Here is a 230,686-nt window from a genome sequence, read left to right as displayed (position 1 = left end):
TCATTGTTAGCTGATAATGCACTGAAAGATGCGTGTGGTTTTACTAACCCTAAACAAGCTACACATGAAGAAATTTCACAAATCTTTATGGCTGCAATGTAATCGTCGATATTATTGATACTAATACTCGCTATCAATATGTATAAAAAACGCCTCACTAGTTGAGGCGTTTTTGTTTTTATCATTAAACTATCATTGAGTTAGACTAATCATGATAAGTTTTAGACTTAATGTAATGTACCTACCGTCATGACCTCTTCCGTCATTCCCTACGAACCCCCTCAAGGGCGATAGGGATCTCTTTTAAAAGATGACGACTTAAGGAATAGGATCGCAGTACATTAACCGCCTTATAATAATGGACTAAACATGTAGAAGAAGCGTTCACCAAACTTATTACGTACCGAGCGTTTTTCCCATTGTTCTTTATCTACCGGTTCTGAGTTTGCAATGTAACTTTGCTGTAATTGGCTCAGCTTATGCGTAAATTCAAGATTATCCACCGCCATGGTGACTTCAAAATTGAGCCATAAACTGCGCATATCAAGGTTAACCGTACCAATTAAACAGTGCGTATCATCAATTACAACTGATTTAGTGTGTAATAGGCCACCATGAAAGCGATGAATATGTACCCCTGATTTTAATAAATCACTAAAGAAAGAACGGCTAGCCCATTCAACCATGGTCGAATCATTTTTATTTGGTAGCACAATATGAACCGCAATATTACGTTCTGCAGCACCTTTCATCGCATGTAATAAGTGTTCACTTGGCACAAAGTAAGGTGTGGTGATAACAATACTTTTCTTTGCTTGATAAATACTTAGCAGTAATACTTGATGAATAATATCATCGGGCATACCCGGACCTGAGGGGATCACTTGTACGGTGTCATATTCAGGTTCATCTTCAGTCAATATTTTGCAAGTTGGTAGCGGAGGTAAAAACCGTTGCCCCGTTTCAACTTCCCAATCCCACGCTTGAATACAATTAAGTACCGAAACAGTAGGACCGCTGATCCTGACCATAACATCGACCCACTGGCCGACACCAGCATCGACTTTAAAGAACGCCGGATCAACTAAGTTCATTGAACCTGTATAAGCAATATTATCATCAATAACGACTATTTTACGGTGTTGACGTAAATCTAAACGGCGTAAGAACATACGAAAAGGTGATACAGCAAGTGCTTCTACAAGCTCAATGCCTGCACCACGGAGTAATTTCGGCCAATGAGAACGGAAAAAACGCATACTCCCTGCTGAATCAAGCAATACTCGAATTCTAATACCACGTTTTGCGGCTTTAATTAGAGCGACACCGACTTCATCAGCAAGACCGCCAGGATACCAAATGTAAAATTCTAGGTGGATTGCATGTTGAGCGTTATTAATATCAGAAATAAGCGATCGTAAAATTTCATCAGTTGATGATTTTAATGATAGTTGATTACCGACTAATCCAGGCAAACCAAGACGGTTTTCACACAGGTCGCTAATTGGTTTTGCCACATCACTCATATTTTGTGGTTGATGATCAGGACAATCAGTCAGACATTGAAACCAACTTGCAAAAGGAAAAAACATCTCTCGAGCGCGTTCAGCACGTTTTTTTCCAAGATTTAATTCGCCAAATAACAGGTATGCAATAACACCGCCAATGGGAACGATATAAATAATCATCATCCATGCGAGAGACACACCAACAGCTCGGCGTTTAAAGACGACGCGGACAGTGACTGATGCAATTAGCAACCAATAGGCAAAGATGCCAATCCACGTTAAGATTTGATAAAACTGTTCCATCAAATAACTTCATCAATATATAAATACAATTTGTATATATAGTGCATTGAAACGAAAAAAAAACCTAATATTCAGTGCTCTTTAATACTTATGTTTATTTATCAAGACTATTTTTGAGGAAGCATTACCATTTTTAATATAAAAAAGTAAGGGAATAAAAGAGATATATGATGATATTTAATTACTTGAAGTCATGATTAAATATGATGTGCTGTTATAACTTTAACCTTAATACTTTTCTTTTTTTAGTGGCTGGTTATACTCGCGGCATCTTTGTACCGTAAAGGCGTTATGTTCAATTATGTTTGATCTTGTTTACCAGCACTCTGATTTCTTAGTTATTAATAAACACCCCGGGATCAGTGTTCATAAAGATGATAATGAGCAGCCATTACTTGCCGCTGTTGCTGAGCAAACTGGCGATGAAAAACTGTATCTTATTCATCGACTTGATAAAATGACGTCAGGGTTATTGCTACTTGGGCGCAATAAAACGGCAGCCGCTGCACTATGTGCTAATTTTGCTGATCGTCGAGTTGAGAAGTTTTATGTGGCGATTGGTACTAAAAAGCCAAAGAAAAAACAAGGTGTTGTGATTGGTGATATGACCCGTTCACGTCGTAGTAGTTGGAAGCTAGAAACAACTAAAGAAAATCCTGCCATTACTCAATTTTTCTCAGCAGCGGCAGGCGAGGGGCGTCGAATATTTTTGTGCAAACCACATACTGGTAAAACGCATCAAATTCGAGTGGCATTGCGTAGTGTCGGTTCTGGTATTACTGGTGATGATATTTATGGTAATGAGGCGGCAGATCGCGGCTATTTACACGCATATGGTTTACGTTTCCCCTATCAAGGTGAATTACAACAATTTTTATGTTTACCAAGTGTAGGGCAATTATGGTCGACAGCAGAAGCTGAGCTGGCATTAACCGAATGGCAGCAGCCTTGGACGTTATCATGGCCTGTATTAGCCAATAAAAAGTAATATCATGATTTAAACACATACAATTAGATACTTATTGGGTATATTGTGAGCGGTTGATTGATAAAACGTGGATGTGCATTTCTTTTTAGTATTGATAACTTATACTATGGCAGAGAATGTATTAGTTAGAGGTTTACAATGCGCAGTGCTCATTCACGTACGTTAAAAATGCGAGTTTCTCAACAAAAACGTCAATCACATCATCGTCGAAATCGTGCCCAACAATATTTAATATTACCTGAAACAACCCCGCGTCATTTTATTTCTTCATCAGCAACACTAACCTTACATTCCACAAGCCTTATCGATTATTCAGTCGAATATGTATTACGTGCACAACATCAGTAAATGATTCTATTTTATCCTGCGGTTGGTATTCTGAGGATCAACGTATAGAATAGCCCGCCTTAATTGACTACTTTGAATGATGTTATGGAAATTAGCGCTTTACCTACTTTAGAAGCCCATTTATTAACGGCTTTAGCGACACCACCGTCAGAAGTTCGCCGATTGTTTCATGGCCGCGGTCGCTGTTGGCTTGGGCTAGAACAAATCACTGTTGATTGGCTTCAAGGTCAAGTACTGGTTTCCTTATTCAAAGAGCCTGATGCTGATTTTATGCAAGCATTAACGGATTTGTTGACAGCATTAACACAAACAGAGATTTGGCAAGCAAGTGGAGCACGTTCTTTATTACTGCAACATCGAGATCGTCAAGGTTCGCCGATGGATGTAGTGTGGGGACAAAGCTCTGACTATCAAGATGTTATTGAAAGTGGTTTAACATATAAGTTAGATTTAGGGCGTAATCAAAATAACGGTCTGTTTTTAGATATGCGTTATGGTCGTGATTGGGTACGTGAGCATGCAGCAGGTAAGCGAGTACTAAATTTATTTGCTTATACTTGTGGCTTTTCTGTGGCCGCGATTGCTGGTGGCGCAGACTATGTTGTTAATCTTGATATGGCAAAAGCAGCGTTAAGTCGTGGGCGTGATAACCATCATCTAAATAACCATGATTTGAAGAAAGTAAGCTTCTTAGGCCATGAATTATTTAAGTCATGGGGCAAGGTTCGCAAGATGGGTCCTTATGATTTAATCATTATTGATCCGCCATCATTTCAAAAAGGCAGTTTTGCGCTGACCAAAGATTACCAAAAGATTTTACGTCGTTTACCTGAATTATTAACCACTGATGGTATTGTTTTAGCTTGTGTTAATGATCCGACGTTAACCAGTCAATTTTTAATTGATGGCATGGCTGTTGAAGCACCTGATATGGTGTTCTCTCATCGGTTAGACAATCCCGCTGAATTTGCTGATATTGAACCAGAAGCAGGGCTGAAAGCCTTAGTTTTTGAGCGTCAGTGCTAAGTTTATAGCGATTATATAAACCGCTAAAATAACTATCCCTTATCGACTCTACTAGTTTTAGTTCGGAGTAAATAAGGGATTTTTTTATCTAAAATTAGGAGTAATTTGTTTATTATAATGAATTATATGACCTTTATTGTGGTCACTGTGTTGCGTTTTTGTGTTCGGTGGCAAATACTTGAAATAAGTGATTAACAATAAGGTCTATGGATTCTATTCGTAGTGCAAGGGGTGCACTCAATCCAAATACATTAAGGATGTGTAGTTATGTTTAAATCGTTCTTTCTCGATCGTCGGTGGTTTTTATGGTCGATTGTAGGTAGTGCCATCATTTTATATGTTACTTGGTATAAAGTGCAGATAGACGTAGAAGTGAATGAATGGTTTGGCAGTTTTTATGATCTCATTCAAAAAGCATTAGCTAAGCCCAATGCCGTGACATTTGATGAGTTTTTAGCAGGATGTATTGAGTTCTTCAATATTGTGTCTGTATATATCATTATTGCCGTTATTCTCGATTTCTTTGTTCGTCATTATGTCTTTCGTTGGCGTACTGCAATGAACGATTATTACATGAAGCATTGGGATAAAATTAGCCATATAGAGGGAGCTTCGCAACGGGTTCAAGAAGATACGATGCGTTTTGCGCGTATTGTCGAAAGTCTTGGAGTGAGCTTTATGCGTTCCTTGATGACGTTAGTGGCGTTTTTACCTATTCTGTGGACATTAAGTGAGAATGTTACTGAATTACCATGGATAGGTAGTGTTGATCGGTCGTTAGTCTATTTAGCAATTATCTCGGCATTATTTGGCACCGTATTATTGGCTATTGTTGGTATCCGTTTACCTGGTTTAGAGTTTAAAAATCAAAAAGTAGAAGCGGCTTATCGTAAAGAATTGGTGTTTGGTGAAGATAATCCACAGCGAGCAAAACCAGAAACTGTTAAAGACCTCTTTTTTAATGTTCGCAAAAATTACTTTAATCTTTATCGGCATTATTTATATTTTGATATTGCAAAGTGGTCATATATTCAATATACCGTGATTGTTCCTTACATTGCACTGGGCCCTGCTATTATTTCAGGAGCATTAACCTTGGGTGTATTACAACAAATACTTAGAGCTTTTGGAAAAGTAGAAGAATCATTTCAATTTTTGGTACATTCATGGAGTACGATTGTTGAATTAATGTCGATTTATAAACGGTTACGAGCATTTGAAGTACAGATTAACGATGCGATTGACGTTGAAAGTATACCGGTTGAGTAGCTATAGCTGAATGTAAAAAAAAAGCCCTAACCAGCAATGCTCAATAATATCGAGCAATTCATTGGTTAGGGATTTTTATAATAGACGGTGCCGCTTATTTTAGTGATTCACAATATTCTTCTGAAAGCGTTTGTGAGACTAATTGTCGACCGCTAACATCGCGAATAGTAATTAAATAATTAACCCCATGTTTAAATAAAGGTATTAATTCAGCATTATTACAGTAATTGGTACTGGCCATTTTTATCGCCGCGGTGGGTTTTACGCGCCCATTACCACCATAAATAATATTGATTTTTACCGTATTCTTACTCGCATAGGCTTGAGTTATTTGGTAAGCATCAATTTTTGGATAGGGTGCTTTACTATCAATGGCTGCTGCTCGTGATTGTGCTAGTGATTCTGCAACCATTTGTTGATCATGTGATGCACAGCCACCAAGAATAAATAGACCTAAAGCTGTAACGAGCCATTTTTTTGTTGTCGTTAGGTTCACAAGTTGATCCTGAATATATTTAAGGTAAGACTTTTTTAAATGGTTTTACAATAACATTTGCGTAGACGCCCGCATCAATATACGGATCAGCATTTGCCCATTGTTGTGCTTGTGCTAGCGATTCAAAATCAGCAATAACGGTTGAGCCAGTAAAACCGGCCTCACCTGGATTTTCATTATCAATAGCTGGCATTGGCCCCGCGACTAATAATCGATCTTGTTGTTGAAGTTCTTTTAGACGTGCTAAGTGTTGCTCACGTACGCTCATACGACGTTCTAGACTATTTTCAACATCTTGAGAAAAAATCACATACCACATATCAGGCGTTCCCTATTTAGTTATGGTTTACATCACGAATAACGTTTCGTGTTGTTTTTAGTATGCCACCATACTAACTAAATATTGAGAGTGGACAAGTAGATTTGAGCAAATAATAAAAAGCACCAACCTTAGTCAGTGCTTATTGTTTATTAAGTGCTTTTTATTTACAGCGATTATTGTACGACTTCAATTTTGCGTGGACGACCTTCGCTATTGATTGCGACATAATTAAATGTTGCCTCACAAACGCGATAACGTTCACCAACGCCATCAATAGCTACCGTTTTCACCCAGACCTCAAGACCTACACTCATTGATGTATTACCGATACGTTTACATTCACCGTAGCAACAAACCACATCACCAACACCAACGGGAGCTTTAAACTCTATTTTATCAACAGAAACGGTAACAACTCGGCCGTGAGAGATCTCTTTGGCTAAAATAGCACCAGCTAAATCTAGTTGCGACATGATCCAACCACCAAAAATATCACCATTTGCATTGGTGTCGGCAGGCATCGCTAATGTACGTAGTAGAAGCTGTCCACGAGGGATATTGTTTTCAGTAGTCATCAGTTATACAACTTTATTTATCATCAGGGCTTTTAGGTAAGTGGCGATAAATATAGCCACCCGTAGCGAAGGTAAAGAGTAATGTTAGTGCCAACAAACCAAATACCTTGAAATCCACCCAAACATCAAGCGGGAAATTGAATGCAATATAAATGTTTACAATAGCACAAACAACAAAAAATACCGTCCATGCTAGATTGATACGTAACCAGACGTTCTCAGGCAGAGTCATTTCTTTGCCTAACATCGATTTAATTAATGGCTTATGCATTAATTGGCTAATAAGCAGTGCGAGAGCAAATAGACCATAGATAATCGTTACTTTCCATTTAATGAAATTTTCATCATGTAGAAATAACGTTAAACCACCAAAGATAGCTACCATAGCAAAGGTGATTAGTTGCATTTTTTCTATTTTTTTATAGATAACCCATGTAACGATTAATTGGATTGCTGTTGTGACAATCAACGCGCCTGTTGCGACAAAAATGCCGTTGGTTTTAAATAATACAAAAAAGATCAGTAACGGAATAAATTCTATCAATTGCTTCATTGATGCAAGCTCATTAAAAATAATTAGCCAGAGTATACCTGTTCCAAGCCCTGAATGAAAAAAAGCTACCTAGTTGCACAGGTAGCGATTTATTCTTTGCTCGATCATTAAAGCTATATTGCTAAACCGTATTGCTTAAACCGTATTGATTAATACAGTGTTGCTGATTTCATCGTACGAATAAAAGTGCTTAATTTTTTAAGCATTACGGAATGATCATTGAGGTTGTGTTCAATAATATTAACGACAGCAGAGCCTGAAATTGCTCCAGCAGCACCAGCACTCACCGCCGCTTTAACTTGTTCTGGGGTTGAAATGCCAAATCCAAGTAGTGCCGGAGGCGCACTGTGAGCCTTTAAGTAAGCTAAAAGGGGTTCAATGGGCATTTCTGCTTTTGTTTCAGCCCCTGTGACTCCTGCTCGTGATAGTAGGTAAGTATAACCACCACCAAGTTCTGATACTGTTTTTAGCGTCTCATTATTAGCATTTGGTGGCGCGATAAAAATAGGGTGGATGGCATGTGTTTCTGCTGCCATTCTAAATTCGTGTGAAGCATTTACAGGCACATCAGCAATTAATACTGAATCAACCCCAGCCTCAGCGCAACGACGATAAAAACTATCAATTCCTGCTGCAAACACTAAATTGGCGTACATTAACAATCCGATTGGTAATTCTGGATATTTAGCGCGAATCTTGGTTAACATTTCAAAACAGATAGTTGGGGTAGTTTTTGCTGCAAGAGCACGAATATTGGCACCTTGAATTGTTGGGCCATCAGCCAATGGATCAGAAAAAGGGATTCCTAATTCGAGAGCATCAGCCCCTGCGGCAACTAAGGTGTCGATGATATCCATTGAGCGTTGAGGGGTGGGATCACCAAGAGTAACAAAAGGAACGAAAGCACCTTCATTACGAACACTTAGTTGAGTAAATAGGTTGTGATAACGATCCATTATAAAATTCCTTTTGCCGTTAAAATATCATGCACTGTGAAAATATCTTTATCACCACGCCCAGAAAGGTTAACTACTAATAATTGCTCTTTTTCTGGCTCATCAGCGATCATTTTTAATGCGTAAGCCAATGCATGGGCAGACTCAAGTGCCGGAATAATGCCTTCTTTTCGGGCTAATAGTTGAAATGCTTCTAATGCTTCATCATCGGTAACTGCCCCATATTCTGCGCGACCAGTGGCGTTAAGGTGAGCATGTTGAGGGCCAACAGAAGGAAAGTCTAAACCTGCTGATATGGAGTAAGACTCTTCAACTTGACCATGTTCATCTTGCATTAATGGTGCTTTCATTCCAAAGAAAATGCCGAGCTTACCGTGCTTTAGTGGTGCGCCATGCATGTCGGTATCTAATCCTTTTCCTGCGGGCTCAACGCCAATTAAACGGACATGACTTTCTTCGATAAAATCAGCAAACATGCCAATCGCATTTGAGCCACCACCAACACAGGCAATCACGGCATCAGGCAAGCGGCCTTCTTTTGCGATAATTTGGGTCTTGGTTTCTTCACCAATGATTTTTTGAAATTCACGTACGATAGTTGGGAATGGGTGAGGACCAGCAGCAGTACCTAATAAGTAATGAGCTTTGTCATAGCTAGCTGACCAATCGCGCATTGCTTCATTGCAGGCATCTTTTAAAGTAGATGATCCTGACGTTACTGGAATGACTGTTGCGCCCATTAATTTCATTCTAAAGACATTTGGACTTTGACGTTCAATATCTTTTGCACCCATATAAATACGGCATTTTAACCCGAGTAACGCACAAGCTAATGCTGTTGCCACACCATGTTGACCTGCCCCTGTTTCTGCAATGATTTCAGTTTTACCCATACGTTGCGCAAGTAAAGCTTGGCCTAAAACTTGATTAGTTTTATGTGCACCACCATGGAGTAGATCTTCTCGTTTTAGATAAAGCTTGGTTTTTGTGCCTTGGGTTAAATTTTGGCATAGCGTTAACGCGGTTGGTCGTCCTGCATACTCTTTTAATAACGTTATAAACTGTTGTTGAAATTGTGGATCTTGTTGCGCTTCAATAAAAGCATTCTCAAGTTGATCTAAAGCTGGCACTAGAATTTGAGGGACATATTGACCACCAAATTCACCAAAGTAAGCATTCAATTTACTCATGATTATTTATTGTCCTTAATGTGTTTGATTGCCGCAAAGGCTGCCGCTAATTTATGGGGATCCTTTTTACCTGGTGCACTTTCTACGCCAGAGTTTAAATCTAAGCCGCTAAAACCAAGCGAGGCTGCATGGAGTACATTATCTGGGGTTAGTCCACCAGCAAGTAAGCTGTTTGATCTATTCTCAAGAGTAATTAAAGACCAATCAAAGGTAACCCCTGTACCGCCACATTTTCCTTCAACTTTACTGTCAAACAGATGTTTATCGACTGACCATTGCGAAAGGTCGGGGACGCTATCAGTGATGGAATGGACTTTCCATATCTGGCAGGTAACAGGTAGTTGTTCACGTAATTGTGCAATATATTGTGGTGATTCATTACCGTGTAATTGCACAGCTGTTAAAGCTAAGGTTGCGGCTGTATTAATAACATCTGTTAATGGGCTATTTTGAAATACACCAACAAAATCAAGTGGTACTGATTCAGTAATGGATAATGCTTGGTCGAGATTAATTGCCCGTGGTGATGATGGCACGAAAATTAAACCTCCATACGTTGCTCCTTGCTGGTAAGCATGATGAGCATCTTCATTTGAGGTTAATCCGCAGACCTTATGCTCACCAAACAACACTTTTCGAACCGCTAAATCAAGGTTATCAGCTGCCATTAATGAACTGCCAATTAAAAAACCGTTAGCATAAGGTGAAAGTTCACGTACTTGTTGATGAGTATAAATCCCGGACTCAGAGATGATAATCGTGTCTTTCGGTAAATCAGGCGCGAGCTGTTTGGTTCGATTTAAATCAATACTTAAATCGCGTAAATTACGGTTGTTAATGCCGACGACTTTTGCGTTGAGTTTGATGGCGCGAGTGAGCTCAACATCATTACTCACTTCAGTTAAAATGCCAAGTTGAAGAGATTCAGCGACAGCGGCAAGTGTTTGGTATTGTTCGTCATCAAGTACCGATAGCATCAATAAAATGGCATCAGCTTGATAATGACGCGCCAAATAAACTTGGTAACTATCAATTATAAAGTCTTTACATAATATTGGTTGAGTAACTTGGCTGCGAACTTTGGGTAAAAATGCAATATTCCCCTGAAAATATTTCTCATCAGTTAATACTGAAATAGCGCTGGCATATTGATTATAAACTGCTGCAATATCATCTAAATTAAAGTCTTCTCTGATTAAACCTTTTGATGGTGATGCTTTTTTACATTCGAGAATAAATGCAGGACGATGGTATCCCTGGTGGTCAATATTTGCGAGTGCGTGGTAGAAATCACGATCACTTGGCGTAAGCTGGTGGCGAAAACTGGCGAGGGGCTGTGCTTCTTTTCGTTCATCGACCCAGATTTTTTTATCTGCAATAATTTTAGTCAGTACTGTTTCCATGATTAACCTCGTGCAGCCAATTGTTTAACAAGTTGATAAGCACTGCCTGAGCGCATCGCCGTAATTGCTTGTTGGGTGTTTACTTTAAGATCTTGTTGACCGAAAAGCCGCAATAAGAGTGCAACATTAACCGCAATTGCACTTTCTTGGGCTGGTGTTCCTTTTCCCGTAATAATCTGTTTAATAATGGTACGGTTCTCATTTGGCTCACCACCACGAATAGCTTCTAAGGGATAGCACTGAAGTCCAAAATCAGAGGGGGTGAGGGTATATTCGTTAATAACACCATCAATGATTTCAGCAACATGGGTTTCACCATGTATGGCAACTTCATCAAGCCCACTACCATGTACTACCGCAGCACGTTTTAGTCCCATGGTTGCTAAGGTTTCTGCAATAGGGCGAACCAAAGCGATATCATAAACCCCCATTAATTGAATATTAGGTTTGGCTGGATTAATTAATGGGCCTAAGACATTAAAAATAGTGCGAGTTTGTAATGTTTGTCGTACTGGCATCGCATGACGTACACCACGGTGATATTCCGGTGCAAATAAAAAACAGACGCCAAGATCATCTAATGCTTGGCGTGCTGTTTGAGCTGGCATCGCTAAATTAATTCCAAATTTATCTAATAGATCTGATGATCCTGACTTACTTGAAACGCCACGATTACCATGTTTAGCCACTTTGACCCCACAGGCGGCAGCAACGAAGGCGGCGGTGGTTGAGATGTTGATGGTATTGGCACTATCGCCTCCAGTACCTACAATATCCGCAAAGTCATAATTCGGGCGTGGAAAAGGATTAGCATTTTTAACCAAAGCTTTCGCTGCGCCCGCAATTTCTGCGGGAGTTTCACCTTTGATTTTTAATGCTGTTAATACCGCAGATAATACAATCGGTTCAACTTCACCATTGATGATTGCATCAAAGAGAAGATGGCTTTCTTCTTCGCTCAAGGGGTGTTGGGCATAGAGTTTATCTGCGAGTCTAGAAATAGTAGCGTGCATCATCATCTTCCTTAATGAGTATTTAGATCCGTAGTGGGTGCTTTCATAACCCAAGCCAGAGTGTGAGTAAGTAGTTCTGCGCCTTGAATGGTGAGGATAGATTCAGGGTGAAATTGAAAGCCGCAGACTTTATCGTGTTCATTAACTACTGCCATGACTAAGCCATTTACATCAGCAATTATTTCAAGGTTGGTAGGAACATGGGTTGCAATCAAAGAGTGATAACGGGCGACGGCGAGTGGGCTGGAGAGCTGACCAAAAATAGGGTGTTGGTTATGGGTCATCATCGCGGCTTTACCATGGACTATATCGCCAGCACCAGCGACAGTACCACCATAAGCTTCAACAATCGCTTGATGACCCAGACAAATACCTAATATTGGGACTTTTCCTTTAACTCGTTGAATAAGTTCTGGCATGGATCCCGCGTCCGCTGGTGCGCCTGGGCCCGGTGATAAAACTAAGATCGGGTTATCGTGTTCAAGTAAGGCGTGTTCAATATATTGCGCTGATAAATGATTACGATAAATTGTGACGGGAAAGCCCAAGCTTCGAAATTGATCAACAAGGTTGTATGTAAATGAATCAAAATTATCTAACAGCACAATATGGGCATTATGGTGATTTTTTGTGAATGTCATCTTGTGCTCCTTAACCTTGATGGGCGTGACGAATAGCATTGATTACCGCTTGTGCTTTTGATTTGGTTTCATCCGTTTCAGCTTGTGGTATGGAGTCATAAACCACGCCAGCTCCCGCTTGAACACTTGCGATGTCATTTTCGACATAAGCGGAACGGATCACAATGCAGGTATCCATATCTCCATGGCCAGTTATATAACCGACAGCGCCGCCATAGCTACCACGGCGACGTTGTTCAACCTCACGAATAAGTTGCATGGCTCTAATTTTAGGTGCGCCGGTTAACGTTCCCATGTTCATACAAGCTTGATAAGCGTGTAGGGCATCAAGATCATGGCGCAATTGACCCACGACTCGCGACACTAAATGCATCACATGGCTATAACGATCAACATGTAATAAATCAGCTACGTGGCGGCTTCCTGCTTGGCTAATACGGGCAACATCATTACGGGCTAAATCAACCAGCATCATGTGTTCAGCATTTTCTTTGGTGTCACAGCGAAGTTCTAGTTCGATACGCGTATCAAGGTCGAGATTAATGGAACCATCTTTGTTTTTGCCGCGTTGACGTGTACCTGCAATTGGATAAATTTCAACTTGGTTAGACTGGGTGCAATATTTCAATGCGCTCTCTGGCGAGGCACCAAATAAGGTAAAGTCAGTATCATGCAGATAAAACATATACGGGCTCGGGTTACCAATTTTTAATGCCTTATATGCGTTCAATGGTGAGGGACACGGTAGCTTAAATTGTCGAGAGGGTACGACTTGAAATACATCGCCTCGAATAACAAATTGTTTTAAAGCCGCCACGGTTTGGTTGAAGTCATGATCCGTTATCGTTGGAACAGGAACGCAAGCGGTGATAGCTGGTGCAACAGGTAAGGTTTGAGGTGCAAGACAATGTGCTTTAAGAGTGATTAAGCGCTGCTGAAGATCATCACAAATTGACGGAGTATCATGGTCAAACAGGGTCGCTTGTAAATGGGCTTGTTGATGTTGGTGATCGATAATCAATAATGTCTCAGCAATATAGAAAATATAATCAGGACAGTTATTATCCGCATCAACCTCGGCAAGGGGTTCAAAGTCAGCCACTAAATCATAAGCAAATAAGCCACCAATAAATAATGCATCGCGCGGATGATTTTCAGTATCAAAGACCTGTTGAATCAGTCGTAATGCGTCAAAAGATGAGGTTTGACGTAGGCGAGTGTCTTCATCTAGCGCTTCAACATGGGTTGGAAAATATAAGTGTAAAGTATCAGCGCAGTGGGTGGCTTTAATATCAGATTTGAGATGGTTATTTAGAATAGACAGAATACGTTGGCCATTATGAGACAAAGCCTCTAACACAACCTCTTTACCACGACAGACAATACGTACGGCGGCATCTATTAATAATAAGCTTTTAAGATCTTGTTTAGAATCGACTTCGGCTGATTCTAGTAATAGATGACAAGGGCTATCACCACAGAGTGTAAAATAAGCATCAGTAGGGTCTGCCATATAAGGTACATCAAGGTTAAGCACCTTAATTGGATGATGAATTTTTGGTATCGTGCTACAAATCTGCGATCCAATAGAGTGAGTTGTCACAGCGTTCTCCCTGCCGTTTATACAAATGCGATCCTGCTTTCATTGTTCGATAGTGGCGTAAACTGCGTCTTTGAGCAAGACTAGTTTTTTACTTTTAACGATAATTTTTAACAAAGTGCGTTGCAACGTTTTAATTTAGTCAAATTTATAATAATCAATATATTGGGTTGTTATGAGTAATGTTATTTTGACCTAAAAAAAGCATTCTGTGATAATAGGCTTAAGTAAAAGTTCAGAATGTTACTGTATTTCACTCTTGCCATAACATCGCTTGCCACCCGCAAATAGTCAAGAAAGGCGGTCGTTGTACACTAATTTGCTGTAACATGGCGCAATCCTATTTGTCTGCTGCTATATCTAAGGTTTAGTAAGGTGTAGAGCGGTGAATTGGTTTAAACTAGCTAAAGGTTGTGAGGGAAAAGACCAATATCACTCTTAGTAATTACGTACTAGTAAACTAGTTCATAAAAACAAAGTCAAGAAGTAAAGTTATGTTGTTTGATTTACATTGTCATACTACAGCGTCAGACGGCCGCTTATCGCCGCAAGATCTTGTTCGACGCGCCGTGGATATGCGGGTTGATGTGTTGGCAATTACCGATCACGATACGATTGATGGCCTTGCACAAGCGCATGCCATTATTGAGCAAGAACAATTACCGATTACATTAATTAATGGTATTGAGATATCAACGGTATGGCAAAACTTTGATATTCATATTGTTGGGCTTAATATAGATCCCAATCATCCTGAGTTAATTTCATTTATAAACGCCCAAGCCGAACATCGACTTGAACGTGCAAAAGAGATTGGCGCACGATTAGAAAAAAACAAAATGCCCGGTGCTTTTGAGGGTGCGATGGCATTAGCGGGTGACGCTTCGATTACGCGTGCGCATTTTGCTCGCTGGTTGGTTGAACAAGGTTACGCTAAAACGATGCAAGCGGTGTTTAAGAAATTCTTAACCCGCGGCAATCCCGGCTATGTTCCGCCAAGTTGGTGTTCCATTGCTGATGCGGTTACTGTTATTCACGCCGCTGGTGGCCAAGCCGTTATTGCTCATCCCGGTCGTTACCAAATGACAGCAAAATGGATAAAGCGTTTAATTCAGCACTTTATTGAAGCTAATGGCGACGGCATTGAAGTTGCTCAACCTCAACAAGCACCGCAAGAACGACGTACTTTTGGGGATTACGCCATCCAATATAATTTACTCGCTTCACAAGGATCTGATTTTCATTATCCATCCCCATGGACCGAATTAGGCCGCAATTTGTGGTTACCTAAAGATGTGGTGCCGTTATGGCAGCATTGGACGGTAGAGAAAAAGCGAGTTGAGGTAGAAATAACCCCGGAGTTATCTATCTCAAAGGAGGAAAAATGAGTCAGTTTTTTTATGTACATCCAGAAACACCTCAAACGCGTTTAATTAATCAAGCCGTTGATATTATTAAAAATGGTGGGGTTGTGGTTTATCCTACCGACTCAGGTTATGCTCTGGGTTGTCAAATGGAAAACAAACAAGCGCTAGAGCGTATTTGTCAAATACGACGTTTAAATGATAAGCATAATTTCACATTATTATGCCGTGATTTATCTGAGCTATCGCTTTATACCCGTGTTGATAATATTGCGTTTCGTTTATTGCGAAATAATACTCCAGGTGCTTATACCTTTATCTTTAAAGGTACAAAAGAAGTGCCACGTCGATTGATGAATGCTAAGCGTAAAACGATTGGTATTCGTGTGCCTGATAATAATATTGCTTTGGCATTACTTGAAGCATTAGGCGAACCGATGATGTCGACCAGTTTAATTTTGCCAGGTAAAGAGACCACAGAAGCGGATCCTGATGAGATTCGTGACCAATTAGAGTATGCGGTCGATCTTATTATTCATGGTGGTTATCTTAGTGAGCAACCGACTACTGTTATTGATTTTAGTGACGGTAACATTGAGATTGTCCGCGTTGGTGCTGGTGATATTACGCCGTTTGAATAAAATCGTTTAATTTCCACAGTAAATGTATTGTCGATATATGCATTTTTATAAACGTATCATATTGTTTATGATACGTTTTTTTTATCGCTATTTTTATGGTAAATAATCGCTATATTTGCGATAATAATCGGCTACATATCTGGCATGATAGATAATTGATTATCGCGCTAGAATCCAAATTATTGCTATTCGCATCATTTCCCTTCACTTTCTTTTTTGCACAATTATTGCAGCTATAAAAAGAGAGTAGAGAAGAGGTATTTGATGAGGATTTCGACGCCTGTGAAGGCGACAAAGGTTTGTTTACAATGAGCGAAAAATTACAAAAAGTATTAGCACGAGCAGGTCAAGGTTCACGTCGTGAAATTGAATTAATGATCCAAAATGGTCGTGTTAGTGTTGATGGTGTTGTTGCGACACTTGGCGATCGTCTTGATGATCTTAGCGTTAATGTTCGTATTGACGGTCATAACATTACATTAATTTCGTCTGACGAAGAAATCTGCCGTATTTTGGCATATAACAAGCCGGAAGGTGAGCTATGTACTCGTCATGATCCTGAAGGTCGTCGTACCGTTTTTGATCGTCTACCTCGTCTAACAACAGGCCGTTGGGTTTCTGTTGGTCGTCTAGATGCGAATACATCTGGTCTGTTACTTTTCACTACTGATGGTGAATTAGCTAACCGTTTAATGCACCCAAGTCGTACTGTTGAACGTGAATACATGGTACGTGTATTTGGTGAAGTAAACGAACAAATGATCAAAAATGTCGTTAAAGGCGTTGAGCTAGAAGATGGCATCGCACGCTTTGAAGATGTGGTTTATTCTGGCGGTGAAGGCATGAACCATACTTTCTACGTTATGATCACTGAAGGTCGTAACCGTGAAGTTCGTCGTTTATGGGACTCTCAGGGTGTGACTGTTAGCCGTCTGAAACGTGTTCGTTATGGTGATGTTTACTTAACTAAAGATATGCCTCGTGGTGGTTGGAGCGAGCTTGAATTAAAAGAAGTAAATGAACTGCGTACCGCGGTAGAACTTCCGCCTGAGACTGAAACTGTATTAACAGTTGAAGGTCAAAAGCGTAAAAAAGGTATCCGTCAAATTCGTCGTGCTGTTCGTCGTCATGAAGAGCGTGTAGAAACAACGGGTGGTCGTCGTGGTCGCAATAATGATCGCCGTGCGCCGTCAAGTTCAAGCCGCAATGCTGAAGTTGATTCGCAGCAACAAGAGCAACGTGGTGGACGCGGTCGTACTAAACCAGCACCGACGGGTCGTGATAACGAAAAACCACGTTCAGATCGCGCTAAAGGTAAACCAGTACATATAGCGGGCAAGCCAAAAGATGATGCGAAGAAGCCTTATAATGCATCAGATAAGCCGCAAAATACATCAGGCAAGCGTAAGCCTTCAGGCAATGCGGCAAATCGTCGTAATCCATTAGCAGCGAATAAGCCACAAAAACCACGTACACGTCAGTAGTGTTTACGCACTGCTAATAATGTAATGTGTGATGGCATTATGAATTATAAAAAGCCGATAGTGATATCGGCTTTTTTTATAACTGTTATTTATTGTTCGTTGCTAATACCGGGTTTACGCTTGGGCTGAGCATCAATACATTGTCCAGAGACATGGCGACTTTCAGGTCCCATCAAATATAAATAAAGCGGCATAATCTCTTGGGGTGTTTTTAATAAAAGCGCATCTTCAGCAGGAAAAGCTTGGGCTCGCATACCTGTACGAGTACCGCCAGGATTAATCGCATTGACATTAACAGTTGTATTACTAAGCTCATCAGCAAGTACTTGCATCATGCCTTCAGTTGCAAATTTAGAAATTGCATACGTCCCCCAAAAAGCACGACCACTGTGACCCACTGTTGATGAGGTAAAGATGATACGACCATCAGGTGACTGTTTGATTAACGGCAAAATAGCTTGAGTTAATAATAGTTGCGCTTTAACGTTAACTTGCATCACATCATCAAAAACAGATTCTTCGATATGATCAATAGGACTTAATGCGCCTAACAGACCTGCATTATGTAATACACCATCTAAACGTCCAAATTGTTGTTGAATGGTATTTGCCATATCAAGATAGTGTTGTTTGGTTGCCCCGATTAGATCGAGTGGAATAATTGCAGCTTGCTTACCATTATTTTTTTCTATTTGATCATAAACAGCTTCAAGTTTAGCGATTGTTCTACCTAATAAAATAACCGTAGCACCATGTGCGGCATAGTGAATTGCAGCCTCTTTACCTATACCATCACCCGCCCCAGTAACTAATATTACGCGATCTTTTAAATTGTCTGCAGCAATTTGATAATGCACAGTAGCTTCCTTTTAAAAATGTATTTTTGTTGTTATTTGACTGTTTTTTCGTCGAAGAACGTATCAAGTCTTGAGCTTAGCTGTAATATCGATTACTACTAAAACATATCAAAATTTACATTCTGAGAGAATGTACTTTTATTTGAATATCGTGACGGTGAATTTGATTTATTATAGTAATAAATCGAGCGAATAACGGCGATAATGATTACACATTGATAATAAATTATGGCGCTTTTTGTTGCCAAAAGAGAGGGTTGAATCTTGGAATTTTTGTTTGAGTATGGTTTGTTTTTTGCCAAAATAGCGACAGTTGTTATTGCTATTGTCGGTGTGTTGGTATTAACAAAAGCGTTAAATGGGCGTCACGGTTCTCAAAAAGGTGAACTAGAAGTTACCGATTTGACTGAGCAATATAAAGAGACTGTTGAGCACTTAGAATCACATTTATTTGATAAAGCATTATTAAAAGCACGTGATAAGGCAGAAAAAAAATCAGATAAAGAACAAGATAAAGCACGTCAAAACGAAGTAAAACAAGCGGTGAAAAATGGAAATTTAACCACGATTCGCGATCCTCGTTTATTCGTGATTGATTTTCATGGCAGTATTGATGCACGAGAAGTGTCGTCATTACGCCAAGAAATTAGTGCAATTTTAGCGATTGCAATTGAAGGTGATGAAGTATTGCTACGTTTAGAAACGGGTGGCGGTATGGTACATGCTTATGGTTTGGCATCATCACAGCTTGATCGCCTAAAAGCGGCAGGGATCACACTAACAATTGCTGTTGATAAAGTAGCGGCTAGTGGTGGTTATATGATGGCATGTGTAGCAGATAAAATTGTATCAGCACCGTTTGCAATCGTCGGTTCAATTGGTGTTATTGCACAGTTGCCAAACTTCAGTAAGGTATTGAAGAAAAATGATATTGAGTTTGAACAAATTACAGCAGGTGAGTTTAAGCGTACCTTGACTATGTTTGGTGAAAATTCAGATAAAGCGCGTGAGAAATTCAAAGAAGAAATAGAAGAAACGCATGGTTTATTTAAGCAATTTATTGCGGTTCATCGCCCAGAGCTTGATCTTAATAAAGTTGCAACAGGTGAGCATTGGTTTGGTCAACAAGCACTTGAATTAGGCTTGGTTGATCAAATTAGTACCAGTGATGATTTAATCACAGAAGCATGTAAAGCGCGTGAAGTGTTACAAGTTAAATATGTGCGTCGTAAAAAGTTAATTGAGAAGTTATCAGGTGCTTCAAGTGAAGCTGCTGATACATTATTAATGAAGTGGGTTGCGCGTGGTCAGCGTCCCTTTATGTAATGTAGTAAGATAATTCGTCTTTAAGAAAACCCGCAATGATTGCGGGTTTTTTTGATTTAAACAAGCAGTGTGCTTAGGGTAAATTCTGGCGATAATTTATGAGCTAAAAACTTAAACATATTAAATACAGCGGTCGTTTTAGCCGTTGGTAGACCTTCGTCATCAAGGAAATATTCACCTTTGAAGATCAATACACCATCTTTTTCTGTTACAGATGTTGCACGCATGCCTTCAACGTAATCTTGGTGATCTTGAATGATTTGATTAGCGATCATTAATAGTTCATTGATTGAAATTTCAGCTTTATTAGCCATGATTAATACTCATCGATAGTAGAATGAACACAGTTTAAGTAAGTTGCTGCTAGAAAACAAATAACGGAATTGTTAATTGGTTAATATCTATTCAGATACGAGCGGGAATTAGATTAAAAAGAATCAATATTGTGATTAAATGCAAAAAAATTTAGGAAAACTGATCAAATAATTCTATATAGATGATAATGATGATGTAACTTTCTATTATTACCGTAGTTATAAATCATCAAAGTGATTGTCCTATAAGGTAAATTAGGATTTTATCACCTTGATAATCAGTACGTTGTAAGGGGCTGAAACAAAGCATAGAAAATATTCACAACTTAATAACAAGTGCGGAAGGTACAACCAAATAAACGAAATTAATTAAAAAGCAGTTGACCTTCTTGTTTTCTAGCCCAATATGTAAAGAGTATTTTACGTAAATAAAGTGCAATTATTAATTGCAAATATGTATCATTCTCAAATTGTAACTCATCATATTAATTCACTGCTCTTAAATGTTTCGATCAGTGACTTAATGAGATTGGTCGAATGTTGTGGCGCTAATGATTAGCTAAGCAGTTATTTATATTTTTAGAATTAGCGAGCACGAGGACGTAATAGGGTCATTATGGGTAAATCTCTCGTTATCGTGGAGTCCCCTGCCAAGGCGAAAACAATCAATAAGTACTTGGGTAAGGATTTCATTGTAAAATCAAGCGTTGGTCACGTACGTGATTTGCCAACGGGCGCCCGCAGTGGCGGTAAAAAAGCTGTAGCAACATCGACTAAAGGGTTGAGTGTTGAGGAAAAAGCAGCGATTAAACAGAAGAAAGATCGTAAAGCGTTAATCAGCAAGATGGGTGTTGATCCCTATGATGATTGGAATGCGCATTATGAAATACTTCCAGGTAAAGAAAAAGTCGTTAGTGAACTTCAAAAATTAGCGGAAGATGCTGATTATATTTATCTCGCAACGGATTTAGACCGCGAAGGAGAAGCCATTGCGTGGCACCTTCGTGAGATCATTGGTGGCGATGAATCACGCTATAAACGAGTGGTATTTAACGAAATCACCAAAAATGCAATTCAACAAGCATTTGAACAACCTGGTGAGTTGAATATTGATGGTGTGAATGCACAACAAACGCGTCGATTCCTCGATCGTGTTGTGGGCTTCATGGTATCGCCACTATTGTGGAAAAAGGTTGCCCGTGGCCTATCAGCTGGTCGTGTACAGTCTGTTGCGGTAAAACTGATTGTTGAACGCGAACATGAAATCAATGCATTTGATCCTGAAGAATTTTGGGATATTCATGCTGATACTCTAACCGTCGGTAAAGATGCGTTACGGTTAATGGTCGCACAGCAAGCGGGTAAAGCATTCCGCCCAGAGAATAAAGTCGATACGATGGCAGCTCATGCGCTTCTTGAAAAAGCTGCGTATGAAGTTATTGAGCGTGAAGATCGCCCAACGAGTAGTAAGCCTTCTGCGCCTTATATCACATCGACACTTCAACAAGCAGCAAGTACACGTCTAGGCTATGGCGTTAAGCGCACTATGGGCCTAGCACAGCGCTTATATGAAGCAGGTTATATTACTTACATGCGTACTGACTCAACCAACCTTTCTAAAGAGGCCGTTGAAGCAGCACGTGAGCTGATTGGTAATGAGTATGGTAATGAGTATTTACCTGAAAATGCCAATGTTTATGGCAGTAAGAAAAATGCTCAAGAAGCGCACGAAGCGATTCGTCCTTCACACGTAGAAGTAAAAGCAGAAAATTTAGAAGGTATGGATCAAGACGCAGTTAAGTTGTATGACTTAATTTGGCGTCAATTTGTGTCTTGTCAAATGATGCCAGCAAAATATGATTCAAGTACGATTAACGTTAAAGCAGGTGATTTTTTGCTGAAAGCGAAAGGTCGTACATTACGTTTTGCAGGTTGGACATTAGTACAGCGCCCATCAGGTAAAAATGAAGATACAACATTACCTGAAGTTAACGTAGGTGATGTACTGAAGTTAGAGCAACTTGAGCCTAAGCAACACTTTACTAAGCCACCGGCACGCTTTACAGAAGCTGCATTGGTTAAAGAACTTGAAAAACGTGGTATTGGTCGTCCATCAACGTATGCGTCAATTATCTCAACTATTCAAGATCGTGGTTATGTGCGTGTTGATCAACGTCGTTTCTATGCTGAAAAGATGGGTGAGATTGTCTCTGACCGTCTTGACAACAGTTTCCCTGATTTGATGGATTTTGATTTTACTGCCCGCATGGAAGGTAATCTCGATAAAATCGCTGAAGGTGAGAAAAACTGGAAGAAAGTACTTGATGAGTTCTTTTCTGATTTTACGACCGAGCTTCAAAAAGCGGAGTTGGATGAATCAGAAGGTGGTATGCAGCCTAATAACATCGTGCTGACGGATATTCAATGTCCGACATGTTCACGACCTATGGGTATTCGAACTGCATCAACTGGGGTATTCCTTGGTTGTTCTGGTTATGCACTGCCACCTAAAGAGCGTTGTAAAACAACGATCAACTTAGGCAGTGAAGAAGGCATCGTTAATGTGCTTGAGGAAGACGTTGAAACGGCAGCATTACGCGCCAAAAAACGTTGTCCTATTTGTAACACGGCAATGGATGCTTACCTGATTGATCAAGATCGTAAACTTCACGTTTGTGGTAATAACCCAAGCTGTGATGGTTACATTGTTGAAAAAGGTGAGTTCAAGCTTAAAGGCTATGAAGGCCCGCTGATTGAATGCGACAAGTGTGGTTCTGATATGGAACTGAAGAACGGTCGTTTTGGTAAGTACATGGGGTGTACTAATGAAAATTGTAAGAACACCCGTAAGATTCTAAAAAATGGCGAAGTTGCGCCACCAAAAGAAGATCCTGTACATTTACCTGAAATTCCATGTACACAAGACACCAATGCGTACTTTGTTTTACGTGATGGTGCATCTGGTTTGTTCATGGCTGCGAGCACTTTCCCTAAATCACGTGAAACACGTGCACCGTTAGTGGAAGAGCTTGTTCGCTTTAAAGAGCGTTTATCGCCTAAGTTCTTATACTTAACCGATGCGCCAGTGGCTGATCCTGACGGTTTACCAACAGTGATTCGTTTCTCACGTAAAACTAAAGAGAATTACGTGCGCTCAGAAGTAGACGGTAAGCCAACAGGCTGGACGGGTCTATTTGTGGACGGTAAGTGGGAAATTACTGATAAGCGTAAGAAGCCTAAAAAAGAAAAATCAGCAGAAGAAGAGTAATTCATTATTCTGTGATTAAAAAAAACCGCCAAATTTGGCGGTTTTTTTGTTGGTGTAAAGGCGCAAGATTATGATGTTAAATACAAGTAACGCCTGCAAGCGGAACACCACTGTGGAACCGAAAGGTGTCATCAGGCGTCATAATTAATTCGGCTTCTTTTGTTCCTATAACACGAATACGTTCAGCAATATTTGTTCCCGCAATTTTTTCTGCCAGTGTTAGGTAATCTTGATAGTGGCGCGCTTCTGAACGTAATAATGAAATATAGAATTTCTTTAATTCGGAATCTAAATAGGGCGCAAGTTTAGCAAATCGCTCACATGAACGAGCTTCGATATAAGCACCCACGATTAATTTATCGATTAAGGTGGCTGGCTCATGGGTACGTACGGCTTTCATTAACCCTTTAGCATAGCGTCCAGCATGAAGGTTGCTATAAGGAATGCCGCGCTTATCCATTATCTCTAATACTTGTTCAAAATGGTGAAATTCTTCTTTAATTAAGCGAACCATTTTATCGATTAGTTCCTGTCCGTGAGTAAAATCACTACGGGGTGTTAATGGTGCTAATAAGCCATTTTTCTTACTATGAAAATCAGTTGTTGAGCGGTTATTTCCGCCATAGACAAAATCTTCATACGGTTTTGCCCACGCCATGAGTGCTGCGCCACTTTGTTTATCTACCGCGTATTTACGGACCATAAACATCGCCGTCTGACTTGCTTTTAATTCACAATTGCAATGATCAACTAATAATGGAATTAGGTTGTCAGGTTTAATAGCTTCATTAATCCAGCTATCAGGAGTATTACATTGAAGAAATTGATTAATAGGTTGAAGTAGTTCATTAACCATGTGTTGAGTGCTATCCATAAGAGATATCTTTTTTTATTGTTATTGAAGGCGTAAAAAAGGCCGCTATTGCGACCTCTGCTGCTGTGTCATTTTAAGACAAAGTAAAGTAAATCACCATTTCCGCTTTGGTTGAAATAGTACATCTAATTCATCATTATCTTTATCCAGTAATTGTTGACGTTCTTGTTCACTACTGATGCTCATATTGTTATCAATCTCATTAAGCATATATTGTAGTTTTTGCTGTGCTTTAGTAGCGTAAGCATCATTGCGTGATGATAGAACATCAATGCCTTTTTTTAGTAATTGTTTTGCTGTCCCAAATTGACGTTTTAGGCGGGCGTCATTAGCACGTTTAACAACATTTTCAATATTTATTCTTAATTGCATGCTATCTAAACGCGTATTTTCACTGACATAAGCCTGAGTCGCAATACGACCTTTACTATGCTCTCCTTTGAGAACGTTTTTTAATCGTTTTACTAGTTGAAGCATACCAATCGCCTGACGATCGGAATTAGGAACCTGAAAAGGGATAACATTCGTTTGATCAAAATGCATTTCTAGGTGTGTTAATTGTTCACTAACATGATGGATCCGTTGTTTCAATGAACGATCTTTTGTATCAACTTCGGCAAGCGTTTCAAGTGCATAAAGAATTCGCCGATTAAGACAAACTAAGAGTTCTTTGCTATAGGGCAAATGACTCGCATTACTAATAAGTTCTTCTGTCGCATCAATGATTGCAATTTGTTTTGCTAATTCTTGCTGTTTGGCACTTTCTATTCTTTGACGGTATTGAATAATTATATTGTAACCAACAATTAAAATGAGTAGCAGACTGATTAAGCCAATGACAAGAGGAATACTCATAAAATGTGTCTATCTTCTAAGGTTGATATATTATCCATGAAGATACACTATCTCGTTGTTTAGTGGTAGTTTGTTAGTAAAAAATGCTAACCAAATAACGCTGTAGAGAAAGATATTGCTTTTTAAATTAAATGCTTTGTTTTTATTCTGACTTTACCTCAATATACAGAGTTATAGCGTGAAAATAATATTTTTTTAGATAATAAAATAATTTTCACATAAGGTTTTTAGGTAATAGTATTATTATTTCTTCTTCGTTTTAACGTATTATTTAATATAATTAAATGCCTATATGTTAGCGTGTGTTTGTGAATTGCCTTATGCCTTGTTTGATTGTGGAATTGTATTTTTATAATGAAAAGTAAATTAATACTATGAAACAAGGCTAATTCAATATATAAAATATTTATTACATGGTTGCACGATCATGCTTTGAAATAAAAATCAGTTAATGAGTTTATGGATAAGTGTGAAAGGTAACGGATTATTGATTGGGCGAGACCATGAAATTACAACAATTACGTTATATCGTTGAGGTCGTAAATCATAACCTCAATGTTTCATCAACGGCTGAGAGTTTATATACCTCTCAACCGGGTATTAGTAAGCAAGTGCGTTTATTGGAAGATGAATTAGGCATTCAAATTTTTGAACGTAGCGGTAAACATTTAACTAAAGTCACATCTGCAGGCGAAGATATCGTACGAATCTCTCGTGATATTTTATCGCGTGTTGAAAGTATCAAAGCCGTCGCCGGTGAACATACTCACCCTGAAATGGGTACGCTGAATATTGCAACTACACATACTCAAGCACGTTATGCACTTCCACATGTTATTCAAGGGTTTACACATCGATTTCCAAAAGTGTCATTACACATGCACCAAGGAACGCCGACTCAAATTGCCGATGCTGTAGGTAAAGGTAATTCTGATTTTGCAATAGCGACAGAAGCGTTACACTTATATCAAGATATGATTATGCTACCTTGTTATTATTGGAATCGCTCAATTGTGGTACGTAAAGATCATCCTCTTGCAACTAAACAAACTATTACTATTCATGATTTAGCCGCTTATTCATTAGTGACTTATGTCTTTGGTTTTACGGGACGTTCAGAACTTGATAGTGCTTTCAATCGCTCAGGTTTAACACCAAGAATAGTGTTTACTGCAACAGATGCAGACGTTATTAAAACTTATGTACGCTTGGGGCTTGGCGTTGGAGTCATTGCGAGTATGGCGATGGATCCTGATGCCGATGATGATTTAGTTGCCATTGATGCTAGCCATATTTTTGAGTCAAGTACGACGATGATAGGCTTTAAGAAGGGAACTTTTTTACGTACCTATATGTATGATTTTATGGAGCGTTTTGCGCCTCATCTTACCCGTAATGTTGTTGATCAGGCTATCGCTTTAAAAAATGCGGCAGAAATAAATGACATGTTTGCTTCAATGGATTTACCGATGAGATAACGTTATCTGTTGTTGGTATGATTTATGACCGTTAGTGATAGCGGTTTTTTTATTTGGTTAATGTGTAAGATGTTAGCTTAGTATACACTAGCCCCCAATTTTAGTGGGGTAATGGTTGTTTATGTCTAACTACGTTGAGCTTTTTCATCGCCTTGATGCATTATTGGTAAAAAATCGTCACTTTTGGCAGTTTATGCCGTTTGCTGAACGTGGTTTTGTTTGGCAACAAAATCTCCCATTTTGTCAGTGGTTAATGGCACTTGATGATGATCAATTACAGATGTTGGGTAATGATATTTATGCATTAACAGCAGCATTAATGCCGTGGATTGAAGATGCTGAGGAGTTGACTCAGCTTACAAATGAAATACCGCCATTAGTACGGACTAACATATCGATACCGCAAGGTTTTGATAATGGAGTTCCTGGGCGAAAATGGCAGCAAATTACCGCATTTAACGAGGTGTTACCTTCTTTAGGGATTCCATGGTTAGAGTGGTGTGCTGGTAAAGGTTATCTAGGGCGAGTTTTAGCTATCTCGCATCAACAACCAGTAACGAGCCTAGAGTGGCAGCAGCAATTATGCGTTGATGGTAGAGATGCGGCTAAGCAATTAGGGTTAAATATTAATTTTATACATGCTGATGCCTTTAGTGCAGATAGTGATAATGCGATAAATTGTCAGCAGCATGCTGTTGCATTACATGCCTGTGGTGATTTACATGTATCACTATTACAGCGTGTTGTTGCTAAAAAAGGGGCAGCAGTCAGTATCTCACCTTGTTGCTATCATTTAATTCGTCAAGCGCATTATCAACCTATATCTGCTGTAGCAAAAACAAGTGCATTAGTGTTATCAAAGCATGATTTACGTCTGCCATTACAAGAAACGGTTACTGCGGGTAATCGTGTAAAACAATTACGATTTGTAGAGGTTAGTTTTCGTTTAGGCTTTGATTTATTACAACGTGAGCTAAGCCAAACTGATAATTATCTTTCAGTTCCTAATGTACAAAAAGCATTACTTACACAAGGGTTTGAAGCTTTTTGTCGATGGGCTGCTGCAAAAAGAGGTGTTAGTTTACCCGCTGATATTGATTTTGATAAGTGGCAACAGCTGGGTGAAAAACGATTTAGAATTACTGAACGGATGGAGTTAGTTCGACAATTATTTAGGCGACCTCTTGAAATTTGGCTTGCACTTGATCGTGCGTGTTTTCTTGAAGAGCAAGGATATGAAGTAGTGATTGGTACTTTTTGTGATCGGCCTATTACTCCTCGTAATTTATTGATTCATGCTGAGCGTCGTGATTTCACCGATTTATAATAAATATTCCCTATCATTAATAAAATTGACGATAGGGAAATTGTTATTTATCAGAGTGATGATGTTGAGGTATCGAGTAGAGTGGTATAAAAATATTTCTTTTCAAGTTCATGTACTGGCATTGGTTTACTAAAGAAATATCCTTGGCAGTAATCAAAACCACATTGATTGATATAATCAAGTTGAGTTTGTGTTTCTACGCCTTCAGCAACAATTTTTAAATTCAATTTTTCACAAATAGCTTTTGTTGCTTCAATAATAACTTTACTACTTGCATGTTCGCCTTGAACAAAGCTTTGATCAAGTTTCACTGTGCTAATGGGAAGTTCATGTAGCTGTGATAATGAAGAATAGCCAGTACCAAAATCATCTAAATATAATTCAATTCCCATTGCAGCTAATGCATCTAAACAAGGTTTTGTTTCACAGTAATCTTGTAGCATTGCTGATTCAGTAATTTCTAATGCAAGTTGTGCGGGATTAACATTATATTGGCTAATAATCTGTTCAATGGTTTGCGCAAGGCTTGGCTGTAATTGTGCTCGTGATAAATTAATACTGATAATAAAAGATTGGTCATAATGTTGAGTCCAATAGGCTAGTTGCTGACACGCGTTGTGCAAAATCCATAACCCTAACGGTACAATTTGTCCTGTCTCTTCTGCTAATGGAATAAACTCTGCTGGTGAAACTTGACCAAGTGAATCATCATGCCAACGGATCAATGCTTCAAAACCTTTCAATTGTTGATTTTTTAAATTAACAATTGGTTGGTAATATAATTCGAAATCATGATTTTCTAGTGCTTGTGATAAATGATGGCGCAAAGTCATTTTACGATATAGCGCATCAGCCATTTCTTGTAAAAAAGGATAGTAACAATTACGGCCACGTTGTTTAGCGCGGTGCATTGCCATATCTGCTTGTGTTACAAGCGTATCAAAATTATTGGCGTCATCAGGATAATTTGCCGTACCGATACTGCAACTGATAGAGAGTTCACCAATATCTTTAATATGAAAAGGACGATTTAACGTTTTGATTATTTGGTCGGTAAAATCAGTGATGGTTGTATAGTTACGCTTTTCTATTTGAATAATAAATTCATCACCACCAAAACGTGCGACAAGACCTTTATCTTTAACAATATTTAATAAGCGTATTGCAACTGCTCGTAATAATTTATCGCCAGCAGCATGACCATAAGAATCATTAACAAGTTTAAAACCATCCAGATCAAGAAACAGTAAACTGTAATGAGATAGATGATGATGGCTGGATTTTAATGCCGCAGAAACACCACGACGATTCATTAAACCAGTAAGAAAATCATGTTCAGCATTGTATTTTTCTTTATTGAGTTTTTCTTTATCTTTAGTGACATTAATTAATTGTAATAATAATTGTGAGTTGTCATTGAGCCATTTAGCTTCAATATCAAACCACTGATGGCCTTGTCCTGTCCAACATAGGCGATTACATTTGAAATTATTATTTTTCTTCGTATCTTCTAACCACTGTTGAGAAATATTCGTATCACCAATAAACTCAGAAAGGTCGATTAAATTATCACCATAATTACGCAAGAAAGCATTATTAGCACTAATAAAATCACCATTATTAGAAAATAGTAATGATAGATTTGAACAGTCTGAAAATGCTAGATCATGGCGTAATGAGGATTCATCAGCAATAACTTCAACTAACATAGCCATACGATTATTATCAACAGGGATCCCTGAAAATAAACAGAGCGTATTTTGATCAATATTTTTAGGACTAAAATTCCACCAAGTTTTAATCACTTTATTTAGTTTAAATGCTTGTTGGTATTCTAAAAATGTTGCAGCGACGGCAGCTGACATATCTTGATTAAAATCACGATCTAAGAGCTCTTCAATCGATGTCGCTTCCCATAATTGCAATGATTTATCATTTGCCCATAGGATTTTTTTATTATCTATATCAAAGACCCAGATTGGATTTTGGAGATAATATAACGGTGAGAATGGATCCATCTCCAACTTCTTTCTTTTATATTTAGGTATTAATTCGAAAAATGATAACCGAAATAATGCTGTTTAAGTATACATTTATTGTGTTCACGTGATTTTGGTTCATTTTTTAATGTGATTTTTATAATTGTTTTGATGCTTTTTAGATAACTGACAAGGGGGTTAATATCCTTGTCAGTTATATGTTGAAGATTAATGATTAGCCTACAGCAGGTATTATTCCCGCCATTTGTAATAGTTGGGCACTAATAATAATTATGCCGACGATGGTTACAATAGCTAAAGACAGTGAACCACCTTTTACAATATATCCTGATGGTTGGTTTGTTGTCTGTCGCATTTTTCGTTGCGCTCTAACCATTGCAACGGGTAAGAATATGGCCAGAATAACTAATGAAATGGCGGCATAACCTAACGCCATAATAAATCCTTGAGGGTAGAACACTGCAAACGCTAGAGGAGGCAAAAATGTGATTAATGCGGTTTGTCCTCGACCCGTTAAATGATTATTACGGTTAAGCGTATCTGCAAGAAAGTCAAACAACCCTAAACTCACACCAAGAAATGAAGTTGCTAATGCTAAATCTGCAAAAATAGATACAGATTGACCGACCATTGGATTATGAAGTAATTGACTTAAACTACTAATAAACGCGCCAAGGGTACTATTAGCCATTAGCTGTGGTTGTCCCATAATTCCTTGGCTAGCTAATTGCCATAAAATGTATACAACTAATGGTAGTGCAGAGCCAAAAACCATGATTTTCTTCAGAGCTTTAATATCAATTCCAATGTAACGAACAATCGATGGAATGCTACCGTGAAAGCCAAAAGAGGTAAAAATAACGGGCAAAGCAGACAGAATTAATCCTTTTTCTAGTGGTATTTCAACCAAATGTCGTCCTTGAATATGAGGAAGTAGTAATCCAAGCATTAGGGCAAGGGCAATTACTTTGGCTGTAAAAAGGATACGGTTTACGATATCAACACTGTGTGTACCTATTGATACCACACTTGCAATAATAATCGTAAAGATGATGGCACCAATTTGAGGTGCAATTGTTGTACCTGTCCACGTTGATATTCTTTCACTTAATTGACTTCCGCCACCTGCAATATAAGCAGCACACAATGCATAGAATAAGAAGAACATTGCTAATGTTGCGATGGTTTGACCTTTTCGACCTAATAATTCTAATGCCAATGTATTCAGTGTTGCTGAAGGATCAGCATGTTGATGAACTTCTAACATTAATAATGCGGTGTAGGTCATTAGCGCCCAAATACCAACCATGATAATTGTAGCGGTTGTGAATCCTAATCCTGCAGATGCAAGAGGAAGGGCTAGCATACCAGCACCAATTGTAGTGCCAGCAATGATCAGCATACTGCCGAATGTTTTATTTAAAGACATGATTATGTCGCTCCCTAAAGGATAAGAACGTAACTTGGGAGGGGTATAAATATACCTGTGGTCGCTCCCTATAAATAAAGTCGGCCACAATGGCATAATCAAGATGAAGTGTTTTTAAATGTTTACACCTAGATTGAGCCACTGTGGCTATCGATAGGCAGTATTAAAATAGATATTTTCCACGTTAACTCTCTTTAAGCTAGGCGTAATCACAAGATTAAAATATTTTGCTACATTAACGACAGAGTTTAAAACTGTCAACTTATCTTTATTGTGTAAATTATTGTTTACACAGGTTTGCGTTAATTAAAAAAAAGTGAAGAATAACGATGATGCATAATATTCTATCCATGATGTAGGGTTCGGCATAGACTGTAAACACCGAGCAATATTTAATAGGGAATAATAATCATGCTTAGTGTTGTGATGATCAGTACGGGTGAAGAAGTACTGTATGGTGATATTACGGATACTAATGCAGCATGGTTATCAGCACAGTTTTTTGAACAAGGCTTTGCGATGACGCGCAGAGTGACTGTGGGCGATAACTATGAAGCATTAGCAAAAGAAATTGAAATATGTAGTTTAAGTGCTGATATTGTGATTGTGAATGGTGGTTTAGGACCAACATCTGATGATCTCACTGCGGCATCTGCAGCTATGGCTGCTAATGTTGGTCTTGAGCAATCAGATGCTTGGGTTGATGAAATGACCGCGAAATATAAGCAAGTGGGACGAGTGATGCCTATTGCTAATCTTAAACAAGCGATGTTACCTGAAGGTGCTGAATTAATTGATAACCCAGTAGGTACTGCATGTGGGTTTATGATGCAATTGAATCGTGCGTGGTTGTTTTTTACTCCGGGTGTACCAAGTGAATTTAAGGTCATGGTAAAGGATAAAATATTACCACGTCTACAAACGATGTTTGATGTAACAGACCGTAAGGTTTGCCACCGTTTCTACACTTATGGCTTATCCGAATCAAGTATTAGCGATTTGTTTCAATCATTAGTTCTGCCTGATGGATGTTGCTTAGGCTATCGTTCATCGCTGCCATTTATTGAAATAAAGTTATTTGCGCCTCAAGATGATAGTCAAGCGCCGGTGTTATTATCAAAAATGGTCGAGTTACTTGGCGATAATATTGTTGGTGAAAATTGTGACTTGCTAAATACGATTGCGAACTTATTACCTAAGGATGCCACTCTTGCATTATCAGAACAAAGCTCTGGTGGGTTTGCGATTAATTGGTTACAAGATGTACCGTCATTAAGTGCAAGATTAGCGGTGAGCGAGGTTATGGCTGATAATATTGATGATCATGCTTGTGCTGAAGAGTTATCAACATTAATTGCATTACGGGCACAAAGGTTACATTTACACGCGCCAGCAACTTATCTTCTTACAACAGGTCCATCAGTTACGGGGGATGGGTTTATGTTAGGTCTTACTACCCCTGATGGTTGTTGGTGTCAGCAGTTAATATTTAAGCGTCAATATAATAATTATGATCGACGTTGGATTATCTCAACCATATTGTTTGATATGTTACGTCGTCATTTACAGGGCAAAAATGTATTTGGTGGTTATGAATCACTTGATCGCATTGCAAGTGAGTATTTATAGGTTATTAGCATAATAATATAATATAGCAGTGTTGTTTCTTCGTTATTTTGAATGCTGTATTATTGCAATAATAAATGGTAGGCTGTAACTAAATGCTGTTTCTAATCATGGTATGTAATATTAAGATTACAGTGATGATCAGGGCGACGAGTTTAAAAATAAGCAGCGTAATTTTTTCAAATAAACATACGTAAATTTAAGGAAAAATAATGGCTTTCAAATTGAAAAAAGTAGTAATAGCAACTTCTGTAATTTTATCAGCATTAATGCTACAAGCATGTAATGATAAAGAAGCGACCGTTAAGGCACCTCAACAACCGACAGCTATTGTTAAAGCCGAGAAAGTCGAGATGAAACCATTAGAAGTCAGTGTTATCTATTTAGATCGTCGTATGTTACCACCAGGTGCAGTATTGAATGTAACACTTGAAGATGTATCTCTTGCAGATGCACCATCGGTAACATTAAGTTCTGAATCCATGGATATTGCAGGTACGCCACCTTATCCTGTGACATTAAATTATGATGCAAATAAAATAAAAACGAATCATCGTTATAATGTACGAGCAACGATAAAGGTCGATAATAAATTAGTTATGACTTCAACATCCGCGGTGAATCCATTTGCGGCAGATGCTAAACAGCCAGTAGATGTTAAATTAGATCGCGTAGCGCCTTCTCAAAATACAACGCCACAAGCAAATCAACCAACACTTGCCGGTCCACAATGGCAATTAGTTACATTATCGGGTCAAGCCGTAAAACCTGGTGCGGGTGGCGATAGTGCATTTATTCAGTTTGATACAACGACGAATAGCGTGAGTGGTTTTTCTGGCTGTAATAATTTTCATGGTGCATTAGAAGCCCAAACAGCAACAACGTTAACACTTGGTCAAGCTGCATCAACACGTAAAATGTGTATGGAAGGGATGGAGTTAGAGCAAGCATTCTTAGCCGCATTACCTGAATTTTCAAGCTATAGTATTAATAATAATACATTAAGTATTAAGAATAATAATGCTAATGTCATTGCAACATTTAAGATAAAGCAATAAGAGTAAGATAAAAATAATATTATAGCGTATAGAAGATTTTTTCTTTTATACGCTTTTTTTTTGTGGTTATTAATCATTGATTATTAAATAAATAACAAAACAACTTAGTTCAATATAATTAAATGTGCAAAAAAAAATCCATTTAATTATGTCAGGATCAAAATATTAAAATATATCATTAACAAATAAACCGACCTTGATATTTTAAATTATACTTATTTCGATATAACACATTGATGGGTAAAACCATATAAATAATATTGATTTAAAAAATAATTAATAAGCTATAAGGTAGTTTACGCTATGAGTTCAAACAGTAACAAAATGGGACTAATGGGACTAACGACCATAGTTACCGTTAATATGATGGGGTCGGGGATAATATTATTACCCTCAAGTTTAGCTGCAACAGGAGGGATAGCTTTACTCGCATGGGCTGTGACTGCAATAGGTGCATTAGCGATTGCTTATGCATTTGCTAAATGTGGAATGTATTGTACTGATGATGGTGGAATGTCAGCTTATGCTGAAAAAGCACACGGTAAATCCAGTTTTTTTATTGCTTCTTATACTTACTATGTGTGTCTTGTTATTAGTGCTGTTGCAATTGCAGTTTCATGTGTTGGCTATTTGGAATATTTTATTCCGTGGCTAAAAGAAACACCCATTCATACTTTTGTTGGTGTGATTTCTATTTTAATTATTACCATGTTTGCCAATGTAAAAGGCGCTAAAATTACAGGACAAATATCCACAATAACGGTATGGGGAATTATTATTCCAGTGCTGGGGTTATCAATTATTGGTTGGTTCTGGTTTGATACAAAAGTTTTTGAAGAAGCTTGGAACCCGCATGATATCTCGGTTGGTAGTGCGATTTACTCTGGTATGGCGTTAACGTTATGGGCCTTTTTAGGTATTGAATCAGCAGGTGCTAACTCTGGTACTGTTGAAAATCCTAAGCGTAATGTCCCTCTTGCATGTATGTTGGCAACCGTATTTTCTGCAGCAACTTATATCGCTTCAACAACCGTTATTCAAGGGATTATTCCGAATGATATTTTAGCTAAATCGGATTCTCCTTTTGGACTTGTTTTTGCGCAAATGTTTAGTCCGTTAGTGGGCGAAATTATTACTGCAATGGCAATCATGGCGTGTGTTGGTTCATTATTAGGTTGGCAGTTTACTAATGCACAAGTATCTAAAGTTGCTGCAGATATGCGGTTATTCCCTAAAATATTTGGTGATTTAAATAAATATGATGCGCCATTTAAAGGCATGATGATTATGCTGGCATTTGAATTAATTCTCGCAGTTATGACTATTTCTCCAACCTTATTAAAACAATTTAATGTATTAGTGAACTTAGCCGTATTTATAAATATGGTGCCTTATGTATTAGCATTAACTGCTCTTGGTATTATTATGAAGAATGCAGATGTTAATCAAAAAGAATATAAGAACGGTATTATTATTGGTTCAGTTGCGGTTCTTTATAGTATATATGGTGCATATTCTACAGGTGAAGAAGCAGTATTCTATGGTGCTATTATTACGTTACTTGGTTATTTCTTCTATGGATTTATTGCTAGTCGCGAAGCTGTAAATAATAAAGTGTCATCGTGAGTTTATTGTATTAAACGAAATTTTAATTATTAGTCTGATATAAAAGGATTGTATATGTTGAATTATGGTAAGCATATGAGAGTATTAATTTTTGATAACTCTCAAGCTACAGGTGTGATTGCTAATGCTATCGACCGATTAGTTGAACAATTTGAAGATGAATCAATTATTGTCGCCAAAGCATCTACTTATGATGATTGTTATTCAATGCTTAATGTAAATATGGCTGTTGATTGCTTTATGTTGACTTCAAGTATGACGGGTCAACAACAAGAAGAGAATGATATGTTCTTTTCACTGATTGAAAAATTAAATCAACGTCAGCAAGGTGTACCTGTATTCCTACTCGCGGAACGAAAGAAAATGACATTAACGGTTGATCGCCATTTAATGTCATTAGTGAGTGAATTTGCATGGATATTAGAAGATACCTCTGATTTTATGGCAGGTAGAGCAATTGCTGCCATGAAACGTTATCGTGATCAGTTATTACCGCCACTTGCTAATGCAATGATGAAGTATGACAGTATTCATGAGTATTCATGGGCAGCACCTGGACACCAAGGTGGGGTAGGTTTTCTAAAAACACCAGAAGGGCAACGATTCTATAATTATTATGGTGAAGGGCTTTTCCGTTCAGATATGGGGATTGAGCGAGGTTCATTGGGCTCATTGCTTGATCATACTGGTGCCTTTGGTGAAAGTGAGGATTATGCGGCAAAAGTGTTTGGTGCTGATAAATCTTATTCATTAGTAACGGGTACTTCAGGGGCTAACCGTACTATCATGCAAATTTGTATGAGAGAAAATACGCTAGCAATTTGTGATAGAAATTGTCATAAATCGATTGAGCAGGGATTAATGTTAACTGGTGCATTGCCTGTTTATATGGTGCCAACACGCAATCGTTACGGCATTATTGGTCCAATTTACCCTGATCAAATGTCGCCAGAAGGGCTAAAGAAATCAGCAGAAAGTAGTGAATTAACAAAAGCTCAAGCCGGTGGAAAGGCAACATATGCCGTGGTAACAAACTGTACTTATGATGGTTTATGTTACAACGCGAAACGTGCTCAAGATATTTTAAGTGAGAGTAGCAATCGAATCCATTTTGATGAAGCATGGTATGGCTATGCGCGTTTTAACCCTATCTATACTGATCACTTTGCGATGCGTGGTGAGCCTGAAGATACACCTGATGATGGACCAACAGTATTCGCGACGCATTCAACCCATAAATTATTAAATGCACTATCGCAAGCATCATGGATCCATGTTCGTAATGGTAAAGATCATATCAATTTCGAGCGATTTAATCAGTCATATATGATGCATGCTACAACATCGCCTCTATATGCGATCAGCGTTTCAAATGATATTGCAGTTTCACAAATGGCGGGTAACCGTGGTGAGTCGTTAACCAATGAAGTGATCAAAGAAGCCGTTGATTATCGTCAAGCAATGGGGCGTTTACATCGTGAATTTGTTGCTGATGGTGATTGGTTCTTCAAACCATGGAATGCGGAATCGATTGTTGATCCTGATACAGGGATTGAATACGATTTTGAAGATGCTCCTGCGGAATTATTAGCAACAAACCAAGATTTTTGGATCATGAAACCGGGTGATAAATGGCATGGTTTTGATGACATTCCAAAAGATTGGTGCATGCTAGATCCAATTAAAGTGAGTATTTTAGCACCTGGCATGGGAGACGATGGTAAGTTACTTGATACTGGTGTTCCTGCAGCGTTAGTTACTCAATATCTTACTCGTTTTGGTATTGTACCAACCCGTACAACTGATTTCCAAGTTATGTTCTTATTCTCAATGGGGATCACTAAAGGTAAATGGGCAACGTTAGTTAATACGTTACTGAGCTTTAAAACGCATTATGATAACAACACGCCATTGAAATCAGTATTGCCTGATTTAGCTGCGAGTTATCCTGAAGTGTATGGTGATTTAGGTCTGAAAGACTTAGGCGATAAAATGTTTACTTACTTAAAAACCCACACTCCATCTGAAATGCTAAATGCTGCTTATTCAACCTTGCCTAAGGCTGATATTACTCCGCGCGCTGCGTTTGAGGCGATAGTGGACGATAATGTTGAAATGGTAGCGTCTAATAAACTACAAGGGCGTATAGCTGCAAATGCCGTGATTCCTTATCCACCGGGTATTCCTATGTTGATGTCTGGTGAGAACTTTGGTGATGCAAATAGCCCACAGATAGGTTATTTACATAGCTTAGAAATTTGGGATAAAGAATTCCCAGGGTTTGAGCATGAAACGGAAGGTACTGAAGTTGAAGATGGTGTTTATCACGTGATGTGTGTGAAGTAGTTGTACCGCTAACAGACAAACATATTAGCTCTTTATTGTTGATTTTGATTGAAATAATCAAATAGCATTAAAGAGCTATTTTCGTTTTAGTTGATTGCTGTTGAGTATTTAATTGATAGTCAAAATGAACTTCAATATCTTGTTGTGGAATAGAACAACAACTTAATATTTCATTTGGACCAATGAAAGCCAGTGCATCTTGTTGGGTAACTGATCCTGAAATAAGTTTACAACGACAAGCACCACACATCCCATTGCGACACTGATATTCTGGTTTAATACCGGCTTTTTCCAGTTGGATTAATAAAGGTTCATGGCGATTGCCACAAACCTTAATATCATTAACCGTAATGGTTAATTGACTCACAACTCAAAATCACCAAGATCATCAGCACTGATATCATTGTCGATTTGGCCAACAAGATATGAACTGATTTCAGCTTCCTGAGGTGCAACTTGTACATTATCTGATGATAACCAAGAATTGATCCACGGAATTGGATTTTGGTTGGCGCCATCATAAGCAGGACGTAAGCCAACAGCAGCCATACGTAAGTTAGTGATATATTCAACATATTGGCACAAAATTTCTTTGTTTAAGCCAATCATTGAACCATCTTTAAATAGGTATTCTGCCCATTCTTTTTCTTGTTCAGCTGCTGCTTTAAAGATGCTAAAACATTCTTCTTCACATTCTGCTGCAATGATTGCCATTTGTGGATCATCATGGCCATTACGTAGCAAATTCAACATATGCTGAGTGCCCGTTAAGTGCAATGCTTCATCACGTGCAATTAGCTTTATTATTTTTGCATTACCTTCCATCACTTCACGTTCAGCAAAAGCAAATGAACATGCGAAGCTGACGTAGAAACGGATCGCTTCTAATGCATTGACTGACATTAGGCATAAATACAGTTTCTTTTTGATTTCATGTAAATCAACAGTGAAAGCAATGCCATCAGCAGAATGTTGGCCTTCACCGTAACGATGGTAGTCATTAGTTGCCGCGATTAAATCATCATAGTATTTAGAAATGTCACCAGCACGCTTAATAATATGTTCATTACGAACAATATCATCAAAAATAATTGACGGATTATTGACGATATTACGAATAATGTGCGTATAAGATCGTGAGTGGATCGTTTCTGAAAACGACCATGTTTCAATCCATGTTTCTAATTCAGGTAGTGAAACGATCGGTAATAATGCAACGTTTGGACTACGCCCTTGAATAGAATCAAGCAGTGTTTGGTATTTTAAATTACTGATGAAAATATGTTTTTCATGATCTGGTAAGTTATTGTAATCAATGCGATCACCAGAAACATCTACTTCTTCTGGACGCCAAAAAAAGGATAACTGTTTTTCAATAAGTTTTTCGAAAATTTCAAATTTTTGTTGGTCGTAACGTGCAACATTTACTGATTGACCAAAGAACATCGGTTCTTTAAGTTGATCGTTGCTAGTTTGACAAAAAGTACTGTAGGCCATGGTATCCTCAAATCAAAGGGAGCCCTGCGGCTCCCTTTTAGTCAATGCTTAAATTTTACAACTTGTACAATCATCGTCACTCATATCGCTTTGGCTATCAGATGCGCCATCTCGAGTGTTATGGTAGTACAGTGTCTTAACACCTAATTTATAAGCATTAAGCAGATCTTTTAGTAGTAGTTTCATTGGAACTCTACCGCCAGGTTGTTTGCTCGGGTCGTAGTTAGTATTTGCCGAGATAGCCTGATCAATAAACTTCTGCATAATACCAACAAGTTGTAGGTAGCCATCGTTGCTGCCAATGTTCCAAAGTAACTCATAGTTATCTTTGTATTTAGCAAACTCAGGAACAACTTGTTTGAGGATACCATCTTTCGATGCCTTAACGGAAACGTATCCACGTGGTGGTTCAATACCATTGGTTGCATTTGAAATTTGTGATGATGTTTCTGATGGCATTAGAGCTGAAAGGGTTGAGTTACGCAGACCATGTGTTTTGATCTCTTCGCGTAATGTTTCCCAATCGTAATGTAATTTAGCATCACAAATATTATCGATTTCTTTTTTATAAGTATCGATCGGTAAAATACCTTGAGCATAAGTCGTTTCGTTAAATAACGGACATGGACCTTGCTCTTTTGCCAAATTTACCGATGCTTTTAATAAGTAATATTGAATAGCTTCAAAGGCTTCATGGGTCAGGTTGTTTGCACTACCGTCTGAATAACGTACACCATGTTTAGCAAGGTAGTAAGCAAAGTTAATCACACCAACACCTAATGTACGACGATTCATGGTTGAACGACGTGCAGCGGGTAATGGGTAATCTTGGTAATCTAGTAATGCATCCAATGCACGTACAGTTAGCTCTGCAAGTTCTTCTAAATCATCTAAAGTATCAATTGCGCCTAAGTTGAATGCTGATAGCGTACATAATGCAATTTCTCCATCTTCATCTTCAACATTCTTTAATGGCTTGGTTGGCAATGCAATTTCAAGACATAAGTTTGATTGACGAATTGGCGCTACTGCAGGATCAAACGGGCTGTGCGTATTACAGTGATCAACGTTTTGAATATAGATTCGACCTGTTGAAGCACGCTCTTGCATCAATAATGAAAATAGCTCGATTGCTTTGATCGATTGTTTTTTAATGCTGTCGTCTTGCTCGTACAAGTTATACAAGCGTTCAAATTCAACTTGATCAGCAAAAAAAGCATCGTATAGCCCCGGAACATCAGAAGGAGAGAACAAAGAAATGTTCTGACCTTTGATCAAACGGGTATACATTAGACGATTGATTTGTACACCATAGTCCATATGACGAACACGGTTTTCTTCAACACCGCGGTTGTTCTTTAATACTAACAGTGATTCAACTTCACGATGCCAGATAGGGTAGAATAACGTTGCTGCACCACCACGAACACCACCTTGAGAACAACATTTAACTGCTGTTTGGAAGTATTTGTAGAATGGAATACAACCGGTATGAAATGCTTCACCACCACGAATTTCAGATCCTAATGCACGAATTCGACCTGCATTGATACCAATCCCCGCTCGCTGTGATACATAACGCACAATAGAGCTAGCTGTTGCGTTAATTGAATCAAGGCTGTCATCACATTCGATCAATACACATGAGCTAAATTGACGTGTAGGTGTACGAACACCTGACATAATTGGCGTTGGTAATGAAATTTTAAATGTTGATGATGCATCATAAAAACGCTTAATGTAATCAAGGCGCGTTTCTTTGGGATATTTATTAAATAATGCTGCTGCAATTAATACATAAAGAAACTGGGCACTTTCAAAAATTTCACCAGATACACGGTTTTGAACGAGGTATTTACCTTCAAGTTGTTTAACCGCAGCATAAGAGAAATTCATGTCGCGCCAGTGATCGATAAAGGTATCCATCACTGTAAATTCTTCTTCAGTGTAGTCATCAAGTAGGTGACTATCGTACTTACCTTTTTCAACCAAGTTTTTTACATGATCAAATAATTTTGGTGGCTCAAATTGACCATAGGCTTTTTTTCGAAGGTGGAAAATTGCCAATCGAGCAGCAAGATATTGGTAGTCAGGTGTTTCTTCTGAGATCAGATCCGCAGCCGCTTTGATGATAGTTTCGTGAATATCATCAGTACGAATACCGTCATAAAACTGGATGTGTGACTTTAGCTCGACTTGAGATACCGATACATTTTCTAGACCTTCGGCGGCCCAGTCGATGACACGGTGAATTTTGTCGAGATCGATAAGTTCTTTACGACCGTTGCGCTTGGTAACTGTTAGTTGTTGAGTCATTTGTTATTATTTTCCCAGTTTTCCTTGCAGATGATATTTTTTGTAATTTATCTATTAGATTAGCAAAGAATGTGATCTTTATTTTAAATATCGTTATTCAGCAAAAACACTACATGTTGTGGTGTTGAGCGAAAGTGCTTACAAGATAGTGGTGAATGCATGGTTTTGCAAGATGGTATTTTTTGAGCAGCTGTGGATAACATGGGGATTTCAATAAAAAAGTTAGTACCAACTCACTGATGTAGCGAATAGCATCAAATAGATAGTAAAAATCAAGACCTTTTGCGTTATTTTTTTATAGAAATAAAATTTATTTTTATTGCTTTTTAGGTGCGAGTTTGAACCAGTAAATTGGTGAAAATTTAACTAAATAAAGTATTAATAGCCCTTGATCTTAATGGTTATTTTTGATCTCTAAAATTGTTATCGTTTAAGTATTTGTTATTGGAATGTAGTTAAAGGAGAAAAAGTTATCTCCTTTAATATTGGTTGCTACAAGCTACAATGGCTTAACTGTATGAACGATATAATTCACGTCAACATTATTGCCTAGACTATAAGTATCAATGAGAGGATTGTAGTGAAGGCCAATAATATGACGCTCTTGTAATGGTGTTTGATCTATCATTGCAATGAGTTCTGATGGGCGAATAAACTTTTGATGGTCATGAGTACCTTTTGGAACTAATTTCATGACATGTTCAGCACCAACAATTGCAAATAAATACGATTTAATATTACGGTTTAATGTTGAAAAAAAGACATGCCCACCAGGTTTGACCATGCTGGCACATGAAGCAATAACAGATGCAGGATCTGGCACATGTTCAAGCATTTCCATACAAGTAACGACGTCATAAGCCTCGTGATGAGGTTCAGCATGTTCTTCTGCTGTGCATTGAACATAGTCGAGTTTGGTGCCTGTTTCTAAGGCATGTAGCTTGGCAACCATCAATGGTTCTTTACCCATATCAAGCCCCGTAACATGTGCACCTTCAACCGCCATGCTTTCAGCTAAAATTCCACCACCACAACCAACATCAAGTACTTTTTTACCAAATAAACCATTGGAATTATCAATAATATAATTTAAACGTAATGGATTAATTTGATGAAGCGGTTTGAATTCGCCGTCAAGATCCCACCAACGTGAAGCTATTTGTTCAAATTTTTCGATTTCTGCAAGGTCAACATTACGTGATTTGGTCATCTTAGTGGTGCCATTTTCCTTAATTGGTAGTAGCTATTATGCGAAATAAACGTGTTGTTGCAAAGAATAACTATGATAAACAGCAAGAGAAAAAGTTGATGACTATTATCGTTAAGATAAAACTCGCCAAGCACTGCAGTATTGCTTGGCGATATCACATTACTCATTGAAACTGCTTGTTGTGGCAGAAATGAGTTCAGGTGAGAAAATACCGCCAAATAAGGTGGTAATAGCAAGAATGAGCATTAAAATATACTTACCAATAATGATTGATAGACCAATAATATTAATTGCTGTACCCATAGCTTTATCCTCAGAGAATCGATACGGTTGTGGCATAGATTGAATAATAACGTTGTTTGTAGCATTAACATGTTTGTTAGTATTTAAATTTATTTTTGGTACTTATGTTTAACCATCGTCGATAGTGTGCGGAATATTAATGATTAATAAATGGTCAAATGTCGCATTTTTGACTTTATTTTGTTAAATGTAAGTTGTTCTGTGTATAAAACGGTGTTACATCTTGTTTTTACAAATGGTTACATACTCTGTAGGTTAAAAAGAGTAGATTAGATAGTTGGTATTATGAACAATAAATAAACAGTGAGATGTGATTAATCCACAGATGTGACGATGTTTGTTTCTGTTTTCTATAAATTCCGCTAAATTACTCATAACATAAGTCGTGAAAGGTGTGCCTATTAGGGCTGAAATATGCTATATTATTGCACCTTGCACGTATAAAAATACGACAGAAATTACCTGAGGGATATTGGCTCCATGAGCGATCTTGCAAAAGAGATCACGCCCATAAATATTGAAGAGGAGCTGAAAAGCTCTTATCTCGACTATGCGATGTCAGTTATCGTTGGTCGTGCTCTTCCTGATGTGCGTGATGGCCTTAAGCCTGTGCACCGCCGCGTTTTATTCGCGATGAATGTGCTAGGCAATGACTGGAATAAAGCATATAAGAAATCTGCCCGTGTGGTAGGTGATGTTATCGGTAAGTATCACCCACACGGTGATAGTGCTGTATACGATACTATTGTACGTATGGCGCAGCCGTTCTCACTACGTTACATGCTTGTAGATGGTCAAGGTAACTTCGGTTCAATCGATGGCGACTCAGCCGCTGCGATGCGTTATACCGAAGTCCGTATGTCTAAAATTGCCCATGAATTATTGGCTGATTTAGATAAAGAAACGGTTGATTATGTTCCTAACTATGATGGAACCGAGCAAATACCTGCTGTTTTACCAACAAAGATCCCAAACTTATTAGTGAACGGTTCTTCTGGTATTGCGGTAGGTATGGCAACGAATATACCACCCCATAACCTTGGTGAAGTGATTGACGGCTGTTTAGCGTATATCAATGATGAGAGCATCACTATTGATCAGCTAATGGAATATATTCCAGGCCCAGACTTCCCAACAGCTGCGATGATCAATGGCCGTAAAGGTATTGTTGATGCTTATCATACTGGTCGCGGTAAAGTTTACATGCGCGCCAAAGCTGAAATCGAAACTGAAAAGAATGGTCGTGAAACCATTATTGTTCATGAGATTCCATATCAAGTTAACAAAGCGCGTTTGATCGAAAAGATTGCCGAGCTAGTTAAAGATAAGAAAGTTGAAGGCATTAGCGCATTACGTGATGAGTCTGATAAAGACGGCATGCGTATTGTTATTGAATGTAAGCGTGACGCGGTTGGTGAAGTTGTTCTAAACAATCTTTACGCTCAAACGCAGTTGCAAACCACATTTGGTATCAACATGGTTGCGCTTGATAATGGCCAACCAAAGATCTTTAACCTTAAAGAAATGATCAAGTGCTTCGTGAATCACCGCCGTGAAGTGGTGACACGTCGTACTATTTTCGAATTGCGCAAAGCTCGCGATCGCGCTCATATTCTTGAAGGTTTGGCTCTTGCTCTTGCGAACATTGACGAAATTATTGAATTAGTTCGTAATGCAAATACACCAGCAGAAGCTAAAGCAGCATTAGTTGCTCGTGGCTGGCAGTTAGGTAATGTTGCAGCGATGCTTGAGCGTGCGGGTACAGATGCTGCGCGTCCAGATTGGCTAGAAGAGCAGTTTGGTATTCGTGATAATCTATACCACTTAACAGAGCAGCAAGCACAAGCTATTCTTGACCTGCGTTTACATAAGCTAACAGGTCTTGAACACGGCAAAATTCTTGAAGAATATAAGCAACTTCTTGAAGAAATCGCTGAACTTATGTTCATTCTATCAAGCTCTGAGCGTTTGATGGAGGTGATCCGTGAAGAGCTAGAGCTAGTGAAAGAACAGTTTAACGATGAACGTCGTACTGAAATCACAGCAGCAAGCAATGATATTGATTTAGAAGATCTGATCACTAAAGAAGATGTTGTTGTAACACTTTCTCACGAAGGTTATGTTAAGTACCAAGTTCTGAGCGATTACGAAGCACAACGTCGTGGTGGTAAAGGTAAAGCAGCAACGCGCATGAAGGAAGAAGACTTCATTGAACGTTTATTGGTTGCCAATACCCATGATACGATTCTATGTTTCTCTAGCCGCGGTCGCATGTACTGGCTGAAGGTATATCAATTACCATTAGCAAGCCGTACTGCACGTGGTAAGCCAATTGTGAATATTTTACCACTAGAAGAAGGTGAGCGTATTACTGCTATTCTTCCTGTGCGTGAATACACAGAAGACAAATTTGTCTTCATGGCAACCGCTGATGGTACTGTTAAGAAAACGCCATTAACTGACTTTAGTCGTCCTCGCAGTGCCGGTATTATTGCCGTTAATTTACGTGAAGGCGATTCATTGATCGGTGTTGATGTCACTGATGGTGATTGCGATATCATGCTGTTCTCGGCATATGGTAAAGTAGTGCGTTTCTACGAAAGCCCAGTGATTGATGCTGAAGGCAATGCGAAAGGCGGTGTTCGCGGCATGGGTCGTACTGCGGCGGGTGTTCGTGGTATTAAACTTGCTGAAGGCGATAAAGTTGTTTCGCTAATTGTGCCACACAATGAAGGCGATATTCTTACAGTAACTGAAAATGGTTATGGTAAGCGTACTGGTCTTGCTGAGTACCCGGCAAAGAGTCGTGCAACTCAGGGTGTAGTTTCAATTAAAGTCTCTGAGCGTAACGGTAGCGTTGTTGGTGCTGTTCAAGCTGAAGACGGCGATGAATTTATGATGATCACCAATGGTGGTACATTAGTTCGAACGCGTGTTGCTGAAGTAAGCCGTGTTGGTCGTAATACTCAAGGTGTTACACTTATCCGTACTGCCGATGACGAGAAAGTTGTTGGTCTACAACGTATAGATGAGCCAGCAGAAGTTGAATTAATTGAAGATGCTGAATTAGTTGATGGTGAAACTGTTGAAAATACAGAACTACCAGCAACAGATGCAGAATCAGGCGATTCAACCGAGCAAGAGTAAGCCTTATAGTGCTTTATTCTAAATAAGACGCAGCCAAATGGCTGCGTTTTTTTTATCTTAATATTGATAAACGGATGATTTTTTAATTAAGCCTTTAAAGTTGCGCAAGAAAGGTGTAAAAATAAATACATGATATCTGTCACAATGTTGAGATTTATCTTACTGTCTGTTTTGTAATGCTAAAAGTAGTACGGATAGTGGTGCTATTAGCTTTATGAAGCAGTAAATTTTTATTTTGGAACTCGAGCAGGAGCAAGTACAACATTATGGATAAGGTTTATAACTTTTGTGCCGGTCCGGCAATGATCCCCGCTGATGTTATGGCGCAAGCCCAGCAAGAATTAATTAATTGGCAGGGCTTAGGCACTTCCGTTATGGAAATCAGTCACCGTAGTAAAGAGTTTCTTGCGGTTGCCGCGCAATCAGAACAGGATTTACGGGAATTACTGAATATTCCTGCTAATTATCATGTTTTGTTTTGCCATGGTGGTGCTCGTGGTCAATTTGCTGCTGTTCCTCTTAATTTATTAGGTGAAGCAACGACAGCAGATTATATGGATGGCGGTTTTTGGGCTCACAGTGCTGTTGAAGAAGCTGCAAAATATTGTCAGCCGAATAATGTTGATATCACCTGTGTAAAAGAGGGCAAAAAGGCTATTTTACCAGCAACACAATGGCCGCTTTCTGATGATGCTGCATTTGTGCATTTTTGTCCAAATGAAACTATTGATGGTATCGAAATTCGTGATTTACCAATAACGGATAAGCCGATTGTCGCTGATATGTCATCCACTATTTTATCTCGTCAAATTGATGTGTCTAAATATGGTGTTATTTATGCTGGTGCCCAAAAGAATATAGGTCCCGCAGGATTAACGATCGTTATTGTACGCGATGATTTATTAGGTAAAGCAAAATCAATTTTACCAAGCATTTTAGATTACACGGTTTTAGTTGATAAAGAGTCAATGTTTAATACACCACCAACATTTGCATGGTATTTAGCCGGTGAAGTGTTTAAATGGCTGAAAAGCGTCGGTGGTGTCGCTGTCATGGAGCAACGTAATCTTGCAAAAGCAAAGTTACTGTACGATTTTATCGATCACTCCCATTTCTACATTAATGATGTTCATGCGGATAACCGTTCTATCATGAATGTACCGTTTCAATTGAAAAATTCTAATCTTGATGAAATATTTTTAGCTCAAGCGAATGCTGCGGGTCTAAAAGCATTGAAAGGGCACCGTGTTGTCGGCGGAATGCGTGCTTCTATTTATAATGCAATGCCTTTAGAAGGCGTACAAGCATTGGTTGATTTTATGTTGTTGTTTGAAAAAAATAATGCATAATAATACTTATAAATAATAAAAATACACACTTTAAGTGTGTATTTTTTACTGATACTCTATACGAGTAATACCTCGTTACAATATTTTTGATTGAGCATCTAGAATTGCTCGATATAATCGACCTCCCCATTTAATCGTTACTGTGAATGTATGTACAAAAAGTCAATATTAAAAGCATATTACAATAATTATCTTCGTGATATTTCTATTGTTTTTTTATTTCTACTGCCTTTAATTATTTGTAATGCAATTACATTATTTGTTGGTTATGCGTTTAAATTATTTGATTTTAGCGAATTAGCAACGCATTTCTTTTATTTTGCTAATCTATTAATTGGTATTTATCCAATAGCATTATGCTTGATCACTAGTTATTATATTTCAACTAAGCATGGTATTAATTCCATGGTTGTTGTGCCATACGCGTTATTATTATTGATTGCTGTATCTATTCCTAATGGCTTAGTTTCTGAACATAATGGATTACCTAACAATCCTCTTATAGCACTACTTTCTGCAATTATTGCAACATTATGCTGTATTTCATTTCGACTTTTTCCACTCGACCCTTCTCGTTTGGATTTTGTTCGTACACTGTATAAGCATGTATTACATTTTTTTTGTTTTCTTCTGTTAACGGTAGGGTTAGCTAAGCTCATTAAAATTGTGATCGCATTTAGTGAAAATATACATAACGATTTCGCACTTAATCCACTGACTTTTTATGGTGGCTTAGCCTATCAATTTATTTTAGGATTATTAGGTGCTATTGGTATTAATGGTCATAATTTTCTTTTTAGAACTAAGCAGCAGTTATTTGAGGTTACGCAACAAAATATTGCAGCTTGGCAAGCAGGAGATGCTCCTTTAAATGTTCTAGGACAGGGCTTTTATGATGCATTTTTATCAATGGGCGGATCAGGCAACACTATTAGCTTGTTGTTATGTCTTTTATTGTTCTCAAAAGAGAGACGCCATATAACATTGGCACTATCAGCATTACCGCTAGTGATTTTTAATATTAATGAACTTTTATTATTTGGTTTGCCGATTATTTTTAACCCTACACTAATTGTGCCGTTTATCTTCGTTCCACTAGTTAGTTTTGTGATTGTGTATAGCGCTATTTTCTTTGGGTTTGTGAATCCTATCAGCACGATTGTAGATTGGATGACACCGCCTTTAATCAGTGGTTATATTGCAACTCAACACAGTTTGTCTGGAGTAGTATTACAAATTATAGTGATTACGGTTGGAGTTATTATTTATCGACCGTTTTATCTGTACTATGTGGGAAAAAGTCAATGTCAAAGCATGGCAATAACTCGGCAATATGAGCTGGGACGTAGCACGCTTAAATCTTTTTTAGGTGATGTAAATCAAGCTATGACGAGCTATGTTAGTAAGCATGATATCAGTCGTCGTGTAAGCCGAATGTTGACTCATGGCGAATTTGTCATGTTTTACCAACCTCAAATCAATTTAAATAATGATAAAAGAGTATCGTTTGAATCACTTATTCGTTATAAAAATGCTGCGGGTAAGATATTGCCACCGTTATTTATTAAAGATTTTCAACAAGTAGGGGCGATGAAGCAGCTGGATCAGATGGTAATTGATTTGGTTCTAAAAGACATGCAAAAAATGCCACTTGATAAGGGCTGTAAAATTGCGATTAATGTTTCTGCTGAAACGATTTCAGATAAACATATTGTGGCCTATATCGTAGAGCGATTAAGTTTCTATGCAATTTCACCGTTGAATTTAGAAATAGAGATCACAGAAGAAGCCATACTTGAAGATGACAAACGAGTATCAGAAAATATCGAAGTATTGCAAGGATTGGGAATAACAGTTGCTATTGATGATTTTGGTTCAGGTTATGCGTCTTTTCCACATTTACTCAAGTTTAACTTTGATAAAGTAAAGTTAGATCGTGCCTTATTGTGTAATATTGAACATGATCGTGAGAAAAATTTATATCAATTGCTGGCGAAGATAAGTGAAGTAACAGGTTGTATATTAGTTGCAGAAGGTGTTGAAACTGCGATAGAAAAACAGTTTGTACAACAATGTGGTATTGATATCGTTCAAGGTTTTTATTTTGCTAAACCGATGGCATTTAATGATGCTTTAACGTGGTTTAAAAATGTTTAGCGTAATTAGCTAAGTAAAATGTGGTAATAGCGCTCATCAATCTAAGCTTGCATTTGTTAGGTGTTAATTGTGTTTTATGAATAAAAATAAAGTGTAGGATCCAAGATAATTTTCATATTATAAGAATATTATGGATCCTACTATTTTCATCATTTGCCTGGTGGTTTTTATTGGCGGATGTTTTATTCAAAGTACGATTGGTTTTGGTATGGGGGTTCTTGTTGGCCCATTTATTCTTTTACTTGAACCTCGATTAATGCCTTGTGCGATTATTTTTATTGGCATGTTTATGTCTGCCATTGTGTGGTATCAATATCGGCACGCTTTATCTTTGCGTTTTCTCATCTTTGCTTTTTTAGGACGACTTCCCGGTACTCTAGTTGCTGCTTATGTTTTAATGGTGATTTCTAGTAATCAATTAGAAATTTTGCTTGGTGTGACAGTGTTAGCGGCGGTTATTTTAAGTTTAACCAAATTACGTTTAGCTCCAACATCGCTGAATTTATTTATTGGCGGATTTATTTCTGGCGTAACAGGGACTGCGACAGGGATTGGCGGCCCACCGATTGCTTTGTTGATGCAAAATGAAGAGCCTGAAAGTATTCGTGCTAATTTAGCGGCCTTTTTTTGTTTGACGAATATTATTTCATTGATTGCATTACATTATTCTGGTCGTTTTACAATGGCTGATTTCAACACGATTATATGGTTATTACCGGCACCTATTATCGCGAGTTTAGTTGCTTATCGTGTACGTAATAAAGTGAAAAAACAAGTAATGCAATATGGTGTGCTAGGGCTCTGTTCGTTATCAGCAATTGTTGCATTGTCACAAGGTTTTCATCTTTTTAAATAGGCATTATCAATTGTTGTAATGCCTATTTTATTACTGTTGCGGATAAATAAGTTTGTCAGTATCAAATCCTGCGAGTTTAGCTTGATTAAGATACCGTTCGAGTACTGCAGGATCGAGTTTCTTGTCTCGTGATAATATCCATAGATAGTCGTAATTATAGCTACTGACTAATGCTGCCGAATAATCATCTTCAAGTGCAAAGATAATATAGCTGCCATAGAATGGACCAAAGAAAGAGACTTTGAGATGCCCAAGGTCGGGTTGGTCAACAAACTTTGCTTTACCTTGCGCTTGTTGCCATTGTTGACTCTTTTTATTAAAGCCTCGATTGGTTACTTTAACGGTATTATCTGTCTCTAGGCTATAAGTAGCAGTGACACGATCTAAGTTTCGTTCAAAACTATGGTCTAATCTTGCTATTTCATACCATTGCCCTAAATAGCGATTGATATCAAAATTTGTTACAGGCTGAACATTAGTCGGTTTACCTGTTGTGCAGCCCATAACTAGACTCAGTAAAATAATACCATAGCCCCATTTTATATAAGTCAGCATCCATTCCTCCTTATTTGATTTTTGATGTGGTTATTTTGACGCTAAAAAACCACCTCGGCTGTGAATGTGACCTCATTATCTGTCACTGTAAAATTCCATTGCATGCGTTCACAAATACGCTGCACGATGACTAATCCACAGCCATAACCCTGATTATAGATTTCATTACCATCATGGCGATTGATAATCGTTAAGCGATCATGCACTAATTTTATTTCTATATCGCCGATGCTATAGCTAAAGGCATTTTTAATCAGATTGTTTATAATTATAGTAATAAAACTTAATGGCGCATAAATCGTCGCTGAGTGGTCTATGTCAAGATAGTAGCTAGCATCTTGTTTTGCAAATAAAGGTTCCATTATCATTAATTGTTTTTGTAGTTCATCGGCAAGGTTACATTGATGAAGATGATGATCTTCAATTGACTCTTTGCCCAATAATAAAAAGGTTTCAGTTAAAATCCGCATATCATCACTGGCTTGATGTAATCTATTAATGGCTTTTTTGGCAACATTAGGTTGATTGGGCACTTTATTGAGTAAATCCGCAGAGCCTTGAATAACCATTATTGGGGTTCGTAGTTCATGAGATGCAAAACGGCTAAATTCTTTTTCTCGTTGGAAAAAACCTGCAATATTATTCTTACTATCAAGTAATGCTTGTTCTATTTTTCTTGTTTCACGGTATTGAGTATCGACTTCAAAATTAGGTTGGTCAGGCGGCATTTGACGAATTTTTTGATCTATCTTTGCTAATGGCTGTGATAAAGAACGCACAAAATAAAACCCATAGCTTCCCATAATTAACGAGACTAACAAGCCAAAAATAAAGGTGAAATAGTGGAGACTATCTTCATAATCATCAAGATAATCATCGGCATCATCTTGATAAACAACATACATGAGTCCTTTACCTGATGGATGATTAAAGACTAAAAAATGTTTATCTTCGGTGCCTCGTAAATGCTCAAAAAAACCGGGTTTATTATATTTTTTGAGCCAATCGGGTAATGATTTTTCACTCCAATAACTCTTGAATTCACTGTTGTTTGGTAGTGGTGCATTATCACCCATAGTTTTATAATCAAGTACATATTGGCTTGATTCTTTATCTAACCAATGATGAAGGCTAATGACTTCTAATTGATTTTCAGCAACATAAATGACTACCCAGAATAAAATAAACATACCAAAGGTCATTAGCCCAAAGCTTAAACCGACTTTGCGATAAATGCTGGGGAAACTATGCGGTTTTGATGCGGTAACCTTGTCCATGAATCGTCTCTAAGCGTGAAGTGGAAAAACCTTTATCAAGGGCATTGCGTAAACCATAAATATGACTGCGAAGGGCATCACTAGAAGGGGACTCTTCGCCCCAAACTGCGTCAATGACTTGCTGCCGAGTCACGATATTCGGAGCGTGGTGTAATAAAACTTTGAGAATTTTAAATTGAATACGGCTAAGTTTAATGGCTGTCCCATTTCGACTAACTTCATCACTGCGATTATTCATTATTAAATCTGCATATTTTAGTAATCCAATATCTTGCCGAGGGCCTCGATTGGCTAATGCGTGGAGTCGTAAGCACAGTTCTTCCATGGCAAACGGTTTTAATAAATAGTCATCACCGCCCGCTTTAAAAGCAGCAACTTTATCTTCAAGAGTATCTTTAGCGGTTAGAAAGAGAATGGGCGTTCCACAATAAAGTTCGTTACGTATTTTTTGAACCGCAGCAATACCGTCTATTTTAGGCATCATAATATCCATAATGATGACGTCATAATGGTTATTTTCAATAAAAGTGAGTGCGGCTTGACCGTGATAGGCACAATCGACTGTCATACCTTCTAGTTCTAAGTAATCAGCAATCGTTTCAACAATCTGATGGTTATCATCAACAATAAGAATTTTCATCTTTTTAGCTAGACTCTTCACGAATATTTCACGTTTGGCATTTTAGTATACTCGTCAATAAAACAATATTCATAATTTGTTAATTAAAAGGTCTGTATTCATGAAGAAAATCACATTAGCGACATTGGTTGGTCTTGTTCTTACTGGTTGTGGCGGTGGCGGCGGTGATGATAGTAAACCAACGCCTCCTCCAACGATAGCTCAACCAACGATCGTTCAAGGGACGATACAGGAAGTTCAAGGTAATGATATCATTATTAATGGTCGTCGATATGATGTTAGTCGTGTGGATTACAATAAAAAAAAGTTATCTAATGACACGTCGTTATTAAAGCCTCAGATGATGGTGCAAGTTACAAAACAATCAAAATTAGGAGCGATTGTTAATCTTGAGCCAACTTTTTTAGGAGAAATTACAAATGTAAATCCTAAAACAGATACATTTACAATTAATGGTGTAAATTTATCGTTCGGTGGATTAAGTAATGAAATCAGTAATGGCGAATGGGTTATGGTTTCTGCATTACCTATGGCAACTAATAATGGTGTGGGTTACAAAGTCTTGTCTGTAATTGAGATTGAAAATACAGAACTCGAAGGTCAATATGAACTCGAAGGTGCTGTATCTCAATTAGACAATGAACCATCCACCTTTAAATTAGGTCAGGTAATCGTTGATTATTCAAATATCAATCTTTCTGCTGGTATTAAGAATGGAGATTGGGTTGAGGTTACTGGACAATATAAAAATCTTAAATTTATGGCTAGTGAAGTTGAACTAGAAAGCTATGATGATTTAGATAGCGGTCATGAAATTGAAGGTATTATAACTAAGGTAAATAGCACTAAAACTGAGTTTGAACTTAACGCGCGAGGAACTTTTATTGTTAATTCACAAACTCGTTTTGAAGATGGAAAAAAAGATAATTTAGTTGTTGGTGAATTGGTCGAAGTGACGACTTTTAATGGTATTGCGAAAGAAATTGAATTTGAACATGATTTTGATGGTGCAAATGGTAGTTTACGTGAATTCGAACGCGAAGGTCGTGTAACTGCTGTAGAAGATGATAGCTTTGTTATTGGGACTGAAACGTTCTATCTAGATACTAATACTGAATTTGAAGATTTGACGTTAGATAATTTAAATGGTCAATATGTTGATGTTGAGGGGGTGATCATTGACGATATAAAAATGGCGCGCGAAATCGAACGTGAAGATGATTAAATAACCTCGAATCAAAAGCGCCTATTATTGAGGCGCTTTTTGCATTTTAGATATAAACGGTTACTTAGAACAGCTACTCATTAATACAAAACTGTTGTTCTAAATAACATTGAATCGATTGTTCACTCGCATCAAATTGTGGCGAAGGCACTTGAGTTGGATCTACCCACTGCCACCCCTCACATTTATCAGGCTCTTTTAGCATTAACTCACCACTGAACTCAGTTGCCAGTAAAGCGACACTAATATAGTGCTTGCCTGATTCTGAATAGGTAGCAAGATTATTGGTTACCGCAATCACTCGTGGTTGATAAATTGTGAGTCCTGTTTCTTCTTTAACTTCACGAATAGCGCATTGACTAAAGGTTTCACCTAATTCCATGTGTCCACCAGGAATAGAGTAATACGGCGCATGACTATTTTTACGTTTACCAATTAATATTTGACCATGCTGATTAACAATAATAATCCCGATCCCAACCATGGGCGTTATAACACTCATTAGTACTCCTATATTTATCTCTATTATAGGTACCTACTTTAACGTAATTAGGCAGTGGATGGTGGAACTATATTCAATAGTGTTATCAGAACATTAAAAAACTGCTGCTAGATAACTGCGACATTATTGGGTACTCTGCTAGATAATGAAAATTAGGATTGGAAGAATAATCAATGGAAAGTTTAACGCTACAACCGATCGCTAAAGTTAATGGTGAGGTAAACCTACCGGGTTCTAAAAGTGTCTCAAACCGTGCGTTGCTATTAGCGGCTCTTGCCCAAGGAACAACCCGTTTAACTAATTTATTAGACAGTGATGATATTCGCCATATGCTTAATGGATTAAAGCAATTAGGCGTGAATTACCGTTTATCGGCAGATAAAACCGTATGTGAAGTGGATGGTTTAGGTCATGCTTTTATAACAACCAAGCCACTAGAATTATATTTAGGTAATGCAGGAACAGCAATGCGCCCATTAGCGGCTGCATTATGTTTAGGCTCTGGTGAATATATACTTACTGGTGAGCCCCGAATGAAAGAACGTCCGATAGGTCATCTTGTTGATGCTCTACGTAGTGCTGGTGCGGAAGTCACCTATCTTGAAAATGAACACTATCCACCATTAAAAATTATTGGTACTGGCTTAAACGGCGGAGAGGTTGAAATTGATGGCTCAATCTCAAGTCAATTTCTCACTGCTTTTTTGATGGCAGCACCACTTGCTAGCGCAGATACAGTGATTAGCATTAAAGGCGATTTGGTATCGAAGCCTTATATTGATATTACCTTACATATAATGGCACAGTTTGGGGTTGAGGTTGAAAACCGTAATTACCAACAGTTTGTGGTTAAAGGGGGACAGCAATATCAATCACCTGGCGAACTGTTAGTGGAAGGTGATGCATCCTCTGCCTCTTATTTTTTAGCTGCCGCTGCGATTAAAGGTGGTGCAATTAAAGTCACTGGTATTGGTAAAAAGAGTATTCAAGGTGATGTTCAATTTGCGGATGCATTAGCGGCAATGGGGGCTGAAATAGAGTGGGGGGATGATTATGTTATTGCTCGTGGTGGTGAGTTAACCGCGATTGATATGGATTTTAATCATATTCCCGATGCGGCGATGACGATTGCGACGACTGCATTGTTTGCCAAAGGTACAACATCAATCCGTAATGTTTATAACTGGCGCGTAAAAGAAACTGATCGTCTTGCGGCGATGGCAACAGAATTACGTAAAGTTGGTGCGATAGTTGAAGAAGGGAATGACTACATCACTATTACGCCTCCGACGAAGCTAAATCATGCCCAAATTGATACATACGATGATCATCGTATGGCTATGTGTTTTTCGCTGGTGGCATTAAGTGATACCGCCGTTACTATTAATGATCCGAACTGCACATCAAAAACATTCCCTGATTATTTCACCAAACTTCAGAGTTTGAGTGTGTAGTTTTTATTGATTGATAATTGATATTTAAGTTTACAGCGATAGAAGCCTGATCTGATTGCATCAAGCTTTTTAATTGGTGTAAAAAGGTATGAGAGAAAAGGGAATAACTATATAAATTTAAGATTTTTTTCCGTATAATGTGCCACCGTTTGATGGCTAATCCTAATTTGGGTTAAGTTAAAGCTATTACGGATACATTTTCGGAGAAAACTTATGTCTACTCATGCTCCAGTCATTACTGTTGATGGGCCTAGTGGTGCTGGTAAAGGCACACTGTGTATGCTGTTAGCAGAAAAACTTGGCTGGAATCTGCTCGATTCTGGTGCAATTTATCGTGTTCTTGCACTTGCAGCACTTCATCATGGTGTAGATACTGAATCAGAAGATGCTTTAGTGCCACTGGCTGCACATCTTGATGTTCAGTTTGTTACTGAAGGTGATTTGGTTCGAGTTATTCTCGAAGGCGAAGATGTTTCAGATACGCTTCGTACTGAAAAAGTAGGTAATGCAGCATCAAAAGTTGCCGCATTCCCCCGTGTACGTGAAGCGTTATTACGTCGTCAACGTGCATTTAATGAGCATCCTGGATTGGTTGCAGACGGTCGTGATATGGGCACTGTCGTGTTTACATCGGCGGAAGTGAAAATATTCTTAGACGCTAGTGCCGAAGAACGTGCAACTCGACGTATGAATCAGTTGCAAAAAAAAGGCTTAGATGTTAGCTTTAGCAGCCTTTTGAGCGAAATTCAGGAGCGAGACTACCGCGATCGCAATCGTGCGGTAGCGCCTTTACGCCCTGCAGATGACGCATTGGTACTTGATTCAACTGAAATGTCAATTGAACAAGTATTAGAAAAAGTCTTGGCATATGTGAATGTTAAGCTAAAATAAACGAATCCATATTTAGTTGCGCAAGCAGCTAAATAACGTCGGTGTCATGGATGATAACTGACTTTATTATCAACCCCATGCGGTAGGATACCCATGGTTGTTTATCATATTGAAGATTAATTAAATGACTGAATCTTTTGCTCAACTCTTTGAAGAGTCGCTAAACCAAGTTGAAACTCGCCCAGGTGCAATCGTTAAAGGTACTGTAATCGCTATCGAAAACGGTTATGTACTAGTTGACGCTGGTCTAAAATCTGAGTCATCTATTCCTGCTGAAGAATTCAAGAACGCTGCTGGCGAACTAGAAATCGAAGTTGGCGCTCAGGTTGACGTTGCTCTTGACGCGATCGAAGATGGTTTTGGTGAAACTAAACTTTCTCGTGAGAAAGCTAAGCGTCACGAAGCTTGGATCCAGCTTGAAAAAGCTTATGAAGATGCTGAAACAGTTGTTGGTATCATCAACGGTAAAGTTAAGGGCGGCTTCACAGTTGAACTTAACGGCATCCGTGCGTTCCTACCAGGTTCACTAGTAGACGTACGTCCAGTTCGTGACACTGCTCACCTAGAAAACAAAGAACTTGAGTTCAAAGTAATCAAGCTTGACCAGAAGCGTAACAACGTTGTTGTTTCACGTCGTGCTGTTATCGAATCTGAGAACAGTGTTGAACGTGATGAGCTACTTGCTTCTCTACAAGAAGGCATGGAAGTTAAAGGTATCGTTAAGAACCTTACTGACTACGGCGCATTCGTTGATCTTGGCGGTGTTGACGGTCTTCTACACATCACTGACATGGCTTGGAAGCGTGTTAAGCACCCTTCTGAAATCGTTAATGTTGGCGATGAAATCAACGTTAAAGTTCTTAAGTTCGACCGTGAGCGTACTCGCGTATCACTAGGTCTTAAGCAACTTGGCGAAGATCCATGGGTTGCAATCGCTAAGCGTTACCCAGAAAGCACTAAGCTTACTGGTCGCGTAACTAACCTTACTGACTACGGCTGCTTCGTTGAAATCGAAGAAGGCGTTGAAGGTCTTGTTCACGTTTCTGAAATGGATTGGACTAACAAAAACATCCACCCATCTAAAGTTGTTAACGTGGGCGACGAAGTTGAAGTTATGGTTCTTGATATCGACGAAGAACGTCGTCGTATCTCTCTAGGTCTTAAGCAGTGTAAAGCGAACCCATGGCAGTCATTTGCAGAAATGCAAGCTAAGGGCGACAAAGTAACTGGTAAGATCAAGTCAATCACTGATTTCGGTATCTTCATCGGTCTTGAAGGCGGCATCGACGGTCTAGTTCACCTATCTGACATTTCTTGGAATGTTTCTGGTGAAGACGCAGTTCGTGACTTCAAGAAAGGCGACGAAATTTCTGCAGTAGTTCTTGCAGTTGACGCAGAGCGTGAGCGTATCTCTCTAGGCGTTAAGCAAATCGAAGAAGACCCATTCAACAGCTTCGTAGCTGACACTAAGAAAGGCGCTCTAGTAACTGGTAAAGTTATCGCTGTTGACGCTAAAGGCGCAACTGTTGAGCTAGCTGAAGGTGTTGAAGGTTACTTACGTGCTTCTGAAGCATCTGTAGACCGTGTTGAAGACGCAACTCTAATTCTTGCAGTTGGCGACTCTATTGAATCTAAGTTCACTGGTGTTGACCGTAAGAACCGCGTAGTTAACCTTTCTGTACGTGCTAAAGACGTTGCTGAAGAGCAAGAAGCAATGGCTACACTAAACAAAGCAGACGATGCTGCGTTTGGTAATGCTATGGCTGACGCTTTCAAAGCTGCTAAAGGCGAATAATTGAGCGTTGAGGGAAATCGCTTTAGCTTTTTCCCTCTAAACGGCTATACTATTGAGAAACTTACTAAAACGGAGTGTTTATGACAAAGTCTGAATTAATTGAAAGACTGTGTAGTCAACAAACACATCTTTCTGCCAAACAGGTAGAAGATGCAATCAAGGATATTCTTGAACATATGGCGAACACACTTGCAGAAGGTGATCGCATTGAGATCCGTGGCTTTGGTAGCTTCTCTTTGCATTACCGTGCTCCTCGCGTTGGTCGTAATCCAAAGACAGGTGATAAAGTTGAGTTGGACGGCAAGTACGTTCCTCACTTCAAGCCAGGAAAAGAATTACGTGACCGTGTTAATGCATCGATAGCTGCTTAACCGCGAATAGAACAAAAAAACGGCATACTCTCGGTATGCCGTTTTTTTATGTCTATAGATCATGGTTTGATTGGTAAAATTACTGCATAATCAGCAATTATAATTTAGATTTAGTGAGAGGATTCACGATGAAGATTTTAGGAATTATTGTTCTAGTAGCTGCTTTTTTGATCACTCTAGCTCTTGGTGCGCAAAATCAAATAATGGTAAGTTTTGATTATCTGATTGCGCAAGGTGAGTTTCAACTTTCCACATTACTTGGAACAACCTTTGGCGCTGGTTTTATTATTGGTTGGGTTATTTGTGGAAGTTTATACCTTAAAGCTCGTTTTGCTAAAAATCGATTAATAAAGAAAGTAGCAAAGCAACAACAAGAACTTGATCAGCTTCGTGCTCAACCCGTAAAGGAATAAGAATTAATGCTTGAGTTGTTGTTCTTACTTTTACCTATTGCTGCCGCTTATGGTTGGTATATGGGTAACAGGAGCGCAAGTAACCAAAAGCAAGAAAAGTCTGACCACTTATCTCGCCAATATGTAACAGGTCTTAATATGCTGTTATCAGATGAATCTGATAAGGCAGTAGATCTGTTCATTGAGTTGCTTCAGGTTGATAGTGAAACCATTGATACTCATCTTGCGCTTGGTAATTTATTCCGTAGCAGAGGAGAGGTTGATCGCGCTATTCGTATTCACCAAAACTTGATAGCAAGGCCGAATTTATCGATTGAACAACGTAATTTAGCTTTACAGCAATTAGCAAAAGATTATATGGCAGCTGGTTTTTTTGATCGTGCTGAGCGTATTTTTGAGCAGTTATTAGATGAGCCTGATTACCGTAAACCAGCATTACAGCAATTATTAGCAATTTATCAACAAACGCGAGAATGGGAAAAAGCCATTGAGATGGCCTCTCAGTTGGTGAAATTAGGCAAAACTAAATTAAAGCATGATATTGCCCATTATTGGTGTGAGCTTTCTATGCTTGAACTTAGTGCTCAGAATCAAGATAAAGCGATTCAACTATTAAAAAAAGCATTATCAATAGATAAAAATTGTGTGCGTGCCTCTATTGCTATTGCAAAAATACAAATTAAACAGCAAGAATATAAACCAGCGGCAAAGATTTTAGAGCGTATTTCTGATCAAGATATTGAGTTTGTTGGTGAAGCCTTGCCATTGCTACTTGAGTGTTATGAAGCGATGCATAATCAAAATGCATGGCTAAAATATTTACAATATTGTGTTGAACATAAAGCAGGCGCAAGCGCAGAGCTAATGCTTGCTGATGAAATAGCTAAACAAGATGGTGCAGTAGTTGCTCAATCTTTTATGACTCGTCAACTTCAGAAAAATCCAACTATGAAAGGTTTTTATCAGTTGATGGAATACCATCTTGATGAAGCTGAAGATGGAAGGGCAAAAGAAAGTTTGACCAGTTTACGGCATTTAGTTGGTGAACAACTTAAAGTAAAACCTCGTTATCGTTGTCGCCAATGTGGATTTGCAACGCATGCGTTATATTGGCAATGTCCGTCTTGTAAGAGTTGGGGACAAATAAAACCCATTCGAGGACTTGATGGTGAATAATTGTTGCCGTATATTTTTATATTATTAAAACCAGTGCATTAATGTACTGGTTTTTTTTTATCGTTGTAGCTATCAAATTAAATCAATTGATGTAAAATTCTGCCGGCGGTGGGATAACCGTTCAGTGGATGTATTTAGATATAATAGGAGCCTCAATGCTAGACGCTAAAGTAACAGACCCTAAAGTAATCGTTGCCCTTGATTATGACAATCAGCATGAGGCACTCGCTTTTGTCGATCGTATTGAGCCGGGAAGTTGTCGTTTAAAAGTCGGCAAAGAAATGTTTACTTTTTTTGGCCCTGATTTCGTGCGTCAACTGCATGATCGGGGCCATTCTGTATTTCTAGATTTAAAATTTCATGATATTCCAAATACCTGTTCAAAAGCAGTAAGAGCTGCGGCTGAATTAGGCGTGTGGATGGTGAATGTGCATGCCAGTGGTGGTGAGCGCATGATGACAGCATCGCGTGAAATTCTTGAGCCATACGGTAAAGATCGCCCATTACTTATTGGTGTTACGGTATTAACCAGTATGGAAGCAAGTGATCTAGCGGGAATTGGTATTGCATGTCAGCCGCAACAACAAGTATTAAACTTAGCGACATTAACTAAAAACAGCGGTCTTGATGGTGTTGTTTGTTCTGCACAAGAAGCGGGTTTATTAAAAGCACAACTTGGACAACAATTTAAATTGGTAACGCCTGGTATTCGTCCTGTTGGGAGTGAAGCGGGTGATCAGCGTCGAGTGATGACACCTGTTGAAGCTATTGGCGTAGGATCTGATTATTTGGTGATTGGTCGCCCTATTACTCAGGCAAGCGATCCAGCAGCAGTATTAGCTGCAATCAATAAAACATTGGCATAAATTTAATATATTAAGCAAACGATAACGCCAGTATTTTTTACGTAATAATACTGGCGTTACTTTAGCAACTAATAACTAATAACTAATAACTAATAACTAATAACTAATTTTAGGGGTGCTATTGAGGATCCGTGTACTCTTTTCTCGTGTTGGTGAACTAAAGTGACTATCGAGGAGTTTTTGGGTCAGAGAATGCTTAGGGTTATCAAACACGTTAGCTGTACGTCCTTTTTCAACCACTTCACCATCTTGCATGACCATGACTTTATCACTGAAATGTTTCACTACCCCCATATGCTGCGATACATAAACATAAGACAAGCCCATCTCTTCTTGCAATTCAAGTAGCAGGTTTATCATCTGTGAACGCATTGACATGTCTAAGCCATTTAATGCTTCATCGGCGACAATAATACAAGGTTGTAAAATCAATGCTCGAGCGAGAGATACACGTTGTTTTTGTCCTGTTGCGAGCATTTGAGGGTAAAAATAGGCATGTTCTGGCAGTAAACCCACTCGTTTAAGCGTATCCATAATACGTCGCTCACGGGCTTGTGGGGTCATATTTGTATTTCGTTTTAATGGTCCTTCAAGAATGCGTCCAATTTGAATACGCGGATTTAACGCGGTATTAGGATCTTGAAAAATCATTCGAATCAATTTACAGCGGGTTTGATAATCATGGTGATGAAGTTGCTCACCATTAACGCGTACAATGCCTTCTGTTGGTGTTATTACGCCAGCTAGCATTTTAGCTAATGTTGATTTTCCTGATCCATTCTCACCTAATAGAGCGATAGTTTCGCCTGCATTTAACTGAAATGAAACTGGTTTTACCGCTTCGATTGTACGACGACGGAATAAGCCAGAACGATAATGATAATCTTTTTTTAGATTTACAACTTCAAGTAATGAGCTCATTTATTATCATCCTTCATATTCAGCGGGAAATGACAGCTAAATTTATGACTTTTGATTTTTTGACGCTTAGGCACTTCAACACATTTGCGTTGTGCATAAGGACAACGAGGCCCTAAACGACAGCCTATTGGTAGATGTTGGAGTGGGGGGATAGAACCCGGTAATGTTTCTAATTTACATTTATGGCTGATACCAAGAGAAAAATCAGGCATTGCCCGCATCAGTGCAGCAGTGTAAGGGTGATGAGGCAACTCAAGTAATTGCTTTGATGTTCCAGATTCTACTGATTGCCCACAATACATTACGGTGATTCTATCCGCCCATTGGGTCACGGTATTTAGATCATGACTGACTAATAGAATCGTTGTATTACCTAATTGGTTCATACGGCTCAGTAAGCGAAAAATCTGCGCCTGAGTAATTGGGTCAAGATCGTTAGTTGGCTCATCGGCAATTAATAGTCGAGGACGGTTAGCAATCGCCATTGCAATCATTACTTTTTGGCATTCACCATCAGTTAATTCATAAGGATAACTGCGCATGATCCGTTTATGTTCTTTAATGCCCACCTTATGTAATAGCGCAATAGCTTGCTTTTGACGCCAATGAAAACGCTGCCAAAATCGACCACTAAATGATGATGATGGAATAGCTTCTTCTAACTGTTCACCAATACGCTCAGAAGGATCAAGACAGGTTGACGGCTCTTGGAAAATCATTGCAATTTCGCGACTAACAATTTTACGGCGCTGACGAGGTGATAATGCGAGTAAATCGACATCACCCAAACGCATGCGGTCAGCGTTAACTCGCCAGTTGTCTTTACATACACCAGCAATGGCTTTAGCAACTAAGCTTTTACCAGAGCCAGATTCTCCCACTAAACCACGAATTTCGCTTTCGTTAATGGTTAGACTCATGCGATCAACCGCTTTTACCATCCCTTGAGGGGTATCTATTTCGATGGTTAAGTTACGTATATCGAGTAATGGCATGTTAATCAATTCCCGCGTTAAGTGCTTGACGCATACCATCACCAACAAGGTTTATGACTAATACGCTAAACATAATCGCAAGCCCTGGCAGTGTGACTGTCCATGGCGCAAGATAAATAAGATCAATCGAATCCCCAAGCATTGCACCCCATTCTGGCTGTGGCGCTTGTGCACCTAAACCAAGGAAACCAAGTGCAGCAATGTCCATAATTGCGACTGAAATAGCACGTGTCATTTCAGTGGTTATGGTGGTTAGAATGTTAGGTAATATCGAATTATAAAGAAGGTAAAAGCTGTTAGCACCATCAAGACGTGCTGCAATAATGTAGTCTTTAGCGACTTCTATATGAACAGCGGTATAGACTGCACGAATAAACCGTGGAATTAATGCCAGCCAAATGGCAAATAAAATGTGAGTCTCTCCGGGTCCCATATAAGCAACAACAATTATTGCGAGTAACAATGATGGAATAGATAATACAGTATCTAATATATGGTTAAGAAAACTTGATTTAAGACCGCTGCTCATGCCTGCTAAAATACCAATTAGTAGACCAATGATACTGGATGCAAATGCAATTAATAAAGCATAGCCAAAGGTTAATTGGCTACCGATTAATAGTCGCGATAAAATATCACGTCCAAGATCGTCAGTACCAAAAAAGAAGGATACATGCCCTGAATTATCCCATGAAGGTGGCATCAGTAGTTCACCGACTTGTTCTATCGCAGAATAAGGTGCTAACCAGCGAGCATTTACCGTAATTAATAACAGAGCTAATAGGCTCCATAAACCAAACATAGCTAACGAGTTAGCACGAAAATTTTGCCATGATCGTTCCCACTGTGTAGGGATAGTTGCTTCTTGGTAAACACTATTTGATGGCATACCATTCTTTCCTTACCAATGGATTAATAATTGCACCAATAATATCAGATAAGATATTGGCTAATAGAATAAAGCCACCCACAGTAATAACACCCGCTTGAATAGCAACATAGTTTTGAGCTGCAATCGCATTAAGTAGCCAACGTCCAACACCCGGCCAATTGAATATAGATTCAGTTAACATCGCAAATGTCATCATGGCTGCAAACTGCATTCCAAGTTTAGGAATGATCGGCGGAATAGCATTTTTCATACCATGACGACGTACAATTTCAAAGGTTGAAAGACCTTTAGTTTGTGCAACTTTGATATAATTTTTGGTCATGACTTCGGCAATAGATGCACGTGTTAAACGAATAACTTCAGTTGTTGGTGCCATTGCTAATACAATTGTGGGTAAAACGAGGTGTTTTATTGCATCAAAGAAAGCTTCCATACGGTATGGCTTATCAGAGAGTAAGATATCAATTAAAGCAAAACCTGTAACATGATTAAATTGATACAATAAGCTATAACGGCCTGAAACAGGCAACCAACCTAAGTTTAATGAAAAGAGCAAGATAAGTAACATTGCAAGCCAAAACAAAGGAATGGAATAACCTAATAATGTAATTGAGCTTATGATGGTATCAATAGGGTAGCCACGACGGACTCCGGCAATGGTACCTAAAGGAATACCAATGATTAAAGATAACAAAAAAGCAAAAAAACATAACTCTAATGTGGCTGGAAATACTTTGAGTATCTCAGTGCTCATTGGAATCCCCGTTGGACTAATACCTAAGTTACCTGAAAGTAAATTTTTTAGGTAAATAAACCAACCTTGCAAAAATGGTTCATATGCCCATTGCAGTTGGGTATCAAGTCTTAAAATACTGAAACTAACAATCGTTAGAATAAGTAATGTAATAATGAATAGATTTAAGCGACGTATAGTGTAAATAAACATACTTTACTCAGTCCGATAGACGCTGGAAAATGAACGCGAGCCGAAAGGACTCATTTGCAGTCCGCCGAGTGTTTTATTGTGTGCTTGAAAATGCACACCATGAGCAAGAGGAATGATCGGGAGTTGTTGATCAAGAATATCTTGCGCATGTTGATAGTAGTTGAGTCGTTGTTGAGTTTTATTGGTACGTAATGCGAGCTCAATTAAATTATCGAATTGAATATCACACCAATTAGCAACATTTAAACCAGCCTGTTTAGCATTACAAGACAGTAATGGGCGCAAGAAATTGTCGGGATCACCATTATCAGCAATCCAACCTGCGAGCATCATATCGTATTTATTCATATCATTAACACCAAGCCGACCAATGTTATCTTGATGATAAATAATTACATTAATGCCAATTGCTTTGAGGTTTGCTTGTATGAGTTCCGCTGTTTTTTGTGGGCTTGGGTTATAAGGTCGAGATTCTAAAGGAACCCACATGGTTAATACTTGATCGGTGTTATAGCCAGCTTGTTTAAGTAATGCTTTGGCTTTTTTAGGATTATAAGTAATGGTTTTATTATCATTATTATAAGCCCATGATGTTGGTGGTAATAAGCTTTTTGCTTTAGTTGCCGTGCCGTAATAAACTGAATTTAGAAGAGTATTTCTATTAATGGCATAATTTATTGCCTCTCGAACCTTGATGTTATTCAATGGCTTAAGATCAGTGTTCAGCGCTAGAAAAGAGACGTTCATCCCCGTTTGTGCTAATAATTCATAATTATCATTATCTGTTATTACTGGTAATTGACTAGCAACGGGTGAGGCTAAGACGTCACATTCCGTACTTAATAATTTAGTTAAGTTACCCATACCACGAGAAGAGATATCAAATACCACTTGCTCCATTGGTGCGACACCTTGCCAATAACCAATATGGTGTTTTAACCGAATAAGATCGTTAGGTATAAACTGATCGACATAAAAAGGTCCAGTACCAATAGGACGACTATCCAATTTTCCAATTTGACCTGATTTTAATAATTGTTTGCCATATTCTGCAGAATAAACGACGGCATAACTGGTGGCTAAATTAGATAAAAATGAGTTATCAGGACGTCTTAGGGTAAATTGAACCGTATGAGGATTAAGTGCTTTAATCTCTTCGATATCATTAGCAAAACCAAGGCTTTCAAACCATGGATAGCGTCCCCCTGAAATATGATGGAAAGGATTATCAGGGTTAATTACGCGATCAAAGCTGAATACAACATCTGCTGCATTCATGGTGCGCGTTGGAGTAAACCATGTGGTTGTTTGAAACTGCACACCTTGACGAAGTGTGAATGTATACACTAAACCATCATCACTGACTGTCCAGCTTTTAGCAAGATCAGGTAGTGGTTTATGGCTAACGGGATCGAGTAAGAGCAGACGGTCAAAAATTTGTGCCGAAAGGGTTTCTGCTGTTAGTCCACCGTCTGTTAACTGAGGATTAAGTGTTGTTGGCGTATCTTGACCACAATAGACAAACCCGCTTCGTTGGGTAATAGAATCTGTTGTTGGTTGTTTACAGCCACTAAAGGTTAATAAAACCAAACTAGCAATAAAAAGACGATAGTAAGCGCTCATATTTAATAGGCGTTATTTGAAATTAAGTTTTTAAATTTAACATTTTCCATCTCACTCACCAAGTTATCCCGCTTGTTTTAAATTAAATTAGCGAAAAAGCGTCAATTATGTTGAATAGCAGTCTTAATTTGGTTGATTAATCACCATTAACATTGATGTCATATTTACGAATTAATCCTCTTAGTTGATGGTAACTAAGGCTTAATAACTCAGCGGCTTTTGTTTGATTAAATTTAGCTAATACTAAAGATTGTTCAATCCAAATAATTTCTTGTTGCTGTAGTTGTTGACGTAAATCAATAGGGAATGTCAATGTGGAGGTATTCGATTTGGTTAATGCTACGCTGGTTTCAGGTTGAGATTGCTGAGGATGTTCGGTGCTAGGTTGATCCCATGGCGTAGTGAAGGGATCGATTATAATCGTATTGATAACCTCATTTTCAATTGCATGTCTAAACACTGAACGCTCAACAACGTTTTTTAGTTCACGAATATTACCCGGCCATGAATAGTTTAATAATTGTTGTTGAGCTTGGTAACTAAAACCAGCAAAGTAACTAAAATTCATTTCACGGCACATACGTACAGCATAGTGTTCGGCTAATGGTAAAATATCATCAACTCGTGCTCGGAGTGGCGGTAAATGGATCACTTCAAAGGCTAATCGATCTAATAAATCAGCACGAAATTTACCGTCAGCGGCTAATTGTGGTAGGTTTTGATTCGTTGCGCAGATCAATCGGACATTGGCTTGGCAACTCTTATTGCCTCCAACTCGCTCATATTCACCATATTCGATTACGCGTAATAGTTTTTCTTGAACCCCCATTGGTGCTGTAGCAAGTTCATCTAAAAAAAGAGTACCATTTTCAGCGCGTTCAAACCGTCCTTGGTGGCGACCTTTTGCACCTGTAAATGCGCCCGCTTCATGACCAAAAAGTTCAGAATCAATTACGCCATCAGCGAGTGCGGCACAGTTTAAGCTAATTAGTGGCTGATCCCATCGTGTTGATAGATAATGAATTCTCTGTGCAATCAGCTCTTTACCTGTACCGCGCTCACCTAAAATAAGCACTGGGCGGTTAAGTGTTGCAAGGCGTGATGCGTGATCAAGTACTGCTAAAAAAGCGTCTGATTCACCGATCAAATTTTCGGTTTTTCTCATTGGTCAATCTCACTAAAATTTAGTTTTATTCACTATATCATTGTTGGCTGAAATGCCACTATATTTATTTAGTTTATTAAAAACAACAAGTTAAAAGTTGGCACGTAAGTTGATATGTATATAAAAGAATTGCACCTCACATGACAACATAACGTGAGTCTGATGATATAAACCGTTTTTTGAGCATAATTCAGGGCGGTTGACTAAGGAGTTTGATTATGGGTATTTTTTCTCGTTTTGCTGATATTGTAAATGCAAATGTAAATTCATTGTTAGATAAGGCCGAAGATCCACAAAAGTTAATTCGCCTTATTATTCAAGAAATGGAAGATACATTGGTTGAAGTGCGTACTTCATCAGCTCGAGCATTAGCAGACAAAAAAGAACTGCGTCGCCGTATTACTGCTATTGAAGCACAGTCAACGGATTGGCAGCAAAAAGCCAGTTTAGCGATTCAAAAAGGGCGTGAAGATCTTGCTCGTGCCGCATTAATTGAAAAACAAAAATTGGTTGATGTTGCGTTAACATTAAATGAAGAATATAAATTAGTTGACGAAACAATTGATAAGTTATCGTTAGAAGTGGCTGAACTTGAACGTAAATTATTAGAAACTCGTGCTCGCCAGCAAGCATTAGTGACCCGTCATAAAGCGGCAGATACGCGTCGAGATGTACGTCGTCAACTTGATACAAGTAAAGTAGATGAAGCAATGTCGAAGTTTGAACAATATGAACGTCGTATTGATGAGATGGAAGCAGAAGCAGATAGCTATAGTTTTGGTCGTGGAAAAAGCTTAGAGTCAGAATTTGCTGATCTTCAAGCACAAGATGATATTGAAAAAGAGCTTGAGCGTTTAAAAGCAAGCATGAATGATAAGCAACAGTAATTGTAAGGTATTGCCTTTTCAATAATAGAAAAACAATAATAGTGCTATTACCTTTGCGTGAAAGGAGAACAACAAATGTCGATGGGTTTTATTAGTGTTCCATTAGTGGTGTTTATGATTGTTGTGGCGCCATTGTGGTTAATTCTTCATTACCGCAGTAAGCGTAAATCAGGTGAGGGATTATCTGGAGAGGACCACCAAAAGTTAGAAACCTTAGTGGCGCGCGCAGAGGTAATGCAAGAGCGCATTGTTACGCTTGAGCGAATTCTTGATGCCGAAGCGCCACAATGGAGGCAAAAGTAATGCGTAAAACATTATACCGAGATCCTAAAAACGGTAAATTAGGTGGTGTTTGTGCAGGTTTAGCTGAATATTTTGGTGTTGAAATTTGGTTGATGCGTATTTTAGCCGTAACTGCTTTTTTATTGGGCGTCGGTTTTTTTGCAACGGTAGCCTATATTGCAGCTTGGTTAATTTTAGATAAGATGCCTTTACAGCGAAAAGAACAACAACATCAACATACGGAACATAATGTTAAGCAAAAGCCGTGGCAAACAGGACAGTCAGCACAACAGATTTTGCATAATGTGGAGGCTGAACTTACACGTAGTGAAGTGAGCATTCAAAAAATGGAAGCTTATGTAACGTCATCAGCCTTTAAAGTTGATCGTGAATTTAATAAACTTTAGTGTGAAAATCTAAAGTGCTTGATGTTATTTATGTAGATTATGTCTATAAATAATATCAATATTAAGCAGGTACTGATGGTTCAGGCCTGCTTTTTTTATGGTTGTTTATCAAACCATATATGTTAATTAGGAACCGTAATGAATCGAATTAGCAATGAAGTCGATAAATGGATTAACCGCAGCCTTGATCGCCATGTGCGTCTTGCGGTAACAGGCTTATCACGAGCAGGAAAAACGGCCTTTATTACCTCACTGATTAATCAGTTATTACACGTAAGTACCAATCCTCGATTACCTATGTTTTCAGCAGTAAGAGAAGGCTATTTATTGGGTTCAAAACGTGTACCACAATTAGATATGCATATACCTAAATTTGGTTATGATGAGGGAATTAATGCCTTATTATCTTCACCGCCAGCATGGCCTCAGCCAACCTGTGATGTCAGTCAAACGCGATTAGCCTTACGTTTTAAGCCGCAAAAAGGGGCGTTAAAACTGTTTCAAGACACTGCCACCTTGTATCTTGATATTATTGATTATCCTGGTGAATGGTTATTAGATTTACCGCTGCTTGATCTTGATTTTATAAGTTGGTCTAAGCAGCAAGCTCAGGCATTAAAAGGACAACGTTTAGCATTAGCACAGTCATGGTTGGCAATGGGAGAACAGTTTGATCCATTTGCGCCGGCTGATGAGGCATTAATTGAAACGATAGCCGCATCGTTTACGGATTATTTGCATCAATGTAAAGCTGAAGGTGGTTTACATTGGGTTCAACCGGGGCGATTTGTGTTACCGGGAGAGTTAGCTGGCGCACCAGTGTTGCAGTTTTTTCCAATGGTATGGACCAATAAATACACTGAGCAGCAACTAGCCACTGCCACAGAAGACAGCAATTTTGGTATGCTAAAAAAACGCTATAAGTATTACCAACAACATGTTGTGAAGGCTTTTTACAATGATCATTTTTCTAAGTTTGATCGGCAAATTGTATTAGTAGATTGTCTACAGCCATTAAATGCAGGATATGAATCGTTTAATGATATGCGCCAAGCGTTAGATCAACTGATGCAAAGTTTTAAATATGGTCGTAGTTCAATGCTACGTCGACTGTTTGCTCCACGCATTGATAAGGTGTTATTTGCAGCAACAAAAGCGGATCATATTACGCCAGAGCAACATCCAAACTTAGTCGGATTATTACAGCAATTAGTTAATGAAGCATGGCAAACAGCCTCGTTTGAAGGGATTTCCATGGATTGTGTTAGTTTGGCATCGGTTCAAGCTAGTGAACCTGGATTTGTGAGTTATCAAGGTAAACAAGTACCCGCATTACGTGGAACTGATATTGAAGGCAATGCACAAACATTCTTTCCTGGTGATGTGCCGCGACGATTACCCAATCAAGATTTTTGGAATAATAATGGATTTGATTTTATTAACTTACGTCCTTTACCACAGCAAATAGATGAACCTTTACCACATATTCGAATGGATAAAGCATTGGAATATCTATTGGGAGATAAATTGCAATGACAGAGCCATTAAAAGCAAAAATAGTGTTTGATGAAGCGCAGCAGCCATTAAGTGATCAACAACCCGATTTAACCGTAAAAATGCACTTTGAACAGCAAAGTGAATTTTTACCGGATACTGTTGAAAGTACAGAAGTTGAAAGTGAGCAGACACTTGGACAAATTTTAGCGGCTAAGCCTAAGCGCCGTCACCGTTGGCTCAAAGGACTAATAGTCGCAGGTGCTGCAATGGTTGGCTGGCAGACAGTCGATCATGTAATGACAGCTTATCAAACAGGTAATTGGTTATCATTAGGATGGAGTGCGATTGTTGCTGGTATCGCTGTGGCGGGTATTGGTGCGTTAGGGCGTGAATTAATTAATTTACGTCGTTTAAAACAGCGCCAAACAGAACGAGATCAAGCACATCAGTTATTAACAGCTGATGGCATTGGTTCAGGAAAAGCGTTTTGTGTGAAATTAGCTAAATTAAGCCAAATTTCAACAGATAATCATGGGTATGATCGTTGGCTACACGCACTAGGTGCGACCCATAATGATCGGGAAGTGTTGGCTCTTTATGATCAAATGGTGGTGAGTCAGCAAGATAAGTTAGCACGACAGTTAGTTGCTAAATACTCGAGTGAAGCTGCATTAATGGTCGCTTTGAGCCCATTAGCGGTCGCTGATATGTTGCTTGTTGCTTGGCGTAACTTTCGTTTAATTGAACAGGTTTCTGCGGTATATGGTATTGAACTGAGTTATTGGTCACGGATAAAATTAGTCAAGTTAGTACTTGCTAATATGGCTTTTGCTGGAGCATCTGAAGTGGTGGCTGATTTAGGCATGGATATGCTTTCAATGGATCTTGCTGGGCGAATGTCAACACGAGTAGCACAAGGTGTCGGTGTTGGTTTACTAACAGGTCGATTAGGACTTAAAGCGATTAACCTTATGCGTCCATTACCGTGGATGGAAGGTGAGCAGCCAAAACTAAGTGAAATTCGTCGTGATTTATTAAGTCAATTAGGTAAGCAAGATAAGAGCTAACGAATAAGTGAATACCAAATAAAAAAGAGAGCTTCGGTTCTCTTTTTTATTACCGCAAATATCTATTTTATATTAAATCTATGCATATGCGATCTCGTGGCTTGACTCATTAATAGGTTCGTCGCACACTGGCATAACTGTCAGGAATAGTTGACAGTATACACTTGTAAATACTTTTAATTGTGTGGATTGGGCCTCTCAGAAATAAAGCCTAACACTATGATTATTATTTGTATTATTAAAACGATTATCTTAAGTAGATAACTGTAATTAATTATACACAGAAGATGAATAACAAGAAGGTGTAAACGATGAGATTACAGGTATTTTGCGAAGATAGAGTGGGCATGACCCGTGAATTACTGGATATTCTAACCAGCCAAAAAATTGATCTTCGTGGGATTGAAATTGATCGCATTGGTATTATTTATTTAAATTGTCCTGAAGTTGAGTTTGAACAATTTAGTCAATTAATGTCACAAATTCGTCAGTTAGATGGTGTGACAGATGTACGTAAAATACAGTTTATGCCCAGTGAACGTGAACACACTGAGTTATCGGCTTTATTACAGACTTTACCTGATCCATTTTTCACTATTAATTTAAATGGCAAAGTGGATTTTGCAAATCAGGCCGCTGAGAAATTAATGGGTCATCATAGTGATGACTTATTCAATGAAAATATACATTCTTTACTTGGGTTTAATTTTTCCCGCTGGTTAGATAAAAATCAGGCGCAAAAGCACAGTGAGATCGTAGTTATTGCAGGGTTAGATTACCAAATGGATATCATGCCTGTATTGGTAAGTGATGATGCATCTGAGCCTGTACTGGTTAGTGCTTTGATTTTATTGAAGTCACTTTCTGAAGCTAAAATGCCTGTTGTTATGCGTGGTATTCATGGCGACAGTGGCTTTGAGCATTTGATTGGTCATTCATCGCGATTTAAACATTTATTAGGGCAAGCAAAGAAGTTGGCATTACTAGATGCGCCTTTACTTATTCAAGGTGAAACAGGAACGGGTAAAGAGATGTTAGCCCGTGCTTGTCATCAACGTTCAGTGCATCGAGATAACCCGTTTTTAGTGGTTAACTGTATATCGATGCCTGATAATGCAGCAGAAACTGAATTGTTTGGTTGTATTGGAAGTGTTAATGAACCTGCTAAAAAAGGTATTTTTGAGCAAGCCGCTGGTGGTACTGTATTTCTATATGAAATCGGTGAGATGTCAAAACACTTGCAGATTAAATTATTACGTTTTTTACAGGATGGTACTTTCCGTCGAGTAGGTGAAGAAGCCGAAATAAAAGTATCAGTACGGGTAATTTGCTCTACTCAAAAAAGATTATTAGATCTTGTTGCAGATGGAGTGTTCCGTGAAGATCTGTACTATCGACTTAATGTTCTTGCTTTAGTGGTGCCACCATTGCGAGAGCGTATTGCTGATATTGTTCCATTAGCTGAATTATTCTTAGCACAATTTGCTCAAGAGTTATATCAACCCAAACCTTCGTTATCTGAAGAATTAGCTCTAACGCTTAAGCAATATGCTTGGCCGGGGAATATTCGTCAATTGCGTAATGTGTTATTTCGTGCGATGACACAAGTCGAAGGGGACGAAATGACGGCTGCTGATGTGCAATTACCTGAAAATGAATCAACGGCCGTTTTTAGTGAAGAAACGTTAACGGGATCATTAGATGCGATAATGAAGCGTTATGAATCTGGTATTTTGTCTAATTTATATCAGAGTTATCCATCAACCCGTAAATTGGCTAAACGATTAGGCGTTTCTCATACTGCCGTCGCGAATAAACTCCGTGAATACGGTCTTAGCAAACGTAACTGATGATTAAGTATGAAAAAAAGAGATAGCTATTATTGCTATCTCTTTTTTTTATAACAAATAATGAAAACTATGGAATTAAGATCAGTCGTTCTGATGCGCTTCTAGCAAGATAGTATCGCCTGCTTCTAAGGCTAATAGTAGTGCGACAATATCTTCGCCATAACGATAACCACATAATGAATTATGACTATTTAATACGCGGTGGCAGGGGATCACAATAGGGATAGGGTTGACATTTTTAGCCATACCGATCGCTTGGGTTGCTTTGGTATTGCCAATATTTGCAGCTATTTGCTCGTAGGTGACGGTTTCACCATAGGGAACGTCAGCAATAGCATGCCATATTTGTTGTTGAAACAAGGTGCCTTGTGGAGCGAGAGGGAAGGTGAATTTTTGTCTAGAGCCGATGAGGTATTCTTTGAGTTGTCTAATGAAGGGCGCCATAAACTCGGGGTTATATTGCCATATTTCATTAGGGCTATAGCTGGGGCTCATGATCGACAGTTGTCGCAGACCTTGATGATCTGCCAGTAACATAATGCTTCCCAGTTCTGTTTCAATACAATCGTAATACATCAATAACTCACTAAAGGCGTAATAATTAATAACATTGACTGATAAAGAGTAACAGACAACGCTGTGCTAATATATCGAATATTGAATGTGGCTTGTATTCAATATCATGTAAACTCATAAAATGTGCGTTATATCAATTAACATTGTCATGTCGAGGTCGTACTTGTTTCATTCAATTATACATCGCTCATCAACTATTGTACTTGATGATATAAAAATTCGCTTGGTTGAAATGCGAGATGCCGAACAAATTACAGCATACTACCAGCGTAATCGCCATTTTCTTGCTCCGTGGGAGCCGTTACGGCACGAGGCTTTTTTTAGTTTAGCGGGTTGGCAACAACGTCTGGAACAAATTGCGACTTTACATCGTCACGAAATGGCTTTTTATTTTGTTATTGAGCATCGTGAAACAAACACTATTATCGGGGTGATTAATCTTAGCAATTTAGTAAAGTCACCTTTTTATGCTTGTCATGTGGGCTATTCATTAGATCAAGATTATCAGGGTAAAGCAGTGATGCGTCGTGCACTAGCGGCAGTGTGTGAGTGGATTTTTGTTGATAAACATTTTCATCGCATTATGGCTGCGTATATGCCTCATAATAATAAAAGTGGCAGTGTATTAACCGCTGTGGGTTTTGAGAAAGAAGGGTTAGCGAAAGATTATTTATTGATCAATGGTCAATGGCAGGATCACATCTTAACATCATTAGTGAATCCCAACTGGTCACTGCCAATCAACTGAGTTTATTTTAAAACTAAAAGGCTGAGAATACGAACTCAGCCTTTGCCATTAATAACTATTAATGATGTATTTATAACAGTGCCATTAATTAACGATTAATCTACCGTTAATATACGCATATTATTGGTCGATCCAACGGTATCCATTTTATCACCTTGCGTAATAATGGTTAAATCACCAGGCTGTACATATCCTGCTTCTTTTAAAACATTCAGGGCATGTTTTGCCGCATCCAAGCCTGCATCACTATCACGATCAAAAAAGACAGGTGTAACACCACGGTATAATGCTGTCTGATTGAGGGTTGTTTTATTTCGGGATAATGCAAAAATAGGTAATCCTGATGAAATACGAGACATTAAGCGTGGTGTACGACCCGATTCTGTCATTACTACAATTGCTTTAATACCAACCATATGATTGGCAGCATACATAGTTGCCATAGCAATGGTTTCTTCAGGGTTTGAGAATTTACGATCTAAACGGTGATTAGAGATATTAATGCTAGGCTCTTTCTCGGCACCAAGACAAACACTGGCCATGATTGTGACCGTTTCAACCGGGAATTCACCTGCTGCTGTTTCTGCTGATAACATAACAGCATCAGTGCCATCTAAAACCGCATTAGCAACGTCCATTACCTCTGCTCGAGTGGGCATTGGGCTTGTGATCATAGATTCCATCATTTGAGTCGCGGTAATAACGGTACGGTCAAGACTACGAGCGCGACGGATCAGTTTTTTCTGTACGCCAACAAGTTCAGGATCGCCAATTTCAACCCCTAAATCACCACGAGCAACCATCACTACATCAGAGGCTAAAATAATGTCATCCATCGCTTCAGTGGTTGCAACCGTTTCTGCTCGTTCTACTTTTGCTACTAATTTAGCCGTTAGTCCCGCTTCCGTTGCTAATTGACGAGCATAATGCATATCTGCACCATTACGAGGAAAAGAAACCGCAAGGTAATCAACATTCATGGCTGCCGCTGTAATAATGTCGGCCTTGTCTTTTTCAGTTAATGCTGCTGCGGATAAACCACCCCCTTTTTTATTAATACCTTTATTATTAGATAACGGACCAGCAACGGTAACAATGGTATGTACTTTATTACCACTGACTTCTGTTACTTGTAGTTGAACACGGCCATCATCAAGTAATAACACATCACCTTTAATAACATCATTAGGCAGTTCTTTATAGTCCAAGCCAACGGCATCTTGATGACCTTCACCTTTAGGTAAATCACTATCAAGAGTAAACTTATCGCCAATACTCAGTTGGATTTTTCCATCTTTGAACGTGGATACACGAATTTTAGGGCCTTGAAGATCCCCTAAAATAGCCACATGTTTACCCAAACGTGCCGCTATTTCACGAACTTGTTGAGTGCGAAGAATATGATCTTCAGGACTACCATGGGAAAAATTCATGCGAACCACGTTAGCACCTGCTGCAATGATTTTTTCTAGGTTATTATCGCGATCAGTTGCAGGTCCGAGGGTGGTCACAATTTTGGTACGTCTTAGTTGTTCTGACATTAATAAGCTCCATGTAAATAAACTGATTTATCTATCCAATATGATTGCAGTACATAAGTTATGGGATAAATGAGGTATGTATAAATGCGACTTAGCAATTTAAGATTAAGCTAAGCTAATGATAGGTATTATCAAACAGAGATATAACGAAGAGAGTGCTGTAATACATATCCGCGAAGCCGAAACTTCGCGATATAAATGTATTACCGTAGATGGCGCTCTTTAGAAAATCGAGAGTCTTTAAGTGAGTCTTTTACACGCTTTAAGTTATCGCGAAAACTTGATCCTCGACGCAATGTAAAGCCAGTAGCAAGCACATCAATGACTGTCATTTGTACAACTCGACTTGCCATTGGCATATAAATGTCGGTGTCCTCTGGAACATCAAGGCAAATTGCTAATGAACATTCGCGTTCTAGCGGTGAATGTTTTGCGGTAATACCAATAACTGTCGCGCCATTTTCGCGCGCCATTTGTGCTATTTCAACGAGACTTTTGGTGCGGCCTGTATGTGAAATAACAACGACAACATCGCCATCGCTACAATTAATAACACTCATACGCTGCATGACTATGTCATCAAAACAAACGATTGGAATATTGAACCGAAAGAATTTATTTTGTGCATCATGTGCTACAGATGCTGAAGCACCTAACCCAAAAAAAGATATTTTTTTTGCTTGAGTCAATAAATCAACAGCTCGGTTGATTTGCATTGGATCAATACTATTTTTGGCAACATCTAAGCAGGCCATTGTTGATTCAAATATTTTAGCTGTGTAAGCATCTGGGCCATCATTTTCTTCAACATTACGGTTTACATAAGGGGTACCGTTTGCCAAACTTTGAGCTAAATGTAGTTTAAAGTCAGGGAAGCCTTTGGTATCAAGTCGACGACAAAAACGGTTAACGGTAGGCTCACTTACATCTGCCATTTTAGCCAATGTTGCGATGCTAGAGTGAATAGCTGTCTGTGGCGAGGCGATAATCACTTCCGCTACTTTACGTTCAGATTTGCTGAAGTGTTCTAAGTTATTTTGTATTTTTTCTATGGTATTCATAGGTATTTATGCACTTCGTTATTGAATTTCATTTGTAGCATTCTTGTCATCAAGCTACTCATATAATGAAACTATACTACTTAACTATTAACATATCATCGCTATTCGCAGCATTTTTCAGGGTCTTCTTATTATATTTTGATCAAGATCGACTTTTTATTTTCATAATTGAAATTTACAAAACAAACAATGTTAATTTTTGTTGTTTTATTTTACCAGTTATGGATATTTGTTTTATAAATAAAGACTTATTTTAAGCAGTGAAATAAATAATAGTGATTATGTTTGAGTATTTTTGAATAAAATACGCAATGTAATTAAATTCAAATATCAAAAGGAAAGCTAATGAAAGTCAGTATTTGTGGCTGTGGTTGGTTGGGGTTGCCATTAGCATTATCGCTAAAATCTCAAGCTATTGATGTCTGGGGGTCTAAGACTACGATTGAAGGTGTTAATATTTTACAACAGCAGGGAATTAAGGGCTGTTTATTAACATTACCTTTTATTGAGCGTGTTAATTCAGAAATAGAACAATTTTTAGCAACGGATGTATTGATCATCGCTATCCCGCCTGGCCGTAAAAATCTTGATCCGCACGCTCATATTGAAAAGGTCATGTCGTTAGCAACTGCAGCGAAGCAGGTAGGGTGTCAACGGGTTATTTTTATTAGTACCACCTCTGTATATGATTCATTGCAAGGAGAGGTATTAGAAACAACGCCTGTTAGCCCTAATTCAGCTTCTGGAAAATTACATTACGCATTAGAGCAGCAGTTACGTCAGCAATGGCAACAGCAATTAACAGTGTTACGTTTGTCGGGATTAATTGGGCCACGGCGACATCCAGTAACATTTTTATCTGGTCGTCAACAGCTGAGTGGTGGTAAACAGCCTGTTAATTTAGTGCATTTAGATGATTGTATTCATGCTATCTCTGCCATTATTTGTCAGTCTCCTTCAATGTCGGTTATGCATTTAGCCGCTAGTACACATCCTTGCCGTGAACAATATTATACTGAGATGGCGATTAAATCACAGTTACCACTTCCTGAGTTTATAGCTAATGATAATAATATGGATGGGAAAATAGTAAATTCAAATCAAACGCTTACAGAGTTAGATATGACGATGCAACATGATGATCTGTTACTAGGTACACCGCAAATAGCATTATTATGAGAATAAAATAAGCAAAAAAAAACGCTGAAATAAATATTTCAGCGTAAAAAACAAAAAATTACAATTAGGAGTTAAAGCAGTAGTAGCAATTTAAATTACAGATGTATGTCTGACGGCCTGAAAAACAAAATAACCATCTATAATTTTAATTCTTATATAGTCAGACTGCGTATTAATGAAAGAGTTCCATTTTATTTTAAAAAGATTTAATTATTTTTTAGTCTGTATATTTTTCATTAGTGATCGCTTGATGAATCGTTATGTTGAGGACAAAAAAATCCCGCTGACAAATATCAACGGGAAGGAGATTATCCAAAAAAAATACAATTAGGATTTAAAGCAGTAGTAGCATTTACAATGATAAAAATTATTTAGAGACTATCTCTTAATATATCTTTATCAGTATCAATATATATAAGACTCGCAATATATATAAAGGTTCCTAAAATAATTATTTTTTTTTACTTTAAAAGTGATTTTTATTGTAACTCTATGATTCAAAGTGTTTATTACACTAACTGTTTGTAGTGTTACGCTGTTACTTTTACTGTGCTTGTTTGTGTTACGTTCGATACTGGTTGTGGCTGCTTCTTTGGATTTTTAATGAAAAGAGAGAACACAAATGCGATCGCCATAATAATCGTTGAGTAGAAATAAGCTAATTGATAGTTACCGGTAGTATCAACAGCCGTTGCGGCAATAACTGGACCAATAAAACCACTCACTCCCCAAGCTGTGTAAACTACACCATAGTTTGTGCCATAGTTTTTCAGACCGTAAAAACCAGCGGTTAGTGACGGGAACACTGCTGGTAATGTGCCATAACATAGTCCCGCAATTGCCATACCTATAATTAAGCTAATATGCGTGCTGTAATGGGGGAATAGGATCATATTGGCAATCGATAGTATAAATGACAATGATAATGTTTTTAAGCCGCCAATCTTATCGCAAAGCATACCGGCTAAAACACGACCAAATGTGTTAAATAACGCTAAAATAACCACAAGGTGGGCAGCGTCTGTCATGTTCGCTTGTATTGCTGCAATTGATGTAATATTACCGATGATCATTAAGCCTGTTGAAGACGCACATAAGTACATAATCCAGATACTGTAAAATTGTGATGTTTTAAGCATTGATGTCCACTTTACTTCTATTTGTGGAACAATGACTTTTTTCTCGGTTTGTTTTGTTGATACTGAAGCAACAGGCACATAATTTTCGGATGGATTAGTTATCGTAAATGCGAGTGGTGTTGCGATACATAATAAAGCGACGCCAAGAATATTGAAGCTATAATTGATACCATAGTTGGCAATTAATGATGTGATCAGTGGTGCTAAATAAACGCCCGCTAAACCAAAACCTGCGGCAATTAGACCATTGACTAATCCACGTTTAGACGGATGGAACCATTTCATTGCTGCTGGACTTAAACAGGCATAACTAAAGCCAATACCACCACCGGCTAAAATACCAAAAGTAAAGATTAATTGTGTAGGGTTTGTTACATACCCTGATGTGATAAGGCCTAAACCTGCGAAAATAATGCCAGTAATTAATACTAACTTAGGACCAAATTTGTCTTGCAGAATACCAGCTAAAAGAAGAGTTATAGAAAATGTGATGATAGCAACGGTATATGGAAGTGAAGCTTCAGCATTTGTCCAACCAAGATTGATAACAAGCGCTTTTTTAAAAACACTCCAAGTAAATAGAATACCAATACATAAATTAATACAAAAACCAGCAATAAGAATTTGTTTTGCTCTGTCAAACATGAAATTTCTCTCTAATAATATTTATATGTCATATGGTATATAAATAGATCTGCATAATATCAAATTGAAAATAAATATTACGTTATTATTCTTCTAGGGGATTTTAATGATAAAAATAGTATTAGCAAGTTAAGATTATAATAAATTAAAAATAATTTAACTACATGATTTTTATGTATTTTTGTATTATTCGTTTAATTCAAATAAATAAAATAAAATTACCATTTGTATTATGTATTACAAATAAGTTATAGGTATTTTTTAATGTTTAAAATATATTTACAGTGGATTTTAAGGCTAATTAATAGAACTAAAAATAATGATATTTAAATAACCATGTTATTTAAATATATATTAATAAGTACGATTAAAAATTAAAAAATGAATGGGCGGCTATTAATAAAAAGCATCATTTAAAGGTATTTCTATTTGTAACATTAGGTTTCTATTTGTGTATTTTCTTTTTTATTTTTGAGTGTTATAAGTCGTAATGTGAATGGCGGTGATTAAATAATGAAGAGAGGGCCATAAAGAAAAACCTACCTCAAAATGAAGTAGGTTACGAAGAATATTCTTCAATAAAAAAGCAGTTATTTTTATAAGACAACTTTTGTTGGTATTTGTTCCTATGTACAGATTAAATCATATTGACTATCTAGGTTCCGTTACTAGTAACATTGTTCCAATTTACTTTTTAGAATTGATTGAGTGAAACAAGAGTAGATAGTTTTTTTAGAGTGTGATGTAAACGTATTGTTAAATTATATCGTGTTATATATTATTTAGATAAGTATCTTATAACAGTGAAGGGCGCGATTTATTGGTTCATATCGTGGTTAACTCACTATCAAAAAATATCGTGATAAATAACAGAAATCAGTATCACACTACTTTGAATCACAAAAGGATATGCATTATGAGCTCGTTATCAACCATGCGTAAAGGTTATTTAAGTGATCCTGTTTTTAAACGCTTTAAAACATTATTACCGCCACTATCAAATACTGAAAAAGAAGCAATGGAAGCGGGCAGTGTGTGGTGGGATGGTGAGTTATTTGGTGGTAATCCACAATGGCAAACATTACTTGATTATCCTAAGCCAACATTAACGCAAGAAGAACAACACTTTATTGATACAACACTGCAAACCTTATTAGCAATGCTAAATGATTATCAAATTGTGCAGCAACAAAAAGATTTACCAGAAGAAGTTTGGCAATTTTTACGCCATGAAAAGTTTTTTGCATTAATTATTAGTAAACAATATGGCGGACTTGATTTTTCAGCGCATGCTAATTCAACTATTGTGGCACAGATAGCGACGCGAAGTTTAAGTGCTGCAGTGTGTGTGATGGTGCCTAATTCCCTAGGACCTGGGGAATTACTGACTCATTATGGTACTCAACAACAAAAAGAGTATTGGTTGCCACGACTTGCTAATGGGGAAGATATTCCTTGTTTTGCGTTAACGGGTCCAGAAGCAGGTTCTGATGCTGGAGGTATTCCAGATGAGGGCGTTGTCTGTTATGGCGAATATAACGGTGAGCAAGTACTCGGCTTAAACCTTACATGGAATAAACGCTATATTACGCTTGCCCCCGTTGCGACAGTACTTGGGCTGGCTTTTAAAATGAAAGATCCTCAAGGTTTACTTGGCGATAACATTGATTTAGGTATTACCTGTGCGTTGATTCCGGCTGATCATACTGGTGTTGAAATTGGTGAGCGCCATGATCCACTTAATATGGCATTTATGAACGGCCCTACACGTGGTCATAATGTGTTTATTCCATTAGATTGGATTATTGGTGGTCAAGATTATGCTGGAAAAGGCTGGCGAATGCTGGTGGAGTGCTTATCTGCTGGGCGTGGTATATCTTTACCTGCTTTAGGTACGGCTGTTGGGCATTTAGCAGCAAGAACAACGGGAGCTTATGCTGTTGTTCGTAAGCAGTTTGGAATGCCGATTGGTAATTTTGAAGGTGTCGCACAAGCACTGGGTCGTATTGGTGGTTTTACTTATATGCTAGAAGCGGCTCGAACCTTGACAACCACAGCGTTAGATATGGGGCAAACACCAGGAATCGTGACCGCCATCGCTAAATATCATATGACAGAGATGTCTCGAACTGTTTTAAATGATGCGATGGATGTACATGCGGGAAGGGCGATTCAATTAGGGCCAATGAATTATTTAGGGCATCATTATTTTGGTATTCCAGTGGCGATAACGGTTGAGGGAGCCAATATAATTACCCGTAATCTAATGATCTTTGGTCAAGGTGCTACCCGTTGTCATCCTTATGTGCTTGATGAAATGGCGGCTGCCGCGAATCCTGATGCAGAACAAGGGATGAAAGATTTTGATAGCTTGTTGATGAAGCACATTGGTTTTGCAACTCGTAATATAACCAAGTCATTATTAAATGCAGTCAGCGGCAGTTGTTTTAATCGTTCTCCTGTTAGCGGTGAAACACGCCATTATTATCGTCATTTAAATCGTATGTCAAAAGCACTCGCTGTTTGTGCAGATATATCAATGCTGAGCTTAGGCGGTGAATTAAAACGTCGAGAGTTATTATCTGCTCGCTTAGGTGATGTGTTGAGCTATTTATATTTAGCATCTGCAACGTTGAAACGATTTGAAGATCAAGGTCGTCAACAACAAGATCTACCATTAGTTGATTATGCGTTACAGCATTGCTTGCATCAATGTGGAATAGCTTTTGATGAAGTATTTACAAATTTCCCTCGCAAAGGAGTAGGGCGCATATTACGGTTATTAACATTCCCTGTTGGTATTCGTTATTCTGCACCTAAAGATGAGGTTAGTATTCGTATTGCAGCATTATTAATGACACCGAGTGTGCATCGTGATCGACTAACACATTTATGTTATGTCGGAGATAAGAATGATGATCCCGTTGCAATAATGGAGCGTGCATTTATTGCATTGCATGAGATCAAACCTTTGGAACGTAAATTAATGCAAGCAACACGCAATGGTGAGATCCCACGCAAAGCTTTATTAAATAATAAGTTACAGTTAGCTTTGGATGCGGGAGTGGTCACAGAAGAAGAGGTTAAAAGAATAGAAAATGCAGAGCAACTAAGGCAGAAAGCGATCCAAGTTGATCATTTCTGTGCTAACCATTTTAATAACTAAGTCTGCTACCAGGAAAGGCAACTTAGGGTACTTAGTCTTTGAACTATAAACCTGGATTCTCCCGTGTGCCACGTAAATACGTGGCACTTTTTTTGACCAAAATTTAGGGTAACACCTCCAACCACTACGATTTTTGCTCATATATGGCATAAATTTAATGCGAATCTGTCATTAACCTTTTATCCTATTCACAATTATGTAAGGGAAGTTGAAAATGATCATCAAACCTAAGACTCGTGGATTTATTTGTACAACAACGCACCCTGTTGGTTGTGAAGAGAATGTAAAGCAGCAAATTGCTGATACTAAAGCACAAGGTCCAATAGCTAATGCACCGAAGCGGGTATTAGTTGTGGGTTCTTCTAGTGGCTACGGCTTGTCATCTCGTATTGCTGCGGCATTTGGCGGTGGCGCTGCAACAATTGGTGTTTTCTTTGAAAAGCCAGGTACAGAGAAGAAGCCAGGTACTGCCGGTTGGTATAACTCTGCGGCATTTGATAAATTTGCTAAAGCTGAAGGTCTTTACTCAAAAAGTTTAAATGGTGATGCTTTCTCTAACGAAGCAAAACAAAAAACAATTGATTTGATTAAGCAAGATCTTGGTCAAATTGATATGGTTATTTACTCACTGGCATCACCAGTACGTAAATTGCCAGAGACTGGCGAAGTGATCCGTTCATGCCTAAAACCTATGGGTGAAACGTACACAACGACAGCGGTTGATACCAATAAAAATGTATTGATTGAAACCAGTATTGAACCTGCAACAGAACAAGAAGTTGAAGACACTGTTACTGTTATGGGTGGTCAAGATTGGGAGCTATGGATTGATGCGCTAGCGAATGCTGGTGTATTGGCTGATGGTTGTAAGACGGTAGCCTTTAGTTATATTGGTACTGAGCTAACATGGCCAATTTACTGGCATGGCGCGTTAGGTAAAGCAAAAATGGACCTAGATCGCGCAGCGAAAGAACTAAATACCAAGCTAAGCGCGACGGGTGGTTCTGCAAATGTTGCTGTATTGAAGAGTGTTGTTACACAAGCAAGCTCTGCAATTCCAGTTATGCCGTTGTACATTGCAATGGTATTTAAGAAAATGCGTGAAGAAGGTGTACATGAAGGCTGCATGGAGCAGATTTTGCGTATGTTTAGCCAACGTCTTTATAAAGAAGATGGTACCGCACCTGAGGTTGACGGTGAAAATCGTTTACGTTTAGATGACTGGGAATTACGTGAAGATATTCAACAGCATTGTCGTGATCTATGGTCAAAAGTGACCAATGAAAATTTATATGATGTTGCTGATTACCAACAATACAAAGATGAATTCTTAAAGCTATTTGGCTTTGGTGTTGATGGTATTGATTACGATGCAGATGTGAATCCTGTTGTTGATTTTGACGTAAAAGACATCTAATAATCGCATTATAAAATAGAGATTGAATAAACCGCCAGTGATGGCGGTTTTTTTATATCTGCTCTTTTTTCTATCTGTTAAACGGATCGTGCATAGCATAGGTTTTGAGGTGGGATTATTAATTTTTACCATTCCAGCTTTAGCATGGGTACTTAGTGTGAGTTTATGGCATGCGTTCGTTTTAGATATCGGTATGGTGATCTTCTATTTATTCTACGCGTATGGATATAATTTGATTTATGACCGAATTTATCCTGTTGATGCATAATGATTTTTTATTTAATATAAATTAAAAAGCCAGCATAAAAGTGCTGGCTAATAAATCAGAGAAGATGGTCAATATTAGCTTTTGGGAAGCTTGATAATAAAAGCAGCACCTTCAAGTTCAGAATCTTCAACATGAATATTACCTTGGTAGCTATCAATGATTTCATTACAAACGGATAAGCCAATACCTTGACCAGGGTTTAGCTGATCTGCGCGAACACCGCGTTGAAAAATAGCCTCACGTAATTCAGGTTTAACCCCAGGACCGTCATCTTCAATCATGATAGTAAAAGAATCATTGTCTTCAATGACTGATAATTTGACTTGGCTAATACAAAATCGGAAACTATTTTCAAGCATGTTGCCAAAGAGTTCCATTAGATCATCTTTATTAAGCGGTAATTTTAATTTGTCATCAAAATGATAATGTAATATCGCGTGTTTATCGGCATAAATCTTATTTAACATTCGATTAAGGCTGGTGATGATAGGCTTTAGTTCGACATTACTTTTTTGCAATCCTTGTTGACCAACCATGGCACGTTTTAGTTGATATTGTACCAAGTCATCCATTTGACTGATTTGCTCCATGATGCGTTGATTAAGTTCACGTCTATCTAACGTTGAATCATCAAGTAGAGCATTTGTCGCTGCTAAACGAGTTTTGAGACTGTGGGCAAGATCATCCATAGCATGTCGATAACGGCCTTGTTGATCATTACTAATTCGGCTTAATCGATTAACGGCCATGGTGACTTCTTGTAACTCCATCGGATAATCATCATCCAGCTTTTCTCGTTTAGCTTCTGTCATTTGATCTAACTGAGAAGCTAATTTTCGTAACGGCTGAAATCCCCAATGAAAAGCGGCAATTAGAAAGGCGACGGCAATTAAAACAAATAGACCTAAATAGAAGGCTGTGCGTTTATGTAATTGTGCTAAAGAGTATTCATAGGCCTTTGCGGAACGAAGAACGACCAATTGGTATATCGTACCGTCTTCTTTATTGCGACTGAGGTTATAAGCAATATAGCCCTGATGATTTTTCATTTTAATCAATGTGGGCGTTGATATATCTTCTGGTAAATAGCGGCAAACATTACGTAAGTTAGCTTTTGATGCTTGGCTTGATACCCACGTTGTGTTGTCGCTTTGATCACAAACAACAGCAATATAATCAGTATCAGAAGGATCGAGAGAATCAATCCATTTATCGACATCTTTAATTAATCCAGCTCGATTAAGTTGTGCAACAACCATTGGCATTTGAGCTACAAGTTCTGATGAATATGATGCCATATAGCTTTGAGAGTAAAGTTTGTTGATAACCGCGGCTAATGCTGATGTTACCAATGCAATGATCGCAACCGAGGTGATCAGTACGCGTTGTCTTAATCGAGGTTGGAAAAAACGTTTCATTGAGCGCTAATTTCAAAAATATACCCTTGACCACGAATAGTCGATATAGGGTTATTTTGTCCAGTTTTAGTAAATTTTTTGCGTAGGCGACTAATCATTACTTCAATAGTATTTGGATCACCTTCTTGATCTTCATACAACACATCAAGTAAACGTTGCTTTGACACAACTTGGCGGCTATGACGCATTAAATATTCTAATAAGTCATATTCAAATGCGGTTAATTCAAGCAGTTCTTCATAGACATAGACTTGTTTTGCTAATAAATCGACACGAATATTACCAGCGGTCATTTCAGGTTTTACAAAGCCAGCACTACGACGAACAAGTGCACTTAGACGAGCCACCATTTCTTCTTTTTGAAATGGTTTAACTAAATAATCATCAGCGCCAGCTTCAAGTCCGGTAACTTTATCTTGCCAGTTTGAACGTGCTGTTAAGATCATGATTGGTAAACGTAAACCTTTTTTACGTATATCTTTAATTAAGCTTATTCCATCTCTATCGGGCAAGCCAATATCGACAATTGCGATATCATTCGGATAGTTTTCTGCAAAAAAAAGTCCTTCTTCAGCGGTGTTGGCACATTGAACTTGATTTCCTAACTCGCTAAGCTGCGATTTTAGGTGATGGCTGAGAATAGCATCGTCTTCGACAATAAGAATACGCATAGATTGGGTACCAGAGATAACGGATGATATTGATAAGTTATGGTAAAGTATCAACGCATAAAGTGCATTAGTTATTGTTACCGTAACTTTATGATTGAGTATGTAACTAAGCGTAAATAGTATGATAAAAGATAGAGTTATTGTTTTGCTAGTTACATTTTAACGCTGATAGTTAGTGTAGAGAGTAAGACTGAATAGAGGCTGACTCATCAGTGAACTAATAAGTCAGCCAGCTATAAAGGTAATGCCGATCGTCATTATTGAAAAATAAAGATCAACGTACCTGCGATGGTTAATAACACGTTAGCAATAGCATAAGTACCAGCATAACCTAGCGCCGGAATAGTACTACGAGCATGCTCATTGATCATATCCATTGCGGGTGCACATGTTCGTGCGCCAATGATGGCACCAAATAATAATGCGCGGTTCATTTTTAGGACATAAGCCCCAAAGAGGTAAGCTAAAACCACAGGAATAACACTGACCATTAAGCTAGTAATGAAGACGGTTAGACCTATATTGCCGATAGATGCAAATAAATTAGAGCCAGCACTTAAACCGATACCAACCATAAATACCATTAAGCCCAAATCTTTAGCCATATTAAGCGCACCCTGAGGCACATAACCAAATGTTGGGTGATTGGCTCGCAAGAAACCTAAGGTAATACCCGCAATTAATAATCCTGCGGCACTACCTAAACCAAAGGCAATATGGCCAAACTTCATTGTTACTAAGCCCATTAATAGACCAATAATAAAGAAGCAACAGAATGCCAGTAAATCTGCAATTTGACTATGAATAGAGATGAAACCAATACGTTCAGCAAGCCCTAAAACACGGCTTTTTTCACCGCTGACTTGTAGAATATCACCTTTATTCAACAGAATATTATGATCCATTGGCATTTCAATTTGTGCTCGTACCACACGGTTAAGAAAACATCCGTATTCAGATAAATTTAATTCGGATAAGCGTTTTCCTGCAATACCATCATTTTTAACGACAATTTCTTCTTCAACAATACGTAGATCAAGTAAATCGCGGTCAAAAACTTCTTTACCGTTACGGAAACTTGGATCAAGACGAGCATGGCTATCTGGGTAGCCCACTAAAGCTATTTCATCGCCTTCTTGTAAAATCGCATCACCATCAGGATTGGCTAAAATACCATTACGACGTACGCGTTCGATATAGCAGCCTGTTTGGCGGTAAATACCTAGTTCACGTAGGTTACGCCCATCAATCCAGTTTATTAGTTCAGGGCCTGCACGGTAGGCTCGAATAATAGGTAGATAAACTTTACGCTGTGCAACTTCACCGATACCGCGTTCACGTGCAATTTGTTGCGATGATTCGGCAAGGTTTTGTTTTTGCAATTTAGGCATTAACTTAGCTAAGAAAATTAAGCTCACTAAGCCAACCAGATAAGACATTGCGTAACCAACACTTAAACTTTCGCTTAATTGTTTAATGATTGCAGGATCCGTTATACCGGCCAGTCCATTATTTAATGCATCTTTTGCACCGACAAGCACAGGTGTTGCGGTTAGAGACCCCGCCATTAAACCGGTTGCTAAACCGATATCCATGTGCAAATAACGTGCCATGGTCATGGTTATTGCAATCGATGAGAGCAAGACGACTAATGCAAGTAATAAATAGTGTTTACCATCGCGGAAGAAAATACCAAAAAAGTTTGGTCCAGCTTCTATACCAACGCAGAAAATAAATAGCATAAAGCCTATATTTAGAGCATCAGTGTCAAACGTAAAACCCGCATTACCAAATAATAAAGCAGTAAGTAGAACGCCAATAGAGTTACCCAGTGTCATCTTGGCAAAACGAATTTTACCGAGACTTAAACCAACAGCAAGGACTACAAATAGCAATAAAATATCATTTTGGTGTAGAAGAGCGGCTACATCAATGTTCACGACGGATTTCCGAAATAATGGAAAGATAAAAGTAGGGTAAATTCTAGCTGATTTTGGGAAGAGGTTATAGTTTATATTATAAATAAATAGTGAAAATTCATTTTATAAACTAACTTTTCGAGATAAGGCGTATTTTTGTCCGGGGTGATTAATTTAAAGGAGAGGCGTACGTTAAAAAATAGTGTTTTAATAATGAAAAATAATAGTTAAATTATAAAAAAGGCTGAATATATCAGCCCTTTATTGTTAATCAAAAGTCATAATTATTTATAAAGAAGATTATGTTCTTTTGCATAAGCTTCAAATTCCGTACAACCACCAATGTGATCTTGATCAACAAAAATTTGAGGTACAGTTTCAACGGGTTTACCCACTGTTTTTTCTAAATCAGCTTTACTGATACCTTCAGCTTGGATATCAACGTAACGGAAGTTAAAATCGTCGCGTTCTTCTTTAATTTTTTCTGCTAATTCTTTTGCGCGAACACAAAATGGGCAACCTGGACGACCAAAAATAACAACGAACATAAATTTCTCCTGCATAATTTGTTGTTACTATAACGCGGCTTTGGCAATAGCGGAAGTGGGTTTTTTCTGTTAAACCAATAGATAAAAGCGATATAACGAGTGTAGCTTAAAATATTCGAATAAAAGAAAAAGCCAGATATTGAATCTGGCTGAAATAGTATAAATTAAGTTAAAAGTCGTAGCGAATACCTACTTGTAATTCGTCATCCTTCTTATCGAGTTGTTGGAATTTATAGCCAATATAAGTGCGCAAAGATTTATTGAATTTATACATACCCTCTAGAGCAAAATAATTTACATTATCGGTGGTGGTATTATTCTGTTCCGATTGTTGAAAGTTATAAACACCTCGCGCAGTAAACTGATCAAAGATATAAGCGGCAGCTAATTCATAGCTACTTAACGTAGTATCACCATGTTTACCATTAGCATAGGTGGCTGCAGTATAAATGTCGTTGAATTGATAGCTCATGGCGAGGTTAAATTGGCGAGCATCTATATTAGCCCCATCATTACCATTAACGTAACCAGCACCGATATTTAATCCAAATGGAAACTGATATTGTGCAGCGATACCATAGCTATCGCTGTCTTTTAGGTTGTTATTATTTTCGGCGATATAATTAGTGGCAACGGCAATATTATTAAATTCACCAACGTATAATAGATTGTTTTCTCGTTTATCTTTATTACCATCAACAAGGTCAACCGCATTCCCACCAAAAGTCGATAAGATATCAGTGTAATCGGTCAGTAGAACTTGTGCTGAATCCTGTTTACCGTAAGAAATTGCACCCACTGCAGTATCGAGTCCAGCATAAAGATAACGGGTATTGATAGTGCTGTTTTTATTGTCTGAAATTTCAACTTCATATTTACCAAAGGCAAAAAGTTGCTCATTATCATTAATAAGAGATCTTCCTTTTAATACTAAACGAGCACGGCTTTTATCTTTAAATTCATTACTCTCATTATTATCACCTTTATTTTCTTTTGATAAGTTAAAACGGGGCTCAGCTCTACCGCCAAGTTCAATATTGGTATTGTTATTATCGTAAATAGTGGCGGCGGTTGTTGTTCCAGTAAATAGACAGGTGAAGATAGTTGCGACCACTGCTGCATTTTTCATGGTTCATTCCTCATAAATTATTATATGGCTTCATTGCCTTTGAACGTTATGCAGACTATCGAGGGACTATTACGCTTCTATTACGATAATAAGTTACTTTTACTACATAGGTTTTATTGTAGTGATGAATGTTAAGTGTGAGTCAGTATTGATCTTGATGCTGTAGTTATTGAAACGTATAAAAATTTGTTTGTAATCAATATTTAATTTATCAATCTAGCTGAATCTAATTTTATGTCGCTTATTAATGAACCTTGGTAAAAATGGGCGAATAAAAGCATGAACAAGGTTTTCATGGAATAAACATCATTTAGGGTGAGATAAATAACTATGTTTCAGTTTATGACTTCAACACGGATTGTTTTTGGTGAAGGTGCTTTGCATGATTCTTTATCGCTATTTAATCAATTTGGTTACAGTGTGTTATTGGTTACCGGTCAAGATCAGCACCGTTCATTGCCATTAGAGCATTATTTTAAACAACAAAATATGCGTTATCAGCGATTAGTGATTAAAGGTGAACCCTTAATTGCAATGATGGAGGAATTAGCGGCAATGGGGCGTACTTTTGGTCCTGATATGGTGATTGGTATTGGAGGGGGAAGTGTGCTTGACGTTGCTAAATCATTGGCGGCATTAATTCCTAATCAAGGTAGCGTTTATGATTATGTCGATGTTGTTGGACGTAATGTTCCACTACAAGTCAAATCATTACCATTTATTGCTATTCCAACGACTGCAGGTACTGGTGCAGAAGTCAGTAAAAGTGCTGTATTACAATCGGCACAAGAACAAGTAAAAGTGAACCTAAGTAATGTCGAATTATTTCCTGATTTAGCCATTATCGATCCAACATTAACCTATGGCATGGACATGGTTTTATCTGGATATTGTGGCATGGATGCATTTACTCACTTAATGGAAGCTTATGTTTGTGGTGAGCCTAATCCATTAACCGATATGATTTGTGAAGAAGGATTAAGGCGCATAGCAGTATCAATATTGCCAGCTTGTAAAGAGGATCATTATTCCTCTCGAAGTGATATGGCTTTTGCGGCAATGCTAGGGGGCATGGCACGATCTAATGCTAAATTGGGCGCAGCGCATGGGTTAGCATCAGCATTAAGTGGGCGTTTAAATGCTCCACATGGACTGATTACGGCTCGGCTATCGCCTTATGTAATGAGTGAAAATATTACAGTCGCAACAGAATTAGGCCGTAGTGATGTGCTGGCCCGGTATCGCAAATTGGCCGTTATATTAACGATGAATAATGACGCTAATATTGAGGATAGCGTGCAATGGGTTGATAGTATGCTGACAAAATTACAATTACCGCTATTATCCGACTACGGTTTGTGCAATACCATGTTTGAAGACGTTGCTGAAGATGCATTACGAACAAATGCCATTAAGGGAAATCCATTACCTTTAAACCAGCAGCGGTTAGTAACGATTTTAGAGCAAGTTTGTTCTTGTTATTGCAACTCTTAAACAATATGCAATAAATGATTATTTGTAGTTATATTAATTTTTAGTTGTTCTGTATGAAAAAGTGACTTAGGTTGCTTTTTTTTTGGTTATTCCTGTGTGAAAAATCGATATTTCAGTTATATTTCTTAATTTTCAAACTTTCCATACTAAATAACTGACAAGAGAGAATAGACATAATGAAATGTATGTTTAATTATTAATTCGTTTAAAATCAATTATTTGCTTGATTGTTTCTTTGTAAAAACAAAAAAACAAGAGATTTTTCTTAATTTAATAACAGCCGATATCTTGATGAGGTTATTATGAGTAAGCTAATTTTGTTAATATTATGCTTTAACAGCATCTTTTAATTTAGATACTGTTTTTCATAATATAAGCGTTGATCTATATCGCTGCTTACATTAGAATTCCCCGCGCATAAATATGCGCACACATTTTTGAAGCTTTATTACTTTTGTTGAAAATCCTGTAGGGGAAAAAGATGTCTACAAAACTTGCTAATCCAGCACCATTAGGTCTAATGGGCTTTGGTATGACGACTGTTTTATTAAATATTCATAATGCTGGATATTTTCCTTTAGACTCTATGATTCTTGCTATGGGTATCTTCTATGGTGGTTTAGGACAAGTTTTAGTGGGTATGATGTGCTTTAAGCGAGGGGATACTTTCGGTACGACTGCATTTACATCTTATGGCTTATTTTGGTTATCTTTAGTGGGTTTATTGATCTTACCAAAACTTGGCTTTGCAGCGAGCCCAGCACCATTTATGGCATGGTACTTATTACTGTGGGGTGTATTTACAGCCTTTATGTTTGTTGGTTCTTTACGTTACCCGCCAGCTAAGCAAGTTGTTTTTGGTTCTCTAACTATTTTATTCTTCTTACTTGCAGCACGTGATTTTACTGGTAGCGAAACAATTGGTTTTATTGCTGGTATTGAAGGTATTTTCTGTGGTTTAAGTGCGATTTATTTTGCGATGGCACAAGTGTTAAATGCAGAGTACGGTCGTGTGATTTTGCCAGTAGGTGTTGCTCCTAAAGATCGTGAGTTGCAACAAGTTACAGCATAATATATAAATTTTTAAGATTAGCCCTGCTTATTGAGCGGGGCTTTTTTTTGCCTGCTTTTTGTCGTATGTAAAAAACCCCGTATTGACGAGGTCTCAATTGCACCACCATGGTTAATGGCATATTTCTGGTAAATACTCAGCATGCTCTTTACAGGTAAAGCAACCATCAGTATTCATATCATTTTCTTTCCTTGAGGTGGTTCTAAATTGAGATGGGGTTACATTATATTTGCGTTTAAATGCATCACAAAAATAAGCAGCACTGCCGAACCCTGACCGATTACCTATTTGTGATATTGAATAATTGGAGAAGGTTAAAAAGTTAAGTGCTAATCCCATTCGAACATCTAATAATAGTTGGCTAAATGAAACACCTTCTTTTGCTAAATGGCGACGTAATGTTGATTGGGTTGTAAAGAGGGCTTTTGCCATATCATCAACACTCCATTTACGTTGAGGATCTTGGGTGATTAACCGTGCAATCGTACGCTCTTTCGGTTCATCGTAATTAAATCGATAAACATTGAAAACATCAAGGCCAGTATTATTCAGTGCGATTAAAATAAAAACTAAGCATTGGCTCAGCAAAGTTTGCTCCATTGTTGATCCACTAATGCTTGGCAATAGCTGATTAAATAATGCAAAATTTTGCTCAACAATTTCAGATGAATCAATAAGATAAATAGGTGAGCAATTTGAAGTTACTACAGTTGGTTGTTTAAGGGCACTAATATATTTAAAGGCTTCAGTTATTGACTCTTCATTGATCATTAATATTTGTAGTTCAATATTTTCTTGATTGTTTAATTGATTAATTGAGCAAGAAATATGACTAAATTTGGGTATAACTAAGATGCTATTATTTTTTATATCTATAACATGACCGTTAATGTGAATATTACCTTCTGCATTTGATAACTTCACAATTAAATGATGATCGACATAAAACTCTTTCAGAACAACATGGCTCTGCGAGAGGATACGCTTATATTTCATAGCTATATTGCTTCTCTATAAAGGGAATAAATCCTTCATTACATATCGTACATCAATGATGTAAAGGGCGATATACGCATCCATGCTTACACTGCATTAATAATAATGAGTACACATATTTTAGTATAGGACTAAAAGAAAGGAAAAAATAGATACAATTAGTCATATAGGAACTAATGAATAAGACTAATAGTTATATTGATGCATTATGAACATATATCTAAACGCAAGGGTGTTGCAAGGTGATTAATAATGCATCACGTTGTATATATTTGTTGTTTTAGATAAGAATTTTGAGCGTAAAACAAAAAAAACTATCCGAAGATAGTTTTTTGTTTAATTGAGCTAAATCTGTATTTTCGATTAGCAAATAACTTTAATAGCCAAGCCACCTTGTGAGGTTTCTCGGTATTTAGCGTTCATGTCTTTGCCTGTTTCAAGCATCGTTTCAATAACTTTATCGAGTGATACTCGTGGTGCAGATGAACGACGAAGGGCCATACGAGTTGCGTTAATTGCTTTTACTGCTGCAATACCGTTACGTTCAATACAAGGAACTTGTACTTGGCCTGCAACTGGATCACAGGTTAGACCTAGGTTGTGCTCCATGGCAATTTCTGCAGCCATACAAACTTGCTCAGGGCTTCCACCCATCAGTTCAGCTAAGCCAGCTGCAGCCATTGAACAGGCAACACCCACTTCACCTTGACAACCTACTTCTGCACCAGAAATAGAAGCATTACGCTTGTATAGACCACCAATAGCACCAGATGCGGCAAAGTAACGAGTGTATTCTTTTGGTCCAACTGTTTGTACAAATTTGTCGTAGTAAGCTAACACGGCAGGAATAATGCCACATGCACCATTGGTAGGAGCGGTTACTACTCGGCCACCCGCTGCGTTTTCTTCATTAACTGCAAACGCATACATATTAACCCAATCAACAACGGTCATTGGATCATTGTTTAGCTTTTCTGTTGTAATCAGTTGTTGGCGTAATGCCGCTGCACGACGAGGAACACGTAGTGGTCCAGGAAGAATACCTTCCTCATTCATACCGTGTTCCATACACTCACGCATGGTTTTCCAAATGTTAGCGAAGTATGTGCTAATTTCATCTTCTGCATTCATTGTTCGCTCATTAGCCATAACAAGTGCGCTAATTGAAAGGCCATGTTCGCTACATTGTTCTAGCAATTCTGATGCATAAGAGAACGGATAAGGAACATCAACGGTATTTGTTTGTTCTTTACCAAAGTTTTCTTCATCAACAATAAACCCACCACCGATAGAGTAGTAAGTTTTAGAAAAAATGACGTTATCATCCTGCCAAGCATGAATTGACATGCCATTCTCATGAAGAGATAGGTTCGTTGTATGGAAGTTCATACCGCCATCGCGTGGGAAATCAACAGTATGGCAATGCATGCCAACAGGAAGGCGTTCTGTTTCTTCTACGCGCGAGATAAACCCAGGAATGCTATCAATATCAACATGTTCAGGTGAATTTCCAGCAAGGCCCATAATGATAGCAATATCAGTGTGGTGGCCTTTACCTGTAAGCGATAAAGAACCGTAAACATCAACGGTAATTTTAGTCACGTCACGTAATTTACCTAATGCACGCAAGTCATCGATGAACTCTTTACCTGCTTTCATTGGACCAACAGTGTGTGAACTTGAAGGGCCTACACCAATTTTGAATATATCGAAAATACTGATCATGTTATTACCTCAGTCGAGAGAAGGCGGTTCTTGCCTTCGGTAAAGACTGTTATTCGTTGATATCCTCGCTCCTTCCTTGGCGAGCGCACTTAAACTAAAAGAGTAAGGATGGTAAACATCTTTACTCTTAAGTATTGTCTATTTTACGTTATTTGTGCTAGCAAACACCATGAGTACTAGCACATATTTTTGCTTTTATACGATTAATTATTCGCAATCATCACATTTTTAATAGTTATATTAAAATGCGCCATAAATGACAGATGTAATTGCTGCGATACCACATAAAACAGTGAAGACACGAGCAAATACTGATGTTTTGTATTTAGCCATTGCCGGTACTGTTTGCATTGCGACAACTGGTAGTAAGAACAAAATACCTGCAATCATTGGTGCACCCATTGTTTCAATCATACCTAGAATACTTGGGTTAATAATTGCGACAATCCACGTTGTGATCACAATGAAAGCTAAAGAGATTTTTTCAATTTTAGCAACTGGCATCTTTGAACGAGATTTAGTTAAGCCAACAAGACCTTCGTGTGCACCAAGGAAGTGACCAAAGTAGCTTGAAGTAATAGCTGCAAATGCAACTAGTGGACCTAAGTAAGAAATCGCTGGTGAATCTTTTACGTTAGCTAAGTATGACAATACTGAAATATTTTGCTCTTTTGCCATATTTAGTTGCTCAGGTGTCATTGAAAGAACAACTGAGAATACGAAGAACATAACAAAGCCCATTAGCATCATCGCTGCACCACCAGTGATCATGTCAGTTTTCTTAACTGCTTCATCACCGTAAGTACGACGTTGTTCTTTAGCAAACTGGCTGATAATCGGGCTGTGGTTAAATGAGAATACGATGATTGGAATAGCTAGCCAGATAATTGTTGGCATTGCAGACCAATCTGCTTCTGTTTGTACCATTGACATGTTCCAATCAGGAATTAGGTACACAGAAAGAATAAGTAGAATAATAACTAATGGGTAAACCATCGCTGATGTTGCTTTTAGCATCAGCTCTTTACCAAATACTACACCAGCTGTCATCAGTGAAATTAATACGCCTGATAGTAGCCAGCGAGGCATTGATTCCATACCTAGTTGATTAACCATGAATGAATCGACAGTGTTCGTAATACCAACACCATAAATTAAAACGATAGGGTAGATAGCAAAGAAGTAGGCAAAGGTGATTAAGTTAGCACCTGTTTTACCATAATGTTCTTCTACCGTATCAGTAATATCTGCATTAGGATTTTTTGATGATAGTACAAAACGTGCTAAGCCTTTATGCGCAAACCATGTCATTGGTGCTGCAATAAGAGCCAAAATAACTAATGGCCAGAAACCGCCCGCGCCTGCTTTAATGGGTAAGAATAGAACACCGGCACCTACCGCAGTACCAAACAAAGAAAGAGCCCATGTGAAATCTTTATAGGTCCATCTGGTTTTTGTCGCACCTGTTGCTGACGCTGTCGATGTATTTTGCATACTATGATATCCAATAAAAGGGAACGGAACGGAATATAGGAACGGGCGCATTGTCGCTATTTACAGGGGGAAAACAAGGATAAAGATCTCGTTCTGTAATACGAAGTTTTTGTGATACAAATAAATCAGATCTGAGTCACAAAAATAGGCTTGTAAGATTAGAAAAAAACATCTATTTGGTTATTTTTTATCTTCCCATATTTGGTTGGATAATAGTTTAATCATCTGTGCAGTTGCGCCCCAAATAGAATAATTGTGATAAGGAATGGCATAAACTCGGTGGGATTCACCTCGAAGGTGGAACTGATGTGAGCGGATATTATTGGGATTAAGCAGGTAATTAAGAGGAACTTCAAAGATAGCATCGACCTCCCCCGGATCGGGTTTGGGACAATAATCATTGCTAATTGTTGAAATAAAAGGCGTCACTATATAGCCACTGGTCGTGGCGAGTGGTGTTAATTGACCGATGACGTTATTACGTTGGCAAATAATACCTGTTTCTTCAAATGTTTCACGTAATGCGGTGGTGATAAGATCATGATCTTGGGTTTCAAAACGTCCACCCGGAAACGCTATTTGCCCCGGATGGTGTTTTAAATGTTCGGCACGACGAGTTAATACCACATTAAAGCCATGTTCTCTTGGAACTAATGGGATCAGAACGGCAGCAGGTTTGAAAGAGGTATCATCGTTAAAATGACGATTAATTCTACGCTTATGGCTGGCGTCATACTGCTGACTTGGTGCCATAAGGAAACGCGTTAAAATCTGCTGATGTTCACCCATTAAAGCCTCCATTACACTTCTTGCACTATTATTTAGCGTTATTATAAGGTTGGCAGAATTTTACTTAATTTGTCGAGAGTTTCTTGATATTCACTCTCAGCATTACTGTCTGCAACGATACCACCACCAGCCCATGCATATAAATTATGTTGGTAGGCGACAAGTGTTCTAATTGCAATATTGGTATCCATGGTGCCGCAACGACTGATATAGCCAATGCTGCCACAATAGATACTACGTCGATGAGGCTCTAACTCTTCAATAATCTCCATTGCTCTTACTTTTGGCGCTCCAGTTATTGATCCGCCAGGGAAACAAGCCCGTAATAAGTCTGTTGCTGAGTAATGACTGGCTAATTTACCTGTTACTGTGCTCACTAAGTGGTGTACTGCGGGAAAACTTTCAATAGCAAATAAAGCGGGCACACGAACACTACCAGGTGTTGCAACACGACCAATATCATTGCGCAATAAATCAACGATCATTACATTTTCTGCACGATCTTTAGGGGCTTGTTGAAGTGCTTGCGCGTTGGCATTATCTTCATTGATTTCTTTCGCCCGTGGACGAGTGCCTTTAATCGGTTTTGTTTCTATATTATCTTGTTTTAACTGTAAAAATCGTTCAGGTGAAACAGAAAGAATTGCGCTATTACTTGTTCTAATAAAACTAGAAAATGGTGCACCATTCGCTGTATCTAAGCGGCAATAAGCTTGCCATTCATCACCTTGATAGCTGGCCTTAAATCGTTGAGCCAGATTAATTTGATAGCAATCGCCCGATAATAAATAAGATTGGATAGTGTTAAATTTGTTGCAGTAATCCTCTTTAGTCATATTAGATGACCATGAAGATGTTAATTTGAATGTCTTATTTTGGTTATTAGTTTGTAGTGTTATTGCTTGTGAACGTTGTTGGTTTAGCCATACTAAGCGGTGGCTATTTTTAGGTTCGATAAGCCATATTTGCTGTAATTTATGATCAATAATGAGAGCCCAATCATAAATACCAACAGCCATTTCTGGTAAGTGAATATCATGATGTGCCGTTGTAGCAATTTTTTCTACGCGACGGCCTAAATCATAACTGAAATATCCCAGTGTACCGCCAAGAAATGGTAAGTCTAATTCTGTGCTAAGTGGCGGTAATAACTCATGTTGTAGCGCATGAATAACCGCAAATGGATCATCGGTTGTACTACGTTGGTCACCATTTGAAAACTTAATATAAGTTGTATCAGATTGTGATTCAATTGTGGCTAAAGGATCAGCAACTAAAATATCATAACGATTATCTGGGTGCGCTTCTGCTGCTGAACGTAATATCATTGCCCAAGGTAATCCCGATAATGGTGTAAACCATGAAAGTGCGGCATCTTTTGAGTAGGGCAATGAGGTAATGCTTAATTCTGGATGTGATTTACAAATCATTTTCTTTTTTGTGACAAGGGTTTGATTGGCGCATAGCGCAATGTTATGGGCAAGAGTATCATATTCGGCGAAAGACGCCCAAGATTGTACAACGCTATTTTGTTGTTCAATACCCTACAATTTGGAAGATTTTATAGGGCGCCATGGAATGATAATACTTAACGAGGGTAATTATGACTATCATCCGTAAAGAAGATGTAATCAGTAGCGTGGCCGATGCTTTACAATATATTTCTTACTACCATCCTTTAGATTTTATTAAAGCATTAGAAAAAGCGTATAACAAAGAACAAAGCCAAGCAGCAAAAGACGCTATTGCCCAGATTTTAATTAACTCCCGTATGTCAGCAGAAGGTCGTCGACCTATCTGTCAAGATACGGGCATTGTTACCTGTTTTGTGAAAATTGGCATGAATGTGCAATGGGACAGTGACTTAACAGTACAACAGATGATCGATGAAGGGGTGCGTCAAGCCTATACCAATGCTGATAACCCATTGCGAGCCTCTGTGGTTGCCGATCCTGCAGGTGCACGTAAAAACACTCAAGATAATGCTCCAGCCGTGGTACATGTTGAGATGGTGGCAGGTAATAAGGTTGAGATTCAAATTGCTGCTAAAGGGGGAGGTTCAGAAAATAAAACCAAAATGGTGATGCTTAATCCTTCTGATGATGTTGCCGAGTGGGTAGAAAAAACAGTACCACTGATGGGGGCTGGTTGGTGTCCTCCGGGGATGTTAGGTATTGGTATTGGTGGCACTGCAGAAAAAGCCGCGGTTCTTGCGAAAGAATCATTGATGGAAGCGGTGGATATTCATGAATTGCAGCAACGTGGTGCAAAAACAACAGAAGAAGCATTGCGGTTAGATATTTATGATCGTGTTAATCGGTTGGGTATTGGTGCTCAAGGTTTAGGTGGTTTAACGACAGTGCTTGACGTTAAAATAAAAAGCGCCCCAACCCATGCAGCCTCTAAGCCTGTGTGCATGATCCCTAATTGTGCGGCAACCCGGCACATACATTTTACATTAGATGGCAATGGACCTGCAGAATTAACGCCACCAAAACTCAGTGATTGGCCGCAAGTAACATGGGATGTGGGTGATAATGTTCGCCGTGTTAACCTTGATAATGTTACCAAGACCGAAGTGCAAGAATGGCGTTCAGGTGAAACTGTATTGCTATCAGGTAAGATCCTAACAGGTCGTGATGCGGCACATAAACGTATTCAAGAAATGCTCGCTAATGGTGAAGGTTTACCTGAAGGTGTTGATTTTACCAATCGTTTTATTTATTACGTTGGTCCTGTTGATGCTGTACGTGATGAAGTCGTCGGTCCAGCAGGACCAACAACATCAACGAGAATGGATAAGTTTACTGAAATGATGCTAGGTGAAACTGGTCTGATAGGTATGATTGGTAAAGCTGAGCGTGGGCCCGCAACGATTGAATCGATTAAGCAGCATAAAACCGTGTATTTAATGGCGGTAGGTGGTGCTGCATACCTTGTTGCAAAAGCCATTAAAAAAGCACGCGTAGTCGCTTTTGCTGATCTAGGCATGGAAGCAATTTATGAATTTGATGTAGAAGATATGCCTGTAACTGTGGCTGTTGATGCTGAAGGTATTAATGCTCACCAAACAGGCCCAGACACATGGCGCTTAAATATCGCTGAAATGACAAAATAAGCTGTTTATACATATTTAAACGAAAGGAGCCTTGTGCTCCTTTTTTATTGTCTTTTTATTGCTTTTTTATACCAGTATTGATTGTGAGATTAGTGCTATTTTACTAAAAGAAATGAGATTTTTAAATAATTAACATATAGTATCCATAATAACATACAAAAAGATTTAATATATTTAACAGTACAAAGATTCAGTGTGAAATATCATGGAGAGTAGTATGAAATATCGCTTTTTTGCGGCATTGTTTACATGTTTAGCATTAAGTGGGTGCAAGGATGATCAAGCTGTTATTACTGAGCCTGAATCTCGCCCAATAAAATTACAATCAGTTTCCGTTGGAGATAATGAGTCACAACGTGTATTTCCAGCTACTGTTGAAGCTGGAGACAAAGCTGTTTTAGCCTTTCGAGTTTCAGGTCAACTTGCAAGTGTTGATGTTCATCCGGGCCAATTCATAACCAAAGGGCAGACGCTCGCCACATTAAATATCGATGAATTATCACTGTTGGTAAAACAATCACAAGCACAGTATGACTTAGCGAATGTGCAATTTAAGCGTGATACCAAATTACGTCAAAAAAATGTGGTGTCAGAACTTGATTATGATACGTCTAAAGCAAATCTTAAACAGGCTAAAGCAGCATTAGATAAACAAAAATCGAATTTAAGTTATGCCAAGTTAATAGCGCCTTATGATGGGCATATTTCTTTATCGATGGTTGAAAACTATGAATATGTTGGTGCTAAACAGCCGATCATGCATATTCAAAGTGCTAAATTAATCAATATGGTATTTCAACTTCCTGATTATCTCCTAGCTCGTTTTCAAGGCAATGCCGAAAATATTAATCCGACTGTTGCATTTGATACTTTAGCTAATCAAACCTTTCCTGCCCAATTTGAAGAAATTGATACTGAGCCTGACAGTAAAACATCTAGCTATAAAGTCACCCTCTCAATGACTCGTCCTGAAGGCAGTAATATTATGCCAGGAATGTCAGGTAGCGTAACAATTGTATTACCGCAGGGTAAAGCAGGGGCAATACCGGTTCGCGCTATTATGATCGAAGGTAATAAAAATTATGTATGGCGTGTTGATGATAAACAGCAAGTTGTTAGAACTGAAGTCACATTAGATCGTAATAATCGTGTTATTTCAGGGTTGAATGATGGTGACGTTATAGCTACATCGGGCGTCTCTGAATTGCAATCAGGTCAAAAGGTCCGCTCATGGATCAAGGAGCGTGGACTATGATCAAACATTACAGTTTATTAGCATTGACAATTAGCACCGCATTATTACTTCAAGGTTGTGATAAATCGACTGTTGAGCCACGTGAAGATCAGCCATTAGTAAAAGTACAACAGGTCACATTAAGCAAGCAGGTACCGAAATTAACTTTTCCGGCAGTAGCATCGGCTGCTGATAAATCTATTTTATCGTTTCGTATTGCAGGTGAAGTAACTCAAATATTAGTACGCTCAGGCGATAAAGTTAAAACAGGCCAAGTGTTAGCACGATTAGATCCTAGTGATTTTAAATTAGAAGTCGATGATGCTCAGGCAAAATACAATGTCATTAATAGCCAATACCGTCGTTCAGCAACATTATTAAAAAATGGCTATTTACCTCAATCTCAATTTGATGAGTTAAAGGCCAAGCGAAGTATTGCTAATGCTAATCTTGACTTAGCCCTATTAAAATTAAGTTTTACGGAGCTTAAAGCCCCTTTTAGTGGCGTTATTTCGACGGTACCTGTTGAGCAGTTTGAAAATATTAAAATTGGTCAGCAAATAATGAATATTCATAGTACAGATTCTGTTGATATAGAGCTTCAAGCACCCGATATGATTTATTCTAAGCAAAGCGTATTAGATATAGAGAAAGGGCAACGTTCTACTGCAAAGGCGATTCTACCTAATGATAAAAAATATGCAGTGACATTGAAAGAATTTACGACCGAGCCCGATCCAGACTCAGGTTCATTTTTAGTAACTTTAACCATGCCAATGCCTAAAGATCAGTTTATTTTAGAAGGCATGTCGGTTGAGGTTGAAGCCGATGCGCAGCAGTTACAAGTCTATACCATTGGGCAGCAGATAGTACCGCTAGAAGCACTATTTAATTTAGATGGTGATGATATCGCCTTATCAAATAAATATGTATGGGTACTTTCACCAGATAATACGGTTTTAAAACGTCAAGTTGTGACAGATAAGGTTGTGCCTGAAGGTGTGCGATTAAAATCGGGTGTTACGGAAGGAGAAGTCGTCGTTGTTACAGGCGTTAACCGCTTAAGAGAAGGGCAGAAAGTGGTGGTGTTTACCAAGGAGGGTACGCAGTAATGAAACAAGATATCGCGACTTATTTTATTAAAAATAAAGTGATTAGCTGGATGCTAACGCTAATATTTTTAGTTGGCGGAACCGTATCATTCTTTGGTCTTGGGCAGTTAGAAGATCCTGCTTTTACGATTAAAGATGCAATGGTGGTTACCGCTTACCCAGGAGCAACACCTCAACAAGTAGAAGAAGAAGTTACTTATCCAATAGAAAAAGCAATTCAACAACTGACTTATGTTGATGAAGTTAACTCTTTGTCTAGTCGAGGGCTGTCGCAAATCACCGTTACCATGAAAAACAATTATGGGCCTGATGATTTGCCGCAAATTTGGGATGAATTACGACGTAAAGTGAATGATATTTCATCAAGCTTACCGCCAGGTGTCGCAAAACCAAAAGTCATCGATGATTTTGGTGATGTATTTGGGATTTTATTAGCGATCACTGGTGAAGGTTATAACTACAAAGAGCTCAGTGATTATGTTGATTATCTGCGTCGAGAAATTGAGTTAGTCGATGGTGTTGGTAAAGTTTCTGTTACGGGTAATCAGCAAGAGCAAGTATTTATTGAAATATCAATGCAACGTTTAAGCAGTTTGGGTATTTCACTGGATACAATTTATAACATTTTAGCAACTCAAAATCTGGTCACAAGTGCGGGTGCTGTTCGTATTGGTGATGAGTATGTTCGTGTTCATCCAACGGGTGAATTTAAAAATGTTGATGAATTAGGTGATTTAATCATTACCGAAAAAGGTGCGAATGGGCTGATTTATTTGCGTGATGTCGCAGATATTAAGAAAGGCTTTAAAGAAATTCCAGATAACTTAGTCAGCTTTAATGGTCATCAAGCCCTTAATATGGGTGTGTCATTTGTTGAAGGAGTTAACGTTGTCGAAGTAGGCCAACGTGTCATGCAGCGATTGGCTGAGCTTAAAGAACAGCAACCTGTTGGTATTAATATTGACGAAGTGTATAGCCAGCCGACCGAAGTTGATAAATCAGTCAGTGGCTTTGTGGTAAGCCTAGGTCAAGCGGTTGCGATTGTTATCATTGTGCTACTGTTTTTTATGGGATTACGTTCGGGGCTATTGATTGGCCTTATTTTACTATTAACTGTGCTGGGCACTTTTGTGTTTATGAAGTGGATGGCAATTGATCTGCAACGTATATCATTGGGTGCATTGGTTATTGCACTGGGTATGTTGGTGGATAATGCTATCGTGGTCGTAGAAGGTATTTTGATCGGGATGCAAAAGGGGCGAACGCGCATGCAAGCCGCCTCCGATATTGTTACTCAAACAAAGTGGCCGTTACTTGGCGCGACTGTGATTGCGGTAATGGCTTTTGCACCGATTGGTCTATCACAAGATTCAACCGGTGAATATTGCCGAACCTTATTTACAGTATTGCTAATTTCACTGATGCTGAGTTGGTTTACCGCTATTTCATTAACACCATTCTTTGCTGATCTTTTCTTTAAAAATGTCAAAGTGGAACAAGGAGCCGATCAAAAAGATCCTTATGGTAGTATTTTCTTCGTGGTATATCGTAAGTCGCTAGAGTTTTGTATGCGTCGTGCGTGGTTAACGATACTGACATTACTTCTAATGCTAGGGGGGAGCTTATACGGATTTACATTATTAAAACAATCGTTTTTTCCTGCTTCAACAACGCCGATGTTTATGGTTGATGTGTGGTTACCTGAAGGGACAGATATTCGTGCCACCAATGACACTTTAAAATCGTTAGAAAAAGTGGTTAATACAGAGCAAGGCGTGCAACACGTTAGCTCTAGTGCAGGCAAAGGCTCACAGCGTTTCATGTTGACTTATGCGCCTGAAAAAAGCTATGCCTCTTATGGTGAGTTAATCGTTCGAGTGGATAGTTTTGAAAATGTGATCCCTGTTATGCGTAAATTTAGCCAAGCGATGGATAAAGATCATCCAGAGGTTGAATACAAACTGAAACAGGTGATGTTAGGTCCATCATCAGGCTCTAAAATAGAAGCTCGAATTGTCGGTTCAGATCCAACGATCCTTCGTGGTATTGCTTCGCAAGTTGTCGACGTAATGAATGCCGATCCTGGAGCATTTAATATTCGTCATGACTGGCGAGAGCGTACTAAAGTCATTGAGCCTGTATTTAATGAAAGCCAAGCAAGACGTTACGGTATTACCAAAAAAGATGTTGATGAGCTATTACAAATGGCATTTTCAGGGATTAACATTGGTTTATATCGTGAAGGAACAAACTTGATGCCAATCGTGGCACGGTTACCAGAAGAAGAACGGGTTGATATTAGTACAATCGAAGGCATGAAGATTTGGAGTCCTGCGATTCAAGGCTATATTCCATTACAACAAGTAGTCTTAGATGTTAATGTGCGTTGGGAAGATCCATTAGTAGTACGTAAAAACCGAAAGCGTATGCTAACCATTATGGCGGATCCTAATCCACTAGGTGATGAAACGGCGGCATCAGTTCAAGCGCGTATTTTACCTGTTATTGAGGCCATTGACTTACCTGCCGGTTATAGTTTGGAGTGGGGTGGGGAATATGAATCATCCGCAGATGCAAAGGCATCATTATTCCAGACGATGCCAATGGGCTATTTAGCCATGTTCTTAATTACAGTTTTCTTATTTAATAAAGTCAAAGAAGCACTTATTGTGTGGGCAACGGTACCTTTGGCTATTATTGGTGTCACAGTCGGATTACTGTTACTAAACACTCCGTTTGGTTTTATGGCATTACTTGGCTTTTTGAGTCTTTCTGGAATGTTGGTGAAAAACGGGATCGTATTGTTAGATCAAATTGAAATTGAGATAGCAAGTGGTAAAGAGAAATATCAAGCGGTGGTCGATGCGGCAGTCAGTCGTGTCCGTCCTGTTTGTATGGCAGCCATAACGACTGTTTTAGGTATGTTACCTTTGCTGCCCGATGTTTTCTTTAAGCCGATGGCGGTGACGATTATGTTCGGATTGAGTTTTGCTACTGTGTTGACGTTAATTGTAGTACCAGTGTTGTATCGTTTATTTCATAAATTGACAATACCAGCAGATCAAACGGCATAATAGCCAATAAGTTAAAATCAAGATGCTGTAAAATAAAGGTGATTTAAATTAAAAAGGCTTCCTATAAAAAGGAAGCCTTTTTTTGTCATTATTAAGGCGATTAAATTAAGCGATAACTTTCCAAGTCATCATTTCACCTGCTTTAATTGGCACTACGGTATCATGACCAAATTGCATTTCTTCAGCGACCTTCCATGCTTCTTTGGTTAACGTGATAGTGTCAGTGTTACGTGGCAGTCCATAAAAATCAGCACCATTAAAGCTTGCAAAGGCTTCTAGTTTATCTAGTGCTCCTGCTTGCTCAAACACTTCAGCATATAATTCAATCGCAGCATGGGCGGTGTAAGATCCGGCACAACCACAAGCTGCTTCTTTGCGCTCTTTTACATGGGGTGCGCTGTCTGTACCCAAGAAGAACTTTGCATTACCGCTGGTGGCAGCTGTAACTAACGCTTGTTGATGTGTATTACGTTTTAAAATCGGTAAGCAATAGAAGTGCGGACGAATACCGCCGACTAACATATGATTACGGTTAAACATTAAATGGTGCGCAGTAATAGTAGCACCTACATTTGGACCTGCATTGGTCACAAACTCAACCGCATCAGCGGTGGTGATATGTTCAAGTACAATTTTTAGATCTGTAAATTCATTAACGATAGGTGCTAATACGGTCTCTAAAAAAGCTTTTTCACGATCAAATATATCAACATCATGATGAGTGACTTCACCATGAATAAGTAACGGCATGCCGACTTGCTGCATCGCTTCTAATGCCGAACGAATATGGTCGATTGAAGTAACACCTGAATCTGAATTAGTGGTTGCACCAGCAGGGTAAAGCTTAGCTGCGTAAACATGACCAGAAGCATGCGCACGTTGAATTTCTTCTGCTGATGTTTTATCGGTGAGATAAATAACCATTAATGGAGAGAAGTTACCTTGTGGATTTACTTGAAGAATGCGGTCACGGTAGGCTAAAGCTGAGGGGGTATCTGTAACAGGGGGGATAAGATTTGGCATGATGATCGCGCGTCCCATATAACGGCTAATATCGCGAACCGTATCAGCGAGTACATCGCCATCGCGTAAATGTGCATGCCAGTCGTCCGGACGTGTAATAGTTAATATCGTCATTTTTCTTCCCTCCCAAAAAATTTGTCCGATTCTAAAAGTATCACACGCCGAAGTAAAGTTGATAAATCAAACAATGCTGTTAATTGCTGCTTTAAAAAGCAATCGTTTGCAAAAGGTGAGGGAAAACGATAAAAACTCATCGATCGTATAGTCGATGAGTAGACGCGTTATAATTTAAAACGACTTACGAGGGTATTTTGCTCAGTGGCTAAATGCTCAAGTTTGACACCCGTATCGGCCATTTCTTCCATGGTGTTATAACTATTATCGGCAATTTGACTAATGTCTTCTAAGCTACGGGCTATTTCAGCTGTCGTACAACGTTGCTCTTCGGCGGCTTGTGCAATTTGTGTACTCATATCACTTATTTCAATGATAATCGCTTGAATATCTTCCATCGAGCTATTGGCATTAGAAGCAAGGCTAATACTGTTATCCATTTCAGTGACACAGCTTTGCATCATGTTCATGGCTTGACCTGAACTGGATTGTAAATTTTTGATCATTGCTTCAATTTCTGCGGTCGAATCGGTGGTACGTTTTGCTAATACGCGTACTTCATCAGCAACTACGGCAAACCCGCGTCCTTGCTCTCCCGCTCTTGCTGCCTCAATCGCGGCATTAAGAGCTAATAAGTTCGTTTGATCAGCTATATTACGAATAACATCTAAAATTGAGCCAATATTACTACTCATTTTTTGTAGTTGTTGAACGGCGTGGACAGATTCATCTAAACGGGTAGAAAGTTGATGGGCTGTATTAATATTACTGGTCATCACTTCACGACCCGTTGCTGATGCCAGCTCCACTTCATTAACCCGTTCCATGGTGATTTGGGCGCTTTTTGATACGTCAGTGACTGAGTGCTCCATTTCAATCATAGCCGTTGCTGCTGAGGCTGTTTGTTGACGCTGATTGTTTAAGCGTCGTTTAGCTTCGGCTGTTGTGGCGTGGTTTTCTGTAGCAACAGTGCTTAATTCTGATGACGCATGGCTAATTTGGGTTAAAATTTGCTGTAAGTTTTGAGCCAGCATATTGATATGGTGGTTAAGTTGGCTAAATTCAATAAACGTACTGGCTTCTGTACGTTGAGTCATATTTCCTGCTGTAAGTGCTTCTAATGTTTTTAATATCGCCATTAAAGGACGGCGTACACTACGGGCTAAATACCATCCAACGATAATGGCTAGCAAGATCACTGCAATACCAATGATAATCGCTTTTGTTACTACTTCAGAATAGGTCGTATCTGCTGTTGCAATGGTTGTGCTCATCTGATCATTGGCTTGTTTATTGAAATCCCCAACAATATTCATGGATTGATTAATTTCTTTGGCTAGCGTTGCAATATTACTGTAGAGACGGTGTTGTGCTTGAATGTATTCAAAATGCTGATCAAGAACCCCACCAGGACGACCGATATCGAGTCCGTATTGTTCTACTGATTTGCCAAAAGCTTGAGTTAATTCTGGTTGTAATATAGATAAAGAACGGAAGGTGTTTTTAAGGTGATTAACACTAATTTTGTTACTTCTAATGGCTTTTTCGATCTCGGCGGTATCATCAGAAGCCAGCGCATCTAACGTGATCGTTTCCGTTTCTTTTAATTTTATAAAGTAGTTTTTAGATAACATTTTAACAGCAAGGTTATCTTGTTCATTAATGAACTCTTTCATACCAATGTTCAGTTCTGCTTGTAATTGCTGAAATTGACGCGCAGATTGTTGACGTTCGTTGGTGGCAAGCAGTAATAACCGATAATTAGTCATTGCAATAGTGGCTTCAGCAAAATAGCGTTGTTCTAATTCAGTTAGTGCTTGAATTGATCCTTTTAGTTGAGGATTATTTTTTGTTACTTGCTGTAATTGATTTCGAGCTTGCTGAAAGACGGTTGTTTGTTGTTCAAATTCTGCACTATAAGCTGCCATTGCTTTTGGATCTTGGCTGGTGAGGTAATCTTTAAATATTTTGTCAGCGACAAGCAGTTGTAAGCTCGCGTTATGTGATGCTGAAACTAGGGGGAGGGCATCTGTTGTAATGGATTTTAATTGATTGTGAATACGATCAACGCCATCAAGCATAAACATAATAGTGATAACAAATAATGCGACTAAGATAGCGAAGCCTAAGTACATACGACGTATGACTGAGGTTTGAGATTTTTTTTTCATAATATCCCTAATTTCATAAAGTTCGAGAATTGCGCCGTTAATAACCACAATATCCTTTATAACGATAGTTATTAGTGTAAAAGCAACGATAAAAGTGATTGATTTAATTGTTATAATTGATATTTGTAATATTACGTTAGTTTGATTTATCTATCGTCTTGAACTTCAAAATCTTAACGTTTTGGTGCTAACATTGATGAATATTTTGATGGTGGTTGCAAAAAAAACGGTAAAACATGAAATGTAGTGTAAAATTACCATTTAAAACAGTGTTCAATATTGCCCTCTAGACGAGGGTAGCGCATACTTAGCTCAGAATTAATGTAAGCTGATTATTTAATGGAGTCAGATATGGCTGAAGAAACTATTTTTAGTAAGATCATTCGCAAAGAAATTCCAGCAGACGTGCTATATCAAGATGAGTTAGTAACTGCATTTCGTGATATTAATCCTCGTGCGCCAAGCCATATTCTTATTATTCCGAATAAATTACTGCCAACAGTTAATGATGTTGAAGTAGAAGATGAATTAATGATGGGACGTATGTTTACAGTTGCACGTAAACTTGCAGAAAGTGAAGGCGTTGCTGAAGATGGTTACCGTTTGATTGTTAACTGTAATCCTTTTGGTGGTCAAGAAGTGTATCATATTCATATGCATTTATTAGGTGGTCGCCCACTAGGTCCAATGATTGTTAGCTAATAAGTCATCGATTCTTAGCATTAAATTGCAATAGAATAAGTTGATAATAAAGCTTGAGTATGAGGTGGCTAATCTTTTTATAATGATCAGCTATTGGTCACTCAAGCTTTTTTCATTTTATTGATTAAACTTATAATAGCAATCACAATAAGTTTCTGACCTTTTTTGTCATTCTCTATAGTAAATGCTCGCGAGATCGGTAGGAAATCTAATGTTTTTGAACGATGACCACATTAATTAATGAGATTGGTATAATGCTAATCCATAATTTATCGAAATGTAGGAGGCTACAGCCTAGCTGTATATAATGTAGCATGAGATATCTATCTATATTGTTGATTTTGTTTGTAACACTCATTACAGGGTGCAGTGGATCAGCAATATCAAAAATTAGTATTGAAAATAATAACCATCATGTTGTTATCGGTAATACCATTTTAGCAAATAAGCTTCAATTTAGTCATTCGAAAGCACAACGACGTGACGGTTATTTATATGCATCTGTTGATGTTATGAATAAAACTGACGCAACCATATCATTGAACTATCACTTTTATTGGTATGATGCGAATGGATTAGAAATAAACCATCCACCGTCACCATCACAAACATTGATCATTAATCATAATCAAGTTTTGTTATTGCAAGGGGTTGCTCCTAGTTCAACAGCAACGCAATATCGTATTGTGGTGGGTGATACAGATAATTGATGAATAAGAACAGTGACATTAAGGTAGTTAAGATGAAAAAGAGTGTAATGGCCTTGTTAGCAGCAGCAACGTTATTAGGGGGTTGTGCTCAACCAATTAATTATGGTGGTGGATTACATGGGCTTGAAAATGTAGTAACTAATTTTGGTTCTAGTGATTTAGAAAAGTTATCATCATCAATGGTTGATAAGATGTTAGCGTCATCAGCTGTTCGTTCTATGACAGCGCGTGGTGAACCCATTGTTGTTGTTGATAGTATTAAAAATCAAACTCGTCATCATGTTGATACGCAAGATTTAACTGCGATAATCACTGAGCGTTTACAAGATTCAGGTAAATTTAAATTTGTTGATCCTGCCCGTGTTAAAGCGGTACGCCAGCAGTTGAATTTCCGTGAAGATGATCGCTTTGTGAACCAAAGTACGGCGATTCAGTTTGGTAATATGGTTGGTGCTCAATATATGCTTTATGGTCACGTATCAACGGTAATGAAATCAACATCAAACGGTAAACAAGCATATTATAAAGTGACAATGCGCTTGATGGATTTAAAATCTGGTGTAATTGAGTGGTCAGATCAAGATCAAGTTATTCAAACGGCATCAACCAATAGTGCAGCTTGGTAATGATGTAGCCTTAGTATCAGGTGAGGTATAACAATATGGCTGATTATGAACATTTTGATTGTGATCTTTTAATTGCCTTACCTGATACTGAAGTGATATCAGCATGTGAACTGACGGGAGGGTTAACCAATCGCTGTTGGAAACTTACTTTATTTCATCCCTCAATGAATCAGACCAAGTATTACGTTTGGCGACCATTTTCGGTATCCACTCAAGCATTTGGTATTGAACGCCAGCATGAATATCAATTATTGTCGCTGATTGCCGATACCGAGTTAGCCCCAAAACCATTACAGTTAGTGATGAATGACAAGCTGCCAACAGCACAAGTAACAGGGCTGGTGGTTGAATGGTTAGCAGGCGTAGAAGCTACAGCAACATTTTCTGATCAGAGACTGTGCCAACTACAAGCAAAAGTACATCAACTTCCATTACCGTGGTGGCGGTTAGACGTTCACCAACGTGCCGAGCATTATTGGCAACAACTTCATGTAGAACATAAAACCTCATCTTTATATTCAATCTATCGTTTCTTTCAGCGCCAATTATTACCTGTTGCATTTGATGATTGTTGTTGTCATTTTGATCTGGGACGCTATAACGTTATCGTATCGTCCATGGAAAATGATTCCCTTGCTGGTACCAAAATTATTGATTGGGAATATGCGGCAGCAGGAGATCCCAGTCTAGATTTAGCGATGACTATTATTGCCAATAAGTTAGATATTGAACAAGCAGTAAATGACTATTGTAATTACCGTCAGTCTATTAATCGTTGTATTGACTTTAATCAGCATGAGTGGCTTCAAGCGGTAATAGCTTGGCAACCATGGTGTCAATATTTAGCCTTGCTATGGTATTTGGTTGGTTATGATATCTGGCAGCAGCCTGAATATTTACAACAAGCCTCGCAACTACAACAACAACTTATTCAATGTATAAATGCTGATTAAGTAATATATGGGTTGATTTTTAGCCACGATCGGATTTTGAGAATCGTTATATATTTTTGTTTTAAATTTGTTAAAACAATGCTTGGGTCATGGATTTAATTTAACGATGTAGGTATAGATAGTATGTGAAATTATTATTCGATAATGAGAGATAACAATGATTATTTATTTACATGGCTTTGACTCAACAAGTCCGGGTAATCACGAAAAAGTATTGCAATTGCAGTTTATTGATTCTGATGTTCGTTTTCTAAATTATAGTACGCTTCATCCTAAGCATGATATGCAACACCTATTAAAAGAAGTGCATAAATTGCTGGAAAGTACTGATGATCAACAACCACTAATTTGTGGTGTTGGACTGGGAGGATACTGGGCTGAACGCATTGGATTTCTTTCTGGTATAAAACAGGTCATATTAAATCCAAATTTACATCCGGAGTCTAACATGGAGGGTAAAATAGACCGTCCAGAGGAATATGAAGACATTTTGACAAAGTGTGTAACAAATTTTCGTAAAAAAAATACGGGAAAATGCCTTTGTATCCTTTCAACTAATGATGAAGTGTTAGATAATAATCAAACAAAAGATGCGCTAGATCAATTTTATGATATTATTTGGGATAATCATGAGTCCCATAAATTTACAAAAATCTCGCAGCATCTACAAAAAATAAAAGCGTTTAAAGCGCAGTAATAACGGAACCATTACCTCCTACATATCACAGACGGGTCGTAGATCCGTCTGCCTACACGTGTGAACTAAAAGATATAGATACTTTTTCGCCTAGCAGTCTTTATGCTTGATTATTTATCATCAGCAGACTGCTGTGCAATTCAGTTTTTAAAAATCATAAAATAGAGAGGAAGCTATCTTGACACGTATAATCGTTGTGGGTGGTGGTGCTGGTGGCTTGGAGTTAGCTACTAAATTAGGTCGTACATTGGGCCGTAAACGTCGTGCAGAAATTACATTAGTTGATCGTCGCGCTAGCCATTTATGGAAACCATTGTTACATGAAGTTGCAACAGGGTCATTAGATGCTGGTGTTGATGCGATTAGTTACCGCGCACATGCTAAAAACCATTCATTTGATTTCCAGATGGGATCATTGCAGGGAATTGATCGTGAAACAAAAACGATCACACTAGCAGCATTATATGATAAGCAAAATGAGCTATTGGTGCCTGAGCGTTCGTTAGAATATGATATTTTAGTGCTAGCGTTAGGATCAACTTCAAATGATTTTAATACTCAAGGTGTACGTGATAATTGTATTTTCCTTGATAGCCCAGAACAGGCGCACCGTTTCCGAAGTGAAATGAACAACCAATTCATGAAGTTACATGCTAATAAAGAGCAAAAAACGGTTGATATTGCGATTGTAGGTGCGGGTGCAACTGGGGTTGAACTTTCAGCTGAATTACATAATGCAGTTCAAGAGCTTCATAACTATGGTTTTGGTGATCTTGATAGCTCACGTTTGAACATTAACTTAGTTGAAGCAGGTGAACGTATTTTGCCTGCACTGCCACCGCGTATTTCACAAGCGGCACACAATGAATTAACTAAATTAGGTGTGAATGTTCGTACAGCAACAATGGTAACTAAAGCCGATGAAACAGGCCTAACGACCAAAGATGGTGAGCACATTCCAGCACAAATTATGGTGTGGGCTGCAGGCATTAAAGCCCCTGATTTTATGAAAGATATCGCAGGTCTTGAAACTAACCGTATCAATCAGTTAGTGGTGAAACCGACGCTACAAACAACTCGTGATGACAATATTTATGTGATTGGTGATTTAGCATCATGCGTACAAGAAGATAGTTCATTTGTACCACCACGAGCTCAAGCTGCACATCAAATGGCAAGTCGTTGTTTCTCTAATATCGTTGCTAAACTATCAGATCGTGAGCAAAAACCTTACATCTATAGCGACCACGGTTCATTAGTATCATTAAGCCGTTTCTCTACTGTAGGCAGTTTAATGGGGAATTTATCTAAAGGTTCGATGATGGTTGAAGGCCGTATTGCCCGTATGGTTTATATTTCATTGTATCGTATGCATCAAATGGCGTTACATGGTATGTTTAAAACAGGTTTGATTATGCTAGTTGGGCGTATTAACCGTGTTCTTCGTCCTAGCTTAAAACTGCACTAAGATCTTATTAGTATAATAAAAAACGCCAGTACAATGACAATTCTTGTTAGTTGAATGTCATACTGGCGTTTTTATTGGCGTTGATAATTAATTAATTTTAAATAACTCAACATCAAAAATCAGTACAGAACCTGGTGGAATACTGCCAGCACCATTGTTACCGTAAGCAAGATTTGCAGGAATAAAGAAACGTACTTTTTCACCAACAACCATATGTTGTAAGCCTTCCGTCCATCCTTTAATCACTCGATTTAATGGAAATGAAATTTTTTCACCACGATCAACTGAGCTATCAAATACGGTACCATTGATTAATGTTCCGTGATAATGCACCGTTACTGTATCCGTTGGTTTTGGATGTTCAGTTCCTGTACCTTGTTGTAATACTAAATATTGCAAGCCAGAAGCTGTAGTGTGTACACCTTCCTTTAGTTTGTTTGCCGCAAGAAATTCCTGTCCAATTTTAATATTTTCTTGAGCCGCTTGTTTGTTGCTGTAAGAGCGATAAAGAAAAAATGCAACTAATGCAGCGATAACTACTGCGATAATAATTTTTGGCACTAGTGTGTCCTTACTAAATGAATTTTATTAATAATATCATTCTCTTTCCGAAGTAACAGTATGAAAATACGATATAAGGATTAAATTTGAATGTGGAAGATATAATCATTTTATTTTTTATAGCATATTGGCAGCATAATTATTCGTAAAAAATCTTATCCATGTTTTACATTTTATATTGCTAGTTGATTTGAATTCTCGTTACTGTAGTATACTTAATTGACATATTTCAATGGTGGATTATTCTTGTGGAAGTTATAAGTATAAGGTTGATAGATAGAAAATGAACAATAATTTTAATAATATAAATTTACTTCAGCAAGGAGAGTTAGCTGATGTAAAATATGAATTAAATCTTGATAATTATTTTTTTCATAATATAAAAAATATTGCTAATCGTCTTAATTATAAATCTTCTGGTTGGAAGAAAAAGCGTAAAGATATACGATTTATGATATGGAGCTATTTGCATTATTCGCGCTTAAAGCACTTAATGAATACCTTTTTAACTCCCAATCTTAGTGTGATATTAGCGTTACATCCACATATTATAAAAAAGCCATTTAAACCTTATTTATGCGTGAATTGGAATAAAAACCAGAGAATTACTTCAGTAACTCAACATTTTAAATGCATGGCAGAGCTGTTTTCGTTTAATTTACCCTTAATTTATCGAGATGAAGGTTATTGCATATTAGAAATAGAAGATCGTAATGAAGCTAAATATAAATTGATATTAGATCGCGGTCAAAATAGAGAAGGGGCGTTGGGTCTACGCTTAGTGAATGATAAAAATCAACGTATCTATATGATAACAATGAATTTAAGTCATGAATATCAAGGTTCAATGTATATCGGTTCGATACAGGGACCTAATCATGATGTCGCAAATAGAAATGATGTAATAAAAGCATTAACAAAAGGGTGTCATGGACTACGACCAAAAGCATTAATCCTCGAATTTGCCATAATGCTTGCTCGTAGTTTGGATTTAAAAATGTTATTTGGTATTAGTAATAAATCACATATGTATCAGTCTTGGAGATATATTGGCCGTAAGCGTAATGTGGTGACTTTTGATTATGACAGCCATTGGCAAGAATATAATGCCGAAGTTTTTGATGGTGATTTTTATAAAATACCATTAGATATTATAAAAAAAGACTTAGAAAGTTTAAATAGAAATAAAAGAAAGTTATATACCAAACGCTATCAGTGGCTAGAGGAAACTGAGGTATTATTTGATGGTCGTATTTCAGAAATAATAACTAAAAATAAATAATATTTGTTGTTAGATATTTTCAATATAATAAAAAATATAAACTTACGATCCGTACTCTATATATTAAAGTACGGATTGCTTATTTGTAGCTTTATAAAATGTATTGAATTATAAATAATTTTAATAAGCACTAATGCCAGTAAATATACAAACACTAATGCTATGGATGATTACTTTAGTGATGACAGATTTTATCTCGATCTGTATGTAAATTATCACTATCAAGTGTGATTTTATTACGAGATAAAAGAAAGGTAATTAGTGCATCTAATGAGAGATCATTTAATTTACAGGTATGAAAGTGAACGTCAGTTCCCCAATGTTGTTCGACATACGCGTGTAATGTTTTGATTGTGAAGGGAGTTGATGCTTCTGCAATAAGGTTTAGTACATCGTGGCCATGGCGACTATCTGTTGTGTGCATAATGAATAACTATTTTTATAAAATAAAGGATTAGTAATGTTACCTGAAATTGGTGTATTAAAGATTGATGTATACCAATATCAATACGGTTAGTGCTTAATATAAATCTTGTGGTACGAGTGAATATACATAACCATTTATAGGCATGTTTTGATAGAAGATACGATTTCTTGCTTCACATTCAAATACCGCATTACAAGCGAGAGCCGTTTTCTGACTGGCATAATTATCAATATGGGTAATAATTTCTAGGCGAGTAAGACCGAGCATTTGAAAGGCAAATTGAATAATTGCAATATTTGCTTCAGTAGCCAGCCCTTGACGGTGATAATTGTGGGTGATCCAATAGCCAAGATTGGCTGAGTTGAATAATGGTACAATGGCACTGAGAGAAACGGCCCCTACAAATTCATCATTAAATCGATCAAAAATAGCCAATTCATAGCTGTAATCGTGTTGCCAACTTAAACGACTGGCCTCGATCCACTCATAAGCTTGCTGTTGATCAAAATCAGTATCACACCATTCTAACCAAGGTTGAAGGCATTCACATGATTGATTGACGGCTTTAACAAAAGCGGTTAAATCAGCAGGCTTAAAAGGGCGTAAAACAAGGCGTGGAGTTGTCAGTTCAAAATCAAGTTTCATGATTATTTGGGTCCATGAAGTGATAGTAGTAATGTAATTTATATATTAAAGAAAGAGCCCCAGACGCAGTGTCTAGGGCTAGCGATGTTAAATCATATTTTCTCTGAACTGATTCAGTAGATCTTCAATGAATTTAATTCTCTTCTTGCGATCTGTTTCACTGGCTACAATTTTTAACTTCGTCGGTCCTTCCATTCTGAAATTATGAGGCTGTGTTTGCAGTAAGCCAACCAAGAAATGAGGATTAATAGCCGCGTCTTGTTTAAATTCAAGGTAACCGCCTTTTTCATTACTCTCGACTTTCTTAACCCCGATGATTGCAGCTTTGAGTTTAAGATTATTAACTGTGAGTAGGTTAGTTGCTGCTTCTGGTAATAAGCCAAAACGGTCGATTAATTCCACTTTAATTTCATTTAGCTCAGTGTCATCTTTTGCACTAGCGATACGCTTATAAAGTGATAAACGAGTATTAATATCAGGAATATAATCATCAGGTAGTAATGCTGGAATTCGCATTTCTACTTCAGCTTGTTGCTTGAGTAGATCATCAAGTGTTGGCTCTTTACCTTCACGTAATGATTCAACCGCTTGTTCTAGCATTTCCATGAATAGGCTAAAACCAACGGATTGAATTTGACCACTTTGCTCATCACCCAATAACTCACCAGCACCACGAATTTCTAAATCATGGGTTGCTAGGGTAAAGCCTGCTCCCAGATCTTCTAATGAAGCAATTGCTTCTAAACGCTTAACGGCATCTTTGGTCATACGTTTAGGATGCGGTGTTAATAGATATGCATAAGCTTGGTGATGGGAGCGACCAACACGACCACGTAATTGGTGTAATTGTGCTAAACCAAGGTTGTCAGCGCGATCCATAATAATCGTATTTGCAGTTGGAACATCAATTCCGGTTTCAATGATGGTGGTACAAACTAGCACGTTAAAACGTTGATGATAAAAATCACCCATGATTTGTTCAAGTTCACGTTCACGCATCTGACCATGAGCAAAAGTGACTCGTGCTTCTGGAATTAATTTGGCTAAATCTTCAGTTGTCTGTTCAATGCTATCAACTTCGTTATGTAAGAAATAAACCTGTCCACCACGGCTAATTTCACGCAAGATGGCTTCACGAATAATATTTTCATCACTCTGACGAACAAAGGTTTTTATTGCTAAACGACGTGCGGGTGGAGTAGCAATAATCGATAAATCACGCATACCACTCATCGCCATATTAAGGGTTCGAGGAATGGGTGTTGCAGTTAGCGTTAGAATATCAACGTCGGCGCGAATCGCTTTGATTTTTTCTTTTTGGCGAACACCAAATCGGTGTTCCTCATCAACGACGAGTAATCCTAGATCATGGTAGTTAACGCTGCTATTGAGCAGTTTGTGAGTACCAATAAGAATATCAATCTTACCTTCTTCAACATCTGCCAGAATCTGTTTTTGTTCTTTGGCTGTTTTAAAGCGTGATAAGACTTCTACACGGACAGGTGTATTGGCAAAACGGTCTCGAAAGTTTTCGAAATGTTGCTGTGCCAATAATGTTGTTGGTACCAGTATTGTGACTTGTTTATTATTGTCGACCGCCACAAAAGCTGCTCGCATTGCGACTTCTGTTTTACCAAAACCTACATCACCACAAACCAAGCGATCCATGGCTTTTGGTTGACACATATCAGAAAGAACGGCATTAATGGCTAATGCTTGATCATAAGTTTCTTCATAAGGGAAACTGGTGCAAAAGTCTGCATAGCTTTCACGGTCAAGCTTGAATTTAAAGCCAGGTTTAAGTTCACGCATGGCGTAAACTTCGAGTAATTCTGCCGCAACGTCACGTACTTTTTCAGCGGCTTTACGGCGTGCTTTTACCCATGCTTCACCACCTAATTTATGAATCGGGGCTGTTTCTTCTGCGCCACCAGAATAACGGCTAATTAAGTGTAATGAGGCAACGGGTACATACAGTTTGGCACCACCTTGGTATTCAAGAGTGACATATTCAGTTTTTATTCCGCCAGCTTCTAGTGTTTGTAAGCCTTGATAACGCCCAATACCATGATCGATATGAACCACGGGTTGACCAACTTGTAACTCGGCAAGGTTACGAATGATAGTGTCGGCATTAACGGTGGTTTTTTTATCATTGCGGCGACGCTGCTGAATTCGCTCACCAAGCAAATCACTTTCACAAATAAAAGCGACAGCAGGTTTTTCAAGTATAAAACCATTTTCAGCTGCGCCAATAACAAGACAATGCTTGGCTTTTTTATCCGCCATTGCTGCTTCAAGACTATCAAAAACAGTTGGACGGAGCTTTATTCGAGCTAACAAATCAAATAATGCTTCACGACGACCTTCTGAAGCTACTGAGAAAATAATTTTCCCTTTAAATTGCTCTGTAAAGTGACGTAATTTTGCGAATGGTTCTTTAAGTTGATGATTAATCGTTATCGTAGGTATTGGTGTTAACGCTGGGTTATAACGGCCTGCTTTTTCAGTATCAATAGCTTCGTGTTGTATTCTTACGCGAGGCAGTTGCTTAAAACCTGCGAACATCTCTTCTTTAGTAAGCCATAATTCTTTGGGCGCAAGTAACGGCCTTAATGGATCGATACGGCGTTGATCATATCGATATTCAGCATCATGCAAGAACGTATCTACTGCAGGTTCTAAATCACCTAATGTCACTAATAATGAATTTGTGGGTAAATAATCAAATAAGGTTTCAGTGTGATCAAAAAACAGCGGTTGCCAATATTCAATACCTGTTGGCCAGATTTTTTTACTGACTTGTTGATAGATAGATTCAGGTTCGCGACGCGCTTCAAATCGTTCACGCCATCGCATACGGAAATTTTCTATTGCGAGTTCATCGGTAGGGAATTCATGCGCTGGTAATAAATCTATTGCGGATATTTCTACTGTTGAACGCTGATTTTCAGGATCAAATTGACGAATCGAATCCACTTCATCATCAAAGAAATCAATACGGTAAGGCGCATTACTGCCCATAGGGAATAGATCGACTAAGGAGCCTCGGCTAGCATATTCACCATGTTCCATCACTTGATCAACATGACGATAGCCTGATGCTTCTAGTTGTAATCGTAATTTTTCAAGCGAAATACGATCATCTTTTTTGACGATTAACGCATGTTGATGAATAAATGCTTGGGGTGTTAGGCGTTGTAATAGCGTGCTAATAGGGACTAAAATAATGCCATTCTTTTGTGTTGGCATTTTATATAAGCGAGCTAAACGTTCGGAGATAATATCTTGATGAGGCGAGAAATTATCATAGGGTAATGTTTCCCAATCAGGAAAAACATGGACGTCAAGATCACAAAATTGGGTGATCTCTGGCTGTAGTTTTAACGCAGTTTGCGTATCCGCAACGACGGCAAGTATTGGACCATTATGTTTAGTGGCTATTTCTGCTAATGACAATGCCAATGCAGAACCAGATAAATTACCGATGTAACGATTATCCCCAGATTTTTTTGGTAAGGGGATTGAGAGTAATGTTTTATTCGTCATTGTTATTATTCATATTTCGTTGTTGGGCCCGCTGACGTAAAAGCTTTTGTTGGCAATGCAGTGCAGCACGGATTAATAAATCACGATCTTCTTCTAATAGTCGCGTGTAGTGCAACTGAATTAAAAAACGGTCATCTGAAACGGAGCAAGTAATTACCTCTGCATAACAATATATAGCAGCAGCTGGATGATCTAAAAATAGTTTAACGGTGACATTTTGCCCGAGTGTAAAAGAGTGTGGGCTATAAAAGCTTAGATTACTGGCACCAAAGGTTTCAGTGATATAACGATAATTAGCATTATTTTGTTGAGATAGCACGTAAGATAACAGTAGGTTTATTTTACTATTTTGAGCACTAAGATAATCGATTAATGCTTTACTGTCTTCTTTTCCAAAGCCCGTTAATAGACGTTCTGCATTTTCTTCGAGCGTGTTACATTCTCTGGCTATACGGAACAGTGGTGGAATTTCAGCACTAAAGGTTTTGATGTTAGGAAGTGATTTACCGTTGGCTAGTGGCTCAACATTAATTGTTAGTCCTAATTGAACTGAAAAATATTCATCTTGTCTCATTGCTTACTCACTGCCAGTTAATTGTCATCGAGTGTGTCATTATATTTATTATGTAACCAACGCTAATATTGGTGACATTGATACTGATTATTACTTAGAGCGAACTTACGAGCAAGTGATCTCAGTAAAGTGATTATCTTTACCCTCTGTTTTTACATTACATTTACCTTGCTTGATGGTAAACAGTGCCGTTAACGCGTATTCTTGAGTTATTAAATAAAGGAGTGGTTTTTTAAGCCTATGTTTCATCCTGTATCTTTTTTTATTGGTTTACGCTACTTACGTGGACGTTCTGGTGATCGTTTTAGTCGTTTTGTTTCTTACATGTCAACCGCGGGCATCACTGTAGGGGTGATGGCATTAATTACAGTAATGTCCGTCATGAATGGTTTTGAACAACAACTCAAAGATCGAATTTTAGGTGTGTTACCCCAAGCAATTATTACTAATACTGATGGTCGAGTGCCACTTTCAGAGCATGTGCCGAGTGTTTTAAAACAATTACCACATGTAACTAAAGTGACAGCTATCACCCGTGGTGAAACGATTATTCAGAGTGCGAATTCATTAGCTGCTGGCATGATGATAGGTATTGAACCTAACCAATATGATCCTATTGCTGATCATCTGATGGTTGGGTCATTGAAAACTCTTCAACCAGGTAGTTTTAATGTCATTATTGGTCAAGCACTTGCTGTTGAATTAGATGTTCAGCCAGGCGATAAAATTCGCTTAATGGTAACAAGCGCAAGTCAATTTACACCATTAGGACGCTTACCTAGTCAGCGTAATTTCACCGTATCTGGTATTTATGATACTGGTTCCGATGTTGATAAGCAGTTGGTATTTACTAACATCTCTGATGCGGGTCGGTTATTGCATTATAAATTGGATCAAATGTCAGGCTGGCGTTTATACCTTAACGATCCTTTTGCGGTAACGGAATTAGCAAAAATACCATTACCTAATGATTGGAAATGGTCAGATTGGCGTGAACAGCGTGGTGAGTTGTTTCAAGCAGTGAAAATGGAAAAAAATATGATGGGGCTGATGCTAGGGCTTATCATTGGTGTTGCGGCGTTTAATATTATTTCTGCGCTAATAATGGTGGTAATGGAAAAGCAAGCTGAAGTCGCAATCTTAAAAACACAAGGGATGACTCACCGTCAGGTATTGATGTTATTTATGGTACAAGGTTCAAGTAGTGGTGTCATTGGCGCTCTACTTGGAGGTGTTTTTGGTGTAATAATCTCTTACTACCTAAACCCAATTATGGCATTTGTCGGGGTTAATCTTGCGGTTATTGGTGGTTCTCTTCCTGTAGATTTTGAACCAATGCAAATTTTGGCTGTTATTGTTGGCGCTATTATATTGAGCTTATTAGCGACTATTTTCCCATCTTATCGTGCGGCAGCTGTCCGTCCTGCTGAGGCTCTTCGTTATGAATAATCCATTATTATCTTGTAATCAATTATGTAAAACTTATCAAGAGGGTCAGTTACAAACTGAAGTATTGAAGCAGGTTAATATTGATATTGCTGATCATGAGCTGGTGGCAATTGTTGGTTCTTCTGGCTCAGGTAAGAGTACGTTGTTGCATATTCTTGGTTCATTAGATGAACCCACTAATGGCGAAGTGTTTTTCAAAGGACAGCGGTTAGATACATTAAACTCCAATAAACAAGCAAAAATTCGTAATCAAGATATTGGCTTTGTATATCAATTTCACCATTTATTGGCTGATTTTACAGCGACTGAAAATGTAGCAATGCCGTTATTAATTGGTGGGGTTGCGATTAGTGAAGCTCGAACTCGTGCTCAAGATATGTTAGAGATGGTGGGGTTAAACCATCGGTTTGATCATCGTCCATCTGAACTGAGTGGGGGAGAGCGTCAACGAGTTGCCATTGCTCGTGCTTTAGTGAATAACCCTGCAATTGTATTGGCAGATGAACCAACGGGTAATTTAGATCATCAAACAGCATTAGATATTTATGATCTAATGCGTAAGCTTAATATTGAATCAGGTACAGCATTTCTAGTTGTGACCCATGACATGCAATTAGCATCAAAACTTGATCGTTGTATGTTTATGCAAGATGGCATTTTAGCAGAGGTTAAGGATAAGTAATGTTTCGTCCGTTATCTCTTTATATAGGCAGTCGTTTTAATCGTTCTAAAAAACGAAATCGAATGGTGTCGTTTATCTCTTTGTCTTCAATGCTCGGTATTGCTGTCGGTGTCGCAGTGATCATTATTGGTTTGTCAGCCATGAATGGTTTTGAGCGTGAGTTACAAACTCGAGTACTTTCTGTTATTCCTCAAGGTGAATTACAAGCTGTAGAACCACCGTTGAAAAATTGGAAACCTTTATTAAAGCAAGTAGAACAGCATCCTGATATTACTGCTGCTGCACCTTATGTTGAATTTACGGCGTTGCTTGAAAGAGGCGATAAACTTAAAGCTGTTGCTGTTCGTGGGGTAGACCCAAAAGAACAACTTAAAGTCAGTGAATTGCCACGCTATGTTAAAAATAATGCATGGGCTACTTTTACTGCGGGTAAACGTGAGGTTATTTTAGGGCAAGGTGTTGCGACTAAACTTCAGTTAAAAGTTGGTGATTGGATCACAGCAATGATTCCCAACACTGATCCTCAAATGAAATTAAGAGCTCCCAAGCGTATTCGGTTACAAGTTGTTGGTTTGCTCGCATTAGGGGGGCAAATTGATCATAGTTTAGCAATTGTTCCATTAAAAGATGCACAGCAATATTTAGATATGGGAGAGGGCGTCTCTGGTATCGAAATGAATGTTGATAATGTACTTAATGCCCAACAAATCGTTAAAGAAGTGGGTGATACATTACCTGTTTATGTTTATCTTAAAAGTTGGACACAAAAATACGGTTATTTATACCGCGATATTCAAATGGTACGTACCATTATGTATTTAGTGATGGTACTGGTAATTGGTGTTGCATGTTTTAATATTGTCTCAACACTAATGATGGCTGTAAAAGATCGTGCTGCTGATATTGCTATTTTACGCACTATGGGAGCGACTGATCGACTGATTAAATCTATCTTTGTTTGGCATGGCGTATTGTCTGGTGTACTTGGCAGCATTATTGGTTCGTTATTTGGTTCATTAATTGCGGTTAACTTGACGCATATTGTTCGAGTAATAGAGAAAATCATAGGGCATAGATTCTTGTCAGGAGATATTTATTTTGTGGATTTTCTTCCAACACAATTAGCATGGCACGATGTTGTGATTGTTACTACGACTGCGGTAGTATTGAGTTTAATTGCAACATGGTATCCGGCAACTCGAGCAAGTCGATTGCAACCCGCTCGAGTATTGAGTGCTAAGTAATAGAAATAATTAATTGTTGTTCTGCTATTTGGGAAGCGGAGTATTATGATACTCCGCTTTTTAATAGAATAATAAAAGCGCTAATGGCGAAAGATGTTAGTTATTGACTCATTTTTAAGAATAAGTTCATTTTTAGAGGATAAATAAAAATAAAAATAGAATAAATCCATGCTCATTTCGAATGAAATATGATTTATTTGGTTACTATATGACCGTAAAAGTGATATTTATGGCTTTTTTTAAATTGTTTTTTTTTATGCTTACAGTTTTTGTTTTGTTTTTTTTTGATAAATACGCAGCTAAAAAGAGACACATCCCAGTATTGATGCTGTTTGATGTTTATTTGAAATCTTTAAGAGTAATTTATCTGGCATATAAATTACGAACACTGTTCTTTTTTGTGAATTTATATTGTTTAATTTAACAGAGGCATTTTTACGTGATAATTTATTATCACTTAATACAAAGATGTTGTTGTCGTTATTAGAAAGGATTCATTCTTTTTATAGATGTAACCATTATTTTATAATAGACAGCTATACTTATTTGTTAATAAATAAAACAAAACAATTAGGATTTAACATGAAAAAGAATGCACTAGGTTTATTAGTCGCTTTTGCTGTAATGGCGCCTGTTGCTGCACAAGCAGCGGTTCAACTTCCAGCTGGTACACAAGAGATTGGTGTTCAAGGTAATGCTAAACTAGGTAGCGGTTGGGATCTAAACTTAAACGGTTCTTACGGTAAATTTATTAAAGACAACTGGGAGCTAGGTGGTACTGCTACTATTGCTGCTAAAGATGAAAATGATGCAATCAGCGGTAAACTAGGTGTATTCACTGAGTACAACTTTGTTAATACTACTAACTGGGTTCCTTACGTTGGTGCAGCAACTGAGCTTGCAGCTCTAAGCTACAACGAAAAGACTGGTACTGATGGCAATGTTGGTAAAGATGGTGATTCTTGGGCACTAAACATTAAACTAGCAGCTGGTGTTAAGTACTTCATCAACCCTAACGTTGCTCTAAGTGCAGAAGTTAACTACAACATCGCAACTGACGATATTGAGTTCTCTGGCAACAAAGCTAAAGACAGCCTAACAAACATCGTATTCGGTACTCGCTTCTACTTCTAAGTTTAAGCCCGTATACAGATAATAAAAAACCCGCTAACTATTAGCGGGTTTTTTTATAGCTATTAAATCTTTAGTTGTTGATTAAGCTATTTTGTTTTTTTTGATACGCTTTACAAACCAACTACTAAAGAGACTAATAATAGCAATACCTAAAGTAACAAAAGGTGCAACCATTAATACCATTGTGGTTACACGAGCAACATTTTCAGGTAGCAGCGTTAATAAATAACCGAGACCGGTTAATAGCAGTACCCAAGCTGTTGCACTTAGCCAAGCAAATCGAAAGAAATGTGCCTGGTTCTTAATTCTAAATCCCATCATTAAAGGTAATAATGGGCGTACAACGGGAATAAATCTTGCTGCAAATAATGCCACAATACCATGTCTAATTAGTAGCTTATCTACAGTTTGCATTCGATGTGGTGGAACCATATCAACCCATCGTTTTACTTTAGGTAAATGGTCAAGCCATCGACCTTGTAAATAAGCTAACCAACTACCAATTGCAGAAGCGACAATCAATAAAAATACAATTAGTTTAAAGTCAATAATACCCATGGCACCTAGAGTGCCCGCTAAAATAACAATGCTGTCACAAGGTAGTGGAGCAGCAGGTAGAAATGCACTTTCCAGCCAAATAACAAAGGTGACACAAAAATAGATCATTACAATACTTTCAGGGTTTTGTAATGCTGCAAAATCTTGTTGCCATAGTGCTGAAAAAATAGATACAAATGAATCAAGCATCTATGTAGTCCTTGTAGTCAGAGTCATAATTAAAGTAAATGTCGCGGAAATTGAGATACAGTAATTGCCGACGACTATGGGTAAAACGGTATTGAAAGTTAGCAAGAAAAAGATGTGAATACCGTTGATGTTTAGAATAATGACTTGTTATTTGGTGCGCTTGTCTAGCAACATTATTATCACAATATAGCGCTGGAACAAAATTCTTATTATCTATTTTTGATAATTGTCGTATTGTCTGATTATTATTCGATAAAATAATGACATTATCGTTCCAGTCATCTTGAATGTTCGTAATGCTGAAAGGTGATGCTTTATGTAAAGTATACTGGGTGAGTGTTACAGGAACAACCATGCTCGTTGAGCTTATTAGCCAAACGTTTAGCAGTAAACTAAATAGAGTCAGGTAACCCATCAATAGTATCGCCCAAGTATAAAAAACACACTTTTACTGAAATTTATAACTAAAGGCAATGTTTTTATAAGAAATTATGATGAAAATGATTTGTCGATTATGTTTTTTTGTTGATTACTTTTTGATTTATAAAGAAAAAGCTTCAGTAGTTAACTGAAGCCTTTGTCATTATTATTAGTGGATAATCTTTATTTAAGAAGGGCTTTTTTCATTTGTGAGCCAATGAAAATAAAACTAATACCTTCAAATATTAATGAAACCCCAACAAAAATACCTAATAGTGACATTGAGAATTCTGGGTTATGCATTAAATTAAAGAAATAGATACCAATTGCTGTTGATAATAAACCACTAAAGACAATCCAACGCCAGCCTGCAAGGTGCTCTCGACTGCTAAAGCCAAACATCATTCGTGTTATACCATTAAATACCATTGTAGCAATCATCAGTACGGTAATGGTAACTAAGCCAATAAATGGCTGTCCTAAAATGAATAATCCACCAATGAGATAAAATAGCGCACTAATGACATACCAAATTTTAGTTTTCCATTGTGGAATACTAAAGGTGTGGTAGACCTGTACTAAACCAATGACTAAGAAGATCACACCAATAATTGTTGTGATTGTCATACCTGCCGCGACAGGTAAACTAATTGCAAAAATACCGGCTAAAGTAACAATTACACCAACGATAACAAACCATTTCCAACCTTTTGTAAGTAGATTTTTTACTGGGTTTTCCATTTTATTTCCCTTTAATAAAATTAGTAGTGCATATTAAATTTTTGTAAGTTACTGCTATTTAAGGCTGTATTCTATTTTTAAATAGTAGACTGAACAATAACAATTACTAGGAATTAAGTGCAACTAATTAGCAATATAAGTTTTTGCTGTCGTTATAAGAAAAATAAATGTGCGTTAGGTCTAATAATTGTGAGAGTTGAATATATGGAAGCTTAAATGATGGAGGTGGTTTCTCAAAAAAATGTAAGTTAACAATAAAACTCCATGCTTACAGAGTTTTATTGTTATAACAAAACAACGTTTAACGCGTTTTAGGAATACGGAATTTACGTCGATTCCAACTACGTACTACGGAATAGCGCCATAGCCATCGAATCCCAAAATAGCCGATAGATGCACTCAAAACACTGCAGATAAAACAACCCAATAAGAACGGTGGACCGATTTGGCTCATCTGATTTAAAAGGAAATCCCATGTTAACTCAAAGTGGAAACCAACATCAGGACTATGCAGTACCCAAGCACCTAGTTTATAAGCACCATAAAACAGCACCGGCATTGTGACGGGGTTACTTACCCACACTAGTGCGACGGATAACGGTAAATTTACGCCAAACATAATAGCAAGACCTGCAGCCATTAACATTTGACTTGGAAGTGGAACAAAAGCCATAAACAACCCAACCGCAAATGCACCAGACGCTGAACGACGGTTTAAACACCATAAGTTAGGGTTATAAAGTAGATTGCCAAATATCTTTAACGCTTTTTGGCGTTTAATTACTTCATGGCTAGGCAAAAATTTTTTAATAAAATGTCTTGGCATAATCTTTTTTTTGACTGGCTAAGGCCATATGGTTCAAATATTTATAGCAAGTATTAGCGGCTATCTGTCGTTACATTTATTCAACACATTACCACCATATTGGTGTTTACTATTAATAATAGTTTTTGGTGCCATTATGTTTATGGTGTACCGAAGCGTTATTTTTATTTGCTTTTCACTTGCTATATTCTGGGCTGTTTTTGATGCTAATCAATATATTAACAATATTGATAGTATCCCAATAAACAGTTTTAATACTACCATAGATGTAAGCATTAGTACGCTTTTTAATGAAAATATACCCTCTGAGAATTTTGAGGCGAAAGTGCTAAATTTACATTCGCCAAATGTTGATTTTGTATCGCCATTGCACTTAATGGTTTTTTGGAAAGACGCGCCAATATTAAAACAAGGACAAATATGGCGTTTACCTGTTAGGTTGAGTCGTATTGTTGGGCGTGTGAATCAAGCCGGTTTTGATCGAGAGCAACATGCATTAAGTCGTAGTCTTCATGGGCGTGCTGTGGTTATTAGCGGCGATAAGTTACCAATGCGATTATCTTCTTCAGTATCTTTTCGCCAAAAATGGTTAGATAACGTAACTCCTTTATTAAAGAGCCTGCGCTATCAAAGCTATTTAACAGCTTTAACATTTGGTTTAAGAGATGGGCTTGAAACTCAAGATTGGATTGATTTACGTGATAGTGGATTAGCGCACTTATTAGCAATTTCAGGGCTACATATTGGACTTGCAATGTTAATCGGGTGGTGGCTTGGTTATCTTTTACGATTATGCTTACCACAAACGGTTTACTGGTTATGGTTACCTTTACTTTTAGGGCTGTTATTTGCTTTTGGGTATGCATGGTTAGCGGGTTTTAGTTTACCGACAATTCGAGCATTATTAATGTGTTTAATCGTTGGAGTATTACGTATCACGGCGATTTATTGGCGACCTTGGCAAATATTATTAGTTACGTTAGGTTTATGTTTGTTTTGGGACCCTTTTGTCAGTTATAGCGCTGGATTTTGGTTGTCATTCAGTGCGGTTATTATTTTTTTAGTTATGTTTATCATTGAAAACTCACCGACCATGATCACGTTATCTTGGCAACAACGATGGTATCAACGCATAAAGTCTTTATTCAAGGTGCAGGGATATTTATTATTGTTAATGCTACCCATTCAGTGGTGGTGGTTTGGTGGCTTTTCTCTTGCTGCACCATTTACTAATTTAATTGCGGTCCCTTGGGTTAGTTTTGTAACTGTTCCTTTTGTTTTGATGGGTGTAATAACCGTATGGTGGCCATGGTTATCGTCACTATTTTGGTTATTGGCCGATTTCTCATTAATACCTATTTTAAATATTGCGGCATGGAGTAATGGTGCATGGATGATGTTACCTGCATCAATGACATTATTATTGGTAGTCATTGCAATGATTACTGTTGTATGGCCATTATTACCATTGAAGTATTTTTGTTGGTTTTATATCAGTATTATTTTTATTGTGTTTAGTTTGTGGTGGGAGAGTCGAAATAATAACCAACCACAATGGACGATGACTGTATTAGATGTTGGGCATGGATTAGCAATATTAATAGAAAAGCAACAACAGGTTTTTATTTATGATACTGGTAATGCTTGGGAAGAAAAGAGTGTTGCACAGTCTGTCATTGAACCCGTATTAGCTCATAAAGGAATAACGCAGGTTGATGGGCTCATTTTGAGTCATGCTGATAATGATCATGCTGGCGGTAGTGATTATCTTATACAACGTTATCAACCACCGAATAAATACAGTAGCGATCAACGCCATGGTTTTTCTGCTTGTATTATGGGGCAACGATGGCAATGGCAGGGACTTGAGTTTTCAGTTAAATGGCCACCAAGAATGATGCCACGCGCAATGAATTCAGATTCTTGTGTTATTCATATTCAAGCGGTAGGTGGCAGTGGTCCAAGTGTATTATTAACTGGAGATATTGATGCAAAATCTGAGCTTGTGATGTTAATGCAAACTCAGGATTGGCAGGCTGATATTATGGTTGTGCCACACCATGGTAGCAGTACTTCTTCAACACAAACTTTACTTGATGCGGTTCAACCATCATTAGCTGTGGTATCAATTGGCTACTTTAATCCTTGGGGATTACCATCAGCGGCGATTAAACAGCGTTACCAAGCCAATAATATAGATTGGATTAGTACTCAAGATAGTGGCCAAGTATCCGTAACAATGCTTGAGAATAACTATAGCGTTAAACAACAACGTTATCATTATTCTCAAGCATGGTATCGACCTAATTGGTTAGCCAAAGAGTAAAATGGCAATAACTGATTGTTCAATGTTGTTTTTATGAGCATAAAAAGCAGTTTAAGAAAAAAGGATTGTGGACAAATTTGGTTGATAGCAATCTTAAGGGTAGAATAGCGGCATTGTATTTTATCAAAATTGGCATTCATGACGCAATTAACAGAAAAATCGACCAAAGATACTTATAAAAGACTGTGGCCTTATATCAAGATCTATAAAGCGGGCATTATTGTCGCTGTTATTGCGCTGATCATAAATGCGGCAGGTGATACCTTAATGCTATCAATGATCAAACCATTACTTGATAAAAGTTTTGGTGGTTTTGATAGCATGGATTCGGGTTTTCTTGCCATGATGCCAATTTATCTTGTTGGCTTAATGATCATGCGTGGCGCGAGTGGCTTTGTATCAACCTACTGTTTATCTTGGGTATCTGGTAACGTCGTAATGAATCTTCGTCGCCAACTATTCCAGCACTTTATGAAAATGCCCGTTGCGTTTTTTGATAAAGAAGCATCCGGTGCACTATTGTCACGCATTACTTATGACTCAGAACAAGTAGCTTCTGCGACCAGTAGTGCTTTGGTGAGTATTGTGCGTGAAGGGGCATCGATTATTGGCTTAATGGTATTAATGTTTTGGAATAGTTGGCAGCTATCCGCGATTTTGATTGTTATCGCCCCCGTTGTTGCTATTAGCATTAGTATTGTTTCAAAACGATTCCGTAAAATCTCACGTAGTATGCAAGATGCGATGGGTTCAGTAACCTCATCAGCAGAGCAAATGCTAAAAGGGCATAAAGTTGTATTAAGTTATGGTGGTCAAGATGTTGAGAAGGAACGTTTTGATTATGTAAGTAATTTAATGCGCCGCCAATCGATGAAGTTAGTATCAGCGCAGGCGATAGCTAACCCGATTATTCAAATTATTGCTTCAATTGCATTAGTTGTAGTACTGATTTTAGCTAACACGCCATCATTACGAGAAACATTAACACCGGGTACCTTTGCGGTAGTATTTGGTGCGATGTTTGGCTTGATGCGTCCATTAAAATCGTTAACCAATGTGACTTCTCAGTTTCAGCGTGGTATGGCTGCATGTCATACATTGTTTGATTTGATGGATCTAGAAACTGAAAAAGATAACGGCAAGCATGAAGTTGAGCGTGTTAACGGTGATGTATCTGTCAAGGATGTCACTTTTACTTACCCAACAAAAGATACGCCAGCATTACGTAATGTTAGCTTTGAACTTCCTGCCGGTAAAACAGTGGCGCTTGTGGGGCGCTCAGGCTCTGGTAAGAGTACCATTGCTAACTTATTGACCCGTTTCTATGATATCGACTCCGGTGACTTACGCTTAGATAATGTTGATCTTCAAGATTATACTTTATCAAACCTACGTTCTCAGGTTGCGGTAGTATCGCAAAGTGTGCATTTATTTAATGACACTATTGCTAATAATATCGCTTATGCTAGCGGTGAAACATATACTCGCGCTGATATTGAACGAGTGGCAGAGCTTGCTTATGCGATGGACTTTATTAAAGACATGGAGCACGGATTAGATACTGTTATTGGTGAAAATGGTGTGAGCTTATCTGGTGGTCAACGTCAGCGACTTGCTATTGCTCGTGCATTATTACGTAATGCACCAGTGCTGGTACTTGATGAAGCAACATCGGCATTAGATACCGAATCTGAACGTGCCATTCAACGTGCATTAGATGAGTTGCAAAAAAATCGTACTGTATTAGTGATTGCTCACCGTTTATCAACAATTGAAAAAGCCGATCAGATTCTAGTGGTTGATGATGGCGAGATTATTGAACGTGGCACTCATGGTGAATTAATTAGCCATAATGGTGCTTATGCGCAACTTCATCGTATTCAATTTGGTGATTAATCGTGGCCTCATTGATTGAAGCTATTTGGTATCAGCCCGTGCTAAGAGGAAAAGCGCGGGTTGTTTATTTACTGTTATGGCCATTATTGTGGCCGCTTAGTTTGCTGTTTGGTATGTTAAGTCAGCGCAAACGACAGCAATATCAGAATGGTAAAAAAACAGCCTATCGAGCGCCTGTTCCTGTTGTGATTGTTGGTAATATTACCGCTGGTGGTAATGGCAAAACACCCGTTGTAGTGTGGTTAGTCGAACAGTTATTAGCACAAGGATTAAAACCAGGTGTAGTTTCACGTGGTTATGGCGGTAAAGCGCCTTATTATCCTTATTTCGTTGAAAGTGATACTAATACGGATATTGCTGGTGATGAACCGGTGTTAATTCGTCGTCGTACAGGGGTTCCTGTTGCGGTAGCGCCTGTTCGAAGCGATGCGGTAAAGTTGCTGTTAAAACACCATGTTGATGTCATTATCACTGATGATGGTCTTCAGCATTATGCCCTTGCACGAGACATTGAGTTAGTCGTGATTGATGGTCAGCGCCGATTTGGTAATCAGCATTTATTGCCATTAGGACCACTACGTGAATCATGTCAGCGGCTTAATGAGGTTGATTTTTTGATTTGTAATGGTGGACAGGCACATACTAACGAAGCAGCAATGCATTTAGCACCATCAGAATTAATTAATATTAAGACTGGCGAACGTTGTGCTGTAACGTCTTTATCATCAGTGGTCGCAATGGCAGGTATTGGTCATCCACCACGATTTTTTGCAACATTAAATGCGTTAGGAGTAAAGCCTGTTGTATGCCAGCCTTTTGCTGATCATCAACCTTTTACTCATCAAATATTGTTAGATTTAGCCCAACAAGGGCAACATTTAGTGATGACTGAAAAAGATGCGGTAAAATGTTACCTATTTGCTGAGGATAATTGGTGGTATCTGCCAGTCGATGCAGTTATCTCTGAGCCACAAGCATCAGCCATAATTAAACAGATTATAGAGGTTAAGGAAAAGTATGGATCACCGTCTGCTTGAAATCGTTGCTTGCCCTGTATGTAAAGGTAAGTTGAATTTCGATAAAGAAAATAATGAATTAGTGTGTAAGTTTGATCGTCTTGCTTATCCTATCGATGACGGTATTCCTGTTCTACTTGATTCAGAAGCACGTACATTAAGCTCTGACGAGGTTAAGTAATGGCATTTACTGTTATTATTCCTGCACGTTATCAATCAACCCGTTTACCCGGTAAACCGTTAGCTGATATTGCAGGTAAACCAATGGTGCAATGGGTTTACGAACAAGCATGTAAATCAGGGGCAGATCAGGTTATTGTTGCGACTGATGATCAGCGTATTGTTGATGTTGTCCAAGGTTTTGGTGGTGAAGTCTGTTTAACACGCACCGATCATCAATCAGGCACCGAGCGGTTGGCTGAAGTTGTTGAAAAATACCAGTTAGCTGATGATCATATCGTCGTTAATGTTCAAGGTGATGAGCCACTTATTCCTGATACGATAATTCGTCAAGTAGCCGATAATATTGCAAATTTTAATGCCCCGATGGCAACATTAGCGGTAGAGATTGATCATCATGATGAAATCTTTAATCCTAATGCTGTAAAAGTTGTAACGGATAAAGACGGTTACGCATTGTATTTTAGCCGCGCTGCTATTCCTTGGGATCGTGATAATTTTGCACAGCAACCACGCATTGTTCATCATAATCTACTGCGACATATTGGAATTTATGCCTACCGTGCAGGGTTTATTAATACTTACATTAATTGGCAGCCAAGCCCACTTGAACATATTGAATCATTAGAGCAACTTCGCGTGCTTTGGTATGGTGAGAAAATTCATGTTGATGTTGCGATTGATGCGCCACCAGCAGGGGTTGATACGTTAGAAGATTTAGAAAAAGTACGACAGTTAGTTAGCTAGCAAAACCGTTAGCTAATGAACATCATCTTAATAATAAAAAAACCGAGTATTATGTACTCGGTTTTTTTATAGGGAATTAATGACTGTAATTACTCAGCAATTTTCACACGGATACGGCTTTTATCAACCATCATTTCATGAAGTGCTTTCATTGCGCGAGTTGCTTGTTCATCATCAGCCATTTCAACAAATGCAAATCCTTTTGATTTACCTGTTTTTTCGTCTAATACAAGGTTACAAGCACTAATTTTGCCAAACTCTTCAAACATTTTATGAATTTGAACTTCAGTTGTGCTGCGAGAAAGGTTACGGATTAAAAGTTTCATGAATAAGATTCTTTATTAAGTAATAAGTGATTATTTTATCATGAAATACAATAAAGCATATTGAGATTAGAATGAAATAGTAAGATAAAATCATACTAGAGCAGCATGAGATTAATAATTATGCAGAAAGTATGATCAATTAAAAAAGCCAGATCTATACAGGTATAGTCTCTGGCTTGAAATAAATTAGCTAAAACATGATATTAAATAAACTATAAAGTCTCAGGTTTTACTTTTTCTGCTTGTTGATGTTCAATTTTTGGGTTTAATAGTTTGCTGGTAATACGCTGCCATAATTGACCTAAACGCTCATGTTCAACAATTTCCATCTGAGTAAGAAATCTTGAATCAGGGACAAAATCACGCATTTGATTACTGGCCCTAAAGTTTGTTGGTGCAGCAATAGGCTGTAATCCTGCTTGATGAAAATAATAAAGTGCGCGTGACATTTGACTTGCAGATGTAACTAAGATCATCTTTTTATTTTTTACAACATTGGCCGCTTGGTAGGCTTCTTCTTTGGTGTCTTTCGTTGATTCAAATAATAGGATATCTCGTTTATCAACCCCTAACGCGATAGCTAAATGTGCCATTAAACGAGCATGACTAATACCATGAGAATTAAGACCACCATAGCCGGATAAAATGAGTTTTGCTCCAGGATACAAACGGAAAATACGGATCCCTTCAACTAAGCGTGTAACTGCTGTTGGTGATAATTCTGAGGTAATAGGAAATGTTTTATCGATAACTTGACCGCTACCTAATACCATTACGTAGCTGACAGGTTGAGTGGTACTGACAAAAGCGGCGTTTTCTTGTTCTAGTGGCCGTAATAATGCTGTTGTAAACGGCTGGAATGAACATAAGAAAATACCAATTAGCGAGATACTCACTAAGATAGAGGCTAATTTTTTTCGGCGGGTAAACCACAGTAAACATAAACCGAAACCACCAACTAATAATAGAAAGGGCAGCGGCATCAGTAGCGCAGATATGATTTTTTTAAGTATAAACATAATATGTCGTCCGAAATTTCAGCAGTTGAGCCCTAAAATCGATCACAAGCCTTTATTCCTTTACCGCTTGTGAGAAAATAAGCCATATTCTAGCATCGCTATCATAACGTAAATGAGCCATGGAAAAAGACCGAAATTTTGACGATTTAGCGAAAAAATTCGCTGATAATATTTATGGCACAGCGAAAGGTCAAATACGACAAGTTGTTGTTTGGCAAGATATTGAATATATATTGCAGGAATTAGATGGTGTATCGCCATTACAAGTATTAGATGCTGGTGGCGGTATTGGGCAAATATCTCAAAAAATAGCGGCGCTTGGGCATCAAGTGACGTTATGTGATCTATCTAGCGAAATGCTGACATTAGCAGCACAAGAAATTGCTAAAAATGGCTTAGTTGATCAATATCGGCTAGTGCATTCACCAATTCAAGAAATTAGTGAGCATATAGCAGCCCCCGTTGATTTAATTCTCTTTCATGCAGTGATGGAATGGTTGGTTGATCCAATTGCAACATTAACGGGTCTATTAGAAAACGTGAAACCGGGGGGCGTTATCTCGGTAATGTTTTATAACTATAATGGATTACTGTTTAAAAATCTGATTTGTGGCAATTTAACCCATATTGAACAGGGTATGCCACATCGGAAACGGTTTAAACTACAACCTCAGCAAGGTATCAAACCTGATGAGGTATATCAGTGTCTAACTGAAGCGGGTTTTGACATAATGGGTAAAACCGGCGTACGCACATTCCATGACTATATGCATCATGACCGAATGGGCGATTACAGTTTCGAACAAGTTCTTGATATGGAGCAAAAGCTTTGTCGTCAGGAACCTTTTTTGTCATTAGGTCGTTATATCCATGTGTATGCGCGTAAGCCTCTCACTGATGTGACATCAACAGTGATGACAAATTCAAATAATAGCAATAAGGACAAGGGATGAGTGAAGTTACCCAGACTGTTCCTGAGTTAGTAAATTGGGTCAAGAATAATGAGTTTGCCCTTAATTTACCGACAGAACGGCTGGCGTTCTTGTTAGCGATTGCTGTCTTAAGTGGTGATCGCTTTGATGAAGAATTAGGGGAAGGTGAATTGATTGATGCATTTCGCATTGTGAGCGATATGTTCAGTCAAACCAAGGAAACCCTAGCATTTCGTGCCAATAACGCCATAAATGAATTGGTAAGACAGCGGTTAATATCACGCTTTACCAGTGAGGTGACTGATGGCGCTAGTATTTATCGTTTAAGTCCATTAGCACTTGGTATTACCGATTATTATGTACGGCAACGTGAGTTTTCAACACTAAAACTATCTATTCAGTTAGCAATGGTGGCTGATGAAATCAATAAAGCAGCAACCGCAGCACAAGAAGACGGCGATGAAAAACATTGGCGTCAAAATGTACATGCAGTATTAAAATACTCAGTGGCTGAAATATTTGACCGTATTGATTTAAACCAACGTGCAATGGATGAGCAACAGCAGCAAGTTAAGCTCGATATCGCAGAGTTATTAAATCAAGATTGGCAGGCGGCTATCAGTAGCTGTGAAGCGCTACTTGATGAAACTTCATCAACGCTGCGTGAATTGCAAGATACGTTGCAAGCTGCAGGTGATCAACTTCAAAGTCAGCTACTTGCTATTCAAGAAGTGATTCAAGGACGCACTGATCTCGATTTTGTTGATGGTATGGTTTATATCCTGCAAATGAAGTTAGATCGCATTATCAGTTGGGGACAACAGACGATTGATTTGTGGATTGGCTATGACCGTCATGTGCATAAATTTATTCGTACAGCAATTGATATGGATAAAAATCGCGCCTTTAGTCAACGATTACGCCAATCAGTTACCGATTATTTTGATGCACCATGGCTACTGACATTTGCAGATGCTGAACGCTTACTTGATATGCGTGATGAAACCTTAATGTTACGTGATGATGAAGTAACAGGTATCGTCCCTGGTGAAATGGAATTTGAAGAACTTGATTTGGTTAACGATCTACTGGCTGAGAAAGTCGGTTTGATGTTACAAGCACATAAAGCAACAGGTGCTCCAATCAACTTAAGTGTTTTACTTAAAGATTATTTGGCACAACATCCGTATGCACAACATTTTGATTTAGCGCGGATTGTGATTGATCAGGCGGTAAGGATGGGGTATTCCGAAGCTGACTTCAATGCCATTCAACCTGATTGGAAAGCAATTAACGAATACGGAGCCAAGGTACAAGCCCATGTCATTGACAAATATTGAAGAATTTATGCCGGAAAAGTTGGCAAAAGCGATTGCTAATCCACTTTTCCCGACGCTAGATAACGCATTGCGTTCTGGCCGCCATGTTTCAAGTGAAGATTTAGATAGCCACGCTTACTTAATTGAGTTTGAGAAAGAATTAGCGATGTTTTACCGTCGTTATAATGCTGAATTAGTGCGTGCACCTGAAGGTTTTCTATACTTACGTCCACGTTCAACCTCATTGATTGGTCGTTCAGTATTATCTGAAATCGATATGCTGGTAGGTAAAGTATTGTGTTTTCTTTACCTTAGTCCTGAGCGATTAGCACACGAAGGTATCTTCACCAACCAAGAGCTATTTGATGAGCTATTAGTTTTAGCTGATGAACAAAAGTTAATGAAACTTGTCACCAACCGCGCATTAGGTTCGGATCTTGATCGTGAAAAGTTGTTTGATAAAGTAAAAACGTCATTACGTCGTTTACGTCGCTTAGGAATGCTTATTCCAATTGGTGAGAATGGTAAGTTCCGTATCAGTGAATCTGTGTTCCGCTTTGGTGCTGATGTACGTACTGGTGATGATGTCCGTGAAGCGCAGTTACGATTGATTCGTGACGGTGAAGCGGTGGTTCACCAGCAAGCGTCAAGTCAATCAAGTTTGCTTGATGATATTGACACTAACAATCAAGAAATGCTTGAAATGCAACAAGATGTAGAGCAAGCGGTACAGGAGAGTAGTATTTAATGGAACGCGGTAAGTATCAATCGCTCACCATGATCAACTGGAACGGCTTTTTTGCACGTACCTTTGATATTGATAATTTGGTGACAACGCTTTCAGGCGGTAACGGTGCAGGTAAATCTACCACAATGGCAGCGTTTATCACGACACTGATTCCAGACCAAAGCCTACTACACTTTCGTAATACCACTGAAGCGGGCAGTTCAAATGCTTCTCGTGACAAAGGTCTTCACGGTAAATTAAAACCAGGCGCCTGTTATGCGGCTCTTGATGTGGTTAACTCAAAGCAGCAGCGCATTATTTTTGCGGTTAAATTACAGCAAGTTGCTGGCCGCGATAAGAAAGTCGATATTAAGCCATTTTTGATTCAAGGCTTACCATCACACATTAAACCTGCCGAAATTTTAGTTGAAACGATTTCTGAAAATCAAGCTCGAGTTCGACAGCTTAACGATGTTAAAGATCTTGTTAGTCAGCACGAAGGGGTGCAGTTCAAAACATTTAACTCGGTAACTGATTACCATGTACAAATGTTTGAAATGGGCGTATTACCAAAGAAATTACGTAATAGCCAAGATCGTTCAAAGTTCTATCGTTTAATTGAAGCCTCGTTATATGGTGGTATTTCAAGTGCGATCACCCGTTCATTACGCGATTATTTATTACCGCATAATTCTGGGGTAAAAAAAGCCTTCCAAGATATGGAAGCCGCGTTACGTGAAAACCGTATGACATTAGAAGCGATCAAATTAACCCAAAGTGATCGTGATTTATTTAAGCATTTAATTTCAGAAGCAACCAATTATGTTGCAGCTGACTATATGCGTCATGCTAACGAACGCCAGCAGAAGCTAGAGCAAACACTACGTTTACGTGGTGAGTTAATGGGATCGCGTCAGACCCTTATTGATCAGCAATCATCGTTAAATAACATGAATGCCGAATTAGCTGAGCTAGCCGATCAAGAAAGTGCGTTAGAGCAAGATTATCAATCGGCATCTGATCACTTGCAATTGGTTCAAGCGGCTGTTCGTCAAGCCGAGAAAATCGCCCGCTATAAAGAAGATCTTGAAGAGCTAACAGAACGTCTTGAAGAGCAAGTGATGGTTGTTGAAGAGGCCGCTGAACAATTAGCGATAGCCGAAGAGCAATCACAACTAACCGAAGAAGAAGTTGATAGTTTAAAAACGCAGCTAGCTGATTATCAGCAAGCATTAGATATGCAGCAAACTCGTGCATTGCAGTACCAACAAGCGGTACAAGCATTAGAAAAAGCACGTGATTTGGCTGATGATCATCAAATGTTACCAGATCAAGCGCCACCGTTTCTTGTTCAACTGAAGCAACAGCAAGATACTCAAACGACGGCACTATTAGCGTTAAAACACAAACTGGATATGTCATCAGCTGCTGCTCAGCAGTTTGAAAAAGGCTTAGCCATTGTAACGACAATTGCGGGTGTAGTTGATCGTACTCAAGCGAGTGATAAAGCCCGTGAGTTAATTGAGCATGGTCGTCAACTTCGTTCAGTGTCTGAGCGCGGAGATCAACTTAAAGCGCAATATCGTGATTTAGAACGTAGTGTGCGTAGTCAACGTCAAGCAATTGAACTTGCTGAGACGTATGCTAAAAAGTTTGCAACCACCATTGATGGTGAGTTGGCGTTAGCTGAAGAACAAGCGCGCCATGAAGCAACGTTAGAAAGCTTAGAGCAAGATCAAGCTAGTTTAGTTGAACAGCGTAATGATATGCGCCATAACGAACAGGGACTTGCAAGACGTATTACTGCACTTGAAGCATCAGCCCCTGCGTGGATTGCAGCCTCAGATGCACTTGAAACGCTTGCCGATCAAGCGAATGCTGAATTAATTAACAGCCAAGCTGTAATGGATGCAATGCAAGCAACTCTTGATGATGAACGTCAAGTGTCAGCTAAGCGTGATCAACTTGCTCAACGTAAACAAACTTTAGAGCATGATATTGAGCATTTGGCACAACCTGGTGGCAGTGATAATTCAGGTCTACGTGCGTTGGCTGAAACCCTTGGCGGTACGATGTTATCTGAAATTTATGATGATATCACGCTTGCTGATGCGCCTTATTTCAGTGCGATGTATGGTCCATCTCGTCATGCTATTATCGTTCCTGATTTAAGTGGTATAAAAGAAAAGCTGATTGCACTTGATGATTGCCCTGATGATTTGTATATCATTGAAGGCGATGCAGATTCATTTGATGATAGCGGCTTTGACGTTGATGAGCTTGAGAATGCCGTATGTGTTCATTTAAATGATCGTCAATTACGTTATTCCCGCTTTCCTAAAGTGCCATTGTTTGGTCGAGCAGCCCGTGAACAACGATTAGAGTTTTTACGTGATGAGCGCGATCAAATAATAGAAGATCATGCAAAAGCGGCATTTGATTCACAAAAGCTACAACGCTTGTACCAAAGCTTTAATAGTTTTGTTGCAACCCATATGGCAATTGCATTCAATGCTGATCCTGAAGTTGAGTTGAAACAAGCTCGTGATCAGCGTAATCAGATCATGCGTCAGTTAGCAGAATCACAAGCACAAGAGCAGCAACAACGTAGTCAATTAGCTGCTGCACGTGAAGGTCTAAGCTTGCTGGGTAAATTAAATCCAGTTGTAGCATTACTTGAAGATGAAACCTTAACAGCACGTTTTGCTGAAGTTGAACAACAACTTGCACAAATGGATGAAGCGCGTAACTATCTTGATCGTTATGGTAAATCATTAGTTGAGCTTGAAGGTTTGGTCTCAGCACTTGATGCTGACCCTGAGCAATTTGATACGCTACAAGTAAATTACGAAGCTGCCGATCAACAACTGCAACAACTGAAAACGTTAATGTTTGCGGTTGCTGATTTAGCCGAGCGTCGTCATCACTTTAGCTATGCAGATTCTGTTGAGTTATTGAACAAGAGTTCAGAACTTAACGATCAGCTAAAATTGAAACTAGCGACAGCAGAGCAACAGCGTAATACAGCACGTGCTAGCTTGAAGCAATCGCGAGCACAAGCAAACCAATATAATCAGTTAATGGCATCGCTGAAGAGTTCTCATCAAGCGAAGAATGAAACGGTACTAGAGTTTGAACGTGAGCTGCAAGAGTTAGGTGTTCGTGCAGATGTTGAAGCAGAAGAGCGTGCATTAGTACGTCGTAATGAGCTTAATGAACGTCTACATAGTTCGCGTAATCGTCGTAGCACATTAGAAAAATCAACAACTTCTATTGAGCTTGAAATGAAAGGCTTAATGAAGCGTTTACGTAAAGTGGGTAAAGATTACCAAGACTTCCGTAAACTGGTTGTTAATGCTAAAGCTGGTTGGTGTGCGGTATTACGTCTTGCGCGTGAAAGTGATGTTGAGCGTCGTTTACATCGTCGTGAAATGGCGTACATGTCAGCTGATGAATTACGTTCATTATCAGATAAAGCATTAGGTGCATTGCGTCTGGCTGTGGCTGATAACGAAAACTTACGTGATGCATTACGTGCCTCAGAAGATGTGGCACGTCCTGAGCGTAAGGTATTGTTCTATATCGCCGTATATCAACATCTACGTGAGCGTATTCGTCACGATATTATTCGTACTGATGATCCCGTTGAAGCTATCGAAGAAATGGAAGCTGAACTTGGTCGTTTAACAGAAGAACTTACTGCACGTGAACAACGTTTAGCAATCAGTTCTGATTCAGTAGCGAATATTATTCGTAAAACAATTCAGCGTGAGCAAAATCGTATTCGAATGCTTAACCAAGGCTTACAGCATGTTGGTTTTGGACAGGTATGTGGCGTACGTCTTAACGTTAAAGTACGTGAAACGCATGAATCATTACTACTTGGATTACTTGATCAAAAAGATCAGCATAATGATTTATTTGGCAATAACCGTTTAACCTTCTCAGAAGCGATTGCGAAGTTATTCCAACGTTTAAATCCACACATTGATATGGGTCAGCGCTCACCACAAATTTTAGGTGAAGAGTTACTTGATTACCGTAACTACCTTGAGTTAAATATTGAAGTTAACCGTGGTACGGATGGTTGGCTGCAAGCTGAGTCAGGTGCATTATCAACGGGTGAAGCGATCGGTACAGGTCAAGCAATTCTATTGATGGTAATACAAAGCTGGGAAGAAGAATCTCGCCGTTTACGTGGTAAAGATATTATTCCTTGTCGTTTATTATTCCTTGATGAAGCCGCGCGTTTAGATGGTAAGTCTATTGCGACTTTATTTGAGCTATGTGAACGTTTAGATATGCAGCTATTAATTGCGGCCCCTGAAAATATCAGTCCTGAAAAAGGAACGACCTATAAATTAGTTCGTAAAATATTTAAAGACCGTGAGCATGTACACGTAGTGGGTTTACGTGGTTTTGGTGCTAAACCAAAAGTAGAAATGCCCGTGCAAGGAATATTAGATATTGAGCCTGTGTAAGCATTAAATATATCAAATAGTTATATTAATTACACTCATAAAGCCAGCAGAGATGCTGGCTTTTTTTATGGCTGTGATTTGTCTTAAATGCGGTTATTAATATAACTAATTTTCACTTAGACGTGAATGTCACTTATCATTGACTATAATTTCATCAATCCAATTGTCATTTGATTTTTATCATTTGATTAATGGTACATCGCTATCGTAATGATTACAGAGAGGTCATCCATGACTAATACTGAAATTACTGAGCAGGAAAGAAGTCGCTATGAATGGCGTACATTTCTATTCATCATTGTTTTACTGTTCCCTATTTTATCTGTCATGTTTGTAAGCGGATATGGCTTTTTTATTTGGGCGCTGCAAGTGTTTTTCCTTGGTCCTCCTGGCCACGGCTAAGCACTCGCCAACATTCAATAAAATGGGTAGGTAAATGATGAAGGCATCCTTGAAAAAAATTTGGATAACATTATGGCGTCCCGCAACCAAAATAAGCCTTGGCGTGCTTGCACTAGGTGGTTTTGTTGCCGGGGTTATATTTTGGGGGGGATTTAATACTGCCCTCGAAATGACTAATACTGAAAAATTTTGTATTAGCTGTCATTCCATGAGAGATACGGTTTATCCTGAATTAAAAGGTACTATTCACTGGGAAAATAGTGCAGGTGTCAGAGCTACATGCCCAGATTGTCATGTTCCTCATAATTGGAGTGACAAAATTGCCCGTAAGATGCAAGCCAGTAAAGAAGTATTTGGGGCTATTGTTGGCTCTATCGATACTCCAGAAAAATTTGAAGCAAAACGTTTAGAGCTTGCTCAACATGAGTGGAAGCGGTTTGCAGCGAATAAATCTCTTGAATGTAAAAGTTGTCATAGTTACAACAGCATGAAATGGGATGAAATGTCACCTCGTGCGCAAGCGCAAATGAAACAAGCAGCGGTTAAAGATCAAAGTTGTATTGATTGCCATAAAGGTATCGCACACCATCTTCCTTCTGATATGGCATCATCCGGCGGTATTGTATCTGAGCTTACAGCTGCATCGCAAAGTACCGATTACTCAAAAGATGATACGTACTACAGTATACAGTTCTTACCGCTATATGAAGATGAAGCTAAAACCAAAGATGGTGGTTCTTTAGAGCCGGCATCGGCAGTGAAAGTTGTCGATATTAAAGGTGATATGTTACAAATTGAGCTAAATGGCTGGCGTAAAGAAAAAGGCTTTGGTCGAGTTATTAATCAAGATTTCGGAATGAACATACCAACGGCAGCTCTGAGTAAAAATGCTGCCCAAAATTCTGATATTGTTAAAGGTTTTGAGCAAAAAGAAGATGATGTTACAGGGCTAAAATGGCAACAAGTAACGGCAACGCTGTGGGTTGAGAAAAAGAATTTTGTCAGTGATATCAACACGGTTTGGACTGCTGCAAAATCAGCATATAACACCAACTGTAGTGTTTGTCATACCCAACCAGCAGAGAACCATTTTGATGCAAATACGTGGCCGGGAATGTTTAATGGTATGCTCGCATTTGTGAATTTCGATACTGATAGTGAAGCTATTGTATTGAAATATTTGCAAAATCATTCGTCAGACTTTTCTAAAGCTGAACATTAATCAAACTAAAGGTTACTGAATATATTTTATGTTCAGTAACCTTTTTTCGCTTTAATCGTGAGGAATTGTTTATGTCACTGAGTAGACGTAAATTTTTGCAAGGTTTAGCAACTACGAGTGCAGCTTCTGTTATTGGTCCAGGATTACTTATGCAAGTTGCAAGGTCATCTGAAGATGTAACTAAATCTTCAGAGTTACCGGGGATTTGGAAGGTATCTGGTTCTCATTGGGGCGCATTTCGAGCTCGAATTTATAATGGTCAAGTCGCTGAAATTAAACCGCTAGAATTTGATAAAAATCCAACTGACATGCTAAATGGAATCAAAGGTCTAATTTATAGCCCTTCGCGGATACGTTATCCGATGGTGCGCTTAGATTGGCTCAAGAAAAACAAATACAGTGGTGAAACCCGTGGTAATAATCGTTTTGTACGTGTCACATGGGATGAAGCGTTAGATTTGTTTTACCAAGAGTTACAGCGGGTGCAGAAAGATTATGGTCCGTGGGCATTACATGCCGGTCAAACGGGGTGGCGAGAAACGGGACAATTTCAAAGTTGTACTTCGCACATGCAACGTGCTGTCGGTATGCATGGTAACTTTATCAAGAAGGTAGGGGATTATTCGACGGGGGCCGGACAAACTATTTTACCTTATGTTTTAGGATCAACAGAGGTTTATGCGCAAGCAACTACGTGGTCAACAATTCTTAAAGATTGTAAGACATTGATATGGTGGTCAAATGATCCGATTAAAAACAGTCAAATAGGCTGGCAGTGTGAAACGCATGGTTCTTATGATTATTATGCTCAATTAAAGCAGAAGGTTGCAGATGGTGGGATTCGAATGATCTCTGTCGATCCTGTGGTATCAAAATCGCAAAAATATTTTAATTGTGAACATCAATATGTCAATCCTCAAACTGACGTTCCTTTTATGCTAGCGATTGCGCATACATTGTATAAAGAGAATCTGTACGATAAACAATTCCTTGAAACCTACACGTTAGGCTTTAATGAATTCTTGCCTTATTTATTGGGTACAGGTAAAGATAAAATCGCCAAAACACCTGAATGGGCTGAGCCTATTTGTGGTGTTAAAGCGGACGCTATTCGAAAATTTGCTCGAAGCTTAGTGAAAGATCGCACTATGTTAATGTTTGGCTGGGCGGTACAGCGACAACAACATGGTGAACAACCTTATTGGATGGGGGCCGTTTTAGCATCAATGCTTGGACAAATTGGTTTACCCGGTGGTGGAATATCTTATTCGCATTTTTATAGTGGCGTTGGGTTACCTTTTAGTACTGCTGCGGGGCCTGGTGGTTTTCCTCGTAATGTGGATGAAGGGCAGCAGCCGATCTGGAATAACACCGATTTTAAAGGTTACAGCTCAACGATCCCTGTTGCTCGATGGATTGATGCGATCATGGAGCCAGGTAAGAAAATACAATACAACGGCGGTAATGTCGTTCTACCTGATATTAAGATGATGATTTTTAGTGGTTGTAATCCATGGAATCATCACCAACAACGTAATCGAATGAAAGAAGCGTTTAGAAAACTACAAACGGTGATCAATATTGATTATACATGGACACCAACATGCCGTTTTTCCGATATTGTCTTACCTGCTTGTACCCAATTTGAACGTAACGATTTAGATCAATATGGGACCTACTCAACCAGTGGGGTGTTAGCAATGCATAAGTTGATTGATCCGCTTTATCAATCAAAAACAGATTTTCAAATATTTACTGAATTAACCGAACGGTTTGGTAAAAGTAAGCAATATACTCGTGGTATGACAGAAATGCAGTGGATCAAACAGCTGTATAATGATTGCCGTAAAGCGAATGACGGTAAGCATGAAATGCCAGAATTTGAACAGTTTTGGCAGCAAGGATTAGTGGAGTTTACAACAGATCAAACCTATGTCAGCCATGCTGCTTTTAGAGAAGATCCTGAAATTAATGGTCTAGGGACACCGTCGGGTTTCATTGAAATTTACAGTCGTAAAATAGCCCGTTATAACTATGCCCATTGCCAAGGCCATCCAATGTGGTTTGAAAAAGAAGAACGTTCGCACGGAGGCCCTAAATCGAATAAATTTCCTTTTTGGCTACAATCATGCCATCCCAATAAGCGGTTACACTCACAAATGTGTGATTCAGAAGCATTTCGTAATACCTATGCGGTTAAAGATCATGAACCTGTCTATATGAATCCACAAGATGCTAAGAAAAAGGGCATCAAGGATGGTGATATTGTGCGAGTATTTAATGATCGTGGTCAATTATTAGCGGGAGCGGTACTTTCAGAACATTATCCAACAGGGGTGATTCGTATTGAAGAAGGGGCGTGGTTTGGGCCGCTAAATAATAATATTGGCGCTATTGATACTTATGGTGATCCTAATACATTAACCATTGATATTCCCACTTCTGAACTCGCACAAGCAACCAGTGCTAATACTGTAGTGGTTGACTTTGAAAAGTACACCGAAGAAGTGCCGCCAGTGACATCATTTAGTGGACCTATTTATGTGAGTTGATTAAAAATAAACACTTAGAGTGTGATCAACAATCAATAATAAAGAGCGATGGCGGTGGCTCTTTATTCTTTCTTATACAATGACTACAGGATTGTAATTAAGAGAGTATGAGATGGTTGATAACAACGAATTTCCTGAATCTGATGATTTTTCTGGCGTTAAAAAACGCAATGTACCTGTTTTTGGGCAAGGAAATAGTACGCTAATCGCCGCGGGTGGTGAGGTTGGTGTACAGCAGTTGGTGGCTGATTTTTATTACTATATTGATAGTGAGCCTGAGGCTGCAACAATACGAGCAATGCACCGTGAAGATCTTACCGAATCAAAACAAAAATTAACGACATTCTTGATTGGATGGATGGGAGGCGAAGATCGGTATGCTGAGCGTTATGGGCGTATGAATCTTGCTGGTGCTCATCGACATATGGCAATAGGTCAGGATGAGAAGCAAGCATGGTTAATGTGTATGCAAAAAGCATTAGATGCCCAGCCTTATGATGAATTATTAAAACGCTTTATTATGGTGCGCTTATCTTTTCCTGCTGAGATGTGCCGTAATCATAATTAACCCCAAAGAGGTCATTCGTTAGTATTGAAAAGATATTTGTAAGTGTGTTTTAATTCATTCCAAACTGGAATGGATTGCTATCCAAGCTTTCACTATTCGATGATTAAATTCATCGTTATTATTCAGCTATCAATACGTTAATTAATAAAGTGATAGTAAATGGAATTAGGTATAGATGTACTTGCGATCTTATTTTTTGTGGCGTTAGCTGCTGGATTTATTGATGCTATTGCTGGTGGTGGCGGTATGCTTACAGTCCCTGCCTTGCTTTCTGTTGGTATTCCGCCCGCACAAGCATTAGCAACCAACAAGTTACAAAGCTCCTTTGGTAGTTTTTCTGCATCTTGGTATTTTGTCCGTAATGGATTAGTCAATTTAAAACAAATGCGGTTGGCGATTGTTTGCACATTTATAGGCTCAGCTATCGGAGCGGTATTAGTTCAGCGTATTGATGCTAGTGTATTAACAAGTCTTATTCCATTATTACTGATTTGTATTTCATTATATTTCTTATTGTCACCTAATATTGGTGCTGGAGGCGGGGTTCCAAAGTTATCAGAAGCTGCATTTGCATTTTCTGTTGGTACAGGCATCGGTTTTTATGATGGTTTCTTTGGGCCTGGTACTGGTTCATTTTTTACTGTTTGTTTTGTTGTTATTGCACAATTAGGGCTAGTGGAAGCTACTGCGCGGACAAAAGTCTTAAATTTCACCTCTAATATTGCAGCCTTAATATTGTTTATTTTGGCGGGACTGCCAATTTGGAAGGTCGGCTTAATTATGGCAGCTGGTGGTTTTATAGGAGCACGATTAGGGGCACATATTGTTATTAGTAAAGGCCAGCGTTTTATTCGACCAATGGTTGTTATAATGTCAATGGGGATGGCGATTAAATTGCTGTGGCAACAGCATCCGCAATGGTTTCAATTATGGTTTTAACGCGTGGTGACTTATAACTATTTTGTCTATAAATCAGATAAATAGGACGAGTTAGTTCTGCTAGTTCTTCAAATTCAAAACAATATTTTGCGTTGATTTTTAATGTATTGACGATCGAGTTTGGTACAAGGGCAGGTGCCATACCTGCCAGTGCTAGTTGTGCTGATGCAGTGTAAGAATCCATTTCCATTAAAGGCATTATTCCCTGCTTTTGTAGAATTGCTGCTTGTGAAATATTTGATGGGTTTTTTAAGTCATTGGTAATAATGGCTTTAGGGAGTGTAGTGAGCGGCTGATTAAATACTACTTTGAACGGCTCATCCATCAAATGTTGGGCTAAAAATCGATATTGAGTCGGTAAATGTCCAGCACAGAATCCTATTGTTGCCTTACCTGATTGGACATTTTCAACAATGATAGGTGTATGGTGAGTGGAGATAGAAATATACTTATCATGTTGGAAATAGTGTCCAAGAACATTAGATAAATACCCTGCAATTAGAGTTTCAGAACAATCAATTGTAATAATCGTTTGATCATCTAAATTTTGATGTTCAAAAATAAGCCCCCGAATTTCATTAAAACTTGGCCCGACATTATTGATTAGGGCATGTGCATCAGGAGTGAGTTTTATTAATCGCCCTGCCGGTATTATTAGCTTTGTGCCTAATGTTGTTTCTAACTTAGCAATCCGTTTACTCACAGCAGATTGGCTGATATACAATCGACTACCAGTGCGGCTCATGGTGCCTTCTTCTGCTAATACTAATAATGTCTCAATGCCTTCCAATAGCATGTAATGTTCCTATCTTGGATCGTGTTAACAAATAATATTGATATCTTTAAAATATTTGATTGATTATATATTCGTTAGATAACCTTAATTAAGTAGATAGAAAACCGACTACAATGTCGGTTTTCTATCAACGTTATTCGTTACCCGAACTATCTTGATTGGGTTTTTCTTGCTTTGTGATACTACCAACTTCAAGTAATGGTGCTGCATCTAAATGCTCAGCATTCATCATTGTTGAAATACGTTGTACAGAAGAAAGGAGTAGTGACTGCTCCCAATCTTCTAAGTCTTGATATTGAGATATAAAGCTATCTTGTAGTGGCATTGGTGCTTTATTCAATAAGATAAGTCCTGCTTCAGTAAGATGAGCATGGACTTTTCGTTTATCAAGTATACTTCGCTGGCGAACAACTAAGCCTCTTTTTTCTAAACGATCAAGAATCGTTGTTGCTGTTGCCTGACTCATATTGGTGTTATTAGATAATTGACGAATAGTAATTTCGCCCGATCCACGAATAGCACGCATTAATACTAACTGTGGACCTGTCAGTCCGGCATTCTTATTTAGTTTTCTAGAATGTAGATCAATTGCTCGAATAATTTGTCTCAGAGCAACCAGTACTTCCTCGTGCTTATCCATCTAACGCTCCCAATTAAATTTGTATACAATAACGCTATAAATTTATTCTAATATATAGGATCTTTTTATGATGAGAGTATACAAGAATTATAATGATTTCATCGGTCTTTATCGGTATCTAATTAATTTATTTATCGATAAGTGTAATCATGTACGGGTAGACTTACATGCAACAGTTTGTTAATGATAGTTATTATCATCTTTAGCGTAAATGATAGATATTTACCTTTTCTGTTTCATAGCATAGCTGCTGAAATATGTCTGTTTCAAATTGTGTTACATGTGAAAATGTAAACTTAATTATTACCGATTTTTTATATAGTTAGATCTAATTTTAAATGTTGTTATCTTTATGATTGTATTTCTAAGATTTGAGAATATTATTCTCATCTATATTTAGTCATTAAATATCGTTTTATTTTCATACTTAAAGTGTGAGTAGGGGTAACTAATGACATTAATTAAGCATGTTTTTTTTATTGCCATATTATTTGTTAGTTTTTATTTACAAGTATCATTTGCCTATTCCCAATCGCTTGGAGATAAACACACATTATTAAATATAAAAAACACTCAGCCGTCATTACCATCAAGTAATAAATCAGGAAATATGCTTAATAGCACAAGACAATGGATTGAAGAGGCGAATGAAAATAGAGTTAATTTAAAATATACATCAACATTAGTGGAATTATATATATCTACAGGGTTTAGTCAGTTTTGGAAAGATCCACGTGCAATTCATGATTTCATAGATCAACTGCGTATTGTTAGTTTATCTAAAACAAATAAAGAGCTTACTGCTAGGTATCACTTACTTATTCAATTACAACCACTACACAATTGGCAACAATATGATGTTATCGCTACTGATACCTTATTAATATATATCAGTTTTATTGAGCAGTTACATGGAAAAGGAAAATTATGGTTATTTGGTAAAACAGCACCATCAAATTTACCGCGCCCGAGTCGGGTTGTAATTGAAGATATGCTGAAGGACTATGAAAATAATCAATTTAATCAATTTATCTTTCGTTTAAAGCCTCAAACTTCAGAATATAATCAATTAGTCACAATAATTAATAAATTAGATTCACAGCATACGTTACGTTGGCCTTCGTTAGTGTTTAATGAAAAAGTGACTCCGGGACAAAAAATAAAAAACAGTTCGAATTTACTAATAGTCCTTGAGCGTTTAGGTGATATTTCATCTCAAGAAGCGAAGCGTTACCAGTCACAACATAAGTCAGCATATACGGGTAGTATTGTATTAGCGATAAAACGATTTCAAGCACGGCATGGTTTAATACCTGATGGGATTATTGGCCCGAAAACACAGCAATGGTTAGCATTAAACCCAACGCAACGGGTTCGATTATTAGCATTGAATGCTCAGCGATTACGGCTTTGGTCTACAAGCCTCTATACTGGTATTGTGGTAAATGTACCGAATTATTATATGAAACTATGGTTAGATGGGCGCTGGGTAATGAGTAGTAAGGTGATAGTGGGCAAACCATCTCGTCAAACCCCAATTTTTAATTCGAGAGTGAACTCAGTTGTTTTTAATCCATATTGGAATGTACCCAACTCAATCATGAAGAGAGATATATTACCAAAAGTAAAGCGTAGCCGAAGTTATTTAAGGCGTCATAATTATGAAGTTATTCGCAGTTGGGGGAGTACAGAAAAAATAAATATAAACTCAATCCCATATAACTTATTAACACCCAATAAATTTCCTTATCGTTTGCGTCAAAAACCAGGTAAAAAAAATGCATTAGGTTTATATAAATTTAATATCCCTAATAATCAGGCTATTTATCTACACGATACATCATACCCTGTTTTATTTAATAAGCATGAGCGCGCATTGAGCTCAGGTTGTGTGCGTGTGCTTGAGTCAAAATCACTTGCGTTAGCATTATTACAATATTCTGGAAAAAAAGAATCCCAATTTAACACATATTCTAGAAGTAAAAAAACGCGCACAATTAGACTAAATAAAGGTAAAAAAGTTCCAGTGGAAATTATTTATCAAACAGCATGGGTGAATGATGATGGTGCGGCTAATTACCGTTTTGATATTTATGAATATGATTAATACTAACGAAACAGAGTGTCATTAATTTCTTCTTACAATAATAATTGAGTGTAAGTTAATGATCTTTAAAAATAGATTTATCAATGTTATTTTATGTGACTTATGTATTTGACTGATTAATTGACTGAAGATAGTGTTCTGCAATATTGGTATATGTATTGCTTTAGTAAATAAAGAGCATTTTTTTTGGTTGTGTGAAATATGTCAAATTTAGATATTAGTCGTCGTAAATTTTTAACATTAAGTGGATTAGCGGTTGGGGCATGTATGCTTCCGAATATTGTTCAAGCGAGTTCTTTTAAAGCTACGAAACCTCGAACGATGTTATTACGCAATTTGCATACAGGTGAAGAATTAGAAACTAAATATTTCAATGGTAAAACATATGTAGGTAAAGAAGTTCGACGTTTAGATTATCTTTGTCGTGATTTCCGTCAAAATGAAATCGCGCGTATAGATCGACGTTTGTATGATGCTATTGCACAAATCCAATATTATCTTGGTCATGATGGTTATGCGCAGTTATTTTCAGGCTATCGATCATCTAAGACTAATAAGATGTTAGCCAAACGTGGTGGTGTTGCGAAGAAAAGTTATCATATGAAAGCTCAAGCTATTGATTTTAATCTTGAAGGGGTTTCATTAGCTAAAATACGTAAGGCAGCATTAGATTTAAATATTGGCGGGGTTGGTTATTATCCAAATAGTCAATTTATTCATATTGATACAGGTCCTGTACGTACTTGGAGAGGGTAGTTTATTCCTGTTATCGTCTGTATTTTTAAGGGTATTCGTGGCATGCTTCCCTAAATAATGTCTCCATTTAGGATGTATGAATGAGTCTTCAATATAAAATTGTGCCAGTAACACCGTTTCAGCAAAATTGCTCTATTATATGGTGTGATGAAACACATCAAGCTGCGATTATTGATCCAGGTGGTGATATTCAACAACTTCAAAAAGAAGTGGCGGCGCTCGGCGTTAACGTTACTCAATTATTACTTACTCATGGACATTTAGATCATGTGGGTGGGGCTGAGCCTCTTTCTCAGATTCTTAAGGTACCAATGATTGGTCCACAAAAAGATGATGACTTTTGGTTACAAGGCTTACCTCGTCAAAGTGAAATGTTTGGCCTTCCAATGACAGAAGCATTTACGCCAACTCAATGGCTTAATGATGGCGATGTAATAACGGTTGGTAATCAAACCTTACAAGTATTCCATACTCCGGGCCATACGCCTGGGCATGTGATTTTTTATAGTGCGGATGCTAAGGTTGCATTTGTCGGGGATGTATTATTTAAAGGTGGTATCGGTCGTACTGATTTTCCACAAGGCAGTCATCCAACATTGATTAACTCGATTAAGACTAAATTGTGGCCTTTAGGCAATGAAGTCACTTTTGTGCCAGGACATGGACCATTATCGACTTTTGGTCATGAGCGAGCGACTAATCCATTTGTTGCTGATGAAATGCCATTATATTAATGCACCACAGCGTTAGTTTACGGTAATATAGCACCATAGAAATAGATTAAATGAATAACCACTGTTGATTTTATTAACAGTGGCTTTTGTTGTTTTAATGTTTATGGGTATGTTTTGTTATGATTACAGTCGCTTTAGTGGATGATCATGTCATTGTTCGTTCTGGTTTTGCTCAATTATTGTCGTTAGAGCCTGATATGAAAGTGGCGGGTCAATTTAGTTCAGCACAAGAAGCACGTAGTGGATTAGCTAAGCAAGCCGTTAATGTTTGCATAATTGATATTTCAATGCCAAATGAAAGTGGGCTAGTTTTGCTTGAGGATTTAGCAGACAAGACCTGTTGTATTATGCTGAGCGTGCACGATTCAGCAACGGTAGTAAATAAAGCATTAGCAACGGGAGCAAAAGGATATTTAAGTAAGCGTTGTAGTCCTGATGAACTAATTCAAGCCGTACGGACAGTTGCAAAAGGCGAATGTTATTTAGCATCTGATATCAAAATGCAATTAGAGACAACGGATCCTTATCAACAATCTGTTGCATGTTTAACAAAACGTGAACGTCAAATTAGTGAAATGCTTGCGTCAGGTTTAGATGTTAAAGCGGTCGCTGTTGAATTAGGTTTGAGTCATAAAACCGTTCATGTACATCGTGCTAATGCAATGGAAAAATTAAATGTTAGTAATAATGTTGAGTTAGTTAAGTATTTCCCATTAGAAATATTATAATGCGCTATTATATATTGACATCAGTAGGTGGATGTTCTTTTTTTATTTGTAGCTGGTTTTGTCTCTGGGTTATTGCTTTTTATTTTTTAGGTGATCCTGCACTCGCTATTTTATTTTTCCCGTTCGCATTACGATTAGGAATAACATTACATACAGCAACTCGTTATTGGTTTGTTATTTATAGTGCAGAATGGGGCTTAATATTTTTATTGGCAAAAGCCCTTAATGACTTACCTTGGTGGCCGATTTTAATTGCAAGTAGTCTATCATGGCCGATATTATTAGTTGCTCGACGTTATTATTATGGCGAACAATGGCGACAGCTATTCGTTATGGCGATAGCTATTATAGCAACAGCGATAGTTAATGGTGTACTGGTTATAGGTTTTGGAACTATTGTTAAAATACCATTATTACCAATAGGAATGATTTTCCTTATTAGTATTACTGGTGGCTTAATGTTAGTACCAACATGTTATTTAGTATGGAGCTTTTTATTTAATCGGTCATGGATCCCATTAACAGTTGCTCTTATTTCTCGACCATTAGAATTACGTCATCGCGACTTATTTTTATATGTATTACTTTTCCTTACTAATATTTTATTGCAAGTGAACTTACCTGATGAATTAAGTCGTTTTGCGCCATTCTGTTTAGCAATACCTATTATTGTGTTTGCATTTCGACATGGGTGGCAAGGTGCATTACTGGGTACATTATTAAACAGTATTGCATTAATTGCTGCTCGAAGTAATGTCAGTAATATGGAAGTTACAGATTTATTATTATCGCTATCAGCACAAAGTTTAACTGGAATTTTGTTAGGCTTAGGTATTCAACATCAGCGTGATCTTAATATTAAATTATCATCTGAGTTAGGTCGAAATCAGGTTTTATCTCGCCAATTAATTAAGACAGAAGAATCAGTAAGGCGAGATGTAGCAAGAGAATTACACGATGAAATAGGTCAAAATATTACTGCAATTAGAATGCAAGCCAGTATTTTAAAACGGGTTGAAATAGCACCAGTAACCCAGCAATGTGCATCTACTATCGAACAACTATCACTTAATATTTATGATACAACCAAAGGTTTATTATCACGCTTACGTCCCAAAACATTAGATGATCTTGGTTTAGCGAAAGCTGTAGAGCAAGTTGTGTGTGATTTAGAGTTAGAAGAAAAGGGGATTGATGTTGCAATGGCATGGGGACATCATCAGCCACTATTGTGTGATACTACAAGTGTAACGCTATATCGGATATGCCAAGAAGCATTAAATAATATTGCTAAGTATTCACATGCAACTGAAGTTATTATTGAATTGCAAATTGATCAACAAATCAGATTACAAATTGAAGATAATGGTGTTGGCTTTAAAGCAGAAGATGCATTTAAAGGTTTTGGTCTTCGAGGTATTCGTGAGCGAGTTGAAATATTAGGTGGGCAGTGCTCTATCGTGAGTCGTTATAGTGATAGTTCTCAAGAAAATATGTCACAAAAACAAGTTACAAATACAGGTACGACATTGGTAATTATTTTACCGTTAGCATAATAATAATCTTTAATTTCTTTATATAATCAGGTATCACATGGCCGTTTTATTAGATTCAGCAGTTGATCAACGCTATAAATATTGGCGTTTGCATATCATGATTAGTATGTATATTGGTTATGCTGGATTTTATTTAACGCGTAAAAACTTCACATATGCAATGCCAACAATGATCACTGATTTAGGTTGGGATAAAGCCGATATAGGGTTGATGGGTACATTATTTTATCTGACTTATGGGTGCTCAAAATTCATTTCAGGTATGATATCCGATCGTTCTAATCCTCGCTATTTTATGGGAATAGGGTTAATCGCAACAGGTATTATAAATATTTGTTTTGGTTTCTCCAGCTCTATCTCTGCGTTTACGTTATTGTGGATAGCAAATGCATGGTTTCAAGGATGGGGGTGGCCAGCTTGCTCTAAGCTATTAACAACGTGGTATTCTCGCTCTGAACGTGGGCTATGGTGGTCATGTTGGAATACTGCGCATAATGTTGGTGGGGCATTTATTCCATTGTTAGTCGGTTTTTTAACCGTACATTACGGTTGGCGTTATGGGTTCTTTATTCCAGGTGTCATAGCAATTGTGATTGGCCTTGGTTTATGTTGGCGATTGCGAAATAAACCAATAGCGATGGGGTTACCAAGTGTCGGGTTATGGCGTCATGATTATCTTGAAATAGCACAAGAGAATGAAGGAATAGGCCTTACACAACGACAAGTTTTATTTAAATATGTGCTGACTAATAAATATTTATGGTTACTAGCGATGAGTTATGTCTTGGTTTATATCGTTCGGACCGCTATTAATGATTGGGGAAATATTTATTTAACGGAACAGCATCATTATAGTTTGTTATCAGCTAATGGCGCCTTGTCATTATTTGAAATTGGTGGCTTTTTAGGATCATTAGTGGGTGGGTGGGGCTCTGATAAATTATTTGGCGGTAATCGAGGGCCAATGATTTTATTATTCTCAATGGGTATTTTTTTAGCTGTTGCAGCTCTGTGGCTAATGCCTGTCACTAGTTATATTTTACAGGCGGGGTGTTTTTTTGCGATAGGATTTTTTGTATTTGGTCCACAAATGCTAATCGGCATGGCTGCTGCTGAGTGCTCTCATAAAGATTCAGTTGGCGCTGCTACTGGTTTTGTTGGCTTATTTGCCTATATGGGGGCGGCTTTAGCTGGATATCCATTGGCGATTATTATGAAGTATTATCATTGGACTGGTTTCTTTGTAGTAATTTCAGTCGCTGCGGCGTTAATTGGATTGTTATTATTGCCTTTTCTTAAAGCTCAAACATCTTCTTCATGATGATTATTTTTAGATTAGGCAGCAGCTTTATAACGACGTAATAAGCCTATAAAGTCATTTAAGGGACGATCAAGAACGTCATCAGCAATAAAAAAATCAAAGCCAAGTAATTCACGATTATAACGCATTCGATTAGCAAGCATTGCTTTTAGCCCTATAAATCGTTCACCGTCTTGAGTAATAAAAGGTGAATCGTCAAATAATATATCTTCAAGTTGGTGGGTTGGGTGTTCATTTTGCTTTAGCTCCATTACGAGTAAAATACGTTGTTCCAGTAATATTCTTGAAGCGACACGAGGACAGATATTGCGAATAAAATCATCATAATTTTTTAATTGGATACCAATCCAAGGTAACGGGGAATGCCACCCGTGAGATGCTAAGGTGACATTATCTATTTGTACAATATTATGCCATGTTGTTGTCCAACCACCATAACGACTATGAAATTGGCAATGCATAAAAGTCAATGTAAAGCTTAGGGTCGACGGATTGAGGAACATCTTGATTAATAACAAGATACTTCCTAATGAAAGAGTGATTATTAAGAGACTTATTGTTGATAATTGTGCATTAAAATAGCTTAATAACACAAAAGTGAGAATAGAGAATATTATTATTATCCAAACAAAATGTTTTGTAGTTAGTTTTTCCGTATGAATATGAAGTGTTTCCATTACGGACTCCTGAAACATTATTTGAAGTATTAGCATTATGATTAAATATATATTATAGATGTATATTCTAAAGAAGAATGTTGATGTAAATATTGAGTCTATTTTTATTGATAATGACAAAAATCATTATAAATTAATGTTTTCTTGTAGGTAAACGATTATTTATTGATGAATAAATAATCGTTTACTGGTAATTGATAAATAACTTTGTTATAAAACGCGCTCACTTTTTCTTGCTGAAAATGTGGAGATCAGAAAGTACTGTAATGGAGTAAAAAATTAATGAGAATTTCTCACAAGCGTAATGTTCAACGTAAACTGCATAAACAGAAACCTCTTTTAAGCAATACAGTCTTTGCAGTTCAAAAGATATCAGACGTTGAATTAGTTATTGATACGCCAGTAATTGCCAAAAATATTGTTTCTAAGTCAGTTGTAACGTTAACACCTAAGCAACAACAAGTATTGGATATTGTTGTAAGCCATGCAGATGGGTTAAATCCAAAGGGTATTGGTCTACAAGCAGGTCAAGAAGAGGCTAAAGCCGCAGCTTGGGCTACAGGTGCATTAAAAAAACTAACAGAAGAAGGATTGGTTGAGCGTATTCAATTGGCAGGGAATAAAGTATTCTATAAAGCTCTTTAAGTTAGGTTAATCCGCTTCTCTCTAAGAAGCGGGTGTATCTTTGTCTAGTTATTATTTTTTTTCACCGTATACCATTGTTATCATTTATCCTATTCTTATATTTAAGACATAAAAGAGGCGACTTTTTTTTACTCTGCTATAACTATTAACATGGAGAGTAATTCTCAAGGAGTACGCAGAATTCGGAGAAAATGATCTTATGACGATGATAAGTGCAAAGGAATTTTCTGGTTGGCTACTTGAACGGTTTGCAGAAGAAAAACAGGGAGTATCCCTTAGTCGTGAAGATATTAATATGTTGACAGGGAGGCAAAGTTTTTCTCTCGGTTATATTCATGATATCCATTATGAAGTGATGCGGCATGGAATGGCATTTGTAACAGATACGACAAGAGAAATGTTTTATCTTGTACCAATATCAGAGCGGCCTTGGCGTAAGCAATTAGAGAAGCATTATGAACATGATCTTTATTGTAATATATTGCCATTGAATAAATCTGGTTAATATTATTTGTATCATGATAGTTAAAAAAGAGGATATATATCCTCTTTTTTGTGATTATATTTTATAACGATTACCGATTATAAAACAGCAGCAATACCTTGACATAATGGAAGCATATTTGATTTGGTCATACCAGCAACACTGATACGGCCAGAGCCAACAATATAGATAGCAAATTCATCTTTTAGTCGTTTTACTTGATCTAAATTGAGCCCTGAAAAAGAGAACATACCATTTTGGTGTTCAATAAAACTAAAGTCTGTATCAACACCACATTGTTTTAGTGTCGCTACAAATAATACGCGCATTTCTTGAATACGATCACGCATTTCTGCGACTTCCTGTTCCCATTCAGCCCGCAGCACAGCATCGTTTAGAATTTGTGTCACAATGGCTGCGCCGTGAGCTGGAGGATTTGAATAAATAACACGTGCAATAGATTTTACTTGACTGAAAGAAATAACGGCTTGTTCAGTATTTTTTGCAACTAAGGTAAAGGCACCGACACGCTCATTGTAAAGTCCAAAGTTTTTAGAGAATGAGCTAGCAACGAGTAGCTCTGGCATTTGATCAGCAAAGATACGTAGCCCTTGTGCATCTTCTTCAACACCTCGAGCAAAGCCTTGATAAGCAAAGTCAAACATTGGTAGTAATTCTTTTTCTAGGCAGAGCTTTGCAAGTGTTTGCCATTGCTGATTAGTTGGATCAATACCTGTTGGATTATGGCAGCAACCGTGGAATAAAACTACATCCCCAATTTGAGCTTGGTTTAAATCAGCAATCATTGCTTCAAAATCGATATCTTTTGTTTGGGCATTGTAGTAACCGTAAGTCTTTGTCGCTAAACCTGCTGCTCCAAAGACACCATGATGGTTTGCCCATGTAGGGTTACTGATCCAAACCGTAACATCGCCAAGCTGACGTTTAATAAATTCAGCAGCAACACGTAATGCTCCTGTACCACCAGGCGCTTGTGCAGTCTGAACACGTTTCTCAGCAATAAGAGTAGAATCAGCACCGAAAAGTAGTTGCTGCACTGCGAGGCCGTATTCAGGCGTTCCAGGAATGCTTAGATAAGATTTTGTTGTTTCTTGTGCTAATAGAATGGCTTCTGCTTTTTTTACTGTGTCTAATACCGGAGTATTACCTGCTTCATTTTTATAAATACCCACACCAAGGTTAATTTTATGTGTTCTAGGATCAGCTTTAAAATCATCTGTTAAACCGAGAATAGGGTCTGCGGGGGCTGCTACAATCTTTTCAAACATATCGATCATCCATGGGTAGTTAAAGAGTTATATCTATTTATACCCTTAGTGATGGAAGGTTGACAAGAGGATGTCACAAATTTATGACTTTATAGTTATGTTTTTTTATTGCATTTTTATGATTGTAAGTGAAAATTCATTATATTGTTTGTATTGAACTCACCTTATGAGTACTTAAATAATAGTTGCTTGATTACGCCCATTATTTTTAGAATAATAAAGGGCTTGATCTGCTGCTTTATAGGCTTCATTAAAATGCATATTAGTTGTACTAATTCCACCAATAGAAACAGTAATATTCATATCTAAAATAGGACAGAGAGAGATCGCATCGCATATTTTCTGCGCTTTTATTTTTAGTTGTTCTTTACTCATATTAGTAAATGATAATATAAACTCTTCACCTCCCCAACGAATTGCAATATCCTTTTTTCGAATACAATTATTAATACGTTTAGTGACAGTACGAATAACATCATCACCAACTTCATGACCATAAGTATCATTTACATTTTTAAAATGATCAATATCGATAATTAGTAAATTGAAGTTATGTTGATTAAGTAATTTACTTTCATAATAATCACGGCGATAAAAACGTGTCATTTGGTCATATCGTAAAATAAATTGTTTATTAGCAATAAGTTGTATTAATGAATGATATAAAAGCATTAATAAAAGAGACGGCACAAAGGTCGCTTTTAAAAGAGTAAATAAATTAAGCCCTAAGTTAATAGGATTAACTGTTGAGCAGGGTAATAATTCACTTGTATGGTAAATATTATTATTATCCATACTAATAATTGTCATATTTTTATTATTAAATGTAGTTAATATATTACTAAATGCAGAATTTTTAATATCTATTGCTAATAAAGAGTCTAATTTTTTATTATTATAAATTGGATAATAAATCGTACGAATTATTTTATCAGTTCCAGTCTCTTTATATATATCAGTTAATTTTATATTACAGCCATAGAATGAACGATAAGTATCTATCAAGTCTTCACTCTTAACAATAGTATTAATAGCTATTTTATCATATCCATTTAAATAAGCAGGTCTGAGAGGGTCAAAATGTGAATAATCTGATGATGTTTCAAAAACAGCTACTGTCCATGTATTATCATCAGTAAGGTCATTGATTTTTTCGCGTAATTTATTGATACCTTTGGATAATATTTTTGCTTTGGTTGGCGTGTTGACAACGACTGAGACACCATTAAAAATATATGTTCCTTTATCTAAGGCGACTGTGTCTGTATTATTATAAAAAGACCCGAAACGACGAGCAACAGAATAAACATTATTTAATGTACGGATATACATATTTTGTAATTTTTCAATATGATATATATTATAAATATAATATGAAAAAGAACATAGCATAAAAAATAAAGTAAATAGCTTTAAGTAGACGAATATTTTTTTTAAAAAACCATTTACAGTCATTGTTATCCATAGATATTAAAATACAACATTATATTCTATATGGTCTTTTTTGAAAATTAAAGTGAAATATATACATCTTAACCATAAATATTTTTAATCCATAGAAATGAAATATATTTTAGGCAATAGTATATTGATTTCTACCATTATTCTTTGAATGATATAGAGCTTTATCTGCACCTTTATAAGCATCGTTAAAATATATATTTGTAGCTGATATACCACCAATTGACACTGTAACATTAAGATTTAATATAGGTAAAGATGCGATAGAGCGACAGATTTTTTGTGCTTTAAAATGCAATTGTTGACGATCAATTTTAGGAAAATAAATAATAAATTCTTCTCCACCCCAACGAATTGGAACATCTTTTTTACGAATACAATTATTAATGCGTATTGCAAGATGACGAATTACTTCATCACCCATATCATGACCATAGGTATCATTAATTTTTTTAAAATTATCGATATCAATAATTAATAGATTAAAATTACGTTGCTTTAATAATTTTTTTTCATAAAAATCGCGACGATAAAATCTTGTCATATGATCACGCTGAATCGCATATCTTTTTTTAATAAAATAACGTTTAAAAGAGTTAGATAAAAAGCTTAATATTAAAGCTGGGATAAAGGCTAATTTAAAAATAGAAAATAAACTAATACCAATATTAATTGGATTTAATTGTGAGCAAGGTAATAATTCTTCTATTTTATAAATATTACCCGTTTTATTAGAGTTGAGGATAGTTAAATGAGTGTCATTATAACGTTGTAGCTCATTAGAAAGAATATCATTTTTTATATCAATCGCAATTAATGCATCAAGATGTTTATTGTTATAAATAGGGTAGTAAAGGGTTCTAATTTCAACCTTTGAACCTGTTTCAGTATAGCTTTCTGTCAGTTTGAGATTACATCCATAAAATGATTGATAAGTATTCTCGAGGTTTTCTCGTTGAACGATACGATGCATAACCGAATTTTCGCCATATTCATCAAACTGGGTTAAATATTGTGGTCGAATCGGATCAAAATGCGCATAATCTGCTGGGTTTTCAAAGACAGCAATGGTCCATATATTATTATCTGTAAGACGATTTAATTGTAAACGTAATTTTTCTATACCACTCGAAAGCGTTTTGACGTTACTTGTTGTATTAACAATTAATGAAACATTATTTGTTTTATAATGATTTTTTATCTTATATTCTTCTGGAGCGTTATTATAATACGAGCCAAACCGACGGGTATATGAATATACATTTTGAATTCGAGCAATATAACGCCGCTGAAATTTTTCAAGATGATAAATATTGTAAATAAGATAGAAACTAGAGAATATAAAAAAAAGCAAAGAAAAAGTTTTTAATACGAGAATGGAGTGCTTATTGATATCTTTTTGTTTTTTTTTCATATGAAAGACTTCATTATTTGTATTATTTTTTATGAATTTAATCCATTTATAGAATTAATACAATATTTATAAATCATTTTCAGGATTTAAGACTGATTCTATTAGATTATTCTATATTTTCTACTAAACCTAAAGAAAAAACCATCCGAAGATGGTTTTTTATAACTAATTACATTGAGTACTTAGAAGTTTGCAGAGCGAGGAGTACGTGGGAATGGAATTACGTCACGGATGTTGCTCATACCCGTTACGTAAGAGACTAGACGCTCAAAGCCTAGACCAAAACCTGAGTGTGGTACTGAACCATAACGACGTAAATCGCGGTACCAGCCCATGTGTTCAGGGTTTAAACCCATTTCGATCATACGCGCATCAAGTTGTTCAAGACGTTCTTCACGCTGTGAACCACCGATGATTTCACCGATACCTGGTGCAAGTACATCCATTGCCGCAACAGTCTTACCATCTTCGTTCATACGCATGTAGAACGCTTTGATGTCTTTTGGATAGTTCTTCACAATTACTGGTGCTTTGAAGTGTTGCTCAGCAAGGAAACGCTCGTGCTCAGAAGACATATCAATGCCCCACTCAACATCGTTCTCAAACTGACGGCCAGAATCTTGAAGAATCTTGATTGCATCAGTGTAGTCTACTTGTGCAAAATCAGACGTTACAAATTGCTCTAGGCGAGTGATAACATCTTTATCAATGCGAGAAGCAAAGAATTCAAGATCGTCACGACGCTCTTCAAGTACGGCTTTAAATACATATTTCAGCATATCTTCAGCCAGTTTTGCTACATCGTTGAGATCAGCAAAAGCAACTTCAGGCTCAACCATCCAGAATTCAGCAAGGTGACGACTGGTGTTTGAGTTTTCTGCACGGAAAGTTGGACCAAATGTGTATACTTTGCTTAGTGCACATGCATACGTTTCAGCATTTAATTGACCAGATACAGTAAGGAATGTTTCTTTGCCAAAGAAGTCTTTGTCAAAATCCACTTCACCTTTGTCTGTCATTGGCAAATTTGCCATATCTAGCGTAGACACACGGAACATTTCACCAGCACCTTCACAGTCAGACGCTGTGATAAGTGGCGCAGACATCCAAATGAAGCCTTGCTCGTGATAGAAACGGTGAATAGCTTGAGATAGGCAGTTACGAACACGGGCTACAGCACCAATTACGTTAGTGCGTGGGCGTAGATGCGCAACTTCACGTAAATACTCAATAGAGTGGCGTGTTTTAGCCATTGGGTATGTTTCAGCATCTTCTACCCAGCCAACAACTTTAACGGCTGTTGCTGCTAATTCGAAATCTTGACCTTTAGCAGGAGAAGCAACAATTGTACCAGTGACTTCAACAGAGCAACCCGTTGTTAATTTTAGTACTTCTTCTTGATAATTATTTAACTCATTAGAGACCACGGCCTGAATCGGGTCGAAACAAGAGCCGTCATAAATGGCAAGGAAAGAAATTCCAGCTTTGGAATCACGACGTGAGCGAACCCAACCGCGAACAGTGACTTCACTGTCGATAGCGAGTTTACCGCTTAATACGTCTGTTACAGGCGCGTAAGTCATGTTTAAGTTATTCTCCGTTTAGGCACTTCACTTTGGAATTAAAGTATTACGTGCTTAAAGATATCGTTGTGTAAGTAATATTACCTTTCTTACGTCAAGCATCAAGTACTGATCTCATTAGATTGACAAATTGATGTGGGAAAGTGGAAATTTATACTGAATGGTGGTTAAGAAATGATCACTTTGGCAATGATAAGTAAATATAGGTCTTATCATTGCCTTGTTATTTGTAGATGCTATAGCGAAAGATAAAAATATTTAGGGTTAAGCAATCGCTAGATATTTATGAGTTTGGATCGATAAACGCCAATTACGCGCGATACATGTTGCAATGCATAGTTCTGTTGCTCGCGATTTTTGACTGATAGGTTGCAGTGCTATTGTGACATCATTACGTAGTGTTACTGGCGCTAATAAAGTGTCTAATTGTTCAATGTCTTTATGTGTTCCAACTGGATGCTTGATCTCATTTGCACGTGCTAACGCCGAAGGTAGTACTGGCAGCTTTGCTTTCATATTGATTTTAGGTGATACCGTAACCCATGTTTGATCACTGGCTAAAATCTCTGAGGTACCACTGGTTTCAATTTGGCAGTTAAACCCGGCTTTTTCTAAAGCAATTGTCAGTGGACGAAGGTCATAAATACACGGCTCACCACCAGTGATCACCACATGTTTAGCCGTATAGCCTTGAACAATTAATAGCTTAATAATGCCATTTGCATCAAGTTGTGTCCAAAGTGGGGAGTCTTCTGTTTTAACCATAATACGTTCAACGCTGACTAAATCTTCAGTTTCAGCTGTCCATGTTTGTTTAGTATCACACCATGAACAGCCAACAGGGCAGACTTGTAAACGAACAAAAATAGCAGGAACACCAGTGAATACACCTTCACCTTGAATGGTTTCGAAGACTTCATTAATTTTGTACACGTAAAACCTCATATTCTCATATCGTTACTTTTTGCCATTATAACCTAGGTGTCACTTGTGAGTGATGCTGGGCTAAAGTGCCGAAGAGATTAAATTTACTAATTGAAATTATACTCGGCGAAATGCCGATTTATCATTATGTCAGAAGCGAAAGCGGAAGTCTTTAGGGATTCCTCGTGATGTCTGTCACGTCCTGAGTACAAGATGCTTCACAATTAGTTCGCAAAGTAAAAAAATTGCAAAACGAATACTATTTATTGCTGTTTTTTCTCTAGGAGTATCGACATGTATGTCGCTCAGCCAGGTCATATTGATCATATAAAAAGAAATAATGCCGGGAGCGTATATAAACTTATTGATCTGTACGGACCTATTTCACGGATTGAATTATCTAAACGTAGTCAATTAGCACCAGCAAGTATTACCAAGATTACTCGTGAATTGATTGATGCTCATTTGATAAAAGAAACGCAAGATCAGGAGTCAACGAGTCGAGGACGACCCGCTATTGGACTTGTCCCTGCAAATGAAGGTTGGCAATTTTTATCAATTCGATTAGGCCGAGGCTATTTGACGATTGCTTTACATTCGTTAAGTGGTGAGATTTTAGTTGAAGAAAGACAAAATATTCATCAACTGCAGCAAGATGATGTTGTTGCTAAATTATTGACTGAAATTAATGTGTTTTTTGCTAATCATGTTAGTGCGATTGATCGTATTTCGGCTATTGCGGTTTCATTACCTGGGCTTGTAAATGCTGATGACGGTATTGTTTTACAAATGCCACACTATACGATAGAAAATTTACCATTGAGTGATATTCTTCATCAGGCGACAGGATTACCTGTTTTTGTTGGCAATGATACTCGTTCATGGGCATTAGCTGAAAAACTATTTGGTAATTCACGTGGTATATCAAATTCTATTTTAGTTTCAGTACATCATGGCGTTGGCGCTGGAATTATTTTAGATGATGCGGTACTTCAAGGGCGAACTGGTAATGTTGGTGAACTAGGTCATATTCAGATTAAACCTTATGGTAAACGCTGTTTTTGCGGTAATCATGGGTGTTTAGAAACCGTGGCAAGTTTATCTGCCGTTTTAGATCAAACATTGATTTGTTTACAAGATGGACACCCATCAGTATTAACAACATCAACCCTAACAATTGAGTCTATTTGTGATGCTGCGGTTGCTGGTGATCCCCTTGCGAACCAAATTATTACTGATTTGGGGCATCACCTTGGTCAAGCGATAGCAATTATGGTCAATCTATTTAATCCGCAGCGGATCTTAATCGGTGGTGAATTAAATCGAGCTAAATCAGTATTATATCCTGCTATTATGGAATGTGTTATCGCTCAAACATTGCCTATTTATAATCGTGATCTCGAACTTCAAGAAAGTCGTTTTTACACTCAAGCAACCATGCCTGGTGCGGCGTTGGTAAAACAAGCTCTTTATGACGGACATTTATTGATGAAACTAATTGATGGTTAAAATTGTTCTTTAATTTCCATATAGCTTTCTCGAATATGTTCAATAAGTGCTTGAATCCGTTTAGCCGGTTTGCGGGTGTAAGGATAAACTGCATAAATACCAACCACTTTCCCTGCATGAGCCGCTAATACCTCAATTAATTGACCCTGCTGTAATTCACTATAAACCAGACAGGTGGGTAAGTAAGCAATACCATTACCTGCCAGTGCTACTTTTTTTAATGCAGCTGCGTTATCTGATGAAAAGTTACCACTGACCTTATGGGTGTAAATTTTATTTTGACGAATAAATTGCCAGTCAAAAGGGCCGGTGCTTTGTGGGTTATAGCCTAAGCAATTATGACTATTAAGGGCTTTTGGTGTTTCAGGTATGCCATGTTGTTCAAAGTAAGCGGGTGAAGCACAGATAACCCAACGAGAATTAAAAATATGACGAGCAATAAGGCTTGAATCTTCCAGAGAGCCGGTGCGAATCACGAGATCATAGTTATCTGCCACTAAATCAACAAAATGATTGTTCAGTGACATATCAACGGTTAAGCCAGGGTGTTTTTCACAAAAGGTAGAGACAGCATTAGCCAATACCAGTTCACCTGATATTGTTGGTACTGACATTCGAATTTTACCAGAGAGTGCTTCACTATACCCAGTGACTGAATCAAAAGCGGTTTGCGCTATGTTACTGATACTCTTTGCTCGATGATAAAGTACTTCACCCGGTTCTGTGAGTGTTAGTTTACGGGTTGTTCGGTAAATAAGCTGTAGGCCTAAACAGGTCTCAAGTTTACTGATACGTTTACTGACGACAGATTTGGTTATGTTATTTAGTTCAGCAACTTTACTGAATGAACCATATTCAATAACTTGAGTAAAAAGGACGAGATCATCAATAGCTGGCATGTCAATATTCCAATAGTGGGTTTATAGCGAATTATACGCGAAAAAAAACGCAGTCCGATAACTGCGTTTTTTCATATTCCCGTTTAAGTGCTTAACCACTAGCATCCTGCTAGTTTGATTATCACTATTGGTGATAGGTAAAATTACATATCATCAATAATGATGTAGGTGGCAAAGACGGGCCCATGCACACCAACAACTTTGATCAGCTCGATATCTGCAGTCGAACTCGGACCTGAAATAAAATTCACACATGATGGAATACGCTCACCATTCTGTGCTTTTTGATGTAATAGTTCTGTCGCTTGGGTTAAGCGAGGAACAATATTGCTTTTAGGAACAATAAATACAGAAGCTTCAGGGAGCAAACTTACTGCTCGACCTTGTGCTGCTTGGCTGTAAAGTACCATTGTGCCAGATTCAGCTAAAGCTTGTTCTGCAAATACTACGCCGACTTTAGCTCGTTCTGCAACTGCAATATTTGCATCATAGCCTGCACTTTGATCCCAAATGTAGACGCCATGTTGCTTTTCTGCTAAATCTTTCGGATTTACTATATCTAACAGACGATTATCTGCGGTAAAGATAGTTTCTCCGATAGGATTTAAACCATCACCATTATCAGTACAATAATGGAAACATACATTACGTAGGGTTTCTGTTAGCTTCTCTTTTGTTGTAACAACGGCTTGAGAGGCTAATGTCGTTTCTGTGTAGTCAACTAAAATGGTTTTTAATTCATCTTGGCTTTTATCCGCAAAAACTTCTTTGTGGCAGTTATATTTTAAATTTGGGCGTGCTACAGGTGCAGTAATACGATCACGACCAAGTTGTTTGGCGATATTATCAAGGAAACTATCGCGGTTAAAAATGCGTTGCTCTGACATGCGGAAGCCCCTTATTTGTCATCTCTGTTTTTGAACCAGCTACGGAATGATTGACCTGTTGGTGCTGGTAAATCACGAGTTTGTGTCCATGCGTTAAGCAAACCCACTTTAAAAGGTAGTTTGCCATCTTTAATTAGTTTACCAGCCATAATTGCGCCGATTTTAACAGTCTTATCCCAGATGAATGGGTGAGAGTTAACAAAGTTAAAACCTGTAATTGCTGCGCGTTCCGCAGGAGCTGTGATTTTTTCTTCACCCATAATTTGGCGGTGTTTTAGTAATAAATCAGACAATGGGATTTTTACTGGACACACATCATGACAAGCGCGACATAAGCTACAGGCGTTCGGCAAGTCTTTAAAATCTTCATAACCACCCAGCAATGGTGATAGTACAGCACCAATTGGACCTGAGTAGATTGAACCGTAAGATTGACCACCAAGATGACGGTATGCAGGACAAGTATTTACACAAGCAGCACAGCGAATACAACGTAGAATAGGACGGAACGCTGATCCTAAAATTTTAGAACGGCCGTTATCAACAATAACGAGATGGAATTCTTCAGGCCCATCACAGTTATCACCCTCACGAGGACCCGTTAGTGCAGTGACATAACCCGTTAGTGGTAAACCAACAGCACTACGACACAATAGGCTTGCCATTATATCAAACTCTTCAAACGTAGGAACAATACGCTCCATACCCATGACGGCGATATGTGTTTTTGGCAGGCTGGTGGCTAGACGTGCGTTACCTTCGTTAGTCACGAGCGTTACGGTACCTGATTCTGCAATCGCAAAGTTACAGCCTGTAATACCGATTTCAGCTTCAAGGAAATCATGACGAATATGCTCACGGACAAAGCGCGTCATGGCTTCAGGATCAGATGAACCATCATAACCGAGCTTTTCTTTGAACACTTCGCGAATTTGAGTACGGTTTTTATGCAGTGCTGGTACAACAATGTGTGAAGGAGCATCACAATCATCGACTTGTAGAATATATTCGCCTAAATCGGTTTCGATGATTTCGCAATTATTGCGTTGAATCATCTGGTTCATACCGATTTCTTCAGTCACCATTGATTTAGATTTTACAATCTTCTTAGCGTTCTTTTTCTTTACAATTGTTTCGATGTAGTTAGTGGCGTCTTCAGCCGTTGCAGCAAAGAAGACATGCCCACCATTTTTTTCTACATTTTCACTAAGCTGTTGTAAGTAGTAATCAAGATTTTCAAGTACATGGTTACGAATATCCATGCCCATTTCACGCCATTCTTCCCAGTTACCCAGCTTTTCAGCGGCAACAGCACGGCTTTTAAACATTCGTTCTTGTGCGTTGGCAACAGCTGCACGCATCGATTCGTCTTTCATTTTTAGATGAATACGATCTTTAAATTTAATGTTGCTAGTTTTCATTGACATAATAATGACCTCTTAACGACTCATCAGCACATCAACAATGTGCATTACTTTAATAGGTTGACCTTCACGGCTAATACGGCCACCAATATTTAATAAACAGCTAATATCAGCACCAATTAAGAAATCAGGTTTTACTGCACTAATGTGTTTTACTTTTTCAGTTACCATTTCACCTGAAATTTCAGACATTTTGACAGAGAATGTACCACCGAAACCACAACATGTTTCTTGGTTGTCAATGGGTAACAATTCAAGACCTTCAACGTTATTTAGTAAGATAAGAGGCTCTTCACGTACACCTAATTTACGAATAAGGCTACAAGATGGATGGTAAACGCCTTTACCTTTAAGGCGAGCGCCAACATTTTCTACGCCTAATTGACGAACGACAAATTGAGTTAGCTCAAATAAGCGATCGGCTACTTTTTGTGCACGAGCAGCCCATTCTGGTTCATCTTCTAAATAATGTGGGTATTTCTTTACAGAAGCCGCACATGAGCCTGCAGGCGTCACAATTGGATAATCATTTATTTCAAAAGCTTCGATCATGCTTTTCATTGCGGGCTTGCTTTTTTCGATATAACCGCTGTTTAATGCGGGTTGACCACAACACCCTTGGCGTTCAGGAAAAATCACTTCACACTCTAATTGCTCAAGCAGTTGTACCGTCTTTTTAGCAACTTCTGCTTTTACGGTATCGCCAAGACAAGTGACAAAAAAGTTTACCTTCATTTTATTGCTCCAATGGCGTAAAGGCGCCTGAAATATTGACGTTAAACTATAGGTCGGCGTCTGCTATACAGGACGCCAATCTATTTTCTTTAATGATTAAAGAAATGTACTCACTATGGCGACAATTACGCCATATAAAATCATAGGGATAACTGTTTGTTTAATGATGTAACCTTCTTTATTCGCAATACCAAGTATGGCTGATACTGCAATAATATTATTAATACATACCATATTACCCATTGCGCCACCGACAGATTGCAACGCTAGAATGGTCGTTTCTGGCAAGCCGACGGTGTGAGCAATGCTTTGTTGAATGGCACCAAAAGTTAAATTGGAGACAGTTGCAGATCCTGAGAAAAATGCGCCTAATGCACCTAAATAAGCGGCACAATATTGCCAATTTTTTCCCAGTAAATGCGCAAATGCGTTACCTGTTGTCATGATGGGTGAGTTATCACCACCAATCATCATGAACTTCACCATAATTAATGCGCCAATAAGGGCGATAAAGGGTGTTTTAATGCGTGATGCTGTGTCACTAAACACGGTTGTTACTTGATGTCTGTTCATTTTTAAAAAAGGAATTGAGACAAAAACAACCAAGAAAAAAGGTATTAATGCAGGTACATACAATGTTTTATATGCCCATGCCGTATCGGTGCCTAAAATATTACTAATATGAATAATAAAAGCCTGGCTAATATGTAAGTCGGCAAAGCCTAAGTGGAAATTCCACATAGGTGTTGCGTCGTTTAACATGCCTTTTAGCCCTAATTGTTTAATACGGGTTACTATTAAAATAACAATCAGTAATAAGGTGGGAGCCATCGCTTTAAATACGCGCCCAAAAGGTAAAACGACCGTTGTTTTTTCTGTATCCTTTATTTCTTTCTTTTCTAATCCAATGTTATAGCGTGCAAAAAATATTGATAATGTTAAGCCAATGGCACCGCCAATAAGGGCTGGGAACTCATAGTTCCACTGTGCAAGCCACACATAAGGTAGCGTACATGACCAAATACTAAGCTGAATAAACATAATATTACGGCGAATTTGTTGCCAGCTAACAATGAACTTTAAAGCGATAACTGGAATAACAATCGCTGCAGCAGTATGCATGATGGCGGATAGGCTACCCACATGCAGTAATTCAATATCAGAAAGCCCTAAGTTACCAAACCCAAACCATGTTGGCGTTCCTACTGCACCAAAAGAGACCGGCACAGAATTCATAACTAATGCTAACATGGCAACTCGTAATGGGTTAAAACCTAGCCCTACAAGAATGGGAGCTGCAATTGCCGCTGGTGTTCCAAATCCTGATGCTCCCTCAATCATGAAAGCAAACGCCCAGCCAATGATCATTAACTGACCAATTTGGTTTTTACTAATACCTTCTAACCATTGTTTAATGACATCTTCACAGCCTGAAATTGAGAGGGTACGATTTAATAAAATCGCACCAGCAATAATTGAAATTGGTGTTAGTGCTGATAAAGCGCCAGAAATAATGTTGGCTGTTAATAAACGTCCACTAGTGCCAAAATAAATTAATTGCAATATACCGACCAGTAATGCAGTTAAAGGCAATGCCACATGTGAAGGTAGCGCATTTTTTTTAGTCATCATCCAAATTAATAATAAAATTGGAATAACTGATATAGCTAGATTAAGCATGTTTATTTCCCTGGCTGAGTCGTCTCATTCCATTTTCAAATAGACGAATTTTATTTTTATTTATTATTACTATGTGAATAGTATTTTTTATACTGATTACCTCAGTGGGGAGATTATTGTAGGCAGGAAAAAGAAACTTTCTATCTATTTTTTTTATGTATTTATCATACTTATTAATTAAATGTGACGTGAATATATATACGGTAAAAAATAGATTTTTAAATACTTTCAATAAATCAAGTTGTTACGTTTTTAAGGTGTGTAAATAGGTGGCTTGATTACATCATTATTGGAAACAATGTATTTGCATACATAAGCTAATATATTAAGTGTTTATTTCTAAGAATAAAAATCAAATTACGAATAAAAAGAAATAATTATCATTACAATGATTATTTAGACGCTAATACTAGAACTTAGACGACTAATAATGCATTTAACGTGGTTATTTGAAATATAAAAAATATTATTTACGATATTTTAAATATATTAATTGAATTAACTCATCATATATTAAACCTATTTTAAGTGTAAATGTAATTTTCTATTAAAAATGATAAATATTCGCTCATAAATAAAGTGGTATTCATCAGTAACTTTAAAGGGGAAATGTTACTCTGAGGATGAATTGCTATCGATTACTGTATGTAAGAAAGAGAGTGCCGCAGTACAATCATTACGGCTCATAAACCATTGTTTTTGATTTACCTCTAACGGTAAAATCTCGAGCCAACGTTGGCATACCCATGTAATATCATCAAATTTTGGTTCAGGATAATAGCGAGAATGCTCTGGGTGTTGTTGAAATAGTTGCTTCAAATTATCTGAAATACCTTGATCGATGAAATTAATATTTTTGCTGTGCCAATTGGGAACTGGGGAGGTATCACCAATGTATAGGTCGTCACTGTCTTGCCAATGGTTATTGATCAAAAACATTTCAATCCCTTGAATTGTAATACTCATAAACCCATTAGGTAGCGGATCAAAATCAGTAATAACGACACGAGTACCAAAATGACAAAGATTATCATCAATTTTCATACATAGTCCAAAACCATGATAATTGGTCGCTGCGAGTTTAACTAATCGAACATAACGTTGCTCATAAATGCATAGTTTGCAAATACCGTTAGGTAGTAAGTAAATATCAACAGGGAAAAGAGGTAATTGCATAATAATAACCCTAAACAAAACGTATTGATAATAAGTAAATAGTTGCTCGATATATAATTATTATTATGCTGATCGGGACCTTTTATGAGTATAAGCAGACTACAATAGAACAATGTCTGCTTTTTGATACTACGGTAAAATAAAAGACTGTTTAGTGTTGCAGTATTATGTGTTTAATATCTTATATATTGCTTGGGTTAAGCATGAGAGTTGTGTTGGGGTAATAATATAAGGGGGCATAATGTAGATCAGTCGACCGAAAGGACGGATCCATACTCCAGCATTAACAAAAGCCTGCTGTATTGAAGCCATATCAACGGGCTGGTGTAACTCAATGACGCCAATAGCACCTAACCAACGTACTTGTTTTACTTTTTCAAGGGTTGCTATGAGGGGGAGTTCAGTCGCTAATTGTTTTTCTATTGATGTAACTTGTTGTTGCCATTGGTTTTGTTCTAATATTTCAAGGTTTGCAGTAGCGACAGCACAAGCAAGAGGATTGCCCATAAATGTTGGACCATGCATAAAACATCCGGCATCACCACTGCATACTGTATCTGCAACTTGTTTATGCGTGATGGTTGCTGATAATGTCATATACCCACCAGTAAGTGCTTTGCCCACACACATAATATCAGGGCTAATATTAGCGTGTTCGCAGGCAAATAGTTTACCTGTACGACCAAATCCGGTTGCTATCTCGTCTGCAATTAATAACACACCATAATAATCACACAACTCACGTACTCGGCGTAAATAGGTTGGATGATATAAACGCATTCCTCCCGCACCTTGCACTATTGGCTCTAAAATAATAGCGGCAATTTGCTGGTGATATTGAGCTAATTTATCAGCTAAATCATTAATATCATCTTCGTTCCATTCTTCCCAGAATCCGCATTGGGGAGCATTCGCAAAAATATGTTCAGGAACAAAGCCTTTATAAAGACTGTGCATCGAGTTATCAGGATCGGTTACTGACATAGCAGCAAAAGTATCGCCATGATAACCATGTCTAAGGGTTAAAAACTTAGCACGAGATTCACCTTTAGCATGCCAATATTGCAATGCCATTTTTAGGGCAACTTCAACAGCAACGGATCCTGAATCAGCAAGAAAAACAGTATCTAAGCCTGGTGGTGTTATTGATACTAACTTTTTACAAAGTTCAACAGCTGGTTGGTGTGTTATTCCTCCAAACATAACATGTGCCATTTTATCTAATTGGTTTTTCGCTGCAGCGGTCAGGTGTGGGTGGTTATAGCCGTGAATAGCAGACCACCATGAAGACATGCCATCGATTAATTGAGTGCCATCTTCAAGGGTAATGTATACACCACGAGCTTCTGTGACAGGGTAACAAGGAAGTGGTGTTATCGTTGATGTATAAGGATGCCAAATATGACATTGATCGAATTCAATATCGATTGAGAGTTCTTTTTGCACATTAGTAAACCTAAATCATTATTCAAGGTTGACAGTCTACGTACTATTAGTAGACTAGCCAACAACTAAAAGATGAGCAAATGTCTATTCGGTTAATTTTTATACTATTGATATCAGTGTGAAAATGGCTCTATATCATTTTTACGCTTATTAACATTAGAGTATTTGTGAGTAATAAAAATAGAATAAGAGGGATACATTGTGGACGTTCGTAGCAATTGGACGGTTGAGGAAGTACAAGCTTTATTTCAGAAACCATTTATGGATTTAGTGTTTGAAGCGCAACAGGTTCATCGTCAATTTCATCAACCTAATCAAGTACAAGTCAGCACATTATTGTCTATTAAAACGGGTGCTTGCCCTGAAGACTGTAAATATTGCCCTCAAAGTGCACATTATCGTACTGATATAGAAAAAGAACGTTTATTAGAAGTTGATCGTGTACTCGATGCCGCACTAAAAGCCAAGCAATCAGGCGCAACTCGTTTTTGTATGGGAGCTGCATGGAAAAACCCTAAAGATCGCGATATGCCATATTTGCTTGATATGGTGCAAGGGGTTAAAAAATTGGGTCTAGAAACATGCATGACATTAGGCATGATCACGGCCGATCAGGCTCAGACATTAGCAGCGGCAGGATTAGATTATTACAACCATAATCTTGATACTTCTCCTGAGTATTACGGCAATATTATTACCACACGGACTTATCAAGATCGGTTAGATACTTTGGCACATGTTCGTGATGCGGGAATGAAAATTTGCTCTGGTGGTATCATTGGTATGGGAGAAAGCGCGCGAGATCGCGTTGGTCTGCTGGTGGAATTAGCTAACCTGCCTGTTCATCCTGAAAGTGTGCCTATTAATATGTTGGTAAAAGTAAAAGGGACGCCACTGGAAAATACAGAGGATGTCGATCCATTTGATTTTATTCGCATTATTGCGGTTGCTCGAATCATCATGCCGCATTCAGCAGTAAGACTTTCTGCGGGACGTGAGGATATGAACGAGCAAATGCAAGCCTTATGTTTTATGGCGGGTGCAAATTCTGTGTTCTATGGCTGCAAGCTATTAACGACGCCAAATCCAGATGAAGATAAAGACATGCAACTCTTTGCTAAGTTGGGTATTAATAGTCAACATCAAGCAGCAAAACCTGATGATATTCAAGCGCAAGCATTATTAGATCAAGTCGTAGAACAGGTTGTAGCTCGACCAACAACAGATGACATTTTTTATGATGCCTCTTTTTAATCAACGTCATCAACAAGCCCTTATAGCTCGCCAGCAACAAGGTCTTTACCGGCAATTACAGTGCCATAATGTAAATTCACATGAATTAAATTTTGCTAGTAATGATTATCTTGGATTAGCACAAGAGCCTAAAATTATCACAGCTTGGCAACAAGGGTTGGCGAAATATGGTGCCGGTAGTACGGCTTCACCTTTAGTTACGGGGTTTCAAACGCCACATGCGGATTTAGAACAGCAATTAACCGAATGGTTAGGTTATCAACGCGCATTATTATTTAATAGTGGTTTTAGTGCTAATCAAGCGGTGCTATTTACTTTATTACAAGCACAAGATCAGTTGTTCCAAGATAAGCTTAATCATGCCTCTTTAATTGAAGCGGGAATGTTATCACCTGCGAAGATGAAGCGTTTTGCTCATAACGATATGGCTGCATTACAACAGCAACTCTCAAAAATAAAAGTAGGTATAGATACAGCATCATTAGTGGTAACTGAAGGTGTTTTTAGTATGGATGGCGATTGTGCGCCGCTAGCATTATTGCGAGAAATAACAACTCAACATCAAACGTGGTTGATGGTTGATGATGCTCATGGTTGTGGTGTGCTAGGGGATACCGGGCAGGGAAGTTGTCATCAAGCAGGAATAAAAGCCGATATATTGATTATTACCTTTGGTAAAGCCTTTGGTATACAAGGTGCTGCAGTATTGTGTAGCCAAGATACTGCGGAATATTTAGTGCAATTTGCGCGTCATTATATTTATTCAACAGCGATGCCCCCAGCTCAAGCTGTGGCATTACGTCATGCTTGCTCTTTGATTCAAACTCAATCTTGGCGACGAGAAAAGTTACACGCATTATCTGAGTCTTTAAATCATTATCTTGATAATAGTCTTGGTCTTATACCGACGATCACGCCCATTAAACCAATGATTATTGGTGATAGTTGTCAAACAATGGCAATCGCGGCTCAATTACAACAACGGGGTATTAAAGTGGGGGCTATTCGTCCACCAACCGTTGTACCACATAGTGCGCGATTACGAATAACACTGACAGCTAACCATAATGAAGATGATATTCGTCAGTTGGCCAAAGCGATAAATGAGGTAATTGATGTCGGATAAATCAATGAAAGCGGCATTTTCAATTGAGCAATCACAAAAGTTGGCGATAGCGAATGCTTTTGGACGTGCCGCCCAACATTACGATAAATCAGCTGCATTTCAGCGCCAAGTCGGCCAGCAATTAGTTGCATTAATGCCGACACAAGTGCAATCGTCTAAATCGTCAGTAATTGATATTGGTTGTGGCACCGGGTATTTCAGCCATGAGTTACACCACCAAGGATTTGAAGTAACAGCGGCAGATCTTTCTGCTGAAATGTTATTACAAGCGCATCAAAGGTGTGGAAATCATTGTCAGTATTTGCAAACAGATGCTGAAAATATTGCGATGGCGGATGACAGTTATGATTTTGCATTCAGTAACTTAGTATTGCAGTGGTGTAATGATTTAAGTGTACCGTTACGAGAGTTACAACGGGTTGTTAGATTTAATGGTGTTATTTTCTTTACTACATTAATGGATGGATCATTAAATGAACTTAAACATGCATGGTCACACATAGATAACAAACAGCATGTTAATGCGTTTAAGTCACAACAACATATTGAAGCAGAGATTACACAATCAGGCTTAATGATTGAAACGTTAGAATGTAAATCAATAACCGTGTATTACTCAACGGCGATGAAATTGATGAGAGATTTAAAAGGTATTGGCGCTACACATTTACAGCAACAGCGATCATCAGGGTTAATTGGACGGCAGACATTTATTGAATTAGAACATGCGTACGATAAATACCGATTAAAGAATGGATTATTGCCTGCGACTTATCAGGTGTGTTTTGGAGTATTAAAAAATGCATAAAGCGTATTTTGTGACAGGGACAGATACCGATGTAGGTAAAACAGCCTGCTGTTGTGCCATTTTGAATGCCGCACAGCAAGAAAATACAGCTATTGTAGGGTATAAGCCTATTGCATCGGGTTGCGAAAAAACACCGCAAGGGCTTCGTAATAGTGATGCTTTATTACTGCAACAAGCATCATCAATGAATGTCACTTATGATGAGGTTAACCCTTATCATTTTTATCGTCCGGTATCGCCTCATATTGCTGCTTTAGAAGAAAATAAAGTCATTGAATTTAGCGTATTGTCTCAGGGACTCGCAAATCTTAAAACAAAATCAGATTGCGTGCTTATTGAAGGTGCTGGTGGTTGGCGTGTTCCTATTAATGCTACTGATTATCTTTCTTCATGGGTAAAGCAAGAGCAGTTACCTGTTATTTTAGTCGTTGGTGTTAAACTTGGTTGCTTAAACCATGCTTTATTGACAGCTGAAGCTATTCAAGCTGATGGATTAACTGTTGTTGGATGGATTGCTAATTGTATTGAGCCTAAAACGGACAATTATACGGCGATGGTAACGTGGCTAGAACAACAGTTACCGGGCAAAAAAATTGCTGAAATACCTTATATTCCCCATTATCAAGTATCAGATTTAGGTACCTATATTGATTTAGCAATATTCAGTTAAAAAAGAGAGCTTAATAAAAACAACAAAAGGCACATTGTGTGCCTTTTGTTTTAATTAAGAGAGATAAACTAATTAGAGGGGTTAAGTCCAATTAGCATTTCTTGTGTTTCTGTTGCTTGTGCTGGATGTCCAGCTTGATCAAGGCCTAGCTCTTTACGTGCTTCATCCATGGACATTCCAAGATGACAACGTAAAATATCTATAGCAACTTGATAATTTTCATTATTAGCCATGAACTCTCCTTGTTTCATTACTTGTGTGTGTTGTTTCATAATGATATACAAACAATAATCGACTTATACGATGAAAGCAATACGACCAAAGTCTAATAATCATGTATTTTAATAATTAAGTACTTTTATTAAAGATAAAAGCAATATATCTGTTATTGACTGTACTCTTACCACGATTTTTTAGCTCTATTTAGTGATTGTAAATGATAAATCAGAGTTGATAAGAATTGGTAACAATTTAGATCTTTAATTTATAGTCATATTATTCGAATATAATGAGTAATAACCATCTAAATGTATTAATAAGACACTAAGTAGTGATCTATAAGGTATAAAATAGGTTGGTAATATTCTTTAAATTGGAGAAAAGAATAAATATGAAACGTATCGCGTTGTTTTTAGCAACGAACCTTGCCGTAATGTTAGTGTTTAGTATTGTACTTAACATTGTTTATGCCGTCACAGGAATGAAACCGGGTAGCCTTTCTGGATTGTTAGTCATGGCTGCGCTATTTGGTTTTGGTGGTTCATTAGTGTCTTTAATGATGTCAAAATCAATGGCATTACGTTCAGTGGGTGGGGTCGTCATTGAGCATCCACGTAATGAAACTGAACATTGGCTAATCAATACAGTGGCTCGTCAAGCAGAACAAGCGGGTATTGGAATGCCAACAGTGGCTATTTATGATGCGCCTGATATTAACGCTTTTGCGACGGGAGCAAAACGTGATGATTCATTAGTGGCAGTATCAACAGGTTTACTGCATAGCATGACACGAGATGAGGCTGAAGCTGTATTAGCACACGAGATCAGTCACGTAGCTAATGGCGATATGGTGACGATGACGTTAATGCAAGGTGTGGTCAATACCTTTGTGATTTTTGTTTCTCGCCTTGTGGCTGGTGCAATTAGTGGTGTGAATAATAACAGTGAAGAAGGGGAAGGTGGCGGTAGTTACATGACCTACTTTATCGTATCTTCAATTATGGAAGTGCTGTTTGGTTTCTTAGCCAGTATTCTAACAATGTGGTATAGCCGTCATCGTGAGTTTTATGCTGATGCAGGATCGGCAAAATTGGTTGGCCGTGAAAAAATGATAGCGGCTTTGGAACGCTTAAAGGTAAGTCAAGAACCACATTTAGAAGGTTCAATGATGGCATTTGGTATTAACGGTAAAAAATCATTATCGGAGCTATTTATGACTCACCCAGCATTAGATAAACGTATTGATGCATTACGTCGCGGTGAGTATATCAAATAATTATTGACCAACGTGTTATATGTTAACAATAAGCTCTCTGAGATCGTTTATTACTAAAAGGTAAACGTTTTGAGAGCTTTTTTTTGCTATAAACTTTCGAAATAGACTATTTTTCTTACTTAATTGATTTTAAATCTAAACTGACAATCAAAAATCAAAGCTGTTATATTGATAGTAGTGTTGTTTTCATATCCGTTTATTAGCAAAAGGTTATAGCTTATGTTTAAAGTGCTGTTAGGTATTGTGATGTTTTGTTTTTCATTATCAGCGAGTGTTGTCCATGCCGCTGATAAAGATAATACAAAGCCTTACTCCGAACAGAGTATCTATGAAAAACCCATGATAGAACGTTATGTTCTTGATGAATTAAAATCATTACGAATGGATCAGCAAGATCTTGAACGTCGTATTACTCGTGATATCACTGATAGAGAGTTAGCTGTTGCTGATAAATCAATGAATTACGCAAATGTTACTGTGACATATTTCTTTTATATTATTGCTGGCGTAGCATCATTAATTGCACTTATTGGTTGGCAATCAATGCGTGAGATAAAAGAAAATACTAAACGTATGGCAGAATTACAATTAAAAGAAATATCAGATAGCTATGAACAAAAATTTAAAGCATTAGAACGTGATTTAAAGCGAAAGACGCGCATTATTAGTGAAAATAATCGTGAGATAGAAAAAATTAATGAAGTACATAATTTATGGCTTCGTGCTCAAAGTTCACAGACACCTGAACAAAAAGTAGAAGTTTATGATGAAATTTTAAAAGTTCGTCCTGGTGATCTAGAAGCTTTGACCTATAAAGCTGATGCAACGATGGAAATGCGCGAGTTTCACTGGGCATTAAGTTTGTGTAATCGTGTATTAGAAATGGATGATACAAATGGACATGCTTTATATCAACGTGCTTGTGCTTATGCATGCTTAGGGGTCGAAGAACAAGCAATTTCAGATTTAGAATGCGCAATTAAAGATAGCACCTCATTACGTGAACTTGCAGCAGATGAAGATGATTTTGAAAATTTACGGGGTAATGAGCGTTTTGAATTATTATTGATTAACACCGAAGAGTCATAGTGTGCAGGTGTTTGTAATTACAACTCAACATTGCATTTTTAAAGGTAGTAAAAACAAGCAAATAAGCCTAATTTTGTAACTATATTATTATAGTAAGGAAAACTAATATGACTAACTTCCAATTTTATTCTTATGAATTACCTTGTTTTAACTGCTACACCCGCAAAGTTAAAACCGATCTTGGTTGGTTAACACCGAGCATGAAAGCAGATGTAATCGATCAAATTAAAGTAATGTTAAAACAGCAAGGTAATGATTATAAGCCATATTTTACCGTGAAAATTATTTGTACGGTTGATGAAGCAAAAGATTATTTACTATTAAATTATTATGACCATTCTGAGTCTGACATTAATCATGGCAATATAAAGTTAGCTGTTGTTGCTGATATTGAAGATCAAATTACAGAACATATGACAGCAGAAGGTGTTGTTATCTTTAGTCATGAAATAGAATTACAAAATTGTGATGATTGCTTTCAAGAGAATGACGAGTAATTAAAAAGTAGGAATAGAATAATGCTGTGGAATGCTTGTGAGGAAAGAACGAAAGTTGCACTGGATAACGGTGATTTATTACCCTTAACGAGTGATGATATTATTTATCAGCAACAAGGGGTTAACTATATTGTTAATCTACTTACTGATAATATGAAAATAAAACATTCTCCGGCTGTCTCTGCACAAGATCCTTTTGTGGCACCGTATATTCATTGTGATTATATAACGGATATGGATATAGATTATGTATGCTTACTAAATCGTTTTCCAATTGTTATTCCTCATTTACTTATTTGCGCTAAAGATTACATTCCACAAACATCAGTATTAACATTAGCTGATTTTGCTGCATGGGCGAAGGGAATTACACGTCGTGATGTTTTAGGTTTCTTTAATGCGGGTCATGATGCAGGTTCAAGCCAAATGCATCGCCACATGCAACTGGTTAGAACTGCAATTCCTTTAGAATCCCAGATCGTAAATGGAAAATTGCCATTTAAGCATAGGGTTTTTATATATAACGAACTAAATCCCAAACAGTTATATGCTGATTATTTAATCGCAATGGAATCATTACAGTTAAATACGACTAAGCGAGTGAATGGATTCGCTGAATGTTTACCTTATAATATATTACTGACTGAACGTTGGATGTTGATTATTCCGCGAGTTAAAAATCATGTAGAAACCCTGTCTGGCCATGGGGTGAATTTTAGTGGACGTTTTTTAGTTAGCTCAGAGCAACAATTAGCATGGTTAAAAGAGTATGGTTTTATGCATTTTTTAACTGATTGTGGTTTTGTAGAAAAATAGCATATATTTGTTTGTTATTTAATCAGTTGCAACATAAAGGCTTTACAACTGATAAAGTTGTCATTACTATAGCGGCCATGGAGAGATGGCTGAGCGGTTGAAAGCACTGGTCTTGAAAACCAGCATACGTTTATAGCGTATCTAGGGTTCAAATCCCTATCTCTCCGCCACATTTAAGAAAACCGCTAATTGATTAGCGGTTTTTTTTCGTCTAGAGATAACCGTAGGGTTCAAATCCTCAAATATTCCAAGCACTCCATTGTATTTAAACAAGCTGCTAGCAAGTAAAGGCCAACAGCTTTATTATTTGTGATGTTATAGTTGATGATTATTCTTATTCACACAAGCTGCAAGCTTGCAGCGCGATTTCGTGTTCAAAAGTTACTTGACCTAATGCCGTCGTACTTGCTGCAATTTCTTGCTCAATCTCTTTAAGATCATCTGCATCAATACCGTTTGATGTTAATTCATCTTCAGTGTAACCAAATGCATTTAATAATAGATAGTCACGCGCCTCTTCTGGGCTACAAGTGATGATCACAGTAAGATCATCACCAAAAGCAGTATTACCCGTGATAATTGTTGTGATTTGCTGTTGAACACTGTCGTGCATCGCTGGTGTTAACCAACCTAAATCTGCTTCTGCAGTATTTTTACGACAATCAAAGCAAGGAAGGAGCTGAGAATAGCTCTGAAAATTGTTCATGGAAAGTATCCTGATCACGGTATTAATATTGCTTCGCAAGTTATGCTAATTTACGTTTAATTACTAGCGTAAACGTGAAATATTTATTTCGATATGAGTAATATTATTCAATCTAAAAATAAGTTTTATAGAATACCTTTATGGTTAGATTTTACTTGGTCACCTCAGTATGAAAAAAATGGAAATATATTCAGTTGTTATAGCGGTGATGAGTAGACTAAGATAACAACAGATTAAGTAATGTCTTTGAGTATCATAGCGATAATCTTACCATTGATGCTAAGCTAAATAGGGATAAATATGAAAAAGATAATAATCGTAGCGGCTCTTGCCGCAGTAGTAACTGGCTGTGCTGGAACACCATCAAACAGTTATACCATTGATAATGCAGCGGGCGTGTCATCGTGGGAGTTATGTAGAAATATTGGTTATCATGAGTTTTTTAATCGTACACAAAAAGCGCAACAATTAACGCATTATATTATTCAGCGTGGTGATGTTGATCCGCAAGCATGTCAAGCGGAGGCTGCAGAGGGTAAGACGTTTGCAGCAGAGGAATACCGTAAAACAGGAGGTTATTAAACACTTTGATACCCTTATTTATAATAGTGTGTGCTAATTCGCTGTTACTTTACGATTCAATTTATAAAATACAGACAGTGAATATCATACTGAATATGTAAATGGGGATAGCTGCATTATGAAAAAAAACGCATTGCTTGTTATGTGTGTACTCAGTGCATTGTCACTGAGTTCGGTATCATTAGTTGCACAGGCTAATGATCGTCCAACAATATTGCCAAGCGAGCAGTCAGGGTTACGGACATGGAATAAAGAAACCATCTACACCAAAGGTGATAGTACGCATTATTTAGGACGATTATGGGTGGCTAAATGGTGGACACAAGGAGACCGCCCTCAGCGTGATAATGAATCAGGTCCGTGGAAATTAGTTCGCTTAATTGATAGCGATAATAATCACACTAAGCCTAATAACGTTAAGATAACCCGTTATCGTGCAGGTGTGAAATACAGTGCTGGCGATAGAGTGAGAATGCCAAATGGTAAGGTTTACCGTTGCCGTGATTGGCCTGCAACGCCATGGTGTGAGTTAGAAGGCTATGCGCCGGGTAAAACACAACATTGGCGTGATGCATGGTCTCGCGTAAAATAATACTTGTGATATGGCGTATCTGCTGATTGGAGCAGATACTCATTGAGATATTATTTTTTCAGTTTAGGTGCGGTTCGTAAAAATACATTTACTTTTTCAATGCGATTATGCTCAATGGCAAGAATTTCAAAACGCCAATGTTGCCAATCAATAATCTCACCATTTTTGGGTAATCCGCCTTTGATCCACATTAACATTCCATTTAATGTTTGATAGCCATTTTGATCTTCATCCGGTAATTTTTTCAAATCTAATAAATCTTTTACAACTGTGATTGGAATTAATCCATCAAGATGCCAATTATTATCTGCTATTTTTTGTGACCATACATCAGTAGGATCTTGAGTATTAAATTTTCCGGTTAATGCTTCAAGTACATCCCTTGGTGTGACAATACCTTGAATATCACCATACTCATCAACCACAAAAGCAATTTCAGTACCAGAGCCTTGGAACATTTCAAGCAAATCGGTTCCAGTCCATGTTTCAGGTATAAATAATGGTTGAGTAATATAGTCAAGAATGTTTTTGGGCGTACTATTTGTATTATCAAGCTCAAATTGTAATAACTGTTTGGCTGTAATAGTACCTTTAATCTCATCAATGGTGTGATTACAAACAGGTAGACATGAAAATGGACTTGCTAATAATTTTTGTTGGTAGCTTTCTGGACTATGGTCAAGATCAAGATAACTAATAGCATTACGAGGTGTCATCATTGATGAAACCTTACGATCATCAAAATGAAAAACATTACGCACCATTGTATGTTCTTGTTGGTGAATAATGCCTGCTTGAGAACCTTCTGTAATAATCGCTTTGATATCATCTTCGGTTAAATGGGTACTATTATTGGTACTCTTATTGAAGAGGCGTAAAAATAATTCTGTAGTGCTCGCTAATAAGATAATGAAAGGGCGAGATAATAAAGATAAAAAAGCAATAGGGCGTGCAACACGTAAAGCTAATGGTTCGGCATTAACTTGTGCGTAACGTTTGGGGATTAACTCACCAATAACAATAGAGAAATAGGTGATAACAACAACAGCAATAATGGTTGCAGAAACAGATGCAGTATGTGCTTGTACGCCAAAAGAGGTTAGCCATGAAGAGATAGGTCCCGCTAATGCTGCTTCACCTATTACGCCATTTAAAATACCAATAATGGTAATGCCAATTTGAATAGTAGATAAAAAAGTTGTAGGTTTATTAGCAAGTTTTATTGCAGTAATAGCGCCTATATCTCCCTCGTCTGCAAGTACCTGAAGGCGATTTTTACGTGATGTTACTAAAGCTATTTCTGACATAGCAAACCAACCATTCAGAATAACTAAAAAAATAAGAATTACGATACTCATTAAAACTCCTAATTATAAAATAGGCGAATTCATGATGAGAATCGATAAATAAGTCCGCCAAATAGGGTGAATCGCCTATTAGGCCACTTCCGGCATCATTATAACTCGCATATGAAAATATAAAATCTACATTTCAGTTAAATAATTTATTAAATATGTAAAAGTGCCATAATTGAGTGTTCTTAGTCTTATTGCTACCAATATGTAGTTTAAAACATAGACGAATATAAACAACAAAACAGATAGAGAGATAAAAAATGTCTCGCTGAATAAGTGGGTTATGGGTCACTCATATTTATAATCATCGATCAGTTTCTTCACGATTATTTCACGCTATTGACGATAAAGTTACTCCAACGAAAAAGTTTTGGATGCTTATAACACTATGAACAAAAAATTATTATTACCGTTAGCCTTACTCTGTTCGCCAGTATTTGCTGGGCCGTATATTGGACTTGAAGTTGGTGCTGCGTCAATTAACCATGACTTTAGTACTCACTTTGTGGCTGATGCTAAGACTGTTACGCCAAGTAATTCATCAACGATATTTGGTGGCTTTGTTGGTTATCGTAGTAATAATATTGGCATTGAGTTGGGTTATAAGCAATTTGAATTGGAAGGCTCAAAAAGTCAGTATTTTCCGTTAGTCAATAGTTTTAACCATGAAAGAGAATGGGAAGCTAAGCTTAATGCGAACCAATTTATTATTAAGCCCGTTTATTTTTATGCTCTGACGAAAAAACTGCAATTAAAAGCAGGTGCTGGTGTTACTTATACACAATATGATTATTCATCATCAGCTCAAGATGAATATGAACATGTATTAAATGATGATCTTGAATATAATACGCCACGTCTAGGTGGTGAAAGTAACAAGAAGAATGAATTTGGTGTCATTGCAAGTATTGGTATTGATTATAACATTTATCGTAATATCAATATTGGTGCTGCAATGGAATATTATACGGACAGCACCGCAAATGGTGGCAATGTAACGGTCAATACAACGTATTTTTTCTAATACGTTTACCGATGGTTGTGGTGTGATGATCGTTGAGATTGAGCCTGATAAAAGGTTTGGCTTGCAAACTACGCCAATAACAACAATCACTATTCAAGGCGATATCGATAAAGTGTTAAATCATATTTAAAGTGAAGCGATTAGATACGATCAGCACAAAAATAATCATTACTATCGAATTAAGAGACATTTATTTATAAAAAGGCCACAGTATTTAAAGATACTGTGGCCTTTTTTTGTTATTTACCGTGTGCTGTAATAATAATTAAGCCTGCTTCAATTGTTTATTTCGATAAAGAATAGCGACTATGGCAGGTAAACTAAAAATAATAAAACCAGAAATTAAGGCAATAGCCGCAGTCTGTTTATTGATACTTGATGGTACATCAAAAGATACAAAAATAGTGACAAGGCAGCTTATTAGTCCGAGTGTTGATGCGATGACCATACCGATTTTTCCACCTGGAACACGGAATGGACGATCAATATGGCGGTGTTTACGACGTGAAGCTAAGAAACTGATAAATATACAAATGTACATCACCATATAGAGTTGCGTCATCAAGATATTTAATAGCCACATACCTTGGTTAACATTTGGCACTAACACAAACACTAATGACAATAAGCTTACGATAGTTCCTTGTAATAACAATAATGGAACAGGGGCTTTATTGCGGTTTTCTTTTGATAAGCGAATTGGCATAAACTTATCTAGTGCTGCTACATGTAAACTTTTCGTTGGTGCGATGATCCAATTATTCAAACTTGCAAGACTACCAAAAACAATAGCCAGCGCAATTACAGGTAATAAAAATGGCAGATTCATATCTTCAAAGAAGGTTTTAAATGCCAATATAATACCTTCACTCAAACTTGAATTGTTATGTGAAACAACAGCTGCAATTGATAATGAACAAGCTGTAAGTGACAATAAAATTATGATAGTCGAAACTAATAAAGCTTTAGGGTACGCTTTTTGAGGATTTCTAACCTCATTTGCATAAGCAGTTGTAATTTCAATACCGGTTAATGATAAAACAACAGCAGTAAAACTTGCACCAATACCACTTTGTGAGAAGTCAGGGAGCCAATCTGAAACATGACGTAATGAAATATGCGATGCTTCTGGATTGGTGTAGGTCCAATAGCCACCTAATGCAATGATCAGTAGAATAGGGAAAATAAGCCCAATCATACCAAATACATTAGTAATTAATGACGATAGACGTAAGCCAAAGATATTAACTAAAGTAAGCGCCCAAAAGATGATATTAATCATTGCTAGCATGAAAATATTATTTTCAGCTAAATGAGGAAAAAAGGGATAAGTTCCGGTGGCTACGATAAATGAGATTAATGGCGGATAATAAACAATATTTTCTGCATATTGATACCATACAGTCACAAAACCAAAATTATGACCTAACGTTTCTTTACCCCAAAGATAAACACCACCCTGTTTAGGGTATGTTGTGCTCATTTCAGCACAGATTAATGCTGTTGGAACAAAGAAGCATAATCCCGCAAGCATGAAAAAAGAAATAGCATGGCTACCAAAGAGCGCGGCTCCTGGTAAATTACGAATACTATCTACTGAGGTTATGGTGATCATTATTATTGAGAAAACGCTCAACTTGGCAGCAGATTTTGCGATATTGCCCATTAAAGGCCCTCAGGTTAGGTCCGCAAATATGTTATAAAACAACAATTATGCGGGATTCAAAAATAAAAAGAGCGGTATTCTAAAGTTTATAACCTATGTGGGTATATAGGCAAAAATGGTATATTTATTATCAAAAATGGTAATAAGAATTCAGTATAGTGAATGATACCTACTTTTATTATATATTTGAGGTTAAATGAGAGGATTTATATTCTAAGTTGCAACATTCTTGAGAAGATTTAAGACGGACGTAATTTCTATAATGGAGTGAGCCATGAAAGGTTTATTATCGAAATGTTATCTATTTATTCCATTATTGCTCGGTATATCAGGCTGTAATGATCATCGTGACGAATTAGCGCTAGGTACAATTGAACGTGATCAAATTTCCCTTGTGGCGACGGCAAATGAAATTATTATGACGCAACCAATAAAGGAAGGTCATACTGTCAAAAAAGGTGAGGTAGTGGTAACACTGCAATCACAACAGCAGCAAACGAGGCTTATTAAAGCACAAGCTGAACAACAACAAGCACTGGCTTATTTGTTACGGTTAACGAACGGATCCCGTCCAGAAGATATTGCAACCGCACAAGCTAAAGTTGAACAATATCAAGCTAATTTTAGAGAAAAAAATACAGATAATAGACGGATCAAACAGCTTTTTGATAAAAAAATGGTATCCGTTGCAGATCGTGATAGCGCGTTAACTCAGCGAAATATTGCTCAAGCCGAATTACAAACAGCAATGAATGAGTTAAAAAAGCTATTAAACGGTGAACGTATTGAAGATATTAAACAAGCGCAAGCTGCGTTAAAAGTTGCTAATGCTGATGTGATGCTTCAAAAGCAAATATTACAAGACTATACGATAGTAGCAACGCGAAACGGTATTATTGAAAGCCTTCCTTATCATATTGGTGATCGTGTGATAGTAAATGCAACCGTTGCTACTATTACGACTCACACAGTACCTTATGCCCGTATTTATGTACCTGAACCTTATCGTGTAAATATAAAAGCGGGTAAAAAGTTAACAATTCATGTTGATGGTATTCAAAAACCTTATCAAGGCACAGTGAGGTGGATTGCAATAAAACCATCTTTTACTCCTTATTACACCCTTAATGGTAGCGATAAAGCCCGTTTAGTCTATTTAGCGAAAGTTGATTTTCCTGATAGCGGTAAAACGTTACCAGCTGGCGTTCCAGTTCAAGTGGAGATGTCACATGAATGATAATGCGATTATTGCAACTAATGTGACTCGTAAATTTGGTGATTTTGTCGCTGTTGATAACCTCAATTTAGTTGTACCTAAAGGGACTATTTATGGCTTTTTAGGCCCTAATGGGTGCGGTAAATCCACCACTTTAAGAATGCTCACTGGATTATTAACCCCAACGGCTGGTAGTGTTAATGTGCTTGGTCTTGATATTCCACGTCAAGCAGAACAATTACGTTTGCGCATTGGTTATATGACCCAAAAATTTTCTTTATACCAAGATCTGACTGTTCAAGAAAATCTTGAATTTATGGGGCAGATTTTTGGGCTATCTAAAACACAACGAAAACAACGTGTTCAGCAACAATTAATAACATATGGACTCGATCAGCGAGCTAAACGACGAGCCTCAGAATTAAGCGGGGGTCAACGACAACGGCTCTCTTTAGCAGCAGCGACAATACACCAACCTGATTTATTGCTACTTGATGAACCAACATCGGCAGTTGATCCTGAAAATCGACGTGAATTTTGGGAGCAATTGTTTGATCTTTCAGATCAAGGTACGACTATTTTAGTCACGACGCATTATATGGATGAAGCTGAACGTTGCCATGCATTAGCTATTATGGAAGCTGGTATCGTACGTGCTAATGGATCACCTCATGCATTGATGGATGCAATGGCTGTGACAGTTGTTGAAATAGAAGCGCAGCAATTACGACAGCTTAAAGTGCAAATTATACAACTTTCTCAAGTACGATCAGCGGCACAATTAGGAATACGTTTGCGAGTATTAGTAGCAAAAGAAATTAACGATCCGATTGGTTGGTTACAAGCAAAAATACCGATATTAACGCAAGCCGTTATGACTATAAGTCGCCCAAGTCTAGAAGATGTGTTTGTAACATGTACTGGAGGAAGTCGGCAATGATCTCGCGTCTATGGCGAAGTTTGTTACGGATCAATGCAATTGTTAGTAAAGAGTTACGCCAGTTAAGTCGGGATCGTATTACCTTTGGTATGATCGTGATGATCCCGCTAATTCAATTGTTATTGTTTGGTTATGCTATCAATACTAATGTTAGAAATGTTCCTACTGCGATAGTTGATCAAAGTCATTCAGCAACAGGGCGTATGCTGATTGAATCAATTAAAGCAACTCAAGTTGTTGATGTAATAGTAAGTTATGCTACGCCTCAGCAAGGGCAACAAGCTATTATGAATGGGAAAGTTAAAGCGGTATTAGTATTACCGCCTGATTTTCAACGTCGAATAGAAAAACAGCAAGTGCTAGGGCAATGGTTAGTTGATGGATCTGATGCATTGATCAGCTCTACGATTATGCAATTACAAAAAATGCCATTAACAGAAGTGATCCCTCAACGAAAAGTACAACCGAATAACTTTGAAGTAACGTTATATTTTAATCCTGAACGTCGTTCTGCAATTAATATTATTCCTGGGTTACTAGGGATCATTTTAACGATGACGATGATTCTATTTACTTCAGTGACGATAGTGAAAGAGCGTGAGCAAGGTAATTTAGAGTTACTTATCACTACGCCTATTCAACCGTTAGAATTAATGTTAGCTAAAATAATACCGTATATATTTATTGGCATTATTCAATCAATTATTATTCTAGGGCTAGGTTACGTTATTTTTGATGTACCCATTAATGGTTCATTAGTACAAATTTTTCTAGGAACATTGTTATTCATTCTAGCAAGTTTAACCTTAGGCTTAGTGATATCAACTAAAGCAACAACGCAACTGCAAGCAATGCAAATGACGATATTTATATTATTGCCGTCTATTTTACTGTCAGGATTTATGTTCCCCTATGAAGGAATGCCAGTTATTGCACAATGGATTGCAGAGGTATTACCGACAACACACTTTATTCGAATTATTCGTGGCATTGTGTTGCGAGGAGCTGATTTAGTTGATCTGTGGCGAGATACGTTATGGTTAGTTATATTTACCATCATTGGATTAATCATTGCATCTATTAGGTTTAAGAAAACGTTAGATTAGTGATTTTATTTATTGAACGAATACCAGTTATATTGCCAATAAACCCTCAATGACAATGAGTATAATCAAAGTCATTGAGGGGGACTAAATAAGATAAGTTACTTAACTTGGTTTTTAATAAACTTACCTAATTGTGAATGATGCATAATTTTAGACACAGGTAAAATGGTTGCGGGAGGTCCCCATGCAAAGACATTAACGGGAGTATGGGTGTGAGTACCTGTTCCCCAGACGATATTTTGTTGGGTTGCTTGGGCACGAGCAATCAAATTAGCGCGATCGTTATAAGGGTAGAAAGCATCAAAATCATGAATTGCAGCAATATCTGTTGCGGATAAATAGCTGTGATCATCTTTGTGATAAGGATTTACCTTTTCAGTCAATATTGCCTTAGCTTGTGCTTCTGTGATTGGAAACTCGCTATTACTATTAATAATAGAGGCTAGGTTTTGCGGTGTTTGTTGATCTTTGTTGAGCTTGTTTAATGTTGCTAGCATATTGGTATAACTCATTTTTTGTTTATAAAGATCATCGAGTACGGTAAAGGCACCAAAATTAAAGTTAGGGGCATAATCTTGATGCTTAAATGCTTCACCACTGCGTTTTTGTGGCTTTGGTAATTGATAACCAGAATAGCTGAAGCCGAATGAACCTGTTTCATGATCAGCAGTCACGATAATTAGCGTATCATCACGACCTTGAGCCCATTGGTAAACAGATTCAACCGCTTGATCAAACTTAATCATTTCATGCAGCATAGTACCTGCATCATTACTGTGTCCAGCCCAATCAATTTGACCACCTTCAACCATTAAGAAAAAGCCATCTTTGTCTTTTGATAGAATATCTAGCGCCTTATCCGTCATTTCCTTTAATGTCGGTTGTGTACGTTGAGGATCATTGACGGTGGCACTGTTTTGAATACCGTCATTCATTCCTGAAGTTGCAAACAAACCTAATAATTTCTCTGTTTTTGATTGCAGTAACATCTCTTTGTTAAAAGCTAAAGCGTAGCCTTGTTGCTGAGCTTCTAAGAGTAAATTACGGTTATCTTTACGTTTTGATTGTAAAGAAAGATCAGTAGCTGATAGCGAAGGTAACTGTTTTGATATTGCACCTGCAGCGTCTGCTGATTGTGGTAACCAATTACGTAATCCACCTGATAGCATCACATCAACATTTGCGGATAATAAGTCAGAGGCGATTTCGTTTTCAAGTGAGCGATGAGGCCGGTGGGCGGCAAATGCGGCAGGCGTTGCATGAGTGATACGAGTGTCTGAAACTAATCCCGTTGCTTTACCCATGCGCTTTGCTTTTTCTAATACTGTCTCAACACTATTACCATCAGCATCGATACCGATAACCTCGGATCCTGTCATAACCCCCGTTGCTAACATTGTGGCTGAACATGCAGAATCGACAACAATGGCATCATTAGGGTGGGTGAGTGACGCGCCGATAACACCTTGCTGAGCTAATTTATACAAAGCAGTCTTCTGACCGTTATAAATGGAATGCGGAGCAAGGTCGGCATAGTTTTCTAATAAACCCACCTGTTGAGGCCCCATACCATCACCAATCATTAGAATAATATTCTTAATTCCGGTTGCTTGTACTGGTGATACGAGTGCTGCTGAAATAACGATGGTAGTAAAAGATTTAATTAATGTAATCACGTTTAGCCCTTGTTATGCAGGTAATTTTCCGTAATTACAACAGGGGGGGATGACAAATATATGGCAGTTTTACTGTAGAAATAAGATGGTTTAAAGACAAATTTAATACAACAGGTTAGCGTAAGTGGAAAAGCGATATAAGAAACTTATACCGCTTTTGAGTGATTAAGCCATATCTACTAATGCTTTTGCTACTCGATAACTATCAATAAAAGAGGGAATAGGTAAGAACTCAAACGCGCTGTGGAAGTTATGTGCGCCAGTAAAAAAGTTAGGAGTAAATAATCCTTTTACAGAAAGTGCAGAGCCATCTGTTCCACCTCGCATAGCAATGGTTTTTGCTGGTATATTCGTATTTTCGAGAGCTTGATATAATCGAGTTAACGCTTCAGTGTCACTGCCCATCGCTTGTGAAATATTATTATAAACATCGGTTAATGTAATATTAATATCCGCTTTGGGGTGTTTATGTCGTAAAAAGGCAGTAAGTGTTGTTAGATAGGATTTTCGAGCATTATAATTTTCTTGGTCGAAATCACGTATCGCTACAGATACAGATGCAGTATTTTGGTTACCATTAATATCAGTTACCCAAAAATACCCTTCACGTTCTGCTGTTTGTTCTGGTTTACCCATATCATTAAGCATTGATATAAAATCAGCAGCAATTAAGTTAGGGTTAACCAATACATTTTTAGCACTCATTGGATGTGCAGTTATACCTGTAATTGATAGTTGTGCGCTGCCTGCATTAAAGGTTTCATAAATAACTTCACCACGTTCACAACAATCAATTGTGTAACAATGCTCAACTGGGAAGTTTTTTAAATCCAATGCTTTTGCACCACGTAAACCAATTTCTTCATCAGGAACAAAGGCTAAATAAATATCACCATGTGGTGTCTTTGTTGTTATTAATTGCTCAGCTAAAGTCATTAATACCGCGATAGCTGCTTTATCATCAGCGCCTAATACACTTGTACCATCAGAGAAGAAAATATCTTGATGATGATATTTAGCTAATTCTGGGTGGGTTTGTTCGCTGATATAAATTTGCTGGTCAGCATTTAAACAAAGAGGTTCTCCATTATAAGTGAGTAATTGAGGGGTAATATTTGGACTTAAACCGACATCAACAGTGTCTAAATGAGCGATAAAGCCCAATGTCTTTGTATTGGGTTTATTTCCTGGCAAATGGGCAATTAAAATACTGTTAGGGTGTAACGTTATATTGTTATAGCCCAAGTTTTTGAGTTCATCATGAAGTAACTGTGCCAGTTGATACTGCCCTGAAGATGAAGGTAATTCTTGGTTATTAGCATCAGATTGGCTACTTATTGCAACATAACGCTGAAAGCGGTCACATAAAATTTGTTCAATATTCATTATAAATCCTTTGTTATTAGTTTCCATAGGTGTAACCACTATTGAAACCTAGTGGAATATCTAATCCCCAGAAAAGATATAACATTGCCGTTAATGTAATTAATAAACCAATGGAATAGGGCACCATCATTGATACAAGAGTACCTATGCCTGATTGTGAACAGTAACGCTGCATGTAAGAAATAATAAGAGGATAAAAAGCATACATTGGTGTGCTTACGTTGATCGCACTATCTGAAATACGAAATGCTGCTTGAGTTAATTCAGGCGATAAGCCGACAGCCATTAACATTGGTACTAATACGGGAGCGAGTATTGCCCATTTAGATGATGCTGATGTAATAATTAAATTTAAACAGGCGGTGAGAATAATTATACCTAAAATTGTGATTTTTCCTGGCATGTTAATCGCTTTTAATGCCTCTGCACCAGATAAAGCAATAAGACTGCCAATATTCGATGTACTAAAACAATATAAGAATTGAGCACAGAAAAAGGCAAAAACAATAAATGAAATCAGTGATGCTGTAATGGTCTCCATTGATTTCGTCACGTCTTTGGTTGATGTGAATTTTTTGCTGATAAAACCGTAAACCAATCCAGGTAATGCGAAAAAGATAAGTAACATCGGTACTATTGTTTGCATTGCGGGAGCTTGTGGACTTGTTAGAGATCCATCAGATGCTCTAAATAAAGAGTTTTCAGGTAGCATTAATGTAACTAATAAAATAATTAGACCTAGTAGTGCGTAATTTGCAATTCGGAATGCTTTTAGTTCATTTATTGTTGGTTGTTCATTGGTATCATTAATTTGTTCGACATCAATAGGAATAGATTTACTTAAACGAGGCTCAACTATTTTGTCAGTGATATACCAACAACAACCAATTACTGCAAATGTTGAACTAAATGAATAGAAATAATTACACAGTACATTAACTGTGTATTCTGGATCTAAGACTCTTGCTCCAGTCTCTGTAAATCCGGCAAGAATTGGATCAATAATTGATGGTGTATAGGATGCTGTAAATCCTCCTGCAAGACCTGCAAATCCTGCAGCGATACCAGCCAAAGGGTGCTTACCCATTTTATAAAAAATATAAGCGGAAACAGGCATTAAGATTACATAGGCAGAATCAGAAGCAACGTGCGCTAAAATTCCAATAAAAATAACTGAAGGAGTAACAATTGAAAGAGGAACAACAGATAACAGTTTTTTTAATGCAGTAGATATATAGCCTGATCCTTCCGCGATACCAATCCCAAGTGTTGCAACAATCACAATCCCTAATGGAGGAAAACTAATGAAATTTTTGGTCATTGACGTAAATAAAGCCATTAATTCATTTGGTGTGAGTAAATTAATAACCTGGATCGGTTCTTTCGTTAAAGGGTGAATGTAATCAAAAGTGAACCATGATAAAACCATAGAGAGTGCAATACAAAAGAGTGTTGCACAAAAAAAGAGCATCGTTATATCTGGAATTTTATTTCCTACATTTTCTATACTATCAAGCCAGTTACGTTTTTGTGGTGGTACTTTGTGAATACTGGTAGTCATACAAACATCCTTATTTATATTAAGTAAGCAATATATTATGTGTATGAAATGTAATTGACTAAATATTAAATAGTTCTGTAGTCACATTTTTACGCTTCTATTTTCAAGTAAGAGAACATTAATAAAACATAATATTAACAAGTTATTGGTGCTTATATTTAGTTGAGATATATTGAGCTTGTTTATTTTTTTTGTGCTGATGAGGTATATTTATATTCCACTACCATCTAGAGTTATTGCTACGCTATTGTTAGACTGCGTTCATTGTTTAGATAGGTAAGGCCATTCTATGTTCACTCGTTCGCCACAGTTATTATTAAAGCGAAGCTATGTTACTGCGTTATCGTTAACAGCTATTGTTGTATTGTCTGGCTGTAACCAAGCGCCAAAGTTACAAAAAATCTCTGGTTTTGCTGAAGGTACTACTTACCATGTGACATATTGGTCAAAACAGGATGTACCTGTTGCTAAAGTGACAGAGCAATTTAATAAAAAGCTAGCAGCGATTGATAAAGAGTATTCTACCTATCGGAATGACTCATATATTTCTGAGTTTAACCACAGTACATCAACGCAATGGCAGCCTGCTTCTAAAGATTTCATTTATATGTTGTCGTTAGCGAAGAAACTAAATAAAGATAGCCATGGTTGTTATGATCCGACAATTCAACCATTGTATAAATTGTGGGGTTTTCAAGGAGAGACGCTTAATGTGCCTACAGCTCAGCAAATTGCTGCAATTAAAAAAGATATTGGCATTGATAAGATTGAAATCGACCCTGTAAACTTACGGATCAGAAAAACTATTCCTCAGGTTCAAGTGGATTTATCCTCAATGGGCGAAGGGTATGCGATTAGTCAGTTAAGTAAAATTTTAGAAGCTGATGGCGTTAATAATTATTTAGTTGAGTTTGGCGGCGATATGAAAATTAAAGGCCGTAAACTGGAAGGGCAAAAGTGGCGAGTTGCGATTGAGCAGCCAATAGCATTAAAAGATGGTATTCGTCCTTATACTATCGTTAATATTAATGCAGAAGATGGTGTTTCATTAAATACGTCAGGCACCTATCATCATAATTTTAAAGATGGTGAAAAAGATTACTCTCATATTTTAGATACTAGAATCGGTGCACCTGTTACACATAATTTAGTATCAGCATCAGTATTTGGTCATGATCCTGTTGTTGGTGATGCATGGGCAACTTCGATGTTATGTTTAGGTCCTGTTGAAGGTAAAGTGGTTGCGAATGAACAGGATTTACCTGTGTACTTTATTCAAAGTGAAGGTAAAACGTTTAAGAGCTCTGAGAGTGATTCACTGAAAAATTATAAGCGTATTACGTTAAGCTAAACTTATTTTAAATACATATCTGAAATTGATGAGCCACTCTGATGAGTGGCTTTTTTATTTGTTTTATATGGCTACAGATATTTTTATTAATGCTTAAATGTCGTTTTATCATTGCCGCTGGTGGCATTGATATCGCCAGCAGGATTGAGCAGGTGAGGAACGATTTTAGGTAAATTTAATTCAATGTCTTTATCTGTAACTGGATTAATTGCGGCGTTATACCAGCCAAGTAAACCGAGAACAGCATAACCAATCGCATCATCGCTTTCACGGTGTTCAAGAATGATTTGTAGAAAGCGTAAAATAGCTTTGTCGTTTGATTTAGCTTGGATTAATGTTTCATCAAAAACCGCAGTTGCTTCAGTCAGTAAGCCTTCAAATTCGGTATCAATTGATACTTTAAACGAACCACCATCAACAGTAATTTTCATTGTTATATCGTCAATTATTATAATTGATATAAATATTACCTAATTATGAATAGGTTGTCGCTATCCTACGGTATTGATTAACATTGTTATGATCCAGATACAAAAAAGCCTACTAAAAAGTAGGCTTGGTTGTATCTAAAAGATGGTGCTCGCTACTGGACTCGAACCAGTGACACCTTGCATGTCATGCAAGTACTCTAACCAACTGAGCTAAGCGAGCAAATTGTACTATTATAAATCGCTATTAAGCCATTTATTTTAAAATGGTGCTCGCTACTGGACTCGAACCAGTGACACCTTGCATGTCATGCAAGTACTCTAACCAACTGAGCTAAGCGAGCAAATTGTACTATTATAAATCGCTATTAAGCCATTTATTCTAAAATGGTGCTCGCTACTGGACTCGAACCAGTGACACCTTGCATGTCATGCAAGTACTCTAACCAACTGAGCTAAGCGAGCAAATTGTACTGTTATAAATCGCTATTAAGCCATTTATTTTAAAATGGTGCTCGCTACTGGACTCGAACCAGTGACACCTTGCATGTCATGCAAGTACTCTAACCAACTGAGCTAAGCGAGCAAATTGTACTGCTATAAATCGCTATTAAGCCATTTATTTTAAAATTGGTGCTCGCTACTGGACTCGAACCAGTGACACCTTGCATGTCATGCAAGTACTCTAACCAACTGAGCTAAGCGAGCAAATTCAGCGTAATTACTATTGAGTCGTAATCAGTGAATGACAAGCATAGTAGCGAGTCACTTTCATCTAGGCAAGTGTTTAAATAGACTTTTTTAGTGAATTCAGTGCGTTTGCTTGCACAATAGCCAGTTTGGTTGATTTTGGTGATGGTTAAATAGACGAATGTGATATTGCGCATGTTATTTTCGATAGATGCCACCAGCAAAATACTGGTGGCGATATAAAATAGTTATTGAAGCAGTTCGTGATTTTCTGGTAATAGACGAATAATCCACAATACCAGTTTATGCTTCATATTAACGCCATCTTCTTTATCGACAGCCAATGGTGTTATCTGTTTACATTGTACTAATAAGCGATAAATACATTCCACGCGATCGGTTGAACCGACACCGCGATCTAAATCATTAAATCCTTGTTTTTTTGCAAAGGCGAAACCTAGTTCTAAGGCTTTTTTTAATAGTTTTGCTTCATTTTTATGCTTTTTCATTTTTATCTCCCTGACCTCTACAATGTAGTGTAGTTTACCTATTCTCAAAATGAACGCATAGTAGCAAAAATGATAATTGAGGTTGGTAGCAACTTATTGATGTCCAACTTGAAATTGACAACGTTTAAATAATCGTTGCCAATAACGGACATGCTCAATAGTGGCTTGTTGAAATTGACGTTGAAGTTCACCTTGAAAATAATAGCGAGCATATAATGTCATTATTGCTGGTGGTTGAGCGTGGTGTTGAATCAATGTTGTATAGAGACTATCTAAATACGGTTGTAATTGTTGATATTGAGACTGTAGCTTACTCAGGTAGGGTTGAATATCACGTACGTAATATTTATAAAAAATATTACGTAAATATTGCGCCTGTTGTTGATTGATATTTTTACCGCAAATAATATTGTTCTCATGTTGAGTAAGTTGAATGGTGATCGTATTCAACATCGCTGTGATCTGCGCCATCGAATAAAAAAGTTGTCCGAGATATTGTGTGGTATGAATTTGCTGTTGGTGATAAAGCAGTTGTTCAATATAGTTAGGAGTGAGTGTTGTTAATGCTTGCGATATAGTCTGTGCGGTCATTGTGGTTGTTAATGTATCTAAATAATTAACTGCAGCAACAGTCTCGATATAGCCGCTAAATTGTTGTAACTCTAATAATTGATGACCTAGTATAAATTGCTGACGCCATTCTTTACCTGTAAACACCATATTCCATATCATTAGCGGTAATTGTTGTTGTTTTTGCTGATAAATGTCATTGAGCTGAGATTGTAATTCACTGGTGCTATTAATTACCGCTAAACAGTGATTGAGTTGTTTTAAAAATAAAAGTTCATAACGTAGCCGTCGAGTTTGATCTTGTACTTTGCCTAATACTGAATTACGCTCAGCAATTAATTGAAATAAACCACATCGGCGTAACTCATAAGCGTCTAATAACCCCATTCGAAGATCTGCAAGCGGTTGTTTAAGTGATCGAGTGTCAGGGTAGGAAGGTAAAGTCAGTGCTGGTACCGCTATGGGGGTGATATCTAATACGTTAGTAAGTCGCTGTTGATAAGTATTAAATAATGTCTCGGTGGTGTTGTCTTTGCAACTCGGCAGCAGTAGCAGACAAAGCAACACAAATAATAATGATTTCATCGTACTCTAACGTTGAGGGTGATTATTTAAGGATATGCAACCTTACGAGTTTAGACAAAAAAAAAGCGATCCAAAGATCGCTTTTTTCAATAGGCATTAATGATTGTTAGCGTAATGACATTTCAATTTGGCGCTGATCATCGAGTTTATGTACCCAATGCATACGCGCTCCAAGCATGATTGCGGCAGATGTTAAGCCAATAATAAAGCCAATCCAGAAACCCTCAGGTCCCATAGGTTTAACAATCCAATCAGTCATACCTAAAATATAGCCAATCGGTAATCCTAGTAACCAATAAGCGATAAAGGTACAAAAGAATATTGCACGCATATCTTTATAGCCACGTAGCGCACCAGCGGCTACAACTTGTACCGCATCACTACATTGGTAAATAGCCGCTAATAACAGTAATTGGCCTGCAAACACAATAACTTCTGGGTTATCTGTATAAAGTAAGGCAATTTGCTCACGGAAAATTACGGTTAAAATCGCAGTACAAAAGGCTAATGATGTACCTACAAATAGTCCACAATGACTCGCAATTTTAGCGCCAATAATATCTTCTTGCCCCATCTTATGGCCAACACGAATACTTACTGCCGCTGCGATACTCATTGGTAACATATACACTAACGATGAGAAATTCATCGCAATTTGGTGTGATGCGACTTTCATTGGCCCAAGAGGTGAGATCAGTAAGGCAATAACTGCAAACAGAGAGACCTCAAAAAATAATGATGCAGCAACAGGAAAGCCTAACTTAAATAAGCGGCTAATTGCAGCAAATTTTGGTCGATAAAGAACGCTAAAGACATGCAGACTGTTAAGACGCTTATTGATTAATACAAACGCAAGCATGGCAAAAAACATGAACCAATACACGATAGCGGTTGCAATACCACAGCCAACACCACCCAGTGCAGGCATGCCAAATTTACCGTAAACAAAAATCCAGTTGAGCGGAATGTTAAGTAAAAGTCCTAAAAAGCCAATCACCATACCAGGAATGGTAAACGATAAACCTTCAGAGAAACTTTTTAGGGTTTGGAAAAATAAAAATGCAGGTACAGCGAATAATACTGCATGTAAATAGCCAACGGTCTTTTCAGCAAGTACTGGCTCGACATCCATGTAATGGATTAAAATTCCCGCATTGTACAGAATCAACATAGTAGGAATGGAAATCAATACTGCGAGAATAAAAGCTGTTTGAATCTCAAACGGTATTTTATCCTTTTTACCTGAGCCGCTAAGTTGAGCAACGATAGGAACAATCGCCATAAGTAAACCTACCCCGAATAAAATCGAGGGTAGCCAAATACTTGCTGCTACAGCAACCGCCGCCATATCTGTTGCGCTTACACCACCCGCCATTACGGTATCAACAAAGCCCATTGATGTTTGAGCAACTGAAGCAATTAAAACGGGTATAGCAAGTTTGAGTAATTGTGCTGTTTCTTTTCTGTAGTTTTGCACTCAGCATAGCTCCAAAAATGAGGAAAGAAGGAGGGGAGGGAATTAATAGCTATTAGTCACTATATAATGCACCCTAAAGGAGGCTGGATTATATAAATAAAACTAATAAAGCCAAGTAATATTTAACATTTTATGTATATAAAAACAAACAGCCTCAATAGTGGATAATCAAGGCCGTTAGCTTAAGTTTACAGTAAGGGATCTAAGTTAGACGGTAAAGAAATGATGACCAAAGAATCCCATTGCAATAAAGGTACTTGCCGCACTAAAAATACATAACATTGGTGTTTTTATACTTGGGTAACGTTCAAGTAATAAAGCTAATCCAAGGAAGGTTGGATAAAGACCAAATGCATAACGTGGCATTGCATTAAGGCTGGACGAAAGTGGCAGTATCAAGCAAATAAACATAAATAGTGCTTCGGCATAATGTTTACGAATAACTAAATAAATATTAAGTGCAAATGAAAGTAGCGCCATAATGGTGAGATATAATTTAGGGCCGCCTGTTTCAAACCCAAAGAGTAACCAATGGAATGGATTGGTAAGTTGACGTCCCCATGCTATTTGAATATGACCAAACGCCAGCGCATCACCGACATGAAAATACATATAAGTCATAAAGCAAAAAAAGCCAAATGGAATTACCCAAATCGCGGCTAAGACTTTTAATGCGGGTGTTTTAAATCGTAAAAAATGTTGAATGCCATAGTGTTGAATAGCAATAACCAGTACAGGAAAAACTAAAAAAACACCTAAGTTACGAGTGATTGCTGCAAGTAATCCTAAAATAGCGACCCAAACCCATTGCTGGCGATAACTAAATAAGAATACACCAGCGACTAATGCGATAAATAAGGGTTCAGTATAACCCGCCGATGAATATACAGTATAGGGTGAAAAACAGACTATCCATACCATCACTGAGCGTGTTGCGGCACTAATTTTTAGTTGCTTTAGTACCATTAATAGCATTGGAATACTAAATAAGAACGCAAGGTTAGATGCAAATGCTAATCCAAAGCGATAGTTATTTATTGGGTTTTCAAAGGCAGTTAAATGCGAAAATATCCAACCTAAAAATGGTTGTAAGGGCATAAACGCCCAATTGGCAGCATTTTTTTGACCAAGCCACTGTGGAACAAGATCATAACCATTATCAATAATGCGATAAAACCATACGCAGTCAAAACGACAAACGGTTTGTAGTAAAGGTTGCTCTGCATAATGGCCCGTCATGAACATACTTACGCCCCAGAGACCAAGTGCATAGATCACAATACGACTAACAATGACTGCACAGATCAGATTTAACCAATCTTTACGAGTAAGACGAATGTCTGTAAGCGATAGGGGATTCATTTAAAGACCCAAAATTTCGATAAAATAAAAGTAATGATTGGTACACATAAGGTTGAAATGGTTACTGCTATCCACCCTTTAACATGCGCTGTTTGTAATAATGTCACCAAAATAAGGTTATTAATTAAAAAACCAAATAGTGATACTGCAAAGAACTTAAAAAACGAACCTTTTTGGGCAAAAGTAAAATGACGATGACCAAAATACGATACTAAAAAAGCAACACCAAATCCTAGAATATTGGCTATATATTCTGATGGGTGTGCCATTTGAAAAAAGTATAATCGTACGATCGACAAGTGAACCGCTGTGGCGAGTAACCCAACAATAGCGAAACGGTTAAGCTGCCAAAAATGTTTTAGCAAAGACTCATTCATAACGGTTGCTATACTTGTCTAAGGTTATTTTAGTGTGGTGCTGGTTGTCTGATTGTTGCTGGTTGTTTTTATAGTTACCATACACATCTTCAACTAAATAAATTGGTCGATGTTTTAGTTCGGTATAAATACGGCTGACATAACCACCAATTACGCCAAGAGATATAAGCTGAATACCACCTAAAAAAAGTACCACTGAAATAGTAGAAGCATAGCCAGGAGTATGGACACCAAAACATAATGCACTTATAACGATATACATTAAAAAGATGAAAGATAAAAAAGAGATACCAAAACCAACAAAGCCCCATACTCGTAATGGCCATGCTGTAAAACTAGTAATGCCGTCCATTGCGAAGTTCCACAGCTTCCAATAATTGAACTTTGTATCACCGACAAGACGTTCAGGACGTTGAAAATTAACGCCAGTAGCACGTAATGATGACCATGCTAGTAAACCTTTCATAAAGCGATTACGTTCAGGTAATTGTTTAACCGTTTCAATTACACAGCGATTAATTAATCTAAAATCGCCTGCATTTTCAGGTAATGTTGTTTCAGCTGATAAGAAATTAAAGAAACGATAAAATCCGCCTGCGGTTAATCGTTTGGTGTAAGTATCTTGAGAACGGTCTACACGTACGCCATAAATGGTGTCATAGTCGCCAGTAAGCCATAATTTCACAAACTCAAGGATCACTTCTGGTGGATCTTGTAAATCAACATCCATAATAACTGCGGCGTCACCTTGAACATAATCTAAACCCGCTGTCATTGCTGCCTCTTTGCCAAAGTTACGGGCAAAGTTTATTAATGAGATGCTTGAATCTTGCTCTATCATATTTTCAATAACATGCTTGGTATTATCTTTACTGCCGTCATTGATAAATACGATATCGATATGTGAACGAATACTACTCAATTTATCATTAATAGCATCTAAGAAGGGCTCAATAGCAACTTCTTCATTGTAAACAGGCACAAGAAGCGATAAACGATAATCAAGCGGGTTTGGTTGATGATTCATTTTATATTCCCGATTTTTTGATTTAAAGGGTTAGTATTATATGGCAAAGGTAAAGTATCGGTATGCATTGATGCTAAGCTAATCGAAGTCACTTGTAGCGGTGTTGGCGTTGTTAATATAAATGTTTGCAATTGTAGCGCTGTCGGCAAAAATTGTTGTGGGGGTAATTGAGCAACTAATGAATTTCCCTGCGCTTGCAATATGCCTTGATGGTGATTAAAGGTAAATGTAAGCGGTTTTATTGGCAGTGATGTTTTCGCTACGGTAAATTTAATTTCGATATCGGTTGTCGGCATCGCCGCGAGGGTAAAATAGAAGCCACCTTGTTGCGCCAATTCTCGTGTCTTATTATTCGTATCAAAGTGCCAGCCCATGCGGGACAAATTAGGTATATTGTCCGTAACATTTAGAGTGCTGGGTATTGTTAATTCAAGGTTAGGCTGTGTGGGTTGCCAATATAACGTCTTATTTTTAATATAATAAGCTTTATATGCCAGACTAACATTCGGTGTTACTGCTTTGTAAAGTACCCAAATATAGTACCCAGATAATACGACTAATAAGCTAATAAGTGCTATTCGCAAAGTAGATTGCTTATGTTGTTGCTGTAGAGGCCGTGTAACGGTCGATGAGACGTTAGCAGTCATTAGATTACCTTTAATGCGTATTATATTTATTAGTTAAGTGTAGAGAATAGAAAAAGTTAGATAAAATAGGCTAACTTTTATTGTTATACAAGTAATACGCTGATCATATTGTAAAGTGTCACCTCAATGTCAAAAAGTAAATTTTGACAAAAATACTGAATAATTTGTTATTTTATTTAATGTAAGTATTGTTAAATTGAATGATATTGGATAGGTCGAAAGATTAATAATAGAACAATGAAATTCAATAAGTATAAGGAATGATATGTTTACTGGCATTATACAAGGTGTAGCACGAGTTATTAGTATTGATAAAAAACATAATTTTCAAACACATACCATTAAGTTGCCGAGTGAACTAATGCAAGGGTTAACATTAGGTGCATCTGTAGCCCATAATGGTTGTTGCCTAACAGTAACTCATATTGAACAGCAATTAGTTTCTTTTGATTTAATGCAGGAAACGTTGAATGTGACTAATTTAGGGCTGCTTAAAGAAGGTGATTATGTCAATGTTGAACGAGCAGCTAAATTTGGTGATGAAATTGGTGGTCATGCAATGTCTGGACATATTATGGCAACAGCGACTGTATCAGCAGTGAATATCTCTGAAAATAATCATCAAGTATGGTTTTCTATGCCGTCCCATTTGATGAAATATATTTTTGCTAAAGGATATATTGGTATTGATGGCATTAGTTTAACGATAGGTAAGGTTAAAGATAATTGTTTTAATGTGAATTTAATTCCTGAAACGTTACAACGAACAAACCTTCAAAACCGTATCATAAATGATGTAATTAATATTGAAATTGATCCACAAACACAAGCGATTGTTGATACTGTTGAGCGAGTAGTCGCTGCTAAACAATAGGATTAAAATATCTGTTCGTCATCGGCATCAACAAATAGATTAATTGTCTTGTGTAGCTCATCAACCTCCATCGTTAAATGAATTGGATTACAGCAAATAGAACAGTCATCATAGAACTCCTGACTACCAGCACTCGCATCGAGAGGGATTTTTATGATATGGCCACAATGTGGGCAGTTAACGTTTTGATTTGAATATTTGTGCATAACAGATCCTTAATACAGACATTAACGGTATTGTTTGATTCATTGTGCGATATATCATTATTGAGCCTAGTTGTTCGTTATCTATTTTGCGAATACGAGAGAGAAAAACACCAACACTGCGTGGCAATAGTGTTGGTGTTACACGAATAAAATATACATTTGTTGTTTCTATTCCAGCATTAACTTAGTAATAATATGTTGTGCTTGACCCATATATTCACCGCCAAACAGATTGCAATGGTTGAGTATGTGATAAAGATTATAAAGATCTTTACGGTCTTGATAGCCTTCATCTAATGGATAGACCGATTGATAGCCTTTATAGAAACTAGCGGGAAAGCCACCAAATAATTCTGTCATCGCAATATCACATTCACGATCGCCCCAATATGTGGCGGGATCAAAAATAATGGGTCCTGATACCGTTAATGCAGTATTACCATGCCATAAGTCACCATGGAGTAGTGCGGGTTTAGGTTGATGATTACTTAAACGTCGTGCAACATTGGCTGTTATCGTGTCAATATCACCAAAGTGGAGCCCTTTTTCTTCACAAAGTTGTAATTGCCATTCGATACGCTGTTCTGCAAAAAACTTATCCCAACGACGACGCCATTTATTAGGTTGAGGTGTTAAACCTATATAGTTATCGAAATCAAACCCGTATTCAACTTGTTCCCCCCATAAATGAAGTTGTGCCAATTGTTGACCAAGTTTATAGCCAGCATCGTCATCAATAGCTTTAGTTGGAAGATAATTTAAAATTAGGAAGGATTTATCACGGCAAGTACCAAGATGAAAGTGTTGAGGAACTTGAACACAATCTGCTTCATTGAGGATACGTAAACTTTCAGCTTCTGTTTCAAAAACAGTGAGTTGCTCTTTATCATTTAGCTTAATAAAAAAACGTTCGTCGCCATCGCCAACACAATAACATTGGTTAACATCACCGCCTTGAATAGCCTCACGCTCATTTATTTTGAACGGTCGACCAAGTACTTCTGATAATTGGTGAGAAATAGCCTGCCACATAGCATCCTCCACGCATTAAATTGGACTAGATAAAACTTGTCTATCAACATCTTAGACCATTTCATATAGATATATCTGTGAAGTCGCGGCTATTTTAATGAATAACTAAAGAAATAAAGGCTAACAAATTGAAAATAAATGATATTTTATTTTTAACATTAAAGGATAAAGCTTATTTATCTTACTTAAATATTTCGTTTGTTTTGTTATTGTCCGTTTACTTTTAAATATTTATGGTTACTCTATGGCGAAAATTTATTCGGTATTCAAGGACATCATAATGACATCGACCATAATCCCAACGGAAATGACATTTTTTTCACGTTTTGAAAACGATATTCTGTCAGGAAAAAAAACAATAACTATTCGTGATGAGGCTGAGAGTCATTATGTACCAGGCACGACTGTTGATGTATCAACGTATGAAGAGGGACGTTGGTTTTGCCGTTTAAATATATTAACTGTTGAGCCGATTGCATTTAATGATCTTAATAATTTTCACGCACAGCAAGAAAATATGACGTTAGCTGAATTAAAAGCAGTTATTCACGATATTTATCCGGGTATCGAAGAGTTATATGTAGTTAATTACGCCTTAGTTAAATAGAAACCAGAAAAAAGTAGGGGGATCCTTTGCAATATCTTGTTACCGTTTGTATAGTGTCCCTCCTGTTTTTACCTTAGCATGTAGCTCTGTATTGCGGCATCAAAGTAAAAACACTTTTATTCATAGAAAGCTTCTCTAAAAGCTTTATTAACTCAACATGTGCTACTTGGTGTGTGGCACCACTGTTTAAGGATATTTAAATGCCTGTTATTACTCTTCCTGACGGTAGTCAACGTCAATTCGACGACGCTGTATCAACTATGGATGTTGCACTTTCAATCGGTCCTGGTCTTGCGAAAGCAACCATTGCAGGGCGTGTTGATGGTGTTCGTGTTGATGCTTGTGACCTTATTGAAAATGATGCAAGCCTAGAAATCATCACAGTAAAAGATGATGTTGATGGTCTTGAAATCGTTCGTCACTCATGTGCACACTTGCTAGGTCATGCAATTAAACAATTGTACCCTGAAGCAAAAATGGCGATTGGTCCTACAATTGACAACGGTTTTTACTACGATATCGATCTAGAGCAATCTTTAACGCAAGAAGATCTTGATGTTATTGAAAAGCGCATGCTTGAACTAGCAAAAACTAAGTATCAAGTTGTGAAGAAAAACGTAAGCTGGCAAGAAGCGCGTGATGCGTTTGATGCGCGTGGCGAAACGTACAAAATTGAAATCCTAGATGAAAACGTTGCTCGTGATGATCGTCCAGGTCTATACCATCATGAAGAATACATTGATATGTGTCGTGGTCCTCACGTACCACACATGGGTTTCTGCCAAAACTTCAAGCTATTAAGCGTTGCTGGTGCATACTGGCGTGGTAATAGCGATAACAAGATGCTACAACGTATCTACGGTACTGCATTCCACGATAAGAAAGCTTTAAAAGCACATCTAACACGTTTAGAAGAAGCTGCAAAGCGTGACCACCGTAAGATTGGTAAGCAACTTGATCTGTTCCACATGCAGCAAGAAGCACCTGGTATGGTATTCTGGCATCACAATGGTTGGACTATCTTCCGTGAGCTAGAAGTATTTGTTCGTGAAAAACTGAATGAATATGATTACCAAGAAGTAAAAGGTCCATTAATGATGGACCGTGTACTTTGGGAGCGTTCTGGTCACTGGGATAAGTATGCTGAGGCAATGTTCACAACAAGTTCTGAGAACCGTGAATATGCTATTAAGCCAATGAACTGTCCTGGTCACGTACAGATCTTTAACCAAGGTCTTAAGTCATACCGTGATTTACCATTACGTATGGCAGAGTTTGGTTCTTGTCACCGTAATGAGCCTTCAGGTTCACTTCATGGTATTATGCGTGTTCGTGGTTTCACCCAAGATGATGCGCATATTTTTTGTACAGAAGCACAAGTACAACAAGAAGTTACATCTTGCATCGAAATGGTGTATGATACGTACAAGACATTTGGTTTTGATAACATTGTTGTTAAATTATCTACTCGTCCTGAAAAACGTGTAGGTTCTGATGCAATGTGGGACAAGGCTGAAGCCGATTTAGTTACCGCGCTTGAATCAATGGAAATTCCATTTGACATTCAAGAAGGTGAAGGTGCATTCTACGGTCCTAAGATCGAGTTTACACTTCACGATTGCCTTGATCGCGCATGGCAGTGTGGTACTGTTCAGCTTGACTTCGCATTACCTGAGCGTTTAGGCGCTACATATGTAGGTGAAGATAACGAACGCCACACACCGGTTATGATTCACCGTGCAATTCTTGGTTCATTAGAGCGTTTCATCGGTATTCTTATCGAAGATTATGCAGGCTTCTTCCCAACATGGTTGGCGCCTCAACAAGCTGTAGTGATGAATATTACTGACTCTCAAGCAGAATATGTGCAAGAAATTGTAGAAAAATTGAAAAAAAGTGGAATTAGAGTCAATGCGGACTTGAGAAATGAGAAGATTGGCTTTAAAATCCGCGAACATACTTTGAAGCGAGTGCCTTTCATGCTCGTTTGCGGTGACAAAGAAGTCGAAGCAGGCGTAGTAGCAGTTCGTACTCGCAAGGGTAAAGATTTGGGTAAATTTAAGATTGATGAACTGATTGCATTTATGCAAGAAGAGATCAGCAATCGTAAGCTCAATGTTGTGGAGGAATAAGGTATTAAAGGCGGAAAAAGAACCCAGGCACCAGTTAAGCAAAACGCGCATCGTCTGAATGATGAAATTCGTGGCGTACGTGAAGTTCGTCTAACTGGCCTTGACGGCGAATCAGTCGGTGTTGTTTCTATTGAAGAAGCAATTAATGTTGCTCTTGATGCTGGTGTGGATCTAGTTGAAATTAGCCCTAATGCCGAGCCACCAGTCTGTCGTGTGATGGACTATGGTAAGTACTTGTTCGAAAAGAGCAAGGCTGCTAAAGAGCAAAAGAAGAATCAAAAACAAATCCAGATCAAGGAAGTTAAATTCCGACCTGGTACAGACGAAGGCGATTATCAGGTAAAACTACGCAACCTGACTCGCTTTTTAGAAGAGGGCAATAAGGGTAAAGTCACACTACGTTTCCGTGGTCGTGAAATGGCCCACCAAGGTATTGGTATTGAACTTCTTAATCGTATTAAGGCTGAACTTGAAGAGATTGCTATCTGTGAAAGTTTCCCTAATCGAGTAGAAGGTCGTCAAATGACCATGATGCTTGCCCCAAAGAAGAAGTAATAACGGCATTCAAGTAGCTAAAAAGTGCTGCTATAAGTAGCACTTTTTGTTCGCCCTATTACTATGATTATTAACTATCAACAATGCGGAGTTATCATCTCATGCCAAAGATGAAAACAAATCGTGGCGCTGCTAAGCGCTTCAAAAAAACAGCTGGTGGCTTTAAGTTTAAGCACGCTACTAAACGTCACATCCTGACTAAACGTACTACTAAGAACAAACGTCAGCTTCGTCCAAATGCAATCCTTCCTAAGTGTGAAGTGGCTGCAGTTGCTCGTATGCTTCCGTTCGCTTAATCGTTTTTAGTTTTATATTTTTTTTAATTTTAGTTAGGAGTCTCCTATGCCTCGCGTAAAACGTGGTGTACAAGCGCGTGCACGTCACAAGAAAGTTCTTAAACAAGCTAAAGGTTACTACGGTGCACGTTCACGTGTTTACCGCGTAGCTTTCCAAGCTGTTACTAAAGCTGGTCAATATGCTTACCGTGACCGTCGTCAGAAGAAACGTACTTTCCGTCAACTTTGGATTGCTCGTATCAACGCTGCTGCACGTCAAAATGGTATGTCTTACAGCCGTCTAATCAACGGTCTTAAGAAAGCGTCTATCGAAATCGATCGTAAGATCCTTTCTGATATCGCTGTATTTGACAAAGCTACTTTCACTGTTCTTGTGGAAAAGGCGAAAGCTGCACTGTAATTTCAGTCTAGTTTTAAGTTGAAAAGGAGAGCCTCGGCTCTCCTTTTTTCGTTTGGGGTATTATTTTTTCTTTTTCTTTTTCTTTTTCTTTTTCTTTTTCTATAGCTGCTTTAGCATCCAAATATCACAACCACTATGCAGAGTGCCCATTAATGGCATTTCTAGGTGAGTAAAACCCAATCCCTCATATAAATTTATTGCTGATTGCATGCTTGAGAGTGTATCGAGATAACATTCCTTAAAATCTTTTGTTTTTGCATATTCTAAACATTGAAGTGAGAGCTTTTTCCCTAAACCTAACTGACGACCACTAGGTAATAAAAATAGTTTTTTTAGTTCGCAGATTGTTTTGCTGTTATTGAAGGGAGCGATGCCACATCCGCCTATAAGCTGACCATCGACTAAAGCAACCAAGTATAAGCTGTTAGTACCATCATGATAAAAGTGACTCATATTTAATACTTCAGTATCCGATGGCCCGAAACCTTCACCTACAGCACCAAATTCTGCGCCAACTTGTTTAATTATATTGCATAGTTCTTTATCAAAATCTGAAGTTATCGCCATTACATTAATGTTCATGGTTTATTGTCTCTGTAATTAAATTACTTATATGTGTTTTTAATTTATTCAATAAACGCCACTTTAATTAAGAACGAGGGTTATATTGAAGTTCTCTTCGTATCGATCTTACAAGTCGAGTAGGTGCGGTATTCCGGTCGTGTAGAAATAAAGAGTATAAAAAAGCCAGTAAGTTATCGATAAACGAAACTGACTGGCTTTAAAAAAACAAGTTGATTAATATTTATGCGCGTGCATAACGTTGATTACGCTTTTTGTTTGCAGTAGCTAATGTTTTAAGTAAAAACGCTAAGAAGCCAACGAATAACGCATTGAAACCAGTAAAGAAGACTAGATGAATGAAATTAAAACCATCTTCAGGTGCAATCGGCATTGCTGATGCTAGGCCATAATTACCAAGCAGCAATAGAGCAGTACAAAGAATTGCCGCGATAGTTGAAATTTTAGATAGAGCTGCAAGATCTTGAGTATTCATTATAGGGTCCTAACATTGATTTTGATCATAATTTACACTGAAAAGAGTAATTTTAAAACAAAATTGATAAGAAATATTTAAAATGTAGGTGATTTTCATCGCATAACAGAGCAGGTTATTATTTATTAAATAATAACCTGCTCTGTTATGCGTCAAAAATAGGAAAATGATCTTAAATATGAGCTGAGGACGATGTTTAATGTTGAGCTAAATACGTTTTCATTTGTTTTTGAGAGTGTTTTAGTCCTACTAATAAATAAGCAAGAAAACCAACAAAAATGAAATTAAACCCAACATAGTAAATTACATGAATGTAATCGACATGAGTTTGATTACTTAAGGTATCTTTCATTTCAATTGGCATACTTGAGAACATGCCATAATTACCGAGTATGACTAATCCTAAACAGAGTAGAGACGCAAAAAGACTCATTTTGATTAAAGCTGAAAAATCTGGAGTGTCCATAATGATTATTCCAAAATAAAGATTGCTGAAATTTACTTTTTTTGCATTATTTAATAAAGAGAGAAAAATGAAATATAGGAGTGCGAAATCTGTTTTATAGTCTACTGAGAGTTACCTTTAGTGTACTTAAAAAGCACAATTTTAGATTTTAATGGTCAAAGACGTTTTTTTTTCGTCCAAACTTACTGTTTTATTACGATTCAATTTGGTTTTAGACGCTGCTTTCTTTAGTATGTATCGTTATGCGATTTTATATCTCCCTTAAGGACGCCACCTGTGGGTGGATGAGGATACGATGCAACATCTAGACGAGATTATTGCCAACGCAACGGCAGCTATTGAGCAGGCTGATTCATCAGTCGCTCTGGACGAAGTTCGAGTTCAATTTCTAGGCAAGAAGGGTTATTTAACTCTTCAACTACAAGCCCTAGGTAAATTACCACCAGAAGAGCGTCGCACTGCTGGTCAAGAAATTAATAAAGCAAAACAAGTAGTGCAAACATTACTTGTTGAGCGTAAAGATGGTCTACAACGTGCTGAGCTTGAAGCTAAGCTAGCGGCTGAGACTGTTGATGTTTCTTTACCAGGTCGCCGTATTGAAAATGGTGGTCTGCACCCAGTGACACGCACCATTGAACGTATTGAAAGTTTCTTTGGTGAGCTTGGTTTTACAACTGAAGCGGGTCCTGAAATTGAAGATGCTTTCCACAACTTCGATGCATTAAACATTGCAGAAGATCACCCTGCACGTACAGACCACGATACGTTCTTCTTTAACCCAGATCTAATGCTACGTACGCATACTTCTGGTGTTCAGATCCGTACTATGGAAAATGGTCAACCGCCATTCCGCTTTATTGCGCCTGGTCGTGTTTACCGTAATGATTACGATCAAACTCACACACCAATGTTCCACCAAGTGGAAGGTATGTTAGTTGATGAAAATGTAAACTTTGCACAGTTGAAAGGTATTCTTCACGATTTCCTTTGTAACTTCTTTGAAGAAGAAGTTGAAGTACGTTTCCGTCCTTCATTCTTCCCATTCACTGAACCTTCTGCTGAAGTTGACGTTAAAGGTAAGAATGGTAAGTGGTTAGAGGTTTTGGGCTGCGGTATGGTTCACCCTAATGTACTTCGTTCAGTTAACATCGATCCTGAAAAATATTCAGGCTTTGCATTTGGTATGGGCGTTGAGCGTCTAACTATGCTTCGTTACGGCGTTAACGATTTACGTGCGTTCTTTGAGAACGACTTACGTTTCCTAAAACAGTTCAAGTAAGCACTAGGGGCTAGAAATCTATGAAATTCTCTGAATCTTGGCTACGCGAGTGGGTTAATCCTGCAGTAAACAGCGAAGAGCTAGCTCACCAAATCACAATGGCTGGTTTGGAAGTTGACGGTATTGAAGCAGTTGCTGGTGAATTCACCGGTGTTAAAGTAGGTCAGGTTGTTGAGTGTGCTCCACACCCAGACGCTGACAAACTACGCGTAACAAAAGTTGATGTTGGCGCTGAAGAGCTGCTAGATATCGTTTGTGGCGCATCTAACTGTCGTCAAGGTATTAAAGTTGCAGTGGCAACTGTTGGTGCTGTTCTTCCTGGTGATTTTAAAATCAAGAAGGCAAAATTACGCGGTCAGCCTTCTCATGGTATGCTTTGTTCTTTCACAGAGCTAGGTATTGACATTGAGTCTGACGGTATTATGGAATTAGCGGCTGATGCAGTACTAGGTACTGATTTCCGTGATTTCTTAGGTCTTGATGATGTCACTATCGATGTTGATCTAACCGCAAACCGCGCAGACTGCCTAAGCATCGCAGGTCTTGCTCGTGAAGTTGGCGTATTAAACCGCGCTGAAGTGACTGAGCCTCAGTTTGATATCGTTGCGCCAACAGCGGCTGATACAATGTCAATTGAAGTGACAGCACCTGCTGCATGTCCACGTTACCTAGGTCGTATTGTTCGTAATGTTAATGCGCAAGCTGAAACACCATTATGGATGCAAGAAAAACTACGCCGTTGTGGTACTCGCTCAATCGATGCAATCGTAGATATTACTAACTACGTATTGCTTGAAATGGGTCAGCCAATGCACGCATTCGATCTTGCTAAGATCGATGGTGGTATTGTGGTTCGTATGGCAGAGCAGGGCGAAAAGCTAACTCTTCTTGACGGCAATGAAGCAGAATTAAACGACAATACATTAGTGATTGCAGATAACACTCAAGCACTTGCAATTGCAGGTATTTTCGGTGGTCAATTCTCTGGTGTTAACGCTGAGACTAAAGACGTACTACTTGAGTGTGCATTCTTTGCACCTGATGCAATCCGTGGTCGTGCACGTAGCTACGGTCTACACACAGATTCTTCACACCGCTTTGAGCGTGGTGTTGATGCAACACTGCAAATGAAGGCAATGGAGCGTGCAACAGCACTTATCATTGAAATCTGTGGTGGTGAAGTTGCGCCAATCGTTGAAGTTGAATCAGAAGCTGATTTACCTAAAGCTGCAACAATTGAACTACGTCGTTCAAAACTAGATCGTCTATTAGGTCATTCAATTGCTTCTGAAGAAGTAGTTGAAATCCTAACACGTCTAGGTTGTGATGTTGAAACAACAGATGCTGGCTGGAAAGCAACGGCACCTGCATGGCGTTTCGATATGGCAATTGAAGAAGATTTAGTGGAAGAAGTGGGTCGTATTTTCGGCTACAACAATATCCCTAATCAATCGCCTGTTGCTGCACTTAGCATGAACTTACATAAAGAAGCGAATTTACCGCTTAAACGTGTACGTGATTTGCTTGTTGATCGTGGTTTCCAAGAAGCAATTACATACAGCTTTGTAGAGCCGGAACAACAAAAACTTATCGTGCCTGAAATTGAACCATTGATTCTGCCGTTCCCAATTTCTGCGGACATGTCAGCAATGCGTTTAAGCCTATGGACTGGCCTACTAAATACAGTAGTATTCAACCAAAAGCGTCAACAACCACGTGTACGTCTATTTGAAGCTGGTCTTCGTTTTGTTCCTGAAGAATCAGCAGAAAACGGCATGCGCCAAGAAATGATGCTTGCAGGTATTATTGCTGGTACTCGTAGTGATGAGCACTGGGACATTGAAACTAACACAGTTGATTTCTTTGATCTTAAAGGTGATTTAGAAGCCGTTCTTGAGCTAACAGCAAAAGATAGCTACAGCTTTAAAGCCGCGAAACATCCAGCACTTCATCCTGGTCAAACAGCAGCAATTGTTGTTGATGCTGGTCTTGAAACTGAGCGCGAAGTTGGCTTTATTGGTACTATTCACCCTGAGCTTGAGCGTAAGTTTGGTCTTAATGGCCGTACTATTGCGTTTGAAGTAGAGTGGGATGCTATTAATAAGCGTGATTTACCTGAAGCTGTTACTCTTTCTAAGTTCCCTGCTAATCGTCGTGATATTGCCGTTGTTGTTAACGATGATGTTGCAGCAAATGACATTATTGCGGCATGCCGTGATAATGGCGGTGAGCTATTAAAAGCCGTTAATCTATTTGATGTTTACACTGGTAAAGGTGTTGATGACGGTCAGAAGAGTCTTGCGATTGCGCTAACATTGCAATCAACTGAGCGTACATTGGAAGAAGCAGATATTGCAGCAGCAGTAGAAAGTATTGTTAATGCATTGACCGAAAAATTTGATGCATCACTTCGTGATTAAAAAAGCAGCATAATTAAAATTAAGTCTTTGTTTTCGAAAAGCAGCCTTTAGAGGCTGCTTTTTTTTGATCTAGATCTAAAAAATAATAACAGCTTGATAAATAGTTATATTTTCTATTTTATTGGTTCTTATTAGAATATTTGACTGTATATTATTGTTTTTTTAGTGATTTAGTACTGATTAATGCAATAGTAAGATCAACTAGATGCATTGTTATAGCAAAATTTAGCCACCAAAATGGCGTAAATTGACATGAAGTTAACGTAAAAAAGTTGGCGAAAATCAGCGAGTTGGCTTAGACTGAGTCTAGTTAACAGTGAGAGGGATAATATAGTCCCGTAGTTTTAAATTTTAAAATTACATCTCTAATTAACATATACCTTATTCACAGTGGCATACTTTTTATTAGTAGGTATGAACACTATTTATTCAACATAGTCTTGAGGGAGTTATCTATGGCGCTCACAAAAGCCGATTTGGCTGAGAACCTGTTTGAAAATGTTGGATTAAGCAAACGGGACGCCAAGGATACGGTGGAAGTCTTCTTTGAAGAAGTTAGGAAGGCTCTAGAAAATGGTGAGCAAGTTAAATTATCTGGTTTTGGTAATTTTGATTTGCGTGATAAAAATGAGAGACCTGGAAGAAATCCTAAAACTGGGGAAGACATTCCTATCTCTGCCCGCCGTGTCGTTACATTCCGTCCTGGTCAGAAGCTTAAGGCACGTGTCGAAAGTTTAGAAGTTAATAAATAAATCTTTCACGAGTTTGCTGATCCAAACTGAAACCCAAGTAAATGTATTTTTACTTGGGTTTTTTATTATCTTATTTTTACGATTGTGCTGACTTTGCCGCTATATTTTAAAATAGAAGCGATATTATTTCTTATAATCAGGATGACAATAAGAGTAAATATTGAGGGTTGATTAAAATAATTAACAAGGAGGTTATGCTATGACGTTAATTGAGCAGATAAAACAAGGACGTTTTCTGGAAGCTACCTGTGATTTTTCACAACCATTTATAGCGGAAGAATGGGTATTAGATTCTGGTTTGCACTGCCAGCTTCTATATCGAGGTGTATTACAGATTACACCAAGAGAATTATCTAGTGATGCAAAAGACATCGTATTGTCTTCAGGGATCCATGGTGATGAAACTTCGCCAATAGAATTGATTCAGCAAATAGCCTCAGATATCGTGCTTGGGCATATTCAACCAATACATCGTTTATTATTAATTATTGCTCATCCTGAAGCGATTAATTGTCAGCAACGATTTATGACTGAAAATCTGAATCGCTTATTTCAGGTTAGGAATTCTGAGAAAAATAATGAATGCACTATTGCTAATGCGTTACAAGTAGCTATTAACAGCTTCTATGGCACCTCTATTGCTATTAAGCCTGAACGGTGGCACCTTGACTTGCATTGCGCTATTCGTCCTTCTCTGCATGATACCTTTGCAATTAGTCCTTATTCGGATAAACCAACACGTAGCAATAAACTATTTAGCTTTATTCATCATGCTAAATTAGATGCAGTATTACTTTCTAATAAACCGGCACCTACATTTGCTTGGTATAGTGCTGAGTATCATGGCGCACAGTCACTGACCGTTGAACTCGGACGTATAGGTAAAATCGGACATAATGATTTTACTTTATTAAGGCCATTTAGAGATGCAATGGTGCAATTAATTACGGATGCTGCTTTACCTATTGTTTGGACTAATGATGTTGAGGTATATCAAGTCAGCCATACTATTGTTAAACGACATTCTGAATTTTATTTTACGTTTAATGATAACGTTGCTAATTTTACTTTTTTTGCAGAAGGGGATGAATTTGCAGTGGATGGTAGTCAAATATATACCGCGACTATTGGCGGTGAAGCTGTCGTATTTCCTAATAGAAAGGTAGCTATTGGGCAACGAGTTGCACTAATGGTTAAGAAAGCGAATTTGATTTTTGATGAACAAGTGCGAGTTTGTGCGATAGATAACACATCATATTGATAATTATATTTAATGATAAAAATCTTATCTGTTTTTTGCATTATAATGTCAGCAATGTATGGTATCTCACCTTATTTTTGAGTGTAATAAGTATTGATGTTGTTAAATGAATTATTATCACAGCAGCAACAGCGGTGGCGAACTTGGTTGATTGTTTCATCATTGCTGTTAGTGATTATTTGTGTGTTTGCTATTGCTGTCGGAGAGGTGTGGATTTCACCTTGGGCACCAGATGGTGCATTGCAACAGCAATTATTATTGCAATTACGGATACCTAGAGTATTGGCCGCCTTAATTGTTGGCGCGGCATTAGCCAGTTCAGGGGCAGTATTACAGGTGTTATTGGGTAATCCTTTAGCAGAGCCAGGCGTGTTGGGTATTTCTGGTGGTGCTAGCCTTGCTGTAGTGCTGCTACTCTTTTTTGTTCCTATTACACCGACACCATTTATTACCATGATGGCAGCGATGGGAGGGGCGCTATTGTTTACCCTTATATTAGTTGGATTTTCTCGGCGTCAAAAAGTGTCAATGGCACGATTATTATTAATTGGCGTTGCTTTAGGTATTTTATCGGGTGCTGTGGTGACATGGGCATTTTATTTCAGTGATGATTTAAGTATGCGCCAGTTAATGTATTGGCTTATGGGTAGTGTTGGTGGTGTAAGTTGGGAGCAATTGTCGCTGTTATTTTTTATTGTGCCAGTATTAATTATACTTTGCCTACAAGGTAAATCATTGGACGTAATGATGCTTGGTGATATTACTGCTCGTCAATTAGGTGTTGATGTTAGACGTATTCGGTGGCTATTGATTTTGATGATCTCACTATTAGTTGGGTGCTCAGTGGCGCTTGCTGGTGTTATTGGATTTGTTGGTTTGGTTGTTCCACATTTATTACGGTTACAGCTAGGCACTGAGAATCAGTATTTATTGCCTCTTTCTGCTATTTGTGGCGGAATATTATTGGTGTTGGCTGATACATTATCACGGGTGCTATTAGTTGATGCTGATTTACCTATTGGCGTAGTAACAACCTCACTTGGTGCGCCTGTATTTATTTGGATGTTAATGCGTTCGCAATTGGATTAATTTATGGCAATAATCTTTGATAATACTGCTGAAGTAGACTCAGCAGCGTTAGTACTACATGCTCAAAATATTGCTTTTGTATCACGATTATTACCCATGTCATTGACTCTTTATGCTGGACAAATCACTCACGTTATTGGACCTAATGGTAGTGGAAAAAGTACCGTATTATCTATTTTATCTGGATTGTTTGCGCATAAAGGTAGTATTAAATTACTTGATATCGATTTGGTTGATTATGATTTACTGTCATTAGCTCAGGTTCGTAGTTATTTATCGCAACAAGATAAACCTAATTTTTCTATTCCTGTATTTCAATATTTGTCGTTGGCAATATCAGCGTTACACGATATTGAGGCCGATAAATTACAAATAGCATTGAATGAAATTTGTCAGAGTTTAGATATTAAAGATAAGTTATCACGAAATATTCAACAACTATCGGGTGGAGAATGGCAACGGGTACGGCTAGCTGCAGCATGTTTACAAGTTTGGCCTGCCATAAACCCTCAAGCAAAATTATTATTACTTGATGAGCCAGCTGCTGCACTAGATATTGGTCAAGAAGCAGCGATGTACCAATTAGTTCGAAAGATATCCCAACAAGGAATTACGGTAGTTATGGTCAACCATGATTTAAATAGAACCTTACGTGAAGCGGATAATGTGGTGCTGTTAGATCAAGGGCAATGTGTTGGATGTGGGCATGTTGATCAAATAATGACGATTGATAACTTACAAGCGGTGTTTAAAACAGGCATTGATAAAATAGAACATCATGGTGTGCCATGCTTAATTTTCGTTGATTAAATATTCATAAGTAAAAAAATACCTGCCAAATGACAGGTATCTATCAGTATTACTCAAATGATTATTGCTTGTTTTTTAAATAATCAATTGTATTTGCTAAATCTTGTAAGCTCTTATGGGCGCTGGTATTTACAAGGTATTTACCATTAACAAGGAATGCAGGGACTGATTCTAGAGCTGTATTACGAACAATCTCTTCAGATCGTTGGAACATTTTGAAAACTTCTTTTTGTTGAGCTTCTGTTAGCTCATAAGGACTTTTCAAGTTGTTATCATGGAAAATTTTATCAACGGCTGTTTTTCGTTGTTCAACACTCATATCTTTTGGTGAGTCTTGTACATATGAGAATAATTGCTCAACTAATGCATAGCTTGGCTTATTATCCGTTTGTACCATTGCGGCATAGAAGATAAAGGCTGCTTTTTGCGCACTTTCATTAAAAATAACGTGAACTTGCTTAATATCGCTCTTCGTTAGTTTTTTGATTTCAGGCAGAATACTTTCCATCTTACGGCAATGACCACAAGAAAGAGAGAAAATTTCAGTGACTCCTTTCATTTCTGGCATTGGGGTAGGGATCACTGAGTATTGATCACCTTCTTGTGGTGTTTTTGAGTCAGAACACCCTGACAATGCAAATACAGTAAAGAGTAGAACAAAAAAAGCTTGATAAATACGTTTCATATGTCAGTACTTTTATAAAAAATAATCTTTCTATTATGTCGATAAATGGCTAAAAAGCCATAAAAAATGTGCTACTTAATTCATTCAAGTATAAATAGTAAACATTTATTGGCCTTGTTTCATTATCTCAAACTGAGAACAAATATCTCCGTGTGTTACACCCTATAATCAGCTATTATTAGCGGCTTTTTTGCCGCATGTGAGTATTAATCGATGTACATTGGATTTGATTATGGAACCGCAAATTGTTCGGTTGCAGTGATGGAAGACAGTAAACCTAAACTTTTACCGTTAGAGAAAAATAATCAATATATTCCGTCGACCTTATGTGCGCCAACACGGGAAGCTGTGTCTGAATACTTATACCGTTTTATGGGAATTTCGCCATCAAACAGTGTTGGTGAGCAGGTTTTACGTCGTGCTATGGCGTTTAATCGTGAAGAAGATATAGATGTTGTTGCAGGTGATTTGCAGTTTGGTCAGGCAGCTCTTGACCTCTATCTCGATGATCCAGAAGAAGTTTATTACGTTAAATCCCCAAAGTCTTTTTTAGGGGCAAATGGTTTACGTGATGGTCAAATTAGCTTTTTTGAAGATCTTGTTTGCGCAATGATGGTCAATATTAAACGAACGGCAGAACAAAGTTTACAACAAGATATTAGCAGTACAGTTATAGGGCGTCCGGTAAACTTTCAAGGCATTGGTGGTGAGAGCGCAAACCAACAAGCTGAAGGAATTTTATCACAAGCGGCTAAACGCGCAGGGTTTAAAAACGTGTGTTTTCAGTTTGAACCTGTTGCGGCTGGGCTTGAATATGAATCAACATTAACAACAGATAAAACCGTATTAGTGGTTGATATCGGTGGTGGTACAACAGACTGCTCGTTAATTAAAATGGGGCCAAGTTTTTGTCATTTATCTGATCGTAGCTCAAGTTTATTAGCACATAGTGGTCAGCGGGTTGGTGGTAATGATCTTGATATCCATTTAGCGTTTAAGCAATTGATGCCACAATTTGGTCTAGGCAGTAAAACGGTACGTGGGATTGATATGCCGTTTAATCAGTTCTGGAACCCGATTGCGATTAATAACGTCGCAGCACAAACTGAATTTTATGGTGATGCTAATTTACGTGCATTAGAAAGACTTCGTCATGATGCCGCTGATCCACAACTACTGTTGCGCTTAATTCATGTCTATCATGAGACCTTAGGGTATCAGATTATTCGTCATGCTGAAGAAGCAAAAATTGCATTATCGAGTCAAGCACATCACACGGTTAATATGGCGTTAATGCAAGATCTGTTTGAAGTTGATATTTCAGCACAGCAATTAGCGGAAGCAATAGAAACACCCAAAGAGAAAATGCGTGAGCTTGTCGTTGAAGCTATGGCACAAAGCCACATAATGCCTGATGCTATTTTTATGACTGGGGGAACTGCACGTTCGCCTATTTTACGCCAATGTATTGAGCAACAACTACCTAATATTCCAATAGTAAGTGGTAATTATTTTGGTTCTGTAACAGCGGGTTTAGCACGTTGGGGAGAGCGTTGCTTCAGTTAAGCGTTAGTACTAATAATATAAATGCCTGCGTCATAATGCAGGCATTTTAAAATAAAAAATAATCGTTAAGCTGGTTTTGATGCGTATGCTGAGCACCAACCATTAATATTAACAGTCTTACCAGGAAATATAGCACAAGGCTGCCAATTACTATTCTTCGCATCATCACGAATTAGAAGGCAGTTTTTACATTGTTGGCCTTCAATAGTTGATTTATCGACATATTTTAGTGCCATTGCTTGTGGATCATTTTCTTCAAGGTGAGGAAGTTCTGCGGCAGAAACTGAGCGTATTAGCTGTTTATTACCAAGAGTCAAACCGATTAGCCCACCAGCGGTTAATTGTAAAAAACGACGACGTGATGATTTTTTCACCATAATATCTACCTTATTCGTTATTACTGAATAACTATATTATTTCGCTCATAATAAGCAGAAATAAATACACTAATAGCTTTTGGTATATGTTCATTTTCTTATTCTTAAATAATAGTATATAGAATATAAAACAGGCTATTAACGATAGTATTAGTTGCTGTAAATCTTAATAGTAATTATTATCAGTTGTGTATTTATTAGCTTTAAATAAATGATAATTATCTTCTCTAATATTTGTACAGCGTATTTATATTATAATTGCATGTTTATAAAGAGATTAATCATTAAAATTCATCAATGGTATTTAATGTTTCATTTTCGGTGTCTTTATTTATTACTTTATTTCAGTCTTAATGTAGAAAACGCATAACTATAATTTGTAGCTGCTTTTTACTTTATATTCATTACTAATAAAACGGTATAGCATCATTATTCTTGTTATTTTACATTGGGGCGAAATAACATTAAGAAATATACGTGTTTGGATTAGTTTTACCTGAAATCTTTCAAGGATACAGCATATGTCTGACGAGAACGTATTTAAACAACCAAAACCGTTCTATTTGATATTTTCAATTGAATTCTGGGAACGTTTTGGTTTCTACGGTATGCAAGCAATTTTAACTGTTTATATGGTTAAGATCCTTGGCATGTCAGAAACTGCTTCTTTTACTTTATTTGGTGCCTTTTCAGCCTTAGTTTATGGCTCTGTTGCTATTGGTGGTTGGGTTGGGGATAAAGTTCTTGGGACTAAAAGAACCATCAAATTAGGTGCGATGGTGCTTGTTGTTGGTTATGCTTTATTAGGTTTATCTGCAACTAGCGGTTACGGTGGTTCAGATCTTATCTATATAGCCATGGGCTTTATTACCATGGGTAATGGCTTATTTAAGGCAAACCCTTCAAGTTTATTAGCAAAAGTTTATGGTAAAGATGATCCTCGTCTTGATGGTGCATTTACTATGTACTATATGGCCATTAACTTAGGTTCATTTTTCTCAATGTTATTATCACCATGGATTGCAGAGAAATTTGGTTATGACTTTGCCTTTGGTGTGAGTGCTGCTGGTTTGGTTATTACTCTTATTAACTTCTTTATTAGTGGTCATATTGTTAAAAGTATCGGTTCTAAGCCAGATATGAAACCAGTTAATAAGACATATTACCTTGGTGTTGTTATTGGTACTATTGCATTAAGTTTTATTAGCTCAGTATTATTACAACATCTATTTTATGCACACGCTATTTTAATTGTTGTTGGTTGTACGATTGTTGGTTTGTACTTTAAAGAGTTATTCTCAACATCAGGTATTGAACGAGCAAAAATGTTTGTGGCCTTTATATTGATGCTACAAGGTGTAGTGTTCTTTGTTCTTTATTTCCAAATGCCGACATCACTGAACTTCTTTGCTATCCATAATATTTCTCATGACTTATTTGGTATCAGTGTTGCGCCTGAACAGTTCCAAGCACTTAACCCATTATGGATTATGATTGCCAGTCCAGTACTTGCGATGATTTATAATAAATACGGCGATCGTTTCTCTATGCCATTTAAATTTGCATTGGGGATGGTGCTATGTAGCTTGTCATTCTTAGTGTTAGTGCTTGGTGCACATTTTGCTAATAGCGACGGTATTGTTGATTCAAACTGGTTAATTGTCTCTTATGGATTCCAATCTATCGGCGAGTTGTTTGTGTCAGGCCTTGGCTTAGCGATGGTTGCTCAACTTGTACCACAACGTATGATGGGCTTTGCCATGGGAATGTGGTTCTTAACATCAGCAACCGCTGCCGTTGTTGCTGGTTGGGTGGCGACGTTAACCGCTGCACCTGCAAACGTTATTGAACCGCATCAAACACTGATGTTATACAGCCATGTGTTTGGTATTATCGGTTACTCTACAGCAGGTATTGCTCTGTTCACTATGATTATTGCGCCTAAGCTAACACGAGTTATGCGTGGTGAAGATACACCAGCAACAGTAACAGCTGCATAATCATGAGTTAATCTCATAAGTTTGATGTGTAAATTAAACGGATGTCGACGAATAAAGTCATTGGCATCCGTTTTTTTTTGTGTGTAATAATGCGCGAGCAGGAAGAGCAGGAAGAGCAGGAAGAGCAGGAAGAGCAGGAAGAGCAGGAAGAGCAGGAAGAGCAGGAAGAGCAGGAAGAGCAGGAAGAGCAGGCTGTTATAGGGCTAGAAAGTCGGTGTGTGAAGTCGTCTACAGTAAATTTAAAACAGAGCAATAAGATATAAAAAAACCTCAGTATTACATTGAAGTAATTAACGGAGGTTTTTTTATTGGTTGCAACTAATTATTGAGCAGAAAGAGGCTGGCTATTTTCACGTTGTAATTTTAGGTTAGCAAAGTATTGTTGAGTTTCTGCAATAACAACATGGCGTAATACCACTAAACCAATAAGGTTTGGAATAGCCATTAAACCATTAACAATATCAGCAATAACCCAAATCATATCTAGTTGCATGAATGCGCCACTGGCGATAAGCACTAAGAAAACTAATTTGTAAGGCATAATTGCTTTTACGCCAAATAAATAAGTAATACAACGTTCACCGTAGTAGTTCCAACCTAAAATAGTGGTAAAGGCAAAAAACATTAAGCCAATAGAGACCATTAAAGGACCGTAATAATCAGAATGCAAACCTGCAGCAAAGGCATGTGTTGTCATTGTTGCGCCAGCAAAATCACCCGTCCAAGCGCCAGTTACCACAAGGGTTAAACCTGTCATTGTACAAATGATAATAGTATCAAAAAACGTTCCCGTCATTGAGACTAAGCCTTGGCGTACACATGAATTTGTTTGTGCAGCAGCGGCGGCAATTGGAGCACTACCTAATCCAGATTCATTAGAGAATACACCGCGTGCAATACCTGACTGAATAGCTAACATCATTCCGGCACCGACAAAACCACCTGTAGCAGCATGACCAGTAAAGGCTGACTGAATAACCGTTTCAATAGCCGCTGGTAGCGCATGAAAGTTAGTACCTAAGACGATCAAGCAAGCCATAATATAAAAGCCAGCCATAAGCGGTACAACAGTACTTGCTACTTTAGATATTGATTGAATACCACCTAATGTTACTGTCGCCACCAATAAGGTTAATATAACAACGGTGATTTCTTTGGGCGCATTAAGTGAGATGTGTGCCGCTTCTACAATCGCATTCGCTTGTGGAAATGTACCAATACCAAAACAAGCAACACCTACTGCAAATATCGCAAACAGTTTAGCGAGCCATTTACTGCCAACACCTTTCTCAAGGTAGTACATTGGACCACCAAGAATTTGACCATTAGCATCAATTTCGCGGTATTTAACGGCTAACAAACATTCAGCATATTTTGTTGCCATACCAAATAAAGCAGCAAGCCACATCCAAAAAAGAGCGCCTGGGCCGCCTAATTTAATTGCGGTTGCAACACCAACAATATTACCTGTACCAATTGTTGCAGATAAAGCAGTACACAAAGCAGCAAAGCTAGAAACATCACCTTCGCCAGTACTATCTGGATCTTTTTTACCACCAAAAACATATTGTAATGCCAGTGGTAAGTAACGGATCTGGATAAAACCAAGTCGAATTGTGAGGTATAAACCGGTACCTACTAATAAAATTAATAGGGGAGGTCCCCAAACAAAGCTATCTAATGTGCGTAGAAAATTAAAAATTGTGTCATGTAGTGGATTCATTATTCCTCCTTCAACGTACAAAGGAAGAGATATAGAACAACAGGTAACTGTTATTACAGAATGGCTTCTGGTTGCTGCTCTTATCTCCTCTGTCCTTTTGCCTGAGAGTTTCAC

At 37.8% G+C, this 230,686-nt stretch carries 206 protein-coding genes, 6 tRNA genes and 1 riboswitch (2 of these 213 cut by a window edge); of the genes, 110 read left to right on the top strand and 102 right to left on the bottom strand.

Features of this window, described 5'->3' with window-relative positions:
- Positions 1-102 carry the 3' end of an L-threonine dehydrogenase gene (gene yiaY, locus OC457_RS09280; RefSeq protein ID WP_080173109.1) on the top strand. Its footprint begins 1,047 nt before the window's first position, so only the last 102 of its 1,149 coding nucleotides appear in the window; the start codon falls outside the window, past its left edge; its stop codon occupies positions 100-102.
- A gap of 248 nt (positions 103-350) precedes the next feature.
- Here yiaY and cls read toward each other — a convergent pair whose 3' ends face one another.
- Positions 351-1,811 carry a cardiolipin synthase gene (cls, locus tag OC457_RS09275; protein WP_080173110.1) on the bottom strand — a complete coding sequence of 487 codons (1,461 nt, stop codon included), beginning with the start codon at positions 1,809-1,811 and terminating at the stop codon, positions 351-353.
- 301 nt (positions 1,812-2,112) lie between these two features.
- On the opposite strand from cls, the gene OC457_RS09270 reads away from it, so the two are divergent.
- The 4 genes from OC457_RS09270 to sbmA all read left to right on the top strand — a co-directional run bounded on the left by OC457_RS09270 (position 2,113) and on the right by sbmA (position 5,442).
- Entirely contained in the window at positions 2,113-2,799 is a 687-nt protein-coding gene (locus OC457_RS09270; protein WP_080173111.1) for a TIGR01621 family pseudouridine synthase, read from the top strand.
- A gap of 138 nt (positions 2,800-2,937) precedes the next feature.
- Complete coding sequence (locus OC457_RS09265; RefSeq protein WP_080173112.1) at positions 2,938-3,147, top strand: hypothetical protein; 210 nt, start codon at positions 2,938-2,940, stop codon at positions 3,145-3,147.
- An 84-nt stretch (positions 3,148-3,231) separates the two neighbouring features.
- Positions 3,232-4,173, top strand: a complete 942-nt coding sequence (locus OC457_RS09260; protein ID WP_080173113.1) for a class I SAM-dependent methyltransferase — start codon at positions 3,232-3,234, stop codon at positions 4,171-4,173.
- Between the two features lie 267 nt (positions 4,174-4,440).
- Entirely contained in the window at positions 4,441-5,442 is a 1,002-nt protein-coding gene (sbmA, locus tag OC457_RS09255) for a peptide antibiotic transporter SbmA (protein WP_080173114.1), read from the top strand.
- 94 nt (positions 5,443-5,536) lie between these two features.
- On the opposite strand, the gene gspS2 is transcribed toward sbmA, so the two are convergent.
- The 10 genes from gspS2 to OC457_RS09205 all read right to left on the bottom strand — a co-directional run bounded on the left by gspS2 (position 5,537) and on the right by OC457_RS09205 (position 14,104).
- Positions 5,537-5,938 carry a type II secretion system pilot lipoprotein GspS-beta gene (gene gspS2 / locus OC457_RS09250; protein WP_080173115.1) on the bottom strand — a complete coding sequence of 134 codons (402 nt, stop codon included), beginning with the start codon at positions 5,936-5,938 and terminating at the stop codon, positions 5,537-5,539.
- 19 nt (positions 5,939-5,957) lie between these two features.
- Entirely contained in the window at positions 5,958-6,257 is a 300-nt protein-coding gene (locus OC457_RS09245; RefSeq protein WP_080173116.1) for a YciI family protein, read from the bottom strand.
- Between the two features lie 176 nt (positions 6,258-6,433).
- Positions 6,434-6,835, bottom strand: a complete 402-nt coding sequence (gene yciA / locus OC457_RS09240) for an acyl-CoA thioester hydrolase YciA (protein WP_080173117.1) — start codon at positions 6,833-6,835, stop codon at positions 6,434-6,436.
- A 13-nt stretch (positions 6,836-6,848) separates the two neighbouring features.
- A complete protein-coding gene (locus OC457_RS09235) occupies positions 6,849-7,388 on the bottom strand; it encodes a septation protein A (RefSeq protein ID WP_080173118.1) in 540 nt (179 codons plus the stop codon).
- A gap of 149 nt (positions 7,389-7,537) precedes the next feature.
- Positions 7,538-8,344, bottom strand: a complete 807-nt coding sequence (gene trpA, locus OC457_RS09230) for a tryptophan synthase subunit alpha (RefSeq protein ID WP_080173119.1) — start codon at positions 8,342-8,344, stop codon at positions 7,538-7,540.
- Complete coding sequence (trpB, locus tag OC457_RS09225; RefSeq protein ID WP_080173120.1) at positions 8,344-9,534, bottom strand: tryptophan synthase subunit beta; 1,191 nt, start codon at positions 9,532-9,534, stop codon at positions 8,344-8,346. The genes trpA and trpB overlap by 1 nt, the downstream gene beginning before the upstream one ends.
- A 2-nt stretch (positions 9,535-9,536) precedes the next feature.
- A complete protein-coding gene (trpCF, locus tag OC457_RS09220; RefSeq protein WP_080173121.1) occupies positions 9,537-10,937 on the bottom strand; it encodes a bifunctional indole-3-glycerol-phosphate synthase TrpC/phosphoribosylanthranilate isomerase TrpF in 1,401 nt (466 codons plus the stop codon).
- A gap of 2 nt (positions 10,938-10,939) precedes the next feature.
- Entirely contained in the window at positions 10,940-11,950 is a 1,011-nt protein-coding gene (gene trpD, locus OC457_RS09215) for an anthranilate phosphoribosyltransferase (RefSeq protein WP_080173122.1), read from the bottom strand.
- A gap of 11 nt (positions 11,951-11,961) precedes the next feature.
- Positions 11,962-12,591 (bottom strand): aminodeoxychorismate/anthranilate synthase component II, encoded by a 630-nt coding sequence (locus OC457_RS09210; RefSeq protein ID WP_080173123.1) that lies wholly within the window; start codon positions 12,589-12,591, stop codon positions 11,962-11,964.
- Positions 12,592-12,601: 10 nt separating this feature from the next.
- Positions 12,602-14,104, bottom strand: coding sequence for an anthranilate synthase component 1 (locus tag OC457_RS09205; RefSeq protein WP_080173330.1), 1,503 nt, complete (start codon positions 14,102-14,104; stop codon positions 12,602-12,604).
- Between the two features lie 581 nt (positions 14,105-14,685).
- Between OC457_RS09205 and rnm the strand changes: the two genes are divergently transcribed.
- From rnm to rluB, 3 genes are all read left to right on the top strand, one after another.
- Positions 14,686-15,579, top strand: a complete 894-nt coding sequence (gene rnm, locus OC457_RS09200) for an RNase RNM (RefSeq protein ID WP_080173124.1) — start codon at positions 14,686-14,688, stop codon at positions 15,577-15,579.
- Positions 15,576-16,196, top strand: coding sequence for an L-threonylcarbamoyladenylate synthase (locus OC457_RS09195; RefSeq protein ID WP_080173125.1), 621 nt, complete (start codon positions 15,576-15,578; stop codon positions 16,194-16,196). Before rnm ends, OC457_RS09195 begins: the two co-directional genes overlap by 4 nt.
- A gap of 308 nt (positions 16,197-16,504) precedes the next feature.
- The gene (gene rluB, locus OC457_RS09190; protein WP_080173126.1) at positions 16,505-17,680 is read left to right on the top strand and encodes a 23S rRNA pseudouridine(2605) synthase RluB; all 1,176 of its coding nucleotides are present in this window, start codon (positions 16,505-16,507) and stop codon (positions 17,678-17,680) included.
- Between the two features lie 89 nt (positions 17,681-17,769).
- On the opposite strand, the gene OC457_RS09185 is transcribed toward rluB, so the two are convergent.
- The gene (locus OC457_RS09185) at positions 17,770-18,537 is read right to left on the bottom strand and encodes a YciK family oxidoreductase (protein ID WP_080173127.1); all 768 of its coding nucleotides are present in this window, start codon (positions 18,535-18,537) and stop codon (positions 17,770-17,772) included.
- Between the two features lie 264 nt (positions 18,538-18,801).
- Between OC457_RS09185 and sohB the strand changes: the two genes are divergently transcribed.
- Positions 18,802-19,863, top strand: a complete 1,062-nt coding sequence (sohB, locus tag OC457_RS09180; RefSeq protein ID WP_080173128.1) for a protease SohB — start codon at positions 18,802-18,804, stop codon at positions 19,861-19,863.
- Between the two features lie 56 nt (positions 19,864-19,919).
- Here the strand turns inward: sohB and OC457_RS09175 are convergent, their stop codons facing one another.
- Positions 19,920-20,177, bottom strand: coding sequence for a YciN family protein (locus OC457_RS09175; protein ID WP_080173129.1), 258 nt, complete (start codon positions 20,175-20,177; stop codon positions 19,920-19,922).
- 616 nt (positions 20,178-20,793) lie between these two features.
- Here OC457_RS09175 and topA point away from each other — a divergent pair.
- Positions 20,794-23,445, top strand: coding sequence for a type I DNA topoisomerase (topA, locus tag OC457_RS09170; protein ID WP_080173130.1), 2,652 nt, complete (start codon positions 20,794-20,796; stop codon positions 23,443-23,445).
- A gap of 76 nt (positions 23,446-23,521) precedes the next feature.
- Here the strand turns inward: topA and miaE are convergent, their stop codons facing one another.
- Together miaE and OC457_RS09160 are read right to left on the bottom strand one after the other, a co-directional pair.
- Positions 23,522-24,319 carry a tRNA isopentenyl-2-thiomethyl-A-37 hydroxylase MiaE gene (miaE, locus tag OC457_RS09165; RefSeq protein ID WP_080173131.1) on the bottom strand — a complete coding sequence of 266 codons (798 nt, stop codon included), beginning with the start codon at positions 24,317-24,319 and terminating at the stop codon, positions 23,522-23,524.
- Between the two features lie 93 nt (positions 24,320-24,412).
- Complete coding sequence (locus tag OC457_RS09160; protein WP_080173132.1) at positions 24,413-25,174, bottom strand: DNA repair protein; 762 nt, start codon at positions 25,172-25,174, stop codon at positions 24,413-24,415.
- 503 nt (positions 25,175-25,677) lie between these two features.
- Here OC457_RS09160 and cysB point away from each other — a divergent pair.
- Together cysB and OC457_RS09150 are read left to right on the top strand one after the other, a co-directional pair.
- Complete coding sequence (cysB, locus tag OC457_RS09155) at positions 25,678-26,652, top strand: HTH-type transcriptional regulator CysB (RefSeq protein WP_080173133.1); 975 nt, start codon at positions 25,678-25,680, stop codon at positions 26,650-26,652.
- Between the two features lie 121 nt (positions 26,653-26,773).
- On the top strand, positions 26,774-27,979 hold the full coding sequence (locus OC457_RS09150) for a methyltransferase (protein ID WP_080173134.1): 1,206 nt from the start codon (positions 26,774-26,776) through the stop codon (positions 27,977-27,979).
- A gap of 50 nt (positions 27,980-28,029) precedes the next feature.
- On the opposite strand, the gene OC457_RS09145 is transcribed toward OC457_RS09150, so the two are convergent.
- Together OC457_RS09145 and tyrP are read right to left on the bottom strand one after the other, a co-directional pair.
- Positions 28,030-29,997 carry a putative bifunctional diguanylate cyclase/phosphodiesterase gene (locus tag OC457_RS09145; RefSeq protein ID WP_080173135.1) on the bottom strand — a complete coding sequence of 656 codons (1,968 nt, stop codon included), beginning with the start codon at positions 29,995-29,997 and terminating at the stop codon, positions 28,030-28,032.
- Between the two features lie 196 nt (positions 29,998-30,193).
- Positions 30,194-31,408: a tyrosine transporter TyrP gene (gene tyrP / locus OC457_RS09140; RefSeq protein WP_080173136.1), complete on the bottom strand. Its 1,215-nt coding sequence runs from the start codon at positions 31,406-31,408 to the stop codon at positions 30,194-30,196.
- A gap of 411 nt (positions 31,409-31,819) precedes the next feature.
- On the opposite strand from tyrP, the gene OC457_RS09135 reads away from it, so the two are divergent.
- The 4 genes from OC457_RS09135 to adiA all read left to right on the top strand — a co-directional run bounded on the left by OC457_RS09135 (position 31,820) and on the right by adiA (position 38,064).
- A complete protein-coding gene (locus OC457_RS09135) occupies positions 31,820-33,037 on the top strand; it encodes a CinA family nicotinamide mononucleotide deamidase-related protein (protein WP_080173137.1) in 1,218 nt (405 codons plus the stop codon).
- Positions 33,038-33,246: 209 nt separating this feature from the next.
- Positions 33,247-34,092 (top strand): META domain-containing protein, encoded by an 846-nt coding sequence (locus OC457_RS09130; RefSeq protein WP_080173138.1) that lies wholly within the window; start codon positions 33,247-33,249, stop codon positions 34,090-34,092.
- A gap of 303 nt (positions 34,093-34,395) precedes the next feature.
- On the top strand, positions 34,396-35,718 hold the full coding sequence (gene potE, locus OC457_RS09125) for a putrescine-ornithine antiporter (RefSeq protein WP_080173139.1): 1,323 nt from the start codon (positions 34,396-34,398) through the stop codon (positions 35,716-35,718).
- A gap of 54 nt (positions 35,719-35,772) precedes the next feature.
- On the top strand, positions 35,773-38,064 hold the full coding sequence (adiA, locus tag OC457_RS09120; RefSeq protein WP_080173140.1) for an arginine decarboxylase: 2,292 nt from the start codon (positions 35,773-35,775) through the stop codon (positions 38,062-38,064).
- Between the two features lie 67 nt (positions 38,065-38,131).
- Here the strand turns inward: adiA and yfaE are convergent, their stop codons facing one another.
- From yfaE to OC457_RS09095, 5 genes are all read right to left on the bottom strand, one after another.
- Positions 38,132-38,431 carry a class I ribonucleotide reductase maintenance protein YfaE gene (yfaE, locus tag OC457_RS09115; RefSeq protein ID WP_080173141.1) on the bottom strand — a complete coding sequence of 100 codons (300 nt, stop codon included), beginning with the start codon at positions 38,429-38,431 and terminating at the stop codon, positions 38,132-38,134.
- Positions 38,428-39,561: a class Ia ribonucleoside-diphosphate reductase subunit beta gene (gene nrdB / locus OC457_RS09110; protein ID WP_080173142.1), complete on the bottom strand. Its 1,134-nt coding sequence runs from the start codon at positions 39,559-39,561 to the stop codon at positions 38,428-38,430. Before nrdB ends, yfaE begins: the two co-directional genes overlap by 4 nt.
- Positions 39,562-39,609: 48 nt before the next feature.
- A complete protein-coding gene (gene nrdA / locus OC457_RS09105; protein ID WP_080173143.1) occupies positions 39,610-41,877 on the bottom strand; it encodes a class 1a ribonucleoside-diphosphate reductase subunit alpha in 2,268 nt (755 codons plus the stop codon).
- A 499-nt stretch (positions 41,878-42,376) separates the two neighbouring features.
- Complete coding sequence (ubiG, locus tag OC457_RS09100) at positions 42,377-43,087, bottom strand: bifunctional 2-polyprenyl-6-hydroxyphenol methylase/3-demethylubiquinol 3-O-methyltransferase UbiG (RefSeq protein WP_080173144.1); 711 nt, start codon at positions 43,085-43,087, stop codon at positions 42,377-42,379.
- A gap of 159 nt (positions 43,088-43,246) precedes the next feature.
- Positions 43,247-43,390, bottom strand: coding sequence for a hypothetical protein (locus tag OC457_RS09095; protein ID WP_162841671.1), 144 nt, complete (start codon positions 43,388-43,390; stop codon positions 43,247-43,249).
- Between the two features lie 480 nt (positions 43,391-43,870).
- Between OC457_RS09095 and gyrA the strand changes: the two genes are divergently transcribed.
- The 4 genes from gyrA (at position 43,871) to OC457_RS09075 (ending at position 50,899) form a co-directional block, all read left to right on the top strand.
- Positions 43,871-46,537: a DNA topoisomerase (ATP-hydrolyzing) subunit A gene (gyrA, locus tag OC457_RS09090; protein WP_080173145.1), complete on the top strand. Its 2,667-nt coding sequence runs from the start codon at positions 43,871-43,873 to the stop codon at positions 46,535-46,537.
- A gap of 266 nt (positions 46,538-46,803) precedes the next feature.
- The gene (serC, locus tag OC457_RS09085) at positions 46,804-47,886 is read left to right on the top strand and encodes a 3-phosphoserine/phosphohydroxythreonine transaminase (RefSeq protein WP_080173146.1); all 1,083 of its coding nucleotides are present in this window, start codon (positions 46,804-46,806) and stop codon (positions 47,884-47,886) included.
- 150 nt (positions 47,887-48,036) lie between these two features.
- Positions 48,037-50,043, top strand: coding sequence for an EAL domain-containing protein (locus OC457_RS09080; RefSeq protein WP_080173147.1), 2,007 nt, complete (start codon positions 48,037-48,039; stop codon positions 50,041-50,043).
- 130 nt (positions 50,044-50,173) lie between these two features.
- Positions 50,174-50,899: a sulfite exporter TauE/SafE family protein gene (locus tag OC457_RS09075; protein WP_080173148.1), complete on the top strand. Its 726-nt coding sequence runs from the start codon at positions 50,174-50,176 to the stop codon at positions 50,897-50,899.
- Positions 50,900-50,929: 30 nt separating this feature from the next.
- Here OC457_RS09075 and OC457_RS09070 read toward each other — a convergent pair whose 3' ends face one another.
- The 3 genes from OC457_RS09070 to OC457_RS09060 are packed head-to-tail and all read right to left on the bottom strand — an operon-like array spanning position 50,930 to position 53,371.
- Positions 50,930-51,454 carry a lipocalin family protein gene (locus tag OC457_RS09070; RefSeq protein WP_080173149.1) on the bottom strand — a complete coding sequence of 175 codons (525 nt, stop codon included), beginning with the start codon at positions 51,452-51,454 and terminating at the stop codon, positions 50,930-50,932.
- Positions 51,455-51,495: 41 nt separating this feature from the next.
- Positions 51,496-52,731, bottom strand: coding sequence for a sensor histidine kinase (locus OC457_RS09065; protein WP_080173150.1), 1,236 nt, complete (start codon positions 52,729-52,731; stop codon positions 51,496-51,498).
- Positions 52,700-53,371: a response regulator transcription factor gene (locus tag OC457_RS09060; RefSeq protein WP_080173151.1), complete on the bottom strand. Its 672-nt coding sequence runs from the start codon at positions 53,369-53,371 to the stop codon at positions 52,700-52,702. The genes OC457_RS09065 and OC457_RS09060 overlap by 32 nt, the downstream gene beginning before the upstream one ends.
- Positions 53,372-53,471: 100 nt before the next feature.
- On the opposite strand from OC457_RS09060, the gene OC457_RS09055 reads away from it, so the two are divergent.
- Positions 53,472-54,596, top strand: a complete 1,125-nt coding sequence (locus tag OC457_RS09055; protein ID WP_080173152.1) for a DUF5666 domain-containing protein — start codon at positions 53,472-53,474, stop codon at positions 54,594-54,596.
- A 73-nt stretch (positions 54,597-54,669) separates the two neighbouring features.
- Here the strand turns inward: OC457_RS09055 and OC457_RS09050 are convergent, their stop codons facing one another.
- A complete protein-coding gene (locus OC457_RS09050; RefSeq protein WP_080173153.1) occupies positions 54,670-55,098 on the bottom strand; it encodes a nucleotide triphosphate diphosphatase NUDT15 in 429 nt (142 codons plus the stop codon).
- Between the two features lie 173 nt (positions 55,099-55,271).
- On the opposite strand from OC457_RS09050, the gene aroA reads away from it, so the two are divergent.
- The 7 genes from aroA (at position 55,272) to pyrF (ending at position 62,064) form a co-directional block, all read left to right on the top strand.
- The gene (aroA, locus tag OC457_RS09045) at positions 55,272-56,552 is read left to right on the top strand and encodes a 3-phosphoshikimate 1-carboxyvinyltransferase (protein WP_080173154.1); all 1,281 of its coding nucleotides are present in this window, start codon (positions 55,272-55,274) and stop codon (positions 56,550-56,552) included.
- A 213-nt stretch (positions 56,553-56,765) separates the two neighbouring features.
- Entirely contained in the window at positions 56,766-57,443 is a 678-nt protein-coding gene (gene cmk / locus OC457_RS09040) for a (d)CMP kinase (RefSeq protein WP_080173155.1), read from the top strand.
- 124 nt (positions 57,444-57,567) lie between these two features.
- A complete protein-coding gene (gene rpsA, locus OC457_RS09035; RefSeq protein ID WP_080173156.1) occupies positions 57,568-59,238 on the top strand; it encodes a 30S ribosomal protein S1 in 1,671 nt (556 codons plus the stop codon).
- 80 nt (positions 59,239-59,318) lie between these two features.
- Complete coding sequence (gene ihfB, locus OC457_RS09030; protein WP_036795301.1) at positions 59,319-59,609, top strand: integration host factor subunit beta; 291 nt, start codon at positions 59,319-59,321, stop codon at positions 59,607-59,609.
- 128 nt (positions 59,610-59,737) lie between these two features.
- On the top strand, positions 59,738-60,022 hold the full coding sequence (locus OC457_RS09025; protein ID WP_080173157.1) for a LapA family protein: 285 nt from the start codon (positions 59,738-59,740) through the stop codon (positions 60,020-60,022).
- Between the two features lie 6 nt (positions 60,023-60,028).
- Positions 60,029-61,198: a lipopolysaccharide assembly protein LapB gene (gene lapB / locus OC457_RS09020; RefSeq protein WP_080173158.1), complete on the top strand. Its 1,170-nt coding sequence runs from the start codon at positions 60,029-60,031 to the stop codon at positions 61,196-61,198.
- Between the two features lie 155 nt (positions 61,199-61,353).
- Entirely contained in the window at positions 61,354-62,064 is a 711-nt protein-coding gene (gene pyrF / locus OC457_RS09015; protein WP_080173159.1) for an orotidine-5'-phosphate decarboxylase, read from the top strand.
- Positions 62,065-62,160: 96 nt separating this feature from the next.
- Here the strand turns inward: pyrF and OC457_RS09010 are convergent, their stop codons facing one another.
- The 6 genes from OC457_RS09010 to pspF form a co-directional block, all read right to left on the bottom strand.
- Entirely contained in the window at positions 62,161-62,985 is an 825-nt protein-coding gene (locus OC457_RS09010) for a peptide ABC transporter ATP-binding protein (protein WP_080173160.1), read from the bottom strand.
- Positions 62,982-63,980, bottom strand: a complete 999-nt coding sequence (locus OC457_RS09005; protein ID WP_080173161.1) for a peptide ABC transporter ATP-binding protein — start codon at positions 63,978-63,980, stop codon at positions 62,982-62,984. Before OC457_RS09005 ends, OC457_RS09010 begins: the two co-directional genes overlap by 4 nt.
- A gap of 1 nt (position 63,981) precedes the next feature.
- Positions 63,982-64,869, bottom strand: a complete 888-nt coding sequence (gene sapC / locus OC457_RS09000; protein ID WP_080173162.1) for a putrescine export ABC transporter permease SapC — start codon at positions 64,867-64,869, stop codon at positions 63,982-63,984.
- Entirely contained in the window at positions 64,856-65,818 is a 963-nt protein-coding gene (locus OC457_RS08995; protein WP_080173163.1) for an ABC transporter permease, read from the bottom strand. Before OC457_RS08995 ends, sapC begins: the two co-directional genes overlap by 14 nt.
- Before the next feature lie 3 nt (positions 65,819-65,821).
- Positions 65,822-67,441, bottom strand: a complete 1,620-nt coding sequence (gene sapA, locus OC457_RS08990) for an ABC transporter substrate-binding protein SapA (RefSeq protein ID WP_080173164.1) — start codon at positions 67,439-67,441, stop codon at positions 65,822-65,824.
- Between the two features lie 136 nt (positions 67,442-67,577).
- On the bottom strand, positions 67,578-68,606 hold the full coding sequence (gene pspF / locus OC457_RS08985) for a phage shock protein operon transcriptional activator (RefSeq protein WP_080173165.1): 1,029 nt from the start codon (positions 68,604-68,606) through the stop codon (positions 67,578-67,580).
- A 218-nt stretch (positions 68,607-68,824) separates the two neighbouring features.
- Here pspF and pspA point away from each other — a divergent pair, with 218 nt between their 5' ends.
- From pspA to tyrR, 6 genes are all read left to right on the top strand, one after another.
- The gene (gene pspA / locus OC457_RS08980; protein WP_080173166.1) at positions 68,825-69,493 is read left to right on the top strand and encodes a phage shock protein PspA; all 669 of its coding nucleotides are present in this window, start codon (positions 68,825-68,827) and stop codon (positions 69,491-69,493) included.
- Between the two features lie 75 nt (positions 69,494-69,568).
- Positions 69,569-69,796, top strand: a complete 228-nt coding sequence (gene pspB / locus OC457_RS08975) for an envelope stress response membrane protein PspB (RefSeq protein WP_045026590.1) — start codon at positions 69,569-69,571, stop codon at positions 69,794-69,796.
- Positions 69,796-70,182 carry an envelope stress response membrane protein PspC gene (pspC, locus tag OC457_RS08970; RefSeq protein ID WP_080173167.1) on the top strand — a complete coding sequence of 129 codons (387 nt, stop codon included), beginning with the start codon at positions 69,796-69,798 and terminating at the stop codon, positions 70,180-70,182. Before pspB ends, pspC begins: the two co-directional genes overlap by 1 nt.
- A gap of 138 nt (positions 70,183-70,320) precedes the next feature.
- On the top strand, positions 70,321-71,718 hold the full coding sequence (locus OC457_RS08965) for a YcjX family GTP-binding protein (RefSeq protein WP_080173168.1): 1,398 nt from the start codon (positions 70,321-70,323) through the stop codon (positions 71,716-71,718).
- Complete coding sequence (locus OC457_RS08960) at positions 71,715-72,746, top strand: YcjF family protein (protein WP_080173169.1); 1,032 nt, start codon at positions 71,715-71,717, stop codon at positions 72,744-72,746. The genes OC457_RS08965 and OC457_RS08960 overlap by 4 nt, the downstream gene beginning before the upstream one ends.
- Before the next feature lie 311 nt (positions 72,747-73,057).
- Entirely contained in the window at positions 73,058-74,596 is a 1,539-nt protein-coding gene (tyrR, locus tag OC457_RS08955) for a transcriptional regulator TyrR (protein ID WP_080173170.1), read from the top strand.
- Between the two features lie 81 nt (positions 74,597-74,677).
- Here tyrR and OC457_RS08950 read toward each other — a convergent pair whose 3' ends face one another.
- Positions 74,678-75,172, bottom strand: a complete 495-nt coding sequence (locus OC457_RS08950) for a methylated-DNA--[protein]-cysteine S-methyltransferase (RefSeq protein ID WP_080173171.1) — start codon at positions 75,170-75,172, stop codon at positions 74,678-74,680.
- Between the two features lie 163 nt (positions 75,173-75,335).
- Here OC457_RS08950 and rimJ point away from each other — a divergent pair, with 163 nt between their 5' ends.
- On the top strand, positions 75,336-75,920 hold the full coding sequence (rimJ, locus tag OC457_RS08945) for a ribosomal protein S5-alanine N-acetyltransferase (RefSeq protein WP_080173172.1): 585 nt from the start codon (positions 75,336-75,338) through the stop codon (positions 75,918-75,920).
- A 95-nt stretch (positions 75,921-76,015) separates the two neighbouring features.
- Here rimJ and pyk read toward each other — a convergent pair whose 3' ends face one another.
- Together pyk and OC457_RS08935 are read right to left on the bottom strand one after the other, a co-directional pair.
- Positions 76,016-77,461 carry a pyruvate kinase gene (pyk, locus tag OC457_RS08940; protein WP_080173173.1) on the bottom strand — a complete coding sequence of 482 codons (1,446 nt, stop codon included), beginning with the start codon at positions 77,459-77,461 and terminating at the stop codon, positions 76,016-76,018.
- A gap of 203 nt (positions 77,462-77,664) precedes the next feature.
- Positions 77,665-78,522 carry a MurR/RpiR family transcriptional regulator gene (locus OC457_RS08935; RefSeq protein WP_080173174.1) on the bottom strand — a complete coding sequence of 286 codons (858 nt, stop codon included), beginning with the start codon at positions 78,520-78,522 and terminating at the stop codon, positions 77,665-77,667.
- Positions 78,523-78,867: 345 nt separating this feature from the next.
- On the opposite strand from OC457_RS08935, the gene OC457_RS08930 reads away from it, so the two are divergent.
- The gene (locus OC457_RS08930; protein ID WP_080173175.1) at positions 78,868-79,701 is read left to right on the top strand and encodes an NAD-dependent epimerase/dehydratase family protein; all 834 of its coding nucleotides are present in this window, start codon (positions 78,868-78,870) and stop codon (positions 79,699-79,701) included.
- A 530-nt stretch (positions 79,702-80,231) separates the two neighbouring features.
- Here OC457_RS08930 and OC457_RS08925 read toward each other — a convergent pair.
- A complete protein-coding gene (locus OC457_RS08925) occupies positions 80,232-81,485 on the bottom strand; it encodes an L-lactate MFS transporter (protein WP_080173176.1) in 1,254 nt (417 codons plus the stop codon).
- 916 nt (positions 81,486-82,401) lie between these two features.
- Here OC457_RS08925 and OC457_RS08920 point away from each other — a divergent pair.
- The 3 genes from OC457_RS08920 to OC457_RS08910 all read left to right on the top strand — a co-directional run bounded on the left by OC457_RS08920 (position 82,402) and on the right by OC457_RS08910 (position 86,336).
- Complete coding sequence (locus tag OC457_RS08920; RefSeq protein ID WP_210436054.1) at positions 82,402-84,651, top strand: acyl-CoA dehydrogenase; 2,250 nt, start codon at positions 82,402-82,404, stop codon at positions 84,649-84,651.
- A 214-nt stretch (positions 84,652-84,865) separates the two neighbouring features.
- Positions 84,866-86,068 carry an enoyl-ACP reductase FabV gene (gene fabV, locus OC457_RS08915; protein WP_080173177.1) on the top strand — a complete coding sequence of 401 codons (1,203 nt, stop codon included), beginning with the start codon at positions 84,866-84,868 and terminating at the stop codon, positions 86,066-86,068.
- Positions 86,069-86,177: 109 nt separating this feature from the next.
- Positions 86,178-86,336: a chlorhexidine efflux transporter gene (locus OC457_RS08910; protein ID WP_315986342.1), complete on the top strand. Its 159-nt coding sequence runs from the start codon at positions 86,178-86,180 to the stop codon at positions 86,334-86,336.
- A gap of 74 nt (positions 86,337-86,410) precedes the next feature.
- Here OC457_RS08910 and OC457_RS08905 read toward each other — a convergent pair whose 3' ends face one another.
- The 5 genes from OC457_RS08905 to OC457_RS08885 form a co-directional block, all read right to left on the bottom strand.
- Complete coding sequence (locus tag OC457_RS08905; RefSeq protein ID WP_080173179.1) at positions 86,411-87,754, bottom strand: ATP-binding protein; 1,344 nt, start codon at positions 87,752-87,754, stop codon at positions 86,411-86,413.
- Complete coding sequence (locus OC457_RS08900) at positions 87,751-88,425, bottom strand: response regulator (protein ID WP_080173180.1); 675 nt, start codon at positions 88,423-88,425, stop codon at positions 87,751-87,753. Before OC457_RS08900 ends, OC457_RS08905 begins: the two co-directional genes overlap by 4 nt.
- Before the next feature lie 257 nt (positions 88,426-88,682).
- Positions 88,683-90,365: an aspartate:alanine antiporter gene (locus OC457_RS08895; protein ID WP_080173181.1), complete on the bottom strand. Its 1,683-nt coding sequence runs from the start codon at positions 90,363-90,365 to the stop codon at positions 88,683-88,685.
- Between the two features lie 263 nt (positions 90,366-90,628).
- Positions 90,629-90,892 (bottom strand): GrxA family glutaredoxin, encoded by a 264-nt coding sequence (locus tag OC457_RS08890; RefSeq protein ID WP_080173182.1) that lies wholly within the window; start codon positions 90,890-90,892, stop codon positions 90,629-90,631.
- Between the two features lie 169 nt (positions 90,893-91,061).
- Positions 91,062-92,021 carry a porin gene (locus OC457_RS08885; RefSeq protein ID WP_080173183.1) on the bottom strand — a complete coding sequence of 320 codons (960 nt, stop codon included), beginning with the start codon at positions 92,019-92,021 and terminating at the stop codon, positions 91,062-91,064.
- A gap of 330 nt (positions 92,022-92,351) precedes the next feature.
- On the opposite strand from OC457_RS08885, the gene OC457_RS08880 reads away from it, so the two are divergent.
- Both OC457_RS08880 and OC457_RS08875 read left to right on the top strand, forming a co-directional pair.
- A complete protein-coding gene (locus OC457_RS08880) occupies positions 92,352-93,515 on the top strand; it encodes an iron-containing alcohol dehydrogenase (RefSeq protein ID WP_080173184.1) in 1,164 nt (387 codons plus the stop codon).
- A 481-nt stretch (positions 93,516-93,996) separates the two neighbouring features.
- Positions 93,997-94,587 carry an acetate uptake transporter gene (locus OC457_RS08875; RefSeq protein WP_080173185.1) on the top strand — a complete coding sequence of 197 codons (591 nt, stop codon included), beginning with the start codon at positions 93,997-93,999 and terminating at the stop codon, positions 94,585-94,587.
- A gap of 111 nt (positions 94,588-94,698) precedes the next feature.
- Here OC457_RS08875 and OC457_RS08870 read toward each other — a convergent pair whose 3' ends face one another.
- The 5 genes from OC457_RS08870 to pabB all read right to left on the bottom strand — a co-directional run bounded on the left by OC457_RS08870 (position 94,699) and on the right by pabB (position 101,021).
- On the bottom strand, positions 94,699-95,583 hold the full coding sequence (locus OC457_RS08870) for a helix-turn-helix transcriptional regulator (protein ID WP_080173186.1): 885 nt from the start codon (positions 95,581-95,583) through the stop codon (positions 94,699-94,701).
- A gap of 363 nt (positions 95,584-95,946) precedes the next feature.
- A complete protein-coding gene (locus OC457_RS08865; protein WP_080173187.1) occupies positions 95,947-97,308 on the bottom strand; it encodes an L-serine ammonia-lyase in 1,362 nt (453 codons plus the stop codon).
- A gap of 240 nt (positions 97,309-97,548) precedes the next feature.
- Entirely contained in the window at positions 97,549-98,802 is a 1,254-nt protein-coding gene (locus tag OC457_RS08860) for an aromatic amino acid transport family protein (protein WP_080173188.1), read from the bottom strand.
- Positions 98,803-98,982: 180 nt separating this feature from the next.
- The gene (locus tag OC457_RS08855; RefSeq protein ID WP_080173189.1) at positions 98,983-99,591 is read right to left on the bottom strand and encodes a CoA pyrophosphatase; all 609 of its coding nucleotides are present in this window, start codon (positions 99,589-99,591) and stop codon (positions 98,983-98,985) included.
- A 41-nt stretch (positions 99,592-99,632) separates the two neighbouring features.
- Complete coding sequence (gene pabB / locus OC457_RS08850) at positions 99,633-101,021, bottom strand: aminodeoxychorismate synthase component 1 (RefSeq protein WP_080173190.1); 1,389 nt, start codon at positions 101,019-101,021, stop codon at positions 99,633-99,635.
- Positions 101,022-101,194: 173 nt separating this feature from the next.
- Here pabB and OC457_RS08845 point away from each other — a divergent pair, with 173 nt between their 5' ends.
- From OC457_RS08845 to OC457_RS08830, 4 genes are all read left to right on the top strand, one after another.
- Positions 101,195-102,709, top strand: a complete 1,515-nt coding sequence (locus OC457_RS08845; protein ID WP_080173191.1) for a fumarate hydratase — start codon at positions 101,195-101,197, stop codon at positions 102,707-102,709.
- A gap of 217 nt (positions 102,710-102,926) precedes the next feature.
- On the top strand, positions 102,927-103,964 hold the full coding sequence (locus OC457_RS08840) for an efflux RND transporter periplasmic adaptor subunit (protein WP_080173192.1): 1,038 nt from the start codon (positions 102,927-102,929) through the stop codon (positions 103,962-103,964).
- Positions 103,961-105,055: an efflux RND transporter periplasmic adaptor subunit gene (locus tag OC457_RS08835; RefSeq protein WP_080173193.1), complete on the top strand. Its 1,095-nt coding sequence runs from the start codon at positions 103,961-103,963 to the stop codon at positions 105,053-105,055. The genes OC457_RS08840 and OC457_RS08835 overlap by 4 nt, the downstream gene beginning before the upstream one ends.
- Positions 105,055-108,129 carry an efflux RND transporter permease subunit gene (locus OC457_RS08830; protein WP_080173194.1) on the top strand — a complete coding sequence of 1,025 codons (3,075 nt, stop codon included), beginning with the start codon at positions 105,055-105,057 and terminating at the stop codon, positions 108,127-108,129. The genes OC457_RS08835 and OC457_RS08830 overlap by 1 nt, the downstream gene beginning before the upstream one ends.
- A gap of 105 nt (positions 108,130-108,234) precedes the next feature.
- Here the strand turns inward: OC457_RS08830 and pyrC are convergent, their stop codons facing one another.
- Both pyrC and OC457_RS08820 read right to left on the bottom strand, forming a co-directional pair.
- On the bottom strand, positions 108,235-109,266 hold the full coding sequence (gene pyrC, locus OC457_RS08825; RefSeq protein ID WP_080173195.1) for a dihydroorotase: 1,032 nt from the start codon (positions 109,264-109,266) through the stop codon (positions 108,235-108,237).
- 167 nt (positions 109,267-109,433) lie between these two features.
- Positions 109,434-111,401: a methyl-accepting chemotaxis protein gene (locus tag OC457_RS08820; protein ID WP_080173332.1), complete on the bottom strand. Its 1,968-nt coding sequence runs from the start codon at positions 111,399-111,401 to the stop codon at positions 109,434-109,436.
- Between the two features lie 387 nt (positions 111,402-111,788).
- Between OC457_RS08820 and hinT the strand changes: the two genes are divergently transcribed.
- The 6 genes from hinT to OC457_RS08790 all read left to right on the top strand — a co-directional run bounded on the left by hinT (position 111,789) and on the right by OC457_RS08790 (position 116,593).
- Positions 111,789-112,139 (top strand): purine nucleoside phosphoramidase, encoded by a 351-nt coding sequence (gene hinT / locus OC457_RS08815; RefSeq protein ID WP_080173196.1) that lies wholly within the window; start codon positions 111,789-111,791, stop codon positions 112,137-112,139.
- 314 nt (positions 112,140-112,453) lie between these two features.
- Positions 112,454-112,849 carry a YcfL family protein gene (locus tag OC457_RS08810; RefSeq protein WP_080173197.1) on the top strand — a complete coding sequence of 132 codons (396 nt, stop codon included), beginning with the start codon at positions 112,454-112,456 and terminating at the stop codon, positions 112,847-112,849.
- Between the two features lie 32 nt (positions 112,850-112,881).
- On the top strand, positions 112,882-113,475 hold the full coding sequence (gene lpoB / locus OC457_RS08805; protein ID WP_080173198.1) for a penicillin-binding protein activator LpoB: 594 nt from the start codon (positions 112,882-112,884) through the stop codon (positions 113,473-113,475).
- Between the two features lie 35 nt (positions 113,476-113,510).
- Positions 113,511-114,428, top strand: coding sequence for a phosphotransferase (locus OC457_RS08800; protein WP_080173199.1), 918 nt, complete (start codon positions 113,511-113,513; stop codon positions 114,426-114,428).
- A gap of 157 nt (positions 114,429-114,585) precedes the next feature.
- Positions 114,586-115,125, top strand: coding sequence for an alpha/beta hydrolase YcfP (gene ycfP, locus OC457_RS08795; protein WP_080173200.1), 540 nt, complete (start codon positions 114,586-114,588; stop codon positions 115,123-115,125).
- 178 nt (positions 115,126-115,303) lie between these two features.
- Complete coding sequence (locus OC457_RS08790; protein ID WP_080173201.1) at positions 115,304-116,593, top strand: NAD(P)/FAD-dependent oxidoreductase; 1,290 nt, start codon at positions 115,304-115,306, stop codon at positions 116,591-116,593.
- Between the two features lie 87 nt (positions 116,594-116,680).
- Here OC457_RS08790 and OC457_RS08785 read toward each other — a convergent pair whose 3' ends face one another.
- Entirely contained in the window at positions 116,681-117,154 is a 474-nt protein-coding gene (locus tag OC457_RS08785) for an FKBP-type peptidyl-prolyl cis-trans isomerase (RefSeq protein ID WP_080173202.1), read from the bottom strand.
- Positions 117,155-117,437: 283 nt separating this feature from the next.
- Here OC457_RS08785 and OC457_RS08780 point away from each other — a divergent pair, with 283 nt between their 5' ends.
- Entirely contained in the window at positions 117,438-118,436 is a 999-nt protein-coding gene (locus OC457_RS08780) for a VirK/YbjX family protein (RefSeq protein ID WP_080173203.1), read from the top strand.
- Positions 118,437-118,611: 175 nt separating this feature from the next.
- On the opposite strand, the gene OC457_RS08775 is transcribed toward OC457_RS08780, so the two are convergent.
- The 4 genes from OC457_RS08775 to OC457_RS08760 all read right to left on the bottom strand — a co-directional run bounded on the left by OC457_RS08775 (position 118,612) and on the right by OC457_RS08760 (position 123,631).
- The gene (locus OC457_RS08775) at positions 118,612-118,860 is read right to left on the bottom strand and encodes a YecH family metal-binding protein (RefSeq protein WP_080173204.1); all 249 of its coding nucleotides are present in this window, start codon (positions 118,858-118,860) and stop codon (positions 118,612-118,614) included.
- A gap of 96 nt (positions 118,861-118,956) precedes the next feature.
- Positions 118,957-119,508: a GNAT family N-acetyltransferase gene (locus OC457_RS08770; protein ID WP_080173205.1), complete on the bottom strand. Its 552-nt coding sequence runs from the start codon at positions 119,506-119,508 to the stop codon at positions 118,957-118,959.
- A gap of 87 nt (positions 119,509-119,595) precedes the next feature.
- A complete protein-coding gene (gene mfd / locus OC457_RS08765) occupies positions 119,596-123,057 on the bottom strand; it encodes a transcription-repair coupling factor (RefSeq protein WP_080173206.1) in 3,462 nt (1,153 codons plus the stop codon).
- The gene (locus OC457_RS08760; RefSeq protein WP_080173207.1) at positions 123,047-123,631 is read right to left on the bottom strand and encodes a PilZ domain-containing protein; all 585 of its coding nucleotides are present in this window, start codon (positions 123,629-123,631) and stop codon (positions 123,047-123,049) included. Before OC457_RS08760 ends, mfd begins: the two co-directional genes overlap by 11 nt.
- Before the next feature lie 240 nt (positions 123,632-123,871).
- Between OC457_RS08760 and lolC the strand changes: the two genes are divergently transcribed.
- From lolC to OC457_RS08740, 4 genes are all read left to right on the top strand, one after another.
- The gene (lolC, locus tag OC457_RS08755) at positions 123,872-125,080 is read left to right on the top strand and encodes a lipoprotein-releasing ABC transporter permease subunit LolC (protein WP_080173208.1); all 1,209 of its coding nucleotides are present in this window, start codon (positions 123,872-123,874) and stop codon (positions 125,078-125,080) included.
- Positions 125,073-125,762 (top strand): lipoprotein-releasing ABC transporter ATP-binding protein LolD, encoded by a 690-nt coding sequence (gene lolD / locus OC457_RS08750; RefSeq protein ID WP_080173209.1) that lies wholly within the window; start codon positions 125,073-125,075, stop codon positions 125,760-125,762. The genes lolC and lolD overlap by 8 nt, the downstream gene beginning before the upstream one ends.
- Positions 125,762-127,006: a lipoprotein-releasing ABC transporter permease subunit LolE gene (gene lolE / locus OC457_RS08745; protein ID WP_080173210.1), complete on the top strand. Its 1,245-nt coding sequence runs from the start codon at positions 125,762-125,764 to the stop codon at positions 127,004-127,006. Before lolD ends, lolE begins: the two co-directional genes overlap by 1 nt.
- A gap of 582 nt (positions 127,007-127,588) precedes the next feature.
- A complete protein-coding gene (locus OC457_RS08740; protein ID WP_080173212.1) occupies positions 127,589-128,140 on the top strand; it encodes an outer membrane beta-barrel protein in 552 nt (183 codons plus the stop codon).
- An 81-nt stretch (positions 128,141-128,221) separates the two neighbouring features.
- Here OC457_RS08740 and OC457_RS08735 read toward each other — a convergent pair whose 3' ends face one another.
- The 4 genes from OC457_RS08735 to OC457_RS08720 form a co-directional block, all read right to left on the bottom strand.
- A complete protein-coding gene (locus OC457_RS08735) occupies positions 128,222-128,887 on the bottom strand; it encodes a DedA family protein (protein WP_080173213.1) in 666 nt (221 codons plus the stop codon).
- On the bottom strand, positions 128,880-129,302 hold the full coding sequence (locus tag OC457_RS08730; protein WP_080173214.1) for a hypothetical protein: 423 nt from the start codon (positions 129,300-129,302) through the stop codon (positions 128,880-128,882). The genes OC457_RS08735 and OC457_RS08730 overlap by 8 nt, the downstream gene beginning before the upstream one ends.
- A 188-nt stretch (positions 129,303-129,490) precedes the next feature.
- Positions 129,491-130,048 (bottom strand): HdeD family acid-resistance protein, encoded by a 558-nt coding sequence (locus tag OC457_RS08725; RefSeq protein ID WP_080173215.1) that lies wholly within the window; start codon positions 130,046-130,048, stop codon positions 129,491-129,493.
- A 301-nt stretch (positions 130,049-130,349) separates the two neighbouring features.
- A complete protein-coding gene (locus tag OC457_RS08720) occupies positions 130,350-130,874 on the bottom strand; it encodes a DUF2062 domain-containing protein (RefSeq protein ID WP_080173216.1) in 525 nt (174 codons plus the stop codon).
- A 28-nt stretch (positions 130,875-130,902) separates the two neighbouring features.
- Here OC457_RS08720 and OC457_RS08715 point away from each other — a divergent pair, with 28 nt between their 5' ends.
- The 5 genes from OC457_RS08715 (at position 130,903) to kdsB (ending at position 137,039) form a co-directional block, all read left to right on the top strand.
- Entirely contained in the window at positions 130,903-133,200 is a 2,298-nt protein-coding gene (locus OC457_RS08715; RefSeq protein ID WP_080173217.1) for a DNA internalization-related competence protein ComEC/Rec2, read from the top strand.
- Positions 133,201-133,338: 138 nt separating this feature from the next.
- Positions 133,339-135,096, top strand: a complete 1,758-nt coding sequence (msbA, locus tag OC457_RS08710; RefSeq protein ID WP_080173218.1) for a lipid A ABC transporter ATP-binding protein/permease MsbA — start codon at positions 133,339-133,341, stop codon at positions 135,094-135,096.
- A gap of 2 nt (positions 135,097-135,098) precedes the next feature.
- Positions 135,099-136,133, top strand: coding sequence for a tetraacyldisaccharide 4'-kinase (lpxK, locus tag OC457_RS08705; protein WP_080173219.1), 1,035 nt, complete (start codon positions 135,099-135,101; stop codon positions 136,131-136,133).
- On the top strand, positions 136,114-136,293 hold the full coding sequence (locus OC457_RS08700) for a Trm112 family protein (RefSeq protein WP_036795220.1): 180 nt from the start codon (positions 136,114-136,116) through the stop codon (positions 136,291-136,293). Before lpxK ends, OC457_RS08700 begins: the two co-directional genes overlap by 20 nt.
- A complete protein-coding gene (gene kdsB, locus OC457_RS08695; protein WP_080173220.1) occupies positions 136,293-137,039 on the top strand; it encodes a 3-deoxy-manno-octulosonate cytidylyltransferase in 747 nt (248 codons plus the stop codon). The genes OC457_RS08700 and kdsB overlap by 1 nt, the downstream gene beginning before the upstream one ends.
- A gap of 89 nt (positions 137,040-137,128) precedes the next feature.
- On the opposite strand, the gene OC457_RS08690 is transcribed toward kdsB, so the two are convergent.
- Together OC457_RS08690 and elyC are read right to left on the bottom strand one after the other, a co-directional pair.
- The gene (locus OC457_RS08690; RefSeq protein ID WP_080173221.1) at positions 137,129-137,365 is read right to left on the bottom strand and encodes an RNA recognition motif domain-containing protein; all 237 of its coding nucleotides are present in this window, start codon (positions 137,363-137,365) and stop codon (positions 137,129-137,131) included.
- Positions 137,366-137,577: 212 nt separating this feature from the next.
- The gene (gene elyC / locus OC457_RS08685) at positions 137,578-138,384 is read right to left on the bottom strand and encodes an envelope biogenesis factor ElyC (protein WP_080173222.1); all 807 of its coding nucleotides are present in this window, start codon (positions 138,382-138,384) and stop codon (positions 137,578-137,580) included.
- 119 nt (positions 138,385-138,503) lie between these two features.
- On the opposite strand from elyC, the gene cmoM reads away from it, so the two are divergent.
- The 9 genes from cmoM to OC457_RS08640 all read left to right on the top strand — a co-directional run bounded on the left by cmoM (position 138,504) and on the right by OC457_RS08640 (position 151,526).
- On the top strand, positions 138,504-139,337 hold the full coding sequence (gene cmoM / locus OC457_RS08680) for a tRNA uridine 5-oxyacetic acid(34) methyltransferase CmoM (RefSeq protein WP_080173223.1): 834 nt from the start codon (positions 138,504-138,506) through the stop codon (positions 139,335-139,337).
- A complete protein-coding gene (gene mukF, locus OC457_RS08675) occupies positions 139,334-140,656 on the top strand; it encodes a chromosome partition protein MukF (protein ID WP_080173224.1) in 1,323 nt (440 codons plus the stop codon). Before cmoM ends, mukF begins: the two co-directional genes overlap by 4 nt.
- A complete protein-coding gene (mukE, locus tag OC457_RS08670; protein WP_080173225.1) occupies positions 140,637-141,383 on the top strand; it encodes a chromosome partition protein MukE in 747 nt (248 codons plus the stop codon). The genes mukF and mukE overlap by 20 nt, the downstream gene beginning before the upstream one ends.
- Positions 141,383-145,843, top strand: coding sequence for a chromosome partition protein MukB (gene mukB / locus OC457_RS08665; protein ID WP_080173226.1), 4,461 nt, complete (start codon positions 141,383-141,385; stop codon positions 145,841-145,843). The genes mukE and mukB overlap by 1 nt, the downstream gene beginning before the upstream one ends.
- A gap of 231 nt (positions 145,844-146,074) precedes the next feature.
- Positions 146,075-146,245 carry a periplasmic nitrate reductase, NapE protein gene (locus OC457_RS08660; protein WP_080173227.1) on the top strand — a complete coding sequence of 57 codons (171 nt, stop codon included), beginning with the start codon at positions 146,075-146,077 and terminating at the stop codon, positions 146,243-146,245.
- 37 nt (positions 146,246-146,282) lie between these two features.
- Positions 146,283-147,467 carry a pentaheme c-type cytochrome TorC gene (torC, locus tag OC457_RS08655; RefSeq protein WP_080173228.1) on the top strand — a complete coding sequence of 395 codons (1,185 nt, stop codon included), beginning with the start codon at positions 146,283-146,285 and terminating at the stop codon, positions 147,465-147,467.
- 71 nt (positions 147,468-147,538) lie between these two features.
- The gene (gene torA / locus OC457_RS08650; RefSeq protein ID WP_080173229.1) at positions 147,539-150,019 is read left to right on the top strand and encodes a trimethylamine-N-oxide reductase TorA; all 2,481 of its coding nucleotides are present in this window, start codon (positions 147,539-147,541) and stop codon (positions 150,017-150,019) included.
- Positions 150,020-150,131: 112 nt separating this feature from the next.
- Positions 150,132-150,587 carry a group II truncated hemoglobin gene (locus tag OC457_RS08645; protein ID WP_080173230.1) on the top strand — a complete coding sequence of 152 codons (456 nt, stop codon included), beginning with the start codon at positions 150,132-150,134 and terminating at the stop codon, positions 150,585-150,587.
- Positions 150,588-150,746: 159 nt separating this feature from the next.
- Positions 150,747-151,526, top strand: a complete 780-nt coding sequence (locus tag OC457_RS08640) for a TSUP family transporter (RefSeq protein ID WP_080173231.1) — start codon at positions 150,747-150,749, stop codon at positions 151,524-151,526.
- On the opposite strand, the gene OC457_RS08635 is transcribed toward OC457_RS08640, so the two are convergent.
- A complete protein-coding gene (locus OC457_RS08635) occupies positions 151,477-152,322 on the bottom strand; it encodes a LysR family transcriptional regulator (protein WP_080173232.1) in 846 nt (281 codons plus the stop codon). The two genes, OC457_RS08640 and OC457_RS08635, sit on opposite strands and share 50 nt — an antisense overlap.
- Positions 152,323-152,455: 133 nt before the next feature.
- Positions 152,456-152,962 carry a MarR family winged helix-turn-helix transcriptional regulator gene (locus OC457_RS08630; protein WP_080173233.1) on the bottom strand — a complete coding sequence of 169 codons (507 nt, stop codon included), beginning with the start codon at positions 152,960-152,962 and terminating at the stop codon, positions 152,456-152,458.
- A gap of 451 nt (positions 152,963-153,413) precedes the next feature.
- Here OC457_RS08630 and OC457_RS08625 point away from each other — a divergent pair, with 451 nt between their 5' ends.
- From OC457_RS08625 to uhpC, 6 genes are all read left to right on the top strand, one after another.
- Positions 153,414-155,069 carry a L,D-transpeptidase family protein gene (locus OC457_RS08625; RefSeq protein ID WP_080173234.1) on the top strand — a complete coding sequence of 552 codons (1,656 nt, stop codon included), beginning with the start codon at positions 153,414-153,416 and terminating at the stop codon, positions 155,067-155,069.
- Between the two features lie 201 nt (positions 155,070-155,270).
- Complete coding sequence (locus tag OC457_RS08620) at positions 155,271-155,825, top strand: YcbK family protein (protein ID WP_080173235.1); 555 nt, start codon at positions 155,271-155,273, stop codon at positions 155,823-155,825.
- Positions 155,826-155,905: 80 nt separating this feature from the next.
- Positions 155,906-156,559, top strand: coding sequence for an MBL fold metallo-hydrolase (locus OC457_RS08615; RefSeq protein WP_080173236.1), 654 nt, complete (start codon positions 155,906-155,908; stop codon positions 156,557-156,559).
- 119 nt (positions 156,560-156,678) lie between these two features.
- Positions 156,679-157,287: a transcriptional regulator UhpA gene (gene uhpA, locus OC457_RS08610; protein WP_080173237.1), complete on the top strand. Its 609-nt coding sequence runs from the start codon at positions 156,679-156,681 to the stop codon at positions 157,285-157,287.
- Entirely contained in the window at positions 157,287-158,843 is a 1,557-nt protein-coding gene (gene uhpB, locus OC457_RS08605) for a signal transduction histidine-protein kinase/phosphatase UhpB (protein ID WP_080173238.1), read from the top strand. The genes uhpA and uhpB overlap by 1 nt, the downstream gene beginning before the upstream one ends.
- A gap of 37 nt (positions 158,844-158,880) precedes the next feature.
- Positions 158,881-160,164: an MFS transporter family glucose-6-phosphate receptor UhpC gene (gene uhpC / locus OC457_RS08600; RefSeq protein ID WP_080173239.1), complete on the top strand. Its 1,284-nt coding sequence runs from the start codon at positions 158,881-158,883 to the stop codon at positions 160,162-160,164.
- A gap of 14 nt (positions 160,165-160,178) precedes the next feature.
- Here uhpC and OC457_RS08595 read toward each other — a convergent pair whose 3' ends face one another.
- The gene (locus tag OC457_RS08595) at positions 160,179-160,841 is read right to left on the bottom strand and encodes a DUF2982 domain-containing protein (protein WP_080173240.1); all 663 of its coding nucleotides are present in this window, start codon (positions 160,839-160,841) and stop codon (positions 160,179-160,181) included.
- A gap of 282 nt (positions 160,842-161,123) precedes the next feature.
- Here OC457_RS08595 and OC457_RS08590 point away from each other — a divergent pair, with 282 nt between their 5' ends.
- Both OC457_RS08590 and OC457_RS08585 read left to right on the top strand, forming a co-directional pair.
- Positions 161,124-161,486, top strand: coding sequence for a MarR family transcriptional regulator (locus tag OC457_RS08590; protein ID WP_080173241.1), 363 nt, complete (start codon positions 161,124-161,126; stop codon positions 161,484-161,486).
- A gap of 199 nt (positions 161,487-161,685) precedes the next feature.
- The gene (locus tag OC457_RS08585) at positions 161,686-161,991 is read left to right on the top strand and encodes a hypothetical protein (protein WP_080173242.1); all 306 of its coding nucleotides are present in this window, start codon (positions 161,686-161,688) and stop codon (positions 161,989-161,991) included.
- A 77-nt stretch (positions 161,992-162,068) separates the two neighbouring features.
- On the opposite strand, the gene OC457_RS08580 is transcribed toward OC457_RS08585, so the two are convergent.
- The 5 genes from OC457_RS08580 to queE form a co-directional block, all read right to left on the bottom strand.
- The gene (locus tag OC457_RS08580) at positions 162,069-163,259 is read right to left on the bottom strand and encodes an amino acid aminotransferase (protein WP_080173243.1); all 1,191 of its coding nucleotides are present in this window, start codon (positions 163,257-163,259) and stop codon (positions 162,069-162,071) included.
- A gap of 174 nt (positions 163,260-163,433) precedes the next feature.
- Entirely contained in the window at positions 163,434-164,714 is a 1,281-nt protein-coding gene (locus OC457_RS08575) for a GGDEF domain-containing protein (RefSeq protein ID WP_080173244.1), read from the bottom strand.
- A gap of 118 nt (positions 164,715-164,832) precedes the next feature.
- The gene (locus OC457_RS08570) at positions 164,833-166,134 is read right to left on the bottom strand and encodes a GGDEF domain-containing protein (RefSeq protein WP_080173245.1); all 1,302 of its coding nucleotides are present in this window, start codon (positions 166,132-166,134) and stop codon (positions 164,833-164,835) included.
- 182 nt (positions 166,135-166,316) lie between these two features.
- Complete coding sequence (gene asnS / locus OC457_RS08565) at positions 166,317-167,717, bottom strand: asparagine--tRNA ligase (protein ID WP_080173246.1); 1,401 nt, start codon at positions 167,715-167,717, stop codon at positions 166,317-166,319.
- Between the two features lie 264 nt (positions 167,718-167,981).
- Positions 167,982-168,662, bottom strand: a complete 681-nt coding sequence (gene queE / locus OC457_RS08560) for a 7-carboxy-7-deazaguanine synthase QueE (RefSeq protein ID WP_162841672.1) — start codon at positions 168,660-168,662, stop codon at positions 167,982-167,984.
- A 273-nt stretch (positions 168,663-168,935) separates the two neighbouring features.
- Between queE and mlc the strand changes: the two genes are divergently transcribed.
- A complete protein-coding gene (gene mlc, locus OC457_RS08555; RefSeq protein ID WP_080173248.1) occupies positions 168,936-170,150 on the top strand; it encodes a sugar metabolism global transcriptional regulator Mlc in 1,215 nt (404 codons plus the stop codon).
- Here mlc and OC457_RS08550 read toward each other — a convergent pair.
- The 7 genes from OC457_RS08550 to bioA all read right to left on the bottom strand — a co-directional run bounded on the left by OC457_RS08550 (position 170,147) and on the right by bioA (position 178,397).
- On the bottom strand, positions 170,147-171,049 hold the full coding sequence (locus tag OC457_RS08550) for a LysR family transcriptional regulator (RefSeq protein WP_080173249.1): 903 nt from the start codon (positions 171,047-171,049) through the stop codon (positions 170,147-170,149). The two genes, mlc and OC457_RS08550, sit on opposite strands and share 4 nt — an antisense overlap.
- Positions 171,050-171,192: 143 nt before the next feature.
- Positions 171,193-171,936, bottom strand: coding sequence for a LutC/YkgG family protein (locus OC457_RS08545; protein ID WP_080173250.1), 744 nt, complete (start codon positions 171,934-171,936; stop codon positions 171,193-171,195).
- 11 nt (positions 171,937-171,947) lie between these two features.
- On the bottom strand, positions 171,948-173,363 hold the full coding sequence (locus OC457_RS08540; protein WP_080173251.1) for a LutB/LldF family L-lactate oxidation iron-sulfur protein: 1,416 nt from the start codon (positions 173,361-173,363) through the stop codon (positions 171,948-171,950).
- Between the two features lie 12 nt (positions 173,364-173,375).
- Complete coding sequence (locus OC457_RS08535) at positions 173,376-174,095, bottom strand: (Fe-S)-binding protein (RefSeq protein ID WP_080173252.1); 720 nt, start codon at positions 174,093-174,095, stop codon at positions 173,376-173,378.
- A 96-nt stretch (positions 174,096-174,191) separates the two neighbouring features.
- Complete coding sequence (locus OC457_RS08530) at positions 174,192-175,775, bottom strand: L-lactate permease (RefSeq protein WP_080173253.1); 1,584 nt, start codon at positions 175,773-175,775, stop codon at positions 174,192-174,194.
- Positions 175,776-176,387: 612 nt separating this feature from the next.
- Entirely contained in the window at positions 176,388-176,951 is a 564-nt protein-coding gene (locus OC457_RS08525) for an LON peptidase substrate-binding domain-containing protein (protein WP_080173254.1), read from the bottom strand.
- A gap of 165 nt (positions 176,952-177,116) precedes the next feature.
- Positions 177,117-178,397: an adenosylmethionine--8-amino-7-oxononanoate transaminase gene (bioA, locus tag OC457_RS08520; RefSeq protein WP_080173255.1), complete on the bottom strand. Its 1,281-nt coding sequence runs from the start codon at positions 178,395-178,397 to the stop codon at positions 177,117-177,119.
- A gap of 201 nt (positions 178,398-178,598) precedes the next feature.
- Here bioA and bioB point away from each other — a divergent pair, with 201 nt between their 5' ends.
- Genes bioB through bioD form a run of 4 tightly spaced genes read left to right on the top strand, consistent with a single transcriptional unit; the run spans position 178,599 to position 182,255 of the window.
- The gene (bioB, locus tag OC457_RS08515) at positions 178,599-179,651 is read left to right on the top strand and encodes a biotin synthase BioB (protein WP_080173256.1); all 1,053 of its coding nucleotides are present in this window, start codon (positions 178,599-178,601) and stop codon (positions 179,649-179,651) included.
- Positions 179,638-180,777 carry an 8-amino-7-oxononanoate synthase gene (gene bioF, locus OC457_RS08510; RefSeq protein ID WP_080173334.1) on the top strand — a complete coding sequence of 380 codons (1,140 nt, stop codon included), beginning with the start codon at positions 179,638-179,640 and terminating at the stop codon, positions 180,775-180,777. The genes bioB and bioF overlap by 14 nt, the downstream gene beginning before the upstream one ends.
- Positions 180,767-181,585 (top strand): malonyl-ACP O-methyltransferase BioC, encoded by an 819-nt coding sequence (gene bioC / locus OC457_RS08505; protein WP_096777795.1) that lies wholly within the window; start codon positions 180,767-180,769, stop codon positions 181,583-181,585. Before bioF ends, bioC begins: the two co-directional genes overlap by 11 nt.
- Entirely contained in the window at positions 181,578-182,255 is a 678-nt protein-coding gene (gene bioD / locus OC457_RS08500) for a dethiobiotin synthase (RefSeq protein WP_080173257.1), read from the top strand. Before bioC ends, bioD begins: the two co-directional genes overlap by 8 nt.
- Before the next feature lie 68 nt (positions 182,256-182,323).
- Here the strand turns inward: bioD and OC457_RS08495 are convergent, their stop codons facing one another.
- Positions 182,324-182,488: a hypothetical protein gene (locus OC457_RS08495; RefSeq protein WP_162841673.1), complete on the bottom strand. Its 165-nt coding sequence runs from the start codon at positions 182,486-182,488 to the stop codon at positions 182,324-182,326.
- 377 nt (positions 182,489-182,865) lie between these two features.
- Here OC457_RS08495 and htpX point away from each other — a divergent pair, with 377 nt between their 5' ends.
- The 5 genes from htpX to OC457_RS08470 all read left to right on the top strand — a co-directional run bounded on the left by htpX (position 182,866) and on the right by OC457_RS08470 (position 186,322).
- A complete protein-coding gene (gene htpX / locus OC457_RS08490; protein WP_080173258.1) occupies positions 182,866-183,750 on the top strand; it encodes a protease HtpX in 885 nt (294 codons plus the stop codon).
- 219 nt (positions 183,751-183,969) lie between these two features.
- A complete protein-coding gene (locus OC457_RS08485) occupies positions 183,970-184,839 on the top strand; it encodes a tetratricopeptide repeat protein (protein WP_080173259.1) in 870 nt (289 codons plus the stop codon).
- 107 nt (positions 184,840-184,946) lie between these two features.
- Positions 184,947-185,336, top strand: a complete 390-nt coding sequence (locus OC457_RS08480) for a hypothetical protein (RefSeq protein WP_080173260.1) — start codon at positions 184,947-184,949, stop codon at positions 185,334-185,336.
- A 21-nt stretch (positions 185,337-185,357) separates the two neighbouring features.
- Entirely contained in the window at positions 185,358-186,152 is a 795-nt protein-coding gene (locus OC457_RS08475; RefSeq protein WP_080173261.1) for a phosphorylase, read from the top strand.
- 79 nt (positions 186,153-186,231) lie between these two features.
- A tRNA-Ser gene (locus OC457_RS08470) sits at positions 186,232-186,322 on the top strand.
- A gap of 164 nt (positions 186,323-186,486) precedes the next feature.
- Here the strand turns inward: OC457_RS08470 and OC457_RS08465 are convergent.
- A complete protein-coding gene (locus OC457_RS08465) occupies positions 186,487-186,858 on the bottom strand; it encodes a hypothetical protein (protein WP_080173262.1) in 372 nt (123 codons plus the stop codon).
- Positions 186,859-187,158: 300 nt separating this feature from the next.
- On the opposite strand from OC457_RS08465, the gene OC457_RS08460 reads away from it, so the two are divergent.
- Complete coding sequence (locus OC457_RS08460; protein WP_080173263.1) at positions 187,159-187,440, top strand: lipoprotein; 282 nt, start codon at positions 187,159-187,161, stop codon at positions 187,438-187,440.
- A gap of 118 nt (positions 187,441-187,558) precedes the next feature.
- Entirely contained in the window at positions 187,559-188,032 is a 474-nt protein-coding gene (locus tag OC457_RS08455; protein WP_080173264.1) for a carbohydrate-binding protein, read from the top strand.
- Between the two features lie 50 nt (positions 188,033-188,082).
- Here the strand turns inward: OC457_RS08455 and OC457_RS08450 are convergent, their stop codons facing one another.
- Entirely contained in the window at positions 188,083-189,390 is a 1,308-nt protein-coding gene (locus OC457_RS08450; RefSeq protein WP_080173265.1) for a hemolysin family protein, read from the bottom strand.
- A gap of 385 nt (positions 189,391-189,775) precedes the next feature.
- Here OC457_RS08450 and OC457_RS08445 point away from each other — a divergent pair, with 385 nt between their 5' ends.
- Positions 189,776-190,411, top strand: coding sequence for an AcfA family outer membrane beta-barrel protein (locus tag OC457_RS08445; RefSeq protein ID WP_080173266.1), 636 nt, complete (start codon positions 189,776-189,778; stop codon positions 190,409-190,411).
- 265 nt (positions 190,412-190,676) lie between these two features.
- On the opposite strand, the gene OC457_RS08440 is transcribed toward OC457_RS08445, so the two are convergent.
- Positions 190,677-192,077, bottom strand: coding sequence for an APC family permease (locus OC457_RS08440; RefSeq protein WP_080173267.1), 1,401 nt, complete (start codon positions 192,075-192,077; stop codon positions 190,677-190,679).
- A gap of 274 nt (positions 192,078-192,351) precedes the next feature.
- Here OC457_RS08440 and OC457_RS08435 point away from each other — a divergent pair, with 274 nt between their 5' ends.
- From OC457_RS08435 to OC457_RS08425, 3 genes are read left to right on the top strand one after another with little or no spacing between them, the layout of a single operon-like run.
- The gene (locus tag OC457_RS08435; RefSeq protein WP_080173268.1) at positions 192,352-193,314 is read left to right on the top strand and encodes an HlyD family secretion protein; all 963 of its coding nucleotides are present in this window, start codon (positions 192,352-192,354) and stop codon (positions 193,312-193,314) included.
- A complete protein-coding gene (locus OC457_RS08430) occupies positions 193,307-194,233 on the top strand; it encodes an ABC transporter ATP-binding protein (protein WP_080173269.1) in 927 nt (308 codons plus the stop codon). The genes OC457_RS08435 and OC457_RS08430 overlap by 8 nt, the downstream gene beginning before the upstream one ends.
- Complete coding sequence (locus OC457_RS08425; RefSeq protein ID WP_080173270.1) at positions 194,230-195,339, top strand: ABC transporter permease; 1,110 nt, start codon at positions 194,230-194,232, stop codon at positions 195,337-195,339. The genes OC457_RS08430 and OC457_RS08425 overlap by 4 nt, the downstream gene beginning before the upstream one ends.
- A 98-nt stretch (positions 195,340-195,437) precedes the next feature.
- Here the strand turns inward: OC457_RS08425 and OC457_RS08420 are convergent, their stop codons facing one another.
- The 3 genes from OC457_RS08420 to OC457_RS08410 form a co-directional block, all read right to left on the bottom strand.
- The gene (locus tag OC457_RS08420) at positions 195,438-197,015 is read right to left on the bottom strand and encodes an alkaline phosphatase (RefSeq protein WP_370737955.1); all 1,578 of its coding nucleotides are present in this window, start codon (positions 197,013-197,015) and stop codon (positions 195,438-195,440) included.
- A gap of 165 nt (positions 197,016-197,180) precedes the next feature.
- The gene (gene pepT, locus OC457_RS08415; RefSeq protein WP_080173271.1) at positions 197,181-198,401 is read right to left on the bottom strand and encodes a peptidase T; all 1,221 of its coding nucleotides are present in this window, start codon (positions 198,399-198,401) and stop codon (positions 197,181-197,183) included.
- Between the two features lie 16 nt (positions 198,402-198,417).
- Entirely contained in the window at positions 198,418-199,962 is a 1,545-nt protein-coding gene (locus OC457_RS08410; RefSeq protein WP_080173272.1) for an AbgT family transporter, read from the bottom strand.
- 289 nt (positions 199,963-200,251) lie between these two features.
- Between OC457_RS08410 and OC457_RS08405 the strand changes: the two genes are divergently transcribed.
- Positions 200,252-201,313 carry an FAD:protein FMN transferase gene (locus OC457_RS08405; RefSeq protein WP_080173273.1) on the top strand — a complete coding sequence of 354 codons (1,062 nt, stop codon included), beginning with the start codon at positions 200,252-200,254 and terminating at the stop codon, positions 201,311-201,313.
- Positions 201,314-201,399: 86 nt separating this feature from the next.
- Here the strand turns inward: OC457_RS08405 and OC457_RS08400 are convergent, their stop codons facing one another.
- The 13 genes from OC457_RS08400 to OC457_RS08340 form a co-directional block, all read right to left on the bottom strand.
- Positions 201,400-201,744, bottom strand: coding sequence for a hypothetical protein (locus OC457_RS08400; protein ID WP_080173274.1), 345 nt, complete (start codon positions 201,742-201,744; stop codon positions 201,400-201,402).
- Between the two features lie 143 nt (positions 201,745-201,887).
- Positions 201,888-201,964, bottom strand: a tRNA-Val gene (locus tag OC457_RS08395).
- 44 nt (positions 201,965-202,008) lie between these two features.
- Positions 202,009-202,085, bottom strand: a tRNA-Val gene (locus tag OC457_RS08390).
- A 44-nt stretch (positions 202,086-202,129) separates the two neighbouring features.
- A tRNA-Val gene (locus OC457_RS08385) sits at positions 202,130-202,206 on the bottom strand.
- A 44-nt stretch (positions 202,207-202,250) separates the two neighbouring features.
- Positions 202,251-202,327 (bottom strand) — tRNA-Val (locus OC457_RS08380).
- A gap of 45 nt (positions 202,328-202,372) precedes the next feature.
- Positions 202,373-202,449 (bottom strand) — tRNA-Val (locus OC457_RS08375).
- A gap of 230 nt (positions 202,450-202,679) precedes the next feature.
- Positions 202,680-202,940, bottom strand: coding sequence for a DUF5062 family protein (locus OC457_RS08370; protein WP_036795114.1), 261 nt, complete (start codon positions 202,938-202,940; stop codon positions 202,680-202,682).
- A 93-nt stretch (positions 202,941-203,033) separates the two neighbouring features.
- A complete protein-coding gene (locus tag OC457_RS08365; protein WP_080173275.1) occupies positions 203,034-204,095 on the bottom strand; it encodes a DUF3080 domain-containing protein in 1,062 nt (353 codons plus the stop codon).
- A 106-nt stretch (positions 204,096-204,201) separates the two neighbouring features.
- A complete protein-coding gene (locus OC457_RS08360) occupies positions 204,202-205,572 on the bottom strand; it encodes an MATE family efflux transporter (protein WP_080173276.1) in 1,371 nt (456 codons plus the stop codon).
- 207 nt (positions 205,573-205,779) lie between these two features.
- Positions 205,780-206,934: a hypothetical protein gene (locus tag OC457_RS08355; protein WP_080173277.1), complete on the bottom strand. Its 1,155-nt coding sequence runs from the start codon at positions 206,932-206,934 to the stop codon at positions 205,780-205,782.
- Positions 206,931-207,311, bottom strand: coding sequence for a GtrA family protein (locus tag OC457_RS08350; protein WP_080173278.1), 381 nt, complete (start codon positions 207,309-207,311; stop codon positions 206,931-206,933). Before OC457_RS08350 ends, OC457_RS08355 begins: the two co-directional genes overlap by 4 nt.
- On the bottom strand, positions 207,304-208,338 hold the full coding sequence (locus tag OC457_RS08345) for a glycosyltransferase family 2 protein (RefSeq protein WP_080173279.1): 1,035 nt from the start codon (positions 208,336-208,338) through the stop codon (positions 207,304-207,306). Before OC457_RS08345 ends, OC457_RS08350 begins: the two co-directional genes overlap by 8 nt.
- Complete coding sequence (locus OC457_RS08340; RefSeq protein ID WP_080173280.1) at positions 208,335-208,985, bottom strand: hypothetical protein; 651 nt, start codon at positions 208,983-208,985, stop codon at positions 208,335-208,337. Before OC457_RS08340 ends, OC457_RS08345 begins: the two co-directional genes overlap by 4 nt.
- 265 nt (positions 208,986-209,250) lie before the next feature.
- Here OC457_RS08340 and OC457_RS08335 point away from each other — a divergent pair, with 265 nt between their 5' ends.
- Positions 209,251-209,859, top strand: coding sequence for a riboflavin synthase subunit alpha (locus OC457_RS08335; protein ID WP_080173281.1), 609 nt, complete (start codon positions 209,251-209,253; stop codon positions 209,857-209,859).
- 2 nt (positions 209,860-209,861) lie between these two features.
- On the opposite strand, the gene OC457_RS08330 is transcribed toward OC457_RS08335, so the two are convergent.
- Positions 209,862-210,065, bottom strand: coding sequence for a CPXCG motif-containing cysteine-rich protein (locus tag OC457_RS08330; protein WP_080173282.1), 204 nt, complete (start codon positions 210,063-210,065; stop codon positions 209,862-209,864).
- A gap of 168 nt (positions 210,066-210,233) precedes the next feature.
- Positions 210,234-211,097 (bottom strand): fructosamine kinase family protein, encoded by an 864-nt coding sequence (locus OC457_RS08325; RefSeq protein ID WP_080173283.1) that lies wholly within the window; start codon positions 211,095-211,097, stop codon positions 210,234-210,236.
- Between the two features lie 280 nt (positions 211,098-211,377).
- Here OC457_RS08325 and yqfB point away from each other — a divergent pair, with 280 nt between their 5' ends.
- From yqfB to rplT, 5 genes are all read left to right on the top strand, one after another.
- A complete protein-coding gene (gene yqfB, locus OC457_RS08320; RefSeq protein ID WP_080173284.1) occupies positions 211,378-211,704 on the top strand; it encodes a N(4)-acetylcytidine aminohydrolase in 327 nt (108 codons plus the stop codon).
- A gap of 200 nt (positions 211,705-211,904) precedes the next feature.
- Entirely contained in the window at positions 211,905-213,836 is a 1,932-nt protein-coding gene (gene thrS / locus OC457_RS08315; protein ID WP_080173285.1) for a threonine--tRNA ligase, read from the top strand.
- A gap of 3 nt (positions 213,837-213,839) precedes the next feature.
- Complete coding sequence (infC, locus tag OC457_RS08310) at positions 213,840-214,391, top strand: translation initiation factor IF-3 (RefSeq protein WP_080173286.1); 552 nt, start codon at positions 213,840-213,842, stop codon at positions 214,389-214,391.
- Positions 214,392-214,492: 101 nt separating this feature from the next.
- On the top strand, positions 214,493-214,687 hold the full coding sequence (gene rpmI / locus OC457_RS08305) for a 50S ribosomal protein L35 (protein WP_005367387.1): 195 nt from the start codon (positions 214,493-214,495) through the stop codon (positions 214,685-214,687).
- A 46-nt stretch (positions 214,688-214,733) separates the two neighbouring features.
- On the top strand, positions 214,734-215,087 hold the full coding sequence (rplT, locus tag OC457_RS08300; protein WP_036795101.1) for a 50S ribosomal protein L20: 354 nt from the start codon (positions 214,734-214,736) through the stop codon (positions 215,085-215,087).
- 99 nt (positions 215,088-215,186) lie between these two features.
- Here the strand turns inward: rplT and OC457_RS08295 are convergent, their stop codons facing one another.
- The 3 genes from OC457_RS08295 to OC457_RS08285 form a co-directional block, all read right to left on the bottom strand.
- A complete protein-coding gene (locus OC457_RS08295) occupies positions 215,187-215,669 on the bottom strand; it encodes a GNAT family N-acetyltransferase (RefSeq protein WP_080173287.1) in 483 nt (160 codons plus the stop codon).
- A gap of 223 nt (positions 215,670-215,892) precedes the next feature.
- On the bottom strand, positions 215,893-216,144 hold the full coding sequence (locus tag OC457_RS08290) for a phenylalanyl-tRNA synthetase subunit alpha (protein WP_080173288.1): 252 nt from the start codon (positions 216,142-216,144) through the stop codon (positions 215,893-215,895).
- A gap of 196 nt (positions 216,145-216,340) precedes the next feature.
- Positions 216,341-216,610, bottom strand: coding sequence for a hypothetical protein (locus OC457_RS08285; RefSeq protein ID WP_080173289.1), 270 nt, complete (start codon positions 216,608-216,610; stop codon positions 216,341-216,343).
- Positions 216,611-216,905: 295 nt separating this feature from the next.
- Here OC457_RS08285 and pheS point away from each other — a divergent pair, with 295 nt between their 5' ends.
- The 6 genes from pheS (at position 216,906) to btuD (ending at position 224,221) form a co-directional block, all read left to right on the top strand.
- Positions 216,906-217,889, top strand: coding sequence for a phenylalanine--tRNA ligase subunit alpha (pheS, locus tag OC457_RS08280; protein ID WP_080173290.1), 984 nt, complete (start codon positions 216,906-216,908; stop codon positions 217,887-217,889).
- 20 nt (positions 217,890-217,909) lie between these two features.
- Positions 217,910-220,309 (top strand): phenylalanine--tRNA ligase subunit beta, encoded by a 2,400-nt coding sequence (pheT, locus tag OC457_RS08275; protein ID WP_080173291.1) that lies wholly within the window; start codon positions 217,910-217,912, stop codon positions 220,307-220,309.
- A gap of 455 nt (positions 220,310-220,764) precedes the next feature.
- Positions 220,765-221,061, top strand: a complete 297-nt coding sequence (gene ihfA, locus OC457_RS08270) for an integration host factor subunit alpha (protein WP_036795089.1) — start codon at positions 220,765-220,767, stop codon at positions 221,059-221,061.
- 199 nt (positions 221,062-221,260) lie between these two features.
- Positions 221,261-222,322 carry a succinylglutamate desuccinylase gene (locus OC457_RS08265; RefSeq protein WP_080173292.1) on the top strand — a complete coding sequence of 354 codons (1,062 nt, stop codon included), beginning with the start codon at positions 221,261-221,263 and terminating at the stop codon, positions 222,320-222,322.
- Between the two features lie 96 nt (positions 222,323-222,418).
- Positions 222,419-223,411 carry a vitamin B12 ABC transporter permease BtuC gene (btuC, locus tag OC457_RS08260; protein WP_080173293.1) on the top strand — a complete coding sequence of 331 codons (993 nt, stop codon included), beginning with the start codon at positions 222,419-222,421 and terminating at the stop codon, positions 223,409-223,411.
- Positions 223,412-223,414: 3 nt separating this feature from the next.
- A complete protein-coding gene (gene btuD / locus OC457_RS08255; RefSeq protein ID WP_080173294.1) occupies positions 223,415-224,221 on the top strand; it encodes a vitamin B12 ABC transporter ATP-binding protein BtuD in 807 nt (268 codons plus the stop codon).
- A 61-nt stretch (positions 224,222-224,282) separates the two neighbouring features.
- Here the strand turns inward: btuD and OC457_RS08250 are convergent, their stop codons facing one another.
- The gene (locus OC457_RS08250) at positions 224,283-224,906 is read right to left on the bottom strand and encodes a thiol:disulfide interchange protein DsbA/DsbL (RefSeq protein ID WP_080173295.1); all 624 of its coding nucleotides are present in this window, start codon (positions 224,904-224,906) and stop codon (positions 224,283-224,285) included.
- Between the two features lie 213 nt (positions 224,907-225,119).
- Here OC457_RS08250 and yegD point away from each other — a divergent pair, with 213 nt between their 5' ends.
- A complete protein-coding gene (gene yegD, locus OC457_RS08245; RefSeq protein WP_080173296.1) occupies positions 225,120-226,472 on the top strand; it encodes a molecular chaperone in 1,353 nt (450 codons plus the stop codon).
- Between the two features lie 65 nt (positions 226,473-226,537).
- On the opposite strand, the gene OC457_RS08240 is transcribed toward yegD, so the two are convergent.
- A complete protein-coding gene (locus OC457_RS08240) occupies positions 226,538-226,849 on the bottom strand; it encodes a high-potential iron-sulfur protein (RefSeq protein ID WP_080173297.1) in 312 nt (103 codons plus the stop codon).
- A 521-nt stretch (positions 226,850-227,370) separates the two neighbouring features.
- Here OC457_RS08240 and dtpA point away from each other — a divergent pair.
- Both dtpA and OC457_RS08230 read left to right on the top strand, forming a co-directional pair.
- Complete coding sequence (gene dtpA / locus OC457_RS08235; protein WP_080173298.1) at positions 227,371-228,849, top strand: dipeptide/tripeptide permease DtpA; 1,479 nt, start codon at positions 227,371-227,373, stop codon at positions 228,847-228,849.
- Between the two features lie 41 nt (positions 228,850-228,890).
- Positions 228,891-229,112, top strand: a complete 222-nt coding sequence (locus OC457_RS08230) for a hypothetical protein (protein ID WP_162494722.1) — start codon at positions 228,891-228,893, stop codon at positions 229,110-229,112.
- A gap of 59 nt (positions 229,113-229,171) precedes the next feature.
- Here OC457_RS08230 and OC457_RS08225 read toward each other — a convergent pair whose 3' ends face one another.
- Positions 229,172-230,572 carry an alanine/glycine:cation symporter family protein gene (locus OC457_RS08225; protein ID WP_080173299.1) on the bottom strand — a complete coding sequence of 467 codons (1,401 nt, stop codon included), beginning with the start codon at positions 230,570-230,572 and terminating at the stop codon, positions 229,172-229,174.
- A 79-nt stretch (positions 230,573-230,651) separates the two neighbouring features.
- A riboswitch (glycine riboswitch) is annotated at positions 230,652-230,686 on the bottom strand (it continues 63 nt past the right edge of the window).

This window comes from Photobacterium toruni, from assembly GCF_024529955.1.
Lineage (GTDB): Bacteria > Pseudomonadota > Gammaproteobacteria > Enterobacterales > Vibrionaceae > Photobacterium > Photobacterium toruni.
The sequence above is the reverse complement of the archived record's forward strand: the minus strand, read 5'-3'. Positions and strand labels throughout refer to the sequence as shown.

Excerpts from the sequence above, each read along its gene's own strand:
- ubiG (WP_080173144.1), bottom strand. The coding sequence starts at position 43,087 with ATGACCAAATCACGTAATGTTGACCTTGCAGAAATCGAAAAATTTGAA.
- hinT (WP_080173196.1), top strand. The coding sequence starts at position 111,789 with ATGGCTGAAGAAACTATTTTTAGTAAGATCATTCGCAAAGAAATTCCA.
- pspC (WP_080173167.1), top strand. The coding sequence starts at position 69,796 with ATGCGTAAAACATTATACCGAGATCCTAAAAACGGTAAATTAGGTGGT.
- OC457_RS08625 (WP_080173234.1), top strand. The coding sequence starts at position 153,414 with ATGACATTAATTAAGCATGTTTTTTTTATTGCCATATTATTTGTTAGT.
- OC457_RS08965 (WP_080173168.1), top strand. The coding sequence starts at position 70,321 with ATGAATCGAATTAGCAATGAAGTCGATAAATGGATTAACCGCAGCCTT.
- OC457_RS08720 (WP_080173216.1), bottom strand. The coding sequence starts at position 130,874 with ATGCCAAGACATTTTATTAAAAAATTTTTGCCTAGCCATGAAGTAATT.
- uhpB (WP_080173238.1), top strand. The coding sequence starts at position 157,287 with ATGCGCTATTATATATTGACATCAGTAGGTGGATGTTCTTTTTTTATT.
- OC457_RS08240 (WP_080173297.1), bottom strand. The coding sequence starts at position 226,849 with ATGGTGAAAAAATCATCACGTCGTCGTTTTTTACAATTAACCGCTGGT.
- OC457_RS08330 (WP_080173282.1), bottom strand. The coding sequence starts at position 210,065 with ATGCACAAATATTCAAATCAAAACGTTAACTGCCCACATTGTGGCCAT.
- uhpC (WP_080173239.1), top strand. The coding sequence starts at position 158,881 with ATGGCCGTTTTATTAGATTCAGCAGTTGATCAACGCTATAAATATTGG.
- OC457_RS08285 (WP_080173289.1), bottom strand. The coding sequence starts at position 216,610 with ATGGACACTCCAGATTTTTCAGCTTTAATCAAAATGAGTCTTTTTGCG.
- OC457_RS08595 (WP_080173240.1), bottom strand. The coding sequence starts at position 160,841 with ATGGAAACACTTCATATTCATACGGAAAAACTAACTACAAAACATTTT.
- OC457_RS08545 (WP_080173250.1), bottom strand. The coding sequence starts at position 171,936 with ATGTCAGAGCAACGCATTTTTAACCGCGATAGTTTCCTTGATAATATC.
- tyrP (WP_080173136.1), bottom strand. The coding sequence starts at position 31,408 with ATGTCTTTAAATAAAACATTCGGCAGTATGCTGATCATTGCTGGCACT.
- OC457_RS08690 (WP_080173221.1), bottom strand. The coding sequence starts at position 137,365 with ATGAAACTTTTAATCCGTAACCTTTCTCGCAGCACAACTGAAGTTCAA.
- pspB (WP_045026590.1), top strand. The coding sequence starts at position 69,569 with ATGTCGATGGGTTTTATTAGTGTTCCATTAGTGGTGTTTATGATTGTT.
- miaE (WP_080173131.1), bottom strand. The coding sequence starts at position 24,319 with ATGGATAGCACTCAACACATGGTTAATGAACTACTTCAACCTATTAAT.
- topA (WP_080173130.1), top strand. The coding sequence starts at position 20,794 with ATGGGTAAATCTCTCGTTATCGTGGAGTCCCCTGCCAAGGCGAAAACA.
- lolC (WP_080173208.1), top strand. The coding sequence starts at position 123,872 with ATGTTTCATCCTGTATCTTTTTTTATTGGTTTACGCTACTTACGTGGA.
- OC457_RS09005 (WP_080173161.1), bottom strand. The coding sequence starts at position 63,980 with ATGCCATTACTCGATATACGTAACTTAACCATCGAAATAGATACCCCT.
- pheT (WP_080173291.1), top strand. The coding sequence starts at position 217,910 with ATGAAATTCTCTGAATCTTGGCTACGCGAGTGGGTTAATCCTGCAGTA.
- trpA (WP_080173119.1), bottom strand. The coding sequence starts at position 8,344 with ATGGATCGTTATCACAACCTATTTACTCAACTAAGTGTTCGTAATGAA.
- OC457_RS08735 (WP_080173213.1), bottom strand. The coding sequence starts at position 128,887 with ATGCTTGATTCATTTGTATCTATTTTTTCAGCACTATGGCAACAAGAT.
- OC457_RS08345 (WP_080173279.1), bottom strand. The coding sequence starts at position 208,338 with ATGAATCATCAACCAAACCCGCTTGATTATCGTTTATCGCTTCTTGTG.
- OC457_RS08840 (WP_080173192.1), top strand. The coding sequence starts at position 102,927 with ATGAAATATCGCTTTTTTGCGGCATTGTTTACATGTTTAGCATTAAGT.
- ihfB (WP_036795301.1), top strand. The coding sequence starts at position 59,319 with ATGACAAAGTCTGAATTAATTGAAAGACTGTGTAGTCAACAAACACAT.
- OC457_RS08295 (WP_080173287.1), bottom strand. The coding sequence starts at position 215,669 with ATGAACATTAATGTAATGGCGATAACTTCAGATTTTGATAAAGAACTA.
- OC457_RS09065 (WP_080173150.1), bottom strand. The coding sequence starts at position 52,731 with ATGGACAAGGTTACCGCATCAAAACCGCATAGTTTCCCCAGCATTTAT.
- OC457_RS08425 (WP_080173270.1), top strand. The coding sequence starts at position 194,230 with ATGATCTCGCGTCTATGGCGAAGTTTGTTACGGATCAATGCAATTGTT.
- OC457_RS08540 (WP_080173251.1), bottom strand. The coding sequence starts at position 173,363 with ATGTCAATGAAAACTAGCAACATTAAATTTAAAGATCGTATTCATCTA.
- OC457_RS09270 (WP_080173111.1), top strand. The coding sequence starts at position 2,113 with ATGTTTGATCTTGTTTACCAGCACTCTGATTTCTTAGTTATTAATAAA.
- OC457_RS08630 (WP_080173233.1), bottom strand. The coding sequence starts at position 152,962 with ATGGATAAGCACGAGGAAGTACTGGTTGCTCTGAGACAAATTATTCGA.
- OC457_RS08875 (WP_080173185.1), top strand. The coding sequence starts at position 93,997 with ATGTCTACAAAACTTGCTAATCCAGCACCATTAGGTCTAATGGGCTTT.
- lpoB (WP_080173198.1), top strand. The coding sequence starts at position 112,882 with ATGAAAAAGAGTGTAATGGCCTTGTTAGCAGCAGCAACGTTATTAGGG.
- OC457_RS08820 (WP_080173332.1), bottom strand. The coding sequence starts at position 111,401 with ATGTACTTAGGCTTCGCTATCTTAGTCGCATTATTTGTTATCACTATT.
- OC457_RS08325 (WP_080173283.1), bottom strand. The coding sequence starts at position 211,097 with ATGTGGCAGGCTATTTCTCACCAATTATCAGAAGTACTTGGTCGACCG.
- OC457_RS08580 (WP_080173243.1), bottom strand. The coding sequence starts at position 163,259 with ATGTTTGAAAAGATTGTAGCAGCCCCCGCAGACCCTATTCTCGGTTTA.
- adiA (WP_080173140.1), top strand. The coding sequence starts at position 35,773 with ATGTTGAATTATGGTAAGCATATGAGAGTATTAATTTTTGATAACTCT.
- OC457_RS08885 (WP_080173183.1), bottom strand. The coding sequence starts at position 92,021 with ATGAAAAATGCAGCAGTGGTCGCAACTATCTTCACCTGTCTATTTACT.
- lapB (WP_080173158.1), top strand. The coding sequence starts at position 60,029 with ATGCTTGAGTTGTTGTTCTTACTTTTACCTATTGCTGCCGCTTATGGT.
- trpB (WP_080173120.1), bottom strand. The coding sequence starts at position 9,534 with ATGAGTAAATTGAATGCTTACTTTGGTGAATTTGGTGGTCAATATGTC.
- cmk (WP_080173155.1), top strand. The coding sequence starts at position 56,766 with ATGTCTACTCATGCTCCAGTCATTACTGTTGATGGGCCTAGTGGTGCT.
- OC457_RS08480 (WP_080173260.1), top strand. The coding sequence starts at position 184,947 with ATGACTAACTTCCAATTTTATTCTTATGAATTACCTTGTTTTAACTGC.
- OC457_RS08340 (WP_080173280.1), bottom strand. The coding sequence starts at position 208,985 with ATGACTGCTAACGTCTCATCGACCGTTACACGGCCTCTACAGCAACAA.
- OC457_RS08640 (WP_080173231.1), top strand. The coding sequence starts at position 150,747 with ATGGAATTAGGTATAGATGTACTTGCGATCTTATTTTTTGTGGCGTTA.
- OC457_RS09095 (WP_162841671.1), bottom strand. The coding sequence starts at position 43,390 with ATGGGTACAGCAATTAATATTATTGGTCTATCAATCATTATTGGTAAG.
- OC457_RS08435 (WP_080173268.1), top strand. The coding sequence starts at position 192,352 with ATGAAAGGTTTATTATCGAAATGTTATCTATTTATTCCATTATTGCTC.
- bioC (WP_096777795.1), top strand. The coding sequence starts at position 180,767 with ATGTCGGATAAATCAATGAAAGCGGCATTTTCAATTGAGCAATCACAA.
- uhpA (WP_080173237.1), top strand. The coding sequence starts at position 156,679 with ATGATTACAGTCGCTTTAGTGGATGATCATGTCATTGTTCGTTCTGGT.
- serC (WP_080173146.1), top strand. The coding sequence starts at position 46,804 with ATGGATAAGGTTTATAACTTTTGTGCCGGTCCGGCAATGATCCCCGCT.
- OC457_RS09025 (WP_080173157.1), top strand. The coding sequence starts at position 59,738 with ATGAAGATTTTAGGAATTATTGTTCTAGTAGCTGCTTTTTTGATCACT.
- OC457_RS08920 (WP_210436054.1), top strand. The coding sequence starts at position 82,402 with ATGAGCTCGTTATCAACCATGCGTAAAGGTTATTTAAGTGATCCTGTT.
- OC457_RS09235 (WP_080173118.1), bottom strand. The coding sequence starts at position 7,388 with ATGAAGCAATTGATAGAATTTATTCCGTTACTGATCTTTTTTGTATTA.
- OC457_RS08845 (WP_080173191.1), top strand. The coding sequence starts at position 101,195 with ATGACTATCATCCGTAAAGAAGATGTAATCAGTAGCGTGGCCGATGCT.
- tyrR (WP_080173170.1), top strand. The coding sequence starts at position 73,058 with ATGAGATTACAGGTATTTTGCGAAGATAGAGTGGGCATGACCCGTGAA.
- OC457_RS08535 (WP_080173252.1), bottom strand. The coding sequence starts at position 174,095 with ATGAAGGTAAACTTTTTTGTCACTTGTCTTGGCGATACCGTAAAAGCA.
- fabV (WP_080173177.1), top strand. The coding sequence starts at position 84,866 with ATGATCATCAAACCTAAGACTCGTGGATTTATTTGTACAACAACGCAC.
- OC457_RS08660 (WP_080173227.1), top strand. The coding sequence starts at position 146,075 with ATGACTAATACTGAAATTACTGAGCAGGAAAGAAGTCGCTATGAATGG.
- OC457_RS08860 (WP_080173188.1), bottom strand. The coding sequence starts at position 98,802 with ATGCAAAATACATCGACAGCGTCAGCAACAGGTGCGACAAAAACCAGA.
- OC457_RS09265 (WP_080173112.1), top strand. The coding sequence starts at position 2,938 with ATGCGCAGTGCTCATTCACGTACGTTAAAAATGCGAGTTTCTCAACAA.
- OC457_RS08770 (WP_080173205.1), bottom strand. The coding sequence starts at position 119,508 with ATGAAACTTGATTTTGAACTGACAACTCCACGCCTTGTTTTACGCCCT.
- sbmA (WP_080173114.1), top strand. The coding sequence starts at position 4,441 with ATGTTTAAATCGTTCTTTCTCGATCGTCGGTGGTTTTTATGGTCGATT.
- OC457_RS08830 (WP_080173194.1), top strand. The coding sequence starts at position 105,055 with ATGAAACAAGATATCGCGACTTATTTTATTAAAAATAAAGTGATTAGC.
- OC457_RS09050 (WP_080173153.1), bottom strand. The coding sequence starts at position 55,098 with ATGAGTGTTATAACGCCCATGGTTGGGATCGGGATTATTATTGTTAAT.
- OC457_RS08730 (WP_080173214.1), bottom strand. The coding sequence starts at position 129,302 with ATGGGTTACCTGACTCTATTTAGTTTACTGCTAAACGTTTGGCTAATA.
- OC457_RS09150 (WP_080173134.1), top strand. The coding sequence starts at position 26,774 with ATGTCTAACTACGTTGAGCTTTTTCATCGCCTTGATGCATTATTGGTA.
- OC457_RS08950 (WP_080173171.1), bottom strand. The coding sequence starts at position 75,172 with ATGTATTACGATTGTATTGAAACAGAACTGGGAAGCATTATGTTACTG.
- OC457_RS08835 (WP_080173193.1), top strand. The coding sequence starts at position 103,961 with ATGATCAAACATTACAGTTTATTAGCATTGACAATTAGCACCGCATTA.
- OC457_RS08355 (WP_080173277.1), bottom strand. The coding sequence starts at position 206,934 with ATGAATCCCCTATCGCTTACAGACATTCGTCTTACTCGTAAAGATTGG.
- pyrC (WP_080173195.1), bottom strand. The coding sequence starts at position 109,266 with ATGACGATATTAACTATTACACGTCCGGACGACTGGCATGCACATTTA.
- OC457_RS08430 (WP_080173269.1), top strand. The coding sequence starts at position 193,307 with ATGAATGATAATGCGATTATTGCAACTAATGTGACTCGTAAATTTGGT.
- OC457_RS08335 (WP_080173281.1), top strand. The coding sequence starts at position 209,251 with ATGTTTACTGGCATTATACAAGGTGTAGCACGAGTTATTAGTATTGAT.
- OC457_RS08760 (WP_080173207.1), bottom strand. The coding sequence starts at position 123,631 with ATGAGACAAGATGAATATTTTTCAGTTCAATTAGGACTAACAATTAAT.
- queE (WP_162841672.1), bottom strand. The coding sequence starts at position 168,662 with ATGAGGTTTTACGTGTACAAAATTAATGAAGTCTTCGAAACCATTCAA.
- OC457_RS08575 (WP_080173244.1), bottom strand. The coding sequence starts at position 164,714 with ATGACTGTAAATGGTTTTTTAAAAAAAATATTCGTCTACTTAAAGCTA.
- bioF (WP_080173334.1), top strand. The coding sequence starts at position 179,638 with ATGCCTCTTTTTAATCAACGTCATCAACAAGCCCTTATAGCTCGCCAG.
- sapC (WP_080173162.1), bottom strand. The coding sequence starts at position 64,869 with ATGCCATCAAATAGTGTTTACCAAGAAGCAACTATCCCTACACAGTGG.
- dtpA (WP_080173298.1), top strand. The coding sequence starts at position 227,371 with ATGTCTGACGAGAACGTATTTAAACAACCAAAACCGTTCTATTTGATA.
- OC457_RS08995 (WP_080173163.1), bottom strand. The coding sequence starts at position 65,818 with ATGTTTATTTACACTATACGTCGCTTAAATCTATTCATTATTACATTA.
- OC457_RS08450 (WP_080173265.1), bottom strand. The coding sequence starts at position 189,390 with ATGAGTATCGTAATTCTTATTTTTTTAGTTATTCTGAATGGTTGGTTT.
- OC457_RS08525 (WP_080173254.1), bottom strand. The coding sequence starts at position 176,951 with ATGCAATTACCTCTTTTCCCTGTTGATATTTACTTACTACCTAACGGT.
- OC457_RS08905 (WP_080173179.1), bottom strand. The coding sequence starts at position 87,754 with ATGAAACGTTTTTTCCAACCTCGATTAAGACAACGCGTACTGATCACC.
- OC457_RS09260 (WP_080173113.1), top strand. The coding sequence starts at position 3,232 with ATGGAAATTAGCGCTTTACCTACTTTAGAAGCCCATTTATTAACGGCT.
- pspF (WP_080173165.1), bottom strand. The coding sequence starts at position 68,606 with ATGAGAAAAACCGAAAATTTGATCGGTGAATCAGACGCTTTTTTAGCA.
- OC457_RS08775 (WP_080173204.1), bottom strand. The coding sequence starts at position 118,860 with ATGCACACAACAGATAGTCGCCATGGCCACGATGTACTAAACCTTATT.
- OC457_RS08865 (WP_080173187.1), bottom strand. The coding sequence starts at position 97,308 with ATGATCAGTATTTTCGATATATTCAAAATTGGTGTAGGCCCTTCAAGT.
- kdsB (WP_080173220.1), top strand. The coding sequence starts at position 136,293 with ATGGCATTTACTGTTATTATTCCTGCACGTTATCAATCAACCCGTTTA.
- cls (WP_080173110.1), bottom strand. The coding sequence starts at position 1,811 with ATGGAACAGTTTTATCAAATCTTAACGTGGATTGGCATCTTTGCCTAT.
- trpCF (WP_080173121.1), bottom strand. The coding sequence starts at position 10,937 with ATGGAAACAGTACTGACTAAAATTATTGCAGATAAAAAAATCTGGGTC.
- OC457_RS08635 (WP_080173232.1), bottom strand. The coding sequence starts at position 152,322 with ATGCTATTGGAAGGCATTGAGACATTATTAGTATTAGCAGAAGAAGGC.
- gyrA (WP_080173145.1), top strand. The coding sequence starts at position 43,871 with ATGAGCGATCTTGCAAAAGAGATCACGCCCATAAATATTGAAGAGGAG.
- rplT (WP_036795101.1), top strand. The coding sequence starts at position 214,734 with ATGCCTCGCGTAAAACGTGGTGTACAAGCGCGTGCACGTCACAAGAAA.
- OC457_RS09060 (WP_080173151.1), bottom strand. The coding sequence starts at position 53,371 with ATGAAAATTCTTATTGTTGATGATAACCATCAGATTGTTGAAACGATT.
- rluB (WP_080173126.1), top strand. The coding sequence starts at position 16,505 with ATGAGCGAAAAATTACAAAAAGTATTAGCACGAGCAGGTCAAGGTTCA.
- yciA (WP_080173117.1), bottom strand. The coding sequence starts at position 6,835 with ATGACTACTGAAAACAATATCCCTCGTGGACAGCTTCTACTACGTACA.
- OC457_RS08550 (WP_080173249.1), bottom strand. The coding sequence starts at position 171,049 with ATGCCAGCTATTGATGATCTCGTCCTTTTTACTCAAGTTATTGAATAT.
- rpsA (WP_080173156.1), top strand. The coding sequence starts at position 57,568 with ATGACTGAATCTTTTGCTCAACTCTTTGAAGAGTCGCTAAACCAAGTT.
- OC457_RS08485 (WP_080173259.1), top strand. The coding sequence starts at position 183,970 with ATGTTTAAAGTGCTGTTAGGTATTGTGATGTTTTGTTTTTCATTATCA.
- mukB (WP_080173226.1), top strand. The coding sequence starts at position 141,383 with ATGGAACGCGGTAAGTATCAATCGCTCACCATGATCAACTGGAACGGC.
- asnS (WP_080173246.1), bottom strand. The coding sequence starts at position 167,717 with ATGACTTACGCGCCTGTAACAGACGTATTAAGCGGTAAACTCGCTATC.
- OC457_RS08645 (WP_080173230.1), top strand. The coding sequence starts at position 150,132 with ATGGTTGATAACAACGAATTTCCTGAATCTGATGATTTTTCTGGCGTT.
- pspA (WP_080173166.1), top strand. The coding sequence starts at position 68,825 with ATGGGTATTTTTTCTCGTTTTGCTGATATTGTAAATGCAAATGTAAAT.
- OC457_RS08855 (WP_080173189.1), bottom strand. The coding sequence starts at position 99,591 with ATGGGTGAACATCAGCAGATTTTAACGCGTTTCCTTATGGCACCAAGT.
- thrS (WP_080173285.1), top strand. The coding sequence starts at position 211,905 with ATGCCTGTTATTACTCTTCCTGACGGTAGTCAACGTCAATTCGACGAC.
- OC457_RS08370 (WP_036795114.1), bottom strand. The coding sequence starts at position 202,940 with ATGAAAAAGCATAAAAATGAAGCAAAACTATTAAAAAAAGCCTTAGAA.
- OC457_RS08870 (WP_080173186.1), bottom strand. The coding sequence starts at position 95,583 with ATGAAATATAAGCGTATCCTCTCGCAGAGCCATGTTGTTCTGAAAGAG.
- OC457_RS09135 (WP_080173137.1), top strand. The coding sequence starts at position 31,820 with ATGCTTAGTGTTGTGATGATCAGTACGGGTGAAGAAGTACTGTATGGT.
- OC457_RS08230 (WP_162494722.1), top strand. The coding sequence starts at position 228,891 with ATGTCGACGAATAAAGTCATTGGCATCCGTTTTTTTTTGTGTGTAATA.
- OC457_RS08350 (WP_080173278.1), bottom strand. The coding sequence starts at position 207,311 with ATGAATGAGTCTTTGCTAAAACATTTTTGGCAGCTTAACCGTTTCGCT.
- pabB (WP_080173190.1), bottom strand. The coding sequence starts at position 101,021 with ATGATTTGTAAATCACATCCAGAATTAAGCATTACCTCATTGCCCTAC.
- OC457_RS08495 (WP_162841673.1), bottom strand. The coding sequence starts at position 182,488 with ATGGCTAATAATGAAAATTATCAAGTTGCTATAGATATTTTACGTTGT.
- OC457_RS08530 (WP_080173253.1), bottom strand. The coding sequence starts at position 175,775 with ATGCTTAATCTAGCTATATCAGTTATTCCAATTTTATTATTAATTTGG.
- OC457_RS08445 (WP_080173266.1), top strand. The coding sequence starts at position 189,776 with ATGAACAAAAAATTATTATTACCGTTAGCCTTACTCTGTTCGCCAGTA.
- OC457_RS08880 (WP_080173184.1), top strand. The coding sequence starts at position 92,352 with ATGTTTCAGTTTATGACTTCAACACGGATTGTTTTTGGTGAAGGTGCT.
- OC457_RS08960 (WP_080173169.1), top strand. The coding sequence starts at position 71,715 with ATGACAGAGCCATTAAAAGCAAAAATAGTGTTTGATGAAGCGCAGCAG.
- OC457_RS08800 (WP_080173199.1), top strand. The coding sequence starts at position 113,511 with ATGGCTGATTATGAACATTTTGATTGTGATCTTTTAATTGCCTTACCT.
- pyk (WP_080173173.1), bottom strand. The coding sequence starts at position 77,461 with ATGTCAGAACAACTAAGACGTACCAAAATTGTGACCACCCTCGGACCT.
- OC457_RS09205 (WP_080173330.1), bottom strand. The coding sequence starts at position 14,104 with ATGGCAGACCCTACTGATGCTTATTTTACACTCTGTGGTGATAGCCCT.
- OC457_RS08700 (WP_036795220.1), top strand. The coding sequence starts at position 136,114 with ATGGATCACCGTCTGCTTGAAATCGTTGCTTGCCCTGTATGTAAAGGT.
- nrdB (WP_080173142.1), bottom strand. The coding sequence starts at position 39,561 with ATGGCCTACAGTACTTTTTGTCAAACTAGCAACGATCAACTTAAAGAA.
- OC457_RS08460 (WP_080173263.1), top strand. The coding sequence starts at position 187,159 with ATGAAAAAGATAATAATCGTAGCGGCTCTTGCCGCAGTAGTAACTGGC.
- OC457_RS09245 (WP_080173116.1), bottom strand. The coding sequence starts at position 6,257 with ATGTGGTATGTGATTTTTTCTCAAGATGTTGAAAATAGTCTAGAACGT.
- sapA (WP_080173164.1), bottom strand. The coding sequence starts at position 67,441 with ATGAGCGCTTACTATCGTCTTTTTATTGCTAGTTTGGTTTTATTAACC.
- OC457_RS09195 (WP_080173125.1), top strand. The coding sequence starts at position 15,576 with ATGAGTCAGTTTTTTTATGTACATCCAGAAACACCTCAAACGCGTTTA.
- OC457_RS09080 (WP_080173147.1), top strand. The coding sequence starts at position 48,037 with ATGTACAAAAAGTCAATATTAAAAGCATATTACAATAATTATCTTCGT.
- trpD (WP_080173122.1), bottom strand. The coding sequence starts at position 11,950 with ATGCACGCTACTATTTCTAGACTCGCAGATAAACTCTATGCCCAACAC.
- OC457_RS08740 (WP_080173212.1), top strand. The coding sequence starts at position 127,589 with ATGAAAAAGAATGCACTAGGTTTATTAGTCGCTTTTGCTGTAATGGCG.
- pepT (WP_080173271.1), bottom strand. The coding sequence starts at position 198,401 with ATGAATATTGAACAAATTTTATGTGACCGCTTTCAGCGTTATGTTGCA.
- OC457_RS08615 (WP_080173236.1), top strand. The coding sequence starts at position 155,906 with ATGAGTCTTCAATATAAAATTGTGCCAGTAACACCGTTTCAGCAAAAT.
- rnm (WP_080173124.1), top strand. The coding sequence starts at position 14,686 with ATGTTGTTTGATTTACATTGTCATACTACAGCGTCAGACGGCCGCTTA.
- OC457_RS08455 (WP_080173264.1), top strand. The coding sequence starts at position 187,559 with ATGAAAAAAAACGCATTGCTTGTTATGTGTGTACTCAGTGCATTGTCA.
- lolD (WP_080173209.1), top strand. The coding sequence starts at position 125,073 with ATGAATAATCCATTATTATCTTGTAATCAATTATGTAAAACTTATCAA.
- OC457_RS09160 (WP_080173132.1), bottom strand. The coding sequence starts at position 25,174 with ATGAGTATTCCTCTTGTCATTGGCTTAATCAGTCTGCTACTCATTTTA.
- OC457_RS08265 (WP_080173292.1), top strand. The coding sequence starts at position 221,261 with ATGACGTTAATTGAGCAGATAAAACAAGGACGTTTTCTGGAAGCTACC.
- ycfP (WP_080173200.1), top strand. The coding sequence starts at position 114,586 with ATGATTATTTATTTACATGGCTTTGACTCAACAAGTCCGGGTAATCAC.
- OC457_RS09130 (WP_080173138.1), top strand. The coding sequence starts at position 33,247 with ATGGCTTTCAAATTGAAAAAAGTAGTAATAGCAACTTCTGTAATTTTA.
- OC457_RS08365 (WP_080173275.1), bottom strand. The coding sequence starts at position 204,095 with ATGAAATCATTATTATTTGTGTTGCTTTGTCTGCTACTGCTGCCGAGT.
- yegD (WP_080173296.1), top strand. The coding sequence starts at position 225,120 with ATGTACATTGGATTTGATTATGGAACCGCAAATTGTTCGGTTGCAGTG.
- rpmI (WP_005367387.1), top strand. The coding sequence starts at position 214,493 with ATGCCAAAGATGAAAACAAATCGTGGCGCTGCTAAGCGCTTCAAAAAA.
- htpX (WP_080173258.1), top strand. The coding sequence starts at position 182,866 with ATGAAACGTATCGCGTTGTTTTTAGCAACGAACCTTGCCGTAATGTTA.
- bioD (WP_080173257.1), top strand. The coding sequence starts at position 181,578 with ATGCATAAAGCGTATTTTGTGACAGGGACAGATACCGATGTAGGTAAA.
- OC457_RS08930 (WP_080173175.1), top strand. The coding sequence starts at position 78,868 with ATGAAAGTCAGTATTTGTGGCTGTGGTTGGTTGGGGTTGCCATTAGCA.
- torA (WP_080173229.1), top strand. The coding sequence starts at position 147,539 with ATGTCACTGAGTAGACGTAAATTTTTGCAAGGTTTAGCAACTACGAGT.
- OC457_RS08405 (WP_080173273.1), top strand. The coding sequence starts at position 200,252 with ATGTTCACTCGTTCGCCACAGTTATTATTAAAGCGAAGCTATGTTACT.
- OC457_RS08620 (WP_080173235.1), top strand. The coding sequence starts at position 155,271 with ATGTCAAATTTAGATATTAGTCGTCGTAAATTTTTAACATTAAGTGGA.
- OC457_RS08900 (WP_080173180.1), bottom strand. The coding sequence starts at position 88,425 with ATGCGTATTCTTATTGTCGAAGACGATGCTATTCTCAGCCATCACCTA.
- OC457_RS08440 (WP_080173267.1), bottom strand. The coding sequence starts at position 192,077 with ATGGGCAATATCGCAAAATCTGCTGCCAAGTTGAGCGTTTTCTCAATA.
- potE (WP_080173139.1), top strand. The coding sequence starts at position 34,396 with ATGAGTTCAAACAGTAACAAAATGGGACTAATGGGACTAACGACCATA.
- OC457_RS08410 (WP_080173272.1), bottom strand. The coding sequence starts at position 199,962 with ATGACTACCAGTATTCACAAAGTACCACCACAAAAACGTAACTGGCTT.
- OC457_RS08570 (WP_080173245.1), bottom strand. The coding sequence starts at position 166,134 with ATGAAAAAAAAACAAAAAGATATCAATAAGCACTCCATTCTCGTATTA.
- OC457_RS08715 (WP_080173217.1), top strand. The coding sequence starts at position 130,903 with ATGGTTCAAATATTTATAGCAAGTATTAGCGGCTATCTGTCGTTACAT.
- OC457_RS09145 (WP_080173135.1), bottom strand. The coding sequence starts at position 29,997 with ATGGATCCATTCTCACCGTTATATTATCTCCAAAATCCAATCTGGGTC.
- mukE (WP_080173225.1), top strand. The coding sequence starts at position 140,637 with ATGTCATTGACAAATATTGAAGAATTTATGCCGGAAAAGTTGGCAAAA.
- OC457_RS08780 (WP_080173203.1), top strand. The coding sequence starts at position 117,438 with ATGAACAATAATTTTAATAATATAAATTTACTTCAGCAAGGAGAGTTA.
- OC457_RS08725 (WP_080173215.1), bottom strand. The coding sequence starts at position 130,048 with ATGGAAAACCCAGTAAAAAATCTACTTACAAAAGGTTGGAAATGGTTT.
- OC457_RS08465 (WP_080173262.1), bottom strand. The coding sequence starts at position 186,858 with ATGAACAATTTTCAGAGCTATTCTCAGCTCCTTCCTTGCTTTGATTGT.
- btuD (WP_080173294.1), top strand. The coding sequence starts at position 223,415 with ATGGCAATAATCTTTGATAATACTGCTGAAGTAGACTCAGCAGCGTTA.
- OC457_RS08585 (WP_080173242.1), top strand. The coding sequence starts at position 161,686 with ATGACGATGATAAGTGCAAAGGAATTTTCTGGTTGGCTACTTGAACGG.
- elyC (WP_080173222.1), bottom strand. The coding sequence starts at position 138,384 with ATGTTTATACTTAAAAAAATCATATCTGCGCTACTGATGCCGCTGCCC.
- OC457_RS08250 (WP_080173295.1), bottom strand. The coding sequence starts at position 224,906 with ATGAAACGTATTTATCAAGCTTTTTTTGTTCTACTCTTTACTGTATTT.
- mlc (WP_080173248.1), top strand. The coding sequence starts at position 168,936 with ATGTATGTCGCTCAGCCAGGTCATATTGATCATATAAAAAGAAATAAT.
- ihfA (WP_036795089.1), top strand. The coding sequence starts at position 220,765 with ATGGCGCTCACAAAAGCCGATTTGGCTGAGAACCTGTTTGAAAATGTT.
- OC457_RS09055 (WP_080173152.1), top strand. The coding sequence starts at position 53,472 with ATGAAGAAAATCACATTAGCGACATTGGTTGGTCTTGTTCTTACTGGT.
- mfd (WP_080173206.1), bottom strand. The coding sequence starts at position 123,057 with ATGACGAATAAAACATTACTCTCAATCCCCTTACCAAAAAAATCTGGG.
- OC457_RS09075 (WP_080173148.1), top strand. The coding sequence starts at position 50,174 with ATGGATCCTACTATTTTCATCATTTGCCTGGTGGTTTTTATTGGCGGA.
- OC457_RS08290 (WP_080173288.1), bottom strand. The coding sequence starts at position 216,144 with ATGAATACTCAAGATCTTGCAGCTCTATCTAAAATTTCAACTATCGCG.
- OC457_RS09070 (WP_080173149.1), bottom strand. The coding sequence starts at position 51,454 with ATGCTGACTTATATAAAATGGGGCTATGGTATTATTTTACTGAGTCTA.
- cmoM (WP_080173223.1), top strand. The coding sequence starts at position 138,504 with ATGGAAAAAGACCGAAATTTTGACGATTTAGCGAAAAAATTCGCTGAT.
- OC457_RS08400 (WP_080173274.1), bottom strand. The coding sequence starts at position 201,744 with ATGAAAATTACTGTTGATGGTGGTTCGTTTAAAGTATCAATTGATACC.
- OC457_RS08475 (WP_080173261.1), top strand. The coding sequence starts at position 185,358 with ATGCTGTGGAATGCTTGTGAGGAAAGAACGAAAGTTGCACTGGATAAC.
- msbA (WP_080173218.1), top strand. The coding sequence starts at position 133,339 with ATGACGCAATTAACAGAAAAATCGACCAAAGATACTTATAAAAGACTG.
- nrdA (WP_080173143.1), bottom strand. The coding sequence starts at position 41,877 with ATGACTCAACAACTAACAGTTACCAAGCGCAACGGTCGTAAAGAACTT.
- pyrF (WP_080173159.1), top strand. The coding sequence starts at position 61,354 with ATGCTAGACGCTAAAGTAACAGACCCTAAAGTAATCGTTGCCCTTGAT.
- yqfB (WP_080173284.1), top strand. The coding sequence starts at position 211,378 with ATGACATCGACCATAATCCCAACGGAAATGACATTTTTTTCACGTTTT.
- OC457_RS09010 (WP_080173160.1), bottom strand. The coding sequence starts at position 62,985 with ATGAGCTCATTACTTGAAGTTGTAAATCTAAAAAAAGATTATCATTAT.
- OC457_RS09175 (WP_080173129.1), bottom strand. The coding sequence starts at position 20,177 with ATGGCTAATAAAGCTGAAATTTCAATCAATGAACTATTAATGATCGCT.
- OC457_RS08810 (WP_080173197.1), top strand. The coding sequence starts at position 112,454 with ATGAGATATCTATCTATATTGTTGATTTTGTTTGTAACACTCATTACA.
- lolE (WP_080173210.1), top strand. The coding sequence starts at position 125,762 with ATGTTTCGTCCGTTATCTCTTTATATAGGCAGTCGTTTTAATCGTTCT.
- cysB (WP_080173133.1), top strand. The coding sequence starts at position 25,678 with ATGAAATTACAACAATTACGTTATATCGTTGAGGTCGTAAATCATAAC.
- OC457_RS09210 (WP_080173123.1), bottom strand. The coding sequence starts at position 12,591 with ATGACATTCACAAAAAATCACCATAATGCCCATATTGTGCTGTTAGAT.
- OC457_RS08925 (WP_080173176.1), bottom strand. The coding sequence starts at position 81,485 with ATGTTTGACAGAGCAAAACAAATTCTTATTGCTGGTTTTTGTATTAAT.
- aroA (WP_080173154.1), top strand. The coding sequence starts at position 55,272 with ATGGAAAGTTTAACGCTACAACCGATCGCTAAAGTTAATGGTGAGGTA.
- torC (WP_080173228.1), top strand. The coding sequence starts at position 146,283 with ATGAAGGCATCCTTGAAAAAAATTTGGATAACATTATGGCGTCCCGCA.
- OC457_RS08225 (WP_080173299.1), bottom strand. The coding sequence starts at position 230,572 with ATGAATCCACTACATGACACAATTTTTAATTTTCTACGCACATTAGAT.
- pheS (WP_080173290.1), top strand. The coding sequence starts at position 216,906 with ATGCAACATCTAGACGAGATTATTGCCAACGCAACGGCAGCTATTGAG.
- OC457_RS08935 (WP_080173174.1), bottom strand. The coding sequence starts at position 78,522 with ATGAATACCATAGAAAAAATACAAAATAACTTAGAACACTTCAGCAAA.
- mukF (WP_080173224.1), top strand. The coding sequence starts at position 139,334 with ATGAGTGAAGTTACCCAGACTGTTCCTGAGTTAGTAAATTGGGTCAAG.
- OC457_RS08890 (WP_080173182.1), bottom strand. The coding sequence starts at position 90,892 with ATGTTCGTTGTTATTTTTGGTCGTCCAGGTTGCCCATTTTGTGTTCGC.
- btuC (WP_080173293.1), top strand. The coding sequence starts at position 222,419 with ATGTTGTTAAATGAATTATTATCACAGCAGCAACAGCGGTGGCGAACT.
- OC457_RS08590 (WP_080173241.1), top strand. The coding sequence starts at position 161,124 with ATGAGAATTTCTCACAAGCGTAATGTTCAACGTAAACTGCATAAACAG.